This is a genomic window from Pseudomonas sp. OST1909 (genome assembly GCF_015277575.1).
Taxonomy (GTDB): Bacteria; Pseudomonadota; Gammaproteobacteria; order Pseudomonadales; family Pseudomonadaceae; genus Aquipseudomonas; species Aquipseudomonas synxantha_A.
Window position 1 is genome coordinate 3,566,958 of the sequence record NZ_CP063780.1, and the last position, 230,686, is coordinate 3,797,643.

At 60.2% G+C, this 230,686-nt stretch carries 179 protein-coding genes, 4 pseudogenes and 2 riboswitches (1 of these 185 running past the window's edge); of the genes and pseudogenes, 105 read left to right on the forward strand and 78 right to left on the reverse strand.

Annotated elements, in window-relative coordinates; all coding sequences use genetic code 11:
• Window positions 1–205: 205 nt before the first annotated feature.
• The 4 genes from mexE (at window position 206) to IH404_RS15545 (ending at window position 6,870) form a co-directional block, all read left to right on the forward strand.
• Complete coding sequence (gene mexE / locus IH404_RS15530; protein ID WP_005788491.1) at window positions 206–1,447, forward strand: multidrug efflux RND transporter periplasmic adaptor subunit MexE; 1,242 nt, start codon at window positions 206–208, stop codon at window positions 1,445–1,447.
• 15 nt (window positions 1,448–1,462) lie between these two features.
• A complete protein-coding gene (locus IH404_RS15535; RefSeq protein WP_005788492.1) occupies window positions 1,463–4,642 on the forward strand; it encodes an efflux RND transporter permease subunit in 3,180 nt (1,059 codons plus the stop codon).
• On the forward strand, window positions 4,639–6,054 hold the full coding sequence (locus IH404_RS15540; RefSeq protein ID WP_194438334.1) for a TolC family protein: 1,416 nt from the start codon (window positions 4,639–4,641) through the stop codon (window positions 6,052–6,054). Before IH404_RS15535 ends, IH404_RS15540 begins: the two co-directional genes overlap by 4 nt.
• A 291-nt stretch (window positions 6,055–6,345) precedes the next feature.
• The gene (locus IH404_RS15545) at window positions 6,346–6,870 is read left to right on the forward strand and encodes a hypothetical protein (RefSeq protein ID WP_194438335.1); all 525 of its coding nucleotides are present in this window, start codon (window positions 6,346–6,348) and stop codon (window positions 6,868–6,870) included.
• 725 nt (window positions 6,871–7,595) lie between these two features.
• Here the strand turns inward: IH404_RS15545 and IH404_RS15550 are convergent.
• Window positions 7,596–8,615 (reverse strand): AraC family transcriptional regulator, encoded by a 1,020-nt coding sequence (locus IH404_RS15550; protein WP_194438336.1) that lies wholly within the window; start codon window positions 8,613–8,615, stop codon window positions 7,596–7,598.
• Window positions 8,616–8,783: 168 nt separating this feature from the next.
• On the opposite strand from IH404_RS15550, the gene efeU reads away from it, so the two are divergent.
• Genes efeU through efeO (IH404_RS15570) form a run of 4 tightly spaced genes read left to right on the forward strand, consistent with a single transcriptional unit; the run spans window position 8,784 to window position 13,003 of the window.
• On the forward strand, window positions 8,784–9,629 hold the full coding sequence (gene efeU / locus IH404_RS15555) for an iron uptake transporter permease EfeU (RefSeq protein ID WP_194438337.1): 846 nt from the start codon (window positions 8,784–8,786) through the stop codon (window positions 9,627–9,629).
• Between the two features lie 10 nt (window positions 9,630–9,639).
• Window positions 9,640–10,842 carry an iron uptake system protein EfeO gene (gene efeO, locus IH404_RS15560; protein WP_194438338.1) on the forward strand — a complete coding sequence of 401 codons (1,203 nt, stop codon included), beginning with the start codon at window positions 9,640–9,642 and terminating at the stop codon, window positions 10,840–10,842.
• A 13-nt stretch (window positions 10,843–10,855) separates the two neighbouring features.
• Window positions 10,856–12,160 (forward strand): iron uptake transporter deferrochelatase/peroxidase subunit, encoded by a 1,305-nt coding sequence (gene efeB / locus IH404_RS15565; RefSeq protein ID WP_194438339.1) that lies wholly within the window; start codon window positions 10,856–10,858, stop codon window positions 12,158–12,160.
• A gap of 24 nt (window positions 12,161–12,184) precedes the next feature.
• Entirely contained in the window at window positions 12,185–13,003 is an 819-nt protein-coding gene (gene efeO / locus IH404_RS15570; RefSeq protein WP_122734208.1) for an iron uptake system protein EfeO, read from the forward strand.
• Window positions 13,004–13,074: 71 nt separating this feature from the next.
• Here the strand turns inward: efeO (IH404_RS15570) and pssA are convergent, their stop codons facing one another.
• Entirely contained in the window at window positions 13,075–14,418 is a 1,344-nt protein-coding gene (pssA, locus tag IH404_RS15575) for a CDP-diacylglycerol--serine O-phosphatidyltransferase (RefSeq protein WP_194438340.1), read from the reverse strand.
• A 124-nt stretch (window positions 14,419–14,542) separates the two neighbouring features.
• Between pssA and IH404_RS15580 the strand changes: the two genes are divergently transcribed.
• Both IH404_RS15580 and IH404_RS15585 read left to right on the forward strand, forming a co-directional pair.
• Complete coding sequence (locus tag IH404_RS15580; protein WP_005788500.1) at window positions 14,543–15,094, forward strand: TetR/AcrR family transcriptional regulator; 552 nt, start codon at window positions 14,543–14,545, stop codon at window positions 15,092–15,094.
• A gap of 56 nt (window positions 15,095–15,150) precedes the next feature.
• Window positions 15,151–15,630 carry a nuclear transport factor 2 family protein gene (locus tag IH404_RS15585; RefSeq protein ID WP_194438341.1) on the forward strand — a complete coding sequence of 160 codons (480 nt, stop codon included), beginning with the start codon at window positions 15,151–15,153 and terminating at the stop codon, window positions 15,628–15,630.
• A gap of 134 nt (window positions 15,631–15,764) precedes the next feature.
• Here IH404_RS15585 and IH404_RS15590 read toward each other — a convergent pair whose 3' ends face one another.
• Both IH404_RS15590 and IH404_RS15595 read right to left on the reverse strand, forming a co-directional pair.
• Window positions 15,765–16,922, reverse strand: a complete 1,158-nt coding sequence (locus tag IH404_RS15590) for a PQQ-dependent sugar dehydrogenase (RefSeq protein WP_194438343.1) — start codon at window positions 16,920–16,922, stop codon at window positions 15,765–15,767.
• Between the two features lie 12 nt (window positions 16,923–16,934).
• A complete protein-coding gene (locus IH404_RS15595; protein WP_122734200.1) occupies window positions 16,935–17,249 on the reverse strand; it encodes a hypothetical protein in 315 nt (104 codons plus the stop codon).
• Window positions 17,250–17,433: 184 nt separating this feature from the next.
• Between IH404_RS15595 and IH404_RS15600 the strand changes: the two genes are divergently transcribed.
• Window positions 17,434–18,273 (forward strand): Ku protein, encoded by an 840-nt coding sequence (locus IH404_RS15600; protein WP_005788504.1) that lies wholly within the window; start codon window positions 17,434–17,436, stop codon window positions 18,271–18,273.
• Window positions 18,274–18,297: 24 nt separating this feature from the next.
• Window positions 18,298–20,817, forward strand: a complete 2,520-nt coding sequence (gene ligD / locus IH404_RS15605) for a DNA ligase D (RefSeq protein WP_194438346.1) — start codon at window positions 18,298–18,300, stop codon at window positions 20,815–20,817.
• A gap of 19 nt (window positions 20,818–20,836) precedes the next feature.
• On the opposite strand, the gene lpxO is transcribed toward ligD, so the two are convergent.
• Both lpxO and IH404_RS15615 read right to left on the reverse strand, forming a co-directional pair.
• A complete protein-coding gene (gene lpxO, locus IH404_RS15610; RefSeq protein WP_122734196.1) occupies window positions 20,837–21,736 on the reverse strand; it encodes a lipid A hydroxylase LpxO in 900 nt (299 codons plus the stop codon).
• 265 nt (window positions 21,737–22,001) lie between these two features.
• Window positions 22,002–23,339, reverse strand: coding sequence for a Wzz/FepE/Etk N-terminal domain-containing protein (locus tag IH404_RS15615; RefSeq protein WP_194438348.1), 1,338 nt, complete (start codon window positions 23,337–23,339; stop codon window positions 22,002–22,004).
• A 338-nt stretch (window positions 23,340–23,677) separates the two neighbouring features.
• Between IH404_RS15615 and IH404_RS15620 the strand changes: the two genes are divergently transcribed.
• On the forward strand, window positions 23,678–24,064 hold the full coding sequence (locus IH404_RS15620) for a TIGR03067 domain-containing protein (RefSeq protein ID WP_032875090.1): 387 nt from the start codon (window positions 23,678–23,680) through the stop codon (window positions 24,062–24,064).
• Window positions 24,065–24,203: 139 nt separating this feature from the next.
• Here IH404_RS15620 and IH404_RS15625 read toward each other — a convergent pair whose 3' ends face one another.
• Window positions 24,204–25,016: a class I SAM-dependent methyltransferase gene (locus tag IH404_RS15625; RefSeq protein WP_194438350.1), complete on the reverse strand. Its 813-nt coding sequence runs from the start codon at window positions 25,014–25,016 to the stop codon at window positions 24,204–24,206.
• 154 nt (window positions 25,017–25,170) lie between these two features.
• On the opposite strand from IH404_RS15625, the gene IH404_RS15630 reads away from it, so the two are divergent.
• Window positions 25,171–26,406 carry an MFS transporter gene (locus IH404_RS15630; protein ID WP_194438352.1) on the forward strand — a complete coding sequence of 412 codons (1,236 nt, stop codon included), beginning with the start codon at window positions 25,171–25,173 and terminating at the stop codon, window positions 26,404–26,406.
• Between the two features lie 44 nt (window positions 26,407–26,450).
• Here the strand turns inward: IH404_RS15630 and IH404_RS15635 are convergent, their stop codons facing one another.
• Window positions 26,451–28,160 (reverse strand): polyurethanase, encoded by a 1,710-nt coding sequence (locus IH404_RS15635; protein ID WP_194438354.1) that lies wholly within the window; start codon window positions 28,158–28,160, stop codon window positions 26,451–26,453.
• 341 nt (window positions 28,161–28,501) lie between these two features.
• Between IH404_RS15635 and IH404_RS15640 the strand changes: the two genes are divergently transcribed.
• Window positions 28,502–30,088: an ABC-F family ATPase gene (locus tag IH404_RS15640; RefSeq protein WP_003191057.1), complete on the forward strand. Its 1,587-nt coding sequence runs from the start codon at window positions 28,502–28,504 to the stop codon at window positions 30,086–30,088.
• A 178-nt stretch (window positions 30,089–30,266) separates the two neighbouring features.
• The gene (locus IH404_RS15645; RefSeq protein WP_194438356.1) at window positions 30,267–31,439 is read left to right on the forward strand and encodes an MFS transporter; all 1,173 of its coding nucleotides are present in this window, start codon (window positions 30,267–30,269) and stop codon (window positions 31,437–31,439) included.
• Here the strand turns inward: IH404_RS15645 and IH404_RS15650 are convergent.
• Both IH404_RS15650 and IH404_RS15655 read right to left on the reverse strand, forming a co-directional pair.
• Window positions 31,433–32,470: a dienelactone hydrolase gene (locus IH404_RS15650; RefSeq protein WP_194438358.1), complete on the reverse strand. Its 1,038-nt coding sequence runs from the start codon at window positions 32,468–32,470 to the stop codon at window positions 31,433–31,435. The two genes, IH404_RS15645 and IH404_RS15650, sit on opposite strands and share 7 nt — an antisense overlap.
• A 201-nt stretch (window positions 32,471–32,671) precedes the next feature.
• Entirely contained in the window at window positions 32,672–33,283 is a 612-nt protein-coding gene (locus IH404_RS15655) for an FMN-dependent NADH-azoreductase (RefSeq protein WP_194438360.1), read from the reverse strand.
• 125 nt (window positions 33,284–33,408) lie between these two features.
• Here IH404_RS15655 and IH404_RS15660 point away from each other — a divergent pair, with 125 nt between their 5' ends.
• Both IH404_RS15660 and IH404_RS15665 read left to right on the forward strand, forming a co-directional pair.
• Complete coding sequence (locus tag IH404_RS15660; RefSeq protein WP_005788515.1) at window positions 33,409–34,317, forward strand: LysR substrate-binding domain-containing protein; 909 nt, start codon at window positions 33,409–33,411, stop codon at window positions 34,315–34,317.
• Window positions 34,314–34,670, forward strand: coding sequence for an MmcQ/YjbR family DNA-binding protein (locus IH404_RS15665; RefSeq protein ID WP_194438362.1), 357 nt, complete (start codon window positions 34,314–34,316; stop codon window positions 34,668–34,670). The genes IH404_RS15660 and IH404_RS15665 overlap by 4 nt, the downstream gene beginning before the upstream one ends.
• Here the strand turns inward: IH404_RS15665 and IH404_RS15670 are convergent.
• Together IH404_RS15670 and IH404_RS15675 are read right to left on the reverse strand one after the other, a co-directional pair.
• Window positions 34,659–35,042, reverse strand: coding sequence for a DUF1294 domain-containing protein (locus IH404_RS15670; protein ID WP_122734187.1), 384 nt, complete (start codon window positions 35,040–35,042; stop codon window positions 34,659–34,661). The two genes, IH404_RS15665 and IH404_RS15670, sit on opposite strands and share 12 nt — an antisense overlap.
• The gene (locus tag IH404_RS15675; protein ID WP_122734186.1) at window positions 35,039–35,869 is read right to left on the reverse strand and encodes an undecaprenyl-diphosphate phosphatase; all 831 of its coding nucleotides are present in this window, start codon (window positions 35,867–35,869) and stop codon (window positions 35,039–35,041) included. The genes IH404_RS15670 and IH404_RS15675 overlap by 4 nt, the downstream gene beginning before the upstream one ends.
• A gap of 227 nt (window positions 35,870–36,096) precedes the next feature.
• On the opposite strand from IH404_RS15675, the gene IH404_RS15680 reads away from it, so the two are divergent.
• The 3 genes from IH404_RS15680 (at window position 36,097) to IH404_RS15690 (ending at window position 39,058) form a co-directional block, all read left to right on the forward strand.
• The gene (locus IH404_RS15680; RefSeq protein WP_122734185.1) at window positions 36,097–37,731 is read left to right on the forward strand and encodes a methyl-accepting chemotaxis protein; all 1,635 of its coding nucleotides are present in this window, start codon (window positions 36,097–36,099) and stop codon (window positions 37,729–37,731) included.
• A 242-nt stretch (window positions 37,732–37,973) separates the two neighbouring features.
• Entirely contained in the window at window positions 37,974–38,537 is a 564-nt protein-coding gene (gene pnuC / locus IH404_RS15685; RefSeq protein WP_194438364.1) for a nicotinamide riboside transporter PnuC, read from the forward strand.
• Complete coding sequence (locus IH404_RS15690) at window positions 38,534–39,058, forward strand: AAA family ATPase (protein WP_005788521.1); 525 nt, start codon at window positions 38,534–38,536, stop codon at window positions 39,056–39,058. Before pnuC ends, IH404_RS15690 begins: the two co-directional genes overlap by 4 nt.
• Window positions 39,059–39,178: 120 nt before the next feature.
• On the opposite strand, the gene ggt is transcribed toward IH404_RS15690, so the two are convergent.
• Window positions 39,179–40,903 carry a gamma-glutamyltransferase gene (gene ggt / locus IH404_RS15695; RefSeq protein WP_005788522.1) on the reverse strand — a complete coding sequence of 575 codons (1,725 nt, stop codon included), beginning with the start codon at window positions 40,901–40,903 and terminating at the stop codon, window positions 39,179–39,181.
• 225 nt (window positions 40,904–41,128) lie between these two features.
• On the opposite strand from ggt, the gene IH404_RS15700 reads away from it, so the two are divergent.
• A complete protein-coding gene (locus tag IH404_RS15700; RefSeq protein WP_194438367.1) occupies window positions 41,129–42,274 on the forward strand; it encodes a PatB family C-S lyase in 1,146 nt (381 codons plus the stop codon).
• 56 nt (window positions 42,275–42,330) lie between these two features.
• Here IH404_RS15700 and IH404_RS15705 read toward each other — a convergent pair whose 3' ends face one another.
• Window positions 42,331–42,546 (reverse strand): TOBE domain-containing protein, encoded by a 216-nt coding sequence (locus IH404_RS15705; protein WP_003173733.1) that lies wholly within the window; start codon window positions 42,544–42,546, stop codon window positions 42,331–42,333.
• Window positions 42,547–42,923: 377 nt separating this feature from the next.
• Between IH404_RS15705 and IH404_RS15710 the strand changes: the two genes are divergently transcribed.
• Window positions 42,924–44,174: a ribonucleotide-diphosphate reductase subunit beta gene (locus tag IH404_RS15710; protein ID WP_005788524.1), complete on the forward strand. Its 1,251-nt coding sequence runs from the start codon at window positions 42,924–42,926 to the stop codon at window positions 44,172–44,174.
• A 46-nt stretch (window positions 44,175–44,220) separates the two neighbouring features.
• Here IH404_RS15710 and IH404_RS15715 read toward each other — a convergent pair whose 3' ends face one another.
• Window positions 44,221–44,520: a putative quinol monooxygenase gene (locus IH404_RS15715; RefSeq protein WP_005788525.1), complete on the reverse strand. Its 300-nt coding sequence runs from the start codon at window positions 44,518–44,520 to the stop codon at window positions 44,221–44,223.
• Between the two features lie 185 nt (window positions 44,521–44,705).
• Here IH404_RS15715 and IH404_RS15720 point away from each other — a divergent pair, with 185 nt between their 5' ends.
• On the forward strand, window positions 44,706–45,191 hold the full coding sequence (locus IH404_RS15720) for a DUF1289 domain-containing protein (RefSeq protein ID WP_005788526.1): 486 nt from the start codon (window positions 44,706–44,708) through the stop codon (window positions 45,189–45,191).
• Between the two features lie 40 nt (window positions 45,192–45,231).
• Here the strand turns inward: IH404_RS15720 and mdeB are convergent, their stop codons facing one another.
• On the reverse strand, window positions 45,232–47,910 hold the full coding sequence (gene mdeB / locus IH404_RS15725) for an alpha-ketoglutarate dehydrogenase (RefSeq protein WP_194438368.1): 2,679 nt from the start codon (window positions 47,908–47,910) through the stop codon (window positions 45,232–45,234).
• Between the two features lie 191 nt (window positions 47,911–48,101).
• Here mdeB and IH404_RS15730 point away from each other — a divergent pair, with 191 nt between their 5' ends.
• From IH404_RS15730 to IH404_RS15740, 3 genes are all read left to right on the forward strand, one after another.
• Complete coding sequence (locus tag IH404_RS15730; RefSeq protein WP_194438369.1) at window positions 48,102–49,022, forward strand: class I SAM-dependent methyltransferase; 921 nt, start codon at window positions 48,102–48,104, stop codon at window positions 49,020–49,022.
• A gap of 148 nt (window positions 49,023–49,170) precedes the next feature.
• On the forward strand, window positions 49,171–49,887 hold the full coding sequence (pcsA, locus tag IH404_RS15735) for a phosphatidylcholine synthase (RefSeq protein ID WP_032875693.1): 717 nt from the start codon (window positions 49,171–49,173) through the stop codon (window positions 49,885–49,887).
• A gap of 170 nt (window positions 49,888–50,057) precedes the next feature.
• Window positions 50,058–50,837 carry a TSUP family transporter gene (locus tag IH404_RS15740; protein WP_005788530.1) on the forward strand — a complete coding sequence of 260 codons (780 nt, stop codon included), beginning with the start codon at window positions 50,058–50,060 and terminating at the stop codon, window positions 50,835–50,837.
• Here the strand turns inward: IH404_RS15740 and nudC are convergent.
• Entirely contained in the window at window positions 50,805–51,638 is an 834-nt protein-coding gene (nudC, locus tag IH404_RS15745) for an NAD(+) diphosphatase (protein ID WP_005788532.1), read from the reverse strand. The genes IH404_RS15740 and nudC overlap by 33 nt on opposite strands.
• Before the next feature lie 5 nt (window positions 51,639–51,643).
• A complete protein-coding gene (locus tag IH404_RS15750) occupies window positions 51,644–52,456 on the reverse strand; it encodes a crotonase/enoyl-CoA hydratase family protein (RefSeq protein WP_005788534.1) in 813 nt (270 codons plus the stop codon).
• 185 nt (window positions 52,457–52,641) lie between these two features.
• On the opposite strand from IH404_RS15750, the gene IH404_RS15755 reads away from it, so the two are divergent.
• From IH404_RS15755 to IH404_RS15765, 3 genes are all read left to right on the forward strand, one after another.
• On the forward strand, window positions 52,642–53,196 hold the full coding sequence (locus IH404_RS15755) for a UPF0149 family protein (protein ID WP_005788536.1): 555 nt from the start codon (window positions 52,642–52,644) through the stop codon (window positions 53,194–53,196).
• A 161-nt stretch (window positions 53,197–53,357) separates the two neighbouring features.
• A complete protein-coding gene (locus IH404_RS15760) occupies window positions 53,358–54,614 on the forward strand; it encodes a 3-phosphoshikimate 1-carboxyvinyltransferase (RefSeq protein WP_194438370.1) in 1,257 nt (418 codons plus the stop codon).
• A gap of 33 nt (window positions 54,615–54,647) precedes the next feature.
• On the forward strand, window positions 54,648–55,037 hold the full coding sequence (locus IH404_RS15765; protein WP_005788540.1) for a hypothetical protein: 390 nt from the start codon (window positions 54,648–54,650) through the stop codon (window positions 55,035–55,037).
• Between the two features lies 1 nt (window position 55,038).
• Here IH404_RS15765 and IH404_RS15770 read toward each other — a convergent pair whose 3' ends face one another.
• Entirely contained in the window at window positions 55,039–55,638 is a 600-nt protein-coding gene (locus IH404_RS15770; RefSeq protein WP_194438371.1) for an NAD(P)H-dependent oxidoreductase, read from the reverse strand.
• A gap of 72 nt (window positions 55,639–55,710) precedes the next feature.
• On the opposite strand from IH404_RS15770, the gene IH404_RS15775 reads away from it, so the two are divergent.
• A complete protein-coding gene (locus IH404_RS15775; RefSeq protein WP_005788542.1) occupies window positions 55,711–56,313 on the forward strand; it encodes a TetR/AcrR family transcriptional regulator in 603 nt (200 codons plus the stop codon).
• Here the strand turns inward: IH404_RS15775 and IH404_RS15780 are convergent.
• Window positions 56,303–56,980 carry a GNAT family N-acetyltransferase gene (locus tag IH404_RS15780; protein WP_194438372.1) on the reverse strand — a complete coding sequence of 226 codons (678 nt, stop codon included), beginning with the start codon at window positions 56,978–56,980 and terminating at the stop codon, window positions 56,303–56,305. The genes IH404_RS15775 and IH404_RS15780 overlap by 11 nt on opposite strands.
• Before the next feature lie 246 nt (window positions 56,981–57,226).
• Here IH404_RS15780 and IH404_RS15785 point away from each other — a divergent pair, with 246 nt between their 5' ends.
• Together IH404_RS15785 and IH404_RS15790 are read left to right on the forward strand one after the other, a co-directional pair.
• A complete protein-coding gene (locus IH404_RS15785) occupies window positions 57,227–58,078 on the forward strand; it encodes a CAP domain-containing protein (RefSeq protein WP_194438373.1) in 852 nt (283 codons plus the stop codon).
• 103 nt (window positions 58,079–58,181) lie between these two features.
• Window positions 58,182–60,386, forward strand: coding sequence for a GAF domain-containing protein (locus tag IH404_RS15790; protein WP_194438375.1), 2,205 nt, complete (start codon window positions 58,182–58,184; stop codon window positions 60,384–60,386).
• A 45-nt stretch (window positions 60,387–60,431) separates the two neighbouring features.
• On the opposite strand, the pseudogene IH404_RS15795 reads toward IH404_RS15790, so the two are convergent.
• From IH404_RS15795 to IH404_RS15810, 4 genes and pseudogenes are all read right to left on the reverse strand, one after another.
• Window positions 60,432–61,130, reverse strand: a pseudogene (locus IH404_RS15795) (GGDEF domain-containing protein); the annotation flags it as partial.
• 51 nt (window positions 61,131–61,181) lie between these two features.
• The gene (glgB, locus tag IH404_RS15800; protein WP_005788551.1) at window positions 61,182–63,419 is read right to left on the reverse strand and encodes a 1,4-alpha-glucan branching protein GlgB; all 2,238 of its coding nucleotides are present in this window, start codon (window positions 63,417–63,419) and stop codon (window positions 61,182–61,184) included.
• Complete coding sequence (treS, locus tag IH404_RS15805) at window positions 63,416–66,763, reverse strand: maltose alpha-D-glucosyltransferase (RefSeq protein WP_194438377.1); 3,348 nt, start codon at window positions 66,761–66,763, stop codon at window positions 63,416–63,418. The genes glgB and treS overlap by 4 nt, the downstream gene beginning before the upstream one ends.
• A 148-nt stretch (window positions 66,764–66,911) precedes the next feature.
• Window positions 66,912–68,906 carry an alpha-1,4-glucan--maltose-1-phosphate maltosyltransferase gene (locus tag IH404_RS15810; RefSeq protein WP_194438379.1) on the reverse strand — a complete coding sequence of 665 codons (1,995 nt, stop codon included), beginning with the start codon at window positions 68,904–68,906 and terminating at the stop codon, window positions 66,912–66,914.
• 204 nt (window positions 68,907–69,110) lie between these two features.
• Here IH404_RS15810 and IH404_RS15815 point away from each other — a divergent pair, with 204 nt between their 5' ends.
• Window positions 69,111–69,269, forward strand: a complete 159-nt coding sequence (locus IH404_RS15815; RefSeq protein WP_164699486.1) for a hypothetical protein — start codon at window positions 69,111–69,113, stop codon at window positions 69,267–69,269.
• Between the two features lie 188 nt (window positions 69,270–69,457).
• A complete protein-coding gene (locus IH404_RS15820) occupies window positions 69,458–70,465 on the forward strand; it encodes a M10 family metallopeptidase C-terminal domain-containing protein (RefSeq protein WP_194438381.1) in 1,008 nt (335 codons plus the stop codon).
• Between the two features lie 10 nt (window positions 70,466–70,475).
• On the opposite strand, the gene IH404_RS15825 is transcribed toward IH404_RS15820, so the two are convergent.
• A complete protein-coding gene (locus IH404_RS15825) occupies window positions 70,476–70,967 on the reverse strand; it encodes an MgtC/SapB family protein (RefSeq protein ID WP_005788557.1) in 492 nt (163 codons plus the stop codon).
• Window positions 70,968–71,085: 118 nt separating this feature from the next.
• Between IH404_RS15825 and IH404_RS15830 the strand changes: the two genes are divergently transcribed.
• The 3 genes from IH404_RS15830 (at window position 71,086) to mapR (ending at window position 74,896) form a co-directional block, all read left to right on the forward strand.
• The gene (locus IH404_RS15830; protein ID WP_005788559.1) at window positions 71,086–71,325 is read left to right on the forward strand and encodes a DUF3203 family protein; all 240 of its coding nucleotides are present in this window, start codon (window positions 71,086–71,088) and stop codon (window positions 71,323–71,325) included.
• Window positions 71,326–71,509: 184 nt separating this feature from the next.
• On the forward strand, window positions 71,510–72,919 hold the full coding sequence (ccoG, locus tag IH404_RS15835; protein WP_005788560.1) for a cytochrome c oxidase accessory protein CcoG: 1,410 nt from the start codon (window positions 71,510–71,512) through the stop codon (window positions 72,917–72,919).
• A gap of 567 nt (window positions 72,920–73,486) precedes the next feature.
• Window positions 73,487–74,896 carry a GntR family transcriptional regulator MpaR gene (mapR, locus tag IH404_RS15840; RefSeq protein WP_005788562.1) on the forward strand — a complete coding sequence of 470 codons (1,410 nt, stop codon included), beginning with the start codon at window positions 73,487–73,489 and terminating at the stop codon, window positions 74,894–74,896.
• Here the strand turns inward: mapR and IH404_RS15845 are convergent.
• The 7 genes from IH404_RS15845 to tpx all read right to left on the reverse strand — a co-directional run bounded on the left by IH404_RS15845 (window position 74,893) and on the right by tpx (window position 87,805).
• A complete protein-coding gene (locus tag IH404_RS15845; RefSeq protein ID WP_005788564.1) occupies window positions 74,893–75,639 on the reverse strand; it encodes an SDR family oxidoreductase in 747 nt (248 codons plus the stop codon). The two genes, mapR and IH404_RS15845, sit on opposite strands and share 4 nt — an antisense overlap.
• 54 nt (window positions 75,640–75,693) lie before the next feature.
• Window positions 75,694–77,790, reverse strand: a complete 2,097-nt coding sequence (locus tag IH404_RS15850) for an EAL domain-containing protein (protein ID WP_194438383.1) — start codon at window positions 77,788–77,790, stop codon at window positions 75,694–75,696.
• A 298-nt stretch (window positions 77,791–78,088) separates the two neighbouring features.
• Window positions 78,089–79,576, reverse strand: coding sequence for an efflux transporter outer membrane subunit (locus IH404_RS15855; RefSeq protein ID WP_005788567.1), 1,488 nt, complete (start codon window positions 79,574–79,576; stop codon window positions 78,089–78,091).
• Window positions 79,573–82,680: an efflux RND transporter permease subunit gene (locus tag IH404_RS15860; protein ID WP_194438385.1), complete on the reverse strand. Its 3,108-nt coding sequence runs from the start codon at window positions 82,678–82,680 to the stop codon at window positions 79,573–79,575. The genes IH404_RS15855 and IH404_RS15860 overlap by 4 nt, the downstream gene beginning before the upstream one ends.
• The gene (locus IH404_RS15865) at window positions 82,677–85,778 is read right to left on the reverse strand and encodes an MdtB/MuxB family multidrug efflux RND transporter permease subunit (protein ID WP_194438387.1); all 3,102 of its coding nucleotides are present in this window, start codon (window positions 85,776–85,778) and stop codon (window positions 82,677–82,679) included. The genes IH404_RS15860 and IH404_RS15865 overlap by 4 nt, the downstream gene beginning before the upstream one ends.
• Window positions 85,775–87,073: an MdtA/MuxA family multidrug efflux RND transporter periplasmic adaptor subunit gene (locus IH404_RS15870; protein ID WP_194438389.1), complete on the reverse strand. Its 1,299-nt coding sequence runs from the start codon at window positions 87,071–87,073 to the stop codon at window positions 85,775–85,777. The genes IH404_RS15865 and IH404_RS15870 overlap by 4 nt, the downstream gene beginning before the upstream one ends.
• Window positions 87,074–87,304: 231 nt before the next feature.
• Window positions 87,305–87,805 carry a thiol peroxidase gene (gene tpx / locus IH404_RS15875; protein ID WP_005788574.1) on the reverse strand — a complete coding sequence of 167 codons (501 nt, stop codon included), beginning with the start codon at window positions 87,803–87,805 and terminating at the stop codon, window positions 87,305–87,307.
• A gap of 159 nt (window positions 87,806–87,964) precedes the next feature.
• Here tpx and IH404_RS15880 point away from each other — a divergent pair, with 159 nt between their 5' ends.
• From IH404_RS15880 to IH404_RS15925, 10 genes are all read left to right on the forward strand, one after another.
• Complete coding sequence (locus tag IH404_RS15880; RefSeq protein WP_194438393.1) at window positions 87,965–89,254, forward strand: glycosyltransferase; 1,290 nt, start codon at window positions 87,965–87,967, stop codon at window positions 89,252–89,254.
• Window positions 89,255–89,326: 72 nt separating this feature from the next.
• Window positions 89,327–90,232, forward strand: a complete 906-nt coding sequence (locus IH404_RS15885) for an AraC family transcriptional regulator (protein ID WP_194438397.1) — start codon at window positions 89,327–89,329, stop codon at window positions 90,230–90,232.
• A 324-nt stretch (window positions 90,233–90,556) separates the two neighbouring features.
• Window positions 90,557–90,805, forward strand: a complete 249-nt coding sequence (locus IH404_RS15890) for a DUF6124 family protein (protein WP_194438400.1) — start codon at window positions 90,557–90,559, stop codon at window positions 90,803–90,805.
• A gap of 200 nt (window positions 90,806–91,005) precedes the next feature.
• Window positions 91,006–92,328: a sugar ABC transporter substrate-binding protein gene (locus IH404_RS15895; protein ID WP_005788580.1), complete on the forward strand. Its 1,323-nt coding sequence runs from the start codon at window positions 91,006–91,008 to the stop codon at window positions 92,326–92,328.
• A gap of 177 nt (window positions 92,329–92,505) precedes the next feature.
• A complete protein-coding gene (locus IH404_RS15900) occupies window positions 92,506–93,396 on the forward strand; it encodes a sugar ABC transporter permease (RefSeq protein ID WP_005788581.1) in 891 nt (296 codons plus the stop codon).
• A gap of 10 nt (window positions 93,397–93,406) precedes the next feature.
• Window positions 93,407–94,237: a carbohydrate ABC transporter permease gene (locus IH404_RS15905; protein WP_005788583.1), complete on the forward strand. Its 831-nt coding sequence runs from the start codon at window positions 93,407–93,409 to the stop codon at window positions 94,235–94,237.
• A gap of 22 nt (window positions 94,238–94,259) precedes the next feature.
• Window positions 94,260–95,363, forward strand: coding sequence for a sn-glycerol-3-phosphate ABC transporter ATP-binding protein UgpC (gene ugpC, locus IH404_RS15910; RefSeq protein ID WP_005788584.1), 1,104 nt, complete (start codon window positions 94,260–94,262; stop codon window positions 95,361–95,363).
• 16 nt (window positions 95,364–95,379) lie between these two features.
• Window positions 95,380–96,861 carry a mannitol dehydrogenase family protein gene (locus IH404_RS15915; RefSeq protein WP_194438403.1) on the forward strand — a complete coding sequence of 494 codons (1,482 nt, stop codon included), beginning with the start codon at window positions 95,380–95,382 and terminating at the stop codon, window positions 96,859–96,861.
• A 138-nt stretch (window positions 96,862–96,999) separates the two neighbouring features.
• Complete coding sequence (xylB, locus tag IH404_RS15920; RefSeq protein ID WP_194438405.1) at window positions 97,000–98,481, forward strand: xylulokinase; 1,482 nt, start codon at window positions 97,000–97,002, stop codon at window positions 98,479–98,481.
• Window positions 98,482–98,493: 12 nt separating this feature from the next.
• Window positions 98,494–99,453, forward strand: a complete 960-nt coding sequence (locus IH404_RS15925; protein WP_194438407.1) for a carbohydrate kinase — start codon at window positions 98,494–98,496, stop codon at window positions 99,451–99,453.
• A 45-nt stretch (window positions 99,454–99,498) separates the two neighbouring features.
• On the opposite strand, the gene IH404_RS15930 is transcribed toward IH404_RS15925, so the two are convergent.
• Window positions 99,499–99,768 carry a DUF1652 domain-containing protein gene (locus IH404_RS15930; RefSeq protein WP_005788590.1) on the reverse strand — a complete coding sequence of 90 codons (270 nt, stop codon included), beginning with the start codon at window positions 99,766–99,768 and terminating at the stop codon, window positions 99,499–99,501.
• A gap of 231 nt (window positions 99,769–99,999) precedes the next feature.
• Window positions 100,000–101,025, reverse strand: a complete 1,026-nt coding sequence (ilvA, locus tag IH404_RS15935) for a threonine ammonia-lyase, biosynthetic (RefSeq protein WP_194438409.1) — start codon at window positions 101,023–101,025, stop codon at window positions 100,000–100,002.
• Window positions 101,026–101,300: 275 nt separating this feature from the next.
• Between ilvA and IH404_RS15940 the strand changes: the two genes are divergently transcribed.
• Both IH404_RS15940 and map read left to right on the forward strand, forming a co-directional pair.
• On the forward strand, window positions 101,301–101,501 hold the full coding sequence (locus IH404_RS15940) for a ParD-like family protein (protein WP_017135045.1): 201 nt from the start codon (window positions 101,301–101,303) through the stop codon (window positions 101,499–101,501).
• Window positions 101,501–102,262 carry a type I methionyl aminopeptidase gene (map, locus tag IH404_RS15945; RefSeq protein WP_194438411.1) on the forward strand — a complete coding sequence of 254 codons (762 nt, stop codon included), beginning with the start codon at window positions 101,501–101,503 and terminating at the stop codon, window positions 102,260–102,262. Before IH404_RS15940 ends, map begins: the two co-directional genes overlap by 1 nt.
• 168 nt (window positions 102,263–102,430) lie before the next feature.
• Here the strand turns inward: map and IH404_RS15950 are convergent.
• Window positions 102,431–104,018 (reverse strand): annotated as a pseudogene (locus tag IH404_RS15950) (RimK family protein).
• Between the two features lie 94 nt (window positions 104,019–104,112).
• On the opposite strand from IH404_RS15950, the pseudogene IH404_RS15955 reads away from it, so the two are divergent.
• Window positions 104,113–104,565 (forward strand): annotated as a pseudogene (locus tag IH404_RS15955) (N-acetyltransferase); the annotation flags it as partial.
• 91 nt (window positions 104,566–104,656) lie between these two features.
• Here the strand turns inward: IH404_RS15955 and sfnG are convergent.
• The gene (sfnG, locus tag IH404_RS15960) at window positions 104,657–105,742 is read right to left on the reverse strand and encodes a dimethylsulfone monooxygenase SfnG (RefSeq protein WP_194438413.1); all 1,086 of its coding nucleotides are present in this window, start codon (window positions 105,740–105,742) and stop codon (window positions 104,657–104,659) included.
• 265 nt (window positions 105,743–106,007) lie between these two features.
• Here sfnG and IH404_RS15965 point away from each other — a divergent pair, with 265 nt between their 5' ends.
• Complete coding sequence (locus tag IH404_RS15965) at window positions 106,008–107,246, forward strand: acyl-CoA dehydrogenase family protein (protein ID WP_194438415.1); 1,239 nt, start codon at window positions 106,008–106,010, stop codon at window positions 107,244–107,246.
• 527 nt (window positions 107,247–107,773) lie between these two features.
• On the opposite strand, the gene IH404_RS15970 is transcribed toward IH404_RS15965, so the two are convergent.
• The 4 genes from IH404_RS15970 to IH404_RS15985 form a co-directional block, all read right to left on the reverse strand.
• Window positions 107,774–108,559: a sulfite exporter TauE/SafE family protein gene (locus IH404_RS15970; protein WP_122733091.1), complete on the reverse strand. Its 786-nt coding sequence runs from the start codon at window positions 108,557–108,559 to the stop codon at window positions 107,774–107,776.
• A 91-nt stretch (window positions 108,560–108,650) separates the two neighbouring features.
• Window positions 108,651–109,421, reverse strand: a complete 771-nt coding sequence (locus IH404_RS15975) for a class I SAM-dependent methyltransferase (protein WP_005788608.1) — start codon at window positions 109,419–109,421, stop codon at window positions 108,651–108,653.
• Between the two features lie 59 nt (window positions 109,422–109,480).
• Entirely contained in the window at window positions 109,481–110,785 is a 1,305-nt protein-coding gene (locus IH404_RS15980; RefSeq protein ID WP_005788609.1) for an ATP-binding protein, read from the reverse strand.
• 3 nt (window positions 110,786–110,788) lie between these two features.
• Window positions 110,789–111,490 (reverse strand): response regulator transcription factor, encoded by a 702-nt coding sequence (locus IH404_RS15985; protein WP_005788610.1) that lies wholly within the window; start codon window positions 111,488–111,490, stop codon window positions 110,789–110,791.
• Between the two features lie 226 nt (window positions 111,491–111,716).
• Here IH404_RS15985 and IH404_RS15990 point away from each other — a divergent pair, with 226 nt between their 5' ends.
• From IH404_RS15990 to IH404_RS16045, 12 genes are all read left to right on the forward strand, one after another.
• Complete coding sequence (locus tag IH404_RS15990) at window positions 111,717–112,859, forward strand: efflux RND transporter periplasmic adaptor subunit (RefSeq protein ID WP_005788613.1); 1,143 nt, start codon at window positions 111,717–111,719, stop codon at window positions 112,857–112,859.
• Between the two features lie 6 nt (window positions 112,860–112,865).
• A complete protein-coding gene (locus IH404_RS15995) occupies window positions 112,866–115,964 on the forward strand; it encodes an efflux RND transporter permease subunit (protein WP_005788615.1) in 3,099 nt (1,032 codons plus the stop codon).
• A gap of 183 nt (window positions 115,965–116,147) precedes the next feature.
• On the forward strand, window positions 116,148–116,789 hold the full coding sequence (locus IH404_RS16000; protein WP_005788617.1) for a DUF1345 domain-containing protein: 642 nt from the start codon (window positions 116,148–116,150) through the stop codon (window positions 116,787–116,789).
• Window positions 116,790–116,863: 74 nt separating this feature from the next.
• Window positions 116,864–117,703 carry an AraC family transcriptional regulator gene (locus IH404_RS16005; protein ID WP_194438417.1) on the forward strand — a complete coding sequence of 280 codons (840 nt, stop codon included), beginning with the start codon at window positions 116,864–116,866 and terminating at the stop codon, window positions 117,701–117,703.
• Between the two features lie 55 nt (window positions 117,704–117,758).
• A complete protein-coding gene (locus tag IH404_RS16010; protein ID WP_194438419.1) occupies window positions 117,759–118,358 on the forward strand; it encodes a LysE family translocator in 600 nt (199 codons plus the stop codon).
• Between the two features lie 108 nt (window positions 118,359–118,466).
• Window positions 118,467–119,528, forward strand: coding sequence for a LacI family DNA-binding transcriptional regulator (locus tag IH404_RS16015; RefSeq protein ID WP_005788624.1), 1,062 nt, complete (start codon window positions 118,467–118,469; stop codon window positions 119,526–119,528).
• A gap of 84 nt (window positions 119,529–119,612) precedes the next feature.
• Complete coding sequence (locus IH404_RS16020) at window positions 119,613–120,395, forward strand: TIM barrel protein (RefSeq protein ID WP_194438421.1); 783 nt, start codon at window positions 119,613–119,615, stop codon at window positions 120,393–120,395.
• Complete coding sequence (locus IH404_RS16025; protein WP_005788628.1) at window positions 120,388–121,329, forward strand: sugar kinase; 942 nt, start codon at window positions 120,388–120,390, stop codon at window positions 121,327–121,329. Before IH404_RS16020 ends, IH404_RS16025 begins: the two co-directional genes overlap by 8 nt.
• A 45-nt stretch (window positions 121,330–121,374) precedes the next feature.
• Window positions 121,375–122,667, forward strand: coding sequence for an MFS transporter (locus IH404_RS16030; protein ID WP_005788630.1), 1,293 nt, complete (start codon window positions 121,375–121,377; stop codon window positions 122,665–122,667).
• Complete coding sequence (locus IH404_RS16035; RefSeq protein ID WP_005788632.1) at window positions 122,664–123,641, forward strand: bifunctional glyoxylate/hydroxypyruvate reductase B; 978 nt, start codon at window positions 122,664–122,666, stop codon at window positions 123,639–123,641. The genes IH404_RS16030 and IH404_RS16035 overlap by 4 nt, the downstream gene beginning before the upstream one ends.
• 611 nt (window positions 123,642–124,252) lie before the next feature.
• Entirely contained in the window at window positions 124,253–125,683 is a 1,431-nt protein-coding gene (locus tag IH404_RS16040) for a nucleobase:cation symporter-2 family protein (RefSeq protein WP_005788634.1), read from the forward strand.
• A gap of 12 nt (window positions 125,684–125,695) precedes the next feature.
• Window positions 125,696–126,157 carry an LEA type 2 family protein gene (locus IH404_RS16045; protein ID WP_005788636.1) on the forward strand — a complete coding sequence of 154 codons (462 nt, stop codon included), beginning with the start codon at window positions 125,696–125,698 and terminating at the stop codon, window positions 126,155–126,157.
• 70 nt (window positions 126,158–126,227) lie between these two features.
• Here the strand turns inward: IH404_RS16045 and IH404_RS16050 are convergent, their stop codons facing one another.
• Window positions 126,228–127,154 carry a carbon-nitrogen hydrolase family protein gene (locus IH404_RS16050; RefSeq protein WP_194438423.1) on the reverse strand — a complete coding sequence of 309 codons (927 nt, stop codon included), beginning with the start codon at window positions 127,152–127,154 and terminating at the stop codon, window positions 126,228–126,230.
• 90 nt (window positions 127,155–127,244) lie between these two features.
• Between IH404_RS16050 and IH404_RS16055 the strand changes: the two genes are divergently transcribed.
• Window positions 127,245–128,165: a LysR family transcriptional regulator gene (locus tag IH404_RS16055; protein ID WP_005788640.1), complete on the forward strand. Its 921-nt coding sequence runs from the start codon at window positions 127,245–127,247 to the stop codon at window positions 128,163–128,165.
• On the opposite strand, the gene IH404_RS16060 is transcribed toward IH404_RS16055, so the two are convergent.
• Complete coding sequence (locus tag IH404_RS16060; protein WP_003190904.1) at window positions 128,137–128,391, reverse strand: hypothetical protein; 255 nt, start codon at window positions 128,389–128,391, stop codon at window positions 128,137–128,139. The genes IH404_RS16055 and IH404_RS16060 overlap by 29 nt on opposite strands.
• 162 nt (window positions 128,392–128,553) lie before the next feature.
• Between IH404_RS16060 and IH404_RS16065 the strand changes: the two genes are divergently transcribed.
• Window positions 128,554–128,874, forward strand: a complete 321-nt coding sequence (locus tag IH404_RS16065; protein ID WP_005788644.1) for a DUF883 family protein — start codon at window positions 128,554–128,556, stop codon at window positions 128,872–128,874.
• Between the two features lie 33 nt (window positions 128,875–128,907).
• Here IH404_RS16065 and IH404_RS16070 read toward each other — a convergent pair whose 3' ends face one another.
• Window positions 128,908–129,939 carry an Ldh family oxidoreductase gene (locus IH404_RS16070; protein ID WP_194438425.1) on the reverse strand — a complete coding sequence of 344 codons (1,032 nt, stop codon included), beginning with the start codon at window positions 129,937–129,939 and terminating at the stop codon, window positions 128,908–128,910.
• A 170-nt stretch (window positions 129,940–130,109) separates the two neighbouring features.
• On the opposite strand from IH404_RS16070, the gene IH404_RS16075 reads away from it, so the two are divergent.
• Window positions 130,110–135,248 (forward strand): DUF6543 domain-containing protein, encoded by a 5,139-nt coding sequence (locus IH404_RS16075; protein WP_194438427.1) that lies wholly within the window; start codon window positions 130,110–130,112, stop codon window positions 135,246–135,248.
• 20 nt (window positions 135,249–135,268) lie between these two features.
• Here IH404_RS16075 and IH404_RS16080 read toward each other — a convergent pair whose 3' ends face one another.
• A complete protein-coding gene (locus tag IH404_RS16080) occupies window positions 135,269–135,538 on the reverse strand; it encodes a PepSY domain-containing protein (protein ID WP_122733108.1) in 270 nt (89 codons plus the stop codon).
• 148 nt (window positions 135,539–135,686) lie between these two features.
• On the opposite strand from IH404_RS16080, the gene IH404_RS16085 reads away from it, so the two are divergent.
• The 7 genes from IH404_RS16085 to IH404_RS16115 all read left to right on the forward strand — a co-directional run bounded on the left by IH404_RS16085 (window position 135,687) and on the right by IH404_RS16115 (window position 141,656).
• Window positions 135,687–136,682 carry a FecR family protein gene (locus IH404_RS16085; protein ID WP_194438429.1) on the forward strand — a complete coding sequence of 332 codons (996 nt, stop codon included), beginning with the start codon at window positions 135,687–135,689 and terminating at the stop codon, window positions 136,680–136,682.
• A gap of 299 nt (window positions 136,683–136,981) precedes the next feature.
• Window positions 136,982–137,422, forward strand: a complete 441-nt coding sequence (locus tag IH404_RS16090; protein ID WP_005788654.1) for a hypothetical protein — start codon at window positions 136,982–136,984, stop codon at window positions 137,420–137,422.
• Window positions 137,422–137,970: a hypothetical protein gene (locus IH404_RS16095; RefSeq protein ID WP_005788656.1), complete on the forward strand. Its 549-nt coding sequence runs from the start codon at window positions 137,422–137,424 to the stop codon at window positions 137,968–137,970. Before IH404_RS16090 ends, IH404_RS16095 begins: the two co-directional genes overlap by 1 nt.
• 69 nt (window positions 137,971–138,039) lie before the next feature.
• A complete protein-coding gene (locus IH404_RS16100; protein ID WP_005788658.1) occupies window positions 138,040–138,777 on the forward strand; it encodes a hypothetical protein in 738 nt (245 codons plus the stop codon).
• Window positions 138,778–138,837: 60 nt separating this feature from the next.
• Window positions 138,838–139,518: a C39 family peptidase gene (locus IH404_RS16105; protein ID WP_005788662.1), complete on the forward strand. Its 681-nt coding sequence runs from the start codon at window positions 138,838–138,840 to the stop codon at window positions 139,516–139,518.
• Window positions 139,519–139,555: 37 nt separating this feature from the next.
• Window positions 139,556–140,299: a hypothetical protein gene (locus tag IH404_RS16110; RefSeq protein WP_194438431.1), complete on the forward strand. Its 744-nt coding sequence runs from the start codon at window positions 139,556–139,558 to the stop codon at window positions 140,297–140,299.
• Window positions 140,300–140,348: 49 nt separating this feature from the next.
• Complete coding sequence (locus tag IH404_RS16115) at window positions 140,349–141,656, forward strand: autotransporter outer membrane beta-barrel domain-containing protein (RefSeq protein WP_005788665.1); 1,308 nt, start codon at window positions 140,349–140,351, stop codon at window positions 141,654–141,656.
• A gap of 126 nt (window positions 141,657–141,782) precedes the next feature.
• Here the strand turns inward: IH404_RS16115 and IH404_RS16120 are convergent, their stop codons facing one another.
• Window positions 141,783–143,105 carry a sigma-54 dependent transcriptional regulator gene (locus tag IH404_RS16120; protein WP_194438433.1) on the reverse strand — a complete coding sequence of 441 codons (1,323 nt, stop codon included), beginning with the start codon at window positions 143,103–143,105 and terminating at the stop codon, window positions 141,783–141,785.
• 343 nt (window positions 143,106–143,448) lie between these two features.
• Here IH404_RS16120 and IH404_RS16125 point away from each other — a divergent pair, with 343 nt between their 5' ends.
• Complete coding sequence (locus IH404_RS16125; protein ID WP_005788668.1) at window positions 143,449–143,709, forward strand: hypothetical protein; 261 nt, start codon at window positions 143,449–143,451, stop codon at window positions 143,707–143,709.
• A 67-nt stretch (window positions 143,710–143,776) separates the two neighbouring features.
• Here the strand turns inward: IH404_RS16125 and IH404_RS16130 are convergent, their stop codons facing one another.
• From IH404_RS16130 to gnd, 3 genes are read right to left on the reverse strand one after another with little or no spacing between them, the layout of a single operon-like run.
• Window positions 143,777–144,601 (reverse strand): HAD family hydrolase, encoded by an 825-nt coding sequence (locus tag IH404_RS16130; protein WP_194438434.1) that lies wholly within the window; start codon window positions 144,599–144,601, stop codon window positions 143,777–143,779.
• Window positions 144,598–146,121: a glucose-6-phosphate dehydrogenase gene (gene zwf, locus IH404_RS16135; RefSeq protein WP_005788671.1), complete on the reverse strand. Its 1,524-nt coding sequence runs from the start codon at window positions 146,119–146,121 to the stop codon at window positions 144,598–144,600. Before zwf ends, IH404_RS16130 begins: the two co-directional genes overlap by 4 nt.
• Window positions 146,118–147,101, reverse strand: a complete 984-nt coding sequence (gene gnd, locus IH404_RS16140) for a phosphogluconate dehydrogenase (NAD(+)-dependent, decarboxylating) (RefSeq protein WP_005788672.1) — start codon at window positions 147,099–147,101, stop codon at window positions 146,118–146,120. The genes zwf and gnd overlap by 4 nt, the downstream gene beginning before the upstream one ends.
• A 259-nt stretch (window positions 147,102–147,360) precedes the next feature.
• Here gnd and IH404_RS16145 point away from each other — a divergent pair, with 259 nt between their 5' ends.
• The 4 genes from IH404_RS16145 to IH404_RS16160 all read left to right on the forward strand — a co-directional run bounded on the left by IH404_RS16145 (window position 147,361) and on the right by IH404_RS16160 (window position 152,154).
• Window positions 147,361–147,537, forward strand: coding sequence for a DUF6026 family protein (locus tag IH404_RS16145; protein WP_157243918.1), 177 nt, complete (start codon window positions 147,361–147,363; stop codon window positions 147,535–147,537).
• A 154-nt stretch (window positions 147,538–147,691) separates the two neighbouring features.
• Window positions 147,692–149,434 (forward strand): phosphoethanolamine transferase CptA, encoded by a 1,743-nt coding sequence (locus IH404_RS16150; RefSeq protein ID WP_194438435.1) that lies wholly within the window; start codon window positions 147,692–147,694, stop codon window positions 149,432–149,434.
• A 127-nt stretch (window positions 149,435–149,561) separates the two neighbouring features.
• A complete protein-coding gene (locus IH404_RS16155) occupies window positions 149,562–151,799 on the forward strand; it encodes a TonB-dependent siderophore receptor (RefSeq protein ID WP_194438436.1) in 2,238 nt (745 codons plus the stop codon).
• A 142-nt stretch (window positions 151,800–151,941) separates the two neighbouring features.
• Window positions 151,942–152,154, forward strand: a complete 213-nt coding sequence (locus IH404_RS16160; protein ID WP_032875909.1) for a hypothetical protein — start codon at window positions 151,942–151,944, stop codon at window positions 152,152–152,154.
• 98 nt (window positions 152,155–152,252) lie between these two features.
• Here IH404_RS16160 and IH404_RS16165 read toward each other — a convergent pair whose 3' ends face one another.
• From IH404_RS16165 to IH404_RS16200, 8 genes are all read right to left on the reverse strand, one after another.
• Window positions 152,253–152,747, reverse strand: coding sequence for a GNAT family N-acetyltransferase (locus tag IH404_RS16165; RefSeq protein ID WP_005788681.1), 495 nt, complete (start codon window positions 152,745–152,747; stop codon window positions 152,253–152,255).
• Window positions 152,748–152,912: 165 nt separating this feature from the next.
• The gene (gene zapE / locus IH404_RS16170; RefSeq protein WP_194438437.1) at window positions 152,913–154,019 is read right to left on the reverse strand and encodes a cell division protein ZapE; all 1,107 of its coding nucleotides are present in this window, start codon (window positions 154,017–154,019) and stop codon (window positions 152,913–152,915) included.
• 548 nt (window positions 154,020–154,567) lie between these two features.
• A complete protein-coding gene (gene pepN / locus IH404_RS16175) occupies window positions 154,568–157,225 on the reverse strand; it encodes an aminopeptidase N (RefSeq protein WP_005788685.1) in 2,658 nt (885 codons plus the stop codon).
• A 13-nt stretch (window positions 157,226–157,238) separates the two neighbouring features.
• Window positions 157,239–158,069: a DUF2797 domain-containing protein gene (locus IH404_RS16180; protein WP_005788687.1), complete on the reverse strand. Its 831-nt coding sequence runs from the start codon at window positions 158,067–158,069 to the stop codon at window positions 157,239–157,241.
• Window positions 158,066–158,326, reverse strand: coding sequence for a DUF1315 family protein (locus tag IH404_RS16185; protein WP_005788688.1), 261 nt, complete (start codon window positions 158,324–158,326; stop codon window positions 158,066–158,068). The genes IH404_RS16180 and IH404_RS16185 overlap by 4 nt, the downstream gene beginning before the upstream one ends.
• A gap of 14 nt (window positions 158,327–158,340) precedes the next feature.
• The gene (locus tag IH404_RS16190; protein WP_122734680.1) at window positions 158,341–159,210 is read right to left on the reverse strand and encodes a rhomboid family intramembrane serine protease; all 870 of its coding nucleotides are present in this window, start codon (window positions 159,208–159,210) and stop codon (window positions 158,341–158,343) included.
• The gene (locus IH404_RS16195; protein WP_164365996.1) at window positions 159,207–160,181 is read right to left on the reverse strand and encodes a metallophosphoesterase; all 975 of its coding nucleotides are present in this window, start codon (window positions 160,179–160,181) and stop codon (window positions 159,207–159,209) included. The genes IH404_RS16190 and IH404_RS16195 overlap by 4 nt, the downstream gene beginning before the upstream one ends.
• Window positions 160,178–161,068: an NAD(+) kinase gene (locus IH404_RS16200; protein ID WP_003217892.1), complete on the reverse strand. Its 891-nt coding sequence runs from the start codon at window positions 161,066–161,068 to the stop codon at window positions 160,178–160,180. Before IH404_RS16200 ends, IH404_RS16195 begins: the two co-directional genes overlap by 4 nt.
• Window positions 161,069–161,213: 145 nt before the next feature.
• On the opposite strand from IH404_RS16200, the gene IH404_RS16205 reads away from it, so the two are divergent.
• Window positions 161,214–162,161, forward strand: coding sequence for a DUF1853 family protein (locus IH404_RS16205; RefSeq protein WP_005788698.1), 948 nt, complete (start codon window positions 161,214–161,216; stop codon window positions 162,159–162,161).
• 129 nt (window positions 162,162–162,290) lie between these two features.
• Here the strand turns inward: IH404_RS16205 and IH404_RS16210 are convergent, their stop codons facing one another.
• From IH404_RS16210 to cobW, 4 genes are read right to left on the reverse strand one after another with little or no spacing between them, the layout of a single operon-like run.
• Window positions 162,291–162,893, reverse strand: coding sequence for a VWA domain-containing protein (locus IH404_RS16210; protein WP_194440682.1), 603 nt, complete (start codon window positions 162,891–162,893; stop codon window positions 162,291–162,293).
• A gap of 53 nt (window positions 162,894–162,946) precedes the next feature.
• Complete coding sequence (locus IH404_RS16215) at window positions 162,947–163,945, reverse strand: AAA family ATPase (RefSeq protein ID WP_005788702.1); 999 nt, start codon at window positions 163,943–163,945, stop codon at window positions 162,947–162,949.
• On the reverse strand, window positions 163,945–167,706 hold the full coding sequence (cobN, locus tag IH404_RS16220) for a cobaltochelatase subunit CobN (RefSeq protein WP_194438438.1): 3,762 nt from the start codon (window positions 167,704–167,706) through the stop codon (window positions 163,945–163,947). The genes IH404_RS16215 and cobN overlap by 1 nt, the downstream gene beginning before the upstream one ends.
• A 2-nt stretch (window positions 167,707–167,708) precedes the next feature.
• Window positions 167,709–168,770 (reverse strand): cobalamin biosynthesis protein CobW, encoded by a 1,062-nt coding sequence (gene cobW, locus IH404_RS16225; protein ID WP_005788706.1) that lies wholly within the window; start codon window positions 168,768–168,770, stop codon window positions 167,709–167,711.
• Window positions 168,771–168,861: 91 nt separating this feature from the next.
• Window positions 168,862–169,062, reverse strand: a riboswitch (cobalamin riboswitch).
• 263 nt (window positions 169,063–169,325) lie between these two features.
• Here cobW and IH404_RS16230 point away from each other — a divergent pair.
• From IH404_RS16230 to cobM, 5 genes are all read left to right on the forward strand, one after another.
• A complete protein-coding gene (locus IH404_RS16230) occupies window positions 169,326–169,895 on the forward strand; it encodes a hypothetical protein (protein WP_194438439.1) in 570 nt (189 codons plus the stop codon).
• A 116-nt stretch (window positions 169,896–170,011) separates the two neighbouring features.
• Window positions 170,012–170,216: riboswitch (cobalamin riboswitch) on the forward strand.
• Window positions 170,217–170,312: 96 nt separating this feature from the next.
• Window positions 170,313–170,501, forward strand: a complete 189-nt coding sequence (locus IH404_RS16235) for a CbtB-domain containing protein (protein WP_005788708.1) — start codon at window positions 170,313–170,315, stop codon at window positions 170,499–170,501.
• An 11-nt stretch (window positions 170,502–170,512) separates the two neighbouring features.
• Complete coding sequence (locus IH404_RS16240) at window positions 170,513–171,217, forward strand: CbtA family protein (protein WP_005788710.1); 705 nt, start codon at window positions 170,513–170,515, stop codon at window positions 171,215–171,217.
• Window positions 171,214–171,606 carry a cobalamin biosynthesis protein gene (locus IH404_RS16245; protein WP_005788711.1) on the forward strand — a complete coding sequence of 131 codons (393 nt, stop codon included), beginning with the start codon at window positions 171,214–171,216 and terminating at the stop codon, window positions 171,604–171,606. Before IH404_RS16240 ends, IH404_RS16245 begins: the two co-directional genes overlap by 4 nt.
• 71 nt (window positions 171,607–171,677) lie before the next feature.
• On the forward strand, window positions 171,678–172,424 hold the full coding sequence (gene cobM, locus IH404_RS16250; protein ID WP_194438441.1) for a precorrin-4 C(11)-methyltransferase: 747 nt from the start codon (window positions 171,678–171,680) through the stop codon (window positions 172,422–172,424).
• A 122-nt stretch (window positions 172,425–172,546) separates the two neighbouring features.
• Here cobM and nfuA read toward each other — a convergent pair whose 3' ends face one another.
• From nfuA to IH404_RS16265, 3 genes are all read right to left on the reverse strand, one after another.
• Window positions 172,547–173,131: a Fe-S biogenesis protein NfuA gene (gene nfuA / locus IH404_RS16255; protein ID WP_003190728.1), complete on the reverse strand. Its 585-nt coding sequence runs from the start codon at window positions 173,129–173,131 to the stop codon at window positions 172,547–172,549.
• Between the two features lie 59 nt (window positions 173,132–173,190).
• Entirely contained in the window at window positions 173,191–174,216 is a 1,026-nt protein-coding gene (locus tag IH404_RS16260; protein ID WP_194438443.1) for an acyltransferase, read from the reverse strand.
• A gap of 81 nt (window positions 174,217–174,297) precedes the next feature.
• On the reverse strand, window positions 174,298–176,589 hold the full coding sequence (locus IH404_RS16265; RefSeq protein WP_005788718.1) for a fatty acid cis/trans isomerase: 2,292 nt from the start codon (window positions 176,587–176,589) through the stop codon (window positions 174,298–174,300).
• A 167-nt stretch (window positions 176,590–176,756) separates the two neighbouring features.
• On the opposite strand from IH404_RS16265, the gene metH reads away from it, so the two are divergent.
• Complete coding sequence (gene metH, locus IH404_RS16270) at window positions 176,757–180,467, forward strand: methionine synthase (protein WP_194438445.1); 3,711 nt, start codon at window positions 176,757–176,759, stop codon at window positions 180,465–180,467.
• Between the two features lie 43 nt (window positions 180,468–180,510).
• Here the strand turns inward: metH and IH404_RS16275 are convergent, their stop codons facing one another.
• Window positions 180,511–187,803: a DUF6543 domain-containing protein gene (locus IH404_RS16275; protein WP_194438447.1), complete on the reverse strand. Its 7,293-nt coding sequence runs from the start codon at window positions 187,801–187,803 to the stop codon at window positions 180,511–180,513.
• A 178-nt stretch (window positions 187,804–187,981) separates the two neighbouring features.
• On the opposite strand from IH404_RS16275, the gene IH404_RS16280 reads away from it, so the two are divergent.
• Window positions 187,982–192,808 carry a DUF6543 domain-containing protein gene (locus tag IH404_RS16280; RefSeq protein WP_194438449.1) on the forward strand — a complete coding sequence of 1,609 codons (4,827 nt, stop codon included), beginning with the start codon at window positions 187,982–187,984 and terminating at the stop codon, window positions 192,806–192,808.
• 72 nt (window positions 192,809–192,880) lie between these two features.
• Here IH404_RS16280 and IH404_RS16285 read toward each other — a convergent pair whose 3' ends face one another.
• Entirely contained in the window at window positions 192,881–193,135 is a 255-nt protein-coding gene (locus IH404_RS16285) for an NEL-type E3 ubiquitin ligase domain-containing protein (protein ID WP_194438451.1), read from the reverse strand.
• Window positions 193,136–193,365: 230 nt separating this feature from the next.
• Here IH404_RS16285 and IH404_RS16290 point away from each other — a divergent pair, with 230 nt between their 5' ends.
• Window positions 193,366–193,584 (forward strand): DUF2970 domain-containing protein, encoded by a 219-nt coding sequence (locus IH404_RS16290; RefSeq protein WP_005788726.1) that lies wholly within the window; start codon window positions 193,366–193,368, stop codon window positions 193,582–193,584.
• Between the two features lie 38 nt (window positions 193,585–193,622).
• Here IH404_RS16290 and IH404_RS16295 read toward each other — a convergent pair.
• Window positions 193,623–194,015 (reverse strand): annotated as a pseudogene (locus IH404_RS16295) (LacI family transcriptional regulator); the annotation flags it as partial.
• A gap of 425 nt (window positions 194,016–194,440) precedes the next feature.
• On the opposite strand from IH404_RS16295, the gene IH404_RS16300 reads away from it, so the two are divergent.
• The 3 genes from IH404_RS16300 to poxB all read left to right on the forward strand — a co-directional run bounded on the left by IH404_RS16300 (window position 194,441) and on the right by poxB (window position 198,620).
• Entirely contained in the window at window positions 194,441–196,099 is a 1,659-nt protein-coding gene (locus IH404_RS16300; RefSeq protein WP_003190712.1) for a nitrite/sulfite reductase, read from the forward strand.
• Window positions 196,083–196,577, forward strand: a complete 495-nt coding sequence (locus IH404_RS16305) for a DUF934 domain-containing protein (RefSeq protein WP_005788729.1) — start codon at window positions 196,083–196,085, stop codon at window positions 196,575–196,577. Before IH404_RS16300 ends, IH404_RS16305 begins: the two co-directional genes overlap by 17 nt.
• A 318-nt stretch (window positions 196,578–196,895) precedes the next feature.
• On the forward strand, window positions 196,896–198,620 hold the full coding sequence (gene poxB / locus IH404_RS16310; RefSeq protein ID WP_005788732.1) for a ubiquinone-dependent pyruvate dehydrogenase: 1,725 nt from the start codon (window positions 196,896–196,898) through the stop codon (window positions 198,618–198,620).
• A gap of 51 nt (window positions 198,621–198,671) precedes the next feature.
• Here poxB and IH404_RS16315 read toward each other — a convergent pair whose 3' ends face one another.
• The gene (locus IH404_RS16315) at window positions 198,672–199,229 is read right to left on the reverse strand and encodes an NAD(P)H-dependent oxidoreductase (protein ID WP_005788734.1); all 558 of its coding nucleotides are present in this window, start codon (window positions 199,227–199,229) and stop codon (window positions 198,672–198,674) included.
• 227 nt (window positions 199,230–199,456) lie between these two features.
• Here IH404_RS16315 and IH404_RS16320 point away from each other — a divergent pair, with 227 nt between their 5' ends.
• Window positions 199,457–199,693: a hypothetical protein gene (locus IH404_RS16320; RefSeq protein WP_032803575.1), complete on the forward strand. Its 237-nt coding sequence runs from the start codon at window positions 199,457–199,459 to the stop codon at window positions 199,691–199,693.
• Window positions 199,694–199,755: 62 nt separating this feature from the next.
• On the opposite strand, the gene IH404_RS16325 is transcribed toward IH404_RS16320, so the two are convergent.
• On the reverse strand, window positions 199,756–200,094 hold the full coding sequence (locus IH404_RS16325; protein ID WP_005788737.1) for a hypothetical protein: 339 nt from the start codon (window positions 200,092–200,094) through the stop codon (window positions 199,756–199,758).
• Window positions 200,095–200,277: 183 nt separating this feature from the next.
• On the opposite strand from IH404_RS16325, the gene IH404_RS16330 reads away from it, so the two are divergent.
• Window positions 200,278–201,195 carry a LysR substrate-binding domain-containing protein gene (locus IH404_RS16330; protein ID WP_005788739.1) on the forward strand — a complete coding sequence of 306 codons (918 nt, stop codon included), beginning with the start codon at window positions 200,278–200,280 and terminating at the stop codon, window positions 201,193–201,195.
• 147 nt (window positions 201,196–201,342) lie between these two features.
• Complete coding sequence (locus IH404_RS16335; protein WP_194438453.1) at window positions 201,343–205,566, forward strand: glycosyltransferase; 4,224 nt, start codon at window positions 201,343–201,345, stop codon at window positions 205,564–205,566.
• A 33-nt stretch (window positions 205,567–205,599) separates the two neighbouring features.
• Here the strand turns inward: IH404_RS16335 and IH404_RS16340 are convergent, their stop codons facing one another.
• The 5 genes from IH404_RS16340 to IH404_RS16360 form a co-directional block, all read right to left on the reverse strand.
• Complete coding sequence (locus tag IH404_RS16340; RefSeq protein WP_032803907.1) at window positions 205,600–206,169, reverse strand: GNAT family N-acetyltransferase; 570 nt, start codon at window positions 206,167–206,169, stop codon at window positions 205,600–205,602.
• A 23-nt stretch (window positions 206,170–206,192) separates the two neighbouring features.
• Window positions 206,193–208,448 carry an Orn/Lys/Arg decarboxylase N-terminal domain-containing protein gene (locus IH404_RS16345; protein WP_005788744.1) on the reverse strand — a complete coding sequence of 752 codons (2,256 nt, stop codon included), beginning with the start codon at window positions 208,446–208,448 and terminating at the stop codon, window positions 206,193–206,195.
• A gap of 105 nt (window positions 208,449–208,553) precedes the next feature.
• On the reverse strand, window positions 208,554–209,294 hold the full coding sequence (dnaQ, locus tag IH404_RS16350) for a DNA polymerase III subunit epsilon (protein WP_164699548.1): 741 nt from the start codon (window positions 209,292–209,294) through the stop codon (window positions 208,554–208,556).
• Window positions 209,295–209,378: 84 nt separating this feature from the next.
• Window positions 209,379–209,831 carry a ribonuclease HI gene (gene rnhA, locus IH404_RS16355; RefSeq protein WP_003173571.1) on the reverse strand — a complete coding sequence of 151 codons (453 nt, stop codon included), beginning with the start codon at window positions 209,829–209,831 and terminating at the stop codon, window positions 209,379–209,381.
• A gap of 85 nt (window positions 209,832–209,916) precedes the next feature.
• Window positions 209,917–210,675: a methyltransferase domain-containing protein gene (locus tag IH404_RS16360; RefSeq protein WP_005788749.1), complete on the reverse strand. Its 759-nt coding sequence runs from the start codon at window positions 210,673–210,675 to the stop codon at window positions 209,917–209,919.
• Between the two features lie 65 nt (window positions 210,676–210,740).
• On the opposite strand from IH404_RS16360, the gene gloB reads away from it, so the two are divergent.
• From gloB to IH404_RS16400, 8 genes are all read left to right on the forward strand, one after another.
• A complete protein-coding gene (gene gloB / locus IH404_RS16365) occupies window positions 210,741–211,508 on the forward strand; it encodes a hydroxyacylglutathione hydrolase (RefSeq protein ID WP_005788750.1) in 768 nt (255 codons plus the stop codon).
• A 98-nt stretch (window positions 211,509–211,606) separates the two neighbouring features.
• Window positions 211,607–213,007, forward strand: a complete 1,401-nt coding sequence (locus tag IH404_RS16370) for a transglycosylase SLT domain-containing protein (RefSeq protein WP_005788751.1) — start codon at window positions 211,607–211,609, stop codon at window positions 213,005–213,007.
• 211 nt (window positions 213,008–213,218) lie between these two features.
• Complete coding sequence (locus tag IH404_RS16375) at window positions 213,219–215,048, forward strand: extracellular solute-binding protein (RefSeq protein WP_194438455.1); 1,830 nt, start codon at window positions 213,219–213,221, stop codon at window positions 215,046–215,048.
• Window positions 215,045–216,883 carry an extracellular solute-binding protein gene (locus IH404_RS16380; protein ID WP_005788754.1) on the forward strand — a complete coding sequence of 613 codons (1,839 nt, stop codon included), beginning with the start codon at window positions 215,045–215,047 and terminating at the stop codon, window positions 216,881–216,883. The genes IH404_RS16375 and IH404_RS16380 overlap by 4 nt, the downstream gene beginning before the upstream one ends.
• Window positions 216,884–217,957 (forward strand): microcin C ABC transporter permease YejB, encoded by a 1,074-nt coding sequence (locus IH404_RS16385; RefSeq protein WP_005788756.1) that lies wholly within the window; start codon window positions 216,884–216,886, stop codon window positions 217,955–217,957.
• Window position 217,958: 1 nt separating this feature from the next.
• The gene (locus IH404_RS16390; RefSeq protein WP_005788757.1) at window positions 217,959–218,978 is read left to right on the forward strand and encodes an ABC transporter permease; all 1,020 of its coding nucleotides are present in this window, start codon (window positions 217,959–217,961) and stop codon (window positions 218,976–218,978) included.
• A 1-nt stretch (window position 218,979) separates the two neighbouring features.
• A complete protein-coding gene (locus tag IH404_RS16395) occupies window positions 218,980–220,581 on the forward strand; it encodes an ABC transporter ATP-binding protein (RefSeq protein ID WP_005788759.1) in 1,602 nt (533 codons plus the stop codon).
• 77 nt (window positions 220,582–220,658) lie between these two features.
• Complete coding sequence (locus IH404_RS16400) at window positions 220,659–221,552, forward strand: AraC family transcriptional regulator (RefSeq protein ID WP_005788760.1); 894 nt, start codon at window positions 220,659–220,661, stop codon at window positions 221,550–221,552.
• Here IH404_RS16400 and IH404_RS16405 read toward each other — a convergent pair.
• Window positions 221,494–222,081, reverse strand: a complete 588-nt coding sequence (locus IH404_RS16405) for a LysE family translocator (RefSeq protein WP_032803577.1) — start codon at window positions 222,079–222,081, stop codon at window positions 221,494–221,496. The genes IH404_RS16400 and IH404_RS16405 overlap by 59 nt on opposite strands.
• Before the next feature lie 173 nt (window positions 222,082–222,254).
• On the opposite strand from IH404_RS16405, the gene IH404_RS16410 reads away from it, so the two are divergent.
• Window positions 222,255–223,712: an alpha/beta hydrolase gene (locus IH404_RS16410; protein WP_194438457.1), complete on the forward strand. Its 1,458-nt coding sequence runs from the start codon at window positions 222,255–222,257 to the stop codon at window positions 223,710–223,712.
• Window positions 223,713–223,770: 58 nt separating this feature from the next.
• Here IH404_RS16410 and IH404_RS16415 read toward each other — a convergent pair whose 3' ends face one another.
• Window positions 223,771–225,840, reverse strand: a complete 2,070-nt coding sequence (locus tag IH404_RS16415; RefSeq protein WP_005788763.1) for an EAL domain-containing protein — start codon at window positions 225,838–225,840, stop codon at window positions 223,771–223,773.
• Window positions 225,841–226,183: 343 nt separating this feature from the next.
• Here IH404_RS16415 and IH404_RS16420 point away from each other — a divergent pair, with 343 nt between their 5' ends.
• Both IH404_RS16420 and IH404_RS16425 read left to right on the forward strand, forming a co-directional pair.
• Window positions 226,184–226,438, forward strand: a complete 255-nt coding sequence (locus tag IH404_RS16420) for a hypothetical protein (RefSeq protein WP_228309798.1) — start codon at window positions 226,184–226,186, stop codon at window positions 226,436–226,438.
• 10 nt (window positions 226,439–226,448) lie between these two features.
• Window positions 226,449–226,778 carry a DUF6388 family protein gene (locus IH404_RS16425; protein WP_005788766.1) on the forward strand — a complete coding sequence of 110 codons (330 nt, stop codon included), beginning with the start codon at window positions 226,449–226,451 and terminating at the stop codon, window positions 226,776–226,778.
• An 8-nt stretch (window positions 226,779–226,786) separates the two neighbouring features.
• On the opposite strand, the gene IH404_RS16430 is transcribed toward IH404_RS16425, so the two are convergent.
• The 3 genes in view from IH404_RS16430 to tssM are tightly spaced (each overlapping or abutting the next) and all read right to left on the reverse strand, a layout consistent with a single transcriptional unit that may run on beyond the window.
• On the reverse strand, window positions 226,787–227,629 hold the full coding sequence (locus tag IH404_RS16430) for a serine/threonine-protein kinase (protein WP_005788768.1): 843 nt from the start codon (window positions 227,627–227,629) through the stop codon (window positions 226,787–226,789).
• The gene (locus IH404_RS16435; protein ID WP_005788769.1) at window positions 227,626–228,357 is read right to left on the reverse strand and encodes a PP2C family serine/threonine-protein phosphatase; all 732 of its coding nucleotides are present in this window, start codon (window positions 228,355–228,357) and stop codon (window positions 227,626–227,628) included. The genes IH404_RS16430 and IH404_RS16435 overlap by 4 nt, the downstream gene beginning before the upstream one ends.
• Window positions 228,354–230,686, reverse strand: the 3' portion of a protein-coding gene (gene tssM, locus IH404_RS16440) for a type VI secretion system membrane subunit TssM (RefSeq protein ID WP_194438458.1). 1,036 nt of this gene lie beyond the right edge of the window; only the last 2,333 of its 3,369 coding nucleotides appear in the window; its start codon lies off the right edge, out of view; it ends in the stop codon at window positions 228,354–228,356. Before tssM ends, IH404_RS16435 begins: the two co-directional genes overlap by 4 nt.

The window sequence follows — 230,686 nt, forward strand, 5'->3', positions numbered from 1 at the left end:
CCACCAATACCTATCCATGCAGCATCTGCAACAGTCTTTTGTCATCACTCCTATTGATAGCTCCCTAACGAAACCCCCATGCTAGAGGGCTAAGTGCGCGCTTATATCATTCCGAATGATAGTTACCTTTGCTTCATTCGATTCGTGACATAGCACCCCGCCGCGCATGATCCGCCCATCTCAAATACATTGGCGGATGCACCTCATGGAACAGTCACTCAAACTTTTGCGCTTCCCCCTGGCGATTCTGGCCGTGGTGGTGATGAGCGCGTGCGGCAAGTCTCCCGAACAAGCGGCCGCCATGCCCCCAGCCAAGGTCAGCGTGGCCAAGGTACTGGAACAGCCGGTCAATGAGTGGGACGAATTTACCGGTCGGCTGGAAGCCCCGGAAACCGTGCAGATTCGTCCTCGGGTGTCCGGCCAGATTGACCAGGTCGCTTTTACTGAAGGCGCTTTGGTCAAGAAAGGCGACCTGCTGTTCCAGATCGACCCGCGCCCGTTCCAGGCCGAAGTGCGCCGCCTGGAGGCCCAGCTGGCTCAGACCAAAGCCGCCGCCACCCGCAGCGAAAACGAAGCGCAACGCGGCGAACGCCTGCGCCAGAGCAATGCGATCTCCGCCGAGCTGGCCGACTCGCGCACCACCGCCGCCCAGGAAGCCCGCGCCGCCATGGCCGGGATCCAGGCGCAGTTGGACCTGGCCCGCCTGAACTTGAGCTTTACCCGTGTCACTTCGCCGATCAGCGGCCGCGTCAGCCGTGCCGAAATCACGGCCGGCAACCTGGTGACCGCCGACACCACGGCGCTGACCAGTGTGGTGTCCACCGACAAGGTCTACGCCTACTTCGACGCCGACGAACGTGTGTTCCTCAAGTACACCGAACTGGCCCGTGAAGGCCGTCGCGGCGCAACCACCCCGGTGTATCTGGGCCTGTCCAACGAAACCGGCAACCCACACCTGGGCCAGATGAACTTCGTCGACAACCAGGTCAACCCGTCCACCGGCACCATCCGTGGCCGTGCGGTGTTTGACAACAGCAAGGGCGAATACACCCCTGGCCTGTATGCGCGCTTGAAGCTGGTCGGCAGCGGCACCTATTCCGCCGTGCTGATCAACGACGAAGCCGTCGGTACCGACCTGGGCAAGAAGTTCGTGCTGGTGATGGAAGGCGACAAGCCGGCTTACCGCGCAGTGGAATTGGGGCCCAAGATCGAAGGCTTGCGCATCGTACGCAGCGGCCTGACCAAGGACGACACCGTGATCGTCAAGGGCCTGCAGCGTGTGCGCCCCGGCTCACCGGTCGCGCCGGAAACCATTCCGATGGCCAGCAAGGAAACCCTCGCCGCCTTGGCCCAACAACGACAAGCGCTTGAAGCCAGCAACCTGGAGCAAGTGGCGCCGGAAACGACTGCGCCCAAGCTCGCCAGCACTGCGACTCCACGCGGTTAAGGGATACGACTCAAGATGAATTTTTCCAAGTTCTTCATTTCGCGGCCGATCTTCGCAGCGGTGCTGTCGCTGTTGATCCTGATCGCGGGTGCAATCTCGCTGTTCCAACTGCCGATCAGCGAATACCCGGAAGTGGTGCCGCCGACTGTGGTGGTACGCGCCAACTTCCCGGGCGCCAACCCCAAAGTCATCGGCGAAACCGTGGCCGCACCGCTGGAGCAGGCCATCACGGGTGTCGAGAACATGCTGTACATGTCCTCGCAGTCCACCGCCGACGGCAAACTGACCCTGACTATCACCTTCGCCCTGGGCACCGACCTGGACAACGCGCAGGTGCAAGTGCAAAACCGTGTGACGCGGACTCAGCCAAAGCTGCCTGAGGAAGTGACACGCATCGGTATCACCGTGGACAAGGCTTCTCCCGACCTGACCATGGTGGTGCACTTGACCTCCCCGGATCAGCGTTACGACATGCTGTACCTGTCCAACTACGCGATCCTCAACATCAAGGACGAACTGGCCCGTTTGGGTGGCGTCGGCGACGTGCAGCTGTTCGGCATGGGTGACTACTCCCTGCGCGTATGGCTGGATCCGAACAAGACCGCCTCGCGCAACCTGACCGCCACCGATGTGGTCACGGCGATCCGCGAGCAGAACCGCCAGGTGGCTGCCGGTGCCCTGGGCGCCCAGCCTGCGCCGAGTGACACCAGCTTCCAGTTGTCGGTCAATACCCAAGGCCGCCTGGTCACCGAGGAAGAGTTCGAGAACATCGTGATTCGTGCCGGCGCCAACGGTGAAATCACGCGCCTCAAAGACATCGCCCGGGTCGAGCTGGGCTCCAGCCAATACGCGCTGCGCTCGTTGATCGATAACCAGCCCGCCGTTGCGATTCCGATTTTCCAGCGTCCCGGCTCCAATGCCATCGACATCTCCAATGATGTGCGCAGCAAGATGGCCGAGCTTAAAAAGAGCTTTCCGGCGGGGATGGATTACCGCATCGCCTATGACCCGACCATCTTTGTACGCGGCTCTATCGAAGCGGTGGTACACACCCTGTTCGAAGCACTGATCCTCGTGGTGCTGGTGGTGATCCTGTTCCTGCAGACCTGGCGCGCCTCGATCATTCCATTGGTGGCGGTGCCGGTGTCCTTGATCGGTACATTTGCGGTGATGCACCTGTTCGGGTTCTCGCTCAATGCCCTGTCATTGTTCGGCCTGGTACTGGCCATCGGTATCGTGGTGGACGACGCCATCGTGGTGGTGGAGAACGTCGAACGTAATATCGAGCTGGGCCTGGAACCGTTCCCGGCTACCGAAAAAGCCATGAGTGAGGTCACCGGTCCGATCATCGCCACCGCGCTGGTGCTGTGTGCGGTGTTTATCCCGGCCGCCTTTATCAGTGGCTTGACCGGGCAGTTCTACAAGCAGTTCGCCTTGACCATTGCGATCTCGACCGTGATCTCTGCGTTTAACTCACTGACGCTGTCCCCTGCCCTGGCCGCCGTGTTGCTGCGCGGTCACGATGCGCCGAAGGATCGCTTCTCGAAGTTCCTCGACAAACTCTTCGGTGGCTGGCTGTTCCGTCCATTCAACCGCTTTTTCGAAAAGGCCAGCCATGGCTACGTGGGTACCGTACGCCGAGTGATTCGCGGCAGTGGTATTGCCCTGTTCGTATACGCCGGCCTGATGGTGCTGACATTCTTCGGGTTTGCTCACACCCCGACCGGTTTCGTACCGGCCCAGGACAAGCAATACCTGGTGGCCTTCGCCCAACTGCCCGACGCTGCAAGCCTGGACCGCACCGAAAACGTAATGAAGCGCATGTCGGAGATCGCCCTTAAACAACCCGGCGTGGAAGCTGCGATTGCCTTCCCCGGCCTGTCGATCAACGGCTTCACCAACAGCCCGAACAGCGGCATCGTGTTCGTGACCTTGAAGCCCTTTGATGAGCGTAAAGACGCGAGCATGTCCGCCGGTGCAATTGCCGGTGCACTGAACGGCCAATACGCCAACATTGAAGAAGCCTACATGGCGATCTTCCCGCCTCCGCCGGTACAAGGCCTGGGCACCATCGGCGGGTTCCGCCTGCAGATCGAAGACCGTGGCAACCTCGGCTATGACGAGCTGTACAAAGAAGTCCAGAACGTGATTGCCAAAAGTCACAGCGTGCCTGAACTGTTCGGCCTGTTCACCAGCTACACAGTGAACGTGCCGCAAGTCGACGCCGCCATCGACCGCGAAAAGGCCAAGACCCACGGCGTGGCGATCAGCGACATCTTCGACACGCTGCAGGTCTACCTGGGCTCGTTGTATGCCAACGACTTCAACCGCTTCGGGCGTACCTACCAGGTCAACGTGCAGGCCGAGCAGCAGTTCCGTCAGGACTCCGACCAGATCGGCCAGCTGAAAGTGCGTAACAACAAAGGCGAGATGATCCCCTTGGCGACCTTTATCAAGGTCAGCGACACCTCGGGCCCGGACCGCGTGATGCACTACAACGGCTTTATCACCGCTGAAATCAACGGCAACGCCGCACCGGGCTACAGCTCTGGCCAGGCCCAGGCTGCGATTGAAAAGCTGTTGAAGGATGAACTGCCCAACGGCATGACTTATGAGTGGACTGACCTGACCTATCAGCAAATCCTCTCGGGCAATACCGCGCTGTTCGTGTTCCCGCTCTGCGTGCTGCTGGCGTTCCTGGTACTGGCCGCCCAATACGAAAGCTGGAGCCTGCCGCTGGCGGTGATCCTGATTGTCCCGATGACGCTGCTGTCGGCCATTACCGGGGTGATCATCTCGGGCGGCGACAACAACATCTTCACCCAGATTGGCCTGATCGTACTGGTGGGCCTGGCCTGCAAGAACGCGATTCTGATCGTCGAGTTCGCCAAGGATAAACAAGCGGAGGGCCTCGACCCGCTGGCTGCGGTACTGGAAGCCTGCCGCCTGCGTCTGCGGCCGATCCTGATGACCTCGTTCGCGTTCATCATGGGTGTGGTGCCGTTGGTATTGTCCAGCGGTGCGGGTGCCGAGATGCGCCATGCCATGGGTGTGGCGGTGTTCTCCGGGATGATCGGTGTGACCTTCTTCGGTCTGTTGCTGACGCCAGTGTTCTACGTACTGATCCGTCGCTATGTTGAGCGCCAGCAAGCGCGCAAAGCGGCCAAGGCCTTGAAGCTGGAGACACAGCAATGAGTGTGAAAGTATTCCTGCCGAGCTTGCTGGTACTGGCGCTCGCCGCCTGTGCCGTAGGCCCGGACTACAAGACCCAGCAACTGGAGGCGGCCAACATCACGGCCGCCGCCGACAGCAAAAGCTACGACCATGCCAAATACGAAGGCATCTGGTGGCAGCAGTTCGAAGACCCGACGCTCAACCAACTGGTAACCCAGTCGCTGAGCGGTAACCGCGACCTGCGCGTAGCCTTTGCCCGCCTGCGGGCGGCACGGGCTATCCGTGATGACGCGGCCAACGACATCATGCCAGTGGTCACCTCCCGCGCCAGCAGCGATGTGGGCAAGGGCCAGATCCCCGGCCAGACCACCAAGCGTGTCAACAGCGAGCGCTACGACCTGGGCCTGGACATGGCCTGGGAAGTGGATTTGTTCGGGCGCATCCGCCGCAACCTGGAAGCCAGCGACGCTGACCAACAGGTGGCCGAAGCCGATCTGTACCAACTGCAAGTCACCATGATCGCCGAACTGGTGGATGCCTATGGCCAACTGCGCGGGGCGCAACTGCGTGAACGCATCGCCCTGGACAACCTGAAGAACCAGCAGGAATCGCGCACTATCACCGTCAGCCTGCGTGATGCCGGCGTCGGTGATCAGCTCGACGTGGAGCGTGCCGATGCGCGCCTGGCGGCGGTGGAAGCCAGCGTGCCGCAACTACAGGCCGAACAAGTGCGCGAACGCAATCGCATCGCCACCCTCCTCGGCCAGCGCCCCGACAAGCTGAGCGTGGACCTGAGCCCCAAAGACCTGCCGGCGATTGCCAAGGCGCTGCCGATTGGCGACCCGGGGCAATTGCTGCAACGGCGCCCGGACATTCTCAGCGCCGAACGCAAACTGGCCGCCGCCACCGCGCGTATCGGCGTGGCCAAGGCCGACCTGTTCCCACGGGTCAGCCTCAGCGGCTTCCTCGGCTTTACCGCCGGGCGTGGTTCGCAGATCGGCTCGGCTGCAGCGAATGCCTGGTCCCTGGGCCCGAGCATTACCTGGGCCGCGTTTGACCTGGGCAGTGTGCGTGCGCGTTTGCGCGGTGCGAATGCCGAGGCCGACGGCGCCCTGGCAACCTACGAACAGCAAGTGCTGCTGGCCCTGGAAGAGTCCGAGAACGCCTTCAGCGATTACGGCAAGCGTCAGCAACGCCTGGTCTCGCTGATCCGCCAAAGCGAATCCAGCCGCGCCGCCGCCGACCTCGCCGCGATCCGCTACCGCGAAGGCACCGTGGACTTCCTGGTACTGCTCGACGCCCAGCGCGAACGCCTGGCCGCAGAGGACTCCCAGGCCCAGGCCGAAGTGGATCTGTATCGCGGCATTGTGGCGATCTACAAGGCGTTGGGTGGTGGCTGGCAACCGGATGCGGTGGTGGCCAGCAGCAAGTGAGGTAAAGAGCTCCTTTGGTTGGTCGCATCCAGCCAATTTTTAGCCCTGCGATCCATTCGGTCGCGGGGCTTTTTTTTGTCAGGACTTCCTAAAATGTTGAACGTTATTTCTGTAAGCCAATTAGGAAGTCCTTCGTAGGTAATTTCCTAGTACTGCGCTATACCTGGCTTCCAGGTTTTAATACTTCAGAAACAACAGTGCATTTTCATGTAGGCAAGCGGTACACCCACGTTAAAGTAATTGGCGCACGTGTCGACAACCAAGTGCCACTTACTAATGGAGGAAGGCGACATGGCTATCATGTTGACTGCTGAGCAGATGAGGCATACCAAGGCAACTAACGCTTACGTTATTAAAAATCCTGAACAAATAACGAATGAATTCACAATCACTGAGGAGTCCGTAGCAGCTGACACACTAAATCTTGGTGAAACAAAAAAAATCGCCGACCTGAAAGAATATTTAAAGGGCTTTGACATGACAGCCATAAGCTCAGATGACCTCAGAAAAGTAGCGCGACGATTATTCGACGATGAAATGATAGATATACATGCATTTGTAATATTCGCCGAAGGCAATTTGGCGAGTGGTGCAGATGGTCTTCCTACAGAAACAGACGTCAAATTCAACGCCATCGCTTTGTTTAATGAGCGGCTTGAGGACTACAATGATTTCCTTGAAAATAATCCTGCAGACGTGAAAGAAGATACTTTGAGGTGGCGGCGTGGGATGATAGATGCCAATCACGCGATAGGCGCATTGACCTACTTCGTCAACTCTTCCAGAAGTGATTTAAAGATTCATGAGCAAGCTTGAATCCAAGTCGTTTGGGCAGTGCGCTAAGGAGGATCTTAACGCACTGCCATTGCAGGCCTTCAGCGGCCGTATTTGGCGGTGCCTGAGTAGGATTTCACATCAGGGTCGGAATTGAACATAGCGACTCGATAGGTACCAAACGATCCAGAGTATGAAGCGCTGCTCCCAAAGCTTGTCGCAACAGATTGCCAAGAGGCTCCCAACTGCTTTTGGATAATCAACTGTGGCGCCCGCCCTCCTCCCGTGGAAGCTGAGGCATCAATAGTCGCACCCGCACATCCATTCGCGGAAGTTATTGTGAACGGGCCATACACAGTCGTTTCGACACCAGGTGGCAAAAGCCCGCTATAGCTATCACTTATATACAGACACAAGGCCGACACCTGAGCAGACAAAAGCATTAACGCGAGACACGGCAACGCAATAAGACCTTTCATGATCTCACCTCAAATCAGAAAATAGTAAATAAATACCCACTCGAAATATCTGATCTTTTATTTCCCCATAAGCGCACCTCGCAGTTAAGCAACGGCTGCCAGCACATGACACTCGATATCAGCCCAGCAGATATCAAGCACCCACTAATGCGGGTAGGAACACGTTGCTTACAGTGCACGAAATCAAGCGCTAAATATGCCAGCCACGTCCTAAAATATCGAAGGAGCGTTCTGTCATACTTGGGTGAAGGAATAAGTGAGAATTGTCCTAATCCCGCATGACGGAAGTTAGAGTCGACTCGAGTCGCTCAAAATCAAACTCCGATAATGCCCCGGATTCGACCCCGCCCACTTGCGAAACGCCTTGTAGAACGAACTCGCATCGGCAAACCCCAGCCGCGTGGCAATCTCGGCAAAGCTGATCTGCGGTTCAGCCAGCCACACAATCGCCAGTTCTTTGCGCACACTGTCTTTGAGGCCCTGATAAGTCTGCCCCTCTTCCGCCAGGCGCCGACGCAGGGTGGACGCAGAAATACATAGCCTGGCGGCAAGGCCCTCCGTTTCCGGCCAGGTGTCGGGAGGCATCTGCCGAAGGTCGTGCTTGATGCGTGTGGCGAGGCTTTCAGGGTCGCGGTATTTGACCAGGATGTTGGCTGGTGCATGGGCCAGAAAACGTTGGAGCTCCTGCTGACTGCGTTTGATCGGCAGGTCCAGGCAGTCGGCAGAAAAGATCATGCGGGTACGGGGTCGATCAAAGCGCAGGTTGTCGGAAAACATTACCTGGTAATCGTCACAGAAGTCCGGCTGCGCGCAACGCAGCTCAATGGCCAGGATCGGGATGCGACGCCCCGCCAGCCAGCACGCGACGCCGTGGACGATCATCCAATAAGTGAAATACGTGAACGCACGCTTGGGCTCATCGGGTTCGAGCAGGACGATCTCCGCCAGGCTCTGTTGACGAACCAACTGGGCCGGCAGGTGCTCCAGCATCAACGACAGAAACCCCAGGCCGGTTTCAAGGCCCGCCGCCAGGCTCGGTTGCGCCATGGCGGCGCGACACAGAAACGCCAGGCTACCGGATTTGAGTGCACGCTGGTCCATGCCAAAAAACTCGTCATCCTTGCGCCGCGCCAGCAAACGCCAAAGGCGCGCATAGGCCGTGGCGGGGACACGGGCATGGGGCTGCTCAAGCAACGCAGGGTCAATCCCGACTTTGCTCAATGCCTCGACAGTGGCCGCACCAGGTGCACAGCTCTGCAACAGCGCTTCGCGCACAAGGTGGATGGAGATGGTGTCTTTTTCCGACATGGGATGTTGAGTTATCCGACTGCAAACCAGGTGGCCTGCATCATAAGGGCGGTCGCGCTTCGCCACCACTGTTCAGCCCACGTTCAGCAAAGGTCAATATTTCTTGTTTAGCAATGAGTATCATTATGTTACAACTTAGCTTCCTAACTAGTTACGCCCTGGTGCCCGATGCTCGTTCCTTTTTTAATCATGCTGCGCGAAGGCATTGAAGCCGCCTTGATCGTTGGCATCATCGCCAGTTACCTGCAGCAGACCGGTCGTGGCCAATGGATGCCCGCCGTGTGGATCGGCGTTTTCCTTGCTGCCGCCCTGGCCTTGCTGGTCGGTGGTGGCCTTGAGTTGGTCAGCGCCGAATTCCCGCAAAAGCAGCAGGAACTGTTCGAAGGGATCGTAGGGCTTGTCGCCGTGGGTATCCTCAGTTCCATGGTGTTCTGGATGCGCAAAGTGGCGCGGTCAATCAAACACGCTTTGCATGAGTCTCTCGACCATGCCCTGGCCGGCTCCAGGCACCAGGTATTCGCGCTGATCGCCATGGTGTTTTTTGCCGTGGCCCGCGAAGGGCTGGAGACCGTGTTCTTTCTGCTGGCGGTGTTTCAGCAGAGCGAAGGTATGGGCGCGCCGATAGGTGCCCTGCTCGGCCTGATCCTGGCCATTGTCGTAGGCTTTCTTATCTATTCCGGCAGCATGCGCCTGAACCTCGGCGCGTTTTTTCGCTGGACCGGCCTGTTCATCCTGGTAGTGGCGGCCGGCATTCTCGCCAATTCGGTGCAAGCCCTGCATGAGGCCGGTGTGTGGAACCACTGGCAAACCGTGCTGTTCGATTTCAGCGCTGCGCTGCCCATGGACAGCCCGTTGGGCTCGGTACTGGCCGGCATGTTCGGTTATCAGGAGGCGCCGACCGTCAGCACCCTGGGTGCCTATGTGATTTACCTGGTGGTGGCCCTGGTGATGTTCTTCCTGCCCTCGGCCCCCGCCAAGCCTGTCGCCACGACTTCTTCCGTTTCCAGCCAGTAAGGACCGTCTCTTGTCCAACCCAACCCCTCAATCGGCCCCGCCATCCCGCGCCTTGCGCTGGGGTGTGGCCGGCTCGGTGGTGGTGATGATCGCCGCCGGTGGCCTGTTCTACTACGCCTCGCAATTGGCCGCGACCAAGCGCCAGACCAACCACAATGAAATCGCGGTGACGATTCACGCCCACGCCTGCGAGCCCAACGCCCTCACCGTGCCGGCCGGGCGCGCAAGCTTTCGTATCATCAACCGCTCCGACCGGGCGGTGGAGTGGGAAATCCTCGACGGTGTGCTGGTGGTCGAGGAACGGGAAAATATTGCTCCGGGCCTGAGCCAGGTGATCAACGCCAACCTGTTGCCCGGTGACTACGCCATCACCTGTGGCCTGCTGAGCAACCCGCGTGGCACCTTGCATGTCACCCCCACCGCGGAGTCCGACGCCCAGGCCAGGGCCAAGCCGTCGATGGTGGCGTTTATCGGCCCGTTGTCGGAGTTCCGTGTGTACTTGAGCGGCCAGAGCGGTGCGCTGATCAAGGCGGTGACGGCGCTACAACAGGCTATCGACGCCGGTGATCTGGCCCAGGCGCAGGCCCTGTATGTGCCGGCCCGTGAGGCCTATCAACGCCTGGCGCCGGCAGCCCAGCGCCTGGCCGAGCTGGACAACACGATCAACGCCCGCGCCGACTACTTTGAAAAGCGCGAGCAGGATCCCGCCTTCAGCGGCTTCCACCGCCTCGAATACAGCCTGTTCCAGCAACGCAGTCTCGACGGCCTGGCACCGGTCGCGCAACGCCTGGTGGCCGACGTCACCACGCTCAAGCAACAGCTATTGGCTCAGTCCCTGCCGCCGGAGCAACTGGTGAGCATCGTCGTGCGCAACCTTAATAGTCTGGCAGATGTGCGCGCCATCAGTGGCGAAGAGGAACGCTACAGCCATATCGATTTGAACGGCTTTGCCGCCAACTTGCAGGTCGCCCGCAAAGTAGTCGACCTAGTGCGTCCGCTGTTGACTAAATCCGCCGCCGACCTGCTGCCTCACATTGACAGCGCGCTCAATGCGTTCGACGCCGAACTCAACGGTTTGAAGGTTGACGACCACTACACCCGCTACGACAGCATCACCGCCGATCAGCGCCAGCAGATCGCCGACAAGGCCAAGGCACTGGCCGCCGCACTCGATGGAATCGACCCCGCCCTTGGCCTTTCCGGCCTGCAGTGAGACGAACGCAAACATGAGTGATTCAGAACAGCTAAACCTTGCGCGTCGCCGCGTCCTGCTGGGCATGGCGGCCACCGGCGCGGCCATCGCCGGCAGCACCTTGACCTGCCCGGCCATGGCCGCAGCGGCCGAGCAAGTCACCAGCGCTCCGCGCAGCGACAAGACCCACGACCACCAGGCTTTTTTCGGTCAGCATCAGAGCGGCATTGTCACGCCGCGCCCGGCCTGCGGCATGGTGGTGGCCTTCGACGTACTGGCCAGCGACCGCGAGGACCTCGAACGTTTGTTCCGCACCCTGAACGAGCGTATCGCGTTCCTGATGAGCGGTGGCACCGTGCCGCAGGTCGACCCGAAACTGCCACCCACCGACTCCGGCATCCTTGGCCCGGTGGTTACCCCAGATAACCTGACCATCACCGTGTCGGTCGGCGAATCGTTGTTCGATGAGCGCTTCGGCCTCAGTGCCGTCAAGCCCAAGCGCCTGAGCCGCATGGTGGGTTTCCCCAACGATGCACTGGAGCCGGCGCAGTGCCACGGCGACCTGAGCCTGCAGTTCAGTTCCAACACGCCCGATACCAACATCCACGCCCTGCGCGATATCGTGAAAAACCTGCCTGATTTGCTGCTGGTGCGCTGGAAACAAGAAGGCAGCGTGCCGCCCCAGGCCCCGGCCAAACCCGGCGAACCGGCGCAGAGTGCGCGTAACTTCCTGGGTTTTCGCGACGGTTCGGCCAACCCCGACTCCAACGATGCCAAGGCCATGGACCAGATCGTCTGGGTGCAACCGAGCAGCGACGAACCCGCCTGGGCGGCCCATGGCAGTTACCAGGCCGTGCGTATCATCCGCAACTTTGTCGAGCGCTGGGATCGCACCCCACTGCAAGAACAGGAAAGCATCATCGGCCGCGTCAAACCCACCGGCGCACCCATGGATGGCCAGCATGAAACCCAGGTGCCGGACTACAGCAAAGACCCGCATGGCAAGTTGACCAAGCTCGATGCGCACATCCGCCTGGCCAACCCGCGCACCCCGCAGACCCAGGCCAACCTGATCCTGCGGCGGCCGTTCAACTACTCCAACGGCGTCAACAAAAACGGTCAACTGGACATGGGCCTGTTGTTCATCTGCTATCAGGCTGACCTGGAGAAAGGCTTTATCAGCGTGCAAACGCGGCTTAACGGCGAACCGCTGGAGGAATACCTCAAGCCGGTCGGCGGCGGGTATTTCTTCACCTTGCCCGGCGTCACCGGCCCTGAGGATTTCATCGGGCGCACGCTGCTTGCTGCAACGCACTCAACCAATCCTGCCAAGACCTGAAACACACCAGAGCGGAATGCCCCCATGAAGAAGTCGTCTATCGCGTTGTCGTTGTTAATGAGCCTTGCGCCGCTGGCTGCCTTCGCTGCTACCGCGCCGCTCGACCTGGTAGGCCCGGTATCGGACTACAAGATCTACGTTACCGAGGAAATCGGCGAGCTGGTCACCCAGACCCAGGCGTTTACCGACGCCATCAATAAAGGTGACCTGGCCACCGCCAAGAAGCTCTATGCACCGACCCGCGTGCACTATGAGGCCATCGAGCCGATCGCCGAGCTGTTCAGCGACCTCGACGCGTCCATCGATTCGCGTGTCGATGACCATGAAAAAGGTGTGACGGCCGAAGACTTTACCGGCTTTCACCGGATTGAATACGCGCTGTTCGCGCAAAACTCGACCAAGGGCCTGGAAGCACTGACCGCCAAGCTCAATACCGATGTGAACGATCTCAAGACGCGGGTCGATGGTCTGACCTTCCCCCCGGAAAAAGTCGTCGGCGGCGCTGCGGCGCTGCTGGAGGAAGTCGCCGCCACCAAGATCTCCGGCGAAGAAGACCGCTACAGCCATACCGACCTGTATGACTTCCAGGGCAACATCGACGGTGCGAAGAAAATCGTCGATCTGTTCCGTGGCCAGATCGGGCAGCAGGACCAGGCGTTCCTGGCCAAGGTCGATAAAAACTTCGCCACCGTGGACAAGATCCTGGCCAAGTACAAGACCCAGGATGGCGGCTTTGAAACCTACGACAAGGTCAAGGACAACGACCGCAAGGCCCTGGTTGGCCCGGTCAACACCCTGGCTGAAGACTTGTCGATGCTGCGCGGCAAGCTGGGTTTGAATTAAAGACTACCGGCAAAAAAAACACCCAGGCCCTGTTGAGGGGCCTGGGTGTTTTTTTGCCTGCAGGATAAAGGCTACAAAATGCGGTACAGCAAACGCTCAATACGCACTCGGCTGACCCGACGCAGGAATTTACCCACTGCCGGCGGGTAATCAACCAACGTCTGCAATTGCTGGTAGCCCTGGATACGCGTGGTGTGCTGGAAGATCTGCGCCAGCTCGGTACGCCGCGGCTCCAGCCATTGGCCCTTGGGGTCGTCGATCAGCAAGCCGTTTTCCAGGTCGAGGCGAAATGCCCTGGGGTTGAGGTTGTTGCCGGTCAGCAAGGTATAGCGCTGGTCAACCCACATGCCCTTAAGGTGGTAGGTGTTGTCGCCATCGCGCCACAGGTGCAGGTTCAACTGGCCGCTGTCGATCATCGGCTGGTGACGCTTGGCAAAGCGCCGCAGGCTGATCTCATACAGATAAGGCAAGGCCGCGATCACCTTGAACGGCTCGCTGGGCGGAATATAGAAGTCGTTGGCCGTCTTGTCGCCGACCACGATGTCGATCTTCACCCCACGCGCCAGGGCGCGGTTGATCTCGCGGGTCACCGGCAACGGCAGGTTGAAATACGGCGTGCAGATGGTCAACTGCTGCTGGGCGCTCGCGATCAGCTCCAGAATGACCCGGCTCAGTGGGTTGTTCTTGCCGACGCCGAGCAACGGGCTCACCGAGAGGTGACCATTGGGCAACTGCCCGGCCGTGGTGTCATAGGCCGCGTGCTTGAGACGGCTGCGCAGGTCGCCGATATCGTTGCGCAGGCTACGGGTGGTCGGCGGGTTGGGCAGGTCCAGGCGGTGCACGGCCTTGGATGCCACCAGGCCGTGCTCGATCAGGTGTTGCATCGAATCGGCCAGCACCTGGCTGTGGATCAGGTGGTAACGATCGAAGCGGTACTTGTCGAACTTGTGCAAATACACATTGTTGAGGCTGGCGCCGCTGTACAGCACGCTGTCATCGATCACAAAGCCCTTGAGGTGCAATACGCCAAACAGCTCGCGGGTTTGCACCGGCACGCCATACACCGGCACTTCGCTGGCGTGGCTTTGCGTCATGGCCTGGTACCAGGCGCTGTTGCCCGGCTGCTTGCCGGCGCCAATCAAGCCACGCTGGGCGCGCAACCAGTCGACCATCACCACGATATCCAGCTCCGGCCGTGCCGCCTTGGCGGCGTGCAGTGCGTCGTAGATTTCCTGCCCCGCTTCGTCGTGCTGCAAGTACAAGGCGACGATGTAGATGCGACGCGTCGCCTGGGAGATTTTTTCCAGCAGGCAGCGACGATAGGCATCGGCGCCGGACAGCACCTCGATGGCCTCCGGGGACAGCGGGAAACCGCGTAGTTTGGGCAACAGGGAGCGTTTGAAGAACGACGGCATAGGGCTCGCAATGGGTCGAATCCGAAGAGGTCCAGAGCTTACACCATGGGACTGCTCAGGTCTCGCCGTACGGCATGGAAAAAGCCTGTTGACCAAGAAGAACGATCGTTCTACTGTAATAAGCATGAACGACATAACCCGCGACATTATCCTCGACGTCACCGAAAAGCTGATCTATCGCCATGGCATCGCCGCCACCGGCATGGACTTGCTGGTAAAAACCGCTGGCGTGTCGAGAAAAAGCATCTATCGCTATTTCGCCAACAAGGACGAGCTGGTGATTGCCGCCCTGCAGCGCCGCGACGAACGCTGGATGCAGTGGCTGCGCAGCGAAGTGGAACGCAGCGACAACAGCGGCGAGCGCCTGCTGGCGCTGTTCAGCGCCCTGAAAAGCTGGTTCGGTTCCGCGGATTTTCGCGGCTGCGCCTTTATCAATACCAGTGGCGAAACCGGCAACGCTCAAGATCCGGTACGCCTGCTGGCCAAGGCCCATAAACACAAACTGTTCGAGTACGCACTTGAACTGTGTCAAGCACATGGCACCCCCGACCCGCAACAGCAGGCCGCGCAACTGCTGATCCTGATCGATGGCGCCATTACCGTTGCCCTGATCATGGGTGATTCAACAGCTGCCGATAATGCGCAATGCATGGCGCGAACGTTATTGGGACTTTGAATTCTCGGAATTGGCAACTTCTATCATTCAACCCTACTGTTTTGAGGAGCCACCCCATGTCAGTCAATGCACAAGTCCGCCCGCCCCTGCCGCCCTTTACTCGCGAGTCGGCCATCGAAAAAGTCCGCCTGGCCGAAGACGGCTGGAACTCCCGCGACCCAGAACGGGTTTCCCTGGCCTACACCCTGGACACCCAGTGGCGTAACCGCGCCGAATTCGCCCACAACCGCGAAGAAGCCAGACAGTTCCTGAGCCGTAAATGGGCCAGGGAGCTGGAGTATCGATTGATCAAGGAGTTGTGGGCGTTCACCGACAACCGCATCGCCGTGCGCTATGCCTATGAGTGGCATGACGACTCCGGCAACTGGTTTCGTTCCTACGGAAATGAAAACTGGGAGTTTGATGAAAACGGCCTGATGGCCAACCGCTTTGCCTGCATCAACGATAAGCCGATCCAGGAAAGCGAACGCAAGTTCCACTGGCCGCTGGGGCGTCGCCCGGATGATCATCCGGGCTTGTCAGACCTGGGCCTGTAGCTCTGTTACCCTCTGTAGGAGCGAGCTTGCTCGCGAAAAACGTCAACGATAACGCGTGCGTCCTGAATGAACGCGGCGCCTATGGGTTTCTCGCGAGCAAGCTCGCTCCTACAAAAAGCGATTACCGAAAGGCATCAGTCCTGATTCAGCCCGACCCGATACAACACGCCATCGTCCTCATCCGTCAGCACATACAGAAACCCATCCGGCCCCTGCCGCACGTCACGAATTCGCGCTTTCAACTCGCCCAGTAAACGTTCCTCGTGAACCACCCTGTCACCCTCGAACTGCAACCGAATCAACTCCTGGGTGCCCAGCGCACCGATAAACAGGTTGTGCTGCCATACCTTGAACCGGTCGGCGTCATAGAACGCCATGCCGCTGATGGCCGGGGACTTCTCCCAGACATGGTGGGGCTGCACCGTGCCTTCTGCCGTTTTGCCCTTGGCTTCGGGAATCGGTAGCAGGGAGTAGTTGATGCCGTGGGTCGCCAGCGGCCAGCCGTAGTTCTTGCCGCGCTCGATGATGTTCACTTCATCGCCCCCACGCGGCCCATGCTCGTTTTCCCAGATTGTGCCGCTCCACGGGTTCAGCGCCAGGCCCTGTGGGTTACGCTGGCCGTAGGACCAGATCTCGGGACGTACACCGGGTTGGCCGACGAAGGGGTTGTCATCCGGTACCCGACCATCTGGATAGATGCGCACAACTTTGCCTTGCAGCTTGTCCAGGTCCTGGGCGGTCGGGCGGTCGTTGTTCTCGCCCAGGGTCACGAACAGATAGCCGTCACGATCGAACGCCAGGCGCGAGCCGAAGTGGTTGCCGGTAGACAGCTTGGGCTCCTGGCGCAGGATCACCTTGAAGTCCTCCAGGCCGCTCAAGTCAGCAGACAGGCGCCCGCGCCCCACAGCAGTTCCGGCTTTGCCATCCTGCCCGCCGCCTTCGGCGTACGACAGGTAGACCATACGGTCTTGCTTGAAGTCTGGTGACAACACCACATCCAGTAACCCGCCCTGCCCCTTGGCCCAGACTTGCGGCACCCCCTTCAACGGAGCGGAAAGCTTACCGTCGGGGCCGACAAATCGCAGGTGCCCGGGAAGCTCGGTCACCAGGAAGCCCTGCCGATCGGGTAGAAACGCCAGCGCCCAGGGATGATCCAGGCCTTTGGCGATCGGCGTGACGGTGATGCTGCCTTGCTCGCTGGGGAATTGCTGACTATCGGCGGCATAAACGGTGGTCAGCGGCAGCAGTGTGGCGGCACATACAGCCGCTAGCAGAGTTTTGCGTAGAAACATAAGGCGAAGTCCTTACCGGCGATTGCCGTTGGCATCATAGGTGGGTGCTTTGGTTTCGGTGGCCGGGCGACTGGGAGCGACGTCGCGCTTGGGATAGGTATTGCCGATTCCACGGTTCTCCACGGTCGGCCGAGGGCCGGTGGGCGCAGTCTGGATACCGCCGGCTGCAGGTGCGTTGGGCTGAGTGCCCTGCATGCTATTGGGGTTGGCCCGGTGAATCTGGCTGTTATTGGTGTCGTATTGGCCCGGCAGGTTTTGCGCCTGGGCCCAAGGCGCCAAGGCCAGGCCCAGCGCAAGTACTGCAAGATAACGTACATAAGCATTCATGACGGAGCCTCTCTATGCCGAGTACTACGTGCTTTCGATAACACGCTACGCCATGGGTTCGGCTTGCGACACTAAATAGTTTCTCATCAGGTGTAACACGATCTGTCCGAGCATCTGCCCGCCGAAACTTTTGCCGCGCCCTGCGAGTCACCAGAACAGGCTCACTTTTTAAGGAATCGGAGTTATGCCACGGGCAATCTGGAAAGGCGCTATCAGTTTCGGGCTGGTTCATATCCCGGTGTCGCTGGTCTCGGCGACATCTTCCCAAGGCGTTGATTTCGACTGGCTGGACAAACGCAGCATGGACCCGGTCGGCTACAAGCGCATCAACAAAACCACGGGCAAGGAAGTCACCAAGGAACATATCGTCAAGGGCGTCGCCTTTGAGAAGGGTCGCTATGTAGTGCTCAGCGAAGATGAAATTCGCTCGGCCCATCCGAAATCGACCCAGACCATTGAGATCATCGCGTTTGTCGCCGCTGACCAGATCCCCCTGCAAAACATCGACACGCCCTACTTCCTGGCGCCGGACAAACGCGGCGGCAAGGTCTATGCACTGCTGCGCGAAACCCTGAAGAAAACCGGCAAGGTCGCCCTGGCCAATGTGGTGCTGCATACCAAACAGCACTTGGCCGCGTTGATGCCGCTCGAATCGGCCCTGGTACTGGTGATGCTGCGCTGGCCCGCAGAAGTGCGCAGCCTGGACGAGCTGGAACTCGGTGCCGATGTAACCAAACCGACCCTGGCCAAGGGTGAGTTGGACATGGCCAAGCGCCTGGTGGAAGACATGAGCGCAGACTGGCAACCCGACGAGTACCGCGACAGCTTTCAGGACAAGATCATGGCGCTGGTGGCGAAAAAGGCCAAGGCCGGCAAGATCGAAGACGTGGAGTCGAGCCAAGACAGCGAAGAGCGCAAATCCGCCGACGTTATCGACCTGACCGAACTGCTTAAACGCAGCCTGGCGGGCAAACCCGCGGCGAAAAAGCCCGCCGCGAAGAAATCCAACAAAAAGGCCTCTTGAGCCTGCCATTGAGTGGAGCGCGACATGGCAAAGCCCCTGAGCGAATACAACCGCAAACGCGATTTCAAGATCACCGCTGAACCCGCCGGCAGCTCACCCGCCAGCAAGCGGAAAGCCTCGGCGCTGAGCTTTGTGATTCAAAAGCATGATGCGCGCAACCTGCATTATGACTTTCGCCTGGAACTCGATGGCGTGCTGTTGAGCTGGGCGGTGCCCAAGGGCCCGAGCCTGGACCCGAGCCAGAAGCGCCTGGCGGTCCACGTTGAAGACCACCCCCTGAGCTATGGCGGCTTCGAGGGCAGCATTCCAGCCGGCCAATACGGCGCAGGCGATGTGATTGTGTGGGACCGAGGTATCTGGCAGCCCCATGACGAGCCGCGCAAAGCCTATGCGGCCGGTAAGCTCAAGTTCACGCTGGTGGGCGAAAAACTCGCTGGGGATTGGACCCTGGTACGCACCCGACTCAAGGGCAGTGGCGACAAGGAGCAGTGGCTGCTGATCAAGGAAAAAGACCAGCAGGCACGCCCCGCTTCTGAATACGATATTGTCGACGCCGAGCCTGCCAGCGTGCTCAGCGATGCGGTAGTCGGCACGCCCAAGGCCAGGGCCCCAGTCAAAAAAAAGCCAGCGCCAAAGGCCAAGGCCCGCACGCAAGCGAGCGCCATGCCCGACGAATTTGCCCCGCAATTGGCGACCTTGGTCGATCGCGCACCCGAGGGCGATTGGCGCTACGAGATCAAGTTCGACGGTTATCGCATTCTCGCGCGCATTCATGACGGTGAAGTGCGCCTGTTCACTCGCAACGGCCACGACTGGAGCGAACGCCTGCCGCGCCAGGCCAAAGCCTTGCAAGCCCTCAAGCTCAAGGACAGCTGGCTGGATGGCGAAGTGGTCAGCCTCAACGGCGACGGCTTGCCGAATTTTCAGGCATTGCAGAATGCCTTCGATATCGGCCGCAGCCTGGACATCGTCTATTACCTGTTTGATGCCCCCTTCCTGAACGGCCGTGATCAACGCGAAGATCCGGTCGAGGAGCGTCGGGCTGCGCTTAAAGCTGCGCTCGCCGGCAGCAAAAGCAAACTGCTGCGTTTCTCCGAAGCCTTTGCCGCCAACCACCGCGATATTTTCGAAAGTGCCTGCGACCTGGCGCTCGAAGGCGTGATCGGCAAGCGTGTAGGCAGCCCCTATGTGTCCCGCCGCAGTGCTGACTGGATCAAGCTCAAATGCCGCCTTCGCCAGGAGTTCGTGATTGTGGGCTACACCCGCCCTCAGGGTTCGCGCAGCGGGTTTGGCGCGTTGCTGCTGGCGGTCAACGATGAAACCGGGCTGGTATATGCCGGGCGTGTGGGCACCGGATTTGATCAGGCCACGTTGAAATCCATCTACGCCAAGCTCACGCCGCTGGAGCGCAAGGACTCGCCCTTGCATAAGCCTTTGACCAGCACCCAGGCCCGTGGCGTGCATTGGGTCGAGCCGCGCCTGGTGGGTGAAGTGCAATTCGCCGAATGGACGCGTGAAGGCGTGGTGCGCCAGGCCGCCTTTGTGGGGCTGCGCACTGATAAGCCTGCGTCGCAGATCATTCATGAACAGCCGCGTGCGGCCAAGTCGATCAAGGCCTCCAAGAAGCAGAAGGCCGATAAATCCGACAAAGCAGTGAAGAACGTGAAAATCACCCACCCCGATCGCATTATCGACAAGCACAGTGGCACGCAAAAGCAGCAATTGGCGCAGTTCTACGCCGACATCAGCGAATGGATCCTGCCGTTCCTGCGCGGTCGTCCTGTGTCGCTGCTGCGCGCGCCCGAAGGCATCGAAGGGGAGCAGTTTTTTCAGAAGCACTCCGAGCGCCTGACAATTCCCCACATCAAGCAACTGGATCAGGCCCTGGATCCCGGTCATGCACGCCTGATGGAGGTAGACAGCGCAGAGGCGCTGGCCGGCGCCGTGCAAATGGGCACTGTCGAGTTGCATACCTGGGGCGCCACTACGGACAAGATTGAAACCCCTGACCTGTTCGTCCTGGACCTCGACCCGGACCCGGCCCTGCCTTGGAAATCCATGCTGGAAGCGGCCGAACTGACCCTGTCGGTGCTGGATGAGCTGGGCTTGCAAGCCTTCGTCAAGACCAGCGGCGGTAAAGGTCTGCACCTGATCGTGCCACTGGCCCGGCGTGATGGCTGGGACGCCGTCAAAGCATTCGCCAAGGCCATTGCCCAGTTTATGAGCCAGCAACTGCCCGAACGCTTTACCGCCACCAGCGGCCCTAAAAACCGTGTAGGCAAGATCTTTATCGACTACCTGCGCAACGCCCGTGGCGCCAGCACTGTGGCGGCATACTCCGTGCGTGCACGGCCGGGTTTGCCGGTATCGGTGCCGGTCAGTCGGGAAGAGTTGAAAGGGTTGCGTGGCGCCCAGCAGTGGACGGTGGCGAACCTGCATGAGCGTCTTCAGGGTTTGAAGGGCGACCCATGGGCCGGCTATGCCAATCGGCAGAAGATCAGCAAGAAGATGTGGGACAAGCTGGGCGCAAAACCACCGCAGTGATTCGCGCCCGGCACAGGGTTCAGATAAGGATGAAGATCAGCGCCAGAGCGGCAAAAATCGCCCACTTCTCCAGGTAGTAGCGTGTGCGGTTGCGCTTTTTGAGCTCCTTGCCGCGCAGGCGGATCTTGTACAAGCGGGTAAAGGCACGGTTGAGGCCGCCGGTCTTGTCGCCATCATCATTGGGCGAGCCCGCAGCGGCCATTACATTGCGGCTGAACCAACGGTTGAACGCCGCCGCCCAGCGGTACTTCATCGGGCGCTCGATATCGCAGAACAGAATGATGCGGTTCTGCTGGGTGGTATTTTCTGCGTAGTGAATGTAGGTCTCGTCGAACATCACCGGCTCGCCGTCGCGCCAGTAATAGCTCTCGCCATCCACATTGATGTAGCACCCTGGGTCGTTGGGTGTATCGAGCCCCAGGTGATACCGATAGGAGCCCGCATACGGGTCACGGTGGCGCACCAGTTTGGAGCCCGGTGGCAGTTCGGCGAACATCGCGGCCTTGATCGAGCCGATCCCTTGCACCAGCTCGGTGGTGCGCGGGCACAGCTTCATCGCCGACGGGTGGCTGTCGCCATACCACTTGAGATAAAAGCGCTTCCAGCCCGACTTGAAAAACGAGTTGAAACCCACGTCGTTGTACTGGTCCGAACGCTTGATCTCCCCGGCCCGCATCAGGTTCTGGCCTTCCTCGCGGATCTCTTGCCAATGTTCCTGCAAGGGGCTCAGGTCTGGAAAATCGCTGGGCGACAGATAGGGACGGCTGGGCTGCCTGGAGAACAAGTACAGGAAACAGTTGATCGGCGCCAGGAACGTCGAGTGATCGCTAAGCTGGCGACCCAGCTTGTGTCGCACCCGACCACGCAGGTGTACATACGCAATGGAGGCAACGTAGAGAGCAACAATGATGAGTTTCAAGGGATTCGTCACAAGTCAGGGAGAGAACAGGCTGCTCCTGCGGGCCCACAACGGCCGAGGATGGATATGCAGCACCTGAAATCACAATTCACGTACAGGTGACACGGCCGGCTGGGCGACCTTGCGGCGTGTAACCATTGGCCGTTATTTAGCCATACTTTGTAACCAAAGGTTAACTAAGAATTGTGAAAAGCTGTCTAGTGAGTGTGCTGGGGGTGGGAACAGACGGGCTTGTGCGCCCGCCTGTTTAAAGGCGTAACTGCGATTATTGCGGCGCGTCTTTACCGTCACGGCGAGGCAAACTGGCGTCTGCCAACGCGGTATAGGGGACAACCTGGCTACGACTGCGGATGAAGTGGCGGATCAAGGCGATCATCAGCCCCAGCAACAGGCCGCCTACCAGACTCAACGCAATGACCAACGATTTTTTCGGTTTGATCGGCGCCAAAGGCTCCTGGGCGCGACGGTCGATCGTCACCAGCTTCAGGTTGCTCATGTCGATGTTCAAGCCACGCAGCCTGGCGACTTCAGCGCGAAGTGGCTCGACGTCCTGCAGGAATATGTCTTCATTGCCGCGCTTGCGCAGCACCTCGACTTCGCGGTTGCTTTCGAGCAGTTGCAAATCCTTGCCGATCTCGGCAATTCGCGGGTTGGTGAAGTCATCGCTGGTGCGCTGTTGCAGCGCAGCGCGTTCGGCTTCCAGAGCCTCGGTGCCCATGAAGTACAGGGGGATCTTCTGATTGTTCACCTCTGTGCGCATGACCTGGCTTGACCCACTGCGCGTGGAGTCCGCCATGGAAGATGGTGTCGTCGGGGTGCGGATGCCCATGGACTTGGCGATGGAGATGGCTTCCGCCAGCTCGGCCAGGCGATTGGTACGCTCCATCTTCATCTGCAGCCGCAGCGCGCTGAGCTCATCCTGCAACTGGGCACGCTTGAGTCGGTCAGCCTCAAGCAGCTTGGCGATCTTGGATTCCTTTTCCGTATCGTAGTTGTCACGGGCGGCGTCGATCTTGCCTTTGAGTTCGCTCAAGCGGTTATTGACGATCACCTTGAGGTCGGCGCCAACCTGCTGACGCTCGGCGGCGATGGCGTAGTCTACAAAGCCGTTGAGGATCGCGACACCATCAACGTCTGTCGGGTATTGCAGTTCCAAGCGAATATAGCTGCTCAGCGAGTCTGATTTCTTCGGATCCGGCAAGATCAGGTTGACAGAGTTTCGATTGAACGCCTCAAAGCTTTGCTCAAGGCTCTGCCCCGGCTTCTTGAACGCCTTGAACAATTCCTCGTGTTCCTTGAAAAATCCCAAGCGCGCCTCGTAAGAGTCTAACTGTGCTCCCACTTTCATCAGGGCGTCAGCGGGAGGCAACTTATAGACTTCCGAACGGTTCAACGCATCCAGTTCATTGATTGCCGCAGGCCGCAGCACACTGCTGACTTCATAAGTCTTGGGTGCCAGGAACGCGTACCCTGCCCCTAATACGCCCACCAGAAGCGTACATCCGACTACCAGCTTTTTTTGTCGCCAGATGGCGTGAAACAATTCAAACAAGTCAATTTCATCAGACGCTACGGAGGGCGGGAGCGGGGAAGTGCGATTCAAAATAAGAACACCTTAAAATAATACTAAAAGGCCATCATTCTCAGAAACCTAAATGGCTTCAAAAATCAGGGACAACGCCCTGGATACGCCGGACCGGTGGCGATGTGACCACTTAGCCAGCCGAAATATCCCACATTTCCAAGGATTATTTCGGTTTTATATCGAGGAGTAGTACAAATGGCGCAGCATTGTCGGACTTGCGCGCTTGCAAGCATAGTCAATAGAACATCAAAATGCTGTCAAATAGCTGTCTTCTAAAGAAAAAACTTATCCGCCTACGTCGTGGTTGCGTACCTGATGCAACGGGGCGCTTCCCTGATCAGCAATAAGGAATTTGCATGCTGTCTGTTTCAACTCTCGATTTACGCGGCTTACAAGGCACCTGGGAGCAAACTGCCCTTGAAGACAGTGGCATCCTCAACCCCGCCGACGCCCACAGTGCGCCAGGGGCTATTACCACCATCACGGGCGATTGCTTCGAAGTGACCACCGTCAATGGTGATCAACTGCTGGCGGGCCGTTTTTTCCTGGATGCCAGTACCACGCCCAAAAGCATTACCTGGATTGACGCTATCGGCGATGACGCCGGCAAGCAGCTTCCCGCCAGTTACCGGCTCGACGGCGATGATTTCGTATTTATCGCAGCGGATGAAGGCATGCCCAGGCCCACCGTGTTCAGCACCGGCCCTGGGCAAACCATGCGCACCTTCGTGCGGCGCTCGTGATCGGTGCGTTTATCCGATTTGATCACGGCATTTTCACACGTTCTTCACTTTCCGGCAGATAGGGTTACATATACCTACTCCAGTGAATCCCTTGGCCCGCCTCTCCTCGCGGGCTTTTTTTTGTGCGCTGTGAACTTGATCAGTCGTTACGTTTGGTCGCCGTCAGGGTAAAGCACAGGGGTAACTGCGCGACCTGATGCTCATATTGATCGTAAAGTTCTTCCCGGTTGGAATGCGGGTATTCCTGCAAATGAGCGATCTGCAACTGCGCTGCGATAGCCCCGCTGACCACACTGCCCAGGGTATGTACATACCAATAGGAGGTCGGCCCGGGCCGCTCGTCCTTCCCTTCATAGACAATTGCCTCCTGCAGCACAAAGGGTTCACGCTGGAAGTAAGAACTGGCAGGCAGCATCGGGTTGGCCCCACAGGGGTCAAACACCTCAAGAAAGGGATGGGTTTCGTACATGACCAACGTACCGCCGGGCTTCAGCACACTGGCAACCTGGCGCATGAACAACGCCACATCCGGCATCCAACCCAGCACGCCAATGGTCACCAGGGCAATATCGAACCGTGCCTGCAGACGCTCCGGCAAATGGTGGATATCGGTCTCAATGAAATCAGGGCTGTGTGGCGAGACCTCGGCCAATTCCCGCGCCTGTTCAAGAAACGCCCGGGATTGATCAACCCCCACCACCGAACGGGCCCCCAAGCCATACAACGAAAGGCTTTCGCGTCCGTTGTTGCAGCACAATTGCACGACGTCCTTGCCCGCCACACCTACCTCATGCAGCAACGCGGTGATAGTGGGGTCAAGGCAGGAAAAGTCAGGTTCGGCCACCGAGGCCAGTAGCTCCCTCCAGGTCGCCGTGTCTTTGTGCAACCGGGCCGATTCGTCCCAGGCGTTTTTATTGCTGGCAATCGCCTCTTGCGCTGAGGGCATGTCCATTGCGTCTCCAGAAAGTCAATACAGCGGGCTTAGGAACATAAGCCAAATATCTGCCAGATAAAACCCGCAGTCTCAGCGAAACTTATGGCCAAGCCTACCGGTCATTAAGCCATCGCGTGTTCAGCCCTTGAATGCCGCTCTCGAAGGTCGCACTGTGGCCCATCATTCAGATCTGCGTACTGCCCTTTCCCTGGACAGCCTGAACTTCTTCCTCGCGGATGTTCGCGACGGTCTCGGGCCGTATCTGGCGATCTACCTGCTGGCGGTCCATAAATGGGACCCGGCCAGTATCGGCGTAGTCATGACCCTGGCCGGTATCGCCGCCTTGATCACCCAGGGCCCGGCGGGTGCGCTGATCGACCGAACCCGCAGCAAGCGCGCAGTCATCGCGATTGCCGCGCTGCTGGTCACTGGCAGCTGCCTGATACTGCCCTTCGTCAGTTCATTTGGTTGGGTGGCGCTGACCCAGGCCGCCAGCGCCGTTGCCGCATCGGTATTCGCCCCGGCCATTTCTGCCATCTCCCTCGGTATTACCGGCCCCCGTGCTTTCACTCGGCGTACCGGGCGCAACGAAACCTTCAACCACGCCGGCAACGCTGTGGCCGCACTGCTGGCCGGGGGCCTGGCGTATCTGTATGGGCCGGTGGTGGTGTTTTACCTGATGGCGTTTATGGCAGTCGCCAGTGTCATTGCGGTCAGTTGTGTTTCTGGCAAGGCGATTGATCATGAGGTGGCCCGTGGCTTCGATCCCGCCCATCACAGCGACCATGAGCAGCCATCGGGCCTGACCGTCTTGCTGGCCAACCGCCCGTTGCTGCTGTTCGCCGTCTGCTGCGCGCTGTTTCACCTGGCCAATGCCGCGATGCTGCCACTGGTCAGCCAGAAGCTGGCGCAGATCAACCTGCAGATGGCCACGCCCCTGACCTCAGCCTGCATTGTCGCCGCACAGTTGGTCATGGTCCCGATCGCCTGGCTGGTCGGGCTCAAGGCAGATATCTGGGGGCGCAAGCCGCTGTTGCTGGCCGGCTTTCTGATCCTGCCGCTGCGTGGCGTGCTGTATACCCTGTCCAGCGATCCGTATTGGCTGGTGGCGGTGCAGATGCTTGACGGTATCGGCGCGGGTATTTTCGGCGCGCTGTTCCCGGTCATCGTCAAGGACCTGACCCAAGGTACCGGGCGTTTCAATGTCAGTCTGGGCGCCCTTTCCACTGTGTTCGGCCTCGGCGCGGCGCTAAGCAGCAGCCTGGCCGGCTTCGTGGTGCAACAGGCCGGCTATAACGCAGCCTTTCTGACCTTGGCGGGCGTGGCGGGCGTGGCGTTGCTGCTGTTGTGGCTGGCGATGCCGGAAACCCTGACAAAACCCAGTCTGCAGGTGCCGGTAATGGGCTGAAGCAGAACACCCCAGTCATCCAAGGTGCTCTGCCCGGCCTGCGTTCAGGAAATAAAGATGCCTGCGCCATTCAACTGAGTCATGTTCACGCCCATTAACATCACCGAGTTGTCACCAAAGGCCAGCACGGTGTTGTCCTCGAACGTCGAGGCATAAGAGCGGTAATCGTAATCCTGGCCCAGGCCAGCCATACCCATGAACACCAGCTTATCGCTGGCCTGGTAACCCTGGATCCGGTCGTTGCCGAAGATGCCTTCGAACAGGAAGGTATTACTGCCACCGCCTGCAACCATCAGGTCATTGCCGGTGCCGCCGACAAATACGTCATTACCCGGGCCTCCGATCAGGTGATCGTCGCCGCCCAAGCCGAACAGCCAATCACCCGTGGCATGAGCGGTGAGGACATTGTCATGGGCATCGCCGTTGGTAGAGGCCGCGTAGTGCGTCAGGTCGTTACCGGCCAGCAGGCCTTCGCCGGTCACCTTATAAGTGATGTCATTGGAGCCCCAAGGGATTGAAGTCCAGGGTATATAGGCCTTCTCTTTGCTGACCAATGCGCCGATATCCCGGGTCATACTGATACCGCCATAGGCGTCGTTGACATACAACGTGCCATCGCCGTCATTGGCAAAGCTGAAGGCGCCCAGTGGCTTTTGCAGTTCGAAGACGTTATTGCCCTGCCCCCCCAGCAGGATGTTGTAGCCGCCGTCATCGCGGAAACGATCATCACCTGCGCCACCTTCCAGGAAGTCATTGCCCGCTCCGCCCTTGAGCAGGTCGTTGCCCTCGGTACCGAAGATGAAGGTATTGCCGGTGTGTTTTTCGGCGTAGCGATTCAGGTCTTGCACCCAGGTGGTTTCACGCGTGGCCTCGCTGAGGCTGGAGACTACGATGGTCGAGTCTTTGCTGGTCAGGTCGTAGAAATCCGAGGACGCGATACGCTTCATGCCTTGGATGTAACCGTCCAGGGAGTGAGCCTTGCCGACTCCCCAGTTGAGGGCATTGGGTAAATGCGCCCAGGCCGAGGCGTAGTTATCGGTAAAGCTGACCAGGTTATTGGCCGCCGAATCCCAAACGCTATCGTTACCCCAGCGCAGTGCCGACGTATTGATGCCTTCGCCATCAATGGCCTTGAACACCAGGTCATTCTCATAGCCGATATTCAAGATCCGAGTGTCACCCGAACGCTGTGTGGGTGAGGCAAAGGTGACGTAGTTGGCATCCTCGAAGAAGCCGCCCCAATGATCATGGCTCAAGGTCGCCAAGCTGTTGGCCCCGAGTGCGCCGAGGCTATGGCCGGTGACCAGGATATCCTTGCCGGTCAAGCCCTGGCTCCTGGCGTAGCTGGCGACGTTCTCCAATAAGCCACTGAACGCGAACTGAGCATAATGGGCGGCGTATCCGGGTACGGCGGCAGCAGCCAGATCGCTGGCGACGTCGCCCAATCCATCCCAGGACAAGCCAAAGGACGTCCCACGAAAGGCAACCCCCATGGCGATCAGCTTACCCACGCCATCGTACTGCCCCACAATCTTGACGTTGGCGGAGGGAGCCAATACCGTCTCGCCCCAAAAGGTGCCGTACTCGTCGACTTTCTGCGTCACCCCCAGTGCTTGCGCACCGATAGGCGCCCAACCGCCAGCGGTCAGCGGTTGGCCGCTGGCGTCATAAGCGTAATCGGACAAGGCCAAAGCGTCGTTCAACAGCGCCTTGGCCTTCTGGCCCGTCATGCTCTTGTAATCGAAAACCCCCATACCCATTGCCCCTTTTCAGATGACTTTTGATGTGGCCTCAGTGCCCATGGCCGGGACAGATTGGTGATGGACGGGAAAAGACTGTCAATCGTTACCTAAAAAATGAATACCTGCCCGCGGGCCCGAGCTTTGGTTTCAGCGCTTCGAATCACACAAGGCGCGGAACATCGTCGTCGACTGCCATACAACTGTCGCCTCACATATGCGACAATGCGCGCCAAATTCCAACACACATCCCAAATTTTCCGCTCAGCGACCGGGTTTCGCGCCTTGATGTCGCTGTTGACGCATGCCTGAAGGCACCTGCCGTCACGCTCGCAACCCATTGATAGGTAAAGTAATTGATCTCCACAGCTAACATCACCATGCAGTTCGGCGCCAAGCCGCTCTTCGAGAACGTCTCGGTCAAGTTCGGCGCCGGCAACCGCTATGGTTTGATCGGGGCCAACGGTTGCGGCAAGTCGACCTTCATGAAAATCCTCGGTGGCGACCTCGACCCGTCCGGCGGCCAGGTCATGCTGGAGCCGAATGTGCGCCTGGGTAAACTGCGCCAGGACCAGTTCGCGTACGAAGAATTCACCGTGCTCGACACCGTGATCATGGGCCACGAGGAGCTGTGGAAGGTCAAGGCCGAGCGCGACCGTATCTATTCGCTGCCGGAAATGAGCGAAGAAGACGGCATGGCCGTGGCCGAGCTGGAAACCGAGTTCGCCGAAATGGACGGCTACACCGCCGAATCCCGCGCCGGTGAGTTGCTGCTGGGCCTGGGGATTCCCCTGGAGCAGCATTTCGGCCCGATGAGCGAAGTGTCCCCAGGCTGGAAACTGCGTGTATTGCTGGCTCAGGCGCTGTTCTCGGATCCTGAAGTGCTGTTGCTCGACGAACCGACCAACCACCTGGACATCAACACCATCCGCTGGCTGGAAAACATCCTGACCCAGCGCTCCAGCCTGATGATCATCATCTCTCACGACCGTCACTTCCTGAACAGCGTGTGCACCCACATGGCTGACCTGGACTACGGCGAACTGCGCCTGTTCCCGGGCAACTACGACGAGTACATGACCGTGGCGACCCAGTCCCGCGAGCAGTTGCTGTCGGACAACGCCAAGAAGAAAGCGCAGATCTCCGAACTGCAATCCTTCGTCAGCCGCTTCTCGGCCAACGCCTCGAAAGCCAAGCAGGCCACGTCCCGTGCCAAGGCGATCGACAAGATCCAACTGGCCGAAGTCAAGCCGTCGAGCCGTGTGAGCCCATTCATCCGTTTCGAGCAGAATAAAAAGCTGCACCGCCAGGCGGTCATGGTCGAGAAGATGGCCAAAGGTTTTGATGGCAAGCCGCTGTTCAAGGACTTCAGCTTCCAGGTTGAAGCTGGCGAGCGCGTGGCAATCATCGGCCCGAACGGTATCGGCAAGACCACCCTGCTGCGCACCCTGGTCAACGAACTGACCCCGGATGCCGGCAGCATCAAGTGGACCGACGCCGCCGAACTGGGCTACTACGCCCAGGACCACGCCCACGACTTCGAAGACGACGTGAGCCTGTTCGACTGGATGGGCCAGTGGACCCAAGGCGAACAAATGATCCGTGGCACCCTGGGCCGCATGTTGTTCTCCAACGACGAAATCCAGAAGTCGGTCAAAGTGATCTCCGGTGGTGAGCAAGGCCGCATGTTGTTCGGCAAGCTGATCCTGCAAAAGCCGAACGTGCTGATCATGGACGAACCGACCAACCACTTGGACATGGAATCCATCGAGGCGCTGAACCTGGCGCTGGAAAACTACCCGGGCACGCTGATCTTCGTCAGCCACGACCGCGAGTTCGTATCGTCCCTGGCAACCCGCATCATCGAGTTGAGCCCAAGCGGCGTGATCGACTTCAGCGGCACCTATGACGACTACCTGCGTAGCCAGGGCGTAGTCTTCTAAGAGCGCCCTTAGCTTTCAGGGCAATCAGATCCAAATGTGGGAGGGGGCTTGTTCCCGATCGCGGTGTTTCAGTCAATAGATCTGTTGGCTGACACTCTGCGATCGGGAGCAAGCCCCCTCCCACATTGGTTAGAGCAGTGGCATCATGGCCGTACCGCCCGCCAGCGAATGAGCACCCATGCCTGCCGCCCCCTCCTCCCTGTCGATCACCCTGCAGATCGTCTCCATCGTGTTCTACACCTTCATCGCCTTTATCTGCATCGGCCTGCCGATTGCAGTGATTCCAGGCTATGTGCACGAACAACTGGGTTTCAGCGCAGTTGTCGCCGGGGTCACCATCGGTTCGCAATACCTGGCCACGCTGCTCAGCCGCCCAATGGCCGGGCGGATGTCGGATAGCGTCGGCACCAAGCGTGCGATCGTGCTGGGCCTGGCCGGCATCCTGATCAGCGGCGTGCTGACCTTTATCGCCACCCTGGTGGAGAGCCTGCCAGCCTTGAGCCTGGGCATTCTGATCGTCGGTCGCCTGTTGCTGGGCGTGGCCCAGGGCCTGATTGGCGTGGGCACCATCAGTTGGTGCATGGGCGCGGTAGGCACTGAACACACCGCCCGCTCGATCTCCTGGAATGGCATTGCCTCCTACGGCGCCATTGCCGTTGGTGCGCCGGTCGGCGTGGTGATGGTGGCGGAATATGGCTACACCAGCCTGGGAATTGCCCTGTCGGTGCTGGCGGGGTTGGGGCTGGTGCTGATCCGCAATAAACCGTCGGTGCCGGTGGTGCGCGGTGAACGGCTGCCGTTCTGGGCAGTGTTCGGGCGAATCGCACCGTTCGGCACCAGCCTGTGCCTGGCATCGATTGGCTACGGCACGCTGACGACCTTCATTACCCTGTACTACCTCAATCGTGGCTGGAGCGGCGCGGCGTATTGCCTGACGGTATTTGGCGTGTGCTTTATTCTCTCGCGCCTGATGTTCATTTCTGCCATCAGCCGGTTTGGTGGGTTTACCGCCGCCATCGCCTGCATGAGCATCGAAATCCTGGGCCTGACGCTACTATGGCTGGCACCGTCCACCGGCGTCGCCTTGATCGGTGCCGGGCTGACCGGCTTTGGCCTGTCGCTGGTGTACCCGGCGCTAGGGGTTGAAGCCATCAAGCAAGTGCCGGACAGCAGCCGAGGTGCGGGGCTGAGTGCCTATGCGGTGTTTTTCGACTTGGCGCTGGCGATTGCCGGGCCGTTGATGGGCGCCGTGGCGTTGAACCTCGGCTACGGCTGGATCTTCTTCTGCGCCGCGTTGTTGTCGGTCAGCGCACTCGCCCTGACCGTACTGCTCAGGCGCCGCGCCTACTGATCAGCCGTCTGCAGGCCGGCACGCGTCGCCTCACCGAGGGTCCGGCTGAAAAAGCGCCCGGCTTCAGAGGCCATATCGCGGTGAATACCTTCGCGGTCGACGCCATCGGCATCGGTGCAGATGCCTGGCATTGTCGCCAGTTGATCGCTGTCGCATGGCGCCATGAATACAAAGTGCCCTGCCCCGGCCAACAGCTTGAAGTCCGGTGGCTCTGGCAGTTTACGCGCCAGGGCGGCAGCGTTTTTGTCCACCGCCACCAACTGGTCGCCATCGCCACTGTAGAGCAACACCGGCACGTGCACATCGGCCAGAGTGTGGCGGCCGAACATCAGGCTCAGTGGCGCCATCAGCATCAAGGCATGGATGCGTGGGTCAGCCTGGGGCTGCAAGTCGTCGCGGTCGACCACCAACTCGCCCTTGGTGGTGCAGGCATCACGGTCCTCAGGGCGTTGCTGGCAGTAACGGCGCAGGCGCTCGAAATCCGGCTTGGCACCCGCCAGGATCAGCGCGGTTTCGCCACCGGCTGAATAACCGATGACACCAATTTGATCGACATCCACAAAGGGCGACAGCATGGGATCAGCCAGGGTCGCGGTGATCGCCTGGGAGATCTGGATCGGCCGGCCATACAGATTACTCACAGTGCCCAGGCGGCTGTGGTCCTTATAGTTGTCGCCGGGATGCAGGACCGCCACCACCACAAATCCCTTGCGCGCCAGTGACGTGGCCAGATCATGCAAGGCCAGGGGCGTGCCGGTATTGCCATGGGACAGCATCAGCATGGGAAAACGGCCGATGGCAACCTTGGCGTCTTCACCGGCCGCGACCTGATAGGCGCCCAGTGGCGTGGTGCGTTCGGTGTCAGTGGAAGGGTAAAACGCAATGGCCTTCATCGGCTGCGAATCCAGCGGGTCGAGCACGCTCATGCGATGAAACCCCACACTCCAATGCGGGTGCGGTGCCGGTGCAGCGTGCACTGAAAGCAGGCCGCCAAACAGGGACAGAATCAAAACAGTACCAAGACGCATCATGGGGATGTCCACCTTTGCTGCGTAAGAACCGGCATGTCGAATAAAAGTCCAGGTATCGGATCCCTATCTGCATAACCTCTGCATAACCTGGGCCACAAACGAAAAAACTCCGTACTCCGCTCGCGTTCAGGCGATCAGAATACAGAGTTTAGGCGCCCGGCTTCAGAATGAAACCGGGCAACGGCTTAATTTACACAAGCCTTACGCGGCGGCGAACAACTGCTGGTTGATCCGCACGTTGGCGTCGCTCAATGCTTTGCTGCGCGCTTCATCACCGTAGGCCAGGCCTTCAGCGCGGACGATTTCAATATTGGTGATGCCGAGGAAACCGAACAGCAGTTTCAAGTAGCCTTCATGGGCCGCGCCAGATGCCTGATCCGCGTGCAAGCCACCGGCCGTGGACACGATAATCACCTTCTTGTTACCGCACAGGCCTTCAGGGCCGGCTTCGGTGTAGCGGAAGGTCTGGCCGGCAACCGCGATGCGGTCGATCCAGGCTTTCAACTGAGTAGGAATGGTGAAGTTGTACATCGGTGCGCCTACCACTATGGCATCGGCGGCGAGGAATTCAGCCAGCGACGATGCACTCAGTTCCGCCTCGTGCTTTTGCGCGGCATCGCGCAGTTCGGCCGCAGTGCCCAGTGCACCCAGGGTAGCGCCGGAGAAGTGGTTGATGCCTTCGCTGGCCAGGTCACGGTAAGTCACTTGCACACCCGGTTCAGCCGCTTGCCATGCCTTGACCACACCGGCACTGAGTTGGCGGGAAGCCGAGTTGTCGCCGAGGATGCTGGAATCGATATGCAGTAGTTTCATGGTGGATCTCCGAGGTGGGATCGACAGTGGCGATCAGATGGTGGTGATGCTACGCATGAAACCAATAGTCGATAAGCCACCTGAAATGCGATAGTTTGTCCTACTGACAGGACAATAGGCCGACCATGCAAGACCTCAACGATCTCTACTATTTCGCCAAAGTCGTCGAAGCCGGCGGTTTCGCCGCGGCGGGCCGGCTGCTGGGGATTCCCAAGTCCAGGCTGTCACGGCGCATCGCCGAGCTGGAAGAACGCCTGGGTGCACGCCTGTTGCAGCGCACCACCCGGCAACTGACCCTCACCGCCGTCGGCGAGCGCTACCTGCGCCATTGCCAGGCCATGTTGCTGGAAGCGGAGATGGCCGACGAGGCGGTGGCCAGCATGTCCAGCGAGCCGCGTGGACGCCTGCGGGTCACGTGCCCGGTGGGTCTGGCCCAGCAGATCCTGCCGGAATTGGTGGCAGGCTTTCTGGCCGCGCACCCGTTGGTGCAATTGGACATGACCTTGGTCAATCGCCGTGTCGACCTGGTCGCCGAAGGCATTGACGTGGCGCTACGCGTGCGAGAGTTGGGCGACGAAGACCCGCTGCTGGTCACCAAACGCTTGCGCCAGGCGCATACCGTGTTGGTCGCCAGCCCTGGCTTCATGCGTGATCGGCAAGTCGAAACCCTGGAAGACCTCAAACAACTGCCCATACTCGGCGCACTTGAGGCGGACCGCATGGTGCACCAACGCATTATCGACCCACAGGGCAACGCCCATGAGTTGGTGATGGAGGCCCGCCTGGGCATCGAAGACTTTATCGTGCGCAAGACCAGCGCGCTGCTCGGCGTCGGCTTCACCGTGCTGCCGATGATGTATTGCGAAGAGGAACTGGCCAGCGGCCGCCTGGTGCAACTGCTGCCGCAGTGGTCGTTGCCGGGCGGCTGGTTGCAAGCCGTATACCCGCATCGGCGCGGCGTGCTGCCGGCGATCCGCGCGTGGATCGACTACCTGGAAGAAGGCTTCAAAGGCTGTGGAGATCGATTGCTATGAGCATGACCGAAGCACAAGTGGCCGCGTTCTGCCTGACCCTGCCCGGTGCGCGGGAAGATTATAAATGGGGCGGCGTGCGGGTGTTCTCGATTGCCGGCAACAAGATGTTCGCCTTGCAGAACCTGCGCGGCGACTCGCTGGCGTTCAAGGTCGACAAGGAACTGTTCCTGGGCCACGTCGACCGCCCCGGCATCCACCCCGCACCGTATCTGGCGCGGGCGCAGTGGATCATCATGAATACGCCCTACCCGCTGGGCGCCGACGAACTGCGTGGCTTGTTGCAGCGCTCTCACCAACTGGTGGTCAGCAAACTGCCCAAGCGCACGCAGATCGGCTTGTTGCTAGAGGATTGAAAGCAGCGTACCGCCCAGGAACAGCTGGTCCAGCCAAAACACCTGATGCAGCAGCACGATCACCCAGAACAGCACCTGGTAAGACACCTTGCGCGTCTTGTGTCGGAACACCTGCTGGGCAATCAGCGCACCCGGCCAACCGCCGGCCAGCTCGACAGCGTGCAGAATGTTTTCCGGGGTGCGCCTGCCCTCGGTCTGCGCCTTGCGCTTGTCGCTCCAGTACAGGAAGAACGCCACCACGCTGACCACGCCATACGCCGCCAGCGGGATCACCGTCTCGCCGCGATACCATAGCAGCGCCGAACCCAGCAGTGGCGCGGCGCATAACAACACAAAGATCAGCGCCTTCAGGCGTGGATGCTGGATGCTCATGGCTTGACGGCCGTCCAGTCGATCCAGCCGAATTGCCAGGTCGCCAGGATGACCAGGCCGAACGCAATCCGGTACCAGGCAAAGACTGCGTAGCTGTGGCTGGCGATGAACTTGAGCAAGCCCTTGACCGCGATCATGGCGAAGATGAACGAGGTGACAAAACCAATGGCGAATACCGGGAAGTCCGCCGGCTGGAACAGATCGCGGTACTTGTAGCCCGAGTACACCGCTGCCCCGACCATGGTCGGCATGGCCAGGAAGAACGAAAACTCGGTGGCCGTCTTGCGCGACAGGCCGAACAACAGGCCGCCGATGATCGTCGCACCGGAGCGCGAAGTGCCCGGGATCATTGCCAGGCACTGGGCCAGGCCGACCTTGAGGGCGTCTCTCCAGGTAATGTCATCCACCGTTTCAGCACGCACCGCATGTTGGCGCTGTTCGGCCCACAACATGATCACCCCACCGACCACCAGGGCACTGGCGACGGTGATCGGGTTGAACAGGTAATGCTTGATCAGGTCGGCAAAAATCACCCCGAGTACCACCGCTGGCAATACGGCGATGATCAGGTTGACGGTGAAACGCCGGGCCTTGGGCTGGGTCGGCAGGCCGATGACCACATCGAGGATCTTGCGGCGAAACTCCCAGACCACCGCGAGAATCGCGCCCAGCTGGATGATGATATTGAAAGCTTCGAAACGCTCGCCGCCGAAATTGATCAGGTCGGCGACGATGATCTGGTGCCCGGTGCTGGAGATCGGCAGGAACTCCGTCAGCCCCTCGACGATGCCGAGAATCAATGCCTGTATGGCGGTCCAAAAATCCATGCTCTCTCCAAAGGTCATGCGCATGGCATGCCTCTTAAGTTTTTTTAAAGTTCACTGACGACGAGCGCACTCAAGCGCCCGCGGTTGATTCTCAACGCCGGTCTGCAAAAATTCCGTGAAAAATCAGGCAGTACTCAGGTTTTTCGATTCCGGGCCGAAAGCCTATCAGACACGCCGGAAATCTCGAAGCAGCACCACAATTATAAAGAGCATGGAGTGACAGGACGATGAACAGTTTGCGCAGCATGTCGATCAGCCGCCGCCTTTGGCTGATCCTGATAGTCGCCGTGTTGATGCTGCTGGCCTTGGGGCTGCTGATGCTGAACCAGATCCACGGCGACCTCTACCAGGCCAAGCGCCAGCAGACCCAGCACGTGGTGCAGACCGCCAGCGGCGTACTCGGGTATTACCAGAACCTGGAGAAAACCGGGGTACTGACCCGCGACGCCGCGCAGCAGCAAGCCCTGAGCGCGGTGCGTGGCCTGCGCTACGATCACGATGACTACTTCTGGATCAACGACCTCACCCCCGTGATGATCATGCACGCGGCCAACCCCAAGCTCGATGGCCAGAACCTCTCGGCGATTCGTGACCCGGATGGTTTCGCCGTGTTCAATGAGTTCGTGATTCTGGCCAAGGCCAAGGGCGCCGGCATCGTCAACTATCGCTGGCCGAAACCGGGCGCCGACGCACCGGTGGAGAAAACCTCCTATATCCAGCTGTTCGAACCCTGGGGCTGGATCATCGGCTCCGGCGTGTACGTGGATGATGTGCAGGCCGAGTTCAAGACCCAGGTATGGAAAGCCTCGGCAATCGGCCTGGGCATTGCACTGATGATGGCCGTGCTGGTGGTGCTGATCGCCCGCAGTATCGTGCAGCCGTTGCAGGCGGCGGTGAATGCCATGGGCAATATTGCCAGCGGTGAAAGCGACCTGACCCGCAGCCTGGACACCCATGGCAGCGACGAGCTTACCCAGCTGGCCCGCCATTTCAATGGCTTCACCGCCAAGTTGCGCCAGGTGGTCGGCCAACTGCAGACGTGCGCGAACGCGCTGGGCCAGTCATCCACGGAGCTGGGCCACAACGCCAGCCAGGCCCACGACCGCAGCCAGCAGCAATCGCAGCAGATGGAACTGGTGGCCACCGCCATCAACGAAGTCACTTACGGCGTGCAGGACGTGGCCAAGAATGCCGAGCACGCGGCCAGCGAAATGCGCGATGCCCAGGCCCAGGCGCAACAGGGCCAAGTGAATATTGACGGCAGTTTGCAGCAGATCGATCAGCTCTCCTCCACCATCAGCCAGGCTGTGGAGGTAATCCGCACGCTCTCCAGCGAAAGCACGCAGATCGGCGGCGTACTCGAAGTGATCCGTTCCATCGCCGACCAGACCAACCTGCTCGCCCTCAACGCCGCCATCGAAGCCGCCCGCGCCGGGGAGCAAGGCCGTGGCTTTGCGGTGGTTGCCGATGAAGTGCGCTTGCTGGCCCAGCGCACGCAAAAGTCCACCGCCGAAATCCAGGTGATGATCGAGCGCCTGCAAGGCCACTCGGAAGCGGCGGTCAAGGTCATCAGCGACAGCCACAGCGCCTCGCAACTGACCATCGAACAGGCCGGCCAGGCCGGAGCCAGCCTCACCGCCATCGGCCAGGCACTGCATAACCTCAACGGGTTGAATGCTTCGATTGCCAGCGCCACCCTGCAACAAGCCCATGTGGTGGAAGACATCAACCAGAACGTCACCCAGGCGGCCGGGCTGTCCCACAGCACGGCGCTGGCGGCGGAACAATCCAGCGTGGCGAGTGCGCAGTTGCGGGGCTTGAGTGAACAGCTTGATGGGTTGCTGCGCCAATTCCGAATCTAGCGCCGGGTAAATTGTGGGAAGGGGCTTGCTTAGCCCTATGTAGGAGCGAGCTTGCTCGCGAAAAACGTCAACGGTAACGCGTGTTTCCTGAGTAAACGCGGCGCCTCTGGGTTTTTCGCGAGCAAGCTCGCTCCTACACAGGGCATGGGGCAAGCCCCCTCCCACATTTGTATGGCTGTGTTTTGAGGATCGCTGAGCTCTGGGTACAATCACCGCCCTCTCCCACTTCCCAAGGATCCGCCATGTCCGGGCTTGAACTGTTCGCCGCCGCCCTGGGGGTGATCGCTGTCTGGCTGACGGTCAAACAAAACCCTTGGTGCTGGCCCATCGGCCTGGTGATGGTGCTGCTCTACACCTGGGTGTTTTTCGAGGTCAAGCTCTACTCCGACATGCTGCTGCAAGTGGTCTACGCCGCGTTGCAGGTGTATGGCTGGTGGCAATGGACCCGTGCCGGCGAAGTCAAACAGGGCCGTCAGGTCACCAGCCTGCGAGCGCCTGCGATCATGATCAGCCTGGCCGTAGGCGCCGTCGGCAGCCTGTTGCTTGGCGCCGCCATGGCCCACTGGACCGACGCCGCCCAGCCCTGGCTCGACGCCGCCCTCACCGGTTTCAGCCTGGTGGCGCAGATGTGGATGGCGCAAAAACGCGTGCAGTGCTGGGCGCTGTGGATTGTCGTTGACGTGATTTTTGTCGGCCTGTTTCTCTACAAAGGCCTCTATCTCACTGCGGCACTCTATGCACTGTTTACCGTGATTGCGGTACAAGGCTGGCGCGAATGGCGCGCCGACCCGGCGTTGCACTCATGAAGGTGGTGGTACTGGCAGGCCCCGAATCCAGCGGCAAAAGCTGGTTGGCGGCGCAACTGCACGCGTACTTCGGCGGGGTGATGGTGGGTGAATACGTGCGGCATTTCATCGATCACCATCAGCGTGACACGACCCTGGCGGATATCCCCGCCATCGCCCATGGCCAATTAGCCTGGGAAGACAGCGCCCGCGCCCGGCATCCTGCGCTGTTGATCCTCGACACCCACCTGCTGACCAACAGGCTATGGAGCCAGACCCTGTTTGGCGATTACCCCGGTTGGCTTGATGACGAACTGCTGGCCCGGCAGTACGACCTGCACCTGCTGCTCTCCCCCGAGGACGTGGAATGGAGCGCCGATGGCCAGCGCTGCCAGCCGGAACTGGCCGACCGCCGGGCGTTTTTCCAGGCCAGCCTGGAGTGGATGCAAGAGCATCAACAGCCGGTGGTGGTGATTCGCGGGGATTGGGAGCAGCGTCGCCAGGCGGCATTTTCCGCAGTAGAGCAGTTGCTCAAGCGCTGACACACTTCCCCTGTGGGAGCGGGCTTGCCCGCGAATGCTATGTATCAGCTAGCAAATGCATAGACTGACCCACCGCTTTCGCGGGCAAGCCCGCTCCCACATTTTTTACCGTACCAGGCTTTAGTAACCCAACGACAAGCCCGTGTTGCGCCGCGGATCGTTCGCCCCATAGAAACGATTGTTACCCACTGGCTTGCCACCCAGGGAAGGCGCGCCTACCAGGATCGCGGCCAAGTGGTTGGCATCTTGGGGGCCTGCAAACTTATGGCCCCAGCTTTCGAGGATCTTCTGGGTATCCGGGCTGACCGCAAAGGTCTCAAGGTTAGTGGTCTCGGGCATCCATTGCTGATGGAAGCGTGGTGCGTCGACCGCTTCCTGGATATTCATCTTGTAGTCGATCACATTCAGGATGGTCAGCAAGGTGGCGGTGATGATGCGGCTGCCACCTGGCGTGCCGACCACCATGACCGCCTTGCCGTCCTTGGTGACGATGGTCGGGCTCATCGACGACAGCGGCGCCTTGCCCGGAGCGATAGCGTTGGCTTCGCCCTGCACCAGCCCGTACATGTTCGGCACGCCGACCTTGACGGTGAAGTCGTCCATTTCATCGTTGAGGATCACCCCGGTCTTGCTCGCCATCACCCCGGCACCAAACCAGTCGTTGAGGGTGTAGGTCACCGAGACCGCGTTGCCCCATTTGTCGACGATCGAATAGTGAGTGGTGTTGTTGCCTTCGTGGGGTGACACCCCTGGCTTGATCGCCTGGGAATCACCGGCCTTTTGCGGCTCGATGGCAGCGCGCAGCTTGGTGGCGTAGTTCTTGTCCAGCAGATGCTCGATCGGGTTCTTCACGAAATCCGGATCGCCGAGGTAGCTGTTGCGGTCCACGTAGGCATGGCGCATCGCTTCGATCTGGTAGTGCAAGCCCTGGGCCGAGTGATAACCGAGGTCGGCCATCGGGTAGCCTTCGAGGATGTTCATGATCTGGCAGATCACCACGCCGCCCGAACTGGGTGGCGGCGCCGAGACCACATGGTAACCACGGTAATCGCACTCGATGGGCGCCAGTTCGCGGGTCTTGTACTTGTCGAGGTCGGCCTGGGTGATGATGCCCTTGCCGGCCTGGCTGGAATCCACCAAGGCCTTGGCCACCCAACCTTTATAGAAACCGTCGGTGCCCTTGGCGGAGATTTCCTTGAGGGTCCTGGCCAGGTCTTTTTGCACCAATTTCTGGCCCACCTGCAGCGGTTGGCCGTTGTGCAGGAAGATCCCGCGCAAATCCTGGTCTTTCTCGAATTCGCCAGTGGCGGTGTGCAACAGGTCGATATCGCCCTGCTCCAGCTCAAAGCCGTTTTCCGCCAGTTTGATCGCCGGGGCAATCACCTGGGCGCGCTTGAGAGTGCCGTATTTGCTCAGGGCCAGTTCCATACCGGAAACAGTACCCGGTACGCCGACCGCCAAATGGCCTTTGGCGCTGAGGCCCTCGACCACATTGCCGGCCTTGTCCAGATACATGTCGGCGGTGGCCGCCAACGGGGCCTTTTCGCGGAAGTCGAGGAAGGTCTTGCGTCCGTCCGCCAGTTGCACGGTCATGAAACCGCCGCCACCGAGGTTACCCGCCGCCGGGTACACCACCGCCAGCGCGTAGCCCACGGCAACGGCTGCATCCACTGCGTTGCCGCCGGCCTTGAGCACATCCACGCCGACATGGGTGGCCAGGTGCTGGGCCGTCACCACCATGCCATTTTCACCGGCTACCGGCGCCTGGGAAGCGGCTTGTACTCCGTTGACCGTCAACACCAACGCGGTGGCGATCAAGGTTCGGCGCAAAGGTTGGTATTTCATCCATGGCTACTCTGGTTATTGAGATGCACCAAAATAGCCCCTCCCCGATTCAATCCCCAGCGCAATGGCGTTTTTATTACAGAACTTGTCGGCCATGGAACGGACGCACAACGAAACGGCGAATAAATCGATGTGGGAGGGAGCAAGTCCCTCCCACATTTGTACCGTCAATGGCGCTAGAATCAGCGCCACTTTTTCGCCGCCGCTTTGATACGAGCCTTTTTCATGAGCTTTGATTTCGACACGCTCCACCCACGCCACGGTACCGGCAGTACCAAGTGGAGCCGTTACCCGCAAGACGTTCTGCCGATGTGGATCGCCGATATGGACATCGCCGCGCCGCCCGCTGTATTGCAAGCCCTGCACACGCGCCTCGACCAACAGATTCTTGGCTACAGCATGGCCGGCCCGGATGTGCGCGAGGCCATCATCGCGGACCTGTGGGCCAAGTACGCCTGGCGCGTACAACCTGAAGAACTGCTATTTCTGCCTGGCGTCGAGCCTGGGTTCAACATGGCCTTGCACGCCTTCGTCCAACCCGGTCAGGCGGTAGTGCTGCAAACCCCCAACTACCGGCCGATTCGCCTGGCACCCGGCAACTGGAACCTGCCGCGCATCGAAATGCCGTTCGAGTTGATCAACGGCGAATACGTCACGCCAATGCCTGCGATGCGCCAGGCATTGAGCGGTGCCGGTGCGCTGCTGCTGAGTAACCCGCACAATCCCATCGGCAAAGTATTCCCCCGCGAAGAACTGCAGGCCGTGGCCGACGCCTGCCTTGACAGCGGCGCGCTGATCATCAGCGACGAGATTCATGCCGAGCTGTGCTTCGATGGTCGTCGGCATATCCCCACCGCCAGCCTCAGCCCCGAAATTGCCCAACGCACCATCACCCTGATGTCGGCGAGCAAGGCGTATAACGTGGCGGGTTTGAAGACCTGCTTCGCCGTGGTGCAAAACGCCGAGCTGCGCGAGCGCTTCAATAACGCGCGCTGCGGCATGGTCGACAGCGTCAGCCCCCTGGGCCTGGAAGCCACTCGCGCGGCCTACAGCCAATGCGGCGACTGGCTCGCTGCGCTGTTGCAGTACCTGCAGGCCAACCGTGATTACCTGCTCGATGCGCTAAAGACCCGCCTGCCCGGTGTAGTGATGCACGCACCACAAGGTACCTTCCTGGCGTGGCTCGATTGCAGCGCATTGGGCCTGGAAGACCCGCAACGGTTCTTTCTGGAACAGGCCAGGGTCGGCCTGAGTGCCGGGATTGAATTTGGCGATGACAGCCAACAGTTCGTGCGCCTGAACTTCGGTTGCCCACGGGCGATGCTCGAGGAAGGTATACAACGCATGGAACGTGCCTTGCGCCAGCGCTGACTTGCCCAGCGAAGCATTCGTGGGAGGGGTGAGCAATCCCCACCCACGTTATCCATTCACAACTTGGCGATGGACACTTCCGTCGACTTCACAAAAGCAATCACTTCGCTGCCCACCTTCAATTCCAGGTCACGTACCGAGCGCGTGGTAATCACCGAAGTAACAATGCCGGACGCCGTCTGCACGTCGATTTCCGACACGACTTCCCCCAGCAGAATTTCCTTGATTACGCCTTTGAACTGGTTGCGCACGTTGATCGCTTTGATGGTCATGTCGGCTTTCCTTTTGGCTGTTGGGTCAATCCGCACGAATGCGCAGGCCCCCAAAATGCGCCTCACGAGAAAACATTAAAAGGAATAAATAACTATTTATCCATTCCATAATGATATATGAGACGAATATCCTTCGGCGCCCATCTGCCCGGCGCCGCACGCTCGACAGCGACGTACGACCGCATATCTTGTGCGTTGACCAACCTTGTTACACACCATATAGTGTGCCCACAAACAGAACAGACCACTACATAGTGTGCAGAATCGGTATTTACCGACCACACTCAGCGCAGTATTTCAATGCCTGGTAGCCTGCAAATCGCACATTTTTTGGACGGGTTGAACACCGTCAGAACGGATCAGAAGGGAGTATTTCAATGCTGAGTTGGGATGAAGTCGACAACGAAGACACCGGTGCAGCGGTGATCAAAGGCGCCAACGCCGGCCATGCAAGCGAAGCCAACATGGACCGCCTCGACGGTGCCGGCGCCGCTGCTGCCCTGGAGGCGCGCAACGTGACCGCCAACGACTCCGCCGCGATCATCCGCGCCAAGGCCGCCCTGGACAAACTCGACGTCGCCGAAGGCCTCGCCGAGCTGGAAGGCTCCGCCGCCCGCGTCGCCGTAGACGAAAAGCGCATGATCAACTGCCGCGCCGACCTCAACCAACTCGTGCCTTTCAAGTACGACTGGGCTTGGCAGAAATACCTCGACGGCTGCGCCAACCACTGGATGCCGCAAGAGGTCAACATGACCGCCGACATCGCCCTGTGGAAAAACCCCGAAGGCCTGACCGACGACGAACGCCGCATCGTCATGCGCAATCTGGGCTTCTTCTCCACCGCCGACTCCCTGGTCGCCAATAACCTGGTGCTGGCCGTGTACCGCCTGATCACCAACCCGGAGTGCCGCCAGTACATCCTGCGCCAGGCCTTCGAAGAAGCGATCCACACCCACGCCTACCAGTACTGCATCGAATCGCTGGCCATGGATGAAGGCGAGATCTTCAACATGTACCACGAGATTCCATCGGTCGCCAAAAAGGCAGCCTGGGGCCTCAAGTACACCCGCTCGATCTCCGATCCGAAGTTCGAAACCGGCACCGTCGAGACCGACAAGGAACTGCTGCGTAACCTGGTCGCTTACTACTGCGTGCTGGAAGGCATCTTCTTCTACTGCGGCTTCACCCAGATCCTGTCCATGGGCCGCCGCAACAAGATGACCGGCGTGGCCGAGCAGTTCCAGTACATCCTGCGCGATGAGTCGATGCACCTGAACTTCGGTATCGATGTGATCAACCAGATCAAAATCGAAAACCCGCACTTGTGGGATGCCGAGATGAAGGAAGAAGCGACCCAGATGATTTTGCAGGGCACGCAGCTAGAGATTGAATATGCGCGCGACACCATGCCTCGCGGTGTGCTCGGTATGAACGCGGCGATGATGGAGGATTACCTCAAGTTCATCGCCAACCGTCGCCTGTCGCAGATTGGCTTGAAGGAAGAGTACCCAGGCACCACCAACCCGTTCCCGTGGATGAGCGAGATCATGGACTTGAAGAAAGAGAAAAACTTCTTCGAGACCCGTGTGATCGAGTATCAAACAGGTGGTGCGCTGAGCTGGGACTGACGTAACCCTGTAGGAGCGAGCAAGCTCGCTCCTACAGTCAATGGCGTCAGTCCGACACCTGCTCCAGGAAAATCAACTGCAACGGCTCGCTGAGCAAAGCATCCGCCGTGGCGGCAAAGTGCTGGAAGTACGGCGTGGCAAAATGCTCATCCAGTGCTGCCTGGCTCTTGAATGCCTCGCGCATATAGAACGTGCCGGGTTCATCGCGTCGCTCGAACAACACGTAATCCAGATTGCCAGGTTCGGCCCGCGTCGGTTCGATCAGGCTCAGCAAGCCAGTCTTGAGCGCGTGCTCTTGGCCAGGTTTTGCCTTGAGTACGGCGAGGGATACCAGGGGTTTTGGCATGGCGATGTCTCTATGAGTGGGTGGGTTGGAACAGCCGGCAACAGCGGTGAACATCACGGCATACAGCCAGGGTTTGATTGGTGTTCTCATGGGTGTCGCTCGCAATGGATTGAAGCCATCGTTGCCCATTTGGCGACGCAGAAACACCGACTAAACACGCTTACACTTTCTTCAAAGGCTTGAAAATGCCGCACTCCATCAAGACCCCTTGCGTCGGCCTGTGCTCCACCGTCTACGGTGATCTGGTCTGTCGGGGCTGCAAGCGCTATCACCACGAGGTGATCCAGTGGAATGGCTATAACGCCGAGGAAAAACAGGCGGTATGGCTGCGCCTGGAACAGCTACTGGTGCAGGTGATGGCCAGCAAGCTGGAAGTGTTCGACCCACACTGCCTGCGACAGCAGCTGGAGGCCCGCAAGATTCGCTTTATGCCGCACCAGTCGCCGTATTGCTGGGCATACCAGCTGATCGCGCGGGGTGCGCGGGTGATTTCCAGGCTGGATGCCTATGGATTGGCATTGCTGCCGGAGTTTCGCGAGCGCCACTTGGCGGATTTGCGCGATGCGATAGATCGGGAATTCTTTCTGCTTTCAGAAGCGCATTACGAGCGCTATATCGCCCCGGGTTTCCTCAAGGACGCCTTCGGGCCAGCCCTGATCGCCACACTCTAATGTGGGAGCAAGTCGAATCGTCGCACCGCCCCTCCCACAATCAGCAGGTCCAGGGCGCATCCCGTTCTGGCTGCAACCCGTAGAGATGAATCGCGCGCTGACACACCGCCGGCGCCAAACTCCCCTGCTCCACCAATGCCGTCAACGCTGCCAGCACAATATGGTGCCGATCCACCTCAAAGAAATCACGCAACGCCGCCCGTGTATCACTGCGCCCAAACCCATCGGTGCCGAGCACGGTGTAGCCCGAATCCACGTACGAGCCAATCATCTGCGGCACTGCCCGCACATAGTCGGACACGGCAATCACCGGTGCGCCTTTGGGCAAACAGTCATGCAAATGACTGACACGCTTGATGCTCTGCGGATGCAGGCGATTCCAGCGCTCCACCTCTCTCGCTTGCCGCGCCAGTTCACTGAAGCTGGTGACGCTGTACACCGCGCTTTGCACCTGCCAGTCGTCCATCAGCAACTGCGCCGCCGCCAGGGCCTCACGCACCAGCGTGCCGGAGCCGAGCAGGCGCACCTGCGCGTCCTGCGTACCCTGCAAGCGATACATGCCCTTGATGATCGCGCCTTCCACGCCTTCCGGCAGGCTGGGTTGCGCGTAGTTTTCGTTCATCAGCGTCACGTAGTAGAACTCGTCGACATCCTGCTCCAGCATCCGACGCATACCGTGGTCGAGGATCACCGCAAACTCACCGGCGAACGCTGGATCGTAGGCGCGGCAATTGGGCACGGCGGCGGCAGCAAGGTGGCTGCTGCCGTCCTGATGCTGCAAACCTTCGCCGCCCAGGGTGGTGCGCCCGGCCGTGGCGCCGAGCAGGAAGCCCCGGGCACGCTGGTCGGCAGCCGCCCAGATCAGGTCGCCCACGCGCTGAAAACCGAACATCGAGTAATAGATATAGAAGGGCAACATGCGCAGGCCATGCACCGAGTAACTGGTCGCGGCGGCCACCCAGGAACTGATGGCGCTGGCTTCGCTGATGCCTTCTTCCAGGATCTGCCCGTCGGTGGCTTCGCGGTAACTGAGGATCGAGCCGATGTCTTCCGGCTCATAGTGCTGGCCGACACTGGAGTAGATGCCAATCTGCTTGAACAGGTTGGCCATGCCAAACGTACGCGCCTCGTCGGCAACGATGGGCACGATGCGCGGCCCCAATTGTCCGTCTTTGAGCAAGTGGGTGAGCATACGGACGAAGGCCATGGTGGTAGACATTTCCTTGCCTTCGGCGGCCGTGGCGAAACCCGCATAACCGCTCATCGACGGCACACTGACACGCGCGGCAAGCTGGCTGCGGCTGGGCACGTAACCGCCCAGGGCCTTGCGGCGCTGGTGCAGGTAGCGCAATTCCAGGCTGTCATCGGCCGGCTTGAAAAAACTCAAGGACTCGACCTGCTCATCCGACAGCGGCAATTGGAAGCGATTGCGAAAGGCAATCAGCGCCTGGCGATCAAGCTTCTTCTGTTGGTGAGTGGTCATCTTGCCCTGCCCGGCTTCGCCCATGCCAAAACCTTTTTTGGTCTGGGCCAGGATCACCGTGGGTTTGCCCTTGGTCCGGCGGGCAGCGTGGTAAGCGGCGTGGATCTTGACCATGTCATGGCCGCCACGCTTGAGGCGGTCGATCTGCTCATCGCTCAGGCTCTCGACCAGCTTGGCCAGGGATTCACTCTGGCCAAAAAAATGCTCGCGGTTATAGGCGCCATCCTTGGCGGCGAAGGTTTGGAACTGGCCATCCACGGTCTGCGAAAGGGTTCGGACCAATGAGCCGTCGGCGTCCTTGGCGAGCAACGCATCCCAGTCCGAGCCCCACACCAGTTTGATCACGTTCCAACCGGCGCCGCTGAACAAGGCCTCCAACTCGTCGATGATGCGCCCATTGCCGCGTACCGGGCCGTCGAGGCGTTGCAGGTTGCAGTTGACGACCCAGGTCAGGTTATCCAGGCCCTCGCGGGCGGCCAGGGTCAGGGCTGACATGCTTTCCGGTTCGTCCATTTCGCCGTCGCCGAACACGCCCCATACATGGCGGTCCGAGGTGTCCTGCAAGCTGCGGTGCTGCAGGTAACGCATAAAGCGCGCCTGGAAAATCGAGCTGATGGGGCCAATGCCCATGGAACCGGTGGGGAACTGCCAGAAGTCGGGCATCAACCATGGATGGGGATAGCTGGACAGCCCGCGAGCGCCCTCCTTCGGCCCACCGATTTCTTGGCGGTAGTGGGCCAGATCCTGTTCTGTCAGGCGCCCTTCAAGGTAGGCACGGGCATAAATACCGGGTGCTGAATGGGGCTGGTAGAACACCAGGTCACCGCCGGATTGCTCGCTGCGGGCGCGGAAAAAGTGGTTGAAGCCCACTTCGAACAAATCCGCGGCGCTAGCGTAACTGGCGATATGCCCGCCCAGTTCGCCATACGCCTGATTGGCGCGCACCACCATGGCCAGGGCATTCCAGCGCACCAGCGAGGCGAGGCGCTCTTCGGTTGCCAGGTCGCCGGGAAAAGCCGACTGCTGCTCGACGCTGATGCTGTTGATATACGGTGTGCCGTGGCGGGGTTTCCAGTCGATGCCCGGCGCACCGCCTTCGCGGGCCAGCAGGTCGAGAATTTCGCGGGCCCGGGCGGGGCCGGCATTGGCCACCAGGGAGGCCAGGGCATCACGCCACTCATCCAGCTCCTGCTGATCCTGCGCCGTGTGAGTGACTGCGTGGGCGAAACCGTTCATGGGCACCTCCGGACTTTTTTTCCAGTTTATGTCGGTGCTGGAGGATTTTTTGCCTGTTATGAGGCGCACCCAACAGAATTTTGAGCATAAATCACTGTAGATCGGTTTTATTCCAGCACGTTGTGCTCATGCACCCGCAAACCCGGCAATTGTGTTTAAAATGCCGCCCGCCCGATGACTGACGCACAACGATGAACCCAGACGCACTCGCTACCCTTCACGCCCACTTGCTGACCGCCCTGGCTGACGCACCGGTGGAAACCCGGCGCCTGTTCCATGGCCGCGGCCGTTGCTGGCCGGGCCTGGAACAACTGACGGTGGACTGGCTGCAAGGGGTGGTGTTGGTGGCGCTGTTCAAGGAAACCGAGCACCTGCAAGCCCTCAAGCAGACGCTGCTGAACATCGACTGGGCGAGCTTTGGCGCGCACACCTTGGCCATGCAACACCGCTACCTGCCGCAAAGCACCACCGAGTGGTTAGTGGGTGAGGCCATCGATGAGCTGACCATCACCGAGGGCGGCCTGCGGTACCTGATCGACCTGGGTAAAAAGCAGAACAGCGGGCTATTTCTGGACATGCGCTACGGGCGCAACTGGGTGCGCGAACAGGCCCAAGGCCAGCGCGTGCTGAATTTGTTTGCCTATACCTGCGGTTTTTCGGTGGCCGCCATCGAAGGCGGCGCCGACCATGTGGTGAACCTGGACATGGCCCGTGGCGCCCTCAGTCGTGGCCGCGACAACCATCGCCTGAACGGGCATGACTTGAGAAAAGTCACCTTTTTGGGCCACGACTTGTTCAAGTCCTGGGCCAAGGTCACCCACAGCGGCCCTTACGATCTGGTGATCATCGATCCGCCGTCGTTCCAGAAAGGCAGCTTCCTGCTGACCAAGGACTACCAGCGCGTGCTGCGCCGCCTGCCGGACTTGCTCACCGCCCAAGGTACGGTGCTGGCGTGCATGAACGACCCAGCCTTCGGCGAAGATTTCCTGATCGACGGTGTAACCCGCGAGGCACCGGGCCTGCGCTTTGTGCAGCGCCTGGACAACCCGCCGGAATTCCCCGACGTCGATCCGCAAAGTGGGCTGAAGGCCCTGGTGTTCCGTCAGGGTTGATGCCGAATCGTCCTACGCTTGCTACGCTTACGCAGACACCGGGCGGTGAACCTTATCCCCCTCTTCCCGGTCGATACCTGCATTACCCGGCCAGACTCGACGGCGCTACGTTGTCGGCTGCCCCGTTTGACCTTTTGGAGAACCGCCCGTGATATCCACCCTGCATGTAGCCAGACTCAAAGCCTGGGGCGCCCACGGCTTTACTGCCACCGGTGTGGTACTGGCCTTCCTGGCCACCCTGGCGCTGCTGGAAAACTCCCCCAAGGCATGCCTGCTGTGGCTGGGCCTGGCGCTGGTGGTGGATGGCGTCGATGGCTCGCTGGCGCGACGGGTGAATGTCAGCACGGTATTGCCCAGCTTTGACGGCTCGGTCCTGGACCTGGTGATCGATTACCTCACCTATGTGTTCATCCCCGCACTGTTTATCTACCGCTATATCGACCTGCCGGAATTTACCCACCTGTTTACGGTGTCGGTGATTCTGGTGTCTTCGCTGTTCTGCTTTTGCAATGTGAACATGAAGAGCAAGGACAACTACTTCGTCGGCTTCCCCGCCGCATGGAACGTGGTCGCCCTGTGCGTGTACATCATCCAGCCTGACGCCTGGGTCACCTTGCTGACCGTGATCGGCCTGGCCCTGTTGACCGTGACACCGATGAAGTTTTTGCACCCATTCCGGGTCAAGCGCTTCATGCCGATCAATATTGCGGTGACTACGATCTGGTTGCTGTGCAGCTTTTTGATGGTGGTGGACTATCCCAACACCAACCCGTGGACGTTTGGCTTGTGGTCGCTGATGTCGGCGTATTTCCTGGGCATTTGCATCTGGCGTACGGCGCTGGAGTGGCTGGGCGCGCACAAATAACCAAGCAGGCTCGGTAAAAATGTGGGAGGGGGCTTGCCCCCGATGGCGGTGGGTTAGTCAGCTTATTGGTCACTGACCCACTGCTATCGGGGGCAAGCCCCCTCCCACATTTGAGTCACATCGCAGTAAGATGCTGGCTTTCTGCGGCCCTCCAACAATAAGCCCTGCCCATGCCCTTCGAACTCAGCGTTGACCTCACCACCCTGGCCATTCTGGCCGTCGTTGCCTTTATCGCCGGTTTTATCGACGCCATCGCCGGCGGCGGCGGGCTGCTGACCACACCGGCCCTGCTCACCGCCGGGATGCCGCCTCACCTGGTACTGGGCACCAACAAACTCAGCTCCACCTTCGGCTCGGCCACCGCCAGTTTCACCTTTTACCGGCGCAAGCTGTTCCACCCGCGCCAATGGGTGCACGCCATCGTCGGTACATTGATCGGCGCGCTGACCGGTGCGGTGGTCGCCCACTACCTGCCCGCCGAAACCCTGAACAAGATGCTGCCGGTGATCGTCTTTGCCTGCGGGGTGTACCTGTTGTTCGGCGGTACGCCAAAGGCGCCGGTGGATGCCGAAGCACCGATCAAGAAGAAATGGCAGGCCACCCAGGGCTTTGGCCTGGGCTTCTACGACGGCGTGGCCGGGCCTGGCACCGGTGCATTCTGGACCGTCAGCACGATGCTGCTGCACCCCATCGACCTGGTGAAGGCCAGCGGCGTCGCGCGCAGCATGAACTTCGTCAGCAACGCGGCGGCGCTGACGGTGTTTATCATCAACGGCTCGGTAGACTGGATCGTCGGGCTGGCGATGGGCGTGTCAGTGATGTGTGGCGCGTTCTTTGGCGCACGCAGCGCAATCAGCGGCGGCGCCAAATTCATTCGCCCGGTGTTTATCACCGTGGTGCTGGGCCTGACCGTACGCCTAGCCTGGCAGCACTGGTTCAGCGTGGCCTAAGCGGCGGGCCACGTAAAGGTCGATCAGGTAACGCGCAATCGAACGTGACGCCGGCAACGGCGGCAGTTCGTGGATGTTGAACCACTGCGCATCCTCGATCTCGTCGGCCTGGGGCACGATGTCGCCACCGGCGTACTCGGCGTGGAAACCCAGCATCATCGAATGGGGGAACGGCCAGCACTGGCTGCCCATGTACTGGATATTCTTCACTTCTATCTGCACTTCCTCGCGCACTTCGCGGATCAGGCAGTCTTCGGCCGATTCGCCGGGTTCGGCAAAGCCGGCCAAGGTGCTGTAGACCCCTGTGACGAAACGTGGCGAGCGCGCCAGCAGGATCTCGTCGCCACGGGTCACCAGCACGATCATGCTCGGCGAAATCCGTGGGTAGCTGCGCAGGTCGCAAGGCGCGCAGTACATCGCCCGCTCCCGTGGGACCTGAACCATGGCCTGGCCGCAACTGCCGCAGAAGCGATGCTCCCGCGCCCAGGTGCCGATCTGGGCGGCGTAACCCAGCACTCTGTAGAGAGTGTGATCACCCTGGAGCATGAAACCGCGCAGCCCCTGCCAACTGCACCCTGGCACATCGGCAGCACTGTCGAGTTCCAGCAAGTACACCGGTTCACCATCGAGGTGGCCGATGCCGTGTTCAGCGAACACCGGCAGGTCCTGGCGTTTAAGCCACTCCCGAGGGAACAGAGGGCCATTGGCGTCATGCAAAAAGCCCTCACGGCTGCGGGCGACGGCCCAGCCACCGACGGCGTCGTTATCCAGCAGCGTTGTGGTAATCCAGCCTGGGGTCATATCAGTCAATCCACGAATTCAGGTTTCTGCTTGCTCATATGGGCCGCGATGGCCACGCGCAAGTCGTTGGATTGCAACATAGCCGAGTTCCAGGTGGCAACGTATTCCAGGCCGTCATTGACTGTGTGGTCACGCATGTAGCTGATCATGGCTTTGGTGCCGGTCACGGCGATTGGCGACTTGGCGGCGATTTCATGGGCGATTTCCATAACGCCGGCCAGCAGGCTGTCCTGATCGGCATACACGCGATTGACCAGGCCGAGGCTGCGCGCTTCTTCGGCACCGAACTGGCGACCGGTGTAGGCCAACTCACGCAACATGCCGTCGCCGATGATGCGCGGCAGGCGTTGCAAAGTGCCTACGTCAGCAGCCATGCCGATGTCGATTTCCTTGATCGAGAACTGCGCACCTTCGGCCGCGTAGCGCATGTCGCAGGCGCTGATCAGGTCAATGGCCCCGCCAATGCAGTAGCCCTGGATCGCCGCGAGTACCGGCTTGCGGCAATGGTCGACCGCGTTGAACGAGGCTTGCAACTCGAGGATCTTGCGCCGTAACAGGCGCGCATTGCGCCCCACGTCCTTGCTGAACTCGTTGGCTATCGAGGCCAGCATCATCAAGTCGATACCCGAAGAGAAATGCTTGCCCGCACCACTGAGCACCACGGCGCGCACGGCATCGGTGTCGTCGATCCATTGGAAGATGTCGATGATTTCGGTCCAGAACGCCGCGTTCATGGCGTTGATCTTTTCCGGGCGATTGATCTGCACATGGGCAACGTTGCCGCTCAGTTCGACGACGAAGGCTTGGTATTCGGACATGGCAGTGATCCCTGACTGGCGATTGAGAAAGGCCAGACTATATCAAGGGTGCGCCACGGCGCATCGGCCAAAAGCGGGACTGGCCACGGTGAGGGAAAAGACGCTGGATAAAACCCGGTGCACACGCCATCCTTTGCGCTTTAAGCCGCCCCTGTCAGCGGCGCTCGACGTTTTAAGGATATGCCATGCACGCCCAACCCCTCTCTCCCGCCGATTTCGACTTCATTGACGCCACCTTGCTCAAATACGGTGAAGACCACTCGGTGCTGAACATGGCCGAACTCGACGGTTATTTCACCGCCCTGGTTTCCAGCCCGGCCAAGGTGGACGTGGCCGAGTGGTTCCCGGCGATCTGGGGTGGGCAAAACCCTGAATGGGACAACATGGGCGAGGCCCAGGATTTTCTCGCACTGTGTGTACGCCATATGAATACCCTGGCCGCTCAATTGGCCACCGACTCCCAGGCATTCAAAGCCCGTTTCGATGAAACCGAATATCAAGACCAGGCGGTGACGCTGGCTGAAGAATGGTGTTTTGGTTATGTGCGGGGTGTGACGATCGGCAACTGGCCGCCATTGCCCGCCGAACAAGCCGGGCAACTGGAAAAAATCACCGGGTGCGCCGAGCAGGACAATTTCGAACTGCCGGCGGACCTGGATATAAACGCCCATCAACAGCAGGTCAGCGAAATCGAACCGGCTGCACGGGCGCTGCATGACTACTGGTTGAGCCAGCGTTAAGCCGGGCTTGCTGGCCCCGTCCCACATTTGAATCGGAGCACATCCCAGAAAAATCACGCAGATCACTTGCTCACTCGACAAGCATGGCGTGTTTGCCTGATTATTCGGGTCCGCACGTCGGCCACTCCACGCCACCTCGCCTTGACCAGGAGCCTTGTACCTTGAGTTCGCAAAAAACCGTGACCGTTACACCGCCCAACTTTCCTCTCAATGGCAAGGTCGCGCCCCCCGGTTCCAAATCCATCACCAACCGCGCCCTGTTGCTGGCGGCATTGGCCAAGGGCACCAGCCGTTTGAGCGGTGCGTTGAAAAGCGATGACACTCGCCACATGTCGGTCGCCCTGCGTCAGATGGGTGTGAGTATCGATGAGCCAGACGACACCACGTTCGTCGTCACCAGCCAAGGCTCGCTGCAATTGCCTGCCCAACCACTGTTCCTCGGTAACGCCGGGACTGCCATGCGCTTTCTCACCGCCGCCGTGGCCACCGTGCAAGGCAGCGTGGTGCTGGACGGCGATGAATACATGCAAAAGCGCCCGATTGGCCCGCTGCTGACCGCCCTCGGCCAAAACGGAATTCAGGTCGACAGCCCCACTGGCTGCCCGCCCGTGACCGTGCATGGCACAGGCAAGGTACAAGCCAGGCGCTTCGAGATCGATGGCGGCTTGTCCAGCCAGTATGTATCGGCCCTGCTGATGCTCGCGGCCTGTGGTGAGGCGCCGATTGAAGTGGCGTTGACCGGCAAAGACATCGGCGCCCGTGGCTACGTAGACCTGACCCTCGATTGCATGCGCGCCTTTGGCGCCCAGGTTGAAGCCGTGGACGACACCACCTGGCGCGTCGCCCCGACCGGCTACACCGCCCGGGATTACCTGATCGAACCCGACGCCTCGGCCGCTACCTACCTGTGGGCCGCCGAAGTGCTGACCGCTGGCCGTATCGACATCGGTGTCGCAGCCCAGGATTTCACCCAGCCGGACGCCCAGGCCCAGGCCGTGATCGCCCAGTTCCCGAACATGCAAGCCACGGTGGTCGGTTCGCAAATGCAGGACGCCATCCCGACCCTGGCAGTGCTTGCCGCGTTCAACAACACCCCGGTGCGTTTTACTGAACTGGCGAACCTGCGCGTCAAGGAGTGTGACCGTGTACAGGCACTGCACGACGGCCTCAATGAGATCCGCCCGGGCCTGGCGAGCATTGAGGGCGACGATTTGCTGGTGGCGAGCGACCCAGCCCTGGCCGGCACCGCGTGCACGGCGCTGATCGACACCCACGCCGACCACCGCATCGCCATGTGCTTTGCCCTGGCCGGGCTGAAAGTTTCGGGGATTCGCATCCAGGACCCGGACTGCGTGGCCAAGACCTACCCTGAGTACTGGAAAGCCTTGGGCAGCCTGGGCGTTCAATTGACCTACTGACACGCCGATCGTGAAACTTCGCCGGGAGCGTCGATGACCATTCGCCAACCCTGCCCTCCCGGCGCCTGTGTGTGCGAGCGTGAACAACTGCTGGAGGCGCCCGGCGCGGACCTGCGCATCCTCCAGTTGACGCGACAGCAGGAAAAAATCCTGCTCGAACGCCTTGAAAACCTCAAGAGTCTGCAAGACCTTGAACACATGCAGCAGCGGATGTACGAGCAACTGGGCATCCGCGTGCACATTGCGCCTGGGCATACCGAGGTCAAGAGTATGCGCGGGATCCAGATCGTTATCGACGAGCTGCCGGGCATGTGCCGCAAGACGCGTCAATCGATCCCGGCGTCGATCCGCCGCGGCCTGGAAAAACGCCCCGAGATTGCCTACCGCTTGCTCGATGCCCACGACCTGTTTCGCGACACCTGAATCACCCCGCAACCGTCTCGCGCTGGAACATCCCCTGCCCCACAGCTTTGGCCGTGTGCAAATGCGCCTGGGCGCCCCCGCTCTCCGAATCCAGCAGCAGCTTGGACGTCAGCACCTGCGCCCCGCAGTAATCAAAGATGCCGTAATCGATCTGGGTGTGCATGGCCTTGGCATAGCCGTGCCGATCGAAAGCGCTTTCATCCGCGCCCCCGAGAGCCAGCAGGTGCACCTGCAAGTGGCGCAGTTTTTTCACGACGGGTGTGTCGGGGCCATAATCAATCGCCCAGCCGTTGACGAACACGCGGTCGACCCAGCCTTTGAGCAACGCCGGCATCGACCACCAGTAGATCGGGAAAGCCACCACCAGCGCGTCGGCGCGCTCGATACGCGCCTGTTCGGCCAGCACATCGGCCGGCGGAGTTGCATGAGCGCGGTGCACCTGATGGTCGGCGGCGGTGTAGCGTGGGTCGAACCCTTCGGCAGCAAGGTCGGCGATTTCGAAGGTGTGGCCGGCGGCGGTCAAACCGGCGCCTACCTGAGCCGCGACGCTATGGGTGAGCGATTTCCGGTCGTGATGAGCAACTACGATCAAGGCGTGCATGACTTTAACTCCTGACAGGATTAAGCTACGTTTAGTAAGTTACGCCCCTTAAGTTACTTTTGGTATATAAACATGTCAAGCAGTGAATCCCCTGCCCCACGTCGGCGCTTGTCCCGTGAAGATCGCCAGCGCCAATTACTCGATGTGGCGTGGCAATTGGTGCGCGAGGAAGGCACCGACGCCCTGACCCTGGGCCGCCTGGCGGAGCTGGCAGGTGTGACCAAGCCGGTGGTCTACGACCACTTCACCACGCGTGCGGGATTGCTGGCGGCGTTGTATGCCGATTTCGATGCGCGCCAGGACCAGGTCTTTACCGAGGCCATCGACACCAGTAAGGCGACGCTAGAGGACCGGGCATGGGTGATCGCGTCGGCGTATGTCGATTGCGTACTGTTGCAGGGCCGGGAAATCCCCGGAGTGATTGCCGCGCTGAGCGGCTCGCCGGAGCTGGCGGTGCTCAAGCGCGAATATGAGGCGATCTTCCTGGAAAAGTGCTCCAACGCACTGTCACCGTTCGCCTCGGGCGGCGGTGTTTCCAAGGCCGGCTTGCGCGCTATGCTCGGTGCGGCGGAAGCCCTGTCTCATGCGGCAGCCAATGGCGAGATCAGCCGTGAGGAGGCCCAGCAGGAATTGCTGGCGACCATCCTGGGGATGGTCCAGCGGGTCAAATCGTAGGAAAACGCTGCTGGATGTACAGCTGCACCTTGCGCGTCAACTGATCCAGATGCCGGTCACGCTGTTTTTCAGCGTCGACCATGGCGCGCTTGCCGTGCTTTTGCAGCAGGTAGGTATGAATCTGGCGCACTTCCAGCGAACGATAGATAGCTGCCACATCCAGCACCCCCATCAAGCCATCGGTGCCGTAGTCCCGGGTGTTCATCAGAACTTGAGTGCCACGTGCGCCGCGCACCTGAAACCCCATGGCCTCGAATACCGGGACCTTCTCCACCGCACAGGCCAGTTCGGCGTGGGGATAGCGTGCCAGCACATCGCTCAGCATTTGCTTCGCCACGCCCTGGCGACGAAAGCCGGCCTGCACCGCCATAAAGGCAATGCCGCAGGCTTGAGGGTCGTCCTTGACCGGCAGATACAGGCAAAAACCGATAACGGTTTCGTCCTGCATCGCCACGACCAGCTCGACGGCGATGCCCTTCTCGCCATTCAACGCCTCAAGGTACAAATGCACCTCAAACCCGATGGCGTACTGGTAGATGTTGTAGAGCAAGTTGCTTGGCGCCAGCGCGACACTGCTGATGTCGGTGAGGTTATCCACCACCATCTGCAGGATCTGGCTATTGACCGATTCGGGGCACGGCGTGGTGTAGCGGGTAAGGCTGAACATGCAAATTCCTGGAGTTTCGCGTCAAGGCAGCGGCGATTGTACCTGTTGCGGGCCGCTCATGGCCCGCACCCGATGGTGGCGGCCTCGGCCATTCACTCCACCGATGGCGTGGTGGTGTTCGCCCTCTGCGATCGGGGCGCAAAACACTCGGCATTCAAGAATTGAAGAAAAAAGTTCGGACCAACGGGTGCATGGATGCACCTGGATCGCGCATCATGGGCACTTTCAAGCTCAAGGGTAACGTCCATGCGCGTTCTGTCATTGATGATGGGTCTTACGACGCTGGCCGCCACTACGGTGTTCTGCGCCAGCGCGATGGCGAATGAAGAAAGTCAGCTAATCCAACAGATCAACCAATACCGCAGCCAGGTGCAACGCTGCGGTGACCAGGGTTCCCAGGAACTGCCACCGCTGACCAGCGACACACGGCTGGTGCTGCCGGCCTCCAATGTCGGCGACTTGCAGCAGTCGCTGGCGCGGGCTGCGTACCCTATGGTCAACGTGCAGGCCATCAGCCTGTCCGGGCCCAAGGATGCCGACGCCGCCATGAAAGCAGTGCGCGAAAGCTTCTGCCGGGTGGTACTGGACCCGCAATATGTCGACATCGGCGTCAGCAACAGCGGCCAGGATTGGCGCATCGTGCTGGCCCGCCCGCTGTTGACCAGTGGCCTGGGCGACTGGCAGACCGAAGGCAAGCAACTGCTGAACCTGGTCAACGCCGCGCGCGCCGAACCACACCAATGCGGCACCCAGGCGTTCAGCGCGACCACGCCGCTGTCGTGGAACGACACCCTGGCCAGCGCGGCCAACAGCCACACGCGCAACATGGCCAACGGCAACTTCTTCGACCACCTGGACCACGACGGTCGTACTCCCGGTGACCGCGCCGAACTGGCCGGGTATATCGCGAAGAACATCGGCGAAAACATCGCCGCCGGCCTCGATACCCCTCGCAAGGTCGTGGACGGTTGGCTCGCCAGCCCCGGCCATTGCGCCAACCTGATGAACCCGCAATTTCGCGAATTGGGCGCGGCCTACGCGATGGACCCCAAGAGCGATGCGGGCATCTATTGGACAGGTGTATTCGCCGCTCAATAACCTGGATATTCACGCTGAACTGGTAGCAGTCATTCAGGTCTGTTGCTTGGCAACCTGACGTTTCAGGCAATAGTCGAACCGCGGCAGATAAGGTGTTGACCCCATGATGAATTGGCTGCAAGGCAGCAGCGACATGGCCGAACGGGTCCGCCAGCATGATTGGGCCAGTACGCCCCTCGGGCCGCTGGAGCAGTGGCCCGATGTATTGAAGACCACCGTCGCGCTGTGCTTCGCTTCCAGGTTTCCCCAGGCCATCGTTTGGGGGCCTGAGTTGATTACGCTCTACAACGATGCCTTCCGGCCGATCCTGGGCAACAAGCCGGAGGCATTGGGGCGCCCTTTCAGCGAGGTGTGGCACGAGGCCTGGAGCGAGATAAGCCCCATCGCCAGCGCGGCGTTCGACGGGCATGCCACCTATATTGAAAACTTCCCGCTGATGCTCAAGCGCAATGGTGCGCCGGAACAGGCGTATTTCACTTTTTGCTACAGCCCTATCCGCGACTCCCGAGGCAACGTGGTGGGCATGCTCGATACGGTGACCGAGACCACCTCCACCGTATTCCTCGCCCGTCGCCTGGCGGTGCTGGATGCCATCGGCAACGCCGTGGCCAGCGCCACCGACGCCGAAGCCATCATGACATCGACCACCCAGTTGCTGGCGCAACACCTGCAAGTGTCGATTTGCGCCTATGCCGATATGGATGAGGATGAAGATGGCTTCACTATCCGTGGCGACTGGGCGGCGCAGGGCTCACCCAGCATCATCGGCCACTACAGCCTGGCGGCGTTCGGCGAACGCGCGGTGAGTGCTCTGCGTGCCGGTCAGCCCCTGGTGATCCGCAATAACCTGATCGAACTGCCCGCCGATGAGTCGGCAACCTTCCAGGCGCTGGGCGTCACGGCTACCATCTGCGTGCCGCTGATCAAGGATGGACGCCTCACGGCGTTGATGGCCGTGCATGACAAACAGCCCCGCTACTGGTCGCCCTACGATCTGGCGTTGCTGGGTGAAGTAACCGAACGGTCCTGGGCGCACATCGAACGCGTGCGCGCCGATGCCGCCGTACGCGAGGGCCTGGCGGCCTACACCGAACTCAACGCCACGCTGGAGCAGCGCGTGGAAGAGCGCACCCTCGCGCTGGCCCAGGCCGAGGCCGCGCTGCGCCAGTCACAGAAGCTTGAAGCCATCGGCCAACTGACCGGCGGCGTCGCCCATGACTTCAACAACCTGCTGACCATCATTCGCTCGTCCGTGGACTTCCTGCGCCAACCGAACTTGTCGCAAGAGCGTCGCCAGCGCTACATGAGCGCCGTCTCCGACACCGTGGAGCGGGCCAGTAAACTCACCAGCCAATTGCTTGCCTTCGCCCGTCGCCAGCCGTTGAACCCGCAGGTATTGGATGTCAGCCAGCGGGTACGCAACATCGGCGAGATGCTTGAAAGTGTCACCGGCGCCCGCATTCATGTACAGGTGCAGTTGCCCGATCAGCCGTGCTACGCACGCATTGACCCCAGCCAGCTCGAAACCGCGCTGCTCAACATCGCACTCAATGCTCGCGACGCAATGGACGGCCAGGGCACCCTGACCCTCAAGGTCGCCACACAGCAAGCGCTGCCGCGCATCCGCGGTGACGCCGAGTCACGCCTGCCGTACATCAGCATCTCTCTGACCGACACCGGCACCGGTATTGCCGGCGATACCATCGACCGTATCTTCGAGCCGTTCTTCACCACCAAGGCCGTTGGCAAAGGCACCGGACTCGGCCTGTCGCAAGTCTTCGGCTTTGCCAAACAATCGGGCGGCAACATCGATGTGGCAAGTACCCTCGGCCAGGGCACTGTGTTCACCTTGTATTTGCCCCAAGTGGAAGGCGAACCCGCCCCGCAGCAGGACGAACAGGAGCAACTTGCACCGCCGCAGGAGGCTGCCCAACGGCATGTGCTGATCGTGGAAGACAACCTGGAAGTGGGACGTTTCGCCAGCCAGATCCTCAAGGACCTGGGCTACAAGACCACCTGGGCGACCAACGCCGAGCAGGCACTCGCCCTCGCTGGCGACGACGCCCGAGCTTTCGACGCGATTTTTTCGGATGTGGTGATGCCGGGGATGACCGGCGTTGCAATGGCCAGACTGCTGCGTGAGCGGCGTCTGGACCTGCCGGTGGTACTCGTCTCGGGCTACAGCGAAGAGCTGGCGGACAGCGGTTATGAGGGGTTTGAGTTCCTCGCCAAACCCTACTCCGCCGAACAGGTCGCCAGGGCGCTGGTGAGGGCGATGTCCAGGGATCAGACCGTTACAGCCACCTGATCACGACCTTGAGCCTTAGCGGTGCAGGTCTTCAAACCCGTCGCGCTCATCGGTTTGGGCCGCGCGGGTTGAAAGACGGTGTGTACGCTCCATTTGCCGACTCAGGCGGAAGGCTTTTTCCAGCGCATCGGACAGTTTGCAGGTGGCCGTCACCACAAAGGACGAAAACACCAGCACTGCCAGGGCCACACCCACTTGCATCGGTGCCGGCTGGAACAACAGCCACAGCGTACAGGGCAACAGCACCAACGCCATCGAACTCAGGGTCATGTAGCGATAGGCCGAGTAGCAGGACACCGCACTGACTGACATCCCTACGGTAAAGAGCATCACCAGTACCTGGGACACACGGTCATCAACCGGCATCACCGCCAGCGCCCCACCTCCCCAGATGCCCGCCGACAACATCAGCGTGATCCAGTAACGCCGCTCCCAACGCTTTGGGGTGCGCTCGCTGTCGGGGCAACGAAACCACTGCACGAACATGTGCAGGCGCAGCAGTGACGAGCAACCCAGCAGCACCAGCCATACCAGAATGATTCGATGATCGAAGCGATCCCAGCACAGCCAGCAGAGCATGGCGGCCCCCAGATAACTACCGAAGACGGCCGAGAACGACTGGCGAAACAGTTGGTGCAACCGGTCGGTTCGCACTTGCTGCTCGATGATGGGATCCTGATCTTGCCCATGCCCAAAGCTGTTCATGCAATGCGCCTGTGTCGATTGCGACGGCAAAGGCGCCATTGTGGCACCCTGCCAGTATCGGGAACAACTGCATCCGCCAATCCAGCGCCCTTACAGCTCCTGCGGACGCAGAATCAACACGCCCAACGGCGGCAGGTTCAACGACAGCGACACCGGTTGCCCATGACGCGGCTCATCCTGGGTGAACACCTCTCCCCCATTGCCAAAGTTGGAACCGGCGTAAGTGTCCGCATCACTGTTGATCACCTCACTCCAACGCCCGCCGTACGGCACCCCAACCGCATAGCCTTCACGCGGCACCGGGGTAAAGTTAGCAACCACCAGCACCGGCCGGCCGTCCTTGCTCCAGCGCAGCCAGGCGTAAACACTGTTGATCGCATCATCGCCAATCAGCCACTGGAAGCCTTGGGGAGCATCATCCTGTTCATGCAGCGCCGGCTCCTCGCGGTACAGGCGGTTCAAGTCGCCCACCAGCTTCTGCACCCCACGGTGCTCAGGGTATTGCAGCAGATACCAGTCCAGTTGCTGGTCGTGGTTCCATTCGCGCCACTGGCCAAATTCGCAGCCCATGAACAACAGCTTCTTGCCCGGGTGCATCCACATGAAACTCAGATAGGCGCGCAGGTTGGCAAACTTCTGCCAGCGATCTCCCGGCATCTTGTCGATCAGCGAGTGCTTGCCGTGCACCACTTCATCGTGTGAGATCGGCAAGATAAACCGCTCGGACCACGCATATACCAGGCCGAAGCTCAGCTCGTTGTGATGATGGGCGCGGTACACCGGGTCTTGCTGGATGTAATGCAGCGAGTCATGCATCCAGCCCATGTTCCACTTGTAATTGAACCCCAGGCCACCTTGTTGGGTAGGCTGGCTGACCCCCGGCCACGCCGTCGATTCCTCGGCGATCACCAGCGCGCCGGGCGCTTCAAGGGCGACCACGTCGTTCAAATGCCGCAGAAAATCGATGGCTTCCAGGTTCTCGCGCCCGCCATGGCGGTTGGGCACCCACTCGCCGGCCTTGCGCGAATAATCGCGGTACAACATCGAGGCCACCGCATCCACCCGTAGCCCATCCACATGAAAATGCTTGAGCCAGTGCAGGGCCGAGGCCAGCATGAAGCCGTGCACTTCCGTACGGCCCAGGTTGTAGATCAGCGTGTCCCAGTCCTGGTGAAAGCCTTCCAGCGGGTTGGCATACTCGTACAGCGCTGTGCCGTCGAACTGCGCCAGGCCGTGGGTATCGGTGGGGAAATGCGCCGGCACCCAATCGAGGATCACGCCGATATCCGCCTGGTGGCAGGCATTGACGAACCAGGCGAAATCCTCGGGCGATCCAAAGCGTGCACTCGGGGCGAATTGCGACAAAGCCTGATAGCCCCACGAACCACCAAAGGGGTGCTCCATGATCGGCATCAGCTCGATATGGGTGAAGCCCAGTTGCTGCACGTAGGGGATCAAGCGCTCCGCCAGTTCACGCCAGCCGTATTGACGGGCGACCTCGCCGGCCTCGTCCAGTTCGCACTGCCAGGAGCCCACGTGCAGCTCGTAGATCGACAAGGGCGCCGTGGATTTCTGCTTGTCACCCCGGGCTTGCATCCAATCATGGTCTTGCCAGTCCACCTGCAACGGTACGGCGACCTTGGAGGCCGTGTCGGGCGGCAGTTGAGTGGCCAGCGCCACCGGGTCGGCCTTGAGCGGCAGGATCCCATGAGCCCCGAGGATTTCGTATTTGTAGGCAGCGCCCGGCTGCAAACGCGGGATAAAAATCTCCCACACACCGGAGGGGTGACGCAGGCGCATCGGATGGCGGCGACCGTCCCAGATATTGAAATCGCCCACTACCGAAACCCGCCGCGCATTCGGTGCCCACACCGCAAAGCGCACACCTTGCACGCCATCGACACTGGTCACCTGGGCCCCCAGGCAACTGCCCAGGTCGCGGTGATTGCCTTCGGCAAACAGGTAAAGGTCCATTTCCCCCAACAGCAATTGACTGAAGCTGTAGGGGTCTTCGGTAATCTGTTCACCGCCCGCCCACTGGATTTTCAGCAGGTACGGCTGGCGCGTGCTGAATTGCCCGACAAACAAGCCTGGCACTTGGGTTGCATCGAGGCTGCCCAGCACTTCACCGCCATCCCGGCTGAGTACCTGAACGCTGAGCGCCTCGGGCAGAAAGGCGCGAATAAACTGCCCGCCCTGCTCGTCGTCATGCGGGCCCAGGATCGAGAACGGATCCGGGTGTTCGGCGCGCACCAGCGCTTCGACGTCCTTGGACGCCGGCAATGCAGTCAACTTGGGCTGCAGCGGTTCTTTATGTGTAAAACTCATGACGTCTCCCCACCGCGTACAGGTTTCGATTTAGGTGTAAGCCCGCTCAGCAAGCCATGCAGCCCTTGCAAGGGCACCGGCAACCAGGTCGGGCGATTTTCCGCTTCGTAGGCCACTTCGTACGCGGCCTTTTCCAGGCTGAACAACGTCAGCGCTGCGTCCTGGCCGTTGGCATCCTGCCAATCATGCGCCAGTGTAGACGTCGCCGTCTGATAAGCCTGAGTAAATGCCTCGCGGGCTTCACTCAGATAGCGATCGGTGACGCGCTTGCGCGCAGTGTTGGCTTGCGGTGTCTGATCCACTGCTTGCACATTCAGGGCCATGGCCGCCGCGTAGTCAAAGGAGCGCAGCACCCCGCTCACATCTTTATAGGGGCTGTGCTTGCCGCGCCGCTCATGCAACGGCCGCGCAGGTTCGCCTTCAAAGTCGATCAGGTACGCATCGCCCTTGACCACCAGCACCTGGCCCAGGTGCAAGTCACCGTGGACACGAATCCGCAGCCCGCCGACCGTGGCCTTCGCCAATGCCTGGACATGCCCGGCGATGGCTTTTTTGTGTACCAGTAACTCACTGACCAACGCCTGGTCAGCGGGGTTCAACTGGCTTTGATGAAGCTTGAGCAATTGCAGCGCACGCTCGATCTGCGCGCCGACATCCTTGGCCCAGGCCTGAGTATCCTTGGCGGTGGTGATTTGCGGTTTGAAGTCCTTGTCATCCGTTGGCGCACCCAGCACCCCATGCATTTCCCCCAGGCGCTGGCCGAGCGCCGCGGCGAAATCCGCCAGTTCGCCAAGGGCGTTGTAGTGCTGCTCCTGTTCAGAAATAGCCTCGGCCAACTCGTCACGGATCGCCCGCTCCAGGTTGTTCTGGGTCCAGCTCCAGGCATCGCCCTGGTTGCTCAGGTAGCCCTGGGCAATCATCAGCAGGTTGTCCTGCCCCTGCGCGTCGCGGCGGCTCATAAAGCCCAGCAAAGGCGAGATATTCGGGTAGCCGGCGGCCGTCAGGTAGGCGCTCATTTCCAGCTCCGGGTGTACCCCGGCGCTGACTTTGCGAATCAGCTTGAGCACCAGGCTTTCGCCCACCACCACCGAACTGTTGGACTGCTCGGCAGACAAGTAACGCACCGGCGATTCGTGAGTCAGTTGCAGCCCGGCCAGGTGCCCGGTCGCCTCAAACCGCAGATCGCCCTCACTGGAGTTGAGCACGGTCCCTGCCTGCATGGCCTGGATGACTTCACGGATGAAAGGCTCAAGGCTGAAGGCATCGGTCACCAACCCTACTTGGCGGGTACGTCGCACCCGGGCCAGGGCCAATTGCTGGGGCAAGGCGCTGCTCACCTGATCTTCGCCGAGAAAGCCCAACGGCAGTTGATAACGGCTGACCTGACCACCACTGCTGACCTCGATTTCACTGAGCAATACCGGGTGCTGTGGGTCGCCAAACCGTACGCCGTAAGTGATGCGCACGCTGTCGATCGCCGTGTCTTTGCCGGCAAACCAGCGACGTTTGGGCAACCAGGCTGGCAATGAGGCTTGTTCCAGGCTGGTGCGGCAAGGCTCTTCGAGTAATTCTTCCATGCGTTTTTTCAGTACCAGAGTGGTGAAGTCGGGCATGCTCTGCGCCGGTTCCACATGCCAGCTTGGCATCTGGTTTTCCGTCGCCAGCACAAACCAATAAAAGCCATAGGGCGCCAGGGTCAGCAGGAAATTCAGCTGGCCAATCGGTGGAAAGGCATTACCGCCGAGCATCTCCACCGGCACCATGCCGGCGAAGGCAGACAAGTCCAGCTCCGCTGCCTGGGCGCTGCGCGACACATTGGCCACGCACAGGATGATTTCGGTGTGGCCGTCTTCCCCTGTGTATTCACGGGTGTAAGCCAGGATGCGCCGATTGGTCGGCGAGAGCATTTTCAGGCTGCCACGGCCAAAGGCCTTGGACTGCTTGCGCACCGCGAGCATGCGCCGGGTCCAGTTCAGCAACGAATGCGGGTCCTGGGCCTGGGTCTCGACGTTGACCGATTGATAACCGTATTGCGGGTCCATGATCGGCGGCAACACCAGGCTGGCCGGGTTGGCACGGGAGAAGCCGCCATTGCGGTCGATAGACCACTGCATCGGCGTACGCACACCGTCGCGGTCGCCCAGGTAGATGTTGTCACCCATGCCGATCTCATCGCCATAATACAAAGTCGGTGTGCCCGGCATCGACAACAACAGGCTGTTGAGCAACTCGACACGGCGACGATCACGCTCCATCAGCGGCGCCAGGCGGCGACGAATACCCAGGTTGATTCGGGCGCGGCGGTCTGCGGCATAGTAGTTCCACAGGTAGTCACGCTCCTTGTCGGTGACCATCTCCAGGGTCAGCTCATCATGGTTGCGCAGGAAGATCGCCCATTGGCAATTGGCGGGAATCTCCGGGGTCTGGCGCAGAATATCGGTGATGGGAAAGCGGTCTTCCTGGGCCAACGCCATGTACATGCGCGGCATCAGCGGGAAGTGGAAGGCCATATGGCATTCATCGCCGTCATCGCCTTTGCGCTCACCGAAATACAGCTGCGTGTCTTCGGGCCATTGGTTAGCTTCGGCCAGCAGCATTCGGTCGGGATAATGGGCATCGATTTCGGCGCGAATTTGCTTGAGGACGTCGTGGGTTTCAGCCAGGTTTTCGTTGTTGGTACCGTCGCGTTCGATCAGGTAGGGAATGGCGTCCAGACGCAGGCCGTCAATGCCCAGGTCCAGCCAATAGCGCATCACCGACAGAACGGCCTTCATGACCTGCGGGTTATCGAAGTTTAGGTCGGGCTGGTGGGAGTAGAAGCGGTGCCAGAAGTACTGGCCGGCGACCGGGTCCCAGGTCCAGTTGGATTTTTCGGTATCGAGAAAAATGATGCGCGTGCCGTCGTACTTCTGGTCATCGTCCGACCACACGTAAAAGTCCCGCGCCGCCGAGCCAGGCTTGGCCTTGCGCGCACGCTGGAACCAGGGGTGCTGGTCGGAGGTGTGGTTGATCACCAGCTCCGTGATCACCCGCAGCCCGCGTTTATGCGCCTCAGCGATGAAGCGTTTGGCATCGGCCATGGTCCCGTAGTCGCTGTGCACGCCACGGTATTCGGCGATATCGTAGCCATCATCGCGGCGTGGCGAGGGGTAGAACGGCAGCAGCCAGATGGTGTTCACGCCCAGGTCGGCAATGTAGTCGAGCTTGGCAATCAGCCCGGGGAAGTCACCGATGCCATCATTGTTGGAGTCAAAGTAGGATTTGACGTGAACCTGGTAAATCACCGCATCCTTGTACCAGAGCGGGTCTTTGATGAAGGTGGCTGTCTTGGGTTTCTTCGCCATCGGGAACTCCTGAAAACACTAAAGTTCTGCAGACGGAATGCGATCCAGTGTGGGAGCTGGCTTGCCTGCGATAACGGCCTGTCAGTACCTGAAATGGTGGCTGACAAATCGCTATCGCAGGCGAGCCAGCTCCCACAGGGGATCTCCATCAGCCTGGGGAATGGGTGATGCGCCAGATTCCAAAGGGCATCTGCGGTTCAAGCCGTGTCCATTGGGTCTTGCCGTACCAGGTCCAACGGTGGCCGTTCATCAAGTCTTCACCCTGGGTCTGGGCGTCATCCGGCAGGCCCAGCTCCCACAGCGGTAGTTCAAAATGGGCTTCCTGAGCGTTAAAGGGGTCGAGGTTGACCGCCACCAGGATGAAGTTGGTGCCATCTTCGCTGCGCTTGCCGAAATACAGGATGTTGTCGTTCCAGGCGTTGTAGAGCTTGAGGCCCAGGTGTGTGTGCAGGGCCGGGTTCTGCCGACGGATACGGTTGAGTTGGGCGATCTCGGCAATGATGTTGCCGGGGGCAGTGAAGTCCCGCGGGCGGATTTCGTACTTCTCCGAATCCAGGTATTCCTCCTTGCCCGGCACTGGCGCGGCTTCGCACAGTTCAAAGCCCGAATACATGCCCCACAGGCCCGAACCCATGGTCGCCAGCGCGGCACGGATCAAGAAGCCAGGGCGTCCGGACTGGTGCAAAAAGCCTGGGTTGATATCCGGAGTATTGACGAAGAAGTTCGGTCGGTAGCATTCGCGCCACGGCGACTGGTTCAATTGGGTCAGGTACTCGCTCAACTCGGCCTTGGTATTGCGCCAGGTGAAGTAGGTGTAGCTCTGGGAATAGCCGATCTTGCCCAGGCGCGCCATCATCGCTGGAGTGGTAAAGGCTTCGGCGAGGAAGATCACCTCAGGGTATTTGGACCTGACATCACTGATCAGCCATTGCCAGAATGGCAGCGGCTTGGTGTGGGGGTTATCGACGCGAAAGGTCTTCACGCCCTCTTCCACCCAACCCACCACAATATCGCGTAGCTCTGTCCATAAGCCCGGAATCGCATCCGCCGCATAGAAATCGACGTTAACGATGTCCTGATACTTTTTCGGCGGGTTCTCTGCGTATTTAATCGTGCCATCGGGGCGCCAGTTGAACCAGCCAGGGTGCTGTTCAAGCCACGGATGGTCCTGGGAGCATTGGATGGCAAAGTCCAGCGCAATTTCCAGGCCGTGGTCGGCAGCGGCTTTGACCAGGCGACGGAAATCCTCACGACTGCCCAGTTGCGGGTGAATCGCCTCGTGCCCGCCCTCCTCGCTGCCGATGGCATAGGGGCTGCCCGGATCATCGGGGCCGGCGGTGAGTGAGTTGTTCTTGCCCTTTCGGTGGCTGCGGCCGATGGGATGGATCGGCGGGAAGTACAGCACGTCAAAGCCCATGTCGTGGATCATCGACAAGCGCGAGTGCACGTCGTTGAATGTACCGTGGCGGGCCGGATCGTCGGTGATCGAACGGGGAAACAGCTCATACCAACTGGCGAACTGCGCCGCCTCACGCTCTACGTCAATCGGGTAGGCCGGGCTGATGCTCAGATAAGCGCGATGATCGGCCTGGGCCATCAGATGTGCACTGTCTTCGTGCAGAAACAACGCCACCTGCTCGGTTTCCAGCAGGCCCGACAATTCGTGGTGCAGCAACATCAAGCGGTCACGCAATTCGTTGTCACTGCGCTCGGCGGCCTGCAACACCAGGCTGCGGCCTTCCTGCAACTCAAGGCTGACCGGCACCCCGGCCTCGTGTTTCTTGCGCAGTTCATAGCAGAAGCTGGCGAAGGTATCGATCCATGCCTCGATGCAGTATTCATGCTGGCCGAGGTGGGCGACGGTGAACGCGCCCTCCCAGCCATTGTTACCGACATCGGTCATGACCACGCTGTGCCAGCTTTCATCCTCCAGCGCATGCCAGCGGATCAGCACCGCCAGTTTGTCGTGGCCATCGGCGAACACTTTACTGGTGACATTGACGCGCTGGCCGACCACGGCCTTGACGGCAAATTCCCCCTTGTCGATCACCGGCATGGTGCTTTCGATAGCGATCCTGGGTAACAACAGCGCTTGCGACAACGGCAGTGCGCAGCCCTCTGGAGCCAGTATTTCAGCAGTCATCGAGCATCTTCCCCTTACGCCCCGTGGACGCTCTTTGCTTGATCCGAATTCAAGTACGGCGACGCTCTCCCTGAGCAGGGCCGTTTAAAGTCCGAGCCTGGGCGCGCGGCAAAAGTTCAGGTGGATATGTGGCCGCCGGGCGGGGAATCAATTCCCCAAGGCAATGGTCCACCCATAGAGCCAAGCACAAAGGAGGCCACACTGATGAATATCCCAATACCCCCTGAGCCCGAAGATCCGAATATCGATGCCCCGCCCTTGCCGCCTTCGGAGCCGACGCCGGCGCCAAAGCAGGAACCCCCTGAAGATGAGCCACCCGCAGCGCAAGAACCGCCCACGACCACGCCGCCGGTTATCGTCTGAGTCACAATGATGGAGGTTCGCTCGGGAGGGGCCAGGCTGTTCTTCAGCTCGAGCGAGCCGCAAAAAAACGAACTCTCCTACAGACACTGGGAACAAGCCTGAATGCTCGCGTGACTGCGGGTTTATATATTTACCTCGCACTCAACCCATCTTCCGATGGGAAGTTCTGATCCTATCGCGAGGACACCATGTCGACTATCAACCCTCAGCACCTTTCCGGCACGCAGCCATCGCCACCTGGAGACTCCAGCGGCGCCCACGCTCAGGGCCGGCCAACACAGCAGCAGGTGGATGCGTTGCTCAACGCTGGCCCGAACTGGTCCGTTACGCCCAAGGCACCGGACCGTGCACAGCAATCGCCTGACACGCGTTCCAATCAGACCTCTCCTGAGCAACACGCAGACGCGACGAAACGCGTGAGCGATACTCATACACTATTGACCCCGGAAACAATCAACGCGCTACAGGGCAATCCGGACTCTGCCCAATCTCGTGCAATCAAGTCCGAACTCGAATGGATTTTTCAGCCAGAAAACAGGCGCGCAGCGTTACGTGGGCCCGACGCCAAGGCAAACCGCAAAAAATTTGAAGAGATGAGCGTCGTGCTCAATGCCGGTGCCAGGAACCTGAACTCAGCCAAGCATAAAACAACAGAAGAGGTAATGAATAAATTCGCCTTTAAAAATATCGAGGCCCTGCTCGGGGCATTTGACGGCGACGCCTCGAGCTCTTTTGGCCGTCTCGATAACTCACTCGCTGAGTTAGCCAAAATCAAACAACATTATTCCAGGATGGACTCGACCTATAAAACCTTAAGCAATACCTGCGATTCGCTGGCCAAGGAAAAACTCGACGCGTCGCAAGCCGATGCCACGCCACCGCCAGCGGCCTCCGACACTGGCCACGACAGCCCTGCAACGTACAGCTTCCGCTCTGTCAGCGAATCCACACTCGAGTCTCCTCAAGAGATCCGGAATTTCAAATCCCAAGACAAATTGAACCTGACCGGCATTCAGAAACAGTTGAACGCCTCGCTGCGATGGGTTGAACGCACCCCGGAGTCGAACGGGGAGATACAGATTCAATATTCGCCCAATAACAAAGTCAGCGTGGTAGTCATTGCTGACGCTCCAGGCAAGCCATCCTTTGTACTGAAGGTGTTTGGTGAGGTGCGCCAAAGCAACATCATGACCTGATGGCTGGGTATCACTTTTCCACTAACTTGACGATTCTCGGCATGATGCTGAACACCGCCAGCGCCAGCAACGTACTGAGTACCGCCGTCGATTCACGCCCCATGCCCGCCGCCACCCCGATGGCGGCGGTCATCCACAACCCGGCAGCCGTGGTCAGGCCCTTCACATGCTGGCCTTCTTCATCTTCCTTGCCCTTGAGGATAGTGCCGGCGCCAAGGAAGCCGATGCCCGCAATCACCCCCTGAACCACCCGGCTCATGGCGTCTGCCTGGTTGCCGGACATCTGCGGCACCAGCACGAACAGCGCCGCGCCAAGCGCCACCAGCATATGGGTGCGCACGCCCGCCGCCTTGCCCTTGTGTTCACGCTCAAAACCCAGGATGCCACCCAGGATCGCAGCGATCAGCAGGCGCACAGTCACTTGAGTGAGTTGCCGGGCATCGGCGATGTCGGCGAACTCGGCTTGCAGGGTTTGCCACACTTGTTGCCACCAGACGTCCATGGATGCGCTCCTTTTATTATGAGTAAAGAATAGACCGCACAGACCGCCAGTCAGTTGCCCGGAACCCGTGCGCATGGCAGTCGCCTAACGCTGCACAGTTCACAAAACGGAGATCGTCATGACCGTACGCATCGAAAATCATCTGTGCTACTTCACGCTCGACGAAAACGGCCAGGAACAAAGCCTGCCCGCCACCCGAGTGACCATCCTTACCGATCACGACAAAGCCATGTCTTATCTGGAATTGGCGGGTTCTCGCATCTACATCACCGAAGCCGAGGCGGACGCCCTGACGGTTGAAGGCGCCACCGATGGCCGTCAGCATGTGAAGGCCGACGAACCGGGTTCGGTGATTTAATTGATCTGCGTCAGCCCCTGCGATCGATCGCTGCACCTTATTGACGCTGGGGTGCAGCACATTGACGCAGACGGATACATCCAGCCCATCTGATCCGCTTTATATCGCCCTAGCTGAGTCTGTTATGCAAACAGCCCGTCGCCCATAGTGCATTGGCCTGATGGAGGCTGATGAGCGAACGACCATGAGCGAACGAATCCCAACCGTGGAAACCTTTGAGCCCATACACCCAAAGAAGGTGAAGGCCAAATCCAGCGATAACCTGATCCATACCCGCAGCTTTACCGGCCTGTTCCGCACCTTGCGTGTCAGCGGAGCGGCTTTGCTGTTCCTGGCCTTTTTCGGCACCGTTTGGCTGAACTGGGGTGGGCGCCAGGCCGTGCTGTGGGACCTGGCGCACAGCAAGTTCCACATTTTCGGCGCCACCTTCTGGCCGCAGGACTTTATCCTGCTCTCGGCGCTGCTGATCATCTGTGCCTTCGGCCTGTTTGCGATCACGGTGTTTGCCGGCCGCGTCTGGTGCGGCTATACCTGCCCGCAAAGCTCGTTCACGTGGCTGTTCATGTGGTGTGAAAAGATCACCGAGGGCGAGCGCAACCAGCGTATCAAGCTGCAGGCGGCCCCGTGGAGCCTGAACAAACTCGCGCGACGCTCAGCCAAACATACGCTGTGGCTGGGCATCAGCGTGCTGACCGGGCTGACCTTTGTCGGCTACTTCACGCCCATCCGTCCTCTCGCCGTCGAACTGCTGACCTGGCAAATCGGCGGGGTGAGCCTGTTCTGGGTGCTGTTTTTCACCGGCGCTACCTACATCAATGCCGGCTGGTTACGCGAAGCGGTGTGCATGCATATGTGCCCGTATGCGCGATTCCAAAGCGTGATGTTTGATAAAGACACCCTGACCATTTCCTACAATACCGCCCGCGGCGAACGCCGTGGCCCGCGCAAACGCGAAGTGCAGCCAGCCGATGCAGGGCTCGGTGATTGCATTGATTGCCAGCTGTGCGTGCAGGTGTGCCCTACCGGCATCGATATCCGCGACGGCCTGCAAATGGAATGTATCGGCTGCGCGGCCTGCATTGATGCCTGCGACTCGATCATGGACAAAATGGGCTATGCCCGTGGTTTGGTGAGCTACACCAGTGAACACCAACTGCAGGGTGGCAAGACTCATCTGCTCAGGCCGCGCCTGATCGGCTACAGTGCCGTACTGCTGGTAATGATTGCCGCGTTGGTGGTGGCCTTGATTGAACGGCCGATGGTGTCGCTGGATGTCACCAAGGACCGCGGCATGTTTCGCGAAAACAGCCAGGGTTTGATCGAGAACATCTACAGCCTCAAGGTCATCAACAAGACCCAGCAACGCCAGGACTATCGGGTGGAGCTGGTGGATGCCGATGGGTTCCAGTTGCAGGGCAAGACCCGGCTCAGCCTCGCGCCCGGAGAAATCGTCGATATACCGGTGTCAGTGGCACTGCTGGCCGATAAGCCGGCGAGCAGCTCGCAGAGCCTGCGCTTCAAGGTGACAGATGTGGATGAGCCCTGGATCTACAGCGCGGCGGACAGTCGCTTCGTCGCACCGTTGAACCGCTGACAATCCGCCAATGTGGGAGGGGGCTTGCTCCAGGTAGCCGTAAGCCAGTTAAACCTGTATTGACTGACACACCCTGATCGGGGCATGGGTATTTACATAACTTTGCAGCTGCCGCACACCCCGTAACTACGATGCGAAGCGAGCCGCTCTTGATCTTGATCTGCTTTTGATCTTAAGCGCCCCGTCAAACCACGCTGTCGGATTACGGGTACACCGAGCCTGAGCGAGGTGCCGAGTGGTGGGGCAAGAGCGTTTTGCTTACTTTGCCGCTTTTGCAAAGCGAGCCGCCGTCAGGGCGGAACCCTAAGTGGCCGTTACCGCAGCAATGGATATGTACTCGGTATAACTGGGTCGGCTGCCTGGCCGCCTTCGCGAGCAAGCCCGCTCCCACATTTGGATCTCGGAGCATCAGATAGATATGCGCTGGCTGACTGGTCGTCACGGGAGCAAGCTCCCTCGCCACAGGTACAGCGCCGTACCAAAAATGTGTAGATACCTATGCTAATCGTGGGCAAGCTCCCACACACACTTACCCGGCGTACAGACTGAAAACTGTTTAAGGCTGCCATGAAACGCTACGAAAAATTCGCCGATGACATCGCAGAACTGATCCGCTCCGGCGTCCTTGGCCCAGGTCAGCGCGTACCGTCGGTGCGCTATGCCAGCCAGACCTACGGCGTCAGCCCGTCTACCGTGTTCCAAGCGTACTACTTGCTGGAACGCCGTGGCCTGATTCGCGCGCGGCCGCGTTCGGGCTACTTCGTCAACACCCATGCACCGAGCCCGTTTTCCGAGCCAGTGGTGAGCGAGCAGGTGCATGAGTCCACCCATGTGGACGTCAGTGAATTGGTGTTTTCGGTACTCGATTCCATCAAAGACCCTAATACAGTGCCCTTCGGCTCGGCCTTCCCCAGCCCGATGCTGTTCCCGTTGCCGCGCCTGGCCCGCTCCCTGGCCAGCGCCAGCCGCGAAATGGACCCGCGCCTGGTGGTCACCGACATGTCGCCGGGCAACCCGCAACTGCGCCGGCAGATTGCCCTGCGCTACATGGTCGGCGGCCTGATGCTGCCCATGGAGGAGCTGCTGATCACCAACGGTGCCCTGGAAGCGCTGAACCTGTGCCTGCAAGCCGTGACTGAACCGGGCGACCTGGTTGCCATCGAGGCACCGGCGTTCTACGCCTGCCTGCAAGTGCTGGAGCGCCTGAAACTCAAGGCCGTGGAAATCCCGGTGCACCCGCGCGATGGCATTGACCTGAACGCCTTGGCACAAAGTCTTGAGCGCTACCCAATCAAGGCCTGCTGGACCATGACCAGCTTCCAGAACCCCATGGGCGCCACCCTGCCCGAAGCCAAAAAACAGGCGCTGGTAGAGCTGTTGCGCAGCCATCAGGTGCCGTTGATCGAAGATGATGTCTATGCCGAGTTGTACTACGGGCAACACGCGCCAAAACCGGCCAAGGCGTTTGATACCGAAGGGCTGGTGATGCACTGCGGTTCCTTTGCCAAGAGCCTGGCACCGGGCTACCGCGTCGGCTGGGTCGCGGCCGGGCGCTTTGCGCAGAAGGTCGAGCGCCTGAAACTGATGACCTCGCTGTGCCCGTCGATGCCGGCCCAGGCGGCGATCGCCGACTACCTGCAACACGGCGGTTATGACCGGCATCTGCGCAAATTGCGCTATGCCCTGGAAGAACAGCAAAGCGCCATGCTGGCGGCCATCGCCCGCTACTTCCCGGCCCAGACACGGGTCAGCCAGCCGGCGGGCGGTTATTTTCTGTGGTTGGAATTGCCGGAGCAAACCGACTCGCTGAAATTGTTCCAGATGGCCCTGGCCCAGGGCATCAGCATCGCACCGGGGCCGATTTTTTCAGCGACCCAGCGCTTCAGAAACTGCATACGCTTGAACTATGGCAGCCCATGGAACGAGGCCTCGGAAAAAGCCATGGAGACATTGGGACGGATTGTGCGGTCTTTTTAACGACCGCCGCCCAAGTCGAGGAATGTGCCGGTGGCGTATGAAGCCTTGTCCGACAGCAACCAGATTATCGCCTCAGCCACTTCATCCGGACGCCCGCCACGCGCCATGGGGATACCGGACTCCAACTTGCTGACGCGGTCCGGGTCGCCGCTCAGGGCGTGGAAATCGGTAAAGATATAACCGGGGCGTACCGCGTTGACTCGAATGCCTTCACCCGCGACCTCTTTGGACAGACCGAGGGTGAAGGTATCCAGCGCGCCCTTGGACGCTGCGTAGTCCACATACTCACCTGGCGACCCCAGCCGCGCCGCCACCGACGACACGTTGACGATACTGCCACCCTGCCCGCCATGCCGAGGCGACATACGCAGCACCGCGTGCTTGGCGCACAGGATCGGGCCCAGCACGTTGGTCTTCATGATCTTCAGGATACGAAACTCGGACATCTCGTCGACCCGCGACTTTTGCCCCACAGTACCGGCGTTATTGACCAGCGCCGTGACACGCCCCAATTCGGCATCCACGCGATTGAACAGCGCTATCACTTCATCTTCGATGCTGACATCAGCGCGCACCGCAATGGCCTGGGCGCCGAGGCCGCGCACTTGTTCAAGCACAGCCTGGGCAGCCTTCTCGTCCGACTGATAGTTAATGCAGATGCGATAACCTTCGCGAGCGGCCAGCAAGGCCGTCTCGGCGCCAATCCCACGGCTGCCTCCGGTGATGATGACAACTTTGTCCATGGCTACGGTCTCCTGATTCAACCTGATGGTTAGGGTTGGATCCAAGAATACCCGTCACTGATGGCTTTTGTCAGGCGCTGGCGCATCTTCGCCGCTGCGGATATTTGCCATGAAACTGTCAGCCGGCAATGGATGCCCCAACAAATAGCCTTGCAAGGAATCACACCCCAGGCGGGTAAGGAAATTTTGCTGCGCATCGGTTTCCACGCCTTCGGCAACGATCCGCAAGTCCAGGGCCTGGCCGAGGGCGACGATGGCCGAGACGATGGCGGCGTCGTCGCTGTCGTGCTCCAGGTCGCGTACAAAGCCGCGGTCGATCTTCAACTCGTTGGCCGGCAGGCGCTTGAGGTACATCAGGCTGGAGTAACCGGTGCCAAAGTCATCGATGGACAGATCCACGCCCATGTCCGAGAGCTGCTGCAATACCGTCATGCTCGCATCGGCATCGCTCATGGCAGTGGTCTCGGTGATCTCCAGCGTGAGGCTGTTGGCGGGTAATTGGTGGCGCTCCAGAGCAGCCGCAACACTGTTGACCAACCCGGCATGACAGAACTGCAGCGCCGAAAGATTCACGGCGATGCGCCAGCGCTGATAACCCTGTGCGTACCACAGGCTCATCTGGCGGCAGGCTTCGTCGAGTACCCATTCACCGATGGCAATGATCAGCCCGGTTTTCTCCGCCAGCGCGATAAAAGCTGCCGGCAGCAGCAAGCCTTGTTGCGGATGCTCCCAGCGCAACAACGCCTCGGCCCCCACGGCAATACCGCTCACCGCATCGAACTTGGGCTGGTAATACAAGCGAAACTCGCCGTGTTCGAGGGCATTGCGCAGGTCCTGCAACAATTGCAGTTGCTTGCGCGCATTGGTGTTCATTGACGCATCGAAGAAGCTGTAGCCGTTCTTGCCCATGCCCTTGGCGTGATACATCGCCGCGTCGGCGTTCATCAACAGCTCCTGGGGGTTATTACCGTTGCCCGGGAACATGGCGATACCGATACTCGCGGAGATTTTCAGCTCATGCTCGGCCACCGTGAAAGCGCGATTGATCAGACCGACCTGACGCTCGGCCAGGCCCATGGCATCGTCCGGTTGGGTCAATTGCACCAGCAACACGAACTCGTCACCGCCAATACGGGCCAGGGTGTCCTGGCTGCGCAAGTCCTCGCGCAGACGCAGGCCAACCTCGCGCAGCAGTTGATCGCCCATGTGATGACCGAAGGCATCGTTGACCGGCTTGAAGCCGTCCAGGTCGATAAACATCAGCGCAAAGCAACCGCCCTGCTCGTACACCGCCTGAATGCCTTGTTGAATGCGATCCGCCAGCAGTGTGCGATTGGGCAAGCCGGTGAGCATGTCGTGCAGTGCCAGGTGGGTCAGTTCCTGGTTGGCCAGGGTCAAGGAATCGGCGAGTACAGCGGTGCGCGCCTCCAGGCGGGCATCCAGCAATGAGGTCAACAACGCTATGACCAACACCGCCAGGGAGGTCACCAAGACCAGGTTATCCAGGCCCTTGCCGCTCAAGCCCGTTAGCGCGGCACCGCAGAAACTGTCATCGGCAAACTGCGCCGCGGCCATCCCGGTGTAGTGCATGCCGACAATGGCCACGCCCATCACCACCGCCGCCGCACCCCGCGCCAGCCGCACGTAAGGCGTATTGCGACGCAGGTTGAAGGCGATCCACAGTGCGGCGCCGGAGGCCATTACCGCGATCAACAACGAAGCGCCGAACAAGGTCGGGTCGTAGTCGATACCCGGGGTCATGCGCATCGCTGCCATGCCGGTGTAGTGCATGCTGGCGATACCGGCACCCATCACCAGCGCACCGAACGCCAGTTGCCAGGCCGGCAGACGTGGCTGGCTGACCAGCCATAAGGCGAAGCCACTGGATAACACGGCGATCAGCAACGACAACGCGGTGATGCCCAGGTCAAACCCAATGGCAAACGGCAGGCGCAGCGCCAACATGCCGATAAAGTGCATGGACCAGATACCCACCCCCATGGCCGCTGCGCCGCCGGTAATCCATAGATAAACGGCACGCCCCTTCGTCGTAGCGATACGCCCGGCCAGGTCCAACGCGGTGTAGGACGCCAGCATTGCAACGCACAGGGAAATCACGACCAGGGAGGTTGAATAGCTACCGATCAACATGGGGCTTCTCGCAGGCAACAGGGCGTAAAAGCCCATGCCGGGTGGCAAAGCGGGCGATTGTAGCGAGAATGATTCTGGGGCAGGTGATTAATTAAGCAGATAGCCATTAGTCATTTTTTGGCGTCAATCTGCTGGCTTAATGCGGGTATTTTTCAATACCTGTGGGAGGGGGCCTCTCCACTGTAGGAGCGAGCTTGCTTGCGAAGATCGTCAACGATGACGTGCGAAACCGGGGAAACGCGGTGTCGGTGTGTTCTTCGCGAGCAAGCTCGCTCCTACAGGATGCGCAGGTATTCGCTCACTCCTTCTCGGCAAGAGACGTCTGGCCATCCCAGCCACCGCCCAACGCCGCAATCAACTGCACACTCGCCACCAGCCGCGACTGCAACAAGGTCAACACTGTGCGCTCGTTGCTCAGGGCCGTCGCCTGCACAGTCACCACATCCAGGTAAGCGATCAAACCCGCCTTGTACTGGTTCTCGGTCAAGCGCAACGACTCACGCGCCGATTCCAGCGCTTCATTGCTGACCACAGCCTCGTCCGCCAGCACCTTGAGTTGCACCATGTAGTTTTCCACTTCACGGAACCCATCCAGTACGGTCTGGCGGTACTTGGCCACGGTCTCGTCATAGCTGGCCACGGTGCGATCGACTTCCGCCGAGCGCTGGCCGCCATCGAACAGGGTCATGGCCAGTTTCGGCCCCACCGACCAGAAGCGGTTCGGCAGGCTGATCCAGTCCTCATAGGTGCTGCTGGAATAGCCGCCCTGCAAGCTCAGGCTGAGATCCGGGTAATAGGCCGCCTTGGCCACGCCGATGTTGGCGTTGGCGGCGATCACCGAGCGTTCGGCCGAGGCAATATCGGGGCGACGTTCCAGCAACTGGGACGGCAGGCTCACCGGTATTTGCGGCAGCGCTGGAATGTCTTTGCTCACCGCCAGGTTGAAATTGGCCGGGGCTTCGCCAATCAGCACGGCAATGGCGTTTTCCAGTTGGGCGCGCTGCCAGATCAGGTCGATCAGGCTGGCCTGGGTGGTCTTGAGCTGGGTTTGCGCCTGGGCGATGGCATCCTTGCCGGCCACCCCGGCGCGGTATTGGTTTTCGGTCATTTTCAACGAGCGCTGGTAAGTGTCCAGCGTGGCTTGCAGCAGGCGCGTCTGTTCGTCCATGACCCGCAGTTGCAGGTAGCTTTGCACCAGTTCTGACTGTTGGCTCAGGCGCATCGCGGCCAGATCTGCCGAGCTGGCCTCGGCGCTGGCTTCATTGGCCTCTAGTCCACGGCGCAACTTGCCCCAGATATCGGCTTCCCAGCTCACGCCCAACTGCGCATTGAGGGTGTCGCGGATACCACTGCTGGAACTGCTGAGGCTGGCGCTGCTGCTGCCGGTACCCTGGCTGGCGCGGGTTTTACCCACGCTCAGATCGACGCTGGGGTAAAACGCCCCGCGGGAACTGCGCACCAGCGCCTTGGCCTGGCGAAAGCGCGCTTCGGCCTGGGCAACGGTCTGGTTGGACGTGTTGAGGCGCTCTACCAGCTCATTGAGTTGGCGGTCGCCATACAGCTCCCACCAGGCGCCACGGGCCAGGGAATCGCTGGGGTTGGCCTGGCGCCAGCCCTGGGCTTCTTTGAACTGCACCGGTTCGATGACCTCCGGGCGCTTGTAGTCAGGGCCAATGGCGCAGGCGCTGAGCAACACCCCACACATCATCACGGCCAATAACTTCATTGTGTTGTTGTGGCGAGAGAGCTTGCTCCCTCGCCACAATAATTTGGTTGAATCGGTCATAGCGCAGTGTCCAGGGCAGCATCGGTACGCACGCCGCGCCAGGCATTGAAGCGGTGGCGCGCGCGGTCGAGATAGAGGTAGACCACCGGGGTGGTGTAAAGGGTCAGGATCTGGCTGAAGACCAGGCCGCCAATAATGGTCAGGCCCAACGGATGGCGCATTTCCGCGCCATCGCCGGTGCCGAGCAGCAACGGCAAGGCGCCGAGGATGGCGGCCAGGGTGGTCATCAAAATGGGTCGCAGGCGTAGCAGACAGGCGCTGCGGATCGACTCCAGCGGGCTCATGCCGTCGTTGCGCTCCAGTTGCAGCGCCAGGTCGATCATCAGGATCGCGTTTTTCTTCACCACACCGATCAGCAGGAACAAGCCCAGCAACGAAATCAGACTGAACTCGCCGCCCAGCAGGTAGATCGCCAGCAACGCGCCAACACCCGCCGACGGCAGGGTCGACAGAATGGTCAGCGGGTGGATATAGCTTTCATACAGAATGCCCAGCACCAGGTACACCGCCACCAGCGCACCGAGAATCATGAACGGCTGGCCCTTCTGCGTGGCCGCAAAGGCGTCGGCGGTGCCGGCCATCTTGGCGATCACATCTTCAGGCAGGCCGACCTTGGCAATCGCTCGTTCGATGGCCGCGGTGCCCTGCTCTACCGTCACCCCGGGCGCCATATCGAAGGCGATGTTTTCTGAAGCGAACTGGCCTTCATGGCTGACGCGATCGTCGGCCAGGCTGTTCTCGTAATGGGCAATGGTCGACAACGGCACCCGCGCACCATCGGCAGTAATCACCTGCACCTGGTTCAGGGTGATCGGGTCCTGGGCATACTTGGGGTTGACCTCCATCACCACCTGATACTGGTTGAGGCTGTCGTAGATGGTGGAAATCTGCCGCTGGCTGTAGGCGTTGTTGAGTACCGACGTGACCATGTCCATGTCGATGCCCAGACGCTTGGCCTGGTCCCGATCGACGATCAGCGTGACCTGCGCCGCGCCCCGGCCTTCGCGAGCGTCGATGGCAGTCAGCTCGGGCAACTCACGCATCGCCGCGACCACTTTCGGGTACCACAGGCGCAACGCGGCCAGGTCGCCGCTTTGCAGGATGTAGGAATATTGCGCGCTGGTCTGGTCGCGGCTGCCGCCGAACTGCAGGTCCTGGTCGGCCATCAGGAACAGGCGCCCGCCCGGTACCAACGGCACCTCTTTGCGCAGACGCTCGATCACCGCCTGGGCAGAGATCTTGCGTTCACTGATGGGTTTGAGGCGCACCAGCATCACTGCGTTGTTAGTGCCTTGGTTGCCACCGATAAAGCCGGCCACGCTGAGCACCGCCGGGTCCTTGAGCACCGCCTGGCGAAAGACTTCCATCTTCGGCTGCATCACGCTGAACGACAGGCCATCGTCACCGCGCACAAACCCGATCAATTGGCCGGTGTCCTGCTGAGGCATGAAGGTTTTTGGCACCACCACATACAGTGCGATATTCACGCCCACGGTGATCAACAGGCTGAGCAGGGTCAGGCGCCGGTGGCGCAATACCCAGTCCAGGCTGGTGGCGTAGCCGGCGACCATGCGGTCGTTGACCTTCTGGCTCCAGCGCTGCAAACCGGTCTGCCGGGTCTTGTCATGAGGCTTGAGCCAGCGGGCGCAGAGCATCGGCGTCAAGGTCAGCGAGACAATCAGCGAGACGATGATCGCCGCCGACAAGGTGATGGAAAACTCGCGAAACAGGTTGGTGACAATCCCGCCCATGAACAGGATCGACAGGAACACCGCCACCAGCGACACGTTCATCGACAACAAGGTAAAGCCGACTTCTTCGGCACCCAGGTACGCCGCCTTCATCGGCGGCACACCCTCGTCGATGTGCCGGGAAATGTTCTCCAGCACCACGATGGCATCGTCCACCACCAACCCGGTGGCCAAAATCAGCGCCATCAACGAAAAGTTGTTCAGCGAAAACCCGTACAGGTACATCACCGCGAAGGTGCCCACCAGCGACACCGGCACCGCCAGGGTCGGGATCAGCGAAGCACGGAAGTTACCCAGGAACAGGTACACCACCAGAATCACCAGGCCCACGGCAATCAGCAGGGTCATTTCCGCTTCATGCAGGGTGGCAGTGATCACTGGCGAGCGGTCCATGGCCAGGCTGAGCTTGACGCTGGACGGCAGCACCGCCTGCAATGCCGGCAACTGGGCCTTGATCTGCCTGACCGTTTCAATGATGTTGGCGCCGGACTGACGGTTGATCACCAGCAGCACTGCCGAATCATTATTGAAGAAGCCACTGTTGTAGCGGTCTTCCACACCATCGGTGATCTTCGCCACATCGCCCAGGCGCAGGGCCGCACCGTCCTGGTAGCGGATCAATAGCGGCGCGTAGTCCTTGGCTTTTTCCAGCTGGTCGTTGGCCTGGATCTGCCAATTGCGCTCAGCGTCTTCCAGGGAGCCCTTGGGCCGGCGCTGGTTGGCATTGGCGATAGTATTGCGCACATCGTCCAGGGCCACGCCGTATTGGTCGAGGGCCTTGGGCTCCAGCTCGATGCGCACCGCCGGCAGGGAACTGCCGCCGATCTGCACTTCGCCCACGCCTGGCACCTGGGACAGGCTCTGGGACAAGATGGTCGACGCCAGGTCATACAGCTGGCCCTTCTGCAGCACGTCGGAGGTCAGCGACAACACCATGATCGGCGCCTGGGACGGGTTGATCTTCTTGTAGGTGGGCATGCTGCGCATACCGCTGGGCAACAGGTTGCGCGAAGCGTTGATGGCCGCCTGCACTTCCCGCGCCGCACCGTTGATATCGCGGTCGGAATCAAAGGCCAGGATCACCCGAGTCGAGCCCTGGCTCGAAAAACTGCTCATGGTGGTGATGCCGGCAATCGAACCGAATGAACGCTCCAGTGGCGTCGCCACGCTGGACGCCATCACCTCGGGGCTGGCGCCGGGCAAGCTGGCCGACACCACGATCACCGGAAAGTCGATCTGCGGCAGCGGCGACACCGGCAACAGGTTGAAGCTGACGCCACCGAGCAGCATGATCGCCAGGCTCAGCAGCATGGTCGCTACCGGCCGGCGAATGAAAGGTCCGGACAAGTTCATGGCTCAACCGGCTCCAGGCGTTGCGGCTCTTTGCGCCAGCGCCTGCCAAGGCGATCGAAGTACAGGTAGATCACCGGCGTGGTGAACAGCGTCAACACCTGGCTCACCAGCAAGCCACCGACCATCACCAAACCCAGCGGTTGGCGCAACTCCGCGCCGGAACCGCTGGCAAGCATCAGCGGTACCGCACCGAACAACGCGGCCAGGGTAGTCATCAGGATCGGCCGGAAGCGCAACAGCGCCGCCTGGTAAATCGCCGTCTGTGGGTCCAGGCCCTGATTACGCTCGGCGTCGAGGGCGAAGTCGATCATCATGATCGCGTTCTTTTTCACGATACCGATCAGCAGGATGATGCCGATGATCGCGATCATGCCCAGGTCATTGCCACTGAGCAGCAGGGCCAGCAAGGCCCCCACCGCCGCCGACGGCAGGGTCGAAAGGATGGTGATCGGGTGGATATAGCTCTCGTAGAGCACGCCGAGCACGATGTACATGGTAACCACCGCCGCCAGGATCAGCAGCAAGGTGCTCGACAGCGACGCCTCGAACGCCTGGGCGGCACCCTGGAACTGGGTTTGCACGCCCACCGGCATGCCAATGTCCTTCTGGGTCTGGTTGATCAGCTCCACACCCTTGCCCAGGGCGACGCCGGGGGCCAGGTTGAACGACATCATCACCGCCGGGAACTGGCCGATATGGGCAATTGCCAACTGCGCCTGGCGCTGCTCGACATGGGCCAGGCTCGACAGCCGCACCTGGCCGCCGTCGGTGGTCTTCACATGGATCTGGTTGAGCGCGGCCGGGCCGAGGGTTTCGCCGGACTGGGCCTGCAGCACCACGCGATATTGGCTGGCCTGGGTATAGATGGTAGAGATCTGCCGTTGGCCAAAGGCGTCATACAACGCGTCGGTAATGGTCGAGACACTCACACCCAGGCGCGAGGCCGCGTCGCGGTCGATCACCAGGTACACCTGCAAGCCTTTGTCCTGCAAGTCGCTGGCAACGTCGGTGAGTTCCGGCTGTTGACTGAGGGCGTGCACCAGCTTGCCACTCCACAGTGCCAGCAACTCGGCGTCCGGCGACGACATGCTGAACTGGTACTGGGTACGGCTGACGCGGTCCTCGATGGTGAGGTCCTGCACCGGCTGCATGAACAGGCGGATGCCCACCAGCTTGTCGATTTGCGGTTGCAAGCGGGTGATCACCTCGGCTGCGCTCAAGTCGCGCTGGCCGTGGGCCTTGAGGTTGATCAGCAAGCGGCCACTATTGAGGGTGGCGTTATCGCCGTCCACACCGATGTAGGACGACAGGCTCTGGACCGCGGGATCAGCAAGGATGATCTTCGCCAGCTCCTGCTGACGCTGGCTCATCGCCGCAAAGGAAATCGACTGCGGCGCTTCGGAAATGCCCTGGATCACCCCGGTGTCCTGCACCGGAAAAAAGCCCTTGGGCACCACCAGGTACAGCACCACCGTAAGCCCCAGGGTAGCGATGGCCACCAGCAGGGTCAGCGGCTGGTGCTTGAGCACCCACTGCAACTTGCGGCCATAGGCCTGGATCAGCCAATCGATCCAGGCGCCGCTGGCCTTGTAGAAACGTCCCTGCTCTTCTTCCTTCGGTTCGCGCTTGAGCAAGCGCGCGCACATCATCGGCGTCAGGGTCAGGGACACAACCAGCGAAATCAGGATCGCCACCGCCAGGGTGATGGCGAACTCGCGGAACAGCCGCCCGACCACGTCAGCCATGAACAGCAGCGGGATCAGTACCGCAATCAGCGACAAGGTCAGGGATATCAGGGTGAAACCGATCTGCTTGGCGCCCTTGAGCGCGGCGGCCATCGGCGTCTCGCCTTCCTCGATATAGCGCGAGATGTTCTCCAGCATCACGATGGCGTCGTCCACCACAAACCCCGTGGCGATGGTCAGGGCCATCAGCGTCAGGTTATTGATGGAGAAACCCGCCAGGTACATCACGCCAAAGGTACCCACCAGAGACAGCGGCACGGCAATGGACGGAATGATCGTGGCGCTGACCCGACGCAGGAACAGGAACGTCACCATCACCACCAGGGCGATGGCAATCAGAAGCTCGTGTTGTACGTCTTTCACCGAGGCGCGGATGGTCTGGGTACGGTCGGTAAGCACCGTCACGTCCAGGCCGGCCGGCAGGTTGTCGGTGATGCTCGGCAGCAGCGCCTTGATACGGTCGACTACCTCGATCACGTTGGCGCCCGGCTGGCGCTGGATGTTGAGCAGTACCGCCTGGTTTTCGTTGGCCCAGGCCGCGAGGCGTTCGTTTTCGGCGCCGTCGACGATCTGCGCCACATCCTTGAGGCGCAACGGTGCGCCATTGTTGTAGGCCAGGATCAGCTCGGCATATTGCTGGGGTGAGACCAACTGGTCGTTGGCATCGAGCATCGACACGCGGGTGGGGCCGTCGAAGTTGCCCTTGGGCTGGTTGACGTTGGAGGCGGCGATCAGCGCACGCACGTCCGACAGGTTCAAACCATTGGCCGCCAGGGCTTGCGGGTTGACCTTGATGCGCACGGCCTGGCGCTGGCCACCGGCGATGCTGACCATGCCGACGCCGCTGATCTGGGCGATTTTCTGCGCCATGCGCGTATCGACCAGGTCATTGAGCTTGGGCAGCAGCATGGTCTTGGAAGTAATCGCCAGGGTCAGCACGGGGGTGTCGGCCGGGTTGACCTTGTTGTACACCGGCGGCGCCGGCAAATCCTTGGGCAACAGGTTGGTGGCGGCGTTGATTGCGGCCTGCACCTGTTGCTCGGCGACATCCATATTGACGTCGAGGTTGAAACGCAGGGTCAGCACCGACGCACCGCCCGAACTGGTGGACGCCATCTGGGTCAGCCCGGGCATCTGCCCGAACTGACGCTCCAGCGGCGCAGTGACCGCACTGGTCATCACGTCTGGGCTGGCGCCGGGGTACAGGGTCATCACCCGGATCGTCGGGTAGTCCACCTGGGGCAAGGCCGATACCGGCAACAAGCGGTACGAAATGATCCCGGCCAATACAATCGCCAGCATACTCAGCGTGGTGGCGACCGGGCGCAGGATAAACAGGCGTGACAGGTTCATGAACCGACCTTTTGCGCCTTGCCGGCGTCAGCGCCGGTCTCCCCTTTTGCCGCGGGCTTGCCTTGCAGGTGTTCGGTCGGCGTGGTCGGCACTTCCTTGCTTTCGTTGACCACTTCGATTTCGCTGCCGTCCTTGAGACGGTCCGTGCCTTCCAGCACCACGCGATCGCCTGCGACCAGGCCCTCCTTGACCACGGTGTTCTCACCGTCGGTGTCACCCAGCACCAGGGGCTGGACCTTGACCTTGTTGTCACCGTCAAGCTTGTAGACAAAGGTGCCGGCGTTGCCGAACTGGATCGCCGCCGACGGCGCCAACACCACGTTATGCAAGGTGTCGGCAAGCAAGTGCACATTGACGAACTGGTTGGGGAACAGCGCCTGGTCCTTGTTATCGAAGCGCGCCTTGAACTTCAAAGTGCCAGTGGTGACGTCGATCTGGTTGTCCAGGCTCTGCAGCACGCCGACCGCCTGTTTTTTCACGTCGCTGCGGTCCCAGGCTTCCACGGGCAGTTTGTTGCCGGCGTGGTAACGGGCAAGTACGGTTTCCAGGGTGTTTTCCGGCAGGGTGAACGCCACGCTGATCGGCTGCGTCTGGGTGATGACCGCCAGGGCGGTGGTGTCATTGGCTGCGACCAGGTTGCCGACATCAAGCTGGCGCAGGCCAACGCGGCCGCTGATCGGCGCACGGATCCTGGTGAATTCAAGGTTGAGCTTGGCATCGTCGACCGCGCCCTGGTTGGTCTTGACCGTGCCCTGGTATTGCAGGACCAGCGCTTCGGCGGTGTCCAGGGTCTGCTTGGCGATACTGTCCTGGGCGTACAGGCCGCGATAACGCTCCACATCGACCTGGGCGTTTTTCAACTGCGCCTGGTTCTGCAGCAATGTGCCCTGGGCCTGGAGCAAGGCGTTCTGGTAGCTGCGCGGGTCGATTTCTGCCAGCAGGTCGCCGGCCTTGACCATCTGGCCTTCTTCAAAGGCGATCTTCACCAGCTCACCGCCCACCCGGCTGCGCACATTAATGGTATTGAGCGCGGTGACCGTGCCCAGCGCCTTGTAGTACACCGCAAACTCCCCCTGCACCACCGGCGCCACGCGCACCGGCACCGGGCCGGTGGAACCGCCGAAGCCCGGGCGCGCCATGCCGGTCTTGCCGGTATGCCCCGCAGGAGCGTCCTTGTGAGCCGCGCCGCCGGGCCAGAATTTCCAGCACAGGCCGGCGATAACCAGCAGCACAAGCAGGCCAAACAGCCAGCGGCGGGAGTTGCGGGAGGAGGATTGCATGGAGTGATCAACCATTGGGGATGAGAGCTTCTTCTTCGGGAGGCTGAAAGATAAGCACTGGGGGGCGTTTAGAAAAGCACCTTTACCGGCTATTTACCTTGGGCTTACAACTTTTAACGTCTGATCTTAGTCCGCCAGCTATTTGGCTAAACCGCTGACACTCAAATAAAAACGGCCTGGACTAGGCCAGGCCGCAATCATGCATCATACGTGTTACTGCCAAACGACAGTTACGCGCAGAAACAGTTACTTCAATACAGCCAGGGCCGCATCGTAGTTTGGCTCTTCAGCGATTTCCTTGACCAACTCGCTGTGCAGCACGTTGTCGTTTTCGTCCAGTACCACGACGGCGCGAGCGGTCAGGCCTTTGAGCGGGCCGTCGGCAATCGCCACACCGTAATCAACGGCGAAATCCGAATCACGGAAGTCCGAGAGGTTCTTCACGTTTTCCAGGCCTTCGGAGCCGCAGAAACGCGCCTGGGCGAATGGCAGGTCGGTGGAGATGCACAGCACCACGGTGTTGGCCACATCGTTGGCCTGGGCATTGAACTTGCGCACGGAAGTGGCGCAGGTCGGGGTATCAACGCTTGGGAAGATGTTCAGCACTTTGCGCTTGCCGGCAAAGGTGGCCAGGGTGGCGTTGGACAGGTCGCCGGCGGTCAGGGTGAAGTCTGCGGCTTTGGCGCCGACTTTCGGCAGTTCGCCTTCAACCTTGACCGGGTTGCCTTTAAGGGTGACTTGAGCCATGAACGGAATCCTTATGCTGGTTTTTGGTTAAACGAATTCGAGAGGCCGAAGTTAACCACAAAGTGCCGATGCTACCTACCGCCAGACACAAATTGTCATGTCGCCAGGTTGTGGTTTAATTGCGCGCTTTTCGCCTGCCCTTCAAGGAAACCGTCGTCGATGAATCAGCCTGCCACCAAAGTCCTGGTCATTGGTTACGTCTGGCCGGAGCCCCGCTCCTCGGCCGCAGGCGGGCATATGATGCAAATCCTTGAGAGTTTTCTTACGCAAGGTTGGGACATTACCTTCAGCAGCCCGGCGACCATCGGCGAACACAAGTCCGACTTGCCGGCACTTGGCATCGCCGAATGTGCCATTGAACTGAATAACAGCAGTTTCGATGACTTTATCCGCGAACTGGCCCCGGATATCGTACTGTTCGACCGCTTCATGATGGAGGAGCAATTCGGCTGGCGCGTGGAGCAATGCTGCCCCGACGCCCTGCGCGTGCTGGAAACCTCCGACCTGCAAAGCCTGCGCGACGCCCGCCACCAGCGTTTCAAGGAGCAGGTGAAAGCCAACCCCGACAGCGACGACTTCAGCGCCCTGTTCGCGCCGGCGCTTCAGGACGAGTTCCAGCGCATGGCCGATACCGACCTGGCCAAGCGCGAAATCGCCGCGATTTACCGCTGTGACATCAGCCTGATGATCTCCGACGTGGAAATTCGCCTGCTCACCGAGCAGTTCAAGGTGCCCGCCGCCCTGCTCCACTGGTGCCCGCTGATGTTGCAACCGCCCACCGCCGCGTTTGCGCCGTTTGAAGACCGGGCGCACTTTCTCAGCATCGGCAACTTCCGCCACGCGCCCAACTGGGATGCGGTGCTGTGGATGAAGCAAAGCCTGTGGCCGCTGATTCGCCAACAGTTGCCGGGCGCGCAGCTGCATATCTATGGCGCCTACACCCCACCCAAGGCCACCGCCCTGCACAACCCGGCACAGGGTTTTCATGTGATGAACTGGGCCGAAGACGCGCTGCAAGTCATGACCGCCGCACGCATCTGCCTGGCACCGTTGCGCTTTGGTGCGGGCATCAAGGGCAAGTTGATCGACGCCATGCTCTGCGGCACCCCCAATGTCACCACCCCGATCGGCGCCGAGGCCATGGGCGATGATCAACCCTGGCCCGGCGTGATCGAACACGACGCCCCGGCCCTGGCCGCCGCTGCCGTGGCCCTCTACCAGGACCACGAGCGCTGGACCCAGGCCCAGGAACACGGGCGCCAACTGCTGGCTCGGCGCTATGACCAGGCTCTGCATGGGCCGGCCCTGGTGGCGTGCCTGGAGCAATGCCGCCGCAACCTTGCCGCCCATCGCCGGGACAACTTCACCGGCAGCATGCTGCGCCATCACGCGCACAAGAGTACCCAGTACATGTCCCAGTGGATCGAGGCGAAAAACCGCAACCTGTAAACACTGCTGCTGGCGAGGTCGTGCGCGACGGGGCATTATCCTACGCAGCGACCACAATAAAGCGACGGCAGCATGACCCGAGCAACGCGCATCACCGACCCTTCCTACGAGTTGATGGACGATCACAATGGTCTGTCCATCATCTATCGCCAACACGGCTTCCCCTGCCCGCTGGTGCGCTGGCACTTTCACAAGGAATACGAGCTGCACCTGATCGTCGCCAGCTCCGGCAAGGTGTTTATCGGTGACTACATCGGCAACTTCTACCCGCAAAGCCTGTTCCTCACCGGCCCCAACCTGCCCCACAACTGGATCAGCCAGGTGGAAGAAGGCGAAGTGATCCCCAAGCGCGACATGCTGGTGAACTTCACCGACGAGTTGTTCGAACACGGCAGCCACATCTTCACCGAACTCAAACGCCTGGCGCCGCTGCTCGAACGCGCCCAGTACGGCATCGAATTCCGCTGCAAAAAGACCATCGCCCACGCCATGACCCTCATGCAGCACATCGAAGACGCCCACGGCATGGCGCGACTGGGGCACTTCTTTATCCTGCTGGAGGTGTTGAGCGCCTGTGAGGACTACCAGCTGCTGTCCGGCGTGACCACCCCGCAGCAAGCCGATGAACACAGCATCGACCGCACCAACCGCGCGGTGGACTACATCTTTGCCCACTACGCCCGCGAGCTGCCGCTGGAGGAAGTCGCGGAGTACCTGGGGATGAAACCGACGTATTTTTCCCGTGTATTCAAGCAGGCCACCGGGCGGACTTTTATTGAATTCGTCAATCGGCTGCGCATCAGCAAGTCCTGCGAGTTGCTGGCCGATGGCGACAAGGCCGTGACGGATGTGTGCTTTGAGTCGGGATTCAACAATATCTCCAACTTCAATCGGCGTTTTCAGCAGCTTAAGGGGATGACGCCGTCCCACTATCGACGGTTGGCGGTGCAGCGGTTGACTGAGCAGAATTTGGCTTGAGGTTGATCGTTCGGCAGGCGTCGGGAAACAGAAACGTCTTACAAGGTTTTGAGGTTGTCCCTAGGACACTCAATCTCTAGTCTCCGTACACCGCTGCACACTCAGCGGTCGGGCGTCGCGGCCCGGTTTAATCAGACGCAGAGTGCCATTTCCGCTTTCAGTTGACGTCTTTTTATCGTCTACTGTGCGCCCTTATGGTGGCTGTGCGCGGGATACCTTTGGGTATGCCGGTTTCCTGATTCCGGTCCGCGAACCTGCGTACAGCTACCACCCAATCGCGTCGCGGCGATCAGTGGTAGCTCCACTTAAATCAGGAGTTTCACCATGATCAAACCCACCCCAAATCCCCCAATCGATCCAGCACCCAGTGTGCTGTTCACCGTAAAAGACGGCATCTCCACGCATCACCTACTGGTCAACCTCAGCGAATCCCTAGCCTCTGCCCACGCCCTCCCCTGCGATTTCGCCTTTGATCTCGACGGCTCGCGGCGCGAAGGCGCCCTGGGTATTGCCCAGTTGATCGAGGTATCTCGCTTGCTGGCTGAGCGAGCACTGGCTGATATCGAGCGTTAAGCACGGCATTGATCGTCCCCACGCGTCACGGGGACGATCATCGAGTGCAAAAAAGTATCAGTGAGCGTGCGCCCAAGGATTTGTCACAACCCCCGATTCAAGGCTGTAATCAATGCACACTCTTCCTGACTCGTTGCAGGAAGACACAACAACAATAACCGTCCTTCTGTAGCCCCCTGGGCGCGGAAATGGAGTGCGCGATGAAGTTCACAGCAAAAGCTCTGCTTGCCTGTTCCTGCATGACTGCATGCATGACCCTCAGCGCCGTCAGCCTTGGCGCGCAAACCCTGACCATTGCCACCGTCAACAACAGCGACATGATCCGTATGCAAAAGCTCTCGAAAACCTTCGAGGCCGAGCACCCGGAGATCAAGTTGAACTGGGTGGTGCTTGAAGAAAACGTGCTGCGCCAACGCCTCACCACCGACATCGCCACCCAGGGCGGGCAGTTCGACGTGCTGACCATCGGCATGTACGAAGCCGCACTGTGGGGCGCCAAGGGTTGGCTGGAACCGATGAAGGACCTGCCGGCCTCCTACGACCTTGATGATGTGTTCCCTTCGGTACGTGATGGTTTGTCCGTCAAGGGTTCGCTGTACGCCCTGCCGTTCTACGCCGAAAGCTCGATCACCTATTACCGCACCGACCTGTTCAAGGACGCCGGGCTGACCATGCCCGAGCACCCGACCTGGAGCCAGATCGGCGAGTACGCGGCCAAACTTACTGATAAATCCAAAGAGCAATACGGCCTGTGCCTGCGCGGCAAAGCCGGTTGGGGTGAGAACATGGCGCTGATCACCACCCTGGCCAACGGCTTCGGTGCGCGCTGGTTCGATGAGAAGTGGCAACCGCAATTCAATGGCCCCGAGTGGAAGGACGCGCTGAACTTCTACGTCGACAACATGAAGAAATCCGGCCCGCCGGGTGCGTCCAGCAACGGTTTCAACGAGAACCTGGCGCTGTTCAACAGCGGCAAGTGTGCGATCTGGGTGGATGCCAGCGTGGCGGGCTCGTTTGTTACCGACAAGAGCCAGAGCAAGGTCGCCGAGCATGTCGGCTTCACTTTTGCGCCCCACGAGAAGACCGACAAGGGCACCTCGTGGCTTTACTCCTGGAGCCTGGCGATCCCTACCAGTTCCAAGGCCAAGGACGCAGCCAAGGTGTTCACCAGTTGGGCCACTTCCAAGGAATACGGCCAGCTTGTGGCCAAGACCGACGGCATCGCCAATGTGCCGCCAGGTACGCGCCAATCCACCTACAGCGACGAGTACATGAAGGCCGCGCCGTTCGCCAAGGTGACCCTGGAATCACTGAAAGTGGCCGACCCGACCAAGCCGACCGAGAAGCCCGTGCCGTATATCGGCATCCAGCTGGTGACCATTCCTGAGTTCCAGGCGATTGGTACCCAGGTCGGCAAGTTCTTCTCCGGTGCGTTGACCGGTCAGCAAACGGTGGATGCCGCCTTGACCGCCGCGCAGACCACCACCGAGCGGGAAATGAAGCGGGCTGGTTACCCCAAGTAACCCAGCTTCACCACCGCTAAGTGTGGGAGCAGGGCTTTTGTGGGAGCTGGCTTGCCTGCGATGCAAACGACTCGGTATATCAGTAGCACCGAGGCGGTGCCATCGCAGGCAAGCCAGCTCCCACAGTGACCGCGCTCCGACGCAGATTCTGTAGGCATCTGACTGGTTCTGATCACCATGAATACACCCGCCAAAAACCGCCTGGCCAACCCCGGCTGGTTCCTTGTCAGCCCCTCGGTGGCCTTGTTGCTGCTGTGGATGATCGTGCCGCTGGGCATGACCCTGTACTTTTCGCTGATCCGCTACAACCTGCTCTACCCCGGCGAAAACCAATTCGTGGGGCTGGAAAACTTCAGCTACTTCATCACCGATTCGGGTTTCCTGCCCGGCGCTACCAATACCCTGTTGCTGGTGGGCAGCGTGTTGCTGATCAGCGTGGTGTTCGGCGTGTTGATCAGCGCCCTGCTGGAGGCCAGTGAGTTCCTGGGGCGTGGCATCGTGCGGGTGCTGTTGATTTCGCCATTCTTCATCATGCCCACCGTCGGCGCGCTGATCTGGAAAAACCTGATTTTCCACCCGGTGTCGGGGATCCTCGCCGCCGTGTGGAAGTTCTTCGGCGCCGAGCCGGTGGATTGGTTGGCGCACTACCCGCTGCTGTCGATCATCATCATTGTGTCGTGGCAGTGGCTGCCCTTCGCGATCCTGCTGCTGATGACCGCCATGCAGTCCCTGGACCAGGAACAGAAAGAAGCCGCACGCCTGGACGGTGCCGGCGCCATTGCGATTTTCTGGCACCTGACCCTGCCCCATCTGGCCCGCCCGATTGCCGTGGTGGTGATGATCGAAACCATCTTCCTGCTCTCGGTGTTCGCCGAAATCTTCACCACCACCAACGGTGGCCCGGGCTACGCCTCGACCAACCTCGCCTACCTGATCTACAACCAGGCGCTGGTGCAGTTCGACGTGGGCATGGCCTCGGCCGGTGGCTTGATTGCCGTGGTCATCGCCAATATCGCGGCGATCATCCTGGTGCGGATGATCGGCAAAAACCTGACTGACAAGCCTTGAGGGCCGCGCCATGACACTTCAACAATCCCGCCGCCTGCAAAGCCTGCTGCTCGGCACGTTGGCCTGGGCCATCGCGATCCTGATTTTCTTCCCGATTTTCTGGATGGTGCTGACCAGCTTCAAGACTGAAATCGATGCGTTCGCCACCCCGCCGCAGTTCATCTTCACGCCGACGCTGGAGAACTACCTGCACATCAACGAACGCAGCAACTACTTCGCCTACGCCTGGAACTCGGTGGTGATTTCCTTCAGCGCCACCGCCCTGTGCCTGCTGATCTCGGTGCCGGCCGCCTACTCCATGGCGTTCTACGAAACCCAGCGCACCAAGGGCACGCTGCTGTGGATGCTGTCGACCAAGATGCTGCCACCGGTGGGCGTGCTGATGCCGATCTATCTGTTGGCCAAGAGCTTTGGCCTGTTGGACACGCGCATCGCGCTGATCATCATCTACACCCTGATCAACCTGCCGATTGTGGTGTGGATGGTGTACACCTACTTCAAGGACATCCCCAAGGACATCCTCGAAGCCGCCCGCCTGGACGGCGCCACCCTGTGGCAGGAAATGGTCCGCGTGCTGTTGCCGATCGCCAAGGGTGGCCTGGCCTCCACGGTGTTGCTGTCGCTGATCCTGTGCTGGAACGAGGCGTTCTGGTCGCTGAACCTGACCTCGTCGAGCGCTGCGCCGTTGACCGCACTGATCGCCTCCTACTCCAGCCCCGAAGGTTTGTTCTGGGCCAAGTTGTCCGCCGTCTCGACCCTGGCCTGCGCGCCGATCCTGATCTTTGGCTGGATCAGCCAGAAACAGCTGGTGCGCGGTTTGTCCTTCGGCGCCGTCAAATAATAATTCGAAAAGGAGGCCCATCATGGCCAACCTGAAAATCAAGAATCTGCAAAAAGGCTTCGAAGGTTTCTCGATCATCAAGGGCATCGACCTGGAAGTGAACGACAAGGAATTCGTGGTGTTCGTCGGCCCCTCGGGCTGCGGCAAATCCACCCTGCTACGCCTGATCGCCGGCCTGGAAGAAGTCACGGAAGGCACCATCGAGCTGGATGGCCGCGACATCACCGAAGTGACCCCGGCCAAGCGCGACCTGGCGATGGTGTTCCAGACCTACGCGCTGTACCCGCACATGAGCGTGCGCAAGAACATGTCGTTTGCCCTGGACCTGGCCGGTGTCGACAAGAAGCTGGTCGAGAGCAAGGTCAGCGAAGCGGCGCGCATCCTGGAACTGGGCCCGCTGCTGGAGCGCAAGCCCAAGCAACTGTCCGGCGGCCAGCGTCAGCGTGTGGCGATTGGCCGGGCGATTGTGCGCAACCCGAAGATCTTCCTGTTCGACGAGCCGCTGTCCAACCTCGACGCGGCGCTGCGCGTGCAGATGCGCCTGGAACTGGCGCGCCTGCATAAAGAACTGCAAGCCACCATGATCTACGTGACCCACGACCAGGTTGAAGCCATGACCCTGGCCGACAAAGTCGTGGTGCTCAACAGTGGCCGTATCGAGCAGGTCGGCTCACCGTTGGAGCTGTATCACCAGCCGGCCAACCTGTTTGTGGCCGGCTTTCTCGGCACGCCGAAGATGGGCTTTCTCAAGGGTAAGATCACACGTGTCGAAGGCCAGGACTGCGACGTGCAATTGGACGCCGGCACCCTGATCAGCCTGCCGTTGAGCGGCACGACCTTGAGCGTCGGCAGCGCGGTGACCCTGGGCATTCGTCCCGAGCATCTGGAAATCGCCGCGCCAGGGCAAACCACCCTGACCGTCACCGCTGACGTTGGCGAGCGCCTGGGCAGCGACACCTTCTGCCACGTCATCACCGCCAATGGCGAACCGCTGACCATGCGTATTCGCGGCGACATGGCCAGCCAGTACGGCGAGACGTTGCACCTGCACCTGGACCCGGCGCACTGCCATCTGTTCGACACCGACGGCGTAGCGGTGGCCCGCCCACTGCGCGCTGCCGCCTGATCCCGAGTATTTCCCGATGAAACTGAATAGAGCCAACCTCACGCAGCTGGCGCCGGAAGTGAAAACCCCGGCCTACGCGATTGCCGACACCCGCCAGGGCATCGCCCATATCGGCGTCGGCGGCTTCCACCGTGCGCACCAGGCGTATTACACCGACGCCCTGATGAATACCGGCGAAGGCCTGGACTGGGGCATTTGTGGCGTGGGCCTGCGTGCCGAGGACCGCAAGGCCCGCGACGATCTGGCCGGCCAGGATTACCTGTTTACTCTGTACGAACTGGGCGATACCGACGACACCGAAGTGCGCGTCATCGGCGCCCTCAGCGATATGCTGCTGGCCGAAGACAGCGCTCAGGCGTTGATCGACAAACTGGCTGACCCGGCTATCCGCATCGTCTCGTTGACCATTACCGAGGGCGGCTACTGCATCGATGACAGCAACGGCGAATTCATGGCCCACCTGCCGCAGATCCAGCATGACCTGGCGCACCCCAAGACACCCAAAACCGTGTTCGGCTTTATCTGCGCAGCGCTCACCCAACGCCGCGCCGCCGGCACTGCGGCATTTACCGTCATGTCCTGCGATAACCTGCCGCACAACGGCGCCGTCACACGCAAGGCACTGCTGGCCTTCGCCGCGCTGCACAACGCCGAGCTGCATGACTGGATCAACACCAACGTGAGCTTCCCGAACGCCATGGTCGACCGCATCACGCCAATGACCAGCACCGCCCACCGCCTGCAACTGCATGATGAACATGGCGTCGACGATGCCTGGCCGGTGGTGTGCGAACCGTTTGTGCAGTGGGTGCTGGAAGACAAGTTCGTCAACGGTCGTCCGGCCTGGGAAAAGGTCGGCGTGCAGTTCACCGATGACGTCACGCCTTACGAAGAGATGAAGATCGGCCTGCTCAACGGCAGCCATCTGGCGCTCACCTACCTGGGGTTTCTCAAGGGTTATCGGTTTGTCCACGAGACCATGAACGACCCGCTGTTCGTGGCGTATATGCGTGCGTACATGGACCTGGACGTCACGCCGAACCTGGCGCCGGTGCCGGGCATCGACCTGACGGCGTACAAGCAGACGCTGGTGGAGCGTTTTTCCAACCAGGCGATTGCCGACCAGTTGGAGCGGGTGTGTTCCGATGGTTCGTCGAAGTTTCCCAAGTTCACCGTGCCGACCATCAATCGCCTGATTGCCGATGGGCGCGAGACTGAGCGCGCTGCGCTGGTGGTGGCGGCCTGGGCCTTGTATTTGAAGGGGGTGGATGAAAATGGCGTGCGTTACAAGATCCCCGATCCACGGGCCGAGTTCTGCCAGGCGCTGGTGACGGATGACGCGCTGATCAGCCAGCGCTTGCTGGGGGTAGAGGAGATTTTTGGCGTGGCTATTCCCAAGTCGGCGGAGTTTGTGGCAGCGTTCGAGCGGTGTTATGCAAGCTTGCGTGACAAAGGCGTCACCGAAACCCTGAGGCAACTCCTGAAGAAACCGGATTAAAACTGTGGGAGGGGGCTTGCTCCCGATAGCGGTAGGTCAGAGAAAGGTATTTGACTGACACTCCCTCATCGGGAGCAAGCCCCCTCCCACACTTGACCGGGTTACCAATCCAAAAATAATACTGCTGAGCACTCCATCATGACCCAGCACAACCTGTTCCTCGGAATCGACTGCGGCACCCAAGGCACCAAGGCCATCGTCCTCGACGCCTCCAGCGGCAAGGTGCTGGGCCTGGGCGCCGCCGCGCATACCTTGATCAGCGGCACCAACGGCCGCCGCGAGCAACACACCCAGGAATGGCTGGACGCCTTCACCGAAGCCACCCACCGCGCCCTGCAACAAGCCGGGGTGGACGGCCAGGACATCCTTGGCATCGGCGTGTCCGGCCAGCAGCACGGCCTGGTGTTGCTGGACGAACAAGGTGAAGTACTGCGCCCGGCCAAGTTATGGTGCGACACCGAAACCGCGCCAGAGAACGAGCGCCTGCTGGCACACCTTGGCGGCGAAAGCGGCTCCCTGGAGCGCCTGGGCGTAGCCATCGCGCCGGGCTACACCGTCTCCAAACTGCTCTGGACCCGCGAACAGCACCCGGACGTATTTGCACGCATCGCCCATATCCTGCTGCCCCACGACTACCTCAACTACTGGCTCACCGGTCGCGCCTGCGCCGAGTACGGCGACGCCTCGGGCACCGGTTACTTTGACGTGCGCAGCCGCACCTGGGATGTGGCGCTGCTCAGGCACATCGACCCCAGCGGCCGCCTGGAGGCAGCGTTGCCGCAGTTGATCGAAGCCGACCAGGCGGTGGGCACGATCCTGCCGGCCATTGCCGAGCGCCTGGGGATCAACCCCAACGCCGTGGTGTCCAGCGGCGGCGGCGACAATATGATGGGCGCCATCGGCACCGGCAATATCGCTCCCGGCGTGATCACCATGAGCCTGGGCTCATCGGGCACCGTGTATGCGTTTGCCGACCAGCCCAACGCCAGCCCGCAGGCGTCGGTAGCGACCTTTTGCTCGTCCAGTGGCGGCTGGCTGCCACTGATCTGCACCATGAACCTGACCAACGCCACCGGGGTGATCCGCGAGCTGTTCGAACTCGACTTGCAAGCGTTCAACGCCCTGGTCGAGCAAGCCCCGATTGGCGCCGAGGGGGTGAGCATGCTGCCGTTTCTCAATGGCGAACGCGTGCCTGCCCTGCCCCACGCCACCGGCAGCCTGCACGGTCTGACCATGACCAACCTGACCCGTGCCAACCTGTGCCGCGCCGTGGTCGAGGGCACCACCTTCGGCCTGCGCTATGGCCTCGACCTGCTGCGCCAGACCGGCCTGCAAAGCCAGAGCATCCGCCTGATCGGCGGCGGTTCGAAAAGCCCGGTGTGGCGGCAGATGGTCGCCGATATCATGCACACCGAAGTGGTGTGCACCGAACAGAGCGAAGCCGCCGCCCTTGGCGCGGCAATCCAGGCCGCCTGGTGCCAGAGCGGCGAACCCTTGGCCAGCCTGTGCGACAAATGTGTGAGCGTCGACCCGGCCAGCCGTACCTTGCCGGCAACCGAGAGTGTCAGCGCCTATCAACAGGCGTATGAGCGTTATCAACAGCACGTGGCATCCCTTTAAGAGCGAACGACTATGTATTTGGTGTGTGGTGAGGCGCTGTTTGATTTTTTCAGCGAGGAGGATGCCAGCGGGCAGGCCGCCAAAGTCAATTACAAGGCGATTGCCGGGGGCTCGCCCTTCAATGTGGCGGTGGGCCTGCGCCGTCTGGGGATTGAAGCCGGGTTGTTCGGCGGCCTGTCCAGCGACTTCCTCGGCCGGCGCTTGTTGCAGGTGCTGAAAAATGAAGGGGTCAGCGAGCAGTTCCTGGTGGAATTCGCCGCGCCGACCACGTTGTCGATGGTCGCTGTGGGCGCCAATGGCTCACCGCAGTACAACTTCCGTGGCGAAGGCTGTGCGGATCGGTTGCTGGAAGTCGCGCATTTGCCGGTACTGGGCGATGAGGTGCGCGGGCTGCATATCGGCTCGTTCTCACTGGTGGTGCAACCGATTGGCGACACCCTTCTGGCGCTGGTCAAGCGCGAAAGCGGCAAGCGCCTGATCAGCCTGGACCCTAACGTGCGCCTTAACCCGCAGCCGGACATCCAACTATGGCGTGATCGCGTCGCCGAACTGGTCACACATGCCGACCTGATCAAGGTCAGCGATGAGGACCTGCACCTGCTCTACCCCGACCAGTCACCCGAAAGTGTGCTGCAAGGCTGGCTGCAACACCGCTGCCAACTGGTGTTCCTCACCCGCGGCGGCGACGGTGCCAGCGTGTTCAGCCGTCAGCACGGCAACTGGTCGGCACCGGCAGTCAAGGTGGAGATGGCCGACACGGTCGGCGCCGGGGATACTTTTCAGGCGGCATTGATTGCCTGGCTGACCGAGCATCAGCTTGATTCAGTGACTGGCCTGCAACAGCTCACGCGCGCGCAGATTGATAACATGCTCGGCTTTGCGATTCGGGCTGCCGCGTTGACCTGTACCAAAACCGGCCCCGACCTGCCGTACCGTCACCAACTGACGGACGCGCACATTTCGCGCAATTGAGCGAACACGTTGTTGTAGGAGCGAGCTTGCTCGCTCCTACAGTGGCTAGTGATAACCGCGCCCGCCTGCTCGTTGCGGAGCCGGGGCATGGCTGTACTTGAGATCTTCACGCAACCCCGTGATCAGGTTGCAAATGGCTCGGCTGCTGTCGAGCTTATCGGCATTGATGCCTTTGACTTCCAAATCCACTCGATCACGGTTGCGCTCGTCATAGACTTTGATCGTCAGCGAAGCATCTTCGGCCTTGGTGCATTCACACCGTTTGGGCAGGAAACTTCCTTCAATAATGCTGCGCAACTCTAATTCCGAAAGCATGGTCAACTTCTCCATTTTCAAGACTGCCAACAGATTTTTTATGGGTCATGCAGGCACTTGCCAGCCTTGGAAAGTGCCCTCAACCACCAAGCCTACTCGGCTAAATCAAGCTGCGTTGTAACCATTCCTCATAAGCCAACAGCGGTTTTATATAATTAAACTTTGAACTATAAGTTCTGTATAAATCATCGCCAAACCGCCTCGATTAAACGTTTAACCCACCGTTTCAAATCAGACCGGACCGAGTGCCACGACTCTTTCTGCAACATAACGCAAACTATCAAAGTTGATATTCGCCCCCGAATTTACCGCCACCAGGGTCTGGCCGCGCACACCCCGCTCAGCCACGTACTTGCGAATGCCCGCTACGGCCAGTGCGCCAGACGGTTCGGTGATGGAGCGGGTATCGTCGTAGATCAGCTTGATGGCACCGCACAATTCGTCGTTGCTCACGGTGACGACTTCATCCACCCAGTCCCGGCAGATCTCGAAACCGTAGGCGCCGATCTGTGCGACCGCGGTGCCATCGGCAAACCCGTCGACGCTGGGCAGCACTACCCGCTCACCAGCGCGCAATGCAGCCAGCAGGCAACTGGAACCTTCAGGTTCCACACCGATGATGCGTACCTCGGGACGCAGGTATTTGACGTACGCCGCGATTCCGGCGATCAAGCCACCGCCGCCCACCGGTACGAAGATCGCGTGCAGCGGGCCTTGCTGTTGACGCAGTATTTCCATGGCCACTGTGCCTTGGCCAGCGATCACATCGGGATCATCGAACGGCGAAACAAAGGTGCAACCCGCCACCTCGGCCAGCTGCAACGCGTGGGCCAGGGCAAACGCAAAGCTCTCGCCATGCAGCACTGCCTCGGCGCCCCGGGAACGCACGCCCAGCACCTTCAATTCCGGCGTGCTGCACGGCATGACGATACGCGCCTTGATGCCCAGTTCCCGCGCAGCCAACGCCACGCCCTGCGCATGATTACCCGCAGAGGCGGTCACCACGCCACAGGCTTTCTGCTCATCGCTCAGTTGCACCAGCTTGTTGTAGGCGCCACGAATCTTGAAGGAAAAGGTCGGTTGCAGGTCTTCGCGTTTGAGCAGTACCTGGTTGCCCAGTAACGCGGATAGCGCAGGCGCCGGCTGCAAGGGCGTGCGCACCGCCACGTCGTAAACCGGGGCGGCGAGGATCTTTTTCACGTAGTGCTCAAGCAATCCTGTATCGGCGGCAGGTTGCACGGCGCTGTGGGAACTCATGGGCGTCTCCTGGTGTTGGTGTGCTGCCCAGGAGTCGGAAAAACAAAACCCGCCTCTAGGGCGGGTTTGGGTGCAGCCGTGTGCTATCCCGCCAAATGAGGAATGGCGGTAATAATAATGCTCGGCTGGCGGCGCAAGGCTTGAAATGTCATGCAACGAAATTAACCGGCGGTGGTTGGACAAGTCAATGGCCTGTCGCCATTTAGCCGGCTGGACTTTACGATGAACATACAAAACGTATACGCTTTGTATATCCCTCCAACACAGTGAACGCCATGGGCATCGTCAAGATCACCGACCAACTGCACGAACAGCTACGCCTGGCCAGCGCCGCCATGGACCGCTCAATCAATGCCCAGGCCGAGTTCTGGATCAAGATCGGCCTGCTGGCCGAACTCAACCCACACCTGCCCTACAACGAACTGATCAACAAGCTGCTGCTGGACAAACCCGACCTCATCCGAGGGCGCGGCTGATGATCAAGACCCCCGCACAACTGGCGGTGATGCGCGAATCCGGGCGCCTGCTGGCCCAGGTATTCAGCATGCTCGACGGTTTTGTCGCCGCCGGGCGCTCGACCCTGGAGCTGGACAGCGCCGTCGAGGCCTTCATCCGCAACGAGCTCAAAGCCCGCCCGGCGAGTCTTGGGCAATACGACTACCCCTTTTGCATCAACACCTCGATCAACGAAGTGGTGTGCCATGGCATGCCCAGCGCCAAGGAGGTGTTGAAAGACGGCGACATCATCAACATCGATATCACTCTGGAGAAAGGCGGGTTTATCGCTGACTCCAGCAAGATGTACATGATCGGTAACGTGGCGCCCAAGGCCAGGCGTCTAGTGGAACAGACCTTTGAAGCCATGTGGGCCGGCATTCGCCAGGTTCGCCCCGGCGCACGACTGGGCGATATCGGCCATGCGATCCAGAGCCATGCACAGGCCAACGGCTACAGCGTAGTACGTGAGTATTGCGGCCACGGCATCGGCCGGCAGATGCACGAGGACCCCCAAGTGCTGCACTTCGGCCGCCCCGGCACCGGGCTGGAACTGCGCGAAGGCATGGTGTTTACCATCGAGCCAATGCTCAATCAGGGCAGCGCCAAGGTGCGCGACCTCAAGGACGGCTGGACAGTGGTGACCAAGGACAACAGCCTGTCGGCGCAGTGGGAACATACCGTGGCGGTGACGGCAGACGGGTTTGAGGTGCTGACACTGCAACCGCACACCGACGCATAACCTGTGGGAGCTGGCTTGCCTGCGATGGCATCGACCGTGTGTCACTGACACACCGAGACGCCGGCATCGCAGGCAAGCCAGCTCCCACAGGGGAAATCAGTGTTCACGCATGACTGGCGCCGCCAGCGATGCGCTTGAGCCCGAACACCATCAACCCCGCCCCCATCGTCACCAGCCCTGACCCTGGCGTTTCAGCTCCAGGCGTCGCACGAACTCCTCCAGCACCAGCGCATACAGGTCGTCTTGCAGATAGGCATCTTCAATACCGGCGTCCATGTTCGGGTTGTCGTTGACCTCGATCACCACCACCTTGTCGCCGGACTGCTTGAGGTCAACACCGTAGAGGCCGTCGCCGATCAGGTTGGCGGTCTTTACCGCCAGTTCCACCACCGCCTTGGGCGCTTCATGGACCGCCAGGGTGCGGCATTCGCCGTTGATATCCAGGCCGATAGCCTTGTGATTATAAATCTGCCAATGGCCCTTGGACATGAAGTACTGGCACGCGAAGATCGGCTTGCGGTTGAGCACACCGATGCGCCAGTCGTACTCGGTGTAGAAAAACTCCTGGGCCAGCAACAGCACCGAATGTTCAAACAACTCGGCGGTGGCCTTGAGCAGGGCTTCCTGGCTTTGCACCTTGATCACGCCGCGCGAGAAGCAACCGTCGGGGATCTTCAACACCAGCGGGAAGCCCAGGCGCTCGCCGACCCTTTCGAAGTCTTCCGGTCGCTCCTTGTAGAGAATCTCGGTGGCAGGCATGCCCAGTTGATGGCTGTTGAGCAGGTCGGTGAGGTAAACCTTGTTGGTGCACCGCAGGATCGACGCCGGGTCGTCCATCACCACCAGGCCTTCGCTTTCGGCTTTTTTTGGCGAAGCGGTAGGTATGGTTGTCGACACTGGTGGTCTCGCGGATCAGTAAGGCGTCGTACTCGGCCAGACGTGAATAATCCTTGCGCTCGATCAACTCCACATCGATGCCCAGGCTCTTGCCGACCCGCACAAAGTTTTCCAGGGCGCGGGCATTGGACGGTGGCAGTTGCTCCTGACGGTCGTGCAGAATCGCCAGGTCATACCGCGCCAAACGGCGTGAGCGCGGCTGGCGCCAGACCTTGCGGCTGAAGTTGTCGAGGGCGTGGGCGAACTGATCTTCCTGGTCATCGCGCAACTTGTGCAACACGCCGGACTTAACCCCGTCGATATGCCAGCCATTGTGTTTGCGAAACTCAACTAACAAGATCGGGCACGGAAAGGTTTCAAATAACTGGCGGGCCAGCTCTTGCAGCGGCTCTATATTGGTTCGACCAAAATAAAGTGTCAGGATAAAGCCTTCGGTATTGCTGTAAAGGTGATGACTCAGGGCTTTATCGAGGGTTTTATCCAGGTCGTCCAGTGACAAGCCATACAGCGACTTTTTAGTCAGTTCACTGATGGTGCGCACCGACGGAATCACCTTGTGCCCGCGCGCTTCGGCCAGCAATGAGCAGTAGTAACCATGGCCCAGGTACTTGTAACTGCGGCACAGGTTGATGACCTGCACACGTTTGCCCGTCTCGCTTTCACGGGTTTGCTCAAGGTATTCCTGGGCCGTCACGATGTCTTCGCTGGGAAAGTAGGAGGCCCAATCTTCCTTGCGTTCGACAATGATCACCACTTGCTTGGACGCTTTGGTGGCGACCGATAAATAACCGCTGGAAGTTATTGTCGCCGCGACGTTTTGCTCGGATACTTCACGCCAATGACCTTGTACCGCTGACATAATATTTGATCCGCTTTAGAGAACTCGACCTTTTCTATTAAGCACGATCTTTTAGATAAGTCCCGTTTCGTTACGTAACTTTTACGGCGGTTATATGGCTCTTTCCTTTCGCGTTGCAACCCCCGCTGATGGGCCTCAATTGGTCGCACTGGAACACCACTGTTTCACCACCGACCGGCTCTCACCGCGCAGTTTCCAGTGGATGATCAGCCGTGCCCATGGCCAGTTACTGGTAGCGGAAAACGACGCGCAATTGCTCGGTTATGCACTGTTGTTGTTCCATCGCGGCACTTCACTGGCCCGCCTGTACTCCATCGCCATCGCCGAACATGCGCGCGGTATGGGCCTGGGCAAGCAATTGCTGACGCGCATCGAGGCCTGCGCCCTGGAACATGATTGCGCCTACCTGCGCCTGGAGGTGCGCATCGACAACCCCGGTGCCCTGGCGCTGTACGAGCGCAATGGCTACCGCCGCTTTGCGCTGATAAATGACTATTACGAGGATCACACCGCCGCTATTCGGCTGGAAAAGCGCATCCTCCAGCACTAGGTCGCACGCCCCAGAACGTACAGCGATGTCGAACAGGTACTCGGCGGCGCCCTGGATCGACCCCAGGTATTGCAGGCCGGGGTGCTGTTTAAGCCACCTGCTTGACCCCGGCCTTGGCTTCCAGCTCGCGTACCAGCGGTAAGACGCGTTGGCCGAAGTATTCGACTTCCTCTTGAAAATGCAGGAAGCCGGCCAGTATCAGGTCCACGCCCACGGCCTTGAGCGCAATGATGCGCTCGGCGATCTGCTGCGGCGTGCCGATCAGGTTGGTCTTGAAGCCGTCGTTGTATTGCACCAGGTCTTCAAAGCTGGACTTGGCCCAGTTGCCCTCGCCTTCCGGTGAGGCCTGGCCCGCCTGTTTGGCCGCATCGCCAAACGCATGCACCGCTTCGGGGTCGGCTTTTTCGATGATTTCGGCGAGTACGGCGCGGGCTTCTTCTTCGGTGTCGCGGGCGATCACGAAGGCGTTTACACCCACTTTCACCGAATGGTGATTGGCGCCAGCCTTGGTGCGAATGTCGTCAACCTGAGCCTTGATGCCTTCGGGCGTGTTGCCGTTGGTGAAGTACCAGTCCGACACGCGTGCCGCCATGTCCCGCGCCGCCCGTGAGCTGCCGCCCTGGAACACTTCCGGCTGGCCGAGCGGTTTGGGTTTCAAGCTGTAATTGTTGAAGCGGTAGAAGTCGCCCTTGAAAGTGAAATCGTCCTGGGTCCAGATGCCTTTGAGGGCGCGGATAAATTCCTCGGAGCGGCGATAACGTTCGTCGTGTTCCAGCCAGGGTTCGCCGATCGCCTGGAATTCGCCCTTGAACCAGCCACTGACGATATTCACCGCGATGCGCCCGTTGGTGAGCTGGTCGATGGTCGCCAGTTGTTTGGCTGCCAACGCCGGCTGCCAAGGGCCGGGCAGGATCGCCGCGATCACCTTGAGCGTGGTGGTCGCCGCCAGCAACGCATGGCTGAACGCGACGGACTCATGCTGGTTGTCGGCGCCGTAACCGGCGGTGAAGCGAATTTGCGTCAGGCCATATTCGAAGCCGGCCGCCTCGGCCACCTGCGCAAGCTTGCGGTTGTAGTCGATGCCCCAGTGAGTGCGCTGTTCTATCTTGCTGACCACCAGCCCACCGCTGACGTTGGGCACCCAATAGGCAAATTTCACGGCTTGCTGACTCATCGGACGATACCTCGCACAAAAGGATGTCATGTGGCTTACGCAGCAAGCGTGCCAGTCACCCGCAAATGCCCGCGCCATGGGCGCTGCGTTAAAAAATCGGATATCTGATCAGCCTACTGGCAATGTCACCGATCGCAGCGGTTTGTCGATCTGCTGTTGCAGGAGCAACACCCAATCACCCTCTCGCACCGCAAACAGGGGAGCAAAGTCCCGGCACGGACTGTGCAATCTCCAGCACATTCGATCACTGCCAGGAGCCCTACCCATGACTGAACAGCACGTCATCAACCCACTGTCTACCGGCGCCGATTACCCTGCGCTGGCCGCACGTTTTCGGCCGATCTTCCAACGCATCGCCGAGGGTGCGGTTGAGCGCGAGCACAGCCGCACACTGCCCCATGAACCGATTCAATGGCTCAAGGACGCTGGCTTTGGCGCGGTGCGGGTGCCGGTGGAATACGGCGGCGATGGCGCGTCACTGCCGCAGTTGTTTGAACTGCTGATTGAACTGGCGGCGGCTGATTCCAACGTGCCCCAGGCCCTGCGCGGGCACTTCGCATTTGCCGAAGACCGCCTGAATGCGCCACCCGGCGCAAGCCGTGATCTGTGGTTCAAGCGTTTTGTCGATGGCGATATCGTCGGCTGCGCCTGGACCGAAATCGGCACGGTGGCCATCGGTGAGGTGGTGACCCAGGTCAGCCCTGACAGCGACCGCTGGAAACTCAACGGCGAAAAGTTCTACAGCACCGGCAGCCTGTTCTCGGACTGGATCGATGTTTACGCTCAACGCAGCGACACCGGCGCCGCCGTGATCGCCGCCACCCGCACCCATCAGCCAGGCGTGGTGCAGAGCGATGACTGGGACGGCTTTGGCCAGCGCACCACCGGCAGCGGCACCTCGCGGTTTACCGACGCGGTGGTGGAAACTGAAAACCTGATCGACTTTGCCACCCGCTTCAAATACCAGACTGCGTTCTACCAACTGGTGTTGCTGGCGACACTGGCCGGTATCGGTCGCGCTGCGCTCAGCGACGTGGCCCACCAGGTGCGCAACCGCCAGCGCATCTACAGCCATGGCAATGCAACGCACGTCAGCCAGGATGCGCAGGTGCAACAGGTGGTGGGCGAAGTCGCCGCGTTGGTATACGCCGCCCAGGCCAGCGCGTTGAAGGCCGCAGTGCCGGCGCAACAGGCTTATCTGGCGCGCTTTGGCGGCAATGAAGTGGCCGAACGCGAAGCCAATGTGGCGGCTGAGATTGAGTCGGCGACGGCGCAAGTGGTGGTTTCGGATTTGATCCAGCGTGCCACCAGCCAGTTGTTCAACGCCTTAGGGGCCTCGGATGTGCGCCAAGGCAAGGCGCTGGACCGGCATTGGCGCAACGCACGGACGGTGTCTTCGCACAATCCGGTGATCTACAAGGCGCGGATCGTGGGCGACTGGGTGATCAACGGGACAGAGCCACCGTTTGTGTGGCAAATCGGCAACGGCCCGGCGAAGTCCTGAAGTTGATCTGGGTCAAACTGTGGGAGGGGGCTTGCTCCCGATAGCGGTGGGTCAGTCCTGAATGTATTTACTGACACTCCCTCATCGGGGCATAGGTATCTACACAACTTCAGTTCGCAGCCCCCCTACGGTAACCACGATGCGAAGCGAGCCGCTCTTGCTCTTGATCTGCTTTTGATCTCAGGCGCCCCGTCAAACCACGCTGGCCGGAATTCGACAGGGATTTGGGGGGTAAACCGGCAGGGATGCCGGTTTAGCCGCCCCGCGCCATGGATGGCGCGTGGCGGCGGCCCCCCAAATCCATGGCGGATTACGGGCACACCGAGCCTAGGCGAGGTGCCGAGTGGTGGGGCAAGAGCCCTTTGGTTACTTTGGGGCTCTTTTCCAAAGTGACCCGCTGTAAAAGCGGAACCAATAGCGGCCGTTACCTAAATAACGGATATGTACTCGGTCTAATCCAACATCCTGGTCGCCCCTGAGGCAGCCATCGGGAGCAAGCCCCCTTCCACATTTGGAGCACATGCGGCTCAGAACGCCAGCTTGTACCCCACCGCCATCAACATGACCGCCAGGCACGGACGTAACACGCTGTCTGAGATCTTGCCGGTCATATGGCTGCCGAAGTAGATCCCCGGCAACGAACCCATCAGCAAGAAGCCCAGCAGATGCCAGTCCATATTGCCCATGCTCGCGTGGCCCAGGCCCGCCACCAGGGTCAGGGGCACGGCATGGGCAATTTCGGTGCCCACCAGACGGCGCGTGGCCAGGAACGGATACAGGATAAAGAGCGCCACCGTGCCGAGGGCCCCGGCGCCAATGGACGTCAGGGCCACCATGGTGCCGAGGACCGCGCCGGTCACCACGGTCAGGGCGTTCAGGTTGCGCGGGCGCATGTGGTAGTCATCACCGGCATGTCGCTGAGCAAAGGCCAACAGGCTTTTCTTGAACAGGATCGCCAATGCGGTCAGCAACAGCACAAAGCCCAGCGCCTGCTTGATCACCGCATTCATCGCGCTGGGGTCGGTGTGCAGGCTGGCAAGGAACCACAGCGTCAAAAGCACCGCCGGCACACTGCCCAAGGTCAGCCAGCCAGTGATGGTCCAGTCGATATTGCGGTTCTTGCTGTGCACCAGCACACCACCGGACTTGGTGATGGCGGCATACAGCAAGTCAGTGCCCACCGCGGTGGCCGGGTTGATACCGAACCACAACAGAATCGGCGTCATCAGCGAGCCACCACCGACACCGGTCATACCCACGATAAAACCCACGATCAGGCCGGCAACCACGAAACCAAAATTACCCACATCCATTACAGCTACCTGCGGCCTTATAAATTTCTGGGCGCAGGATAGCGATTTTTCTTATAACCACTTATATCAATATGATCTGACTTTATACCTTTTAGCTTAGCCGTTCACATTGATAAGCCTGGGTCTGATACGGGAAGGCCACGGTGTCACGGCCTCGCAGGGCGGGATGGGTGTCTATCAGCGTGCGCAGTTGCGCGGTGACCGTGGCCTTTTGCGCGGCTGGCAACGCGGCGATAAAGCTCACCGAGAGAAAACGATCCATGATCACTTCCTGTGGGCTGCCCACATGGTGGTAGGCAAAACAGGTTTTTTGCGGCGCGCGAAAATACTCACCGGTAAAGGGTACGCGCCAGTGCCCGGTATGAAAACGTGGGGTGTCGCCCTCGTAAGGCGTGATGATTTCGGTGATCGCCGCCACCCAGTCCACCGATTCATCGCGCACGTTCCACACCAGTCCCAGGCACCCTTTTGGCTTGAGCACGCGGTGGATCTCTGCCAGTGCAGCGCGGGTCGAGAACCAGTGAAACGCCTGGGCACACACGAGTGCGTCGACACTGGCGGACGCCAGGGGGATGGATTCGGCGGTGCCGTCGAGCAAACGTACATCCGGCAACAGCTTGGACAACTGCGCGCCCATGGCCGCCACCGGTTCGACCGCAATCACCGTCGGCGCCAGGCTGCAGAGCAAACGGGTGAACTTGCCAGTACCGGCACCGAGGTCAACCACCGTCGATTGAGCATCGATGCCCAGCGCGTCGGCCAGCCAGCCGGTGAGTTGCCGGGGGTAATCAGGGCGCCCCTGAGCGTAAGTGACAGCCTGGGTAGAGAAACCCTGTTGAGCAGACGTGTGGACACCAGACATTGCCAATCTCTCCTCGGGTAAAGCGGGGCGCACAGTGTGCGCCCTTCCCCGCGGTTTTTCTAATCGGCCTGGCTGGGCAACCACACCCGGAACCGCGCACCGCCAAGGGGCGATGCCAGGGCCGTCAACGTGCCGCCTTGGGCCTCCAGGGCACGTCGGCTGATTGCCAGGCCCAGGCCAAAACCGCCGGTGGCGCGGTCACGGCTGCGATCCAGGCGGTAGAACGGCTCGAAGATGCGTTCGCGCTGGTCCATCGGTATGCCGATGCCGTCGTCGTCCACCCAGATTTCGCAGCCGTTGGGACACACCTTGACCCCCACCTGAATGCGTTTGTCGCAATAGCGCGTCGCGTTGCGCAGCAGGTTCTGCAAGGCGCGGGCGGTAAGGCGCGGGTCGAGGCTGAAGCGCTCCACGGTGCAGTCGAGCGCCACGTCGATGACAATCTCGGGGTTTTCCAGCTCGTCGTCGACGCTGCCCAGCACGCTGTCGATAAACTCATCGAGCGCAACCTCGACCCGTTCGGGCAATTGCGCGGGATTTTGCAGGCGGCTGTAGGACAGCAACTCCAGCACCAGCTCATCCAGCTCGCGAATATGCGCCACCAGGCTTTGCAGGCGCTCGCGACTGGCCTGGGGCAAGTCTTCGGAAAGCGCCAGCGCCAGGCCGAAATCCAGGCGGGTGAGCGGTGTGCGCAGTTCGTGGGAGACCGCATTGAGCAAGTCGCGCTGCTGGTTCAGCAGGTGCTCGATATCGTCGGCCATGGTGTCGAACACCGTCGCCAGGCTGCCGATGCTGGAGCTGGGCGGAAGGCGCGTACGCTCCCCGAGGTGGCCCTTGCCCAACAGCGCGGCGGTGCTTTTGAGGCGCTCCAGGTCTCGCCAGTGAGGACGCAGCCACACCAGCAGGCACGCCAGCAGCGCCGCGCCGATCAGCACGTTCATCGACCAGTACAGCAGGTTCATGTCCAGCGGGTCCGGCGGAATGGTCAGCTTGACCGCGAACTGCTGGTTGATCGGCGAGCTGATTTCTTCCATCCAGCCCCACTCGCCCAGACGGATCACCGACTTGCCTTGCTCCAGCAGTTGTTCTTCCTGCGGCGTATAGCGAGCGTCCTGGCGCAGCAACAGTTCAACCTTCAATGGCGCAAAATCGCGGCTCAACTGGTCGGTCACCTGGGACCAGTGTTCCACGGGTGCGCGCTGGTATTGCTTGACCATCAGCTTTTGCAGGCCGCGGGACTGTTCGATGTTGTAGTCCATGTAGCGGTGTTCGAACAGTTGGATCACCAGCTTGGGAATCAGAAAGATGGCTGCGCTGTAGGTGACGATAGTGATCAGGTAGAGGCGTAGCAGCACACGGAACATGGTTCAGCATTCCCACTCGGAGCGGCTGAACAGATAGCCCTTGCCCCACACGGTCTTGATCTTGCGCGCCTCGCCGGCGTGGTCGTCGAACTTGCGCCGCAACTTGGAAATGGCCACGTCCACCGAGCGATCGGTACCGTTGAACTCGATGCCCCGCAGGCGTTGCAGGATCTGGTCGCGGCTGAGCACTTCACCGGCGTGGCGCGCCAGTACCACCAGCAGGTTGTATTCACCGCTGGACAGCTCCACCGCCTGCTCTCGCCAGGTGACGGTGCGTTCCGACAGGTCGATGCACAGGTTGCCCATGATGATCCGGTCGTTGGCCACCTGAGGCTCGGAGAGGCTGCTACGGCGCAACAGCGTGCGCACCCGGGCCAGCAGCACGCGCGGCTCGCAGGGTTTGGTCACATAATCGTCGGCCCCCATTTCCAGGCCCAGCACCTGGTCGTGGCTGTCGTCGCGGGCGGTCAGCATCAGGATCGGCAGGCCCGCCGAGTCGGCGCGCAGCAGGCGGCAGACTTGCAGGCCGTCCAGGCCCGGCAACATCAGGTCGAGGATCACCAGGTCCGGTGGGTTCAGACGCGCACGTTCGCGGACGTGGTCGCCACGGCTGAGCACGCTGACGTGATAGCCATTGCGTTCCAGGTAGCTGGCAATCAGCTCGGAAAGTGCGGCGTCGTCTTCGACCAGAAGGATGTTGGGCATAGGGTGTTTCCAGAAAATACACTGATAAGTCGTACACAAATCCCATGTGGGAGGGGGCAGGCCCCTCCCACATTGAATCTTCAATAATTGCAGGATTGTGCAAGGATATACGCCCCCAGCCGACTATGGGCCGTACCTTACACTTCTTCACACACGACCTACACAGCTTCACAGCACCACGGCGCAGGTGACTCTAGGATGCGCCAGTCAATATTGGGATAAGAGCATGTCGAAGAATCTATTTGCGCCGTTTTGCCTGTTGGCCCTCACACTGGCGCTGAGCGCGTGTGGTCAGTCTGCAGACGAGGCGCCGGAAATGCCCCTGGCCAAAGTGCGCATCGAAACCCTGCAGGCCAAGCCCCTGTCCATTACCAGCGAACTGAGCGGGCGTATCGCCGCGCCGCGCATTGCCGAAGTGCGTGCCCGAGTGGCCGGTGTGGTCATGCAGCGTGTGTTCAAGGAAGGTCACGATGTGAAACAGGGCGACGTGCTGTTGCGCATCGACCCGGCGCCCTTCAAGGCCGACCTGGACAGCGCCCAGGCCAACCTGAGCAAGGCCGAAGCCAATGCGTTCCAGGCCCGCCTGCAAGAGCAGCGCTACAGCCAGTTGGTTGAAGGCAACGCCATCAGCGGCCAGGAATACGACAACGCCCGCGCCGCCCTGCGCCAGACCAACGCAGAGGTTGCTGCGCAAAAGGCTGCCGTCGAGCGCGCCAGGCTGAACCTGGGCTATGCCACCGTGACCGCGCCGATTTCCGGGCGCATCGGCCGTGCCCTGGTGACCGAAGGCGCGCTGGTCGGCCAGAACGAAGCCACGCCGCTGGCGATCATCCAGCAACTGGACCCGATCCACGCCGACCTCACCCAGTCCACCCGTGAGCTCAATGACCTGCGCCGCGCCTTTCGTGCCGGCAGCCTGAAACAGGTCGGCCAGGACCAGGCCAAGGCCACCCTGATCCAGGACGACGGCAGCCTGTACCCGTTGCCGGGCAAACTGCTGTTCGCCGAGATCAGCGTCGACCCAGGCACCGGGCAAATCATTTTGCGCAGCGAGTTCCCCAACCCGGACCTCGACCTGTTGCCCGGCAGCTTTGTACGGGTACGCCTGGAGCAGGCGGTCGACAAGCAAGGCATCAGCGTGCCGCAACGCGCCATCACCCGTGACAGCGCCGGCATCCCGATGGTGCTGCTGCTGGACGCCGAGCAGACCGTCAGCCAGCAGCCGGTGGAATTGGGCGCGGTGATCGAAGATCGCTGGATCGTCAGCAGCGGCCTCAAGCCAGGCGATCGCATTATCGTCGAGGGCCTGCAACATGCACGCCCCGGCGAAAAAGTTGAAGTGGACGACAGCCCGCTCGTAAAGGAATAACCCGTCATGCCGCAGTTCTTTATTGACCGCCCGATTTTCGCCTGGGTGGTGGCCCTGTTTATCCTGCTGGCCGGTTTCCTGGCCATCCCGCAGTTGCCGGTGGCCCAGTACCCCAACGTCGCGCCACCGAAGGTGGAAATCTACGCGGTGTACCCGGGTGCCTCGGCCCAGACCCTGGACGAAAGCGTGGTCAGCCTGATCGAGCAGGAGCTCAACGGCGCTGATCACCTGCTGTATTTCGAATCCCAGAGCAGCCTGGGTTCGGCGACGATCACCGCGACCTTCCAGCCGGGCACCGACCCGGAAATGGCCCAGGTGGATGTGCAGAACCGCCTCAAGGTGGTCGAGCCGCGCCTGCCGCAAGCGGTTACCCAGCAAGGCTTACAGGTGGAAAAAGTCTCCGCCGGCTTCCTGCTGCTGGTGACCCTGACCTCCAACGACGGCAAACTCGACGACGTTGCGCTCAGCGACTACCTGGCGCGCAACGTGATGAACGAACTCAAGCGCCTGGACGGCGTCGGCAAGGCCCAGTTGTATGGCGCCGAGCGGGCGATGCGTATCTGGATCGACCCGCAGAAGCTGATCGGTTTCAACCTCACGCCAGCGGACGTCAACGCTGCAATCAGTGCGCAGAACGCCCAGGTCTCGGCAGGCAGCATTGGTGACTTGCCGGGCACCAACACCCAGGAAATCACCGCGGCGATCCTGGTCAAGGGGCAATTGTCGACCCCGGCGGAGTTTGCCGACATCGTGCTCAAGGCCAACCCCGACGGCTCCACCGTGCGCATCGGCGATGTGGCGCGCGTGGAAGTCGGCAGCCAGGAATACCAGTTCTCCACGCGTCTGAACGGCAAGCCCTCCACCGCCGTCAGCGTGCAGCTGTCGCCGGGCGCCAACGCGCTGAGTACCGCAACCTTGGTGCGGGCGAAGATGGATGAACTGTCGCGCTACTTCCCGGCCAATGTGGAATACAAGATTCCGTACGACACCTCGCCATTCGTCAAGGTCTCGATCACCAAGGTGGTCTACACCTTGCTTGAGGCCATGGCGCTGGTGTTTGCGGTGATGTTCCTGTTCCTGCAGAACGTGCGCTACACCCTGATCCCCACGCTGGTGGTGCCGATTGCGCTGATGGGCACCTTTGCCACCATGTTGCTACTGGGCTTCTCGATCAACGTGCTGACCATGTTCGGCATGGTGCTGGCCATCGGCATCCTGGTGGACGATGCCATCGTGGTGGTGGAAAACGTCGAGCGCATCATGGCCACCGAGGGCCTGTCGCCCAAGGACGCGACCAAGAAAGCCATGGGCCAGATCACCGGCGCCATCATCGGTATTACCCTGGTGCTGGTGGCGGTGTTCTTGCCGATGGCATTCATGCCGGGCTCGGTGGGCGTGATCTACCAGCAGTTCTCGCTGTCGATGGCCACCTCGATCCTGTTCTCGGCGTTCCTGGCCCTGACCTTGACGCCGGCCCTGTGCGCCACCTTGCTCAAGCCGATTGCCAAGGGCGAGCACCATGCCAAGGGTGGTTTCTTCGGCTGGTTCAACAAGCGCTTTGACCAACTCACCAATCGCTATGAAGGCTGGGTGGCCTATGCCCTCAAGCGCAGCGGCCGCTACCTGCTGATCTACCTGGTATTGCTGGTCGGCATGGGGCTGTTGTTCAGCCGCCTGCCCTCCTCGTTCCTGCCGGTGGAGGACCAGGGTTACACCATCACCGATATCCAGTTGCCACCCGGCGCCAGCAAGAACCGTACGGTGCAGGTGGCCGAACAGATCGAGGCACACAATGCCGGGGAGCCTGGGGTGGGTGATACCACCATGATCATGGGCTTCAGTTTCTCCGGTTCCGGGCAGAACGCGGCGCTGGCGTTTACCACGCTCAAAGACTGGTCGGAACGCGGCAGCGATGACTCGGCGGCGTCGATTGCCGACCGCGCCAACATGGCCTTTGGCGACCTCAAGGATGCGATTGCCTACGCGATCCTGCCTCCGCCGGTGGACGGCCTCGGCACCTCCAGTGGTTTCGAGTTCCGCCTGCAGGACCGTGGCGGCGTTGGCCACGCTGGGTTGATGGCTGCACGTACCGAGTTGCTGGACGCGGCGGCGAAAAGCCCGATCCTGGCCAACGTGCGCGAAAGCGCCCTGGCCGAAGCCCCGCAAGTGCAGCTGGAAGTCGACCGCAAGCAAGCCAATGCCTTGGGCGTGTCGTTCGCCGATGTGGGCAATGTGCTGTCTTCCGCGATCGGCTCGGCTTACGTCAATGACTTTCCCAACCAGGGCCGTATGCAGCGCGTGGTGGTGCAGGCCGAAGGCGACCAGCGCAGCCAGGTGGCCGACCTGATGAAGATCAACGTGCGCAACAACGCCGGCAAGATGGTGCCGCTGTCGGCGTTTGTCGAAGCCAAGTGGACCCAAGGCCCGACGCAGTTGACCCGCTATAACGGCTACCCGGCCATCGCCATCAGCGGTGAAGCGGCGCCGGGGCACAGCACCGGCGAGGCCATGGAAGAAATCCAGCGCCTGGTCAGCCAGTTGCCCGCCGGCCTGGGCCAGGAATGGACCGGGTTGTCCTTGCAGGAGCGCTTGTCCGGCTCCCAGGCACCGCTGCTGTTGGGCCTGTCATTGCTGATCGTGTTCCTGTGCCTGGCGGCGCTGTACGAGAGCTGGTCGATCCCAACCTCGGTATTGCTGGTGGTGCCACTGGGGGTACTGGGCGCGGTGTTGGCCGTGTCGCTTCGCGGGATGCCCAACGACGTGTTCTTCAAGGTCGGCTTGATCACCATCATCGGCCTGTCGGCGAAGAACGCGATCCTGATCATCGAGTTTGCCAAGGACCTATATGACCAGGGCGAGGACTTGATCGACGCCACCTTGAAGGCGGCGCGGTTGCGATTGCGGCCGATCATCATGACGTCCCTGGCGTTTATCCTCGGCGTGGTGCCGCTGGCAATTGCCACCGGGGCCAGTTCGGCCAGCCAGCAGGCGATTGGTACCGGTGTGATTGGCGGGATGATCACGGCGACATTGGCGGTGGTGTTTGTGCCGGTGTTCTTCGTGGTGGTGATGAAGCTGGTGCGCAAGCGCCATAAACCAAACTGATCAACGCCGCTCCCAAATGTGGGAGCTGGCTTGCCTGCGATGACGGCGGCACAGGCGACATAAGTGTTGCCTGAACCAACGCTATCGCAGGCAAGCCAGCTCCCACAGGGTTATTGATTGCATTCATGATCAGGTACACCCGAATGAGCTATGGTGCTCACACATACTTATCTGTGAGCCGCCATGCCCTTCCTCGCCCGCACCCACCCTCGCCTCTCGTCCGCAGCCGTACTGGGCCTTGCCGTGGGCATTCTGGTACCGGCCGACACCCTCGCCAGCAAAATCCTGATCGGCTGGAACGCCGGAGTCTGGACCTACCTGATACTGATGCTGTGGCTGACCATTCGCGCCAAGGCCGAAGACGTCAAACGCATCGCCGAAATCGAAGACGAGAACGCCGGCTTGGTGCTGTTCATGGTGTGCATCGCCGCCATCGCCAGCCTGGCGACCATTACCTTCGAACTGGTCGGCAGCAAAGACCTGGCCACCTCCGAGCGCCTGCTGCACTACGGCTTTACCGGGCTGACGGTGATCGGCTCATGGCTGCTGATCGGGGTGATTTTCAGCGTGCACTACGCCAGGCTTTATTACACTTGGCCAGGCAAGGAACCGGCCTTGCGTTTTGCCGAAGGCTTGCTCACGCCCAATTATTGGGACTTCCTGTATTTCTCCTTCACCATTGGCGTGGCCGTACAAACCTCGGATGTGGGCGTCGCCACCCGTGGCCTGCGTAAAGTGGTGTTGGGGCAATCGTTGATCGGATTTCTATTCAATACCGCCATCCTGGGCTTTTCGATCAACATCGCCGCCGGCCTATTCGGCTAGGGCTGCACAAACCTTCTAGACGCTCACACAACCGCCGAGCATGAATACACTTAACTTTTCCATCTCGGTGGTTTATGACCGCGCACAATTGGATCGACCTTTCCCAGGACGCCGACACCGGCATCGAGACGTTGCGCGCGCATTTTGAAGGCCACGCCTACGACCCCCATTGGCACGATAGCTACCTGATCGGCGTCACCGAACAAGGCGTGCAGCAGTTCAATTGCCGCCGCACCCGCCATAACAGCGTACCCGGCCAGGTGTTCCTGCTGGAGCCCGACGAGTTGCATGACGGCGACGCACCAACGGTAGATGGCTTCACCTATCACATGCTCTACCTCGACCCGCAATGGCTGGCGCGGGAAGTGAGTGCGGTGTTTGAAGAGGCGCCTGCCAACAGCCAGTTGAGCTTTGCCAATACCTTGATCTGCGACCCACGCCTGGCGTTGGCCACCAGCCAAGCGTTCCAGTCGCTGCATAGCAGCGAATTGCGCATCGTGCGCCAGCGTGCGATGGACCAGTTGTTGGAGCTCATCACCGGCCAACTTTACTGGCGCACCCGTTATCACCCAGACCCGCGTCTGCCACAGGTGGCCCACAAGGCCCGGGAATATCTGCATGCACATCTGCATCACGACGTGGGTATGGATGAACTGGCGCGGGCCTGCAACGTCGACCGTTTCCGCCTGACCCGTGCGTTCAAGAGCGCCTTCGGCTTGGCACCCCATGCTTATCTGGTGCAACTGCGCCTGGCGCGTGCCCGGCACTTGTTGGCTAAAGGCGAGCCGCCAGCGCAAGTGGCCACGCTGCTGGGCTTTGCCGACCAGAGCCACCTGGGCCGCTGGTTTATGCGCGCCTACGGCCTGACCCCGGCGGCCTATCGCAAGCGTTGCTCAAATCTTCCAGACAGGTAGCGCGTAGGTTTGTGAAGCTCGACTCCATCGATTGGTATACCGGAGTCTCCCCGCCATGCAGTCCACGTTGCTCCCTTTCATGCTGTTTGCATGCGTCGCCTCCATTACCCCCGGCCCCACCAATATCCTGGTGCTGAGCAACAGCGCCCGTTACGGTTTCAAGGCTGCGCTGCCGATCATTTTCGGTGCCTGCGCGGGAGCTGCGGGGATCGTGCTGCTGGTGGGCAGCGGGATCGGTCAGTCGCTGGTGCAAATGCCCAAGGTGCAAACCGCGATGCAATGGGTCGGCGTAGCCTGGCTGAGTGTCCTGGCCTGGCGAATCTTCAGCGCCCCGGCTCAAGCCATCCAGGCCGATGCCAGGCAAAAACCCTTGGGCCTGTCCGGTGCCGCAGCGCTGCAATTGGTCAACCCCAAGACCTGGATGATGGCGCTGGCAGTGGTGAGCGTATTTGCGGGTACTGGCGCGCAACGCGAGAGCCAGGTGATGTACCTGTCATTGGTGTTTTTTCTGATTTCACTTCCCTGCCTGGGTCTGTGGGCACTGCTGGGCTCGGGTTCAGCCCGGATAGTGCGGTCGGCCCACGCCATGCAATGGTTCAATCGCGCGATGGCGCTGGTGCTGCTAGCTGCAACCTGGGTGAGCGTGTTTCGCTGAATACCCGGTCATCCGGTCACGTCCTACAATTTCTTGACGACTTTCCTACTTTAATGGTTTCCTGAAACCGGTTTCAGTCATTCCAATAAGAACAGAAGGTCAATGGCCGTGAACAACTTTTCCGCCGCCCAGCGCAGCCGCGTGACCATGCTCGATGTCGCCGAGCGCGCTGGCGTGTCCAAGGCCAGCGTGTCGCGCTTCATCGGCGATGACCGCGCCTTGCTCTCCGATGCCATCGCCCTGCGTATCGAACAGGCTATCGACGAACTCGGCTATCGCCCCAACCAGATGGCCCGCGGCCTCAAGCGTGGGCGCACGCGCCTGATCGGTATGCTAGTGGCCGATATCCGCAACCCCTATTCCATTGCCGTGATGCACGGCGTCGAAACCGCCTGCCGCCAGCACGGCTACAGCCTGGTGGTGTGCAACACCGACCGCGATGACGAACAGGAGCGCCAACACCTGGCAGCGCTGCGCTCGTACAACATCGAAGGGTTGATCGTGAACACCCTCGGCCACCACCTCGACCAACTGCTGGAACTGCAACGGGAAATGCCGCTGGTGCTGGTGGACCGCAAGGTCGAGCCGTTGCACAGCGACCTGGTCGGGCTGGACAACCCGGCAGCGGTACGTATTGCGCTAGAGCATCTTGAGCAACAGGGTTATCGCGACGTGCTGCTGGTGAGCGAAGCCACCGATGGCACCAGCTCGCGCCTTGAGCGCCTGGAGAGTTTCACCACCGAGATTGCCAAACGCCCGGCGTTGACCGGTGCCGTGGTTGAGCTGAACGGCGAACTGGAAAAACGTCTGCAAGCCTTTCTCGCCAAGCCCGGCCCCAAGGCGCTGTTTTGCGCCAACGGTGTTGCTGCGCTGGCCTGCACACGTGCGCTCAAGGCATTGGGTTGCGAGCTGTTCACCGATGTGGGCCTGATTGCCCTGGATGACCTGGACTGGTACCCGCTGGTGGGTAACGGCATCACCGCCCTCGCCCAGCCGACGCAAGCGATTGGTGCCAGCGCTTTTGACTGTTTGCTCAAGCGTCTGCGCGGCGATACCGCCCCCACGCGCACCCTGGATTTTTTACCCGAGCTGATTATCCGCGGCTCGACACAATCCCCTGTGGGAGCGGGCTTGCTCGCGAACGCGATAGATCAGCCACTCTTGCGCTGACTGACACACCGCCTTCGCGAGCAAGCCCGCTCCCACATTTTGTTTTGCGTATAAAAATGAAACCGGTTTCAGAGGTAAACAACAATGCATAAATACCCCGTCTCCATCAGCCTTTCCAGCTACGGCGCCGACCTCGTCCGCCAGCAGGGCCAATTGAGTTTTGTCGCGCTACTCAACGCCGCCGGTGCCCAGCGCATCGAATGGCGGGAAGAGTTGCTGACCCGCGAACAACCCGCCGAACTGGCCCAAGCCGCCGCTGAACAGGGCCTGGAATCGGTCTTTTCCTCGCCCCTGGAACTCTGGGTTGCCGGCCGTGCGCAGCCCAATGCCGAGCTGGCCGCCACCCTGGACCGCGCCCAGGCCTTTGGCTCGGGCTGGCTGAAGGTCTCGCTCGGTTACTTCACCGACACAAACGACCTGGAAAGCCTGCACGCCTTGCTCAACCGTCACCCGGTCAAGCTGCTGGTGGAAAACGATCAGACCCTGCACGGTGGGCGTATTGAACCCATGCAACGGTTTTTCACCGAGGTCGAACGCCTGGGCCTGCCGGTGAAGATGACCTTCGATATCGGCAACTGGCAGTGGCAAGACCAATCTGCGCTGACCGCTGCACGCCTGCTGGGCCGGCATGTGGACTACCTGCATTGCAAGGCCGTGGCCCGTCGCCCGGACGGCAAGCTGGTGGCCTTGCCACCCGGCGCCACCGACCTGCATCTGTGGGAACAACTGCTCAAGCATATGACTCAAGGTATTACGCGGGCGGTGGAATTTCCGTTGCAGGGCGATGATCTGGTCGAGGTCACTGCGCAACAAGTCGCCACCCTCGCCTGCCTTGGCCAACCCCGCGTGGAGAACGCCCATGTCTGAGATCGATATCCTGTCGTTTGGTGAAACCATGGCGATGTTTGTCGCCGAGCAGACCGGCGATCTGGCCCAGGTCGCGCAGTTTCACAAACGCATTGCCGGCGCCGACAGCAATGTCGCGATTGGCTTGTCGCGCCTGGGGTTCAACGTGGCATGGCTGAGCCGAGTCGGTGACGATTCCCTCGGACGCTTTGTGGTCGACACGCTGGGCAAGGAAGGCATTGATTGCCGCCATGTGGCCGTCGACCCGTTGCATCCCACCGGGTTTCAGCTCAAGTCGCGCGAAGAGGCCGGCGCTGATCCTCAGGTCGAGTACTTTCGCAAAGGCTCGGCGGCCAGCCATTTGTCCATCGCCGATATCAGCCCTGCGTTGTTGCAAGCCCGCCATCTGCACGCTACCGGGATTCCACCGGCATTGTCCGATGCCACCCGTGAACTCTCCTTCGAACTGATGACGCAGATGCGCAACGCCGGGCGCAGCGTGTCGTTCGACCCGAACCTGCGCCCCTCGCTCTGGGCCAGCCAGACGCAGATGATCCGCGAAATCAATGCCCTGGCCGCTCTGGCGGACTGGGTGTTGCCGGGCCTGGGTGAAGGCCGCCTGCTCACCGGTTTCGAAGATCCTGCGGATATCGCTGCGTTCTACCTCGACCAGGGCGCCGAAGCCGTGGCGATCAAGCTCGGCCCCGAAGGCGCTTATTACCGCACCCACATGGACCAGGGCTTTGTCGCCGCCGTAAAGGTGGAAAAAGTCGTGGACACCGTCGGCGCCGGCGACGGCTTTGCCGTGGGCATGATCAGTGCCCTGCTGGAAAACTCAAGCTTCCCCGAGGCGGTGCAGCGCGCTAACTGGATCGGCAGCCGCGCCGTGCAGAGCCGTGGCGATATGGAGGGTTTGCCGACCCGCGCCGAATTACCCACTCGATCCGTTGCATAGCCCATTACCTGTTGCCACAACTACAACAAGCTCAGGAGCAACCCCATGGAAACCGTGAAACTCGCCACCCGTCGCTGGTGGTACATCATGCCTATCGTGTTTATCACCTACAGCCTGGCCTACCTGGACCGCGCCAACTACGGCTTCGCCGCCGCGTCCGGCATGGCCGAAGACCTGATGATCACGCCCGGCATGTCCTCGCTGCTCGGCGCACTGTTTTTCCTTGGCTACTTTTTCTTCCAGGTGCCGGGGGCGATCTACGCGCAAAAGCGCAGCGTCAAGAAACTGATCTTCGTCAGCCTGATCCTCTGGGGCGGCCTGGCGACCCTGACCGGCGTGGTGTCCAACGCCTATATGCTGATCGTCATCCGCTTCATGCTCGGGGTGGTCGAAGCGGCGGTGATGCCGGCCATGCTGGTGTACCTGTGCCACTGGTTCACCCGTGCCGAACGCTCGCGGGCCAACACCTTCCTGATCCTCGGCAACCCGGTGACCATGCTGTGGATGTCGGTGGTGTCGGGCTACCTGGTGCAGCATTTCAGCTGGCGCTGGATGTTCATCATCGAGGGCCTGCCGGCGGTGTTGTGGGCGTTTATCTGGTGGAAGCTGGCCGATGAGCGCCCCAAGGATGCCAAGTGGCTGAGCGACGCCGAAAAGCACAGCCTGGAAACCGCCCTCGCCGCCGAGCAGGTGGGAATCAAGGCCGTGAAGAACTACGCCGAGGCGTTCCGTTCGCCCAAGGTGATCATCCTTGCCCTGCAATTCTTCTGCTGGAGCATTGGCGTGTATGGCTTTGTGCTGTGGCTGCCGTCGATCCTCAAGGCCGGCTTGCAGATGGACATGGTCGAAGCCGGCTGGCTGTCGGCTCTGCCCTACCTGGCGGCGGTGATCGGGATGCTGGTGGTGTCCTGGGGCTCGGACAAACTGCAAAAGCGTAAGCGCTTTGTGTGGCCACCGCTGTTGATTGCATCGATTGCGTTTTACGCCTCTTACGTACTCGGCGCCGAGCACTTCTGGTGGTCCTATACCTTGCTGGTGATCGCCGGGGCCTGCATGTACGCCCCCTATGGCCCGTTCTTCGCCATCGTTCCGGAAATCCTCCCGGCCAACGTCGCCGGTGGCGCCATGGCGCTGATCAACAGCATGGGCGCGCTGGGCTCGTTCGGTGGCTCTTACCTGGTGGGCTACCTCAACAGCAGCACCGGCTCGCCTGGCGCTTCGTACCTGTTGATGAGCGGCGCGTTGCTGCTGTCGGTGGTGCTGACGATTTTCCTCAAGCCCGGCGCCAGTGACCGCTCGCCGGTGCCAACCCTGGAGTTGAAGGTAAAAACCTCATGAAAAAGTCCGTTGTGTTGTACAAGAAACTCTCCGCGCCGCTGATGGCTCGCCTGCATGAGCAGGCCGAGGTCACGCTGATCGATGCACTGGATGAGGCCGGCCTGGCCAAACTGCGCGATGCGCTGCCCGGCGCCCATGGCCTGTTGGGTGCAAGCCTGCGCCTGGACGCCCAGTTGCTCGACCTGGCACCCAAGCTGGAAGCAGTGGCCAGCGTTTCGGTCGGGGTCGACAACTACGACATCGATTACCTGACCCAACGCGGCATCCTGCTCAGCAACACCCCGGATGTGCTCACCGAAACCACCGCCGACACCGGCTTTGCGCTGATCCTGGCGACCGCCCGGCGTGTGGTCGAGTTGGCCGACATGGTGCGTGCCGGCCAGTGGAACAAGAACATCGGCCCGGCGCATTTTGGCAGCGATGTGCATGGCAAGACGTTGGGTATCATCGGCATGGGCCGCATCGGCGAAGCCTTGGCCCAGCGTGGGCATTTTGGCTTCGGCATGCCGGTGATCTACCACAGCCATTCGCCAAAGCCTGCGGTGGAGGCGCGCTTTGGCGCGCAGTACCGAAGCTTGCAGGACTTGCTCAAAGAAGCGGATTTTGTTTGCCTGACGTTGCCGCTGACGGCTGAAACCGAGAAGTTGATTGGCGCGCAAGAATTCGCGTTGATGGGGGCGGAGACGATCTTCATCAATATCTCACGGGGCAAAGTAGTGGACGAAGCGGCACTGGTCGAGGCTCTGCAGCAGCGCACTATCCGCGCGGCGGGGTTGGATGTATTCGAGAAAGAACCGCTGGATCACGCATCACCGCTGCTGCGCTTGAACAACGTGGTGGCGACGCCGCATATCGGCTCAGCCACCCATGAAACGCGCGAGGCGATGGCCAAGTGTGCGGTGGATAATCTGCTGCAGGCGTTGTCGGGCGAGCGACCGCAAAACCTGGTGAACCCTGGGGCCTGGAAGCAATAACCCCTGGAACAACACTGTCCGATGTGGGAGGGGGCTTGCCCCCGATGGCCATAGGTATCTACACAACTCTGTAGCGCCAACGGTAACCACGATGCGAAGCGAGCCGCTGTTGATCTTGATCTGCTTTTGATCTTGATCTCAGGCGCCCCGTTAAACCACGCTGGCCGAACCTAAGCGAGGTGCCGAGTGGTGGGGCAAGAGCGTTTTGCTTACTTTTGCCTGGGCCGGCATTCCGGCTTTTCAAAAGTGAGCCGCTGTCAGAGCGGAACCCTAGGTGGCCGTTACCGCAGGAATGGATATGTACACGGTCCAACTGTGTTGACTGTTAGGCCGTCTTCGCAGGCAAGCCAGCTCCCACAGTTGGATCGCTGAGTGTCAGGTAGATTGGCGTGGGCTGGCAGGCCGCCATCGCAGGCAAGCCAGCTCCCACATTTGGATTTCGGAGCGTCAGATGGATATGCGCCGGCTGTCAGGCCGTCACGGGAGCAAGCCCCCTCCCACATTTTGATGTGGTCGGCCTATACAGCGACTTCATGAATATTCTTTTACACTTCTGACGACTGACGGTTTCTGGCATTCTTCGCCTCCATTTTCCGACCCGAGCCTTCATTTTGTCTGACGCTCAAGCCCCTCGTCCGCGCTATAAATCCGACCTGATCTACGGCCTGGACGACCGCCCGCACTTCACCGCTGCGATTTTTGCCGCCTTGCAGCATGTGCTGGCGAGCTTTGTCGGCATCATTACCCCGACCCTGATCGTCGGCGGCGTACTTGGCCTGGAAAGCGAAGTGCCGTACCTGGTGAGCATGGCGCTATTCGTCTCGGGGCTTGGCACCTTTGTGCAGGCACGCACGTTCGGGCCAGTGGGTTCGGGCCTGTTGTGCCTGCAAGGCACCAGCTTTTCGTTTATCAGCGTGATTCTCAGTGCGGGCTTTATGGTCAAGGCCCGAGGCGGCGGCACCGATGAGATCCTCTCAACGATCTTTGGCATCTGCTTTTTCGCCGCGTTTATCGAGGTGGTGCTGAGCCAGTTCATCGGCAAACTGCGCAAGCTGATCACCCCGGTTGTAACTGGCACCATCATTACCTTGATGGGCCTGTCACTGATCAAGGTGGCGGTCACCGACATGGCCGGCGGCTATGGCGCTGGCGACCTGGGCGCCGCCAGCAATATGGGCCTGGCGGCGCTGGTGCTGCTGACCATCGTGGTGCTCAACCGCTTCAACAACCCGTTCCTGCGCCTGGGTTCGATCGTGATCGGCCTGACGCTGGGCTTTGTGGTGGCGTGGTGGCTGGGCCGCGTCGACATGGCCGCCCTGCCCCAGGTGCCGTTGATCAGCGTGCCAGTGCCGTTCAAGTACGGCTTCGCGTTCGACTGGGTGGCATTTATCCCGGTGGCGGTGATCTTCCTGATTTCGCCTCTGGAAGCCGCCGGTGACCTGACTGCCAACTCGATGATTTCCCAACAACCGGTCAAGGGCCCGCTCTATATCAAGCGCATCAAGTCCGGCCTGCTGGCCGACGGCCTCAACTCGGCGATGGCCGCCACCTTCAACAGCCTGCCGATGGTGACCTTCGCGCAGAACAACGGGGTGATCCAGCTGACCGGCGTGGCCAGCCGCTACGTGGCGTACTTTATCGCCGGGCTGCTGGTGCTGCTGGGGTTGTTCCCGATGATCGGCGCGGTGCTGCAACTGATGCCCAAACCAGTACTTGGCGGCGCGACCCTGATCATGTTCGGCACCGTAGCCGTGGCCGGGATCAAGATCCTCGCCGAAGCCGGCCTGCACCGGCGCAATGTGCTGATCGTGGCGATTTCCCTGGGGATGGGCCTGGGCGTCGCCGCAGTGCCGGAAGTGCTGCGCGACTTGCCCAAGGCGCTGCACAACATCTTCGAATCGCCGATCACTGTGGGCGCGTTCTGTGCAATCCTGCTGAACATTTTCCTGCCCGAAGAGTTCATAGAGCTGGAAGAAGATGAATTCGATCCGGAGTCCTCTACCCTCAAGGTCATGCAGGACCCGGACGTCACGAAACAGTAGGAGCACTTTTATATGCGCAAGCTCATGGTTCTTTCGTTGTTGTTGCTGAGCTTGAGCGCCTGCGCGCTGTTCCCCAATCGCGACCCGGTGAATATCAACGTGGTGGGCATCGAGCCCCTGCAAAGCCAGGATCTGGAAGTGCGCTTTGCCGTGAAGCTGCGGGTGCAGAACCCCAATGAAACAGCAATCGACTACAACGGCGTGGCGCTGGATCTGGAAGTCAATGGCCGGCCGTTGGCGTCCGGGGTAAGTGACCAGGCCGGCAGCATCCCACGTTTTTCCGAGACGGTGCTGATGGTCCCCGTGAGTGTTTCGGCGTTCTCGGTGTTGCGCCAAACCCTGGGCCTGAGCCAGACCCAAAGCCTGAATAACCTGCCCTATGTGCTGCGCGGCAAACTGGCGGGCGGATTGTTCGGCACCATGCGCTTTGTAGAGCGTGGCACTCTGGATTTGCCCAATACCGCCACCTGGTGATGCGCGAGTGATCTGATCCAAATCTGCGAAATGCAAGCTCGCGCCTACAAAAGCCTTGGGTTGACCCGGTTCAATCAGTGATGTAGCGCACGCCTGACTTGGCGCGCTCGTCCACCACCAATTCAAAAATATCCGGCCGAGCGTAATGCCCCACTACGTCGTAGTCGTAGCGTGCTCGCACCAGATCATCTGTATTGATCTGCGCCGTCAACAAACCCTCCTCCCCCAGCAACGGCCCCGCCAAAATATCGCCCATGGGCCCGACGATCACGCTACCGCCGGCAATCAACGGGCGCTCCGCCGGCCAGTTGGCAACCTCCACACCCAAGGCCTGCGGTGATGCCTGCACCTGGCAGGCGCTGACCACAAAGCAACGGCCTTCATGGGCAATATGGCGCATGCTCACCTGCCACATCTCGCGCTCGTCCACTGTGGGCGCACACCACACCTGCACGCCCTTGGCATACATCGCCGTGCGCAACAGCGGCATCATGTTTTCCCAGCACACCGCCCCGCCGATACACCCGACAGCCGCGTCAATCACCGGCAAGGTTGAGCCGTCGCCCTTGCCCCAGATCAGCCGCTCAGTGCCGGTCGGCATGAGTTTGCGGTGCTTGGCGACCAAACCGCTCGACGGTTCGAAATACAGCACGGTGCAATACAGCGTGCTGCCACTGCGCTCGATCACGCCGAGCACCAGGCTCGCACCGGTACGCGCCGATAACCCGGCCAGCGCCTCGGTCTCCACGCCCGGCACGTCGATGGCATTGGCAAAGTAGCGCGCAAAGGCTTCACGGCCCTCGGGCAGGCGATAACCCAATTGCGTGCCGAAGCTTTCGCCCTTGGGATACCCCCCCAGCAACGCCTCAGGCATCACCACCAACTGTGCGCCACTGCGCTGTATTTCATCTTCATAGGCCAGGATCTGCGCCAGGGTTTGCGCTTTGCCGCCAGGCAAGGAGCCGATTTGCAGGGCTGCGACGATCGATACGGGCATTGCGCTCACTCCGGTAATAAGGGTTGCCCATTCTCCGGCCAGACTCGATCATGAATAAAGCCCACCTCAGTGCTAAATGATATGAGCCAAATGAATATCGCCCAGGTTGACCTGAACCTGTTGAAAACCTTCGAAGCCCTGCACGACGAGTCCAGCGCCAGCCGTGCTGCATTGCGCCTGGGCGTTACGCAATCGGCAATCAGCGCCGGTTTGCGGCGTTTACGCGAACTGTATGGCGACCCACTTTTCGTACGCACCGGTCGCGGCCTGGCGCCCACCCTGCGGGCCAATCAGTTGAAACCGGTGATCAGCGAGGCATTGGACCGCTGCCGACAAAGCCTGGCGATGATCCACCCGGATAACCCGCATTATCAGGGGCGATCGGTGGTGTTAGGTCTGTCAGACGATTTCGAAATCGCCTACGGCCGGCAGCTGATGGACGCCATCGCAGAGCGCCTGCCGAAACTGCGGGTGATCTTTCGCCAGACCCACAGCCAGATCGTTGCGACTGCCCTGCTCGACCGCAACCTGGACCTGGCCATTACCGCCGGCGGGTTTGCCGAGCGCAGGCTGAGTCGGCAAGTGCTGGGCGAAGGAGACTACCGCTGCCTGGTGGACCCAGGCAGCCTGGCGCCCGGCCAGCAAGGTATCGAGCTTGCAGAATTCATCGCACGCGACCATGTGCTGGTGTCGTCAGGCGGGTTTATCGGTATTACCGATGAAGGGTTGGCGGCGCAGGGCTTGAGCCGCCAGGTATGTGCGTCCACCAGCCACTTTGCGGCGCTGCCGTACCTGCTCAAAGGCAGCGCGGCGGTGGCGACGATCCCCGGTCATGCGGCCCAAGCGATTGCGCAGATGACCGGCTTGCGTGTGCTGCCCTGCCCGCTGGCGCTGCCGCACTACCCGGTGGAGTTGGGCTGGCGTACCCAGGCCCAGCTTGATCCGCTGTTGCTCAAGGTTCGCGAGGCGATCGTGGCGTGCTTTACTTCGCCGCTGCCATCAGCTTGTTGACTTCACTGCGCACCATGTTGGAAAACTCCGGCGGCGACATGCCGTCAAGTTCGGCGCGCACCCACTCGGCCCATTTGCCCTTGCGCTTGGCGCGCTCGCCGAACAAACGGGCGGCTTCGCCCTTGGCTTTGCCCAGGTTGGTTTGCCACAGGTCGTAGAGGCGCGACTTTTCGTCTTCCAGCTCGGCGCGTTCGGCGAGGGTCTTGTTGGCGAGATTGAAGCTCATGTTGAATTACCTGCTGCACAAATGACTGACATCTTACACTGTAGGCCCAAAGGGCCTGATCACCATTGTGCCGCAAATGGACGGCTCGCAAAATAACTGCAACTTTTGCCGCTGCCCGATACTCCATTGTTCACTGTCACATTCACTTGCAAGGAGTCACACATGGCCCGCAAAACCGCCGCCCAAGCCGTCGAAGAACAAATCAAGGATCAAGCCTTCAGCGAACTGACCGCGCTGATCGAAGAATCGGACAAACTGCTCAAAAGCAGCGCATCCCTGGTAGGCGAGGAAGGTGAAACCCTGCGCGAGCAGGTTGCCATCAAACTCAAGCAAGCCCTGGATTCGGTGTCCAGCGTCCGTGAGCGCAGCAAGCCGGTCGTGGACGCCACCGAGACCTACATCGGCGGTCATCCATGGCAGACCGTGGCCATTTCCGCAGGCTTTGGCCTGGTGGTGGGTCTGCTGCTGGGTCGCCGTCACTGATCAGCACGGGCTGCGCCCATGGCGCAGCCTGTTTCACCCCGCCGCCAGTTCTCGCAGTTGCCGAATGTCCTGCGTGTCAAGCTCTATGCCTGCTTCCTGCGACTTCGCCCGTGTGCGATGGCGCCGATCCCCCGGTAATCGCCGTAACCCCGCCGCATGCATTTGCCGCACCAGTTCCTGGCTGCGCTCGGCAAAGCTTTGCCCGGCGGTTTTGCGCGGATCGATGACTATCAGTAATTGGCCGGTCCAGGGCGTACGCGCTCCCGGATGATCGGCCCAATTGAATTCGAACGAAAAATTGCCGCCTGTCAGTGCCGCCGCCAGCAACTCGACCATCATCGACAACGCCGACCCCTTATGCCCACCAAATGGCAACAGCGCGCCCCCCTCCAGAATGGCTTTCGGGTCCTGGGTCGGCTGGCCCAGGCTATCGACGCCCATGCCCGGTGGCAGCCGCTCGCCTTTGCGCGCGGCGATCTGCACGTCGCCATGGGCGATGGCGCTGGTGGCCAGGTCGAACACAATCGGCGCGCCATCGGCCCGCGGCGCAGCAAACGCGATGGGGTTGGTGCCGAACAACGGGCGATCAGCGCCATGGGGCACCACGCAGGTCATGCTGTTGACCACACTGAGTGCAACCAGTCCTTCTTCGGCGAAAGGTTCGACGTCCGGCCACAAGGCCGCAAAGTGATGGGAATTGTGGATAGCCAGTAACGCAATGCCGGCGCTGCGGGCCTTGCTCACCAGTAACGCACGCGCGGCCGCCAGAGCGGGTTGGGCGAACCCATTGGCGGCGTCGACCCGTACGAAGCCTGACGCAACGTCGCTCACGATCGGTACGGCGGCGCCATTGACCCAACCGCTGGCCAGGGTCGAGAGGTAACCCGGGATACGAAAAATACCGTGGCTATGAGCGCCATCACGTTCAGCGCTGGCGCAATTGTGCGCAAGGATCGCCGCCACTTCTGGCGAGGTGCCGTGCCTGACGAAAATCTGTTGGAGCAACCCCACCAACTCAGTGAAGCTGATGAAGGCCGTGACAACTGTCGGAGACTGCGCAGACATTTGAAGCTCCATTTTTATGATTGGAAGGGGCAACGAATGGACATCCAGGCCGTCGATTAAACACCACCTGCAGCGCTCACTGTCAACTTACGACGAGACTCAATAGTTACCCCCGCCAGTCATCGGTGCCTGCCTACCCTGTGTCTTCCTATTCACGCTGGAGACAGGCGATGACCCGTGTCACCCCGCCCTATTTTTTCGACGAGTTCCTGCTACCCGTCAATCGCTCGACATTGAGCAAGCGCGAACGCGCCCTGGGGTTCACCGTCAAGGATCTGGAATGGCTGCACGGCGTGTATTACGCCAGCGACGCCAGCCGTCAGGATACCCGCCTGCAAAGCCCGCCCATGCGTGTAGAAAAGCTATTGATCAATGTGGCAGGGCAGGCTGCGATCCCACTCGCCGGCGCGTTTTCGATGAGTTCCACGCCCGACGGTGCCAAGGCTCTGCTGTACACGCCTTATGGCGGTATCCAGGTGTTTGACAGCCATGCCTCGCTGCTTGCCGAGGTCAGTCAGGCGTTGGCTGATTCGGTACAGCGCGTGCAATTGCTCAGCTTCCTGTCAATTGCACAGCGCAACAGCCTGCCGGCGGGTAGCGTTCTGACACTGACCACTTTGCCGGTCCTGGGTGCGGTCATGGAAGACCAGGAACAAACCCTGCAGGCCTGCCAACAGGCCAACGTGCAAGCAATGCTTGAGCACTTGCAGAAGACCCCGACCTTGTCCGCCATGCTCGACACATTGCTCGGCATCATGGCGCACCCTCATTTCCCCGGTCTGGATCAGCGGCAAACGCAAGTGAACTGCTTTCTCCAAAGCCCGACGGATGCCGATCGACGCTGGATCGACTCCCTGTCGTTACGTGATGCGTTATTGCAGTTCTATGTCAACCATGCCTGGCCCTTGGGGCAAACTCGCGAATTCATCAACCCCAAGCACGTCACCAGCCACTTCACCCAGCCCCAGTTGCAACAAGACCGCGAGTATTGGGACACGCTCATCGAACAAACCTCCGGTACGCTGTCCAAATTGCTCGACAGCCTGCTGCAGACCTACTGGAACGAAGACATCGACAGCGGCACCTCACGCCTTGACCTGTTCGCGCAAATCCTGGCTGACAAATTCCGCCTCGATGTGCTGCTCAAGCGCCAGAGCGGCATCCTCAGTGCTGACGAAAGCCATATGCTCCAGGCCCTGTTTCTCAGCGACCAGGGCGCTCGCAGCACCTACGCCGCCGAACTGAGCGTGGAAACAGTACGCATCTATGCGCCGTACCAGCACTACGTGGAACTGGCCAGTACCCTGATGCTGCATGACAGCCATGCCTACCTTTACACCCAATCCCGTGGCTTGCAGGTACTTAAAGATCTGGATGATCTCAAAGACACGCTATTGACCATGCTCACCGCCGCCGGGCACGAAGATGAACTGCTCAATTTCCTGTCTCTGGACGAGCGCAACACCTTTATCGGCCTGGACCAGATCAATGTTGCCGCACACCCCGTCACCGGGCACGTGTTCACCGACATGATCGAAGACATCGCCGCCAAGCAGACCAGTAATATGAACCATGCCCTGAGCCTCTATCGCAGCAGCGCCGGCCAGGTGGACCTGGAAGCATTGCTCGATTACGCCCTGGACATCCGCACCATGCTAGACAGTCGCCTGGCCGACCTGGACACCGATGGGCGCTGGACAATACATCCCGTCAGCAGCGGCAATGGCCGTCCCTCCACGGTGCAAGCCGAGCGCGCCAAGCTGCACCTGCAACGCCTGCGTGCTGCCGAAGAAGGATTGCAGATCGAGCGCCTTAAGCACCCTACACTGCGCAGCGTGGCCACCCTGGCCCTGAACACGGAACTGCAAACCCAACGACTGGACCTCAAGGCCGACGAGGTTTACGTCAACACTTACGCGTCCCGCGCCGAGCAGCGTGAGGAGCGCGCGCCTGTGTCTTCGCTGAGCATGGTTGAACATTTCATCGAGCGCCTCGGCCAGGAGAGCAAGCCGCTCCCGGTGTCTTCCAGAACTGGGTTTTACACAGAACGCAACCAGGGTGTCGCCCTGAAGCTCAATAACATGCCCCTCAAAACCTTCAACAACATGATCGAACGGGTCTTGAAGGTGTTTGCCGGCCACGAGATGCGTGAACTCCCGCGCCTGTTCCTGAATAACATCCGCGATAAGCACGCGCACTCGATGTTGTTGGGCCTGCGCAGCGAGGCTGAACTGCGGCTGCTGGGTAAAACGCTGACGCCACGCAGCCATGCCATTCTTGATGCAGTCCTGCAAACTGACAGCCTGGCGCGCCTGACCCGACATGGGATCAACGGGTTTCTGCCGGATGCTTATGCGCTGGCATTGCACAAGGGTACGTCCGACGCGCTGCTGCCGCTGGCCAATCTGTTTGTACTGACCGAACGTGGCGGCCTTGACCCCAAGAATTCGGGCCAGGCGATCCTATGGACGCCCCGGCGTGGTCATGAGGTTTTTGCGTCGGTCTCGGCCCTGCGCGAGGCGCTAACCCAGCGCGTGGCGCATCCGATCAAACGACTGTCGCTACTGGAAAATCTGTCATTGTCCCAGCGCGTGCCTCATCAGGCGTATCGCCTGGCTGCGCTGCAACGTATAGACGAAAACCTGCTGGACAATCGCCTGAAAACCTACGGCGATTACGTCATGGACTCGGTGGACCAACTGCTGGCCATGGACTTGCCGGCGCGCGCCCTGCAGGACCGCCTGGATGAGATCCTGCAGATCCCGGCGCCCACCAACCTTGCCCGAGCCCAGGCGCTGGCCGATGCCATGGTCACCCAGCAGGCCCTGCCCGTTTGGCTGGCAATGGCGCCCGCCAACGAGCAGATCTTCCATGCCGAACTGCTTGAGCAATACCACAACAGCGCCCCGGAAGAGGAAGACTACCTGCAAGGCATTCCCACCATTGGCGAGCACACCCTTGACGCCCTGTCGAAATTGCTCAAGGCGCGCTTTCCCAAGCAGACCATCAGCCCCGATGATGTGCTGATTCCCGTGCACCAGGCCCTCGACATCCATGACTACAGCCTGACCGATTTTGCCTTGCGTCACTGGCCGAACCTGGACAACCAGACTACCCGCCCCCGCTCGCGCACCGCCACACCGCTGCCGGACACCCTGGACGCCAATGCGCTGGTTCAACTGGTGCGGCAACTGGACTTGAAATCGGTGTACCAAAAGCGATTGCAAACCGAGATGGACACCCGCACGGAAGCTGCACGCAAACGCCGGCGCCTGTTCTGTCGGCAACTGCCATGGCAGGTGTTGCAATACGCCCACGAACAACATCTGCAAGAACGCCTGTCAAACAAGGCCTTGGGCTTGGTCCAGCAGGTGTTCGACATGCCTGACGGCCTGGCACGTGCGGCGTTGAAGGACGTATCGACGCTGATCCGGCCCGTGGAGCTGGTGGCGACTGCAGGCGCTACTGCCGCCAAGGTATTGGGCATGTACCTGATCAGCCCTGGAAGTAAAGAGCCCGGTCCGGTAGTGCTCTATGCGCCCTACAGTGAAAACCACGTGCTCAAGCAATATGACAACGAGCAAGCGCTGCTGGATGAAGTGGAGCGACCAGGGGAACTGCAGGACTGGGTCATCCAGCACCTGGAAGATCCGCACCAGGCCGTTTACCGCAGCTTGCTGCAAAACAACCTTCATCGCTCTTCGGATATGAGCCTGGCCTCATCTGCCGTGACCGGCAACCTGCTGCACTATTTATTCAGTGAGAACACGCTGATCCTGCTGAAAATGCTCGCCTGCCAGTTCGAAAAAGGTTCCAAGCTGCTTTGGGATAAAGTGGTGGGCGTGTTCGGCAAGGGCATACCCACGGCAGTGCACTTCATGGCGGGCAAACTCGCCTATCCACTTGTGGTCTGGCGCAGCTACAAGTTGGTCAAGCGCTCGGCTGAAGCGCTGCAACTGCACCAGTGGAAAGCCGCGATGAAGGACTTTAGCCTGGCAGTGGTGCAAATGGCCGCCCTGTACAGCGAGCTTGATGGCAGCGAAACCCCACCGCCTGATGACGCTGACCTGGTCGACCTGCCGGAAGGCGGCCTGCCCACCGCCACTACCCCGGGCCTGCGGGACGTCACCGCCACTTCCCGAACGCAGTTGCAGCGCTTGGAGGGCTACGACATCGCCCTTAAGGACCTTGAGCTGGACACCTCCACCCATGTCTACAAGGATAAGGCGAGCGCCAAGAGTTACGTGCCGCTGGCAGGCAAGGTGTATCCGGTGAAGAAAACCAAGGCGCACTGGCGCCTGGACAACGACGCTCAGCAGGGCCCCTACGTTGGTCGCAATGCTGATGGCAAATGGGTAGTGGACCTGAGCATACACACGCCCCGCTTCGGCCAGGCCTGGACGCGGCAAAAAGTGCGACGGGCCGAAAGACGCGACATCAATATTGAAGCGCTGGGTATAAGGGCAATCGCCGCAGTGTCGAGCTGGAAAGCCCAAGTCATCAACGAAGCCTTCAACGTATCGACTTACTACGCCGTCAACTGCAAGCGCAACATCCAGCACTTTGCAGAGCTGCTCAAGCCTGATAGCCGAGTAGGCCTGTTCTTGTGCGACCTGTTCGGCACTCTCAATCTGAACCCGGCCCAGGTAAAGAAAATCGAGGACATCATCGATGGAATACTGGATGAGTTAAGCGACCCCACCTTGATCGGCCCTGAATCAATGCGCCTTGTCAGCGGTGAAAGCGTGAACGATCCCACCAATGAGTACGCGATGGTGCTTCTCGATGACAGCGAACGAAAAGTGTACTTGTTCGAAAGGTTCTTCCACCCGAACCTGGCTGAATACGCCACCATTCTGAGTGAACCTTTTGACATGTTCGCCCATGCCAGAGCCTCTACTCTGATCCATGAGCTGACGCACCTGAGGTTCAAGACAGAAGACATTGCCTACCTGCGGAGCATAGAACCCTTCCGCGACCTGATCGACACGGCAAAGCCGGGTGCTCAGGCGGTGAAGACGCGTCAGGATGATTTGCAAACAACCGGGCTGTCGACGTTGACGCCGGCAAACATGCTATTCAAGGCATGGGATGACATATCCAATACCTGGGAGGATTACGGTTTTTTCACTACCACTAACGCCCTCAAACGCAGAGTCCTGAGCATCACCGGCGCCAAGACCCTGAATGAGGCCCGACAAATCTTCATGAGCAATGTCGACAAGCGCATCGACGTCATTCTATCCAACGCCGACTCGGTCAGTTACCTGGTTACGCATCTGGGGCGCATGCTGGATGAGGGGGCCTGAGCAGGCCCCCAACACGTGAATCAATCTTTCTGGTCACGCAGGACATTGCCCGAGGCGCCGTCGATTCGTGCTTCATACACCACGCCGTCGGATTTACGGCCTTTGACTTCCCAGTAGCCGTTGTCGTCGGCTTCGGCGGCATAAACTTCGACATACCCAGCCTTGGTCTTCGCCACTTCAATAGCTTTTTCAATCGGAATCCAGCCCGCACCCGGCTTGTCTGCCAGCGCAGCGCCGGCGCTCAACAGCGCGGTGGTTGCACACAGGGCGGCTAAGGTTTTCTTCAACATGTTCGTACTCCTTGGTGGATGACAGTGTGTTTCCTGATTTTTTAGGCGCGTTTAAACAAGAATAAGTTCCAATTGATATGCAATCGCCATGATGCTGTTCTCGCCGTAAGGCTCGGAGGGGTAGAATGCGGGAAATCAGGATGAGTAAATGAGCGAAAAGTCCCTTTCAGAAGCCGAATACGACGCCATCACCGACGCCGCTGCGCATTGGTGTATGCGTGTGCATGCCAGCGACTGCACGGCGGCTGAACGTCAGGCCTTCGAACATTGGCACGATGCCCACCCGCTGCACGCCTTCGAGTATGCCGCGATGTTGGAAATCTGGGACGTGGCCGATCATTTGCCCCGCAATGCGCCTGCACCGCTTGTGGTGCCGCTCAAGCCTCGCAAACGCTGGCGCTCTTATGCGGTGGCAGCCGCCATTTGCCTTGCTGCTCTGCCGCTGGCCGCCTTCACGGGCTGGGAAGCCGGTTGGTTGCCAAGCTCGTATGAGCGGTTTGACGCCACCAACGGGCTGCGCAAAGTTACCCTCGGTGACGGCAGTGAGGTGGAGTTGAACCTGGGCACCGAGCTGGTCTACAGCCACTACAAGGATCGTCGCCAGGTGAAGTTGGCCAAGGGCGAAGCGTTTTTCAACGTCACCCATGACAGCGAGCACCCGTTTATCGTGCAGGCTGGCGAAGGCCGGGTTCGGGTGACGGGCACCCAGTTCAATGTGTGGAAGTATGAAGACCAGGTGCGGGTAATGTTGCTGGAAGGCTCGGTGCAGATCACCAGCGACGCGGTGCATGGCAGCGTGCCGTTGACGCCGGGGATGCAGGCCACCTACCACCGCGGCGACGCCACACCGCAAGTCGCCGCGATCAAACCCAATGACCCTGCGCTTGCCTGGCGTACGGGCAAGCTGGTGCTTGATAACCTTGCATTGGCCGATGCGTTGCCGCTGATCAACCGATACCTGAACAAGCCAGTGATGCTGGCGGATGCTGGCACCGGGAGCATTCGCATTGGTGGCATCTATAACCTCAGCGAGGTCAACAACCTCATCCCTTCCCTGCCCAAGGTCCTGCCGGTCTACCTGACCCGCAACCAGGATGGCAATCCCGTACTCAACTCCATCCCGGGTAAAACGCCCAAGGGTTGAGGCGCGTTTTTTTTACTTCAGTGTCCACTTTTGAAACACCTCGGTACGCTGAATCGCCCAGCGGCTGCGGATTCATGCCCCTGTCATCGAGACTGTTTCATCGCTGACACAGTTGACGAGTGTGGCCGGGCATATCGCGCCGCCCAGCGACTGTTTCATGCTTGAAACACTGCTATCGGCGATGCGCGCAGAAAAATCGCAACCTATTGAGTTTCAAACGCAAACGAAAAGCGGCACGGGTTCTGCTCTTTCCCTGATAACGCTGTTTAGGGTCAGCGTTCAGAACAAGGACTGCCGCCGTGATCACACTCACACACGCCTCGATAACCGTACTGCTGATCAGCTGCGTGCTCAGCGCCGGCATCAGCCATGCGGGCGATGGCGTTATCGTGACAGGGCGAACCGTGCAGGGTCACATGTACGGGCGCACCTCCCTCCCCGATCCATACCCCACCACTGCCAACGCCAACCCCAGCAAAGAAATCATCAGTGCCACCTCCGGCGAACTCAGTGATCGGGACATTGGCGGCATCCGCAGCGGTTCGGGCCTTGCGCGATCCATCCAGCCTAACGGCAACCTGTCTGGCCTGAGCGCCACGCAAAACAGCCTGTCGACCCAGGGCGCCGGCGCAGCCGCCGGCCATGGCGCGGGCAGCAGCATGGCTGGGCAGATCAATGGTTCGATCCAGCGCGGCATGGCGCCCTTGAACAACCTGGGCAACATGCTGGGGGGCAAATGATGAAGCGCATCCTGTTGACCATCGCCCTGCTGGGCAGCGCCTCGGCAATGGCAGACAACACCGCCGTTATCAACAACAGCGGCCAACAGTACGAAGGTGTGCTGTCGATCAACCAGGCAGCCGGCAACCAGCAACAGATGTCCAACAGCCGCGCAATCGCGCTCGATGGCCGGGCCAGCAATGTGAATATCCAGCGGCTCGACGGCAACGTCGACCCGTCCTTGAGTGCCAAGGTGGCGATTCAGGGCGCTTCATTTATCAATGGCAACGGCGTGCTGGGCGTTAACCAGTCGGCCGGGGCCAATAACCAATCAATCAACGCGGTGCGGATCAGCCTCAACCCTGGCCCGCAAAGCATCGATGACAGCGTCCTGTTGCAACAGAACACGACGCAGTTGACCGACTCAGGGCTCACCTCCACCACTGGCAGCCGCCAGGTCGCGACCAGCGACCAGGCCTTCACCGGCAGCCGAGGAGTGATTCAGGTGAACCAGAGTGCCGGGGTGGGGAACCGAGTGGCTAACACCCTGGGCATCACTATCAAGTAACCGCTTGGTAGACGTTAGTTAGACCGTACCAACACTTAACCCAACTAATTAGAAGCAAGGAGAAACACCATGAAACCTCAAATGGCTCTGAAACCTCTGGTTTTCGCTCTCGCCGCACTCATGGCAGCAGCTGCTCAAGCGGGTGGCTGGCACCCTGCGCCTCAGCCAACGGGCGTAATTGCTGCTGTCGTCACGGATGTACAAAACAGCGCAGGCAATAAATTCAACGACACCAAAACCGAAAACAACGCGTCTGCCGATGACTCCGTCAACGGCAACAGCGGTAACGTCGGGGTCAACGTGCAGTCTGGCAGTGGCAACCAGGCCGACAACTCTGCCGCCATCTCCAGCGCCAAAGGCGATGCAGCGACCGTGTTCGGCGTGGTCGACGTGAATCAAAACAGCGGGCTGAACAGCTTCATCAACAAAGGCACGCAAAACAACTCCTCCCTGGATAATGCTGTTAACGGTAACTCCGGCAACGTCGGTTACAACGGCCAGTCCGGTCAAGGCAACCAAGGTAAAAACAACCTGGCTATCGTGACCGCTGACGGGAAAAATATCGCGGCGGCAGCCAATACCGAACAAAACTCGCTTGCCAACAACTTCCTCAACACCGCCGCCAGCAGCCACGGCTATGGTGGCAAAGCTCAATACGTGTCGAACAATTCCAGCCTCGACAACTCGGTCAACCGCAATTCCGGCAACGTAGGCGTCAACCTGCAATCCGGTGCGGGCAACCAGGGCAGCAACAGCCTGTCGATCGGCCAGGGTTGCACTGTGTGCAGCAGCGGCGTGCGCTTCTGATCCAACGGGGCCTTGGCAACAAGGCCCTTTTTATTTCAGTGCCCAACAGGTCATTCGATCATGCGTATCGCGACCCTCACCCTCTTGATGTTGCTCACCGGCACGACCTGGGCAGGCACCATGGCGATTTCCGCCATGCCCGGCGGTGCGGTGATCTTCAAGAAGGTCGAGAGCATCCGTGAGCGCCGGTTCGCCAACCTGGTGGAACAGAAAACCGATTTCAGCTGCGGTGCCGCGGCACTCGCGACCATCCTGCGCCAGGCCTATTGGCTGGACGTCGACGAAGACCACATCATCAAAGGGATGCTGGTAACCGCCGACCAGGACCTGGTGCGCACCCAAGGCTTTTCCATGCTGGACATGAAGCGCTACCTCGAAAGCATCGGTATGCGTGCCCGCGGCTACAAGATCGCAGCCGATACCCTGGTGACGGTGAAGATTCCCGTGGTGGTGCTGCTGGAAATTCGTGGCTACAAGCACTTCGTGGTGATGCAGCGGGCCGACAAGGACTGGGTGTATATCGGCGATCCCGTGCTGGGGCACAAGCGCTATTCCCGTGACGACTTTGTCAAAGGCTGGAATGGCATTGTGTTTGCCGTGCTGGGCGAAGGTTACGACAAGGCCAACGTCTTGCTCGACCCGCCCACTCCGCTGACGGCCAAGAACCAGTTGAACGAGTTCCGGCCCGTGGGCGATGCCGAGTTGATGGATTTCGGTTTTATCCAGAGCGACTTCTTCTAGAAGCGCAATAAGGGGCAGGACGCCCCAGGAGCAGCAGATGAACACTTTCCGTTGGCTGACGGTCTTGTGTCTGGCAGCCTCTATGCCCGCCTATGCTTCATCGGCTTTCAAACCGATCGAACTCAAGGACGCGGAGATGGCCGACTTGCGTGGCCGTTACGTAATGCCGGGGCGCATCATCAGCTTCGGCATTGTCATGAGCAGCACCTGGACCAACGCCGTCGGTGACCGCATTACCGGCACGGCCAACATGCAGATCGACAAGACCACCGTTACTCCGCAATTCTATGTGCAAACCACCGGTTCCACGGGTAACGGCAGCCTGCCAAACACCGGCACCGGTAATGTGGTCGGTGGCGCCGGCCTCGGCAGCGGCCAGGGCGTAACCCAAAGCGTGCGCACCGCAGGCGATGGCAACACCGCCTACAACGATGTGGGCATCAGCATCGAGAATGGTGTCGCCCCCGCCAGTAACCTGCAAACGGGGCAAGTGCTGATGGCCGGCGGCACCGTAACCGGCGACAGCGCGGCGGGCCGCGTCAGCGTTTCGGCCAACAACGGCGGTGTACAAATGGCGATCCAGGCCAACCACAACCAGGGCAACAGCCTGCAGCAGATCGGCGGCGGCAATGTGCTGCAGGGTACAGTGCTGACCGGCAACAGCAACCTTGTCAGAAACATCACCCAACTCAACGTCGTGATGAACAATAACGGCTTGAACAACGGCGCGTTGAACTGCAATTTGGATCAACTCAAAGGCCTACGCACGCTCGGTTATTGAACTACGCTGACCCTCGACACTTTCGCATTAGAACAGGACGGCTTATTTCATGCATCGATCGTTATCGCTACGCGCGGTGATTTGTTTAAGTACGCTCTTGCCCGCATCCGTGCTGTATGCCGCGCCAGACGCCGATATCGAAACCCTGAAAAAGGAACTGCTGGAACTCAAGCAACGCTATGACGTGCAGCAAAAAGCCTTGGCCGTGCTGGAGCAACGCGTGCGTCAGGTAGAGGATCAACCCGCAGCGCCCGCCCCCAAGCGCTTGGCCAAATCACCTGCCGACTTCAAGCAAGGCGCTAACGCTGTCGCCGCCACGGGTACGGGTGCAGCCGCAGCGTCAGGTGGTGCAGGCGGTGGCGGCAGCTCCTACGGCCAATCCCTCAAGGACGACTCGGCCCCTGCGCAAAGTGTGAGCAACCTGTACAACGAGGCCAGCGGCTTTTTCGGCAATGGCAAGTTCAGCGTGGAAACCGGCATCACCTATGCCCGTTACGATGCACGCCAATTGACCCTCAATGGCTTCCTGGCGCTGGACTCGATCTTTCTGGGCAATATCAACCTGGACCGGATCAAGTCCGACAGTTGGACCCTGGACCTTACCGGGCGCTACAACGTCGACAACCGCTGGCAGTTCGATCTGAACGTCCCCGTGGTGTACCGCGATTCGACCTACCAGTCCGGCGGTGCCGGCAACGATGCCACCGCCACCTCGGAAGCCTCGGTGACCCGCGACCCTACCATCGGTGACGTCAACTTTGGCGTGGCCTATAAGTTCCTCGACGAAACGCCGACCTTGCCGGATGCGGTAGTGTCTGTGCGCGTCAAGGCGCCCACGGGTAAAGAGCCGTTCGGCATCAAGCTCGTCAGGCAACCCAACAACGACAACCTCTACTTGCCGGAAAGCCTGCCTACGGGCAACGGGGTCTGGTCGGTTACACCCGGCATTTCCCTGGTCAAGACCTTCGACCCGGCGGTGCTGTTCGGTTCGCTGTCGTATACCCACAACTTCGAAGACTCGTTCGATGACATCAGCAGTGAAGTCAACCAGAAGGTGGGGGGCAAAGTACGCCTGGGCGACAGCTTCCAGTTCGGTGTCGGTGTGGCGTTCGCCTTGAACGAGAAGATGAGCATGTCGTTCTCGGTTTCCGATCTGGTGCAGCGCAAGAGCAAGCTCAAGCCGGACGGCGGCGACTGGCAATCGGTGGTGTCCAGCGATGCAAACGCGGGTTATTTCAACGTAGGCATGACGATTGCCGCGTCGGATAACCTGACCATTGTGCCGAACCTGGCGATCGGGATGACCGATGACGCGCCGGACTTTACGTTCAGCCTGAAATTCCCGTACTACTTCTGATTTGTAGGAGCGAGCTTGCTCGCGAAAACCCATGGACGCCGCGTTTATTCAGGAAACACGCGTTATCGTTGACGTTTATCGCGAGCAAGCTCGCTCCTACAGAACAGCATGGGGGGTTGACCCAACCTAGCGGATCTGGTGCTTGTGCAGCAGCCGGTAGAACGTCGGCCGGGAAATCCCCAGCACACGGGCTGCAACACTGAAATTATCGCTGTGCCGATTGAGCACATCGCACAACGCCTGGCGTTCGGCGCGGTGCTTGTAGTCTTCCAGTGTCGCGATCGGCGGCGAAAGTACCTGCTGGCCTTGCAGCCCCAGGTCCACGGCTTCGATCTGGCGCCCTTCGGCCAGCACCAGACCGCGGCGCACACGGTTGGCCAGCTCACGCACGTTGCCCGGCCACGGGTGTTGCCCCATCGCCACCAATGCCTCTTCGCTGAAACTGCGCGGGCGTCGGCCGGTTTCCTGGCTGTAGAAACGCGAAAAATGATTGGCCAGCATCGCCACGTCACCATGGCGCTCGCGCAAAGGGGCCGTGACTACTTGCAAGACATTGAGGCGGTAATACAGGTCTTCGCGAAAGGCGCCCTTCTCCACCGCGGCTTCAAGATCCACATGGGTGGCTGCCAGCACGCGTACATCCACCGAGATGGGTTGGCTGCCGCCGACGCGCTCGATATGTTTTTCCTGAAGAAAGCGCAACAGGTTGGCTTGCAGCTCCATCGGCAAATCGCCGATTTCATCCAGAAACAACGTGCCACCGTGGGCCGCCTCAATCCGTCCGACCTTGCGCTGATGTGCGCCGGTAAAGGCGCCCTTTTCATGGCCGAACAGTTCCGACTGGATCAGATGTTCAGGGATCGCCCCACAGTTAATCGCCACAAACGGCTTGGCGTGGCGCTGGGATTGTCGATGAAGGGTCTTGGCGACCAGCTCTTTGCCGGTGCCGCTGTCGCCACGAATGAGTACCGGCGATTCGGTGGGCGCCAACTTCGACAACAATTTGCGCAGTTCACGAATCGGGCGGCTGTCGCCTAACAACTCGTGGGGTTCATCTACCGGCACGACGCCCTTGCCCCGCAGTCGCGCCATGCCAAACGCACGCCCAATGGTCACCTGGACCCGAGCCACATCGAACGGCAAGGTATGAAAATCGAAGAACCACTCGCAGACAAAATCTGCGACATTCTGCAAACGCAGGACTTCAGGACTGAGCACGGCGATCCACTCGGTACCGCTGCGGCCAATCAACTCCTTGACCGCCTCGGGGCGTTCCAGATGGCAGGGCTGCAAGCGCAGCAGGCCCACATCGCAAGAACGATCCCCCACCGCCTGCAATGCACAGCTGTCCACTTCCCAGCCGGCAGTGCGCAAGCCGGGTAGTAGCCTGTGACAGTCATCACAGGGGTCGACTACCAGCAAGCGGCGTTGAACAGGTGTCACAACCATGACGATTCCTTGGCGCCAAGATTATTAAAGTTATTTAGAAACAAGGATTTGGGGCGCTTGGCGCTAACCCTAGCAAGATCTTGACGCTCACCTTGTACTATTTCGCTATAAGTGCGGGCAAAAAGCCATGTGTGTTTAATCGGGGGGAAAAGTTTGCCACGGCCGAAACTTTCTATCAGCTTTCAAAACAGCCTCTTACATGACGTCAATCAGGGAAAGTTAAAATTTCTTGCTCTAGCATGTGACCCGCACCCCACCATCGTGCATCAGTACAAGTAACCCACCGCACGGTCAGCCCAACCGCCGGTACTCACTTGAATGGGCATACAGAGAGAAGACCCAAATGAACGCTCCGCTGCGCATCAACGAAGCTCTTTTGATTGCAGACCGTGCCTTCCAACCCTTTCAGTGCGTGGCCTGGCACGATGGCAATGGCGCCCTCAGCCTGAGCGTCATCGACCGTACCAACACCCGTATCGGCAGCAAACAGCTGTCGTCGACTGCCTATACCGACCCGGCTCAACTTGAAGACCTGTTGTTGCAGGCTCGCGCCGAGCTCGACAAAGATGGCTACCAGTTACAGTCCTGGGCAATGCCGAAGTAATTCAATGCGACAACTTCCAGCCAACGTCAAACATCGGCTGGAAGTTGTGCGATAACACTTCAAGTACTTAGCGTGCCGCGAGAATAAACCGTTCGAACGCCTCGGCAGCCCCGTCCTCGACGTTGCTGCTGGTCACCACATTGGCCTGGCGCTTGACGGTTTCTTCGGCCTGGCCCATGGCAATCGACAATCCAGCCACGTGAAACATCGCCGGATCGTTGCCGCCGTCGCCGATGGCGGCGGTCTGGTTCAGCGGCACGCCAAGGTGCTCAGCCAGGGTTTTCAAGGCTTCGCCTTTGTTAGCCAGCATTGCGGTCACGTCCAGGTACACCGGCTGTGAACGCGATACCTGAGCCAAACCTTGTACCTTGGGCTGCAACTGCGCTTCCAACTCCACCAGCAACTGCGTGTTGTTACTGGCCGCGACAATCTTGTCGACCCGGTCCAGGTAGGGCTCGAAGCTCTCCACGACCACCGGGCCATAGCCCAGGCCATCAGCTTCGCGCTGCACCATTGGCCCTGGCGGGTCGCGGCGCAGCCAATCGCCGTCGGCAAACACCCACACTTCTACATCCGGCTCGGCAGAAAACAGCGCCAGCGTGACCAGTGCCGCTTCTGCCGGCAAATGGTGAGCCACCAGGATGCTGCCATCCGGGTTGACCAGCGTGCCGCCGTTGAAGCCGGCCACCGGCACATCGATGCCAAACGTCTCGATCAAATGCAGCATGGCCTTGGGCGGACGCCCGCTGGCCAGGCTGAACAGCACCCCGGCTTCACGCATCGCAGCAATAGCGTCGGCGGTGCGCTGACTGAGGCTGTGGTCGGGGTGCAACAGCGTCCCGTCTACATCACTGAGGACAAAGCGGATGGGATGAATCGTTACGTCACTCATCCGAGGCTGTGCCAGGTGCGGCCGTCACGAGCGAGTAACGCATCCGCTGCCACCGGGCCATCTTCGCCAGCCTTGTAGGCCTGGATACCGTCGTCTTCCTTCCAGGCATCCAGGAACGGCTGCACGGCGCGCCAACCGTTCTCGATGTTGTCGGCACGCTGGAACAACGTCTGATCGCCGGTCAAACAGTCGTAGATCAGGGTTTCGTAACCTGTCGAGGGCTGCATCTCGAAGAAGTCCTTGTAGTCAAAACCCAACTCGATATTGGCCATCTCCAGAGTCGGCCCAGGCTTCTTGGCCAGCAGGTCGAACCACATGCCTTCGTTCGGCTGGATCTGGATTTTCAAGTAAGTGGGCTTGAGCTCATCGACTTCGGTATCGCGAAATTGCGCATAAGGCGCCTGCTTGAAGCAAATCACGATCTCGGTGTCGCGGATGCTCATGCGCTTGCCGGTTCGCAAGTAAAACGGCACACCGACCCAACGCCAGTTATCAATCATCACTTTGAGCGCAACGAAGGTCTCGGTGCTGCTGTCGGGTGCGACGTTGGCTTCTTCGCGATAACCGGGCAATGGCTTGCCAGCGATTTCGCCGGCGGTGTACTGGCCGCGCACGGAATTGGCCCGCGCATCTTCCAGCGACCAGGGGCGAATTGCACCGACCACCTTGGCTTTCTCACCGCGCACCGCATCGGCGCCGAAGGCTGCCGGCGGCTCCATGGCGACCATCGCCAGCAGCTGGAACAGATGGTTGGGCACCATGTCACGCAGTGTGCCGGTTTTTTCGAAAAAGTTACCTCGGGTTTCAACGCCGACGGTTTCAGCCGCGGTGATTTGCACGTGATCGATGTAGTGGTTGTTCCAGAACGCTTCGAACAGCACGTTGGAGAAGCGGCTGACCAGAATGTTCTGCACCGTCTCCTTGCCCAGGTAATGGTCGATGCGGTAGATCTGCTTCTCGCTCATCACCTTGAGCAGGCATGCGTTCAGCGCCTCGGCGGTGGCCAGGTCGGAGCCGAACGGCTTCTCGATAACCACGCGCCGAAAGCCATCGTCCGTTTCATTCAACAAACCGGCACTGCCCAGGCGCTGCACCACTTCACTGAAGAAGCGCGGCGCAGTGGCGAGGTAGAACACGGCGTTGCCGGTGCCGCTGTCGGCGATCTTCTGCGCAATATCCGCGTAAGTGCCGTCGTCAAGGAAGTCGCCCTCGACATAGCTGATGCCCTTGGCCAGTTGCGCCCACAGCGCAGGGTCCAGGGCATGTTCAGCATTGCCCCGGACCTTGCTGGCGGCTTCGGTGCGAATGAAATCCTCAAGCTTCTTGGCGAAGTCTGCGTCGCTGATGGCGTTGTGATCAACGCCGACAATACGCAGGCCATCGCCCAGCAACCCGTCGCGGCTCAGGTTGTACAGCGCCGGCATGAGCAGGCGCTTGACCAGGTCGCCATGGGCGCCAAACAGAAACAACGTGGTAGGTGGAGCGGGTTCGGCCTTGGGTTTCTTGCCGTTGGCGGTCATTTTTTGGAAGTCTCCACATGGCCGCCAAAGCCGAAGCGCATGGCAGACAGCATTTTGTCGCCGTAGGTGCTCTGCTGGCGGGAGCGGAAACGCGCAAACAGCGATGTCGACAGCACCGGTACCGGCACCGCTTGTTCCATCGCCGCTTCGATGGTCCAACGGCCTTCGCCGCTGTCCGCTACGGAACCGGAGTAACCATCGAGTTTCGGGTCGGTGGCCAGGGCGTCGGCGGTCAAGTCCAGCAGCCACGACGACACCACGCTGCCACGGCGCCAGACTTCGGCGATATCGGCAACGTTGAGGTCAAAGCGCTGATCCTCCGGCAGGTTTTCCGAGTTCTTGGTCTTGAGGATGTCAAAACCTTCGGCGAACGCCTGCATCATTCCGTATTCAATGCCGTTGTGGATCATCTTGACGAAATGACCGGAACCCGCCGGGCCTGCATGGATATAACCGTGCTCGGCGCGTGGGTCGGCTGCGGCCGAACGGTCCTTGGTGCGCGGGATATTGCCTAGGCCAGGGGCCAGGCTCTTGAAGATCGGGTCCAGACGCTGCACGGTCTCGACGTCGCCGCCGATCATCATGCAATAGCCACGCTCCAGGCCCCAGACGCCGCCGGAAGTGCCGACGTCAACGTAGTGCAGGCCCTTTTCAGCCAGGGCCTTGCCGCGACGTACGTCATCCTTGTAGTTGGTATTGCCGCCGTCGATGATCACATCGCCGTCTTCGAGCAACTCGCTCAAGGCATTGATAGTGTCTTCGGTGGGCGCGCCCGCCGGCAACATTACCCAGACCGCACGGGGCTTTTGCAGGCCAGCCACCAGGGCATTCAAGTCGGCGACGCCAGCGGCGCCCTCCTCGCTCAAGGCTTTGACGAAGGCTTCGTTACGGTCGTATACAACGGTGGTATGCCCATTGAGCATCAGGCGCCGCGCAATGTTACCGCCCATGCGGCCTAGTCCGATAATCCCCAGTTGCATGTGCTGATGCTCCTAACTTCTAAAAAATGTGTGACATAGTTTATAGCGCAATGAGGCTAATGAGGGTTAGTCCAGAGCAGATCCGTGTAGTTTCATGACAAAAAAGTTGCCATCGTTTCACCATCACCGCCTGAAAAGTCACACGACCGCCAAAAATAAAAAAGTTCCCTTGCTGCAAAAAAGAATTCAAACTTGCTTCCGACTGTTGCCCAAACCCTGTTTGAGCAGCGCGATCTACCGGCTATTTGCGAGGTAAGCAATGAGCACAGCACAGATGACCCGCCCGCCACAGACCCTCTACGTCAGCATCCGCCGCGATGAATTGCGCCAGTTGAAGGACGAGCGCGATCAGTTGCAACAGGAAGTCCTGCGTCTGCGTTCACACCTTCAAGCCCAGCTCGAACTGCCATCCCAGGCCAAGCCGGCGCTCTGCTGAACGCACCTGGTCAGTTTGTAAGGCAATACCTACGGAAAACTCACAAAGTTTTCACACACTTATCCTGATACTCCCGCCCGCGATGCCGCTCACGTTCTGAGCGGCCCGATGTCGCGCGACTCTGCGCGACGATCATTGACTGATGGGGCGCTGGATGGCGATGTTCAAACGCAGCACGACGACTGCGAAAGGCTTTGATTGGGCCGGCCTTGGTTGGCTATTCCTGTTTTTCTGGTATTTCTCGGGTATTACCCAGCTTCTTATCCAACTGACCGGCACGTCCGGCTTCAGTGGTTTCCGCCAGGCATTCTTCATGAGTGCACTGTGGCTGGCGCCGATGCTGCTGTTCCCGCGCAGGACACGCGTGCTTGCCGCCTTGATCGGTGTGGTGTTGTGGGCCTGTTCCATGGCCAGCCTAGGTTACTTCTTCATTTACCAGCAGGAGTTCTCCCAGAGCGTCATCTTCATCATGTTCGAGTCGAACATCTCCGAAGCGGGCGAATACGCGACCCAATATTTTGCCTGGTGGATCGTGCTGGCGTTCATAGCCCACACCGCCTTCGCCATCTTCCTCTGGACCCGCCTGCGCCCGGTGTACCTGCCTCGCGGCCAGTCGATCGTGGCGGCCATCGCCATTGTCCTGGCGGTTGTGGGCTACCCGCTGGTCAAGCAAATCGCCACCAGCGAAACCATGGAATTGGCCATTGATCGTTTCGAAACCCGTATCGAGCCTGCCGTGCCTTGGCAGATGATCGTCGCCTACCGTCGCTACACCGAACAGCTGGACAATATGCAGGGCATGCTCAACAGCGCCAGCCAGATCCCGCCGCTGAAAAACCTCAAGGACAGCATGGCCGGCCAACCGTCCACACTGGTACTGGTAATCGGCGAGTCCACCAACCGCCATCGCATGAGCCTGTACGGTTATCCGCGCAACACCACGCCGGAACTGGACAAGCTGCGCGACCAGTTGGCCGTGTTCGATAACGTCATCACCCCGCGCCCCTATACCATTGAAGCGCTGCAACAGGTGCTGACCTTTGCCGACGAAGAAAACCCGGACCTGTACCTCAAGACGCCGTCGATTGTCAGCGTGATGAAACAGGCCGGCTACAAGACCTTCTGGATCACCAACCAGCAGACCATGACCAAGCGCAACACCATGCTCACGACCTTTTCCGAACAGGCCGACGAGCAGGTGTACCTGAACAACAACCGCAACCAGAACGCCCGCCAGTACGACGGCGATGTGCTGGCGCCGTTTTCCAAGGCCCTGGCCGATACCGCCGAGCGCAAGTTCATCGTGGTGCACCTGCTGGGTACTCACATGAGCTACCAGTACCGTTACCCGCCGACGTTCGACAAGTTCACCGACCGCCAGGGCGTGCCGGCCGGCGTGAGCGACGCGCAGTTGCCGACTTACAACAGCTACGACAACGCGGTGCTGTACAACGACTTCGTGGTCTCCAGCCTGATCAAGGACTACGCCAAGACCGACCCCAACGGCTTTTTGCTGTACCTCTCGGACCACGGCGAAGATGTGTTCGACTCCGCCGGCCACGGCACCCTGGGCCGCAACGAAGGCAAGCCGACTGCACCGATGTACACCATCCCGTTCATGGCCTACGCCTCACCGAAGTGGCGCGAAAGCCACGACTGGAGTTTCGCCGGCGACCTGCAGCGGCCTTACAGCAGTTCGCAGTTGATCCACACCTGGGCCGACATGGCAGGCTTGAGTTTTGACGAACTGGACCACAGCAAGAGCCTGGTCAGTGACAGCTTCAAGCCTCGGCCCTTGTTGATCGGCAACCCTTACGAAACCAAGCAGAAGGCCCTGATCGACTTCAGCCTGATCAAGCCGAAGAAGGCCGATGGCGCCGAAGTGGTGGCGAAGTAATCAGGGGCCCGGCAACACAAAGATAACAATCATTCTCGTTTAAGCCTAAAGTTCCACACCTCCTTTCGTCTTTGAACCATGCCCTCCCACCCCGGGAGGGTTAGAAGACGACAAGGAGTCTGCCGCAATGTTCGCGCCTTTTACCCGTTCCATGACCTTCACCTTCGGGCTGTTCAGTCTTACGCTGAGCCCGGATCTGCTGGCTGAAATCGACCCCGGACAAGCCTCCAGCAAAGCCCTGGAGCTGGGCGCGACCACCATCAGCGCCGACGGCCTTGGGTCCACCACCGAGCACACCGGTGCCTACACCACCGGTTCGATGAATACCGCCACCCGCCTGAACCTTTCCATCAAGGAAACCCCGCAATCGATCTCGGTGATCACACGCCAGCAGATGGATGACTTCAACCTCAACACCTTGACCGAAGTGCTGCGCCAGACTACCGGCATCAACGTTCAACATAACGATTCGGACCGTGTCTACTACTCCTCCCGCGGTTACGGCATCAACAACTTCCAGGTTGATGGGATGCTCAACACATTCGGCTACATGAAGTCCGACGCCGACACCATCATCTACGACCGTATCGAAGTGGTACGCGGCGCCACGGGCCTGACCACTGGCGCGGGCGATCCTTCGGCCACCGTCAACATGGTGCGCAAGCGTCCTACTGCCCAATGGCAGGCACAGACCGGTGTGAGTGGCGCCAGCCATGACAACTACTACAGCTACATCGACGTAGGCGGGCCTTTGGCGTTCGACGGTAAGTTGCGCGGGCGTAGCGTCCTGGCCTACCGTGACAGCAAATCCTTTCGCGATAACTATGGGCTGCAGCGGGCAGTTGGCTACGGCATTCTCGAAGGTGACCTTTCAGACGATACGGTGCTGGCTGTAGGTTTTGATTACCAGGACAAACAGGTACAAGGCACCTCCTGGGGCACTGTGCCCTACTGGAACAGCCAGGGCGGCAAGGCCAGGTTGCCTCGCTCCACCAATATGGCGGCGCACTGGAGCTCCTGGCCGCTGACTGACAAGACCACCTTCGCCACCCTCGACCATCGGCTCGGCGGCGACTGGCATTTGAAGGCTGCCTATACCCATCGCCAGAGTGACACCGACGGCAAGGTCTACTACGGCGGCAGCGGTTTTCCCAATGCAGACCGCAGCGGCATGACGGCCTGGGCCAGTCATATGCGCGGTACGTCGCGAATGGAAGCCATCGACGTCAACCTGGCCGGCAGCTACACCCTGCTGGGCCGCGAACACGCTTTGATGATGGGCTATGGCGAGGCCGCCCAGCGGGACGTGTCGCCCTTTATGCGTAACGACCTGCCTGCCAGCTACTACCCCATCGAGGATTGGAAGCACATGGGCGATATCGGCAAGTTCGCCGACACCGTCACCGACCTCAAGGGCGAACACAGCAAAAAACAGCAGAAAGCCGGTTACCTCGCCACTCGACTGAGCCTTACAGACCGCTTGCACGCTGTGCTGGGTAGCCGCTACGGCAGTTGGGAGCTGGAAAGCGCCACGCCTGAATACAACGACAATGATCAACTGACGGCTGCCGGCAAAACACGCCAGACCCACAACGACATGTGGACACCCTACGCCGGGCTGCTCTTTGACATCACCCCGCAGTACACCGTTTACGCAAGCTATACCGACATCTTCAAGCCGCAAGACAGGCGTGATATCAACAAGAAGTACCTGGAACCGGTGGTGGGCAGCAACTATGAGGTGGGGCTCAAGGGCAGCCTGCTCAATGAACGCCTGAACCTGGCAGCCGCCTATTTCTGGAGCACCCAGGACAATGTTGCAGAGCGCGATGACTCGGTCCCTCCCAACCCCGTCACTGGCGAGGAGTACTACAAGTCTGGCGGCAAGGGTAACAAGGTCAACGGCTTCGAATTGGAAGCCGCAGGCGAAATCCGGCCGGACTGGAACTTGACCGCCGGCTACACCTACACCCACTCGCTTAACGGCTCAGACAAACGTACCAATACCGGCCAGCCCTTGAACCTGTTGAAGGTCTCCAGCGCCTATCGCCTGCCGGGCGCATGGCGCAACCTCACCGTCGGTGGCGCGGTGAACTGGCAAAGCGAAATCTACGATTTCGGTAACCGGCCCACAGGCGCACGCAATAGCGAAGGTCGGCCGATAACCACGCGGGCGAAGATCACGCAACAGGGTTACACCGTGGTCAACCTGATGTCACGCTACCAGTTCGACGAACAGGTTTCCGCCTCGGTTAACGTTAACAATCTATTTGATAAAAAATATTACGAACGTGTCGGCTTTTATAATGGTGTGTATTGGGGTGACCCGCGATCTATCACGCTTGCATTGGACTGGAAGCTGTAGTCGCCTCCTGCGAAGTTAACAAAATCGTTAACTTCGCAGTGCCTGTCAGTTAATTCCCACTTAATAAGATAGCGCCATAGTCGCTCCATGATTCTGATCAAGGACCAGCCAGACACCTATCACTCTTAATGGGAATACCGCGATGAAAATCTCGACGTTGATGCTTGCCAGCCTGATGACCCTGACCTCCGCCGCTGCCTTCGCAGAGGGCGGTTCAGAGCGTTCGAAGGAGTTCTACGACAACTTCAGCTTCATTCAACAGCAAACTCACGGCACAGCAGAGCAACGAATGGCCTCTGCCGACGGAAAGACGTTGAAGGTCGATACCGTCAGCCAGGAACAACCGAACAGTTGATTTAATGCTTGGTTAATCCGTAATACCCTGCGCCATCCCGCTCCGTTGGCAAAGGTTTATTGGGCGCCATCTAATGGCGCCTTTTTTTCGCCAGTCGTTTATGACAGAGACTTGCTCCAAAACAACATACGACCATACTTTGGATCAAATACCGAATCATCGAACCCGAACTTGCGGTACGCCGATTGCGCCAGCTCATTGCCCTCAAGCACTTCCAGAGTAATCTTGCAGCAGCCCCTCTGGCGGGCGATTTCCTCGACCTTCTGCAGCATTTTCTGGCTCAAGCCCAAGCCACGAAACTGTTCCATCACCATCACATCGTGAACGTTGACCAGCGGGCGGCAAGCAAATGTCGAGAAGCCCTCAAAACAATTGACCAACCCCGCCGGTTCGCCACCGACAAACGCCAGCACGCTGAACGCATGAGGACGCTTGGCCAGTTCAGCCGGCAGTTGCTGCAACAGATCGGCTGACAGGGCGTGGCCGCCGCCCATCGGGTCTTGCGCATAGTGGTTGAGCAGCAAGCCGATGGCGTTGGCGTGCACCTCGTTGGTATAGCTGGCTTGCAGCACCAGAATGTCTGGGGTGTCCATTTCCTTCCTCGATAACGACAACCAGGGATTCGTTTCCCTTTGAGAGCCTCGATTGTAAGCGTGGAGTCGGCAGTAGATGAAGGAGATTAACTACAAATATCTGACGGAAATTGCGAAGGTTGCTTGCATCAAATCGCGCAAAAGGCCCTGGAGTGGGGATTTTTCCTAGACAGCAAAGCGCTGCAGTTGCATCTCTTGCAAGCGGCTCAGGGTGCGACGAAATGGAAACTCCAGGTAGCCTTCGGTGTACAGGCACTCCAAGGGCACCCGGGCCTCGATAAAGAGTGGCACCTTGCGGTCGTAGCATTCGTCCACCAAGGCGATAAAGCGCCGCACGCTGTCATCATGAACCGACAGCTGCGGCAATTGACGGTCCCCGGCCATCACCCGCTCGGCGCCGTCCTCGGTGCCACGGGCAATCCGCCCCGGGCGCTGTTGGGCGCTGAGGTTCGCAACCTCGCCCAGCAGGATGGCCTGGAAGCGGTCGCACAGCAGCATGAAGTCCATCGCGGCCAGGGGTTGCTCGCACAGATCGGCGTAACGACACCAGAGCACCGTGTCACTGGCCTGCACCGCCATAATGGAGCGGTACCCCACGCTCACCGCCCCGCTGCTCACGGCCTGGCCTTGGCTCAATTGCTTGAACACCGCAGCCAGTGCATTCGGTTGATCCACCCAATAGCGTTGCTGCCCCACCCCCGGATGCAGGCGATGATCTTCGCCACCGTCCACCGCCACCACTTGCATATGCTGCCGGAGCGCGTCGATCGCCGGCAGAAAACGCTCGCGATTGAAGCCATCGGCATACAACTGTTCAGGCGGCTGGTTGGAGGTGCACACCATTACCACACCTTGCTCGAACATCACCTGGAACAGCCGCCCGAGGATGATCGCGTCGCCGATATCATTGACAAACAGTTCATCGAAGCACAGTACGCGCACTTCCTGGCTCAGCTCCTGAGCCAACGCCCGCAAAGGATCCTGGGTTCCGGTGAGCTGGAACAAGCGCTGATGCACCCACCCCATGAAGTGATGAAAATGCTGACGCCGCGCGGGCACACGCAGGCTTTGATGAAATTGATCCATCAGCCAGGTCTTGCCACGCCCCACCGGCCCCCACAGATAGACCCCGGCAACTGGCGAACGGCCTTGATGCAACCCCTCGTGACAGGCTTGCAAAGCCTGCACCGCCCGACGCTGGGCGTCGTCAGGGACGAAGCCTAGTTGGGCGATGGCGTGCTGGTAGGCAATGAGGGGCGAGTCGAACGTCATGCCGGATGCTCCGCGAACTAATGTGGGAGGGGGCTTGCCCCCGATGGCGGCCTAAGAGCCGACCGGGATGTTGGATCAGATCGAGTACATATCCGTTATCTGGGTAACGGCTGCTATTGGTTCCGCCCTTACGGCGGCTCACTTTTGAAAAGAGCCCAAAAGTAAGCAAAACGCTCTTGCCCCACCACTCGGCACCTCGCCTAGGCTCGGTGTGCCCGTAATCCGACAGTGATTTGGGGGGCCGCCGCCACGCGCCATCCATGGCGCGGGGCGGCTAAACCGGCATCCCTGCCGGTTTACCCCCCAAATCCCTGTCGAATTCCGGCCAGCGTGGTTTAACGGGGCGCTTAAGATCAAAAGCAGATCAAGAGCGGCTCGCTTCGCATCGTGGTTACAGTAGGGGCTGCAAACTGCAGTTGTGTAGATACCTATGCCCCGATGAGGGAGTGTCAATCAATACATCTGTGACTGCACCACCACATCGCGAGCAAGTCGAATCGTCGCACCGCCCCTCCCACATTTTCCCCCGGAACATCAGCTAGAAAACGTTACGCCAGGCTCTTGCTGACCACCTCATACACATCGCTGGACAGCTCGCCACACGCGAGAATGCGCTCCAGCTCCGCCTTCATCAGCGCCTGGCGTGCGCTGTCATACTTGCGCCAGCGCGTCAGCGGCGCCAGTTGGCGCGAGGCAATCTGCGGGTTCAAGGTGTTGAGCTCGATCACCAGATCCGCCAGGAAGCGATAACCCGAGCCATCCGTCGCATGGAAGTTGACCAGATTCTGGCCTGCGAATGCGCCGATCAAGGCGCGCACCTTGTTCGGGTTCTTGATGGTGAACGCCGGGTGTTCCATCAACGCCTTGACCCGCGCCAGCCCGCCCGGCAACGTGCTGCCGGCCTGAACACTGAACCACTGGTCCATGACCAACGGGTTGTCCTTGAAGTTCTCGGCAAACACCGCCAGCGCCTGGGCTTTTTCCGCTTCGAACGGCGAGTTCACCAGCACCGCGAGGGCCGTCAGACGTTCGGTCATGTTATCGCTGGTGTCGAACTGATCCAGGGTCGCCGCCAATACTTGCGGCTTGCCGCTGAGCATCAGGTACGACAACGCGATGTTCTGCAGGGCACGGCGGGCAAAGTGCTCGGCCTCTGCCACGTACGGCGTTTGCTTGGACAGCTCACGATTGGCCTGGTAGCGCAGCCACAAGCCTTCGAACAGGTTCTCGGCCAGTTGCTTGCGGGCATATTCACGGGCCGCGTGGATCGCATCCACATCCGCCACTTCGCTGATTTCCGTCAGGTAGGCTTCACTTGGCAGCGAGAGCATTTCCGCGACCATGGCCTGGTCGAGACTTTCGTCGCTCAATACCGTGCGCAGTGCATCGATCAGGCGCTGGTCCAGCTTCAGCGGCTGGCCTGCCTGATGCTGGCCGATCAGTTCCTGCAACACCTGCACCGACAGCTGCTGGCCGGCATCCCAGCGGTTGAAGCCGTCGCTGTCGTGCTGCATCAGGAACATCAACTGATCGCGGTTATACGGGAAGCTCAATTTCACCGGCGCCGAGAACCCACGCAACAGCGAAGGCAAGGGCTTTTCAGCGACATCGACGAAGGTGAACGTCTGCTCGGCTTCAGTCACCGAGATCACGCGTGAGGTGCCTGCAGCTGTAGCCTCACCGGCCAGGCGCAAGTTGATTGCGGCGCCCTGCCCGTCCAGCAGGCCCAATTCCACCGGGATCACGAACGGCAGTTTTTCGACCTTGTCCGGCGTTGGCGGGCAGCTCTGGCGGAAGGTCAGGCTGTAGGTCCTGGCCGCCGCGTCGTAGGACTCGCTCACCGCCAAGCGTGGCGTACCCGCCTGGCTGTACCAGCGCTTGAACTGGCTGAGGTCGGCGCCATTGGCGTCTTCCATGGCCTTGATAAAGTCGTCGCAGGTCACGGCCTGACCGTCATGGCGTTCGAAGTACAGGTCACTGCCTTTGCGGAAGCCTTCGGCGCCGAGCAAGGTGTGGATCATGCCGACTACTTCCGAGCCCTTTTCGTAAACGGTCAGGGTGTAGAAGTTGGATATCTCGATAAAGCTGTCCGGGCGCACTGCGTGGGCCATAGGGCCAGCGTCTTCGGCGAACTGGTGCGTACGCAGATAGGCCACATCCTGAATGCGCTTGACCGTGGCCGAGTTCATGTCGGCGGAGAAGCCCGAATCACGGAACACGGTGAAGCCTTCCTTGAGCGACAACTGGAACCAGTCGCGGCAGGTCACGCGGTTGCCCGACCAGTTGTGGAAGTATTCGTGGGCGACGATGGCTTCGACGCGCTGGTGGGCAGCGTCGGTAGCGGTTTCGGCGCGGGCCAGCACGGCGCTGGAGTTGAAGATATTGAGGCCCTTGTTCTCCATGGCGCCCATGTTGAAATCGTTGACCGCCACGATCATGAAGATATCCAGGTCGTACTCGCGGCCGTAGGTTTCTTCGTCCCAGCGCATGGATTTCTTCAGGCTGGTCATGGCGTGCTGGCACTTGTCGATGTTTTCCGGCTCGACGTAGATGCGCAACGCGACTTCGCGATTGGTCATGGTGGTGAAGCTGTCTTCGACGCACCACAGGTCACCGGCCACCAGCGCAAACAGGTACGCCGGCTTCTTGAACGGATCTTCCCAGGTCGCCCAGTGCCGGCCGTCTTCGCCAGGGCCACTGGCAATCGGATTGCCGTTGGACAACAGCACCGGGTAGCTGTGCTGCTCGGCGATCACCGTGGTGGTGAACACGCTCATTACATCCGGGCGGTCGAGGTAGTAAGTGATCTTGCGAAAGCCCTCGGCCTCGCACTGGGTGCAGAACATACCGCTGGATTTGTACAAACCTTCCAGGGCAGTGTTGGTTTCCGGATGGATCTTGACCGTGGTGTCGAGGGTGAAGGTCTCACTCTTTGGCTGCACGGTCAGGTGGCTGTCGGTCAACTGGTAGTCAGCGTCCGTCAGCGGCTGGTCGGCCAGGTTGACGCTCAGCAGCTCAAGTTGCTGGCCGTCGAGTACCAATGGCGGCAAACCGGCGCCGCGCTCGGGGTTGCGGCGCATCACCAGCTGCGCGTGGACCAGGCTGTGGTCCTCGAACAACTCGAAGGTCAGGTGCGTCTCGTCGATCAGGTAGTCCGGCGCCTGATAGTCCTTAAGGTAAATCATCTTCGGTTGTTCGGTGCGCATGCTTGGGATCCTTCTACTGATGCACGGCGAGCTGGTAGGCCGTGTATTTACGAATGTTGATAACGCCGGTGTCGAAGATCAGGTATTGGCCCTTGATGCCCAGCAGCGTGCCTTCGGCGATCGGATTCTTGTCCAGGTTGAAGCTGACGATCTTGGTCGGATACTGCTCGACCGGGTAGCGGATTTCAATCGGCTCAATGTCGGCAATCGTTTGGATGGCTTGCAGGCCAAAGCGTTCCTGCAAACCCAGCAAGCCTTCGGCGCAGGAGGCGAACAGCTCATCGCGCACCTGCTTGAGGTCCACCGATTGTGCGTCACCCTTGAGCAAGGCGCGCCAGTTGGTCTTGTCGGCCACCTGGCTACGGAACAGGTCTTCGACGAAGCCGGACTGCTGGCGAGTCGACACGCGCATGATCGGCAATGCCTGGCTGGCCCCCTGATCCAGCCAGCGGGTGGGCAGCTGGGTGGCACGCGTGATGCCGACCTTGACCCCCGACGAATTGGCCAGGTACACCACGTGGTCGGTCATGCAGAATTTTTCGCCCCAGCCTGGATCACGGCAGGTACCTGCGTCGTAATGGCAACGCTCGGGGCTCATGATGCACAGGTCACACTGGGCCAGCTTGGTCATGCACGGGTAGCAATAGCCCTGGCTGAAGCTGGTCTTGGTCTTGCGCCCGCAATGGCTGCAATGAATGGCGCCCAGGTACTCCAGGCGCACATGGGTGCCGATCATCGGATTGACCGGCACCTCGACATCGCCCAGGCGAAACGCATATTGAACAGTCGGCTCACCAAGTTGCGCCGACATTTTGCTGACTGCACCGCGACCAATTTCAATCAATGGATCGCATCCGACTTGAACAGGATGTTCGCCACCGGCTCCGACTTGGACGCGCACTCCTGCGGGCCCATGTAGCCGGTACGCTGCTCTTCGGGCAGGTTCTGGATCTCCCAGGCGATCATCGCTTGCAGGGACAATTCGCGCTGCTCGGCGGTGAGCTTGCGGCCATCGGACCATTTGCCGATTTCCACGGCGAGCTTGAGGCTTTCGTAGATATCGGGGGTGATGTTTTCGATCATTTCAGCAAAAGAGGACATTCGGCTCTTCCTTATCAAATAGACGATTTGCGACGGTTGTACAGCCCGCCGAGCAAACCGGTGAGGCAACCGATAACCAGGCCGCCGACATGGGCCGCGTTGGCGATTTGGCCGAAGCCGATCATCGAGACCAGCCCCGACAGGCAGAGCAGCAGCCACACCAGCATCATCACCAGCACCCCTCGGGGCAGGCGATAGGCTGGGTTGGGAGACAATAGTTGAAAGATCCAGCAATGCCCGAGCAGGCCATACAACACACCGGACAAGCCCCCGAACAGGCCAGGGCCGCCATAAGCGTATTGCGCGTAGTTGGAGACCAGGCTGAACAACAGGGTCAACCCCAGCAGGTTGATACTGCCCTGGCGCGCTTCGATGCGCCGGCCCAACTCCCAGTACCACATGCCGTTCATGGCCAGGTGCAGGATGCCGAAGTGGATCAGCATCGGCGTGACCAATCGCCACCACTGCCCTGAAGCGAGCGTGTCGGCCAGCGGTGTGAACTGGATGTACTCGCCCAGCACCCGGAAAGGCAGGAACGTCAGCCAGGCCATGGCTTGCAGGTTTTCACCAAGCAGGGTCACGGCGCCGACGATGAGGCTGGCCAGCAACACCAGCGCGGTGACCGGACTATGGCGTACTTGCTGGACAAAGCCTGGCCGAGCAACCGGTGCCTGTTCGGGAATATCCAGCTGCTGGTCCGGGTCGCCGGCAGGAAAGCGTTGATACAACACGCGCACGTCATCGCTGATGGTTTCGGGCACCCACAACACTTGCTCGCCCGCCTCCTCACTGACGCGATGGGGCACCTGCATGCGTTGCAGCAACTTGACGAAACCACCCAGGTCGACGCTCAGGGGCAAGCGCAATACGGCTACGGTACTCATGGAATGGCCTCGGGTCGCTCAACGTCGACCCATACAAATTTACGCGGATCCAGTTGGGTTTCCTGGTCGAGTCGATACGCCACCAGCTTGCCGTACAGCACCGCGCTGTAGTCCAGGCAGGCGAGATTCGGGCGGATCGGCGCCGGTTTGCCACTGCGCCAGTAATGGCCGACGAACAACAACGGCTCGTCGACGCCGTAGCGCAGCAGGGAATTCTTTTCGGTGGACGACAACGGCGTGCGCGCCACCGGCTCTGGCAAAGCGTCGGGCTGGAACACGATGTCACCGTAGGTCTTGGGGTCATCTTCCCAGAACTTGGTACGGAAGAACGACCGCGTCAAGCCATCGCCACCGGTCAGGGTCAGGCCGTCGGGCAGGCGCATATCAGTGCCGCGCAGCAAGCGGTCGAAGGCGTTGCAGGCAAAACTGCCGGGTACGGCGGCGGCTTGCAGGAAGTGCTGGTCGATGCAGCCATCCGGGAAGGTGGCGCGCAATGGCTGGATGAAGCCTTCATCCCAGCACGCGTGCACCACGCGAAAACGCCCGGCGTCGACAAACAGCGGCATGTCATAGAACCAGCCGAGGAAGTCGTGCCAGTCGGCCGGGTGATGCTCGAACTGGGTCAGGGTCTCTTGGATCAACCGCGCATGACGTGGGTTGTGCTCGCGCACGAACTGCCTGCCGCTGCCGGGTGGTGCCGGGGTGGTCCAGCCCAGCGCATTGAACTCATGGTTGCCCATGATGCACAGCGCCTGCCCGGCCACGGTCATATCGTGGACGATATGCAGCGCCTCGCGGATACGTGGGCCACGGTCGATGATATCGCCCAGGAACACCGCCATGCGCGACGGATGGCGCCAGGTGCCGCCCTGCTTGTGGTAACCCAATTGGTCGAGCAAGTGCTCAAGGGTATGAGCGCAACCGTGCACGTCACCAATCAGGTCGTAGCTACGCGCGGGATCGAGCATCAGTCGCCCCCACCCCCCAAGCGGCTGCCCCAGCCCAACTTGGTACGGCACACTTCGTAGTAGTTGTGATCCAGCGGGTGGATCAAGCGCAACTTCTGTGCCTTCTTGCTCACGGTGATGGTGTCACCGGGGGCGCAGGTGAAATGGTTCTGCCCGTCGCAGGAGACTTGCGGGTAGATCTGCATGTCTTTGGACACCACGATTTTCAACTCACTGTTGCCATCGACCACAATCGGTCGACTGGACAACATATGGGGGTACATCGGCACGATCACAATGGCATCGAGCTTGGGGTGCATGATCGGGCCACCGGCCGACAGCGCATACGCGGTGGAGCCGGTAGGCGTGGCGACAATCAGGCCGTCGGCCTTCTGGCTGCAAACGAACTGGCCGTCGATATACAGCTCGAACTCGATCATCCGCGTGGATTTTCCCGGGTGCAGCACCACATCGTTGAGGGCATCGCCCTGCCCGATCGCCTCGCCATGGCGACGCACTTCGGCTTGCAGCAGGAAGCGGTTTTCCACCAGATAATGGCCGTCGAGCACCTTGGCCACTTCGACTTCCAGCTCATCGGGGCGGATATCGGTCAAAAACCCCAGGCTGCCGCGGTTGATCCCCAGCACCGGCACGTTATGCCGCGCCAGCGCCCGGGCGGCGCCGAGCAGGCTGCCATCGCCGCCGACCACGATGACCATGTCGCAGACCTCGCCGAGCATCTTGCGCGACGAGGTCTGCAGGCCGTGGCCCGGGAGGATTTCGGCGATGGTGTCTTCGAGGATCACATGCAGGTGGCGCTCGAGCAGAAACTTCTTCAGCCGGCGGACGGTGTCCAACACCTGGGTACTGCCCAGGCGACCGATAATGCCGATATTGCGAAATTGCTCCATGGGGCTCCTGCGGGATTTGGGGTGCGGCAAAAAAGAACGATTATGGGCGAAAGGCCGCCTCAGGCAAAATCCTTTGTCGCCGCCGCGCCTTGATGACAATGGTTCTCAGGCACCTTCACCCGGCTGAAAAGGCTATGCTCGGACCATGACCGTGTTCCCTGACTTGCACAACTTGCCTCGCCAATTGCGCCACCCCGAGGTGCGCGACCTGGCGTGGGTGATCCTCGCCCCGCCCATGCTGGCGCAAACGCCGTGGCCGCAGCGCCACCCGCTGGCCGGCAGTGACTGGGTGCAGGCGCCACACCGGCTTGAGCATTGGCTGCGTGCGCTTGATCAGGACAGCAGCGCCCTGCAGCAGTGGCTCAGCCTGTCGCGCACACGGCGCCTGGGCCTCTATTACGAGCGCCTTTGGCAGTTTGCCGTGCAGCACGCGCCGGGTGTGGAATTGCTGGCCGCCAACCTGCCGATCCGCCGCGCCGGGCATACCCTGGGCGAACTGGACATGCTGTTGCGCGACCGCGATGGCGTGCACCATCTGGAACTGGCGATCAAACTCTATCTTGGCCCACAGGACGGCAATGGCCAGGACACCGCGCAATGGCTCGGCCCGGGCTGCCATGACCGGCTGGACCGCAAGCTGGCGCACCTGGCCGAACATCAACTGCCGATTTCTGCACGGGCCGAGAGCCGCGACGCCTTGGCGGCGCTGGATATCCAGGTGTTCGATGCGCATTTGTGGCTGGGCGGTTATCTGCTCTATCCCTGGCCTGGCACGGCGCAACCCCCAATCGGCGCCCACCCGCAGCATCTGCGTGGATGCTGGTTGCATCAGCGTGACTGGTCGGATTTTGTCAGCACCCGCCCGCCCGGCCACTGGCAACCCCTGCCCCGCCACGCCTGGTTGGCACCTGCGCATTACACGGCGGATCAAGTGTGGAGTGAAGCGCAGATGCAAAGCTGGCTGAAGGACCTGGATCCGATGGCACCGGCGCAGTTACTGGTGCGAATGGTGCACAGCGGTGAGGATTGGGAAGAAGCCGAGCGGCTGTTTCTGGTGGCGGACCTTTGGCCGAATGTGCCGGGGGCAGGCTGATAGATCCTCGGTGTATTCAAGGCAGCCATCGGGAGCAAGTCGAATCGTCGCACCGCCCCTCCCACAGGTAGTGCTGCGGCGCACTGAAAAATGTGGGAGGGCTTGCTCCCGATGGCGACTGCCCAGGCACTACAACGCATCAATATGCTGATAATCCAACTGCAACCCCATCGCCAACTCCTGAGCCCGCCCCAACCGGATCGGCCCGCGCTCAATGTCTACCAGTAACCCCGGGCACTCCAACGGCGGCAACCCATCAATGGCTTTGAGCCGACCATCAGTGATCACCAGCAATCGCTGTTGCTGCGCCGGGTAACGCTTGCGCCGCGCTTTGAGCCACTGCCCGGCCTCGCTCAAGGCGGCGAGCAGCGGCGTACCGCCACCGGCGCCTAACTGCTCCAGCCAACCCGTCAAGCCCTTCGCCGCCTTCAAACCTTGCACCTGCCACCTCGGCGATGCCCCGCTGGCCGTCAACAGCGCCATGCGCGCCCGTTGCCGATAAGCGTCGTCGAACAGCTGAGCCAACAAACCCTTGGCATCGGTCAACGCCCGATGGCGCCGGGTGGACGCCGAGGCATCGACGATTACCAACCACAGTTCCGGCGCCGAACGGCTACGCAGGTGGAACAGCAGGTCATCACGGCATTGTGGCCGTCCACCGAGCAACGTACCCGGCCAATTGATCCTGCCGTTCTGTGCGCTGCGCGCCGTGCCCTGCCTGCCGTTGTCCAGCCGCCCCGCCTGGGGCCGGGCATCCGCCCCCGCGTCAGGTCGGGGGCGAATGCCTAGGGCTTTTTTGGCCAGGCCGGCACATCGCGGCGGGCGCCCGTGGGCAAGGCCGGCGCAGGCATATCGCCCCATTGGCCCTGGCCGGGCGAGCTTTCAGACGGTTTTGATGACTGTCCTTGATTCGGCGGTGCGGCCGGGGGCGTTTGCTGCTGACGACGGTGGCGCAAGGCAAACTCGGCCACCGCTTCAATGTCTTGCTCGGCAATGGCTGACGCGCCTCGCCACGCCGCATGGGCCCGGGCGCCACGCAGCCAGACCAGGTCGGCGCGCATACCGTCCACGCCTGCGGCAAAGCAACGTTCGGTAATCTGTGCCAACGCGTGATCGTCCAGGTCGATGCTGTCGAGTCGCGCCCGCGCCTGCGTGCAGCGTTCGCGCAACTCGGCTTGCGGCGCGGCCCACTGCGCGCAGAAGGCCGCCGGATCACTGTCGAAATCCAGGCGACGACGAATGATCTGCCCACGTTCGGCGGGCAAGGTCTGCCCGCTCAGCGCCACATTGAAACCAAAGCGGTCGAGCAACTGCGGGCGCAACTCGCCCTCTTCCGGGTTCATGGTGCCGATCAGCACAAAGCGCGCCGAATGCCGATGGGAAATACCGTCGCGCTCGATCAGGTTGGTGCCGCTGGCGGCCACGTCCAACAGCAGGTCCACCAAATGGTCGGCCAGCAAGTTGACTTCATCCACATACAGCACGCCGCCGTCAGCCTTGGCCAACACGCCGGGGGAAAATTGTGCACGGCCTTCACCCAGTGCGGCATCCAGGTCCAAGGTGCCGACCAGGCGTTCCTCGGTCGCGCCCAGGGGCAAGGTCACGAACTGGCCGCTGGCAAGGAGGTCCGCCAGCCCACGGGCCAGGGTCGACTTGGCCATGCCCCGCGGACCTTCGATCAGCACGCCGCCGATGCGGGGGTCGATGGCGGTCAGGCACAGCGCCAGTTTCAGGTCGTCAGCACCGACCACGGCGGACAGCGGAAAATGGGGAATCTCGGTCATCAGCTGTCTTCTTCTATATCCAGCAAGAGGTTTTCCAGTGCTTCGCGATAAGCCCCCGGCGCCTGCCACATGCCCCGCTGCTGGGCTTCGAGCATACGCTCGGTCATGTCGCGCAGGGCATCGGGGTTGTGCTGCTGCACAAACGCCCGGGTGTCAGGGTCCAGCAGGTAGGCATCGGCCAGCAGTGCATATTGATGATCGTCGATCAACGCGGTGGTGGCGTCGAAAGCGAACAGGTTGTCCACGGTCGCGGCCATTTCAAACGCGCCTTTGTAGCCATGGCGTTTCACGCCTTCGATCCACTTGGGGTTGGCAGCGCGGGCGCGGATCACCCGGTTCAGCTCTTCCTTCAAGGTGCGGATTCTGGGCAAGTCCGGCTGGCTATGGTCGCCATGATAACTGGCGGCCTTGTCACCGCTCAGGGTTTCCACGGCGGCGAGCATACCGCCCTGGAATTGGTAGTAATCATTGGAATCGAGCAAGTCGTGCTCGCGGTTGTCCTGGTTCTGCAACACCGCCTGCACTTGGCTCAGGCGCTGGGCAAACTGCTCGCGGGCGGCGGTGCCTTCATCGGAGCCCCCGTAGGCATAGCCGCCCCAGTTGAGGTAGACCTCGGCCAAGTCCTCGCGGCTCTGCCACAGGCGCCCGTCAACCGCGCCCTGCACGCCCGCGCCATAGGCACCCGGTTTGGCGCCGAAGATGCGCCAGCCGGCCTGCTTGGCCGCAGCCTCTGCATCCAGGCCCGACTCAACCAGCGCCTGGCGCTCGCTGCGCACCTTGGCGGCCAGCGGGTTCATGTCGTCCGGTTCATCCAGGGCCGCCACCGCCTGCACCGCTGCGTCGAACAGGCGGATCAGGTTGGCGAAGGCATCGCGGAAGAAGCCGGATACGCGCAGGGTCACGTCGACACGCGGGCGATCCAGCAGGCTGATCGGCAGGATTTCAAAATCGTCGACCCGCTGGCTGCCGGTGGCCCATACCGGGCGCACGCCCATCAGCGCCATGGCCTGGGCGATATCATCACCGCCGGTGCGCATGGTGGCTGTGCCCCAAACCGACAAGCCCAACTGACGCAAGTGGTCGCCGTGGTCTTGCAGGTGACGTTCGAGAATCAGGTTGGCCGATTGGAAACCGATGCGCCAGGCCGTGGTGGTTGGCAGGTTGCGTACGTCCACGGTAAAGAAGTTACGCCCGGTCGGCAGCACATCCAGGCGCCCGCGACTGGGCGCACCGCTGGGCCCTGCCGGAACGAAGCGCCCGCTCAAGGCATCGAGCAGGCCGCGCATTTCCGCCGGGCCGCAGGCGTCCAGGCGCGGCGCCACCACAATGCGCAGGCTTTCGACGACCGACTTGACGTCCTCCCAGCCAGGCTCTTCCAACTGCTCGACAGGGCCTTCCAGCGCCTGCTCGATCAAGCGCGCCGCGTAGAGCTCCAGGCGTTCGCGGGTATCGCCAGCGGTGCGCCACAACTGCCCGTCAATCTTTTGCAGTACCAACGGGCGCCGCCCCGTCCATGGCTCGGCCAAGGCGCAATCGAGCGGATCGAAGCCCAGCTCGAAGGCCTTGGCCAGCACCCGCAGCAGGCTAGATTGCGGGCCACGGCCATCGCCACGGGGAATGCGCAGCAACGCCAGCAAGGTGTCGATGCGCAGGCGGCCCTCGGGGGATTCGCCAAAGATATGCAGGCCGTCGCGGATCTGCGACTCCTTCAAATCACACAGGTAGGTGTCCAGGCGCGGCAACCAGATGTCGGCGTCAGTCTCGCTGTCCAGCTCCAGCTCCTGGTCGATGCGGGTTTCGCGCACCAGTTTGAGAATGTCTTTTTGCAGCTCAAGCGCGCGGCGCGGGTCGAGCAATTGCGCCTCGTAATACTCGTCGGCCAACAACTCAAGGTTACGCAACGGGCCGTAGGTTTCGGCGCGGGTCAACGGCGGCATCAAGTGGTCGATGATCACCGCCTGGGTGCGCCGCTTGGCCTGGGCGCCCTCGCCCGGGTCGTTGACGATAAACGGGTAGATATTGGGCAGCGGCCCCAGCAATGCATCCGGCCAGCAGTTTTCCGACAGACCCACGCCCTTGCCCGGCAACCACTCCAGGTTACCGTGCTTGCCCACATGAATCACGCCGTGTGCGCCGTAGGTGTGACGCAGCCAGAAATAGAACGCCAGGTACCCATGGGGCGGCACCAGGTCCGGGTCGTGGTACACGGCGCTCGCGTCCACCTGGTAACCCCGGGCCGGCTGGATGCCGACGAAGGTCAGGCCCAGGCGCAGGCCGGCGATCATCATGCGGCCGTCGCGGAACATCGGATCGTTTTGTGGAGCGCCCCAACGTTCCAGCACGGCCTGGCGATTGGACTCGGGCAGTCGATCGAACAACGCCTGGTACTCGGCCAGGCCCAGGCTTTGATGGCACGGGCGCTGGTCAAGGCTGTCGAGGTCGTTAGTGACACCGCCGAGCAGCTCGTGGATCAGTGCGGTGCCGCTGTCCGCAAGCGCCGGCGCCACCGGATAGCCTTCAACCTGCAAGGCCCGCAGGATATTCAGCGCCGCTGCTGGCGTGTCCAGGCCCACACCGTTACCGATGCGACCGTCACGGGTCGGGTAGTTGGCGAGGATCAAGGCGATGCGTTTGTCGGCATTCGGCACCCGGGCCAAGTCAACCCAACGCCGCGCCAGTTCAGCGACAAAATCCATGCGCTCGGGCGCTGCGCGGTAGCACACCACGTCAGACTGGCTGCGCTCGCTGCGCCAGGCCAGGTCCTTGAAGCTGATCGGCCGGCTGATGATGCGCCCATCCAGCTCGGGCAAGGCAATATGCATGGCCAGATCGCGAGGGCCGAGCCCCTGCTCGCTGGCTTCCCAGCCGGGCTGGTTATCCTGGGCGCAGATCGCCTGGATCACCGGGACGTTGCGCCGAAACGGTCGCAGATGCGGCGCTTCGGGGCTGGATTGGGCAAAGCCTGTGGTGTTGAGGATCACCGCGACTTGCACATCGTCCAACAGGTCCTCGACCACCGTGAGGCAACCGGGCTCTTTCAAACTGGCCACTGCGATGGGCAACGGGTTCAGGCCCGCTGCCTGCAAGCGCTGGCAGAACACATCGATAAACCCGGTATTGGCCGCCTGCAAGTGGGAGCGGTAGAACAGCACCGCGGCCACGGGGAAGTCGGCGCGCCAATCCGCCTGCCAGTCATTGAGGCGAGCATTGGCTTTGTGCGGGTGATAGATCGCCGTACGCGGCAAGGTTTGTGGCTCGGCCCAGGCATAGTCGCGGCCCAGATGGGCGCTGGCCAGGCAGTGATAAAAGTCCAACGCATTGCCCAGGCCACCCTGGCGCAAAAAGTGCCACAGACGCTCGCGCTGTGCAGCAGCGACGGTGCTCAGGCCGCTGAGTTCCGGGTCTGGACGATCATCCCCCGGCACCAGGATCAACGTGACGCCACGCTCGGCCAGCTCTACCAGGCGCTCGATGCCGTAGCGCCAATAACCAATGCCGCCATGCAAGGAAATCAGGATGACCTTGGCGTGACGCAACACCTCATCGACGTACAGGTCGACCGAGGCGTGGTTCTGCACCTGCATCGGGTTGGCCAGGCGCAGGCTGGGGTAATCCTCGGGCAACTGCTGGGCGGCTTCGGCCAGCAGCGCCAGGCTGGAGTCACCGCTGCACAGGATCACCAGCTCGGCGGGGGTTTGCCCAAGGTCGGCAATATTGTCGTCCGCGACGAAACCACCGGGTTGGGTCCTGAGCAGGTGCATGGTTAAACGCTGAGGGCAGCGCGCAATTGCGCTTCAAGGCCAGCGGCGTCCAGCTCCTGACCGATCAGCACCAGGCGCGTGATACGCGCTTCATCGGCCCCCCAGGCACGGTCGAAGTGCTTGTCAAAGCGCGTGCCCACGCCCTGGATCAGCAGGCGCATCGGCTTGTTCGGGATAGCAGCAAAGCCTTTGACGCGCAAAATGCCGTGTTGCACCACCAATTGGGTCAGGGCGTCCAGCAACAGTGCTTCGTCGGCTTGAGGCAAGTCGATGGAGATGGAGTCGAAAGCATCGTGATCGTGGTCGTCTTCGCCTTCATGGTGATGATCGTGATGACTGTGGCGAGCGTCGATATGCTCTTCGGAGCCGGCACCCAGGCCGATCAGCACGTCCAATGGCAGGCGACCGCTGCTGGCTTCGATGATCTTGACCGCCGGCGGCAGCTCTTCGGCCACTTCCCGGCGCACGCGGGCCAGGTCTTCGGTGCTGATCAGGTCGGCTTTGTTGAGGATCACCAGGTCGGCGCTGGCCAGTTGGTCGGCGAACAGCTCGTGCAACGGCGACTCGTGGTCCAGGTTCGGGTCCAGTTTGCGCTGGGCGTCGACTTGATCCGGGAACGCAGCGAAAGTGCCGGCGGCCACGGCCGGGCTGTCGACCACGGTGATTACCGCGTCAACCGTGCAGGCGCTACGGATTTCCGGCCACTGGAAGGCTTGCACCAGGGGTTTGGGCAAAGCCAGGCCAGAGGTTTCGATGAGAATATGGTCAAGGTCGCCACGACGGGCCACCAGCTCACGCATTACTGGGAAGAACTCTTCCTGAACCGTGCAGCACAGGCAGCCGTTGGCCAGTTCGTACACGCGGCCGTTGGCTTCTTCTTCGGTACACCCGATGGAGCATTGCTTGAGGATTTCGCCGTCAATGCCCAGCTCGCCAAACTCGTTGACGATCACGGCTATGCGACGGCCCTGGGCGTTATCGAGCATGTGGCGCAGCAACGTGGTCTTGCCCGAGCCGAGGAAGCCGGTAACGATGGTGACGGGGAGTTTGGCCAGTGTTTTCATCGGATGCCCTTTGGGGCGGGCATACGGGACGACAGGCCCTGCGGCACGCGCAGCAGCGGATTTCGTCACCGGATCACCCCGCCCGGTTGAATTGGAAAATCAGTGACGAGGCAGGTCTCCTGGCTTGGGGCGTGCAGGTCTTGTGACCAACGCTGACTGCGCCTTCCCGCCGTCTCGGCAGTGGCGTGGCAATCAACTGAACCCTTCACAGTTGCGGGGGCAGCCGCGGCTTGAACCGCGTTCCCTTCTTAGCTTCGGCCTGAGCCGAAGAACCTCGAGGGTGCAAGGCTACGCAGTGCAACGGAGCGGGTCAATGTCGCGCCGCCTAAAGCATAAACATACCCAGCCTGTGCCTTAACCAACTCAGTCTTTGTAAGGCTTGCGCCGATCCCGCAAAAGCGCCTGCAATATGATGTCATATTCAATACGGAACGGTCGCGCAGAACGACACCACGCAGCAGTGCTCATTTCATACAGACACTCCTGCCATTTCGCAATTAGCGAAGTGTTTTTGAAATGTGGCGAATTTTAATCCATTGGCTTCAGGAATGAATCATGCTGATATCGACTTCTAACGCGCCCACTCCCTTCGCTCTTTTTAACGATACAGGTGCAATCAATAACAAACCGCGAGTCAGTACTGACGCTGTTGAGCGTGCGCCGCAGAGTTCCCTGGCCAGCCCTCCGGCCGCACTGAACAATCATAGTAATCTGCCGCGATTCAAACGATCAGAGCCGCTTTTGAGCAGCCTTGTGGAACAGCCCACCAGCGCCCGCCCTAAGGTAGTCCATTACCAACAGGACGCTGTGATGAATAAGATAAAGCAGCACTTTCGTGAGTACGCCGCAGGCGAAAATGACCGTTTTGTAAACGTTAACGAATTGAAAGAAGCGGCAGGTCAGGTGCCAAGCACCAGAACTTTTTCCGCCGAGGCAACCTTGTATGCCAAGATACTCCTGCAAAACCCTCGGGCACTTCGTGAGCTAGATATCGGTATTGGTGACAATGGCAGGCCCGGCGCAGAAGATGGAAGATTCGATATTGCAAACATCAATCACATGCTAACAAAGCCCACTTTCATGGGGCAGCACCATACCGTTTTGCTGCGTTATAGACCCAACTAATTAATCTGGTCAAGTTACACAGTCGGCGATGTTTGACACTTGATCGCAAGGCTTCGACAGGCAAGGGGTGTTCGTCAAGACGCATCAATTTGACGTACATCACTGCGTCATGCTCTCCTACACATCTTGTTTCGGGTGCCCTTCACAGGGTGAAACGGGAAACCGGTGAGTCGATGCGTCGACGAGTCCGGTGCTGCCCCCGCAACGGTAAGCGAGCGAAGTGTCACAGCCACTGTGCAAATGCATGGGAAGGCGACGCTTTCAGGACGTTCAAAAGTCCCCTCGCAAGCCCGGAGACCGGCCCGAAAAAATCAGATAACAAACCCGCGGTGGGCGGGCGCTGTTCAGAACCCTGCGTGCCTGGCTCGCGGGGTTTTCATGCGCTCGTTTCACCCTGACACCTGAAAGGGACGCGCCATGTCGATCATCAGCAGCACTTCGCCCTCCGCCAGCAGCACTGCCACCTTGAGCCAACGCCTGACCGCCGCCATCGGTGCGTCAATCCTTGGCGCGTGCCTGGTGTATTTCGCCGGTTTCTCCCATATCGAAGCCGTGCACAACGCGGCCCACGATACCCGCCATAGCGCCGCGTTCCCGTGCCACTGAGACCTGCCGACATGATCAAGCGTATTGCCCAAACTGCAGGGTTCACCGGCCTGTTGGCCGCCCTGCTGCTGACCCTGCTGCAAAGCTTGTGGGTCGCGCCGTTGATTTTGCAGGCGGAGACCTTTGAAAAGGCTCCAGCTGTTGCCGAAGTCACCCATGAACATGCTGCTGGCGCCGCTGCCCACACCCACGACGCCGAAGCCTGGGAGCCGGAAAATGGCTGGCAGCGCGTGCTGTCGACCACCGGTGGCAACCTGGTCGTTGCGGTCGGGTTTGCGCTGATGCTGGCCGGCCTGTACACCCTGCGCGCACCAACCCGTACAGCTCAAGGGCTACTGTGGGGCCTGGCCGGTTACGCGACATTCGTACTTGCGCCGACCTTGGGCCTGCCGCCTGAACTGCCGGGCACCGCCGCCGCTGATCTGGCGCAACGGCAGATCTGGTGGATCGGCACTGCCGCGTCTACCGCTGCCGGCATTGCTTTGCTGGTGTTCGGTCGCGGCTGGTTGCTCAAAGTGCTGGGCGTGGCGATCGTCGCCGTACCCCACGTGATTGGCGCCCCACAGCCGGAAGTCCACTCCATGCTGGCCCCGGAGGCCCTCGAAGCCCAGTTCAAGATCGCATCGCAGTTGACCAATGTGGCGTTCTGGCTGGCCCTTGGTCTGATCAGTGCCTGGCTGTTCCGCCGTAACCGCGACGAACACTACTCGGCATGACCCTCGTCGTCGGCCTGGGTTGCCAGCGGGGTTGTGATGTCCGAACCCTGCTGGAACTCCTTGATAGCGCCCTCGCCGAAGGCGGCATTGAACGCCAACGCATTACCGCGCTGGCGAGCATTGATCGCAAACAGGCTGAGCCGGGGTTGGTGGCCCTGGCCCAATTGTTGAGCCTGCCCTTGCAGTGTTTCAGCGCCGAACAACTGGCCGGCTTTGAACATCGGCTGAGCCACAAATCAGCCGTAGCATTTAGCCATACCGGCTGTTACGGCGTCGCCGAAAGCGCCGCATTGGCCCTGGCTGAGCAACTCGCCCACGGCCCCGCCCGCCTGCTCATCACCCGCAAGAAAACCATCCAGGCCACCATTGCATTGGCCTGCGCCGGTTAAAATCCCGATAATTGCCGCTCTCGATCATGAGCATTCTTCATGCTCGCCCGTTTTTTCAACAGGAATTCCCCATGACCGTCTACTTCATTGGCGCAGGCCCCGGCGACCCCGAACTGATTACCGTCAAGGGCCAGCGGCTGATCCGCAGCTGCCCGGTGATCATCTACGCTGGCTCGCTGGTGCCTGCGGCGGTACTGGAAGGTCATCAGGCACACCAGGTGGTCAACAGTGCCGAGCTGCATCTGGAACAGATCATCGACGTGATCAAAGCCGCCCATGCGCAAGGCCAGGATGTGGCGCGCGTGCACTCCGGCGACCCGAGCCTGTATGGGGCGATTGGTGAGCAGATCCGTCACTTGCGCGAGTTGGGCATTCCCTTCCAGATCATTCCCGGGGTTACGGCGGTGGCTGCCTGCGCGGCGTTGCTGGAAACCGAACTGACCCTGCCGGACATTGCCCAGAGCGTGATCCTGACCCGCTATGCAGATAAAACCAGCATGCCGGCGGGTGAGGACTTCGACAGCCTGGCCCGGCACGGCACGACAATGGCCATTCACTTGGGGGTCAATCATCTGGACAGGATCGTCGCTGAGCTGCTGCCGCACTATGGTGCAGATTGCCCGATCGCCGTGGTGCACCGCGCGACATGGCCGGACCAGGATTGGGTGGTGGGTTCGTTGAGTGATATTGCCCAGAAGGTCGCGACTAAAGGCTTTCGGCGTACGGCGCTGATTGTGGTCGGGCGGGTGTTGGCAAATGATAGCTTTGGCGAATCCTCGCTGTACCGCGCAGGTCACGCCCACCTCTATCGCCCCTGAAGAAATGGATTAATCCACAGCCAATCCAAACTATCAGACAATCATCATAACTTGCTGAATTTAGAGCATAAAAAACGGCGCTCACGGGGCGCCGTTTTTTAATCTCGCAGTGAACGCCTTACTTAGTAGTAGGCGTTTTCTTTCTGCGTGTGGTCGGTCACGTCACGTACGCCCTTGAGCTCGGGAATACGCTCAAGCAAGGTGCGCTCGATGCCCTCGCGCAGGGTCACGTCCGCCTGGCCGCAGCCTTGGCAGCCACCGCCGAACTTCAATACGGCAATACCGTCATCCACCACGTCGATCAGGCTCACCTGGCCGCCGTGACTGGCCAGCCCCGGGTTGATCTCGGTTTGCAGGTAGTAGTTGATGCGCTCGTTGACCGGGCTGTCGGCGTTGACGTTCGGCACCTTGGCGTTGGGCGCCTTGATGGTCAACTGGCCGCCCATGCGATCGGTGGCGTAGTCGACTACGGCGTCGTCAAGGAAAGCTTCGCTGAAGGCATCGATGTACGCGGTGAAGCTTTTGAGCCCCAGGGCGGTGTCTTCAGGCTTCTCTTCACCAGGCTTGCAGTAGGCAATGCAGGTCTCGGCGTACTGGGTGCCGGGCTGGGTGATAAAGACGCGGATGCCGATACCCGGGGTGTTCTGCTTGGACAGCAGGTCAGCCAGGTAATCGTGGGCGGCGTCGGTAATGGTTATGGCAGTCATGGAAACTCCTCACAGGCTTGCCGGCAGTTTACGCCAAATCATTACAGAGGTACAAAGTCCTAGTATTTTTGTCGGGAAATAATTGCCCGCCCCTCAATACCCAGTAAACGCTTGAGCGTGCGATAGCTTGCCTTCTCGAGCCATTGGTAGCTGCCATAGGCGCCCAGTACTATCAATACAATGCATACCGGCAGGATTGTGTAGGGATCTATTCCGGTTCGGTCAGCGACCCATCGCCCCACGGCTAGCACCAGCACGTGGATCAAGTACACCGAGTAAGAGCAATCACCAAGCAGCTTCAAAACGCGAGAATCTTGAAAGTAACGCTCCAGGGTCACACAACTGATAACCAATATCGCGCTCGGCACGCCCCATTCCAGCGCACGGGGTATGTCTGCCCCATGATAAATCGCCGCCAGCGCCGCCGCGATGCCCAGCAACGGCAACCACGCCCTGGCCTGACATAGGCCACGCCGGTAAAGCATACCGATCACAATGCCCATCAGAAACTCGAAAATAATGTCCTCATGGTAGAAGCCGCTGGCCAGGTCAAAGGCGGGAGTGATGATGTAGCACACCAGATACAGCAGCGCTGCTACCACCCACAAGCGATAGGCCGCGGGCACCAGCAAGGCAAAGGCAAACAGGCAATAAAACAGCATCTCGAAATTCAGTGTCCACCCGACATCGAGCAGGGGATAGACGCCGAAGCCTCCCGGGTTTTGGGCCGGGATAAAGAGCATCGACATGAGTACATGACCGGGTTCGAGCCGAGCCTCTGGAAAGATCGCAGGCACAACGGCAACCACGACAATCATGATCAAGGTATAGAACCAATACGCCGGAACAATCCTCGCTATGCGCATCAGCATGAAACGCCCGGGGCTCAGCGCTTTGTCGGCAGTCGCCAGGTAAATCACCAAGCCACTGATGACAAAGAACACATCCACTCCAATGGCGCCTTTGTCGACAAACAGAGATTCCAGCGCGTTGCTGGCTTCAAAGTTGAAAAAACCTTGCATGAAATGGTGGCCCACCACACTCCATGCCGCCAAGGCGCGTAGAAACTGCACTGAAATCAACATCGGTGTCCCCTGTCCAGTCCGTAGGTAGGTATCCGACTGCTTCAGTGCTCACTTGGAGAAATGACCGGACCAATACAGTAGTTATAGATTCTCGTAGCGGTTCATGTCCAATACACCCTCTTCCACTGGCGTGGTTTCACGAATGTAGCGCGACAAATCGTGGAAGTATTGCCAGAACTGCGGATGACTGCGGCGTACCCCCCAGCGCTCGACTATTTTCTCAAACCGCTTGGCATCCTTGGCCTGCTCCATTTGCGTGACGAATTGCGGCACCTCTTGAGCTGGAATGTTGAACATGAAATTCGGGTAACTGCTCATCACCCCCGGATAGATGGTCAGTGTGTCGAGGCCCGGCTGGTAGCGATAAGCCTCACCCAACAGGAAAGCCACATTACTGTGGGCACGGTTACGCAGCATGCTGTAGACCACGCGCTGACCACCCTGGGTTTCGATGCGCAGCATAGTGGCTTCGGGCAACTGGTCGATCACCTTGAGCCCCGCCGCCGGGCGCGATGTCAGGCGGCTAAGCGCCTGTTCGGCGTCCCGCAAGGCCGGGTCGATACCAGTGCGCGAGCAATAGGCCCCGGTGCAGCGGTTGATTGGGTCGGGGCTGACGTTCAAACCGCCGTAACGCGTCAGCAGTTGGTTGGCAAAATCGCGCTTGGGATCTTTCTCGTCCAGATGCAGCCCCGTGGGCTTGTCGTCATCAATGGCTTCATAGTCCAGCCACAACTTGAGCTTGCCACTGTTCTGGTACCAGTCATCAAGGAAGTCCTCGCGGGTGTCGGCCGGCATCAGACGCAGGAAGTTCTGTTCGGCGCCGTTGCGGATCAGGTCGAAGTACAAGCGCGTCTGGGCCTGGTGCGACACATTGCCGAACACGTCGAAGTTGACTGCCAGTTGGTAATAAGTGCGTTCCAGCAGTGGGTAATCGAACAGCCACATCGTCTGCGGCACCTCGCCGATCAGGCCCTTGGTCACCGAGGCGCTGTCGAAATGGCGGAAGATGGTCAGCAAGGCATTGTCATTACCCGCCCACAAACTCGACCAACTCGGCGGCGGCACATCTGCGTAGCTATCGCGGCGCAACGCCTCATACTGATTACGCTTGTCGCGATAGGCCAGCCACAGGCCCAGCACACTGCCCACATCATCGTTTTGCCCAGGCATGGCCAACAATGGCGTGGCCTGGCCGCGGTAACGGGCATCGGTGATGTACAGGTCATGGTCCGGCTCCTGGAACAGTGTCCAGAAGTTATCGCGGATCACGTCCGTGGCGATCTGCCCACGGCACACCGGCCCCCGGATGAAAGTGCGCACGAAGTATTCGGCGTTATCCAACATGAACTGATAACGCGCCTTGGCCGGTATGGCTTCGAAGGTTTCGAACGGGTTGGCGCGGCGCCCCGGCCCATAGCCCGGCAAGGCGCTCACCTGCCAGTCACCGGAATAGAAGAGGTCTTTGATCCGCGCCATTTTCGCCGCGCTGAACGGGTAAGTGATGTGGGTTTTATGCACGATCACGCCCTGTACCGGCCACAGGCGGTAATAGACCTGAGTGCCTGGGTCATCGTTAGGACGTCGGGTCGCGATCAGGTCGATCGGCTGCCCGCTCGGCGTACGCGAACGCACCCACTGGAAGTAATGCCCCGGCTCGCCGTTCTCGAAGTAAATGTGGGCGAGGAACAAATGCTCGTACAACCAGCGCGCCACCAGGCTTTCCCGGGCGCCCGGCTGGTTGAACAGGGATTCCCATTGCTGCACCTGCAAGGCTTCCCTGGCGCTGGGCGCCAGACTCTGCTCATCAATCGGCGCACCGGAGGCCAGCCAGCGTTGCAGGGTCTGGTATTGCTGGTCGGTCAGGCCGGTGACGGCCAGCGGCATGCCCTCCTTGGGATGGGCGCCGGCATAGGCGTTGAACTCGCCGGGCGTCGCGCACATGTTTTGGCGGCTCAGGCCCAATACAATCTCGTCGGGCAGTTTGGCATTGGGTGGCAATGGCGCGTTATGCCCCAGCTCCAGCATACGTGCCATCAACGCAGCCTGGCTGCCCTGGGCATCCAGTACCGAGTAGAAGCCCTTCTGCTGCCAGGCTTGTTTGCCGAACGCGTCATAGAACAGCCGTGTAGTCGGTGTGGCCTGGCTACGCTCGCCGTCGTACACCGGCACCTTGCTCGCGCCACGGGCCGCGCCCTCTGCGCTGCCAAGGTTGAGTTGGCAAGCAGAGTCGTAGCAGGCATGGCAGGCCACGCACTTCTCGGTGAAGATCGGTTGGATATCGCGGGTATAGGAAATCGCCGAAGCGCGGCCCTCTGCCTGCGCAGTACTGGCTATCAAGGCCAGGACGGCGCTGACGATCAAACGAAGTGACATGTATCGGGTCCCGATTCAAGGCGTGCGGTCTGTGAAATGGCGGTAATTCTACCGGGCCATGACTGCCAGCAACGTGAGCGATATTCATGCAGAACCCATGTACGCTAAAATTCGGCACAGGTTTGCTATGATTCACGCCCTCCGTAATGCCTGACCAGAGTAGTCCCATGCCCGATCGTAGCGCTCGCCTGCAAGCCCTTCACCAAGCCCTCAAGGACCGTATCCTGATCCTCGACGGTGGCATGGGCACGATGATCCAGAGCTATAAGCTTGAGGAGCAGGACTACCGAGGCAAACGCTTCGCCGACTGGCCAAGCGACGTGAAGGGCAACAACGACCTGCTGGTCCTCACTCGCCCCGACGTGATCGGCGGGATCGAAAAGGCTTACCTGGACGCCGGCGCCGATATCCTCGAAACCAACACCTTCAACGCCACGCGCATCTCCATGGCCGACTATGGCATGGAAGAGCTGGCCTATGAACTGAACGTGGAAGGCGCGCGCCTGGCGCGCAAGGTGGCCGACGCCAAAACCCACGAGAACCCGGCCAAGCCGCGTTTTGTCGCCGGTGTACTGGGCCCGACCAGCCGTACCTGCTCACTGTCCCCGGACGTGAACAACCCTGGCTACCGCAACGTGACCTTCGATGAGCTGGTGGAAAACTACACCGAGGCCACCAAGGGCCTGATCGAAGGCGGTGCCGACCTGATCCTGATCGAAACCATCTTCGATACCCTCAACGCCAAGGCCGCGATCTTTGCCGTGCAAGGGGTATTCGAGGAATTGAATGTCGAACTGCCGATCATGATCTCCGGCACCATCACCGACGCCTCGGGCCGTACCCTGTCGGGCCAGACCACCGAAGCGTTCTGGAACTCGGTGGCGCACGCCAAGCCGATTTCGGTCGGCCTCAACTGCGCCCTCGGCGCCAGCGAACTGCGCCCGTACCTGGAAGAGCTGTCGAACAAAGCCAACACCCATGTGTCGGCGCACCCCAACGCCGGTCTGCCCAACGAATTCGGCGAATACGACGAACTGCCATCGGAAACCGCCAAGGTCATCGAAGAGTTCGCCCAGAGCGGTTTCCTGAATATCGTCGGCGGCTGCTGCGGCACCACACCGGGCCATATCGAAGCCATTGCCAAGGCCGTTGCCGGTTATGCGCCGCGCCCGATCCCGGACATTCCCAAAGCCTGCCGCCTGTCGGGCCTGGAGCCGTTCACCATCGATCGCAGCTCGTTGTTCGTCAACGTCGGCGAGCGCACCAACATTACCGGCTCGGCCAAGTTCGCCCGGCTGATCCGCGAAGACAACTACACCGAAGCCCTGGAAGTCGCCCTGCAGCAGGTGGAAGCCGGCGCCCAGGTGATCGATATCAACATGGATGAAGGCATGTTGGATTCGAAGAAGGCCATGGTGACCTTCCTCAATCTGATCGCCGGCGAGCCGGACATCTCCCGTGTACCGATCATGATCGACTCCTCCAAGTGGGAAGTGATCGAGGCCGGCCTCAAATGCATCCAGGGCAAGGGCATCGTCAACTCCATCAGCATGAAGGAAGGCGTCGAGCAGTTCATTCATCACGCCAAACTATGCAAGCGTTACGGCGCTGCGGTGGTGGTGATGGCCTTCGACGAAGCCGGGCAGGCCGACACCGAAGCGCGTAAAAAAGAGATCTGCAAACGCTCCTACGACATTCTGGTGAATGAAGTCGGCTTCCCGCCGGAAGACATCATCTTCGACCCGAACATCTTCGCCGTCGCCACCGGTATCGAGGAGCACAACAACTACGCCGTCGATTTCATCAACGCCTGTGCCTATATCCGCGACGAACTGCCGTATGCGCTGACCTCGGGTGGCGTGTCCAACGTGTCGTTCTCGTTCCGTGGCAACAACCCGGTGCGCGAGGCGATCCACTCGGTGTTCCTGCTGTATGCGATCCGCAGCGGCCTGACCATGGGTATCGTCAACGCCGGTCAGTTGGAGATCTACGACCAGATCCCGGCTGAACTACGCGATGCCGTGGAAGATGTGGTGCTCAACCGCACCTCGGAGGGCACCGACGCCCTCCTCGCCATCGCCGACAAGTACAAGGGTGATGGCAGCGTCAAGGAAGCCGAAACCGAAGAGTGGCGTAGCTGGGAGGTCAACAAGCGTCTGGAGCACGCGCTGGTCAAGGGCATCACCACGCACATCGTCGAAGACACCGAAGAGTCGCGCCTTTCGTTCGCACGTCCGATCGAAGTGATCGAAGGCCCGCTGATGTCGGGCATGAACATCGTTGGTGATCTGTTTGGCGCCGGTAAAATGTTCCTGCCCCAGGTGGTCAAATCCGCCCGAGTGATGAAACAGGCCGTGGCCCACTTGATCCCGTTTATCGAGCTGGAAAAAGGCGACAAGCCGGAGGCCAAGGGCAAGATCCTGATGGCCACGGTGAAGGGCGACGTGCACGACATCGGCAAGAACATTGTCGGCGTGGTGCTCGGTTGCAACGGCTATGACATCGTCGATTTGGGCGTGATGGTGCCTGCGGAAAAAATCCTGCAAGTGGCCAAGGAACAGAAGTGCGACATCATCGGCCTGTCCGGTCTGATCACACCGTCATTGGATGAGATGGTCCACGTGGCCCGTGAGATGCAGCGCCAGGACTTCCACCTGCCGCTGATGATCGGTGGCGCCACCACCTCCAAGGCGCACACGGCGGTGAAAATCGAGCCCAAGTACAGCAATGACGCCGTGATCTACGTCACCGACGCCTCGCGCGCCGTGGGTGTGGCCACGCAGTTGCTGTCCAAGGAGTTGAAGGCCGGTTTCGTCGAAAAGACCCGCCTGGAATACATCGACGTGCGTGAACGCACCTCTAACCGCAGTGCCCGCACTGAGCGTCTGAGCTACCCGGCCGCCATCGCCAAGAAGCCGCAGTTCGACTGGGCTACTTACACGCCGGTGGTCCCGACCTTTACCGGTGCCAAGGTGCTGGACAATATCGACCTCAAGGTGCTGGCTGAATACATCGACTGGACGCCGTTCTTTATCTCCTGGGACCTGGCCGGTAAATTCCCACGCATTCTTGAGGACGAAGTGGTCGGCGAAGCGGCGACCGCGCTATACGCCGATGCCCAGGAAATGCTCAACAAGCTGATCGACGAAAAACTCATCAGCGCCCGCGCCGTATTCGGCTTCTGGCCGACCAACCAGGTGCAGGACGATGACCTGGAAGTCTATGGCGACGACGGCCAGCCCATTGCCAAGCTGCATCACCTGCGCCAACAGATCATCAAGACCGACGGCAAGCCCAACTTCTCCCTGGCCGACTTCGTCGCGCCCAAGGACAGCGGCGTGACCGACTACATCGGTGGCTTCATCACCACCGCAGGTATCGGTGCCGAGGAAGTGGCCAAGGCTTATCAGGATGCGGGCGATGACTACAATTCGATCATGGTCAAGGCCCTCGCCGACCGCCTGGCCGAAGCCTGCGCCGAATGGCTGCACCAGCAAGTGCGAAAACAACACTGGGGTTACGCCAAGGACGAGCAACTGGACAACGAGGCGCTGATCAAGGAGCAATACAGCGGCATCCGCCCTGCCCCCGGCTACCCGGCGTGCCCGGACCACACCGAGAAAGCCCAGCTGTTTCAACTGCTGGACCCTGAAGCCCGTGAAATGCGGGCCGGGCGCAGCGGTGTGTTCCTCACCGAGCACTACGCGATGTTCCCGGCGGCGGCCGTCAGCGGCTGGTACTTCGCCCATCCGCAGGCGCAGTACTTTGCCGTGGGCAAGGTCGACAAGGACCAGGTCGCCAGCTACACCGCACGCAAAGGCCAGGACCTCAGCGTGACCGAGCGCTGGTTGGCACCGAACCTGGGGTATGACAACTGAGCCAAACCCCGACCACCCGGCTCGGCGCACTCAGGGCTGCGACTCAGGGGCGCCAGGACGGGCCGGGCTGAGGTGACGACGGTGCGGGCGTGGCAGGTTCCATGCCCGATAACCGTTGTATCTCTGCCCGGGACAGCTCCATGCGTTTCTGGGTACGGGCGGCGTCCCGTTCGACCTCCAACTGGCCTATGGCTTCGTTGTAGCGTTCCATGCTCTGGGCATCACCCCGATCGCTGTGCGCATCCTCCAAGGCTTCATGACGGCGTGCCAACTCGTCCTCAAGGGCCTCGAACTGTTCGGCGTAACGCTCATCCAGGTAGCGCAACCAATAATCACGTTGAATCAGGGTTTCGACAAACGCATCGGTACGTTCAGCGGCCAGGATCTGTGCGCGTAACTGTGCCTGTAGCTCGAGACTGATCGGGCTCGCGAACGCCATGTAGGCCGGCTGTCCGGGCAGTTCCAGGCCATCGGGCCAGTCGCGGGTCAAGCCGATCCGGTAACTCAAGCGCACCTCGGCCCGGTCCAGGCCTACTGCGGCGGCTTCTGCCAGTTGATCGGCCCTGCCCAACCGAAACAACTGCCGCGACAAGTTCAGCAGCGCCCGGCCCCTGAGGTCGAGCCGTTGCTGTGGAATATCGCGCAAGGCGCGGTACTCGAACACCCGCACTTCCATCTCGCTGAACGTCAGGATGCGGCCATCGATACAGGTGCCGTGGGTTTCAGCTTCGACGAACAGGGTGCCGCGCAGCTCGGCATTTTCGACGGCCCCCGCGATAACGTCCCAAACCCGTTGCGTGAGGCTCGGGCCGTTGAGGTTGAATTCCGAGGTCCGACGCAATAACGAAATAAGGTGGAAAAATCGATCATGATCATCTGCCTGTGCCAGTTGGTTCCACAGCGTCGTTCGTTGTGTCGCCAATGTCGTAGAGGTATTGGCCAACCAGGGGTCAAGTGCCAGCTGCGCGGTATTTTGCAGCGGGTTTACAATTTTCTCGGCCGGCAGGTAGCCGGCGTCCGGATCACTGTCATCGTCGTCAGAGCTAGAGCTAGAGCCAGAGCCAGAGCCAGAGCCAGAGTCGGAGCCCGAATCAGGATCGGAGTCGGAATCCGCGCCCGACTCAGTGTCAGACCCTCCAAAATTGCGGCGATGGGCGCGGTCGAGTTCTGCTCGTGAAAAGCCCATGACCTCATCGGCCTCATGCGCCTGGGCGTAGTCGCGCATCTGTTCAAGGGCTTGCGCGGTCAGGTTGTGGTTATCGGACAGGTCCGTACCGGACACCAAGCCGTCGTGCGCGCCACCGAGCAGAGGCTGCGCGAAGGACTCCAACGAATTGCCGCTCAGGTTCAGCCGGGTCAGGTGCTGCGACTCCAGCGCACCCTCGGGCCATCTTGCGATTTGGTTGTAGCTCACATCCAGTGTCTCCAGGCGACTGAAGTCCCGCAGATCAAACGCCCGCAGGTTGTTGTGGCTCAAGTCCAGCCAACGCAAACGCTCACTGCGCAGTTGAGCAGGCAACGACGGCACCTGCGTGAATGCGTTCGCAGTCAGTTCCAGACGTTCAAGCTGTTCCATGTGCTGAACGGCTTCGGGCAGCGCTGTCAGCTCGTTGCCGCTGAGTATCAACTGGTTCAATTGGGTAAAAGCGGCTAAAAACCCGTTGCTGCCCTGCGCAGTGAGCTTGACCCCCGTCAGATTGAGGGTGCGCACATGGGTAAACGGCATGGAGAGCGCTGGAAAATCACCGGGTTTGGTCAGATGAAGGTTCAACGCTTCGACCTCGACACCGGTACGTCCCGCTACCACCGCTTTCACCCAGGATTCGCGGATAGCCGTTGCGGGGGTTTGTCGCTTCAGGTGGTCGTGAATACCGTCATAAAAGCGTGCCTCGCGGGTAAACAACCAACCATTCAACTCGCGCGTCAGCACGTCGTGGGTCTGGCGCCACTGACCGATCTGCGTATCGAGTTGCACGTCGTCCAACCCCATCTCGCGCAGTTGCCTGACCCGGGCCAAGACTTGTTCAGGCGACATCAACGGGCTCAGCCGTCTTATGGCGATTTCCGGGGCGCCCTTCACACTCCCAACATCCTGTCGGATGGGCAGTAAATACCTTGCGACCGAACTCGCGGTCTGCTTCGGCGGAAACTCCAGAAACTCCAGCTCCAGCGCAAACCGGCTCAATGCGCCCTCAGGCAAGCCCTTGGCTATCTCGATCCGGCGCCGCGCCGCATTGAGCAACGTCGTGCCTTCGGCGCTCAACGGGTTGCCTGCCAACTCGGTACGCATCAACACATCCGAATCGTCACGCGCGAGCGACGCAAGGCTTGTCAATTGATTCTCACGTAGGTCCAGGCAAGTCAATTGCGCAAGATGTTCAGCGCCCCGTGGCCATTCGCGCAGCATCGATTCGCGCAGGTTCAGCGCCGTCAGGTCAGTCAGTGCGCTGACGTCGAGGGTGCCCAATTGGTTATATTGCAGGCTCAACACTTGTAGCCGGTTCAACCCATTCAATCGAGCCTGCACTGCCGGGGTCACTACGATCTGGTTATCGGACAAGTTCAGGTGCGTCAACTCCGGCAGGATGTCCGCATTGATCGGCACGTCGGTGAGGTGGCTGAAGCGCAGTTCAAGGCTTCGCACACCGGCAAACGCCTGGATGAAGCCCTGCATCTGCTCGGCAGGTACATTCTGCAACCACTTCACCGTCAAGGTTTTCACATGGGAAAAGGTGCCGGCCGGCAACACCGGCAATTCGCGGATTTTTTCCATGACCAAGGGATCGGTCGATGACAACTGCGGATCCGGCAGTTCAAACATCGAAATGTCGATATCGGTCGGCAGGCCATAGCGTTGGCAAACCGCCCCGCGCCAGCTTTTTTCCAGCAACGCCAGGATGCTTGCATTATGCCCGCTCTTCCAGCGCGCCCGCGCAAAGCGCACCCTGAACCCAGGGACCAAAGCGGGCTCGTAGAACTGCTTGAAAATACCGAGGTGTTCTTCACGCAATGCTTGCACGGCATTCATTCGCGTTTGTGGCGTGTTCCACAGGCCCATGATCATGTCAGTCATGCGCCGCCCCCTATGCGCTTCGCCCATCAGCAGGCCCAATTCGCCGCGCCCAAACCCTTCGACCATCTCGTCCAGGCTCGCCAGGTGTGGCCCGAACATCCCTGCATAGTTCTTGACGTGCTCGTAGGCAGGCTTGAAGTCTTCATAGCTGAACATCGACCAGTCCAGCGACAAACCACTCCACAACCGCTCGTAACCGGTATAGAGCTCGGCAGGCAGCGTCGCAATGGTGGTCAGGGCCAGGTCCAGCCGTTCTAGAAGCGGCAGTTTCTGCACATAGGCAGGCCATTGCATTGAGATGTTGGGCGCCACGATTTTCAAGCGTTTCAAGCCTTGCAGGGGGCTTAAATCCAACGTATTGAGGACATGGCCGTCGTAGGCTAAATAGCCGATCTCCAGGTGTTCAAGGCCGGCCAGTGCCGCCAGTTGTGGCGACAACTGCGCGCTCAACCGATGCGCATCGAAGCTGACGGCCAGATGCTTGAGCCCTTTGAACTGCGCCAACACCTGGGGCACACGGGTCAACCTCGGGCTAGCCTGCGCGGACTCTACGGCTGGGATGTAGGGTGCCCGTAAGGTCAGCTTTTCCAGAGCGGGAAACTGGCTCAGAAACCCATCGATATTGGTGTCATGCAGGGCCGTGCCGATGACCGATAATTCACGCACATATGAAAAGTTCGCCGCCAGTGGCGGCAACGGTTCGTTGAGGGTCAACGCCAAGGCATCGGCACCCGGCACTTTCCCAGCCAGCCAAGAACGACCCCAGCTTCGTTTAAGCGCTTCCCCGGCGATGAGATTGCTCTGACGATTGGCTGTCGACGAACGATTGACCCAATGATTGAGCGTGTCGTGCAGTGCCTGGTGTTCTTCAAACAACGCTTTCAACTTGCTGACGATCGCCCGGGCATCGTTCCCCGCCCGTTTCCACTCAAGGAAAAGTGCATTGATCTGTACGTCATCCAGATCCGGATAGATTCTGCGCACCTGATAAGCCAGCTGCTGGCTCACGCTCGGTCCCCGCCCACTGGCCTGATAGCCCACCAGCGTGTCATTGATGCGCACCGGCGCCTTGAACCTGGGCGTTTTCGGCTCCAACCACGCCGAGGCCTCCAGGCGATATGCATCGGCTTGCTCGATAAGTTTGCGTTGCAGCGCTGCGTACTGGCTGACGTGTGGCACCCCCAGACTCTGACGCGCCTCATCGGGCAAGGCATGCATCACCGAGGCAAAGAAGTTGTCGCCCTCCACTGCCAGACTGTTGAGTGCTTCGCCCCGCTCATCGAACGCCTGGTAGCTGGGGCCGTGTTTAACCAGGTATTTTTTCTGCGGCGCGGAGGGCGCACCAATACTGTCGAGCAACTCGCCTTGGGTGTTAGTGCTGCGCACTTCCAGGCGCAGCGTGTCCGGCCAGCCGGGCAAGGTCTCCAGGGTATGCAGCGCCAACCGCCGACTGTCTGCCGTGGCCATCGTCTCGCTGCGCAACCCCGCATAGGCGCGTGCCAGGCGCCCTTGCCGCGCATACCAACGGGCTTCTTCGAGCATGTTCAAAGGTACCCGCGAGGTGGTGACCAGCCGTTCAAGCTCATCGCCCCGGGCGTGGTCGAGCACGGTTTGCGCCGCTGTCTTGCTGAGCCCCGGGCAGGTGCGTTGCAGCAGCCGGATACGTTTGTCCAACGCGTCAGTTCCCGCGTAGATACTGTCGAAAATCGCCGATTGTCGGCGACGGGCGTAGTCGGCCAACTGCTTGTTCAATTCCAGCGCCCTGTGCTCATTGACCCTCGCAGCCTCAGCGCCAAGCAGCTGAGTGATTTCTGCTTCATCCAGAGCCGCCAGAATACGCGCGGGCACTTCACCGCCCAGCACGTCGTATCGGCTCACCTGGATCGCCGGCTTTGCCGCGACACCTTTGACCGACCGCTCAATACCATATTTAACCGACTTGCCGGTCAGCACGACCCCATCGAACACTTCAAGTACACGCCCTACAGGCCATCTCGGCATTTCCACGATCAAGGGCAGCGCATACAAATACAGGTCATCAATCGTACGGTTGCCCTCCAGTTGCTCGATCACCCGTGCCGCATCCGCATCCGCCTTGAACAGGCGCATCGCATCGGCCAGCTCAGGCGGCGCAACCGTGTGATCCATGTGCATCTTGCGCAGCGTGTTGTCGCTGACCCCACTGACATCCGCGACCTTGAGCAGCTCGGTATCGGAAAAGGCATCAACGTCGTGCCCCATACGCCGCAACAGCGTCAGGCGGTCCCACTCCAGAGGGCGCTCCAGGGTATGCCGCCAGGCGCCGTGACCGTTGTGTTCAAGCAGCGGCTGGTAAGCCTCGGTGTCAGTCGGATGCTTGATCCGCCATTTGCGCGCCTGCGCATCGAAGTATTGCTCGTAGACCTGGCTGCCCTGACGGATATAGGTCCTGCCGTCTTGCACATATTGCCCCAAGGCATTGGGATGCAGGTCGCGCCGCAGGACCACCGGGCTCTCATAGCGGCTCAGGCTCGGCTTCCACAAACGCACCTGGCCATCGGGCCGCTTGACCTCACCCAACGCTTCAATCACCGGCTCCGCCTTGGCCGCTTGCCAATGGCTGACGCCCGCCCCCACGCCGGCCATCACGGCGATCTGCGCCAGGTTCTCGGCCACATCAATCAAGTGCGCCTTGGCGGCCTGGCGGTCGCCCTCGCCCCATTCGATCGCGCCTTCCAGGGTTTCGTAGAGTAATTGCCCGGCCATCACCACCATCATGGCCTCCCCCAGCACCGGCACAAACATCGACACCATGTTCAAGCCCAACATGCCGATCTCCAGCAGGTGCGCCAACTTGGCGTCACGCGCCTTGGCATCCACATCCGCGGTGGGCACGGCATGGGCGCGGGCATCGGCGATCACCTGCTCGCGGTGTTGTTCGTAAAAGTACTTCCACGGGTCGATGTTCGCCGCCCAGACCGCTTTGCCGCGCCGTGTGCGCGTCGAGAGGTAAAGGAAAGGGTCAGGGTTGGGCTCAAGCTTGGCAGGCGCCTCGGGCGGCAACTCCTTGATGCCGGTGATGAAGTGCGGCGTGGTGAAATCCAGCAGTTTCTTCCAGGGCGAGCGCCAGATGTCGGAGGGTGAGTCAGCGGCCTTCCGGGTGAATTGGCTGAAGTAATAGGGCCGCTTGTCGTAGGGCACAAAGCGACTGAAGAACTGCTGGTACGGCGTCGGCGCCGGGTCATTCGGCCTGGCCGGGTCGCGGGCGGTGAACAGGCGCTTGAACTCGGCCTCCATTTGCCGCCAGCGGTAGCGTTTGAGTGGGTGCTCCGGGTCCTGGGGCACATAGATGATCAGCTCGTCAGGGTAACTGTATTTTTTGCAGATCGAGAACACCATGCAGCCGGTCATCCGCATATGCATCAGGCCCAGGGTTCTGAACCACACCTGCTTGTCGCCCATCCACGGATGAATTTCACCGTCGATCACCGACAGCAGCATGCGGTGATCGGCCGCTTCGATATCGCCGGTCAACAGTGCCTGCTCGGCGGCGGCCCTGACAGCGGCCTTCTGATTGGCGATGAACTGCTCGCGCAGGGTGGCTTGGGCGCTAGCGTCCTCGGGGTAGAAAAACCCTTGCAGATAGGCCTGGTATTTGGCACCGATATCGAGGTCACGACAGAGCGTCAAAAACTGACTGACCTTCAGGTTGATCGCCACCGAGTGATAGGTGCCGGAGATGCCGGTGGCTTGCATGAACCCGGAGGTCTTGTGGTACGCGCCCTCCTTGCACTCGTAGGCCTCGAAGTTGTGCAAGGCCGCTTCCAGCAGGGACAGTTTCAAAAACTCGAAATCCCCCACCTCGACTTCGACAATCCCTACCGCCAGCGGGCGGCGCAGGCACAACAGGATTTTGTCGACATCGAGGTCCAGTCGGTACTGATCCTTCAGGGCTTTGCGCAGCAAGGGCCGGGCGAAGTCATCGATGTCCTGGAAGGCGGCCATCGTGTTGTCCAGTTGGGTCTGGGTGGTGAGGTTGGCGAGGAAACGCTCGGTCACCTCGTTGCGTTGTTCAGGCGTAGCGTTCGCGAGCCACGCCGGCATGACCGTGCTGGCGTCCTTGAGCGCCTGCTTGCGGGCCGGCATCGTGTCGATCAGCCACTGCGGGCTGCTGCGCTCCAGGAAGTCGCCGTGCAGGCTTTGGGTGGCGGTGAGCTGTTTTATCGGTTTGGGTGCATCGTTTGCTGGCACGGCCGGCAAGGAAGTCTGGGAGGAATTGTCCATCGTGTCACTCCTTTGAAATGGACTGACAGCTCATCATGGCGCCCAGCGCGCCAGGCGGTGCATATATGACCTCGTGCGCGTTTGGGGCCGGTCGCTGGCAGTGGTACTCCTGTACCACCTGCGCGGTCACCACATTCGATTTCCTGTCGCTTCCCATAACAGGCAAATGGATTTCATCATGCCCACCCCGAGTTCCCCCACCGCCCTGAGCCAGCTACCCGCCCAGGCCATCCATACGCATTTCGCTACGCGCCCGGCCTTGTATTCCGTAGTGTTCAATGCCCTGCGTAGCCATATTCTGGAGCGCTATCCGGCGCTCAAACTGGACCTGTCCACAGTCAAACTAGCCATCCCGGACCCCAACGGGGTGTACACCTTCCGGCCGTTGATGGAAGTTGCCATCGCCCATGTGCTCAACCCACAGTTGCTCGACCTGCGGCCAAAACGCGAACTGGCGTACTACCTGACTCAACAGGTCCCCCAAATCCTCAAGCCTGATACCCCGCCCCTTATCGACATGCGGGTGATTGCGAACATCATCGATGCCCTGCCCGAGTCGATTCACCTATATTTCCAGGCGGCGCTGGCCGACTACTGGAGCGAAACCGACAGCCATGGCAGCAGTCGCTGGCAGTGGCTGGGCGAATTTCTCAACGGCCGGATGACGGCAATAGCCGCCAGCCAATCGAACTTGAACGCGACCCAGCGGGACATGCTCAGGGTCGTCGCGACCTGGCCGGTGCAAGCCGAGCGCCTGCCTCAATCCTCACCCGCCACCTATGTTTATTTGATTGAGAACACATTCACCCACGCCGGCGAACAGGTCAGCCTGCTAACCCCCGACCTACTGCTGATGCGCGACAAGCAGGTGCTGCTGTACAGCGTGGCCGGGGATATCCAGGTGTTTGACAGCCTCGATGATTTCGGTGCTGCCTGGGGAGCCAGGATGCAGGCGCGGTTTCAGTTCGACAGCCTTACGTGGCGGCGCAATGAACCGGACGGCAATGTGTTCGAGCAACAGGCCGGCCTGATCCTCAATCAGCAACTGGAAGACCTGGCGACATTGAAGTTTCAGGGCCAAGACGAAAGAACGCTTGAACGACGCCTGGAAAAACTCACCGATCCGGCGCTTCTGTTTACCCAGGTGCCGACAGCCGCTGCGGCGACCTTGCAGAAGGTCAATGAGCAACTGCCGCCATGGCTTGCACAAGCCAGCGCCGCCGACCGTTTTGCCTACCATCGCCACATGCAGGACATGGCGCAGGTGCTGCAACACAACCAAGGCCGCGCGTTCAATGAGGGCATTGAAAACATCTACGGTTTCAGCCGCGCCGCGCTGCGCAAGCAGATGCAAGCCGATCATGGCGACTGCGACCCCGATGAGGTGGTACTGGACTTTGCCGTGGCCGCCGGCTACCCAGGCGGTGCCGGCATAATCGAACATGTGCGCATGTCGCTGACGGAGCTGGCGCTGAAGAACCTCGCCGGCAAGCCTAAAGGCACACTCACGCTGTTTTCCAAAAACGCAACGCCTCTTCCAAGCTGGCTCAACGAAGACTACCTGCTGGGCAGTACCGGGCTGATCCAGCGCGTCGATATCGGCGCCACCTATCCACAAACAATCAAAGACACCTTGTTGTCCGACACGGCTGACGCACGACGGCGCGAAACCCTGTTTACCCGCGAACTCAAGGTCAAGCTGCCGATGCAGGCGTTGGAATACAAGATCCGCGGGCAGCATGGCGTCACCGTCACCGGTTATCGCTACGTCAAAGCGTTGATGGGTGAAATGCCCTCGGACCGAATCGTCGACGATCAGGAGATTGTCCTGCGCCCATTGGCTTTGTGCCGCAAACCTGGCGCCGCGCCGGATGAAGTCAACAACGCGTTCATCATCGAGCCGCGTGACGCAAGTGTCGGCCCACATCTGCTTTATCAACCGCTGTATACCGACGCCCTGCACGAATTCCCCACCCGCCAAGCCCTGCTCGACGCGCTGACCACACCCGGCGTGTTGCAAGGCCGTGTGCTGGCCTGGCTGAGCGACAGGGCTCGCCCTGTGTACGACGAAGGAGGTATCAAGGAACCGCACATCATTCGTTTCGTGCCAGGGGATGAGTTTCGACCCCGTTTGGAGCGCCCTGCACCTGCGACCCTGGCCGTCGATGAGGGTGCTGGCGAATGGCTGCAATCGCAAGTCAATGGTCAACTGCTCAATCATCTGTTTGGCAGCACGGCACGGGCCTTGGTCGACCTGGCAGACCGCGAATCGGTGTCCAACCATGAAAGCCGCTGGGCCGTCGTGATGGAAGGCGCGTGGCTGCTGTTCAATACCCTGCTGTTACCGCTGGTACAGGGCCCGGCCATGCTGGCTGGCTGGTTCATGGTGCTGGTCAGCAGCCTGGAGCAGGACCTCTCCGGCCTGGACAGCAGTGACCCCACCACCCGTGAGCTGGCCCTGATCGATCTTTTGCTCAACACCGCCATGGTGCTGCTGCACGCCACTGCCCCTTCCGATCGGTCTCCACGGCCGTTGTCGGAGCCCTCCGCACAGGAGCATGCCCTGCACCTGGAAACGTGGCACCGCTCGGCGGGACTGCCACCTGCGCAAGAAGCGCCCATAGTGCGTCATGGCCCAGTATCGCTGCCCGGTGAACCGCCGGCGACCGGCCATACGGCCTTGGACTTCGGCCACTCGATTTCCAGCCCTCATGCTGGCGCGAAGTTGCTCAAGGCGCTGCTCGATGTGCAGGTGCCGTGGCCCACCCCGCTACCCTCCCCTCTACCACACGGCGTTCTTAAAGGGCTGTACTGGATTGACGGCAAGTGGCACGCCAGTTTCGGTGGGTTGTTGTTTCAGGCGAACGTCGTGCAGGGTTTCAACGAAGTCTATCTGGTGCATCCGGACCATCCCCAGCATCCCGGCTTCAAACTGGTCAGCGATGGGCAAGGACATTGGCGGCTGGACCGGCGTGCCAGGCTGGAAGGCGGCATGCCCAGGGAGCGACTGAGTAAGTGGAAGTCAACACGTGACGAGCGTATACGCGCGTTGACACAAGAGTTTGACGCGCTCCTGATAGAAATGGATTCAGCCATTGCCTCTACCACTGAGTTTGAGTCCGCCTTGAATACGGCCCGCGCCAATCTGGCCGACCAGGCAACACTTCTGAGAAAGGACTGGCTACTCCTCAGCACCTCAGCCCAGATCCCGGAGCTCCACGCCCAGGTCACGAGGCGCCATGCGGCCAGGCGAGTCAATACTGCGCAGGCCAGGGCTCAGTGGGAGGCAGCACTCGACAATTACCAGCAAAACGGCCGGACGCTGATCCCTTTGATGCAAAGAATCGAAGTCAAGGCCGATGAACTGATGAAAGTAGACCGTACAAATCACACACATAGGCAAAGACGAGATAAGGCAACACGAATTATCTATAGCTACTGGAGTTCGGTCTTTTCGTGTCTGGCGCAAAAAATGGCCGACACTCTGGTAAGCGACAACGGCGAAAACTGCGACGAGCTCGGTGAGCGCGCCAATCGAGAATTACCGGAAAACATCACCCATGCCTACGATGAGTACATCAACACCAAAACGCGCCAAGTAGCGGCCCTCAATCAAATGATCGAGCCGGCAGAACAGATCGAGACCTTCCTCAAACAAGCCGACCCTGCACTGCGCCCATTACTGTTGGAAGGAAATCCTTCCGACCAAGACATCTCCTCAGTGGCGATCAAACAGCATGCAATGCTGGTGTTCACTGATTTGGTGTTCAATCGCACCCATCGCCCAGTGAGGGTGATGGAATTTCCGTTCATCCGTGTCCTCACCGACCCCCAACTCGCAAGTATTGTGCTCGCACATACAGAAATGCGCACCACCTCAGGCTACTCGACGGTGGAGCAAATCGATGTCCTCAAGGGTGCCCTTGAGCGCTATGAACAACTGGAGAATGCGGTTAATTCGTTGCACGACATGAACTCCGGCCTCGTGCGGGAGGCTTATCGCGAGTCATACCTGAAACACCTGGATGAGGCACGTTCGGGCCTCGAGACACAACTGGCCAACTTGATCCTGGTTGAAGAAAAGCTTGCCACCCGCCCCGCCCGTGACAAGAGCAAACGCCAAAAACCGGCAACCCGACGCGTCATCAAAACCGTTGATCAAAAAAGCCTGATAGGCGACTTACGCCCAAGCAAACCCAATGAACCGGTCGATTATGTCGATATTACCGATACGCTTACTGGAGAAGTCGTTAGCACTTACCAAGGTCGCAAGGGCAAATGGACAATCGTCGCGCCCCCGAGTGAGCCGAGAACGGCACCCACTCCGGCGGCACGGTCATTAAAAACAATCCGAGCGGATGGCGAAGCCCTCAAAAACGAGCGCACCGGTATCGACGCCAGCATTGGCTACCAACAGCACAAACTCCTGGACCCCATCCGACGGGAGGAAATCAACCCCAGTGACTGGGAGGTGATGCTGACTCAACATGCGGCGAGATTCACAGCGCTTGCCGAGGAGCTCAAAACCGCAACGGATGAACACGCCATTGCACTGCGCAAGAGCTACGAGAAGGCGGCAATAGAGGCCACTGCGCAGGCTTATCAACTGTGCGGCGAAGGCTATCTGCTGCAGCGTCCCAAAGCCGCCAAGGTCGATTTTTTACACACCCACAAGTTTGTCACCATCCACCTGGTGAAAAAACGCGTGCCCTTGAAGGCCGGAGACTTTCTCACCGAATATGCCATACGTGACAAACGTAAAATCCCTTCCGGAAAAAGGCCGGAAGATGCTGACCTTTGGTACGCGCACTTCCATTACCCATCCGTTGACTCGCCGGCTTCAACGCCTAGCTTCGGCCACCTGAAGACCCCGGCCGAGCGCCGATTTACGCGCAAGGAACTGATGGAGCAGGCCAAGGCGAATAACCGCGCCGTGATCAATCTGGACAAGGCCGTGATCGGCGCACCGCTGGATCAGAAACTGTTTCTCGGCCTGGAAGTGTAAGAGAGGTTTTGCTTTGACTACGCCCATGCTCCCAGGGCGTGGGCGTAATCCTATGGGCTACGGCTGTCTGGCTTACTGGCGTGTCGAGGGCCCCGGCTGCGGCGACGCTGGCCTGCCCGGTACCGCCACAACAATGTCCGCCGACAATTCGTGCACCTCCTGGCGGGACAGTTCAAGCCGCAATTTCACCCGGGCGCTTTCAATCACCTCCCACACCCGCCGGGCAAGATCGACCGGTTGGAACCGGAACTCATCGGTATCGCGCAGGCGTTCGAGCAAATGGAAAAAACGCTCATGTAGCGGTTCCTGGGCTAATTGCTGCCACATCTGCCGCCGGGGTGCGGCCAGGCCGTTACAAGGTCGCCAGACCCGTGCGTATGCAGGGTTGCGCAGCGAAACCATGGCCAGCGGGTAATTCAGACATGTTGTCACTCCGTTGATTTGGAGTGACAGCACATCACCGCTCAGTCTTTGGCCTGCGGTGAATAGTTAGGGGGGCAGGCCCTCACAGATAGATTGTCTATGCTCTTGAGGACAGCCATGCGCACGAGGGTTTTATGAACGATCCAGCCAACAATAAGCCGCCGACCTTCTGGCAGATGCTCCACAGCGTCATGGCGGCGGCCTTTGGTGTACAAAGCGGCAAGAACCGCGCCCGCGATTTCACCCACGGCAAGCCCAGCCACTTTGTCATCCTGGGCGTGCTCTTCACGGCGGTATTTGCCTTGACCTTGTTCGGCGTCGTCAAGCTGGTACTGCACCTGGCCGGGGTCTAACGCAGCAGCAGTTGCAGGCTGAACGGGTAGCGGTAGGATGCCCCGGGCGCGACCGCAGCATGGCTGCGCAGCAGGTCGATGAGCATCAGGTAACCGGCCTGCTCATCGTCGGCCACCAGACTGCCCCGGGCCATGCGCAAGATTTTTGGGGCGACATATTGCTCATTCACCAGCACCAGGTAGTCGGGCCGCTGGGTGCCTTGCAGCGTCTCACGGGCTTGTACCAGGGTGTTATCGGCGTTTGGCTCGGAATAGCGCACGCGCAAATCCAGGCCAAGCTCCCTGGCAGCGGCCTGCATGAATTGCGCATAACTGACCCAAAAGGTTTCCGTGGACGAGCCTGGGTTAAGAAACACCACCGACGCGGCCTGGGCCATGGCCCCGTACGTCGATCCTGCTAACCACACACACGCAATCAGAACCTTCAACATGGTTGTTCGAGCCTGGAAAAATGATTGCCATGACAGTGGCAATACGACAGCCAATCGGGGCTCAATCAACGCTCTTTGTTACTGGTGGCTAACCCAGAACACGGCGGTTCCAACCACCAGAACAATCAGGAACAGAATGGCCCAGGCATCCACGGTACTATCAGGTTTACGGGCTTTGGTGGAATTGCTCATTGCATCGCCTCTTGTCGGTTTTATGGGTGACGGCACTAAGACTCGACCACAGTAAAGATCATGATTGCCCGCATGACAAATGTGGGTATGGCGATAACGGTTCTCATTAGTCAGTTTGGTTATTTACATATACCCAAACATCACTTTTGCGCATATACGCAAACTGGTATCGTGCGCCGGCTCCGTTGGGAGTGCGCGGCCGTGCGCGCAGATTTGCCGAGAACAGGACCTATATGTACGTATACGACGAATACGATCAGCGCATCATCGAGGACCGCGTCAAGCAGTTCCGTGATCAGACCCGACGCTACTTAGCAGGTGAACTGAGCGAAGAAGAGTTCCGCCCTCTGCGCCTGCAAAATGGCCTTTATGTTCAGCGCTTTGCGCCGATGCTGCGGGTGGCCGTGCCTTATGGCCAGTTGACCTCGCGACAGACGCGAATGATGGCCAAGATTGCCCGCGACTTCGACAAAGGCTACGCCCACATCAGTACCCGCCAGAACGTGCAGTTCAACTGGCCGGCGCTGGAAGACGTGCCGGACATCCTGGCTGAACTGGCCACTGTGCAAATGCACGCCATTCAGACCAGCGGTAACTGCCTGCGCAACGTGACCACCGATCAGTTTGCCGGCGTCGCTGCCGACGAGTTGATCGACCCACGGCCGTGGTGCGAGATCGTGCGCCAGTGGACTACCTTCCACCCTGAGTTCGCCTACCTGCCGCGCAAGTTCAAGATCGCCATCAATGGCTCGACCTCGGACCGCGCCGCCATCGAAGTGCACGATATCGGCCTGGAGCCGGTGTACAACGCTGCCGGTGAGCTGGGTTTCCGCGTGCTGGTGGGTGGTGGATTGGGCCGTACCCCGGTGGTCGGCGCGTTCATCAACGAGTTCCTGCCGTGGCAGGACCTGCTGAGTTACCTCGACGCCATCCTGCGGGTCTACAACCGCTACGGCCGTCGTGACAACAAGTACAAAGCCCGGATCAAGATCCTGGTCAAAGCGCTGACCCCTGAGGTGTTTGCCCAGAAAGTCGATGCCGAAATGGAACACTTGCGCGGCGGCCAGACCACCCTGACCGAAGCCGAAGTGCACCGCGTCGCCAAGCATTTTGTCGATCCTGAATATAAAGCCTTGAGCAACCAGGACGCCGAACTGGCCGCCCTTGACCAGCAACACCCAGGTTTTGCCCGCTGGCGCACGCGCAACACCCTGGCGCACAAGAAGCCAGGCTATGTGGCGGTGACCCTGTCGCTCAAGCCCACCGGCGTTGCCCCAGGCGATATCACCGACAAGCAGCTGGACGCCGTTGCCGACCTGGCCGAGCGCTACAGCTTTGGCCAACTGCGTACCTCCCACGAGCAGAACATCATTCTTGCGGACGTCGAGCAGAGCCAACTGTTCACCCTGTGGGGCGAGTTGCGCGAAGGCGGTTTTGCCACGCCGAACATTGGCCTGTTGACCGACATCATCTGCTGCCCGGGCGGCGACTTCTGCTCCCTGGCCAACGCCAAGTCGATCCCGATTGCCGAATCCATCCAGCGCCGTTTCGACGACCTGGACTACCTGTTCGACATCGGCGAGCTGGACCTGAACATCTCCGGTTGCATGAACGCCTGTGGTCACCACCACGTCGGCCACATCGGCATCCTGGGCGTGGACAAGAAAGGCGAAGAATTCTACCAAGTGTCCCTGGGTGGCAGCGCCAGCCGCGATGCGAGCCTGGGCAAGATCCTCGGCCCATCCTTCGCCCAGGAAGCCATGCCCGAGGTGATCGGCAAGCTGATCGACGTCTACATCGAACAGCGCACCGAAGATGAGCGTTTCATCGACACCTACCAGCGCATCGGCATCGACCTGTTCAAGGAGCGCGTCTATGCAGCGAATCATTAAGAACAACGAAGTCGTCGACGAAACCTGGCACCTGCTGCCCAAGGACGCGAGCTTCGACGGCATCTCCAACTGCGACGACCTGATCGTGCCGCTGGCGCTGTGGCGCGAACATGGCCACGCCCTCAAGGCCCGCGATGGCGGCCTGGGCGTGTGGCTGGACGCCGATGAAGAAGCCGAGGAAATCGGTGACGACGTGGAACACTTCCAGGTCATCGCCCTGAACTTCCCGGCCTTCACCGACGGCCGTAACTATTCCAACGCCCGCCTGCTGCGTGACCGTTATGGCTACAAGGGCGAGCTGCGGGCAATTGGCGATGTGCTGCGTGACCAGTTGTTCTACCTGCACCGCTGCGGGTTCGATGCCTTCGCCTTGCGTGCCGACAAAGACCCGTACGAAGCGCTGGAAAGCCTCAAGGATTTCTCGGTGACCTATCAGGCTGCGACGGACGAGCCGCTGCCGCTGTTCCGTCGACGCTGAGTATCAAAATGTGGGAGGGGGCTTGCCCCCGATGACGGAGTACCAGTCAACAGATTCGTTGCCTGATCCACCGCTATCGGGAGCAAGCCCCCTCCCACATTTGGTCCTGCTTGGCTCTGCAAATTTGGGTGGGCAGACCAAGGCCAACGTCGCCCCGTGCATTGCGCTGGTACGTGACCAGTGGTTCACCCCCCGGCGCCCCCGCCAATACCGCGTGGCCATGAAGCAATCTTCACACTATAGGGTGAGCATTCGCCGTAATCGAACTGTCCTCTACTGATCAGCAGTTTTTAACCTCACTGACGACTGGAGTTCCTCATGGCGAAAATCAACCTGGCCCAGCAACTGGCGACCACCCTTGAACAGGCGGGTATCAAGCGTATCTGGGGCCTGACCGGTGACAGTCTCAATGGCCTGACCGACGCGCTGCGCAGCATGGACAGTATCGAGTGGATGCATGTGCGCCACGAAGAAGTCGCCGCCTTTGCCGCCGGTGCCGAAGCCGCCGCCACGGGGGAGTTGACGGTGTGTGCCGGCAGTTGCGGGCCGGGCAACCTGCATTTGATCAATGGTTTGTTCGACTGCCATCGCAACCATGTGCCGGTGCTGGCGATTGCTGCGCAAATTCCGTCGTCGGAGATCGGCCTCAACTATTTTCAGGAAACCCATCCCCAGGAACTGTTCAAGGAGTGCAGCCATTTCATCGAGCTGGTGAGCAACCCCGAGCAGATGCCTCAGGTGCTGCACCGTGCCATGCGCTCGGCAATCCTCAATCGCGGCGTAGCGGTGGTGGTGATTCCTGGGGATGTGTCGCTGCTTGAAGTGGAAGACAAGCTCAAGCCCTGGCCAGCCCTGCACGCACCGCGCACCTTGCCGGCCGAGCAGGACCTGCAACGCCTCAGCGAGATCCTTCAGGGCAGTGAAAAGGTCACCCTGCTGTGCGGCAGCGGTTGTGCCGGTGCCCACGACCAAGTCGTAGCGCTGGCCGATGCGCTCGGCGCGCCGGTGGTGCACGCGTTGCGCGGCAAGGAACATGTGGAGTGGGATAACCCGTTTGACGTGGGCATGACCGGCCTGATCGGTTTCAGCTCCGGTTACCATGCCATGCTCGACTGCGACACCTTGATCATGCTCGGCACCGACTTCCCCTATCGCCAGTTCTACCCCACCGATGCCAAGATCATTCAGGTTGATTGCGACCCGCAAGCCCTGGGCCGACGCGCCACGCTGGATCTGGGCATCGCCGCCGATGTCAGGGAGACCATCGATGCCCTGCTGCCGCGCCTGACCCGCAAGACCGATCGCAGCTTTCTTGAGACCTCGTTGAAGCACTACGAGAAGGCCCGTCAGGGGCTGGATGACTTGGCGCAACCCTCCAAGGCGAATCGACCGATCCACCCTCAGTACGTCGCACGCTTGCTCAGCGAGCTGGCCGACGATGATGCGATCTTCACCGCCGACGTCGGCTCACCCACGGTGTGGGCGGCGCGTTATTTGAAGATGAATGGCAAACGCCGGCTGATCGGCTCGTTCAATCATGGCTCGATGGCCAACGCCATGCCCCAGGCCATCGGCGCCCAAGCGGCATTCCCTGGGCGCCAGGTGATTTCGATGTCGGGTGATGGCGGGTTCACCATGTTGATGGGGGATTTCATTTCACTGGCGCAGTTGAATCTGCCGGTGAAACTCATTGTGTTCAATAACTCGTCCCTGGGGTTTGTGGCCATGGAAATGAAGGCTGCCGGGTACCTGGACACTGGCACTGAGTTGAAAAACCCGGACTTCGCGGCCATGTCCAATGCCATGGGCATCCTGGGAATTCGCGTGGAGCAATCCGAAGACCTCGAGCCGGCCTTGCGCCGCGCATTGGCCCACGATGGCCCGGTGCTGGTGGACGTGGTGACCGCCACTCAGGAACTGGTGATGCCGCCAAGTATCAAGCTGGAACAGGCCAAAGGGTTCAGCTTGTATATGCTCAAAGCGGTGATGAGTGGGCGCGGGGATGAGGTGATTGAACTGGCCCGGACCAACTGGCTGCGTTAAACGAAAAGGTGGGAGGGGCTTGCTCCTCCCACACTTGAGCGCATTGCCCGATCAAGCCTTCTGTTTTTCTACCCATTTGCCGTAGGCATCGATAAATGCTTGCAAGAATGGTTTGGTCTTTTCCGACACCTTGCCCGCCTCATCGAACACACTGCCCGCCCCACCCAGGTAGGCTTCCGGCTGCTGCATGCACCACACATCCAGGAACACCAGTGACTGGCGCAGGTGATGATTGGCGCCGAAACCACCAATGGCACCCGGCGACACACTGATAATCGCACCAGGCTTGCCGCTCCAGGCGCTTTGCCCATATGGACGGGAACCTACGTCGATAGCGTTCTTCAACGCTGCCGGTACGGAGCGGTTGTATTCCGGGGTCACAAACAGCACCGCGTCGGATGAACTCACCTGTTGGCGGAAAGTACTGTAGGCTGCGGGCGGTGTTGCACCGTCGATGTCCTCGTTGTAGAGCGGCAAGTCGCCGATTTCAACAATGTTCAACTTGAGATTGGCAGGCGCCAGCTCGGCCAAGGCCAGGGCGACCTTGCGGTTGATCGACGCTTTTCTCAAGCTGCCCACCAGGACGGCAATCGTGTAGACCTTGCTCATTGAGGTTTCCCGACTTCTGAATAAAGGAGCTTGTAGTTATAAAGGCTTAGCGGCGTGTTCACCAGAGGGTTTCGATGATTACCGGGGCGTTTTCCTTGCAGCAGCTTGCGTAGGAAGCGCCTGAAAACATCAGCGAATAGTATTTTTTTCTTATAGGTAAACTACCCCGCTCCCTGACGGTCTACAGAACCGCAAATCGAGTGTTTATCTCCAGAGGTTCTAAACAGATGGCAGCAGTACTAGTCGGACAGTTCCATGCCAGAGACGCGGAAGGCCGCGTATATTCGGTGCATGAGTTCCAGGAATCCAACCCGGCGCAAGGCGACCTGGCTGGCTCGGCGCCCACCACCACCTACAAGCTGGCCATTGGCGACCGTGTAGAGAAACTGGAAGGCGATGAATTCAAACTGATCCAGTCGGGGACCATTCTCGTCCGCGAATCGAAAACTACCCTGGCATCATAAGGGTCCCCGTTTGTACACCCGCTCAGTCCTGGCCATCGATGGCGTTGACTGGGCCGGGGCCATCATGGACTGCGGATCTGCGTCACTTCGATGCCCTGCTCGCTTTGCTTGAGCGTCACCACCAATTGCCCTCTCTCCCCCTCCACCGCGTACATCGAGCGCTTGTAGCCCGACCGATTGGACGCGGGGTACGCCTCCACTTGCCTGATCAAGGTAACCGCCAACACGGTGCCGACCTGCTCGCTCACCCTTTCCTGGGAACGGATGAACGTTTCAAGTGCAAGGCCTTCGGGTGGGTGTGCCGTGGGGTCGTTGAAGAGGTAAGCCGCCACGCATCCCACGGTCACAAGAACCGCGAGTTGCTTGGCCGTCACCCCGAAAAACGTCAAGGGTAGAGGCATTTGAGACCAGACCTGTTTTTTGTTGTAAGTACCGGCAAGCCGGCATTGGTCGTTGCTGATCAGACGCACCATTCTAATGAGGCCTTGGCCGAACGCCATAGGCCGGGGCGACCCGCGCAGTCTTTTTTGCGCCTGAGGGCTCGCACCATTGAATACACTTCGCGCTGCACATAGACTCCGGCCATGCGTTTACGTCATATCGAAGTGATTCAGGCCATCTTGCAAACCGGACACCTGGGCACGGCCGCCGAATGGTTGCAACTCTCTGTGGGTGAAGTAGACGCAATCCTGAAGGACGCCGAGTTGCAGCTGGGGTTCATGCTGTTTGCCAGCGTGCGCGGTCGGCTCCAGGCAACACGGGAAACGCTGGAGTTGCAGACGCACATTGCCCAACTGTACGAAGCCTTTGAGCCAGTACAGCGATTGGCCAGCCGTTTGAAACACCATCACGCTCCAACCTTGCGTGCCCTTTGCACCCCGCCCCTGGCCAACCAGCTGTTGCCGCAAAGCATCGCCATGCTGCGCCGACGTTTCCAGGATACGCCGTGCAACCTGTCGAGCCAGCCGACCCGGGAAATCGTCAGGAGCCTGCTGCTGCACGAAGCGGATGTGGGCCTGAGCCTGCATGACCCGGAACATGCGCAAATCCAGAGCACGGTGCTGGCCCAGGGCAAGCTGCAATTGCTCGCGCCCCATGGCTGGCTCAAACCCAGGCAGAAGTACATTGCGCTGCAAGACCTGGCCGGGCAGTCGCTGATCGGGCTTGAGGGGCATGACCCGCTCAGCCGTCTGCTGGATGCCAAGCTGCAAGCCCTGCGCCCGTTGCCGGTGGTGCAAACGCGGGTGCAGACGTACCAGATGATGCGCAGCATGGTCGAGGCCGGAGAAGGCTTGGCGATTGTCGATCCCTTTACCGCCTTTGGTGCAAGGGAGGCCGGGCTGGACACCTGCCCGCTATCACCGCCCATCCCTATCAGCCTGCACGCACTGACGTTGAAGGACACCTCATCGACACCAGCACTGAAGGCGTTGCTGGAGATCGTCGCGCAGAAAGCCGACGCGTTGCTGGCCGAGAAAGCGACACTCCCGCCGGCACAGTAACGATCTCCTGACCCTTCCCGCCCACGCCGCTTCCCACACAAATCCTAAACATTCACACGGGAACCCTGTCCTGCACGCAGCACACTCATCGAGCAGAAAGCATCAGCTTTCCACTGGACGATACACCGCAGTCAAGGATAAATCCCCATGCACCACCTTCAAAATGCACTGGCACATCTGCCGCTTGCAAACTCTACTGCCCTGTTTCATGCGCCCTCCCCCACACTGTCAATCACCCCACCGCCCCTGCCGCTGGAGGGCTCGACCAGCGACTCGGACACTGAAGTGCTCGACAACCCGACAACCCTTAAACGAGCCTTCAATGATCGCTGTAACTGGCAGGCACTGGCCGCGAACCTGGGCAAACTCCTCACGGAACTGCGCGAAGGTTCTCCCGCCGACTTGGCCGATCAACAAGGCGTGCTGGAAAGCCGACTCACGTCGCACTTGAACACCTCGACGCTGCCGGTGTGCGAGGGCTCCACCTACGCGGTGCGGCATAACCTGGCACCTACTGCACAAGTCAAAGTGGGTACATTTCTCAGCGGCAGCGGCCTGACCACTCCTAAATCCTTTGACGACTTACTCAAGCTCTATCACGCTGCCACGCAACACGTGCATACCCATCCTCTGGGTAATTTCAGCGGAGCGATGTCTTGGCCAGTCCCGCTGGAGGCGAAAGATAAACAAACTATCATCGACCTGTTGAACGCGCCTGACCCAACCCTGCCCGACCTGCCATTAGTCGACAGAAAAGGCGCGCTGGGTTATCTGTTGTCTGCCAGCAACCTGTCCAGCAATGACTTCAAATTCCCAGCCAGAGCGGTAGAAATGCTGCTGGGATCGGCCAAGGCACAAGCGCTGGGCCAAGCCATTCAAGCCCGGCTGGGCGGCATTGCGACGCACACCAGCATCAATGACTACCTGCTCGCCGCTATCCAGTTGGGACTGGACCCGCAATCCATGGGCACACCGGCGCGTAACAGCGTTGGCGGCTTTGATCTAGGGCAACGGGCGCTCTGGAATCAGCCGCCCAGCGCAACGATCGAGGGTTTGAGCCGTCATCTGGTCAAGGAGGCGCGAACCCCTGCGGCATCGGCTGAACTGGCAGCACATATGTTGCTGGCTCGTACTGCGCCTGAATACCTGGTCAAGGGCATTCCGCCCAACGTGACCTACGGCAGCATTCCCTGGACCCAGTTGGCCATCGCCGCCGCCAAGCTGGAAGCCCAATCACCGGGATGCGTACTCACAATGACCTACAGCGAAGTGCTCGCCGCCGCAGAGGGCCTCGACGTCGGCACACCGCTCTCGCAGCATATCCATCGCGAAGCCTTATGCATCTGGGCAATCGTTAATGGCCACTTGAAGGCTGAACCGACACCCACCGACACTGAAATGCGCGCTGTACAGGACGCCTTCAGCATCCAGCAGAAAGCCTTGCAAGCCACGGCCCTGGCACTTGCAACCCCCATTCCGATGCGTGAAAACATGGGAATGGATCTGCTCAGAGAAAAATTCCCAGGCGTACCCGATGAGGTCTTCAAGGCGAAAAACCTTACGAAAGCCCGGTTGATCAAAGGACGCCCCGGCATCTTCCCCGGAAGCCACTCAATGCTGGATGTCGTCATGCACGGCGACAAAGTCAAAAATGATGACAGCGAACATTGGATCACCAAAGACACGCGCATCCCCATCAAACAGTTTTGCGCGCTGTCCGACAGCGGCGCGCTGTCGGTAGTCGATGCGTTTAATCAGCAATACATGCCCGCGATGGAGGCGCAGGAGAAAGGCCATACGGGCATGACCCAATATCTGATCTCGACTTTGCCGCCGCAGGACCGGAAAAACTTCGAATATGGCCAGCTCGAGTTTTTCCACACTAACGACTACGTGATAGGACCGGATTTCTCGACAAAATCCCTGATCAAAAAAGGTCATACTCTCGACGTGAAGATCACCCGCGACGGGCAGGTTAATATCTATCGGATTGATACCCGCGCAGGGAGCATTACCAAACACAATTACCTGGCCCATATTTACTCGCCGCCCTACTCCCGGCTGGACATGCGTGACGCCAACACGCTGCACAGGACCGTGCGATTCAACCCTTTCGAAGACGAGCACACCGAGCAGGCCAAGGAAAAACCGACGATCGCTGAAACACCCAAGGTCTTCGATTCCGACCGTACCCGCTATATCGCCAAGGTACTCACCAAACGCCTGGATTTGCTCGGTAAGGATCTGCTCGAACACGCACGTGGAACCACGTCTTACGACAAAACCAGCGCCGCCAACAAGGCCATCGGAGAGTTTTTCCTCAACCTGATTCCCTTCAGGTCCGCGATTGTCAACTTCATGCAGGGCAATATCGGCGATGGCTTGCTTGACCTTGGCATGGATGTGATGGGCCTGGTGACGCTGGGATCCGCCAAAGCCGCCCATGCAAGCAAAGTGCTCACTAAGGGCGTAGCTGGCCTGAAAGGCGCGGCAAGAACAGCAAGGTTTCTGGGCACCGTCGCCATCGACGCGCTCAACCCGCTGGGCGGTGCAGGCGATTTACTCAAGGGCATCAGCCGCTGGACCTGGTCCAAGGGAAAGAGCGCGTTCAATGCCCTCAAGGGCGCCAGCGGCAGCTACGACGTGCTCAAAGCGGCAAGTACCCAACATGGTCTGGTGGCCGTGGGTACCTCAAAGGTTGTCGGTCATGACCTGGAAATGGGTGCGGTATTTCGTGGCGGCAACTGGCACGCTTTCGACTCGGTCAAGGGGGTGCCCTATGGCCCACCACTGAAGAATTTTCAACCGACCGTGGCGGCGGCTGCCGGGGAAGTCAAAGTCCTCAATAAACCCTCGCTGCTGGGTTATGAGGCTGTGATTGATCCGGACCTGCTGCAAGTCAAGGGGATGCAGAACAATGTCTATGTGGGCCCAAACAACAAAGAATACATAAAAATCGACAACAAGCTCTACGCCTCCACGGTCAAGGATGGCCAGCGTGTGATCCAACATCCCAGTGCCCCACACAACGACATCAAGGTCAAAGACCTGGGGAGTGCAGGTTGGGAAGTTTCAGTCACCGCCAACCGCTTGCTCGGCGGTGTGCCCGACGCCTTACCCGCCTGGAAGCTAGACGACAAAACCTACGTGCTGCCGATGGACGACATAAAAGTAAACGCGGGCGCTTCTTCTTACCCTTACACGATCAAGTACGAGGGCGACAGCTATGCCACCAGCTTTGACACCAAAGTAGGTGCATGGGTAGCCGGTATAGGAATCGGGAAAGGAGCAAGCCCCCAATACTTCTGGAGAAGCGCGAAGAACACGTGGCAGAAGGGATCATTGGAGGAATATCGAAATGCCAAGAAGATCGCCAATCACACTTTCAGGTTTGTCGAGTTCGTCCAGCCGGCCATTTTGCAGGCCCCCAAGAATGTCAGGCCAATTCCTAAAGACATTCACTACTTCTGGGCCGGCGGCGACATACCTGATCACCTCGTCAAGAATATGGTGGCTAATAGAAAAAAAATGCCCGATTTCAAATCCACGGTACACGTCGACGCCGACACCCCAGCGTTATTCCAGGCCATCAAACTCAAGCTGGCGAAAGACGCACCTAGCGTTACCGTCCTGAACTTGCATGAAGACGACTTTTTCGAGCAACTGAAGAACACCGAGTTGTACTCATACTTTCGCCGGGGCCAGGGTCAGAACCTCGCCGCCAGCTCCGATGTGGCGCGCTACCCATTGATGAATAAATACGGGGGCATTTATCTTGATACCGATGACCTGATCCAAGGTCACATCGGACCGATAGCATTGAAGGCCGATGACGGGGAAATCCTGGTCAGTACGCCGGTCGCTATTACTATCAACGATTACAAACCCTGCATTAATACGAGCAACTTCGCTACACAACCAAACAATCCGCTTATCGCGCAAGTGATCAGCGAGATGAATCGCCGCTTCCCTGCAAACAAGGCCTATTTTAAGGCCAACCGCCCGATCGTCCCCAGAGACGCCCAGGGTGCGTACACGCTCACCCCGGAATTTCAAGCATACGAAATCAAGGTTTTTGAAACGGTGGGCCCGCTCATGTTTGACGACGTATTGAAATCAACGCGCCCCGATCTTCACGACCTTGCCTTCGATGGCTACAGCAAGGAACAGTGGTACGTCGATGGCAAAAAGATAACACCCGAGAAAGTGCTCGACGCCGGAACGGACTTTCGAGAATATTTTGAGCAAAAAGGCATTGTCTGGTCCGACGACCTCCAGCAGAACCTAACGGACGCCAGGCTTCGCTACTTGAGATTCAACAAGAACCTGAGCATCAAAGTCGGTAGCGAAAGCTCCTGGATTGACACATAACTTACAGTCACCAGCGCTGACCCTGCACAGCGCTCAAACCTCATTGAGTTCGGACTTGAACAACCGATACCAGAAAATTGCGACTTCGCGGGTTTGCGGATCAATCCCGCGATAACGCAGTTGATCGATCCCGCCCATCACATACCCGCAGCGCTCATACAGGCGGCAGGCACCCAGATTATTGTTCTGGGTTTCCAGCATCATGCCCGGGAGGTTTTTCTTGCGCGCCCAGAACTGCGCCACATCCAGCAGCGCCTTGGCCACGCCATGGCGTCGCGCCGGCAACACCACGGCCAACTCATCAACATGCGCAAAACCGTTCCAGTTGGTGCTGACCACAATGTGCCCTACCGCACGGTCATCCAGGTAGGCCATGAAGATCGCACTGTCGGCGGCATCGCGAAAGCTGGCGAACTCTTCCGGGTCGATGCCATAGCATTTGCGATACGGCAGGACGCGCTCAACCGGCCATTGCTCGACGCGCTGGCCCATCTGCGGTACGCCATAGGCGCTAACCTCGAAACTGAAGTCATTGCCCCATACATAGGCGTCAAAACCTTCGTCGGCGACGCGCACACTGAGCCCTGGGTACTTCGGGTTCATCACAGCTTGCTGCATAAACATTCTTAACCCTTGATGCAATCGACGGTGTAACGACGGCCACTGCCATCATCTTCGTGTTGCAGCCCATGAACATCGGCGACAAAACCGGGGAAACTGCTATCGAACGTGCGGGCAAATGCCAGGTAGTCGATGATTGAACGCGTTGATTCAGTAAAGCGCTCGCCGGGCATTATCAATGGAATGCCCGGTGGATAAGGCACCAGCATTACGGCTGCGATGCGTCCTGGCAAGGCATCGATGGATACCGCTTCAACTTCGCCTCTGACCAGTTGGTCGTAGGCATCGGCGGGTTTCATCGCGATCTGCGGCAATACCGTGTACATGCGCTTGAGATGCTTGGCGGTGGCGTTGCTACGGTAACAGCTGTGCAACTGGTCGCAAAGATCGCGCAGGCCCAAGCCCTGATAACGTACCGGCCCCTGGGCGTACACCGAGGGCAAACAACTGGCCAGGCTGACGTTGGCATCGTAACTGCGCTTGAACTCCAGCAACTCGGTGAGCAAGGTGCTCCACTTGCCTTTGGTGATCCCCATGGAAAACAACACGAGGAACGAATAAAGCCCGGTTTTTTCCACCACGAGGCCGCGCTCCCAGAGAAACTTGCTGACCACCGCGGCGGGAATCCCACAATCGCTCAAGGCGCCACCTGCATTGAGGCCAGGCATCACCAGGGTGACTTTGATCGGGTCCAGCAAGACATAATCTTCAGCCACATCGCCAAAGCCGTGCCAATCATCCTGGGGATGCAATAGCCAGTCCGCCGTGGCAACGCGGTCGATACCCGCCACCGATTGTGGCTGCCAGATCGAAAACCACCAATCCTCGGCAGCGATATGCTGGCGCAGGTTGGCCAGCGCGCGGCGGAAACTCAGGGCCTCGTCGAACATTTCCTGCAACAGCGAGCGCCCGGCGGGGCCTTCCATCATCGCCGAAGCGACATCCAGCGAAGCGATGATGCTGTATTGCGGTGAAGTCGAGATGTGCATCATGAAGGCTTCGTTGAAACGGTCACGGTCCAGCTGCCGTGCGCCGCCATCCTGCACATGAATCATCGATGCCTGGCTGAATGCGGCCAGCAGTTTGTGGGTGGAGTGGGTGGTAAATACCAGCGGGCTGTCCGGTGTGCGCGAGGTGCCCATGCCATAGCGCCCGGCGAAAAACTCGTGAAATGCCGCATAGGCATACCAGGCTTCGTCGAAGTGCAGCACCTCTACGCTATTACCCAATTGCTGCTTGATCAGTTCGGCGTTGTAGCACAGGCCGTCGTAGGTGGAATTGGTCACCACCGCCAGCTTCACCTTGGGTGGCCGGCCATATGCCAACGGGCTGGCGTCGATCTTGGCGCGGATTGATTCGGGGCTGAATTCACTCAAGGGGATCGGGCCGATGATCCCCAGTTCGTTGCGCTCCGGGCACAGATACAGCGGGATCGCGCCGGTCATGATGATCGAGTGCAGCACTGACTTGTGGCAGTTGCGGTCCACCAACACCAGGTCGTCGCGACCGACCATGGAATGCCAGACGATCTTGTTGGCGGTGGAGGTGCCATTGATGACGAAGAAGGTATGGTCGGCGCCAAAGTTGCGCGCGGCGCGGGCCTCGGCTTCGGCCAGGGGCCCGGTATGATCGAGCAGCGAGCCCAGTTCAGGGACAGAAACAGACAAGTCCGAGCGCAGGGTGTTCTCCCCGAAGAACTGGTGAAACGCCTGCCCCACCGGGCTTTTACGATACGCCACGCCACCGCCATGGCCAGGGGTGTGCCAGGAATAATTGGAATCGGCGGTGTGCTGCACCAAGGCCTTGAAGAACGGCGGTAACAGGCCGTCCAGGTAAGTGCGGGCAGAGCGGGCGACCTGGCGCGCCAGGAACGGCACGGTGTCTTCGAACAGATAAAGAATGCCGCGTAGCTGGTTAAGCTCGCTCATCGCATCGGCCGGCGCGTTTTCAAGGGTGACTTGCTCACCCAGGGCAAAGATCGGCAGGTTGGGTGCCCTTACCCGCGCCAGGCGGATCAGCTCGACCATGTTTTGCAGCAGGTGGGTATTTTCCCCGGCGCCTTCTGCTGCGATCAACATGCACGCCAAACCATGATGGGTGGAGGCCACCAACCGCCCTTCGGCGTAATCCACCGCAGAAAATATACTGAAGCCCTCTTGTTCCAACTCCCTGGCGATGCCTCGAACCCGGTCACCGGCAACGGTGTCGGCCTTGATGTCACGGTGCACGATAAGAATAGGGAACTTGAGGTCTTTGTACATGAGCGCTCTTACTCCGGAGGGCTTTGCACTCAGGGTAGAAGCTGGAAGCGAATGTGGCGAATGAAGATTTGGCAGCCCATCAAGATCAACTGCACTGCCCCGTGCTTATTGTTGTGTCAATTGAGTCCACAACGCCGGCGCACCCGCCGCCTTGGCAATCGCTTCCAACCGCGCCACGTGCTCGGCCAGGTCCTGCTCGCTGGCGCGGATGATTGGCGTCGGCTTGCGATCGGCCGGCAGGCGGCGGATTTCCGAAGGGCGATTGCCGGAGCCTTCCGCCGAACCACTGCCATCGGACGCATTACCAGCCAGGGACAGGCTGGTTTGCCCGCCGGTCATGGTCAGGTAAACGTCGGCCAGGATCTCGGAGTCGAGCAAGGCGCCGTGCAGCTCACGGCCGGAGTTATCGACGCCATAGCGTTTGCACAAGGCATCGAGGCTGTTGCGCTGGCCCGGGTGACGCTCACGGGCCATCATCAAGGTATCGAGGATGGTGCAGTGCTGGGAAATGTCCGCACGGTCCGTCTGCCCCATCAGGGCAAATTCGTTGTTGATGAAGCCGATGTCGAACGCTGCGTTATGGATGATCAACTGGGCGCCGTTGATGAACTCGAAGAACTCATCGGCCACTTCAGCAAAGCGCGGCTTGCCCTTGAGGAACTCGTCGGTGATGCCGTGGACGCCGATCGCGCCTTCGTCACTGTCACGATCCGGTTGCAGGTAAACGTGGAAGTGGCGGCCGGTCAACCGGCGCCCCATCAGTTCGACGCAGCCGATTTCGATGATCCGGTGACCATCGGTCACCGGCATGCCGGTGGTTTCGGTATCGAGTACAACAGATCGGATGGCCATCAGGGTTCAGCTCTCAACGGTGTGGTGTGCAATGTGATGTGGTGAATCAAAGGGCGCGATGTTAACACGTGGGCTGATTCAGCTCTGCTTGTAGCCGCGCACTTCATCCACACCACGATTGGCCAACTGGTCGGCGCGTTCGTTGCCAGGGTGGCCGATGTGCCCACGCACCCATTTCCAGGTGATGTCGTGACGGTTGCATTGCTCATCGAGCAATTGCCACAGGTCGGCATTCTTGACCGGCTCCTTGGCCGCCGTCTTCCAACCGCGCTTCTTCCAGTTGACCATCCACTCGTTGATGCCCTTCATCACGTATTGCGAGTCGGTCACCAGCAGCACGTTGCAGCGCCGCTTGAGTTCTTCCAGGCCACGAATAGCGCCCATCAGCTCCATGCGGTTATTGGTGGTGTTGGCTTCACCGCCCCACAGTTCCTTCTCCACGCCCTTGCACACCAGCAAGGCGCCCCAACCGCCGGGGCCGGGGTTGCCCTTGCAGGCGCCATCGGTGAAGAGTTCTACGCTATCGGTCATCGGTTGTATCCATCAAAACGGGCTGGCGGTAATCGACCGACAGTATCCCGAGGCCGGACAAATCGGCCTGAAATCAAAAAAGGGTTCAGCGTTCGCTTTGCTTGCGGTTGACCTTGGCCATCGGCATCGGCACGAGCTTGCCAATGGGCTGGCGCGCAACCTGACGCACCGGCCGCAACCCGACCACGATCTTGCGCGCTACCAGTAGATAGAAGCCGCCGCCGGATAATTGCCAGGCACCCGCACGGCGTTCCCAGCCGGCCAGGCGGCCCTGCCACTTGGCTGTTGCAAGCGGCGGACGATAGCACCCGAAGCGACGTTTCTCCAGCGCAAAGCCCAGCAGGTTCAGCCAGTCTCCCACCCGCGATGGCGAGATGCAGCGCGCCTGACGCAGGCCATCACGGGCGAACACACGGCGCAAGCCCCAGCTGCTCCAGGGGTTGATACCGACAATCAGCAAATGGCCACCTGGGCGCACGCTGCTCGCGGCTTCGCGCAGCAACCCATGGGGCGACAGGCAGAAATCCAGGCCATGCTGCAGCACTACCACATCAGCGGCGTGCTCGCTCAAGGGCCAGGCCTGTTCCTCACAGACGATTTCCACCCCCGGTAGCGGCGCGCCCAGGCGAACATTGCGTTGCACCTGAGGCGCCGAAGGCGGCGTCTGGGCCGAGGGGCCGTAATGCACCAGATAGCCGCCAAAGAACCGGCCCAGCTCGTCGTCGAGCATACGCCGCTCTTCGTCCAGCAGAAATTGCCCAATCGGCCCGGACAACCATTCACGAGCCGAACTGATCAGGGCCAGCCACTCAGGATCGGCCTGGGCGAACGCTTTATCAGTCATTGCATTCTCCAACTCGCCTAGACGTTCTAAGATGCACCAATGTGTTCAGCTTGGCGAATCGAAGAATGATACAGATCAGTGCCCTACCCGCCTTCACCGACAACTACATCTGGTTGTTACAAGACCCTTCCACCCTGCGCTGCGCCGTAGTCGACCCGGGCGATGCCGCGCCGGTGCTGGCCTGGCTCAAGCACAACACCGAGTGGACCCTCAGCGACATCCTGGTCACCCACCATCACCATGATCATGTGGGCGGTGTCGAGCAACTGAAAAATACCACCGGCGCCAAGGTTTACGGCCCGGCCAATGAAAAGATTCCGGCGCGGGATGTAGCCCTGCACGACAATGACCGCATCAACGTGCTGGGCTGGGACTTCGACGTGTACGCCGTGCCGGGGCACACGCTGGGGCATATCGCCTTTTATCACCAGGGCGTGTTGTTGTGTGGCGATACGCTGTTCGCTGCCGGCTGCGGCCGCCTGTTCGAGGGCACGCCGGAGCAGATGCATGCCTCCCTGCAGCGCCTGGCCGCCCTGCCTGCCGATACACTTGTGTACTGCACCCATGAATACACACAAAGCAACCTAAAGTTTGCCCAGGCCGTTGAACCGGACAACACCGATATCGCCGAACGGGTGGAAAATGTTGCCCAACTCCGCGCCCGTGGCGAGATCACGCTGCCTTCGAGCCTGGCGCTGGAAAAACTCACGAATCCCTTTTTGCGCACCGCTGAAACATCCGTTAAACAAAAAGCGGACGAACGGAATGGCCGCGACAACCGCTCTGGGGCCGAGGTGTTTGCTAGCTTGAGGGCTTGGAAAGATAAGTTCTAAGAGGATGCAATCTGATACGTAATTTCTGAATGGTTGACCGGAACCAAAGCGCTTTCTAGAATCGCCCGACATTTTTGCCCGGAACTTACTTCCAGCCAATGTCGTCATCTATTCGTAAATCCATTTCTTCAGACGCATTGACCCGCCTGGCTCAAGCCGTGGCGGTGGCCGTTTCCGCAACTCTGGCGGGCTGCCAATCGACTAATTACGCTGCACAATCCACCGTGCAACCCAAACCCAATCTTGCTGCCAAGATCAAGCAAAAACCTATTTGGCTATCAGAGAAGCCCAGCCCCGAAGTGCCCCAGGATGTCTGGGAACGCATGCGTCGGGGCTTTCAATTGCAGGACGGTGTAGGCGTCAACCCACGCATCGAGCAACAGCGTCTGTGGTTCGCCAGCAACCCGTCCTTTCTGGAGAACGCCGGTGAACGCGGCAGCCTCTACATTCATTACATCGTCGAACGCCTTGAAGAACGCAACATGCCTCTGGAGCTGGCCCTGCTGCCAGTGATTGAAAGTGCCTACAACCCGATGGCTTATTCGCGCAGCGATGCGGTCGGCTTGTGGCAGTTCATTCCCTCCACCGGGCGCTACTTCAACCTGCGCCAGACCCGTGCCTACGACGGCCGCCGCGACATCACCGCCTCCACCACCGCCGCCCTGGACTATCTGACGCGTCTGCATGACATGTTCAACGGCGACTGGCTGCTGGCCCTGGCGGCTTATAACGCCGGCGAAGGTACGGTCAGCCGGGCGATCGAGCGCAACGAAAAGCTCGGCCTGCCCACCGATTACTGGAACCTGCCCCTGCCCCAGGAAACCAAGGACTATGTGCCCAAGTTCCTGGCCCTGTCCCAGGTGGTTCTGGCGCCAGAGGCCTACGGCGTCAACCTGAACCCGATTGCCAACACGCCGTACTTCGAAGTGGTTGAAGTCAAGCAAAGCATGGACCTGTCACGGGTTGCCGCGTTGGCCGAGATCGACGAAGACGAACTGTTCCAGCTCAACCCGGCCCTGAAACAACGCACCACCCTGGACGGCCCCCAGCATTTGCTGGTGCCGACCTCCAAGGCGCAGCTGCTCACCAGCACCCTTTCGACGATGAAGCCGGAAGAATTGCTGAGCATGCGCCCCAAGAAGCCGGTGTTCGACGAAGTCGAGACCAAGTCGGTGGCCGGGCGTACCCGCAGCTACAAGGTGCGCAGTGGCGATAACCTTACCTTGATCGCCAAGGCCAACAAGGTCGACGTGCATGACCTGCAACGCTGGAACAAGCTCAACGGCCAGGCACTCAAGGTCGGCCAGACCCTGGTGATGCAGGATACCCGCAAGGCCGTCGCTAAAAAACCGGTGCAGTACAAGGTCAAGAAAGGCGACTCGTTGTACATGGTCGCCAAGCGTTTCAACGTTGAGATGCAACATCTCAAGCGTTGGAACCCACGCACCGGCCAGGCACTGAAACCGGGGCAAATGCTGGTGGTGTCGGGGCCAAGATAAGGCCCTCAAGAACACCGAGGAGCTAATGTAGGAGGGGGCTTGCTCCCGATAGCGATGTGTCAGCCAGCCTGGTATTGACTGACACACCGCTATCGGGAGCAAGCCCCCTCCCACATCGGCCTATAGCCAATTTCAAGATGCTTTTTCCAACCGGAACAAGCTGTTACTGTACCGATCATAAAGCCCAAGCCGCCTGGATCGGATCTCTGACTTGAAGCGTCCTCTCCTTCTACTAACAAGTCTGGCCTTGAGCTTTGCTGCGAACGCGACGATTACCGAGAGCCACGGTTACGCGCAGTTGGGCTCACTCAAGTACCCGGCCAAATTCACCCATTACGATTGGGTAAACCCTGCAGCGCCCAAAGGCGGCACACTGCGGGTTATGGCCTTTGGCACCTTCGACACGCTCAACCCCTATACCTTCAAGGGCACCAGCCCGGTTTCCACCGGCAATTTCCTGCAATACGGCGTCAATGAGCTGAACGAACCCTTGATGGTCGGCACCGGCCAGTACGCGCCGTCGGGCGACGAGCCCACTTCCAGCTATGGCCTGATTGCCCAGTCGGTGGAATACAGCGAGGACCGCAGTTGGGTGGTGTTCAACCTGCGCCCCGAAGCGCGCTTTCACGACGGCAAGCCGATCACCGCCGCAGACGTGGCGTTTTCCTATCGCACGCTGTTGACCGAAGGCCATCCGCAATACCGTACGAGCCTGCAGGAAGTGGCCCGGGTCGATATTCTCAACCGCCACCGCATCCGTTTTGTATTCAAGCGCGCGGGCAACCCGTTGCTGATCCTGCGCCTGGGCGAACTGCCGGTGCTGCCCCAACACTATTGGAAGGACCGTGACTTCAAGGCCACCACCTTCGAGCCGCCGCTGGGCAGTGGACCGTACCGCATCACCAAGGTCGCCCCCGGGCGGCAGTTGGTGTTTGAACGGGTCAAGAATTACTGGGGCAAGGACCTGCCGGTCAACCGAGGCTTCTACAACTACGACAAGGTCGAGGTAGAGTTCTATCGCGACAGCGACGTGGCTTTTGAAGCCTTCAAGGCTGGTGAATTCGACATTTACATCGAGCATCAGGCCAAGAACTGGGCCACGGGCTACAACTTCCCGGCGGTCAATCGTGGCGATGTGATCAAGGCGCAGATTGCCCACCAGATCCCCACCCAGAGCCAGGGCCTGTTCATGAATACCCGGCGGCCCGCCTTCAGCCAGGCCAAGGTCCGCGAAGCCCTGGGGTTGATGTTCGACTTCGAGTGGACCAACCGCACCCTGTTCAGCAGCGCCTACAAGCGTTCGGTGAGCTATTACCCCAACAGCGAATTCTCGGCCACCGGCCTGCCCGTGGGCCATGAGTGGCTGATGCTCTCGCCCTATCGCGACCAACTGCCGGCCGCACTGTTTACCCAGCCGTTCAGCCTGCCGCAGACCGACGGTCGCGGTATCCCCCGCGACACGCTGCGGCGCGCCCTGACACTGCTCGGCGAAGCCGGCTGGAAACTGTCGGGCCAACGCCTGCTCAACAAGGATGGGCAACCGCTGCGCCTGGAGATCCTGCTGGTCAACCCGAACCTTGAGCGCATCCTGCAACCTTATGTCGAAAATCTGACCCGCATCGGCATCGACGCCCGCTTGCGCACCGTCGACCGGGCACAGTACAAACAGCGCCTCGATCAATTCGATTTCGACATGATTCTGATGACCCTCAACCAGACCTTGAGCCCTGGTCTGGAGCAGTGGCAGTACTTTCACTCCAGCCAGGCCACGATCAAAGGCAGCAAGAACTACGCCGGCATCACCAACCCGGTGGTCGACCATCTGTTGGATCAACTGCTGGCGGCGCAGACCCGCGAAGAACAACTGGCGGCCGGCCGCGCCCTGGACCGCGTGCTGCTGTGGCAGCACTACAGCATTCCCAACTGGTACCTCAACTATCATCGCCTGGCGTACCGCAACCGGTTCGCCTTCGTTACCACGCCGCCCTATAGCCTGGGCCTGAGTGCGTGGTGGCTGAAAGCTTCGGAGAAAGCCCAATGATGTCTTTGCGTACTACCCTGCTCGCCAGCCTGTTGCTGTGCACCGCGGCCCAAGCCGCCCCGCAACACGCGCTGACCCTCTACAACGAGCCCCCCAAGTACCCCGCCGACTTCAAGCATTTCGACTACGTCAACCCCGACGCCCCCAAAGGCGGCACCTTCCGCGAATCGGCCATGGGCGGCTTCGACAGCCTCAACCCCTACATCAGCAAGGGTGTGCCGGCGGATAACCTGCCGTTGATCTACGACACCCTGGCCATGCAAAGCCTGGACGAGCCCATTACCGAATACGGGTTGGTGGCGGGCAAAATCGAAAAAGCCCCGGACAACAGCTGGGTGCGTTTCTACCTGCGCCCCGAAGCGCGCTTCCACGATGGCCATCCGATGCGCGCCGAGGACGTGGTGTTTACCTTCCAGACCCTGATCAAGGACGGTAACCCGCTTTATCGCAACTACTACGCCGATGTCGACGAAGTGGTGGCCGAAGACCCGTTGCGTGTGCTGTTCAAGTTCAAGCGCACCAACAACCGCGAATTGCCGCTGATACTCGGGCAGTTGCCGGTACTGCCCAAGCACTGGTGGGCGACCCGCGACTTTTCCAAGGGCAACCTGGAAGCTCCCCTGGGCAGCGGGCCTTACCAAGTGGCGCAGGTCAAACCCGGACGCATGATTCGCTACGAGCGGGTCAAGGACTACTGGGCCAAGGACCTGCCGGTCAACAAGGGTTTCTACAATTTCGACACCCGCATCACGGATTACTACCGTGACAGCACCGTGTCCCTGGAGGCCTTGAAGGCCGGGCAGTTCGATTACTGGCTGGAGTTCAGCGCAAAGAACTGGGCCAACGCCTACAACATTCCAGCGGTGACCCAGGGCCGACTGATCAAGGAAGAGATTCCCAACGGCAACCCCACCGGCATGCAGGGCTTTGTGTTCAATATGCGCAAGCCGATGTTCCAGGATGTGCGCGTGCGCAAGGCCATCAGCCTGTTGCTGGATTTCGAATGGAGCAATAAGCAGCTGTTCAACGGCGCGTACACCCGAACCCGCAGCTATTTCGAAAACTCGGAAATGGCCGCCACCGGTTTACCTGGCCCGGATGAACTGGCGATCCTTGAGCCTTTGCGCGACAAGATCCCGCCCGAAGTCTTCACTCAGGCGTTCGAACCTTCCAAAACCGACGGCAGCGGCATGATCCGCACCCAGCAGCGTGAGGCTTACCAACTGCTGCAAGAGGCAGGCTGGAAGATCGTCGACGACAAGATGGTCGATACCACCGGCAAGCCGGTGACTATTGAATTCCTGCTGGCCCAGACCGAATTCGAACGCATCCTGCTGCCGTTCAAGCGCAACCTGTCCGACCTGGGCATCGACCTGGTGATTCGCCGAGTGGATGTCTCGCAGTTCGTCAACCGCCTGCGCTCACGGGATTTCGACATGCTGGTGGGCAGCTTCCCACAGTCCACCTCGCCCGGTAACGAGCAGCGCGAATTCTGGAAATCCTCCAGCGCCGACAAGCCCGGCAGCCGTAACTACATGGGTCTCAAGGATCCGGCCGTTGACCAACTGGTCGAAGAGCTGATCGATGCCGGCTCGCGCCAAAGCCTGATTGCCCACGCCAGGGCGCTCGACCGCGTACTCCAGTTTGGTTACTACGTGGTGCCCAACTGGCACATCAAGACCTTCCGCGTGGCGTACTGGGACCACTTGGGTCATCCCAAGGTCTCGCCACGCTACGACGTGGGCACGGCCACCTGGTGGGCCAAACCCGATGTCAAACCGGCGGTCTCCCTGGACACCACACAAAACGCCGATGCGGCGAGCGGAGGCGATTGAATGCTGGCCTATATTGTTCGCCGCCTGTTGCTGATCATTCCCACGCTGTTCGGGATTCTGCTGATCAATTTCGTCATCATCCAGGCCGCCCCCGGCGGGCCGGTGGAGCAAATGATCGCCAAGCTGGAAGGCTTCGACGGCGCCACCAGCCGCATTGCCGGGGGCGGGGCCGAAGTCGCGGTGGCCGGCTCCAGCTACCGTGGCGCCCAAGGCCTGGACCCGGCGCTGATCAAGGAAATCGAAAAGATGTACGGCTTCGACAAATCGGCGCCGGAACGCTTGTGGATCATGGTCAAGAACTACGCACGGCTGGATTTTGGCGACAGTTTTTTTCGTGACGCCAAGGTCATCGACCTGATCAAGGAAAAGATGCCGGTGTCCATTTCCCTCGGGTTATGGAGCACCCTGATCATGTACCTGGTGTCGATCCCTCTGGGGATCGCCAAGGCCACGCGACACGGCAGCCACTTCGATGTGTGGACCAGCTCGGCCATCATCGTCGGCTATGCGATTCCGGCGTTCCTGTTTGCGATCTTGCTGATCGTGGTGTTTGCCGGCGGCAGTTATTTCGACTGGTTCCCCTTGCGCGGGCTGACCTCCAACAACTTCGACGAGTTGAGCGTTGGCGGCAAGATCCTCGATTACTTCTGGCACCTGGCGCTGCCTGTCACCGCACTGGTGATCGGCAACTTCGCGACCATGACCCTGCTGACCAAGAACAGCTTTCTCGACGAGATCAACAAGCAATACGTGGTCACCGCCAAGGCCAAAGGGCTGACCAACCACCGCGTGCTCTACGGCCACGTCTTCCGCAATGCGATGCTGCTGGTGATCGCCGGCTTCCCCTCGGCGTTCATCGGCATCTTCTTTACCGGCTCGCTGCTGGTGGAGGTGATCTTCTCCCTCGACGGCCTGGGCCTGATGAGCTTTGAAGCGGCCATCAACCGCGACTATCCGGTGGTATTCGGCACGCTGTTTATCTTCACCCTGCTGGGACTGGTCGTGAAACTGATCGGTGACCTCACCTATACCCTGGTCGATCCGCGTATCGACTTCGCCAGCCGGGAGCATTGAGATGAACCTGTCCCCCCTCAATCGCCGCCGGTTCGAGCGGTTCAAGGCCAACAAACGTGGCTGGTGGTCGCTGTGGCTGTTCCTGATCCTGTTCGGGCTGAGCCTGGGCGCCGAGCTGATCGCCAACGACAAACCCCTGGCCGTACATTACGACGGCGACTGGTATTTCCCGGCGCTCAAGCGCTACCCCGAGACCACCTTCGGCGGCGAATTCCCCCTGGAAGCCAACTACAAGAGCCCGTATATTCAGGAACTGCTCAAGGCCAAGGACGCCTGGACCTTGTGGGCGCCGATCCCGTTCAGCTACCAGAGCATCAACTACGACCTGAAGGTCCCCGCCCCTGCGCCCCCTTCAAGCGTGAACCTGCTGGGTACCGATGACCAGGGGCGTGACGTGCTGGCGCGGGTGATCTACGGCTTTCGCGTATCGGTGCTGTTTGCCCTGACCCTGACCGTGCTCAGCTCGATCATCGGCGTGATTGCCGGCGCGTTGCAGGGGTTCTATGGCGGCTGGGTCGACCTGGCCGGGCAGCGCTTTCTGGAGATCTGGTCGGGGCTGCCGGTGCTCTACCTGCTGATCATCCTCGCCAGTTTCGTGCAGCCCAACTTCTGGTGGCTGCTGGGGATCATGCTGCTGTTTTCCTGGATGAGCCTGGTGGATGTGGTGCGCGCCGAGTTCCTGCGCGGGCGCAACCTTGAGTACGTGCGCGCAGCGCGGGCGCTGGGCATGCAGAACGGCGCGATCATGTTCCGCCATATCCTGCCCAATGCGATGGTCTCGACCATGACCTTTCTGCCGTTCATCCTTACCGGCGCCATCGGCACCCTCACCGCCCTGGATTTCCTTGGCTTCGGCCTGCCGGCGGGTTCGCCGTCGCTGGGTGAATTGGTGGCCCAGGGTAAATCCAACCTGCAAGCGCCGTGGCTGGGCATGAGTGCCTTTGCCGTACTGGCGATCATGTTGAGCCTGCTGGTGTTTATCGGCGAGTCCGCTCGCGATGCGTTCGACCCGAGGAAATGAGATGAATCCGGACAATCTGATTGAAATCCGTGACCTCAGTGTCGAGTTTGTCACCGGTGAACATCACCACCGCGTGGTCAACCAGGTGAGCTTTGACATCAAGCGGGGTGAGACCCTGGCGCTGGTCGGCGAAAGCGGCTCCGGAAAGTCGGTAACGGCCCACTCGATCCTGCGGCTGCTGCCCTACCCGTTGGCGCGACACCCGAGCGGCACTATCGAATACGCCGGGCAAGACCTGCTGACCCTTAAAGAAAAGACCCTGCGGCATATTCGCGGCAACCGCATTGCAATGATCTTTCAGGAGCCGATGACCTCGTTGAACCCGCTGCACTCCATCGAGAAGCAGATCAACGAAGTACTCGGCCTGCACAAGGGCCTGACGGGCAAGGTCGCTACCCGGCGCACCCTGGAGTTGCTGGAGCTGGTGGGCATCCCCGAACCGCACAAACGCCTCAAGGCGCTGCCCCACGAATTATCCGGTGGCCAGCGCCAGCGGGTGATGATCGCCATGGCGTTGGCCAATGAGCCGGAGCTGCTGATCGCCGATGAGCCGACCACGGCCCTGGATGTCACCGTGCAGTTGAAGATCCTGGAGTTGCTCAAGGAGTTGCAGGCGCGGCTGGGCATGGCGCTGTTGCTGATCAGCCACGACCTCAACCTGGTGCGACGCATCGCCCATCGCGTGTGCGTGATGCAGCAAGGTTGCATCGTGGAGCAGGCCGAGTGCGAAACATTGTTCCAGTCGCCCCAGCACCCCTACACCCAGGAATTATTGGCAGCAGAGCCCAGCGGCGGCCCGGCCGGCAATGAGGTCGGCCCAGCGTTGCTGGAAGTAGACGACCTGAAAGTCTGGTTCCCGATCAAGAAGGGCTTTTTGCGCAACACCGTGGATTACGTCAAGGCGGTGGACGGCATCAACTTCAGCCTGCCCCAGGGGCAAACCCTGGGCATCGTCGGTGAAAGTGGCTCGGGCAAGTCCACCCTGGGCCTGGCGATTTTGCGCCTGATCGGCAGCAAGGGCGGGATACGCTTCGAAGGCCAGCAACTGGACACGCTTACCCAGCAACAGGTGCGGCCGTTGCGCCGGGAAATGCAGGTGGTGTTCCAGGACCCGTTCGGCAGCCTGAGCCCGCGCATGTGCGTCAGCGAAATCGTCGGCGAGGGCTTGCGTATCCACAAGATGGGCACGCCTGACGAGCAGGAAGCAGCGATTATCGCAGCGCTCAGGGAAGTGGGCCTGGACCCCGAATCCCGTCATCGCTACCCCCACGAATTCTCCGGTGGCCAACGCCAACGTATCGCCATCGCCCGCGCCCTGGTGCTCAAGCCGCGCCTGATTTTGCTGGACGAGCCCACCTCCGCCCTGGACCGCACGGTACAACGCCAGGTGGTTGAGTTGCTGCGCGGCTTGCAGGCCAAGTACAACCTGACGTACCTGTTTATCAGCCATGACCTGGCGGTGGTGAAGGCGCTCAGCCACCAACTGATGGTGGTCAAGCAAGGCCAGGTGGTGGAGCAAGGCGATGCCAAGGCGATTTTTGCCGACCCACAACATGCCTACACCCGCCAGTTGCTCAAGGCCGCCTTTTTGGTACCTGCCTGACATCACATCAAGGCTGACGCCACGGGCGGTGTGTGTAAAGATCAGCCCTCGATCTCTCAAGGGATGGAACCACCGCCATGTCGCTGAACACCACTGCCCGCCCCGCTCAGGCGCCTTGTTTCTGGCGTGACGAACGCGTGCCGTTTATCGAGGCGCGCACCATTGCCGACGGGCGCAAGGTTACCTATACCCGGCACGCCCATGAGCACTTTTCCATCGGTGCGATCACCACCGGGCGCAGCTATTACCACTACGGCACACAAACGTTCGAGATCAGCGCTGGCACCGTGGTGCTGATGAACCCCGGCGACGTGCACGCCTGTAACCCTATCCAGAATGAGCATTGGTCCTATCATATGCTCTACCTGGATACACCCTGGCTGACCGACCTGCAGCACCAGTTGGGTTTCAGCACCGACCAGGGTTATCGCCCGTTCAGCACCCCCTATACCCGAGACGTCTCGCTGTATAACGGCTTATTGGCGTTGTACCGACTGTTGGTGGATGAGCAGGCCGAACTGCTGCACAAACAGAGCGCGCTGGTAGGTTACTTCAGCGAAGTCCAGCAGCGTTTGAACCCGTCGCTTACGCCGATACGAGAGGTCAATCACAAGCTGGAGCGTGCGGCGGACTTCATCCGTGAACACTGCACCGAGGCGTTGAAGCTGGAGGACATTTGCCTGGCGGCCGAGCTGTCGCCGTCGTACCTGATTCGCGCGTTCAAGCAATATTACGGGCTGACACCCCATGCCTTCCTGGTCAATCGCCGTATCCAGTTCGCCCGCGCTCGATTGCGCGACGGCGAACTGATTGCCGATGTCGCCCTGGCCGCAGGCTTTGCCGACCAGGCGCACTTCCAGCGCACGTTCAAACAACACTTTGCCGCCACGCCCGGGCAGTACCGCGAGAACCTCAAGCCATCAGCAAATAACCCACACTGGCCACCAGCAACGCGGCCATTGAGCGGTTGAACAGGCGCACGCCCTGCGGGTTGTTCAAGTAGCGACGCAAGAACGTCCCGGCATACGCCCAGCACGCCACCGACAGGTAGCAAATCACCAGGTAAAGCGCCGCAAACAGCCATACCTGCCCCGCATCGCCATCGGCCACGAACAACCCCATCCCGGCCACGCAGGCCAGCCAGGCTTTGGGGTTGAGCCATTGCATGATCGCGCCGTACAGCATCGATGGCGCGGTAGCGGCGCCTTCAGCGTCAAGGCGACCGTCATCCATCGCCAGTTTCCAAGCCATATACAACAGGAAAGCCACCCCGCCCCACTGGATTACCTGAGTCAGTATCGGCCAGCGCACCAGCACTTCATGCAGCCCCAGGCCGATCAGCACCAGCAGTAAAGTGAAGCCGACTGCCGCGCCGAACACATGTTTCTGGCTGGCGGCAAAGCCAAAGCGTGCACCGCTGCTCAGGGCAACCACATTGACCGGCCCAGGGGTGATGGAGGTGGCCAGGGCGAAAGCGGCCATGGAAATGATCAAGCTCATTGCAGTCCCTTCTTGTTATGTCAAACACAGGTGACTTCACGGTAAAGGTTCAGACACTGCGGATATTGAACAAAATGCCCCTTGGTGAACATTTGTGGTGATTCTGTAAAGGCGTGATTCCAGGCCACCTATCTCGGTTAAGGTAGGCGCCCTTTCGCCTTGACTCACTCTTCATGTCAACACTCAAGCACCTGCAGGTACTGCTCTCGCTGATCATCATGTCCCAGTCTGCCCACGCTCAGCCCGACGCTGTGCGCTGGCAGCCGTGCACCAACAGCCCCTTCGACAATTGGTTTGACGCTGAGCCACCGGAGGATCTGCTGTGCGGCTATGTTGAGGCGCCTTTGGGATATTCGGACAACGCCAAGGCGGACAAGGTACGACTGGCGCTGACTCGCTTGCCTGCTACCAGCGTCAAACAGGGCAGCGTAGTGGTGATCAGCGGGGGGCCGGGGCTGCCCGGGATCAACCCCTTCCTGGCCGATGACGACACCGTGGCCAGGCTCACGCGCTCCTACGACATTATCGGCTACGACCCGCGAGGCGTGGGGCAGTCAACACCGAAGATTTCCTGTGCCTTGCCCGAGCGGGACGAAAAAACGGTCATCGACGAAAACGACGTTGGCGCCTTGGAAGCCCAGGTCCGCAAAACCCTGGCCGCCTGCATCGAACATACCGGCGCAAAGGTCTTGCAGCACGTGGGCACCGACGACGCGGTCAATGACCTTGATGTGATCCGGGCTGCGTTGGGCGAACCCGGTTTGACCGCAGTGGCCTACTCCTACGGCACCCAGGTCGCGGCACTGTATGCCGAACGTTTTCCAGCGCAAACCCGTGCATTGGTGCTGGACGGTGTGGTGGACCTTTCAGAGGACGATTACACCCAACTACTGAATCAGGCTCGCGGCTACCAGCAGACCTTCAAGCGCTTTGCAGCGTACTGCGCAAAAAACCGTGACTGCCCTTTACCGTCCGATGAGGCGGGAGCGACCAAGGCCTTTCATCAACTATTACGCCAGGTATACGACACGGCCTTGATCACGCCCGATGGGGACGAAGTGACCGCCGACGACCTATTGACCACCACTCAAGCGCTGCTGCTGTGGTCCGACCGCTGGCCCGAGCTGATGGCTCTGTTGCAGAAGGCCAACGACGGGATCGCCGATGAACAGGTAGCCGGGCTGATTGACGAGAACGTCGGGGAAGATGCCGATGATGCCCTGAGCGTAATCTCTTGTGCAGACGTCGCAATCCCGAGTCGCGATGTTCAGTTATTGCGCAAACAGAGACAGGCGATTCGAGAGGCATCGCCCTTCACCAATTACCTGGCGGTGCAGCAGTCGGGCCTGGAACTGTGCGACCTGTGGCCATGGCGCGGCACGCTTTCAGCCCACGTACCAATGGCCGCACCGAGCCTGCCACCGTTGCTGTTTGTCGGCCAGCGATTCGACCCGACCACGCCCTACATCAACGCACGGCAGATGGCGAAATGGTTTAAAAGCCCACTGGTCACCCGTGAGGGAGACGGGCACACCCTGGTGCTCAACGGCATCGACCGCTGCGTGGACGAGGCTGTCGTCGACTATCTGCTGGCGCCTCGTGAGACCAGAACGGACAAGACCTGCCGCTAGCCAAGTGCCGAGTGGTGGGGCAAGAGCGTCTGGCTATCCGGTCGTCCCAACCGCCGGATCAAACCACCGCCGCCCGCTCGCGCACAAAGCGCGGCAACTGATCACCCGGCAATGCCTTGCTGAAATACCATCCCTGGATAAACAACTCAGGTCCCGTACTCAAGAACGCCAGTTGCTCGGCAGTCTCCACCCCCTCCACTACCACGCCCAGGTTCAACGCCTCACAAAACCGCAACATGCCGGTCAGCACCTGGGCGCCCTTGGGGTCGCGCTGGGCCACCACAAAACTGCGGTCGATCTTGATAAAGTCCACAGGAAACTGGTGCAGGTAACTCAACGCGGAAAACCCGGTGCCAAAATCATCGAGATACACTTTTGCTCCGGTGGCCTGCAGTTTATGGATGGTTTGGCGGGCGGCGGGAATATCGCTGACCAGCGCATCTTCGGTGATTTCCACCGACACTCGGCCATCGGCCTGGGCAAGAATTTCCACCAGGCGATCACCATAGGCGGCGTCCTTCAAGGTGGCACTGGAAATGTTGATGGTCATGGGCAGTTCAAAGCCGATCTTGCGCCACTTCTGATACTGGCGCACGGCCTGGGACGCCACCCACACGTCCACGTCCGGCATCAGCCTGGCTTGCGCCAGCCATTGCAGGAACTCCCAGGGTGAATGCACCGTGCCGTGGCTGTCCCGGGCGCGCATCAATGCCTCGCACCCGGTGCACAAGCCGGTACGGGTAGACACCTGGGGTTGGAATTCAAGGTAGAACTCGTAATCGCTGATCTGCTGGATCCGGCTCAATTCAACGGCCTGCCGCGCCAGGGTCCGGTGGGAGGCCATTACCGGGTCGAACTCCAGCAGGCGGCCTTTTTCTTCGAGGCCGCGAAAGGTCATGTCCAGAGACTTGAGGTAAACCGTGCCACCGTCGATGGACTGACGATGAATGGCCCGCACGTAGGGCGCATACACCAGCGTGCCCAAGCCCAACAGCAACACTTGCAGGGCCACAGCCGCCACGTCGCCATGGGTGCTGAGGTAGGCATTGAGCAGCACCGGCGCGGTAAACGGCACGCTGGCCACCGCCGGCGAGACCCAGCCCAATTGCACCACCGTCAATGCCACCATCGCGTTGAACGCCGGCACCAGTAGAAACGGTATGAACAAACGCGGGTTGAGGATGATCGGCAAGCCAAACAACAGCACCTCGCTGACGTTGAATAACGACAACGGCAAGCTGGCGATCGCCAGCAACCGCATGGAGTGGCTGCGGGAGAACACCAGGATCGCCAGCAGCAGGCACAAGGTAGCGCCCGATCCGCCGATAAACGCAAAACTGCCGAGCAGGCCGTTATTGAGCAGGTATTGGACCGGCTGCCCCGCCGCCAGCGCCGCACCATTAAGCACCACGGCCTGGTCCAGTACATCGAACAACGGCTGCATGGCATAGACGCCGTGAATGCCGAAGAACCACAGCAGCGAATTCATCAGCGTTACAAACAACCCAGTGCTGTAAGGCGATTGCAACGCATCGAGCACCCGGGGCCCCTGCAATTGCGCCACGTAGGGAATCAGCAACAGCAACGTCAGTATCATCACCAGTGACAACGCCGTGATCGCGCCAGGGATCACCATGTTGATGGTGCCCTTGAGGTTATGCCCAACCAGGTCTTCGTTGACCAGGCGTGTCCAGCGAAAACGGTGCAGCCAGGCAATGGCCGGCACATTGATCAAGGGCGAAGCGATGGCAATAAACAGCAGGAAGGTGGCCGACGCCCGGGGATACTCGCGCAATACGAACGTGGCAACCACCACGTGGGCCAGGCACAGGAAGGCGACCGGCAGCTGGGGCAGGCGATGCTGGATCGCCAACATGTAACCGATGGAGGCCGCAACCAGCAAGGGAATCACCGAGCTGATCTGGTTGTGCAACCCCGCCAGGAAACTCACTACCGGGGGGGCGAACCCCAACGCCTGGGCGCACTCGGACAGGATCAGGAATCCGGCGGATACCAACAGACACGGCAGTATCCACAACAACCCCTCGCGAATCGCACGCAACGACTCGGTGCTGGCCAAGGCCGCCAGGCGCTGGGTAAGGAAAAGTTTGAACAGCGTTTGCGCCATGAGCCGTCCTCTGCCCGTCACCTATTGCCGCTGGAAGCCAGGGCCGGAAACACACGCTAACGCTACACGCCCTGAGAGCAGGAGCGAAAGACTTTTGCCAGCCCGTACCGCGCTTCTTGGGATAAAACGCACGATAGCTGCACTTATTTCCCACCGAATTATCGAACTTTCTGACTTGAAGCAACCCCTAAGGCTATCTGAGTCGGTATCATCCGCGTCTGTCTGCGTGTTAAAGGATGTTACAACTTGCAAACCAGCAGGTACGCAGTCAGGGAATCAGGCCTGGAACGACAACAGGCACAAAGGAGAGAGCTTCATTATGCAAGACAAGCGGTCAAGCAACATGCGTCCCCTATTTGTCACCATTTTGCTGTGGTTGTGCAGTGTGGTGCTGCTGTTTGTAATCAAGAATGTCATTGAGCTGTTCACCGGGCCAGTCGCTGAAACCTGGGTTGACCTGGCATTGGTGCTAGTCGCTTACCTGATGTTCTTCTTGCTGGCGCCGTTGCAGAACTGGATGCGACGCAGAGCCCGAAAACGTGCGCGCCTTCACCCCAGCGCGCACTCAGGCGATTCCAAGTCCCGTCCTTCGCACTAAGGGCATGTCTTTGTCAGCACCCAGCGATACTTACCAGCTTGCCTTGGACAGGTTTTTGCGCGATCAGCCACATATCGCCGCTGAGCTGGACAGCCTCAACCCGTTGGCCGCCCAGGCCAGGGGGGAAACCCTGGCGCAGTATCGCGCCGAGCGCTTGCACGAAGCGTTCGAAGCCCACGCGGAGCAGCGACATCTGTTCGCCTGGGAACTGACCCTTGAACTAACGGCCGACTCCACCGAAACCTTCGAGGCCCAGCGCCGCGAAGTGCATAAAGAAGTCGCACAGATGGCCGGCATGGACTGGGTGGAGTATTGCCAGCTGCATGGCCTGGCGGTCTGACCTTTACCCTACAAGTACCAGCGTGGCCGGCTGCAGGCCATCACTTCGCGCAATTCGGCGAGTGTTACCGTTCGACGCTGCGGATCTATCGCCAACGCCGAATGTAATGCCGGCCAGCAGTGCCTGGGTAATTGCGCGGGCCGGGCCAGCCGGTCAGTGAAAGAGCGTGCGCCGATGCGCTGACCACTAGCCAGCTCATACACAATGCAGGCCATGCCGTATACCTCCGCAGCGCCGCTCAGCGCACCGCCGTCCAGTAATTCCGGGGCCGCGTAGGCGGGTGTCCAGGCATTGAAACGAGTACGGCTGACACTTGGCAAGCCCATCGCCTCGTGCGCCTGAGCATGCCCCAGGCCAAAATCGAACAAACATACGCCCTCCTCTCCCACCATGACGTTGGCGGGTTTCACATCGCCATGCAGGACGTTCTTCTGGTGGATGTAGGCCAAAGCATCAAGCAACTGCAGAGCGATGGGTTGCAGTTCCTGCCAGGGCAAACCATAGGGGCACTCCAGCAGCAGCCGGTCGAGGGTCACCCCTTGCAGCAGCTCCATGGTGAAAAACGCAATTTTGCTGTGGGTGTCGACCTCAAAGGAAAACACCCGTACCACACGGTCGTGCCGCAGGCTGCGGGCCAACGCAAACTCGCCGTACAACAGCACATGCGCGTCGGGGCACTGGGAAATGGACTCGCCCAGCAGCTTAAGTGCCACCCTGGAGCAAGGCTGGCCCAATTGCTCATGCAGCAGATCGCGCGCGCGGTACACCACGCCCATGCCGCCGCTGCCCAGGACGTGCTCAAGGTGATAACGCCCTGCCAGCAGACGGGATGGTGCAACCGTCAGGTTCAAGGTTGCACCACAACTGCGGTCAGGTCATCTCGCACCGGCCTGCGCAACGCCCCGGCGAATAATTGTTCCACCGCCTGCCGGGGCGTTCTCCTGCTCAACGCCCGTCCCACCTCGACATGGCTGAGGGTCTGATACAGGCCATCGCTGCACAACAGGAATACATCCCCAGGGCGAGTACTGAGCTCCAATACCTCAAGGTCCAAACGCGAGCGCGCACCAACGGCGCGGGTCAAGGCCCTGGCATCGGGGTGCGCCTGGGCTTGCGCCACGCTGATATGACGCTCGTCCATCAGGCGCCGCAGCAGCGAGTGATCCTTGGATAACTGGTAGAGGTTCTGGCCCCGCCATAGATAGCAGCGACTGTCTCCGGCCCAGACACAGGCTGCCCGACCGTTCTCCAACAGCAAGGCCACCACGGTACTGCCCATCGTCGCGCCATCATTTGAGTCGGGCTCTGTCCACGCACGCCGCAATCGCTGGTTAACGCCTTGCAAACTTTCCCGAACGGTATTGATCCGTTGATGGAGGTTGCCATGAGCCGACACTGAAGCCAGGTGGCTGACCACCCAATGACTGGCGACATCACCGTGCCGATAGCCGCCCATTCCGTCCGCCACAGCCCAGCAACCGCCATGCGGGTTGTCCAGAAACGCATCTTCATTACGCAGTCGCGCCTGCCCTCGCTGGGTGCGCCCGGCACTGCGCCAATGGGCGCCGGCCTGGCTCACAGTTGCTCCGGCAATCGAAAGGTGCGCCATGTGTCCATATCAAACGGCCCTGGCGTGCGCTGGCTGGTCAGCAGGTAATTGGCGCGCAGACCGGCGAGGTCTGCCTTGAAAATCTGCATATTTGCACCACTTGCGGGTTCTTTCTGCAGCAGATCGAAAAACCGGAACAGCGACCAGGCCCCTGCGTTTTTCTCGATGCCCAACGGGCGCTGCTCCGTACCTCTGTCCAGCACAAGGCTGCTGCGCCCATTCTCTGCCTCGGTGGGCCAATGAAACGCCATGGGCGTGATCGGGCCGTGCCGATATTCCAACTGCTGGTCGCCAAACCGCAGTACGGCTCGGCTGACCGATTGGTCCAGGCTGTAGGGCGCCAAGGTAAATCGCACAGACAACTCCCCCGAGTCCTCGCTGAAAAAGCCGCGGCGGATTACCTGGGTTTTCGTCAGTTGGTCCAGCAGCGAGCGCGAAACCGGCAAACTCTGGCCATCCAACCCACGCAACCTGTAACGGCTGCCATCGGCGCTGATGAAAGGCCGAAGATATCCCTCATAAAAACGCGCCATCACCCCCTGCGGCTTGAAGAACTCCTGAAAATCATGCAGCGCAACATCACTGCTTGCATGGGCATTGAATGGATAACGTCGGCGAAGGGCCTTGGCATAAAGGCTATGTACGTCGCCCTGATACCGTTGGTTGACATGCACATACGCCTGCTCCAGCAAATGCCGCCAACTGTCGTCGGCCACGCCCTCGAACCAACCGGCAAGCGGCAGCGGCAGACGCGCAGCAGCATCACGCAAATTGCCCAGTACATCCTGCTGCCCCTCCATACGCTGTCGAGCACGCAGGAAGGCCGCCTGCTCCGGCGCGCTGTCACGGTTCAATGCCGTGAGTTGCAGGTGCAGCTCACCGAGCAAACGCAACGCCTGGGCCAGCTCTGCGCCGGGGTTGTGCTGCTCATCGAGCAACTGATGCAAGGGTTCAAACCGCTGCTGCAATGCCCGCCGTGGCGCATCGTCAAAAACCGACTGCCCATCCGTCAACGTCGCCTTGGCCAGCCCTGCCAGCTCTCCCGAATGCTGGGACACCTTATCCAGCAGCACATGGCCTGGCAGCAAACGAGTGTTTTCCCGCAACTGCTGCAATAGCCGAATCAACGGGGACTGTGCCGAGGTCAGGCTCATGAGCTGGTCGGCATCCTGGCGCAGGCTGTCGGTCTGTTGCAGCCTGACTCGTCCGAGTACGTCGCTCCAGGCATCGGCATACTCACTGAAGTAGCGTTGCTGCAGTTCTGCCATCAACCGCCGCAGATCCTGTGGCCCCAGGTCGGTGCCCTGCCCCAGCACCCAATTATCCTGAGCGATGGCATTGACCAACCTCGGGCCCTGCGCCTCAAAGTACTGCACATATCTTTTTGTATAGAAACCGGGAACAGGCGGGTCGATCGTGGCAAATACCTTACCCTCGGCCAGGCGCAATGGTTCCAGGTTGCGCGCTTGTTCGCGCAATACTCGATACACGCCATCGGCCAACGATTCCCCCCTCAGCACTTCGCGGGCCTGGGCCACTCGCTCATCGTTGAGCGGTGTGACAAACGGCCGTTCAAGCAGCCGCGCCAAGTGCTCCCCCAGACGCTTCTGCGTGGGCATATCCCCGGCAAAACGCACCGACCAAAGGCCTGTCACATGCTGTGCCAGCCAGGTCGCGTCACGGCGCTCGCGCAGATTGAGCATCAAATACGCACGCAGGTTATCCAATAACCGTTCGCGGTCCCCCAGGCTTGCCTCTATCTGTTCTTCAAGCTGCGCGGTTATCCAGACCAGCAGTTGCTGTTGCAGCGCCTGCTCATAAGCCTGGTCTACCCAGGGACGACTCACCTCGCCCTGATACAGGCCGAGGCGCTCGACCAGGCGCACATCCTGCGCCGCCGGAAACACCCGGGTCGCCGCCAACCGCGCATCCAACAGCCCCAACAACGCCGGGCTTTCATCGCTTTGAGCCCCTGCGGCCGGCGCCGTCTGGGCGACCAATGCCGCCAGTTGGACCAGGCGTTGCTGGTTGACGCTGTAGCTGTACATCCACAGACCGCTGACCCCGCCAAGAATCAGCGCGACTGTCATCGCTTGCAGGCCCTGGCGCTGACGGATGCGCCGCTGCTCCTGGGCTTGCAGGCTGGCAAGACCGGCTTCGGCAAAGATCACCTGGCTGAACAGCCCCCTCACAAAACGTACATGCCTGTCATCGGCACAGGTCAGGAAGAACCCTCGCAAACCATTGATGGGTTGGTAGCGATGAGCAGAAAAGGCCATTTCAGCGAACAGGCTTACAC

What these genes read in the sequence shown, in the direction of transcription:
- IH404_RS16000 (WP_005788617.1), top strand. Translation starts at nt 116,148, where the DNA reads ATGCCCTTCCTCGCCCGCACCCACCCTCGCCTCTCGTCCGCAGCCGTA.
- gnd (WP_005788672.1), bottom strand. Translation starts at nt 147,101, where the DNA reads ATGCAACTGGGGATTATCGGACTAGGCCGCATGGGCGGTAACATTGCG.
- IH404_RS15880 (WP_194438393.1), top strand. Translation starts at nt 87,965, where the DNA reads ATGAATCAGCCTGCCACCAAAGTCCTGGTCATTGGTTACGTCTGGCCG.
- IH404_RS16335 (WP_194438453.1), top strand. Translation starts at nt 201,343, where the DNA reads ATGCACCACCTTCAAAATGCACTGGCACATCTGCCGCTTGCAAACTCT.
- IH404_RS15600 (WP_005788504.1), top strand. Translation starts at nt 17,434, where the DNA reads ATGCCACGGGCAATCTGGAAAGGCGCTATCAGTTTCGGGCTGGTTCAT.
- ggt (WP_005788522.1), bottom strand. Translation starts at nt 40,903, where the DNA reads ATGAAATACCAACCTTTGCGCCGAACCTTGATCGCCACCGCGTTGGTG.
- xylB (WP_194438405.1), top strand. Translation starts at nt 97,000, where the DNA reads ATGACCCAGCACAACCTGTTCCTCGGAATCGACTGCGGCACCCAAGGC.
- IH404_RS15715 (WP_005788525.1), bottom strand. Translation starts at nt 44,520, where the DNA reads ATGCCAAAACCCCTGGTATCCCTCGCCGTACTCAAGGCAAAACCTGGC.
- efeU (WP_194438337.1), top strand. Translation starts at nt 8,784, where the DNA reads ATGCTCGTTCCTTTTTTAATCATGCTGCGCGAAGGCATTGAAGCCGCC.
- IH404_RS16110 (WP_194438431.1), top strand. Translation starts at nt 139,556, where the DNA reads ATGAACACTTTCCGTTGGCTGACGGTCTTGTGTCTGGCAGCCTCTATG.
- IH404_RS15965 (WP_194438415.1), top strand. Translation starts at nt 106,008, where the DNA reads ATGACTGAACAGCACGTCATCAACCCACTGTCTACCGGCGCCGATTAC.
- pepN (WP_005788685.1), bottom strand. Translation starts at nt 157,225, where the DNA reads ATGCGCACCGAACAACCGAAGATGATTTACCTTAAGGACTATCAGGCG.
- IH404_RS15790 (WP_194438375.1), top strand. Translation starts at nt 58,182, where the DNA reads ATGATGAATTGGCTGCAAGGCAGCAGCGACATGGCCGAACGGGTCCGC.
- IH404_RS15730 (WP_194438369.1), top strand. Translation starts at nt 48,102, where the DNA reads ATGAACCCAGACGCACTCGCTACCCTTCACGCCCACTTGCTGACCGCC.
- IH404_RS15665 (WP_194438362.1), top strand. Translation starts at nt 34,314, where the DNA reads ATGAGCATGACCGAAGCACAAGTGGCCGCGTTCTGCCTGACCCTGCCC.
- IH404_RS16305 (WP_005788729.1), top strand. Translation starts at nt 196,083, where the DNA reads ATGCAGCGAATCATTAAGAACAACGAAGTCGTCGACGAAACCTGGCAC.
- IH404_RS15970 (WP_122733091.1), bottom strand. Translation starts at nt 108,559, where the DNA reads ATGGATGTGGGTAATTTTGGTTTCGTGGTTGCCGGCCTGATCGTGGGT.
- IH404_RS15980 (WP_005788609.1), bottom strand. Translation starts at nt 110,785, where the DNA reads ATGTTCCGTGTGCTGCTACGCCTCTACCTGATCACTATCGTCACCTAC.
- IH404_RS16300 (WP_003190712.1), top strand. Translation starts at nt 194,441, where the DNA reads ATGTACGTATACGACGAATACGATCAGCGCATCATCGAGGACCGCGTC.
- sfnG (WP_194438413.1), bottom strand. Translation starts at nt 105,742, where the DNA reads ATGAGTCAGCAAGCCGTGAAATTTGCCTATTGGGTGCCCAACGTCAGC.
- IH404_RS15855 (WP_005788567.1), bottom strand. Translation starts at nt 79,576, where the DNA reads ATGACCGATTCAACCAAATTATTGTGGCGAGGGAGCAAGCTCTCTCGC.
- IH404_RS16155 (WP_194438436.1), top strand. Translation starts at nt 149,562, where the DNA reads ATGTTCGCGCCTTTTACCCGTTCCATGACCTTCACCTTCGGGCTGTTC.
- pnuC (WP_194438364.1), top strand. Translation starts at nt 37,974, where the DNA reads ATGTCCGGGCTTGAACTGTTCGCCGCCGCCCTGGGGGTGATCGCTGTC.
- IH404_RS16245 (WP_005788711.1), top strand. Translation starts at nt 171,214, where the DNA reads ATGACCCTCGTCGTCGGCCTGGGTTGCCAGCGGGGTTGTGATGTCCGA.
- IH404_RS16410 (WP_194438457.1), top strand. Translation starts at nt 222,255, where the DNA reads ATGTCAACACTCAAGCACCTGCAGGTACTGCTCTCGCTGATCATCATG.
- IH404_RS16070 (WP_194438425.1), bottom strand. Translation starts at nt 129,939, where the DNA reads ATGTCTGCGCAGTCTCCGACAGTTGTCACGGCCTTCATCAGCTTCACT.
- IH404_RS16030 (WP_005788630.1), top strand. Translation starts at nt 121,375, where the DNA reads ATGGAAACCGTGAAACTCGCCACCCGTCGCTGGTGGTACATCATGCCT.
- IH404_RS15990 (WP_005788613.1), top strand. Translation starts at nt 111,717, where the DNA reads ATGTCGAAGAATCTATTTGCGCCGTTTTGCCTGTTGGCCCTCACACTG.
- IH404_RS16150 (WP_194438435.1), top strand. Translation starts at nt 147,692, where the DNA reads ATGGCGATGTTCAAACGCAGCACGACGACTGCGAAAGGCTTTGATTGG.
- IH404_RS15940 (WP_017135045.1), top strand. Translation starts at nt 101,301, where the DNA reads ATGGGCATCGTCAAGATCACCGACCAACTGCACGAACAGCTACGCCTG.
- IH404_RS15590 (WP_194438343.1), bottom strand. Translation starts at nt 16,922, where the DNA reads ATGTTTCTACGCAAAACTCTGCTAGCGGCTGTATGTGCCGCCACACTG.
- IH404_RS15780 (WP_194438372.1), bottom strand. Translation starts at nt 56,980, where the DNA reads ATGTTCAGCCTTACCCGCTACACCACGCCGTGCCCCGAATCGGTCAAT.
- map (WP_194438411.1), top strand. Translation starts at nt 101,501, where the DNA reads ATGATCAAGACCCCCGCACAACTGGCGGTGATGCGCGAATCCGGGCGC.
- IH404_RS16415 (WP_005788763.1), bottom strand. Translation starts at nt 225,840, where the DNA reads ATGGCGCAAACGCTGTTCAAACTTTTCCTTACCCAGCGCCTGGCGGCC.
- IH404_RS16380 (WP_005788754.1), top strand. Translation starts at nt 215,045, where the DNA reads ATGATGTCTTTGCGTACTACCCTGCTCGCCAGCCTGTTGCTGTGCACC.
- IH404_RS15905 (WP_005788583.1), top strand. Translation starts at nt 93,407, where the DNA reads ATGACACTTCAACAATCCCGCCGCCTGCAAAGCCTGCTGCTCGGCACG.
- IH404_RS15550 (WP_194438336.1), bottom strand. Translation starts at nt 8,615, where the DNA reads ATGTCGGAAAAAGACACCATCTCCATCCACCTTGTGCGCGAAGCGCTG.
- cobW (WP_005788706.1), bottom strand. Translation starts at nt 168,770, where the DNA reads ATGAAAACACTGGCCAAACTCCCCGTCACCATCGTTACCGGCTTCCTC.
- IH404_RS15785 (WP_194438373.1), top strand. Translation starts at nt 57,227, where the DNA reads ATGCGCGTTCTGTCATTGATGATGGGTCTTACGACGCTGGCCGCCACT.
- IH404_RS15865 (WP_194438387.1), bottom strand. Translation starts at nt 85,778, where the DNA reads ATGAACCTGTCACGCCTGTTTATCCTGCGCCCGGTCGCCACCACGCTG.
- IH404_RS16370 (WP_005788751.1), top strand. Translation starts at nt 211,607, where the DNA reads ATGTCGTCATCTATTCGTAAATCCATTTCTTCAGACGCATTGACCCGC.
- IH404_RS16265 (WP_005788718.1), bottom strand. Translation starts at nt 176,589, where the DNA reads ATGTCACTTCGTTTGATCGTCAGCGCCGTCCTGGCCTTGATAGCCAGT.
- mdeB (WP_194438368.1), bottom strand. Translation starts at nt 47,910, where the DNA reads ATGAACGGTTTCGCCCACGCAGTCACTCACACGGCGCAGGATCAGCAG.
- IH404_RS15925 (WP_194438407.1), top strand. Translation starts at nt 98,494, where the DNA reads ATGTATTTGGTGTGTGGTGAGGCGCTGTTTGATTTTTTCAGCGAGGAG.
- IH404_RS15860 (WP_194438385.1), bottom strand. Translation starts at nt 82,680, where the DNA reads ATGAACTTGTCCGGACCTTTCATTCGCCGGCCGGTAGCGACCATGCTG.
- IH404_RS15585 (WP_194438341.1), top strand. Translation starts at nt 15,151, where the DNA reads ATGTCAGTCAATGCACAAGTCCGCCCGCCCCTGCCGCCCTTTACTCGC.
- IH404_RS15620 (WP_032875090.1), top strand. Translation starts at nt 23,678, where the DNA reads ATGCTGTCTGTTTCAACTCTCGATTTACGCGGCTTACAAGGCACCTGG.
- IH404_RS15810 (WP_194438379.1), bottom strand. Translation starts at nt 68,906, where the DNA reads ATGACTGCTGAAATACTGGCTCCAGAGGGCTGCGCACTGCCGTTGTCG.
- glgB (WP_005788551.1), bottom strand. Translation starts at nt 63,419, where the DNA reads ATGAGTTTTACACATAAAGAACCGCTGCAGCCCAAGTTGACTGCATTG.
- rnhA (WP_003173571.1), bottom strand. Translation starts at nt 209,831, where the DNA reads ATGACCGATAGCGTAGAACTCTTCACCGATGGCGCCTGCAAGGGCAAC.
- IH404_RS15660 (WP_005788515.1), top strand. Translation starts at nt 33,409, where the DNA reads ATGCAAGACCTCAACGATCTCTACTATTTCGCCAAAGTCGTCGAAGCC.
- IH404_RS15890 (WP_194438400.1), top strand. Translation starts at nt 90,557, where the DNA reads ATGATCAAACCCACCCCAAATCCCCCAATCGATCCAGCACCCAGTGTG.
- mapR (WP_005788562.1), top strand. Translation starts at nt 73,487, where the DNA reads ATGAAACGCTACGAAAAATTCGCCGATGACATCGCAGAACTGATCCGC.
- tpx (WP_005788574.1), bottom strand. Translation starts at nt 87,805, where the DNA reads ATGGCTCAAGTCACCCTTAAAGGCAACCCGGTCAAGGTTGAAGGCGAA.
- IH404_RS16045 (WP_005788636.1), top strand. Translation starts at nt 125,696, where the DNA reads ATGCGCAAGCTCATGGTTCTTTCGTTGTTGTTGCTGAGCTTGAGCGCC.
- IH404_RS16100 (WP_005788658.1), top strand. Translation starts at nt 138,040, where the DNA reads ATGAAACCTCAAATGGCTCTGAAACCTCTGGTTTTCGCTCTCGCCGCA.
- IH404_RS16010 (WP_194438419.1), top strand. Translation starts at nt 117,759, where the DNA reads ATGCAGTCCACGTTGCTCCCTTTCATGCTGTTTGCATGCGTCGCCTCC.
- IH404_RS15670 (WP_122734187.1), bottom strand. Translation starts at nt 35,042, where the DNA reads ATGAGCATCCAGCATCCACGCCTGAAGGCGCTGATCTTTGTGTTGTTA.
- IH404_RS15675 (WP_122734186.1), bottom strand. Translation starts at nt 35,869, where the DNA reads ATGGATTTTTGGACCGCCATACAGGCATTGATTCTCGGCATCGTCGAG.
- IH404_RS15655 (WP_194438360.1), bottom strand. Translation starts at nt 33,283, where the DNA reads ATGAAACTACTGCATATCGATTCCAGCATCCTCGGCGACAACTCGGCT.
- IH404_RS16065 (WP_005788644.1), top strand. Translation starts at nt 128,554, where the DNA reads ATGGCCCGCAAAACCGCCGCCCAAGCCGTCGAAGAACAAATCAAGGAT.
- IH404_RS15885 (WP_194438397.1), top strand. Translation starts at nt 89,327, where the DNA reads ATGACCCGAGCAACGCGCATCACCGACCCTTCCTACGAGTTGATGGAC.
- IH404_RS16005 (WP_194438417.1), top strand. Translation starts at nt 116,864, where the DNA reads ATGACCGCGCACAATTGGATCGACCTTTCCCAGGACGCCGACACCGGC.
- IH404_RS15540 (WP_194438334.1), top strand. Translation starts at nt 4,639, where the DNA reads ATGAGTGTGAAAGTATTCCTGCCGAGCTTGCTGGTACTGGCGCTCGCC.
- IH404_RS16095 (WP_005788656.1), top strand. Translation starts at nt 137,422, where the DNA reads ATGAAGCGCATCCTGTTGACCATCGCCCTGCTGGGCAGCGCCTCGGCA.
- zwf (WP_005788671.1), bottom strand. Translation starts at nt 146,121, where the DNA reads ATGACCGCCAACGGCAAGAAACCCAAGGCCGAACCCGCTCCACCTACC.
- nudC (WP_005788532.1), bottom strand. Translation starts at nt 51,638, where the DNA reads ATGACCCCAGGCTGGATTACCACAACGCTGCTGGATAACGACGCCGTC.
- IH404_RS16420 (WP_228309798.1), top strand. Translation starts at nt 226,184, where the DNA reads ATGCGTCCCCTATTTGTCACCATTTTGCTGTGGTTGTGCAGTGTGGTG.
- IH404_RS16185 (WP_005788688.1), bottom strand. Translation starts at nt 158,326, where the DNA reads ATGTCCTCTTTTGCTGAAATGATCGAAAACATCACCCCCGATATCTAC.
- IH404_RS16120 (WP_194438433.1), bottom strand. Translation starts at nt 143,105, where the DNA reads ATGGTTGTGACACCTGTTCAACGCCGCTTGCTGGTAGTCGACCCCTGT.
- treS (WP_194438377.1), bottom strand. Translation starts at nt 66,763, where the DNA reads ATGGCGAAGAAACCCAAGACAGCCACCTTCATCAAAGACCCGCTCTGG.
- cobN (WP_194438438.1), bottom strand. Translation starts at nt 167,706, where the DNA reads ATGCACCTGCTCAGGACCCAACCCGGTGGTTTCGTCGCGGACGACAAT.
- IH404_RS15595 (WP_122734200.1), bottom strand. Translation starts at nt 17,249, where the DNA reads ATGAATGCTTATGTACGTTATCTTGCAGTACTTGCGCTGGGCCTGGCC.
- IH404_RS15820 (WP_194438381.1), top strand. Translation starts at nt 69,458, where the DNA reads ATGTCGACTATCAACCCTCAGCACCTTTCCGGCACGCAGCCATCGCCA.
- IH404_RS15720 (WP_005788526.1), top strand. Translation starts at nt 44,706, where the DNA reads ATGCCGCACTCCATCAAGACCCCTTGCGTCGGCCTGTGCTCCACCGTC.
- IH404_RS16190 (WP_122734680.1), bottom strand. Translation starts at nt 159,210, where the DNA reads ATGAGTACCGTAGCCGTATTGCGCTTGCCCCTGAGCGTCGACCTGGGT.
- cobM (WP_194438441.1), top strand. Translation starts at nt 171,678, where the DNA reads ATGACCGTCTACTTCATTGGCGCAGGCCCCGGCGACCCCGAACTGATT.
- metH (WP_194438445.1), top strand. Translation starts at nt 176,757, where the DNA reads ATGCCCGATCGTAGCGCTCGCCTGCAAGCCCTTCACCAAGCCCTCAAG.
- IH404_RS16060 (WP_003190904.1), bottom strand. Translation starts at nt 128,391, where the DNA reads ATGAGCTTCAATCTCGCCAACAAGACCCTCGCCGAACGCGCCGAGCTG.
- IH404_RS16035 (WP_005788632.1), top strand. Translation starts at nt 122,664, where the DNA reads ATGAAAAAGTCCGTTGTGTTGTACAAGAAACTCTCCGCGCCGCTGATG.
- IH404_RS16025 (WP_005788628.1), top strand. Translation starts at nt 120,388, where the DNA reads ATGTCTGAGATCGATATCCTGTCGTTTGGTGAAACCATGGCGATGTTT.
- IH404_RS16020 (WP_194438421.1), top strand. Translation starts at nt 119,613, where the DNA reads ATGCATAAATACCCCGTCTCCATCAGCCTTTCCAGCTACGGCGCCGAC.
- IH404_RS16105 (WP_005788662.1), top strand. Translation starts at nt 138,838, where the DNA reads ATGCGTATCGCGACCCTCACCCTCTTGATGTTGCTCACCGGCACGACC.
- ugpC (WP_005788584.1), top strand. Translation starts at nt 94,260, where the DNA reads ATGGCCAACCTGAAAATCAAGAATCTGCAAAAAGGCTTCGAAGGTTTC.
- IH404_RS15930 (WP_005788590.1), bottom strand. Translation starts at nt 99,768, where the DNA reads ATGCTTTCGGAATTAGAGTTGCGCAGCATTATTGAAGGAAGTTTCCTG.
- IH404_RS16390 (WP_005788757.1), top strand. Translation starts at nt 217,959, where the DNA reads ATGAACCTGTCCCCCCTCAATCGCCGCCGGTTCGAGCGGTTCAAGGCC.
- IH404_RS16200 (WP_003217892.1), bottom strand. Translation starts at nt 161,068, where the DNA reads ATGGAGCAATTTCGCAATATCGGCATTATCGGTCGCCTGGGCAGTACC.
- IH404_RS15895 (WP_005788580.1), top strand. Translation starts at nt 91,006, where the DNA reads ATGAAGTTCACAGCAAAAGCTCTGCTTGCCTGTTCCTGCATGACTGCA.
- IH404_RS16230 (WP_194438439.1), top strand. Translation starts at nt 169,326, where the DNA reads ATGCTGATATCGACTTCTAACGCGCCCACTCCCTTCGCTCTTTTTAAC.
- IH404_RS16340 (WP_032803907.1), bottom strand. Translation starts at nt 206,169, where the DNA reads ATGAACCCGAAGTACCCAGGGCTCAGTGTGCGCGTCGCCGACGAAGGT.
- IH404_RS15915 (WP_194438403.1), top strand. Translation starts at nt 95,380, where the DNA reads ATGAAACTGAATAGAGCCAACCTCACGCAGCTGGCGCCGGAAGTGAAA.
- efeB (WP_194438339.1), top strand. Translation starts at nt 10,856, where the DNA reads ATGAGTGATTCAGAACAGCTAAACCTTGCGCGTCGCCGCGTCCTGCTG.
- IH404_RS16360 (WP_005788749.1), bottom strand. Translation starts at nt 210,675, where the DNA reads ATGACTGATAAAGCGTTCGCCCAGGCCGATCCTGAGTGGCTGGCCCTG.
- IH404_RS16050 (WP_194438423.1), bottom strand. Translation starts at nt 127,154, where the DNA reads ATGCCCGTATCGATCGTCGCAGCCCTGCAAATCGGCTCCTTGCCTGGC.
- IH404_RS16115 (WP_005788665.1), top strand. Translation starts at nt 140,349, where the DNA reads ATGCATCGATCGTTATCGCTACGCGCGGTGATTTGTTTAAGTACGCTC.
- IH404_RS16205 (WP_005788698.1), top strand. Translation starts at nt 161,214, where the DNA reads ATGACCGTGTTCCCTGACTTGCACAACTTGCCTCGCCAATTGCGCCAC.
- IH404_RS15635 (WP_194438354.1), bottom strand. Translation starts at nt 28,160, where the DNA reads ATGGGGGTTTTCGATTACAAGAGCATGACGGGCCAGAAGGCCAAGGCG.
- IH404_RS15975 (WP_005788608.1), bottom strand. Translation starts at nt 109,421, where the DNA reads ATGTCTGGTGTCCACACGTCTGCTCAACAGGGTTTCTCTACCCAGGCT.
- IH404_RS15545 (WP_194438335.1), top strand. Translation starts at nt 6,346, where the DNA reads ATGGCTATCATGTTGACTGCTGAGCAGATGAGGCATACCAAGGCAACT.
- IH404_RS15650 (WP_194438358.1), bottom strand. Translation starts at nt 32,470, where the DNA reads ATGATGCGTCTTGGTACTGTTTTGATTCTGTCCCTGTTTGGCGGCCTG.
- IH404_RS15765 (WP_005788540.1), top strand. Translation starts at nt 54,648, where the DNA reads ATGACCATTCGCCAACCCTGCCCTCCCGGCGCCTGTGTGTGCGAGCGT.
- IH404_RS16055 (WP_005788640.1), top strand. Translation starts at nt 127,245, where the DNA reads ATGAATATCGCCCAGGTTGACCTGAACCTGTTGAAAACCTTCGAAGCC.
- IH404_RS15755 (WP_005788536.1), top strand. Translation starts at nt 52,642, where the DNA reads ATGCACGCCCAACCCCTCTCTCCCGCCGATTTCGACTTCATTGACGCC.
- IH404_RS16165 (WP_005788681.1), bottom strand. Translation starts at nt 152,747, where the DNA reads ATGGACACCCCAGACATTCTGGTGCTGCAAGCCAGCTATACCAACGAG.
- IH404_RS16345 (WP_005788744.1), bottom strand. Translation starts at nt 208,448, where the DNA reads ATGTACAAAGACCTCAAGTTCCCTATTCTTATCGTGCACCGTGACATC.
- mexE (WP_005788491.1), top strand. Translation starts at nt 206, where the DNA reads ATGGAACAGTCACTCAAACTTTTGCGCTTCCCCCTGGCGATTCTGGCC.
- IH404_RS16235 (WP_005788708.1), top strand. Translation starts at nt 170,313, where the DNA reads ATGTCGATCATCAGCAGCACTTCGCCCTCCGCCAGCAGCACTGCCACC.
- ligD (WP_194438346.1), top strand. Translation starts at nt 18,298, where the DNA reads ATGGCAAAGCCCCTGAGCGAATACAACCGCAAACGCGATTTCAAGATC.
- IH404_RS16385 (WP_005788756.1), top strand. Translation starts at nt 216,884, where the DNA reads ATGCTGGCCTATATTGTTCGCCGCCTGTTGCTGATCATTCCCACGCTG.
- IH404_RS16325 (WP_005788737.1), bottom strand. Translation starts at nt 200,094, where the DNA reads ATGCCTCTACCCTTGACGTTTTTCGGGGTGACGGCCAAGCAACTCGCG.
- IH404_RS16315 (WP_005788734.1), bottom strand. Translation starts at nt 199,229, where the DNA reads ATGAGCAAGGTCTACACGATTGCCGTCCTGGTGGGCAGCTTGAGAAAA.
- ccoG (WP_005788560.1), top strand. Translation starts at nt 71,510, where the DNA reads ATGAGCGAACGAATCCCAACCGTGGAAACCTTTGAGCCCATACACCCA.
- IH404_RS15825 (WP_005788557.1), bottom strand. Translation starts at nt 70,967, where the DNA reads ATGGACGTCTGGTGGCAACAAGTGTGGCAAACCCTGCAAGCCGAGTTC.
- IH404_RS15900 (WP_005788581.1), top strand. Translation starts at nt 92,506, where the DNA reads ATGAATACACCCGCCAAAAACCGCCTGGCCAACCCCGGCTGGTTCCTT.
- IH404_RS16400 (WP_005788760.1), top strand. Translation starts at nt 220,659, where the DNA reads ATGTCGCTGAACACCACTGCCCGCCCCGCTCAGGCGCCTTGTTTCTGG.
- IH404_RS15535 (WP_005788492.1), top strand. Translation starts at nt 1,463, where the DNA reads ATGAATTTTTCCAAGTTCTTCATTTCGCGGCCGATCTTCGCAGCGGTG.
- IH404_RS16240 (WP_005788710.1), top strand. Translation starts at nt 170,513, where the DNA reads ATGATCAAGCGTATTGCCCAAACTGCAGGGTTCACCGGCCTGTTGGCC.
- IH404_RS16125 (WP_005788668.1), top strand. Translation starts at nt 143,449, where the DNA reads ATGAACGCTCCGCTGCGCATCAACGAAGCTCTTTTGATTGCAGACCGT.
- IH404_RS15845 (WP_005788564.1), bottom strand. Translation starts at nt 75,639, where the DNA reads ATGGACAAAGTTGTCATCATCACCGGAGGCAGCCGTGGGATTGGCGCC.
- IH404_RS15985 (WP_005788610.1), bottom strand. Translation starts at nt 111,490, where the DNA reads ATGCCCAACATCCTTCTGGTCGAAGACGACGCCGCACTTTCCGAGCTG.
- IH404_RS15680 (WP_122734185.1), top strand. Translation starts at nt 36,097, where the DNA reads ATGAACAGTTTGCGCAGCATGTCGATCAGCCGCCGCCTTTGGCTGATC.
- IH404_RS15710 (WP_005788524.1), top strand. Translation starts at nt 42,924, where the DNA reads ATGCTGAGTTGGGATGAAGTCGACAACGAAGACACCGGTGCAGCGGTG.
- IH404_RS16215 (WP_005788702.1), bottom strand. Translation starts at nt 163,945, where the DNA reads ATGACCGAGATTCCCCATTTTCCGCTGTCCGCCGTGGTCGGTGCTGAC.
- IH404_RS16080 (WP_122733108.1), bottom strand. Translation starts at nt 135,538, where the DNA reads ATGTTGAAGAAAACCTTAGCCGCCCTGTGTGCAACCACCGCGCTGTTG.
- IH404_RS15700 (WP_194438367.1), top strand. Translation starts at nt 41,129, where the DNA reads ATGAGCTTTGATTTCGACACGCTCCACCCACGCCACGGTACCGGCAGT.
- IH404_RS15705 (WP_003173733.1), bottom strand. Translation starts at nt 42,546, where the DNA reads ATGACCATCAAAGCGATCAACGTGCGCAACCAGTTCAAAGGCGTAATC.
- IH404_RS16160 (WP_032875909.1), top strand. Translation starts at nt 151,942, where the DNA reads ATGAAAATCTCGACGTTGATGCTTGCCAGCCTGATGACCCTGACCTCC.
- IH404_RS16260 (WP_194438443.1), bottom strand. Translation starts at nt 174,216, where the DNA reads ATGTTGATTTCAGTGCAGTTTCTACGCGCCTTGGCGGCATGGAGTGTG.
- IH404_RS15750 (WP_005788534.1), bottom strand. Translation starts at nt 52,456, where the DNA reads ATGTCCGAATACCAAGCCTTCGTCGTCGAACTGAGCGGCAACGTTGCC.
- efeO (WP_122734208.1), top strand. Translation starts at nt 12,185, where the DNA reads ATGAAGAAGTCGTCTATCGCGTTGTCGTTGTTAATGAGCCTTGCGCCG.
- IH404_RS16405 (WP_032803577.1), bottom strand. Translation starts at nt 222,081, where the DNA reads ATGAGCTTGATCATTTCCATGGCCGCTTTCGCCCTGGCCACCTCCATC.
- IH404_RS16285 (WP_194438451.1), bottom strand. Translation starts at nt 193,135, where the DNA reads ATGTGGCAGCAATTAGCCCAGGAACCGCTACATGAGCGTTTTTTCCAT.
- IH404_RS16145 (WP_157243918.1), top strand. Translation starts at nt 147,361, where the DNA reads ATGAGCACAGCACAGATGACCCGCCCGCCACAGACCCTCTACGTCAGC.
- poxB (WP_005788732.1), top strand. Translation starts at nt 196,896, where the DNA reads ATGGCGAAAATCAACCTGGCCCAGCAACTGGCGACCACCCTTGAACAG.
- IH404_RS15580 (WP_005788500.1), top strand. Translation starts at nt 14,543, where the DNA reads ATGAACGACATAACCCGCGACATTATCCTCGACGTCACCGAAAAGCTG.
- IH404_RS15740 (WP_005788530.1), top strand. Translation starts at nt 50,058, where the DNA reads ATGCCCTTCGAACTCAGCGTTGACCTCACCACCCTGGCCATTCTGGCC.
- nfuA (WP_003190728.1), bottom strand. Translation starts at nt 173,131, where the DNA reads ATGACTGCCATAACCATTACCGACGCCGCCCACGATTACCTGGCTGAC.
- gloB (WP_005788750.1), top strand. Translation starts at nt 210,741, where the DNA reads ATGATACAGATCAGTGCCCTACCCGCCTTCACCGACAACTACATCTGG.
- IH404_RS16275 (WP_194438447.1), bottom strand. Translation starts at nt 187,803, where the DNA reads ATGGACAATTCCTCCCAGACTTCCTTGCCGGCCGTGCCAGCAAACGAT.
- ilvA (WP_194438409.1), bottom strand. Translation starts at nt 101,025, where the DNA reads ATGAGTTCCCACAGCGCCGTGCAACCTGCCGCCGATACAGGATTGCTT.
- IH404_RS16320 (WP_032803575.1), top strand. Translation starts at nt 199,457, where the DNA reads ATGGCAGCAGTACTAGTCGGACAGTTCCATGCCAGAGACGCGGAAGGC.
- IH404_RS16280 (WP_194438449.1), top strand. Translation starts at nt 187,982, where the DNA reads ATGCCCACCCCGAGTTCCCCCACCGCCCTGAGCCAGCTACCCGCCCAG.
- IH404_RS16075 (WP_194438427.1), top strand. Translation starts at nt 130,110, where the DNA reads ATGACCCGTGTCACCCCGCCCTATTTTTTCGACGAGTTCCTGCTACCC.
- IH404_RS15645 (WP_194438356.1), top strand. Translation starts at nt 30,267, where the DNA reads ATGCCTGCCGCCCCCTCCTCCCTGTCGATCACCCTGCAGATCGTCTCC.
- IH404_RS16395 (WP_005788759.1), top strand. Translation starts at nt 218,980, where the DNA reads ATGAATCCGGACAATCTGATTGAAATCCGTGACCTCAGTGTCGAGTTT.
- IH404_RS16330 (WP_005788739.1), top strand. Translation starts at nt 200,278, where the DNA reads ATGCGTTTACGTCATATCGAAGTGATTCAGGCCATCTTGCAAACCGGA.
- IH404_RS15870 (WP_194438389.1), bottom strand. Translation starts at nt 87,073, where the DNA reads ATGGTTGATCACTCCATGCAATCCTCCTCCCGCAACTCCCGCCGCTGG.
- pssA (WP_194438340.1), bottom strand. Translation starts at nt 14,418, where the DNA reads ATGCCGTCGTTCTTCAAACGCTCCCTGTTGCCCAAACTACGCGGTTTC.
- IH404_RS16085 (WP_194438429.1), top strand. Translation starts at nt 135,687, where the DNA reads ATGAGCGAAAAGTCCCTTTCAGAAGCCGAATACGACGCCATCACCGAC.
- zapE (WP_194438437.1), bottom strand. Translation starts at nt 154,019, where the DNA reads ATGACGTTCGACTCGCCCCTCATTGCCTACCAGCACGCCATCGCCCAA.
- IH404_RS15625 (WP_194438350.1), bottom strand. Translation starts at nt 25,016, where the DNA reads ATGGACATGCCCTCAGCGCAAGAGGCGATTGCCAGCAATAAAAACGCC.
- IH404_RS15770 (WP_194438371.1), bottom strand. Translation starts at nt 55,638, where the DNA reads ATGCACGCCTTGATCGTAGTTGCTCATCACGACCGGAAATCGCTCACC.
- IH404_RS15775 (WP_005788542.1), top strand. Translation starts at nt 55,711, where the DNA reads ATGTCAAGCAGTGAATCCCCTGCCCCACGTCGGCGCTTGTCCCGTGAA.
- IH404_RS15850 (WP_194438383.1), bottom strand. Translation starts at nt 77,790, where the DNA reads ATGTTGATCGGTAGCTATTCAACCTCCCTGGTCGTGATTTCCCTGTGC.
- IH404_RS15690 (WP_005788521.1), top strand. Translation starts at nt 38,534, where the DNA reads ATGAAGGTGGTGGTACTGGCAGGCCCCGAATCCAGCGGCAAAAGCTGG.
- IH404_RS15995 (WP_005788615.1), top strand. Translation starts at nt 112,866, where the DNA reads ATGCCGCAGTTCTTTATTGACCGCCCGATTTTCGCCTGGGTGGTGGCC.
- IH404_RS15815 (WP_164699486.1), top strand. Translation starts at nt 69,111, where the DNA reads ATGAATATCCCAATACCCCCTGAGCCCGAAGATCCGAATATCGATGCC.
- IH404_RS15830 (WP_005788559.1), top strand. Translation starts at nt 71,086, where the DNA reads ATGACCGTACGCATCGAAAATCATCTGTGCTACTTCACGCTCGACGAA.
- IH404_RS16290 (WP_005788726.1), top strand. Translation starts at nt 193,366, where the DNA reads ATGAACGATCCAGCCAACAATAAGCCGCCGACCTTCTGGCAGATGCTC.
- IH404_RS16130 (WP_194438434.1), bottom strand. Translation starts at nt 144,601, where the DNA reads ATGAGTGACGTAACGATTCATCCCATCCGCTTTGTCCTCAGTGATGTA.